Origin of the sequence: uncultured Psychroserpens sp., assembly GCF_947494225.1 — a bacterium.
In the GTDB taxonomy this organism is placed as follows: Bacteria; Bacteroidota; Bacteroidia; order Flavobacteriales; family Flavobacteriaceae; genus Psychroserpens.
Genome location: NZ_CANLUG010000002.1, coordinates 288,358 through 519,043 on the forward strand (window position 1 = coordinate 288,358; position 230,686 = coordinate 519,043).

Here is a 230,686-nt window from a genome sequence, read left to right on the forward strand (position 1 = left end):
TTATATGGTAACTAAAGCCAATCTTGTTGCTGTAGACAATACCGTAACACAATCAATGACAATGTTAACATCTAATCAGTCATCTGCATCTTATCAATGGTATGACTGTGATACTGATATGCCTATTTCGGGAGAAACTAATCAATCATTTACGCCATCATCAAATGGAAATTATGCCGTTGAAGTGATCTCAGGCGCTTGTACTGAGCGCAGTGAATGTCTTTCTTTTAATACACTTGGATTAGACGCTTTCTCGGAAGATGAAATTAATGTGTTTCCCAACCCAGTAAAATCTAACCTTAATATTGATGCTACTCTTGGAGTTCAAGATTTAAACATTAAGTTATATGATTTGTCAGGGAAACTAGTTTTAAATACAGTGTCTTCGGAAGCGTTAACCACGTTAAATGTTAAAGACCTGCCACAAGGTATTTATTTCTTGAATGTGTCGTCTTCTGATAAAACAGGAACTTATAAAATTGTAAAAGAGTAATTTTATTTATTATAAGGGGTTTCATTTATCCATCTAAACCCTCTAGATTTTAGGTTGAAATCATTTAAGTCTTTTCGCTTTAAAATGATTTTAAGAGTATCTCTTAAAAAGATCCCTTTTAATTTAAGGTCATCAGGATTTGAATGCTCATAGGTGAAGTTAAAGTCGTCATACTCTGAAAGTCCTCTGTATAATTTTATCTGCTGAGATGTGGAGTCTACGACAAAATCATAATGATACTTTTTGTCATTCATGGCTTTAACGGTCACTTTATCCTTATACTCTACAATTATATATTTCCAGCGGTTACGATCTGTAATTAATGGAGCAATGGTATCTCCGTTTTTTATAAAGTGCGATGTTTCCCAAATTCCATATAAAAATGGTTTTTCTCGGTTAGGACCTTGTTTTTGTTCGGCTTCATGTCCATAAATACCTACACCTATGATAATGATGCTAAGGACAATAGTCTTTATCCAAAAGATAGCTTTATGGTAGGTTTTATCCTTAACTGGATGGTAATAATTTAAGACTGTCGTACCTCTATTCTTAAAAAACACATTAACAAAACGTTGGCTATCAGTCATGAAAATAACTGTAGCCATAGCTAATAAATGGGAAGAAAGAAGTTTAACAGGAATGTCAAACATAAAGTTCATCATGGCAACATGGGTCATGACTCCCATAATTATGAATGCACCAAGCGTTTGTGTTCGTCGCGGAATAAGGAGAAGAGCCCCTAATACTTCCATGAATCCCGTAAACATATTAAATCCTTCAGAATATCCCATATAGGTCCATGCCAGTCCCATTGGAGAAAAATTACCTAATGGTTCTAATAACCTAATTAAACTGGGTTGCGGAAACTGAAGCTGAAAAATTTTTACCGACCCATACAGAAACATTGAAAGTATAAGTATGATTCTCAAAAGCGCCAGAAACCAATAGAGCAAAGTATTATAGCTATTTCGTTTTCTGTCCATAAAAGTCCAGAAAACAACAATGAATACAGTTAATATAGCATTCATAAAAAGCGTGATATACGCGTAAGTATTATCACCACTACCTTCACCATTTACGTGATAATTGTAAGTGATATCGAGTATTGATTTCCCAATATATTTAAAGGGAGTCTCAAAAAAAGAACCCGTAAACCTAAAGAAAATATAAAGAGAGAAGTAAGTAAAAATAAGCCTGAAGACAAGTTTACTCGAAAGACTCCAATATTCTTTATATTCTTGGGTTAACAGCATTTTACTGACTTAACTCTGTAAAATATTTATAAAATAGAGGAATAGTTTCAATACCCTTAAAATAATTCCAAACACCAAAATGCTCGTTAGGAGAATGAATAGCATCACTGTTTAAACCAAAGCCCATTAATATGGTTTTACTTTTTAGTTCTTGTTCAAATAGAGAAACAATAGGAATGCTTCCGCCACTACGTTGTGGGATAGGCGTTTTTCCGAAAGTATCGTTATAAGCCTTTGAAGCCGCTTGATATCCAATACTGTCAATTGGTGTTACATAGCCTTGTCCGCCATGATGAGGTGTTACCTTTACCTTTACGCCATGAGGTGCAATATTTTCAAAATGAGCTTTAAAGAGATTCGTGATGTTTTCCCAGTCTTGATTTGGTACTAATCGCATGGATATTTTAGCGAAAGCCTGACTGGCAATAACCGTTTTTGCTCCTTCTCCAATATAACCTCCCCAAATACCATTTACATCTAAGGTTGGTCTAATAGAGTTGCGTTCATTTGTAGAATATCCCTTTTCACCATAAACAGCATCTATATCTAAGGCCTTTTTATAGGCTTCCAATGAGAAAGGCGCTTTGGCCATTTCTGCTCTTTCTTCTTCTGAAAGTTCTTCTACATTATCATAGAAGCCAGGAATGGTAATATGATTATTTTCATCATGCAAGGAGGCAATCATTTTGGTTAATATATTTATTGGATTGGCAACTGCTCCTCCATATAAACCAGAATGTAAATCTCTATTAGGACCTGTAACTTCAACTTCTACATAACTCAAACCACGTAGTCCAGTTGTAATTGATGGTACATCTTGAGCAATCATTCCTGTATCGGAAATCAAAATGACATCATTTTTTAATTTCTCTTGATTGTTTTTTACAAATTTTGAAAGATTAACACTACCAACTTCTTCCTCACCTTCTATCATGAATTTCACATTACACGGCAACTGGTTTGTTGTCGTCATGAATTCCATAGCTTTAACATGCATATACATTTGGCCTTTGTCATCACAAGCGCCACGAGCAAAAATAGCACCATCGGGATGAATATCTGTTTTTTTGATAACAGGTTCGTAAGGTGGAGAGTGCCATAATTCTAAAGGGTCGGCAGGCTGCACATCGTAGTGACCATATACTAAAACCGTAGGTAAATTTTTATCTATTATTTTTTCACCATATACAATAGGAAACCCTTCAGTTTCACAAATTTCAACATGATCACAACCAGCCTTCTCTAGACTTGTTTTTACGGCTTCTGCTGTTTTTATAACATCATCTGCATAGGCAGAATCTGCACTTACAGATGGGATTTTTAGTAGATCAATTAGTTCATTTAAAAACCGATCTTTGTGTTCTTCAATGTAAGATTGAATATGTTGCATTTGTGTCTGTTTTTTGAATTCATCCAAAAGTACAAAAATGAAGACTATTTTTTCCTAATTAAAGTTATTTGAATATTGAAAGTATTGTTTATATTTGCATCCCAATATTTATTGGAAAGTTGCAGGCGTGGTGGAATTGGTAGACACGCTAGACTTAGGATCTAGTGCCGCGAGGTGTGTGAGTTCGAGTCTCACCGCCTGTACATAGTAAAAAAGCCAACTCATTTGAGTTGGCTTTTTTTATTAAGGTAAAAAACATTACTCTAAACATCAAGTTTTTTCATAACTCCAACAATTTTAATGAACTCGCTGTAACCAGACTTTTCCTTTATAATTTGACAGTTTACCAATTCCCATCCGTTTTTACCTAATCGATTGAGGTAGCTATCAAGTTGAGAGCTATACTGATATGTGCCTTCGATAATCTCATATTTAAATGTTGTCATGTTGTTTGAATTTAATTTAAATAGCTAATAATGAAATACTTATCAATAAATATAGTAAAAATCAGCTACCCTTTTTCTCATTAATGAAATAAAAAAACCTCCAAACTTAATCGGAGGTTTTCTAGTCTAATTCAAATTGCTACTAATCTGTATTAAAGTTTAATAAGTTTAGATGTTAACGTTTCACCATTATTATTTTCAATTTTAACAAGATAAATACTCTGTGTTAAATCTGAAATATCATAGGTATCATTTTCGGTGAAATCACCATTAAATGATTTAACCAATTTTCCAGTGATATCAAATATTTGTAAACGACTTAGCGTTTTATTCGTTTTAAATGATGTATTTACTGGGTTAGGATAAATGCTAAATGTATTGATGTTAAAATCATTTGTACCTAAAGTAACGGGAGGATTGTTTCCAAAAATTCTAAATTGCCCAGGCGCTATGGTTACTGTTGAAGCACTATAGGTCGTTGTCCCGTTAACATCCATTAAATCATACCAAGCTCCAGCCGTAGGGAAACTTGTATTTACGGTCTGAGGGACCACATCGAAATTGGCGAGTATCACCACATTTCTTAAGTTAATGGTTGGAATGGTTGTATCAAAAATGTCTATTCTAGGAGTTAAATTACCAGATGTTATAGTATAATCACCTTCAAAGACAGGTTCATTAATTTTTAGATCGATGAGTCTTGCCCAATCATTATAAATTTGATTTCTATTGGTATTGCTCAACCAGTTTTCTGCCCATTGAGGTTGCGGTTTTGTATCTAGTTTACAGTTAGGATTATTAACACTACCATCTGGACAAGTAAATATAGAATTGTCCATACCTAATGCTCCAAAATGCCAAATCATTTTAGGACCAGGAACAGTTAAACTCATAGCACCCAATGCAGACATCCTAGACAAGGCCGTATTTAAATCTCTAACGTTATGTGACCCTGTAGAGATATTTCCAAAGGTCAAGTTTTTATACATCAATCGTTCTTCATCATGACTTTCAGGATATCCCATAACACGAGGTCCATTAAATTGCGAACGAGATTTATGACCAATACCAGCGATATTATTATTAGAGTTAAAGCCCATAGTTAATTGATTATATGGGTCGGTCATTTTTCCCCACATCATAACCCCTTTGCCTTCACCTAAGCGATAATTAGCCCATTCTTTTTCTTCATTTTCTTGCCCTAAGTGCTCAAAAATAACATAATGATCAGCGTCTAATGCCCACGAATAATCTGCGTATTCTTTTAACACATCAACACGGTCTTGCTGGTAACTGTTAGTACAGCCTTCGTTGTTTTCGCAGTTTTGAGTGAACCCTTTGGTTAAATCCCATCGTAAACCATCAATTTTAAATTCTTCAATCCAATGTTTAACGACGCGTTTCGTATAGTCTCTCGTAAGATCGCTTTGGTGATTAAAATCTGAACCAACATTATAACTGTGTTTAGGAACTTCATTAAAATAAGGGTTTTCACTACTTGGTTCTCCCCAACCATCATCATCTGGATCATCCATCCACATACGAACCATTGGATTTCTTCCGAAGGCGTGATTTAAAGCAACATCTAAAATCACAGCAATTCCTCTTTGATGACATAGATCGATAAATTCTTTGAGTTTGTTTTCTGTACCATAATATTTATCTAAGGCCATATGAAATGAGGTGTTGTATCCCCAACTTTCATTACCTTCAAATTCCATAACTGGCATTAGCTGAATGGCATTGATATTTAAATTATCAAAATAGTCTATTCTGTCTATTAAATCTTGGTAATTTCTGTCGATATCAAAATCTCTAACTAAAACCTCATACACTATTAGATCTTCCTCTTTCGGTTTGTTGAAGTTTGTTATTTGCCAGTTATAAGGTGTTTGGCCAGTTTGTAGTACAGTAACCTCTCGTTCCTGTCCAACAGGATATGTTGGTAGGTTGGGATACGTTGATGCTGGAATAAAAGGATCGTCAAAAGGCGAAAGCACCAAAGTAGAGTATGGATCGGCAGTTTTCACTAAAGCGGGAGAATCTGCGATAGGGTTTGTATCAAAAACCCAATATTGATAGGTTTCAATTTGGCCAGGAGTTAAGCCTGTAAGCTCTAACCAGTACTTTCCAGTTCCTGGATCACGTTTCATAACATGAGCGTTGGTTGGTGTGTAGTTATTAAAGCTACCCGCAACTTGTATGAATTCTTTGCCTGGTGCTGTTAAAACCAGTGTGGCTTTTGTTGCATCTGCTCCATAATTTATACCATCTTCAACATTGGCAGGGAGTGCTTGTTCAACAACTGTAGGAACAACAATAACATCAAACTCAGCCGAACTTGATTCTGAAGAAGATAAAGGAGATCCTTCAATTCTAACTGTGCCACTTGTGGTTATATTATTGATAACTCCTTGGTAGGTTGTGAACCCATTTCCTCCTGTTTGAAATACATTGTTATAGTATAATTCGAAAGCGCCCGGTGTTAAATTTCCTTGAAAGTTTAAACTGCTTCTTACGGTTAAGTTGTCGCCAGAATTTACAACAACTATTGAGCTTGTTGGCTGAATAATATTGATGTTTACAATTCCAACTCTTAAAATAAAGTCGTTACAGCCATTATCTTTTAATTCCTGAGAACCATCTTCATTTCTAAAAACAATACCCAGTTGTGTGGCATTGGCCGCTTGTGTAGCATCTAAGCCATAATATGTTTCGGGTGTTATTGTAATACTGTATGTGCCGTCACCGTTATTTGTCATTTGTCCAACCCCATCATCTTGACCCCAGTTTCCGATAACACTAAAGCCGAAGGCATTTGTATCATCTCCAATACCAGAATGCATATAAACTTTGGTAGGATTGCTAAAACCGTTACAGTCGCTATCTGTACTATTAATATCGACTGTGATTGTTATTTCTTGATTGACTTCAAAAGCTCCTGGGTTTAGGGTTATTTGAGCATTAATAGTCAATGAGAATAACACTAAAAACGCACATGTAATTTTTTTCATAGCAAATGATTTTTTTAAAAAAAGGCCATGTTATAACGACACAGCCTTTTTTAATTAACACCTATCTAAGATAGATATATTATTCTAAAGTTATAGTCTTAAGATTAGTATCTATAGTTAATAGATATGTCCCTGTGGTTCCAATAAAAGCAAAGTTAGAATCACCGTCCATAGCATTAACCAAGTTAGAATCAATTGTATATCCATCGTCTTCGTAGAATGGATAGTTACGACCAGATCCCCAATCTGTATTCACAGTAAAGAATCTAAAGTTGTTATTGTCTGCAGTATTTTGCAATGCTACATTACCAGAGTATACGCCATCACTTGAGCATAAAAGTTGAACAGGAGTGTCCCAAGACCAGCCTGCGTCAACTAAACCAGCACCAACACCGTATAATACATCAAATTCACATGTTCCAGTTGCCTGAGGAGCACCTAAAGTAATAGTTTTAGCATTAGTATCAACTTCTAGGTAATATAAACCTGTAGTTCCAATAAATCCGAAATTAGAATCACCATCCATAGCGTTTTCAAAGTCCGAGTCAATTGTATATCCATCATCTTCGTAGAATGGATAGTTACGACCAGATCCCCAATCTGTATTTACAGTAAAGAATCTAAAATTGTTATTATCCATTGTACTCTGGAAAGCAACATTTCCGCCGTAAACACCATTTTCAACACATGGTAATACTACAGGAGTATCCCAAGACCAACCAGCATCTACAACACCAGCTCCTACAAGATATAATTGTTCAAATTCGCAAACTGCAGCCGCTGCTTCTCCTTCTGGAAGTACCATTGTTAAAGATTGTACTGCTGAGAATGTTTCTAAACCACCTGTACCAGCAAATGCTCTTAATCTAAAAGCCACTTGCCCTGTGTTTGGAGCTTCTGTGTCTGGATCATTATCAAGACCAGCCTGAGCTGCATATCCTAACATATCACCAACAGTAATTCCAATTTCGTTTGATGTAGTAGATCCCACCGCAGAAGCATCTGTAAAATCACCTGTAATTGATCTCTGTAATTCGTATGTAAAATTTGTTGGTACACCTGCATCTGCAGATTCCCAAGTAAAACGTTCTGCTAAGTTACCTGCTGTAGCTGGTGTTAATACATATTCTGCTTGAAATGTATTTGAGAACGCAAGTTCAGATTCTTCTGCAATGAAGACAACATCATCTTCAGTTTCACAAGAGTTAAAGCCTAGTAAGGCAATAAATAATAAGGTTAAAAATTTAATATTTTTCATTTTAATTATGTTTTAGTATCCTTCGTTTTGTTGTAAATTAGTGTTAACTCCTAAGTCTGATGCAGGAAGAGGCATAATATCTCTAAAGGCTTCTGTTGTAACGCCTTGTTGTACATTACCTTTCCATTGCCAGATACCTTGATCAGAGAATTGTCCGAAACGGATTAAGTCTGTTCTTCTATGTGCTTCCCAGAATAACTCGCGAGATCTTTCGTCAAGAATAAAGTCTAACGATAGGTCTCCTTCTGAAATATTACCACTAGTATCTCCGTAAGCTCTTTCTCTTAATTGGTTAATATAACCTGTTGCAGTAGACATACTACCACCTCCACCTCTTAGAGCTGCTTCGGCATACATTAAGTAGGCATCTGCTAATCTAAACATTGGAAAATCAGTGTCTGGGTGATCACCAGTTGAATCTGAACCAGCAACACCGTTTACATCTACATTTCTGAATTTTTCTACGGCAAAACCATTATTGAAAGGAGAGGTATCTAAAATGTCTTTTTCTTGACCATCTGTATAGAATAAAGCTCTACCATCGGCAGAATTTTCTTCTCCTGGAAACTGCTCTACAAAAGTAGGCGTTGTTCTAATACCGAACCATCCACCATTAATTCCGAAATCTGCAGGATTCATAGATCCGCCAACAGGAGCATGCACTAAGAACGTCATTCCACCAAACGATTGTGTGTTCAATCCATCAAAAGTAATAGGGAATATAACTTCTTCTTGAGCTCCATTTGTATTATTATCGGCTAAAAACAACTGATAGTATTCATTACCAGGAATTGAATAACCAGCTCCAATGATGTTGTTTGTATACGTGATTACATCTGTATATCTTGGTGTTCCGGTGTATACTTCTGAGTTAAGATATATTTTAGCTAAAAGCATCCAAACTGCAGCTTGATCGGCACGACCATATTCGTTTTGTCTAGCACCTACAATAGCACCTTCAATGTCTAGTAGTTCCGATTCGATATAATCAAATAAATCTGCACGTTGAATTTGTTCTGGCAAGAACGCACCAATAGGATCTTGTTCTGTAACAAAAGGTACGTTAGCAAATAAGTCCATGGCATGCCAATAACTTAATGCTCTCATAAAACGAGCTTCCGCTCTAAACTCTTGGATGTCTGCTCTTAGTTCGGCATCAACACCTCTAGCATCTAATTTATCATTAGTAGTTTGACGTAAAAACTCGTTAGTCAAGGCTACCTGATAAAAAATTCTGCTATACATAGTTCTGATAAATTCGTTACCAGAAGTCCAAGTTTGAGCATGTAAATCTTTAATTGTTCCGTCATTCCAACCAATAATGGCTTCATCAGTTGTAAGCTCTTGCATTTTCCAATAGAGTCTTAAGTAATTGGAAAAACCTTCATCCAAACCAGCTAAGTCGGGATTTCCGGCAGGTCCATCCTGTCCACTCAATGAAATTCCAGCATACAATTTCGCTAAAAATTGTTTGTAAGCTTCTGGATTTTCGAAAGCGGCATCTCCAGTAAGACGACCATCTTCTGGTTGTAAGTCTAAGTCACTTTCACAAGATTGCATAAAGAGTACAATTGTAAAAGCTGCAAAGACAAATTTTAATGTTCTCATCATAGCTTTGATATATTTATTAGTGTTCATCTTTCTTAAAATGTTAAATTAAGTCCTAATACATATTGTTGTGGTCTTGGATAAAAATTATTATCGATACCATTACCAATTTCAGGATCAAGCCCATCATACTCTGTAATTGTCAACACGTTTGTTGCAGTGAATGAAGCTCTTAGTTTTATCTTTTCAAAAGGAATTAAATATCCAATTGATATGTTGTCTAATTTTACGAAATCTGCTCTCTGGATATATAGATCAGAGAATAAGTTTTGGTTTTGGAAGTTGGTGTCCAATACACTTACATGAGCATTAGGGTAGTAATTACCTGGTGCATTTGTAACCGTTGATGTATTACCTCTATCTGAAGCAACATTATTGTACATGTAGTTTCCAAAACTTCCTCTAAATGTAAAGCTGAAATCAAAGTTTTTATAACTCATGTTACTTGTAAAACCAGCATAGGCATCTGGAGTTGCCTTTTTGTATGCTTGTCTATCAGATTCTGTAATTTGATTGTCACCATTCACATCTACATAAGCGCCTTCAATTGGGTTCCCTTGGTTGTCGTATACTTGTCTAAATACGAAGAACGTTGTAGGATCAAAACCAGGTCTCCATAACTGAATGTTGTTACCAACACCACCTGAGATACCTCCTTGAGGAATAAAGAAATCTGGGTCTCCACTAAGGTTAAGATTTGTAATTTCATAATCTTGGAAGGTGATATTGAAACCTAAATCCCAGTTAAAGTTATCAGATTGTGCAACTTTACCGTTTAAACTAAATTCAATACCTCTACTGGTTGTATTACCAACATTAGTAAGTAACAAATCTGAAAGGTTAGAACCTGCGGCTGTAGGGATGGTTGCTAATAAATCTTCAGTTTCTTTGTAATAAGCATCAACAGTACCTGTTAATCTATCGTCAAAGAATCCAAAGTCTAAAGCGACATTATATTGTGTTGTTTCTTCCCATTTCAAGTTTTCGTCAAATTCTTCTGGACGTAATGTCGCTAAGAATTCATCTCCAATTTGAACAGCAGCATCACCGGTTCCAGGAGTATAGAGTCCTAAAAATGCGTAGTTAAGACCAATTTCTTGCTGACCCGTAACTCCCCAACCAGCTCTAAGTTTTAAGTTTGAAAAGAATGAATTTTCCATAAAATCTTCGTTAGAAATTTTCCATCCTACCGAAGCTCCTGGAAAACTACTCCAACGGTTATCTTCGCTAAACCTTGAAGAACCATCTCGTCTATAACTTAATGATAATAAGTATTTATCTGAAACATCAAAACTTGCTCTTGCAAAATATGATTCTAAAGAATTTCTATTGATACTTTCCATGCGCTCTACAAATATTCCAGTGTTTCCAGTATCTCTACCTCCAGATCGTCTGTAAAATTCTTGGTAAGCATGTCCAACGGTTAAATCTAAGTTTGTATCTATAGATTCTACATCTTTTTTGTAGTTGAAATAGAAATCTAATGCTGTATTTCTATCTAAACCATTATAGAGATTCCTAAACGGAAAGGCATTTGGATTTGTTGGACTTGCAGCGCTAAATTGTCGACCATCATTTTCAGAATAATCAAGACCAGCGTTTAAGTTAAATCTTAAACCTTCTAAAAACCAGAGTTTGTAATCTACATTGAAATTAGAAATGAATCTTTTATTCTGTGATCTGTTATCATTATTCTCTAATAAAAATAATGGGTTAGTAGGCGCAAGTGTTTCACCAAAGTATTGAAAGAAACTTCCGTCAGGATTGTAAACAGGTTGCGTAGGATCAAATGCAATTGCAGAACCTATCGCACCACCATCGGCAAAATCATATTCATCAATAACACCTTTAGCCGTTAAGGTTAATTTTAAATCGTTATCTAAGAAACGCTTAACGAATGAGGTGTTAAGTGCATTACGTTCATATAAGCCTCCAGTTAATACACCTTCTTGAGAAGCGTGATTAAAGTTAACTCTGAAATTGAACGTTTCATATCCTTTAGATACTGTTAAATTATGAATGGCTCCAACAGCAGTGGAATAGATTTCATCTTGCCAATTAGTGTTAGAGTTTCCAATGAGGCTAGGGTCAAATCCGTTAGCGGTTTGAGCAATTGCCGTAAATTGATCTGCATTTAGTACATCTACAAAATCGCTAACATCTTGAATGGATGCCTTAAGATCATATTCAAATGTTAGTGGACTATTAGTTCTTCCTTTTTTGGTCGTAATTAAAATCACACCATTTGAAGCTCTAGATCCATAAATAGCCGTTGCTGATGCATCTTTTAAGATAACAAAATCTTCAATATCGTTAGGGTTGATGGCATTTAATTGCCCTCTAACACCTTGAACACCTCTTTGGTCTAAAGGAAGACCATCTACAACAATTAAGGGCGCATTTGTCGCAGAAAGAGAAGCTCCTCCACGAATTCTAATATCTGCACCTTCACCAGGAGCTCCACTATTAGAAGTGACTCTTACACCCGCAGATTTACCTGCAAGTAATTGTTCTGGTGCAACGATTGCTCCTTTGTTAAATTCTTCATCACCTACTTTTTCTACAGCTCCAGTAGCATCTTGCTTCGTTGTAGAACCATAACCAATAAGCACGACTTCATCTAATTGACCTGCGTCTTGAACTAAGGTTGCATTAAGTGGTGATTGTCCTGTATAAGTGATTTCTTTTGTCGTGTATCCCAAGTATGAAAATACTAAGATATCTCCTTGACTGACTGTTATTGAATAATTTCCATCAAAATCAGTCGATGCTCCAGTGGTTGTTCCTTTAACAAGAATGTTAACCCCTGGAAGCGGTAATGCGTTAGCTTCATCAGTTACTGTACCTGTTACCTTGGTTTGGCCAAAGCCAATTATAGGTAGTATAAAAAACAGTACTAATAAGCTATTTAAAAATGTCTTCATAAAATATTTTTAAAGTTAGTTGCTTTAGTTAATTGATTTATATTTTCACTTCTAGGGTTAAATCTATGTAAAATTTGGGTGTTTTTTTTGTTACGCCTTTGTTTTTGGGGTACGCAAACGTTTTCGTGTTGAAAACTTTTCAGATTTTAACAGTAACTAACTTAAAATGGCTAAAAATTATTGAATTTGTAATAAAATAATATCTTTATTGTCAACTTCGGAATTTAAAATAGACAATTTTAATAAGAAACACAAATATTTGTTTAATTTTAAAACTAATTTATTAAACAAAATAGACTAGTTGTAAACAGCTCTAATGAAACGAAAAATAACCCTAAAACAAATAGCAAAAGAATTGGATGTATCTATTTCAACGGTTTCAAAAGCATTAAGAAACAGTATAGAAATAAGCGAAGATACACGACAAAAAGTTCAGGCATTTGCTAAACTCTATAATTATAGACCCAATAATATTGCGTTAAGTTTAAAGAATAGAAAAACAAAAACGATTGGCATTATTATTCCTGAAATTGTCCATTATTTTTTCTCAACCGTAATTACAGGAATTGAGTTGGTTGCCAACAAGAGAGGTTATAACGTTATTGTTGGATTGTCTAATGAATCTTTTGATAAGGAAGTGATTAATATGCAAATGCTCGCCAACGGAAGCATAGATGGTTTTATCTTATCTATTGCCAAAGAAACATTGCAACAACAAGATTATCATCATTTCACTGAAACTATAAATCAAGGAATGCCTATTGTCATGTTTGATCGTGTTGTAAATGAAATTCCCTGCGACAAGGTTATTGTAGATGATATAAAAGGCGCCAAGAAGGCTGTTGAGAAATTGGTGTCTGGCGGTTGTAAAAACATTGCGATTATTACTACTAAAGATTATGTTAGTGTTGGTAAGTTAAGAACGCAAGGATATCTTGAAGCCTTAGAGGATTATAAAATGGAGGCGAAAGCATCTCTAATTTTAAAAATTGAAGATAAATTATTGTCTAATCATCATTTAGATGAATTGGAGTCAGAAATAGAGCAATTATTTAAATCCAACAAATCTATAGATGGCATTTTTGCAGTCAACGAGCTTTATGCCGTTACCGCAATTAAAGTAGCAAGAAAACTTGGTTTGGAAATTCCAAAATCGCTTCAAGTTGTTAGTTTTACTGATGGTGTGCTCTCAAAACATTCAACACCAAGTTTGACAACTGTGAGTCAGCACGGACAAGAAATTGGCGAGAAAGCAGCCGATTTGTTGATTAATAGATTAGAGATCGAAGAGGAAGATGAAGAGGCCGAAGAGATCTACGAAACTGTCGTTATTGAGACGAATCTTATTGAAAGAGAATCGACCAAATGAGAGATTTATCATGGATTAAATAAAAACTTTATTATATTTACACCCTAATCAAAACTTATATTTTCACTTCTACATTTAAGTTTTGATAAGTTTTATCGCTTGTCAATAGTATTAATTTAAACATACTATTATGAAAAAGCGCACGCTAGGTTTCTGGGAAATCTGGAACATGAGTTTCGGTTTCTTAGGGATACAATTCGGCTTTGCATTACAGGGAGGCTTTATGTCTCGAATTTTTCAAACTTTAGGAGCAGAAAAAGATGCGATCCCTTTACTTTGGATTGCAGCACCTCTTACAGGTTTACTCGTTCAGCCAATTATTGGTTATTTAAGTGACCGCACTTGGCATCCTAAACTAGGACGTCGAAGACCTTATTTTCTTATTGGTGCAATACTAAGTTCATTGGCACTATTTTTCGTGCCACATTCGCCAGCATTATGGATGGCAGCCGGATTTTTATGGATACTTGATGCGTCCATAAATATTTCCATGGAACCTTTTAGAGCACTAGTAGCAGATAAACTGCCTAAGTCGCAGCGTTCCTATGGTTTTGTTGTGCAAACATTAATAATTGGAATAGGAACATGGGTGGCCAGTAATTTACCTTGGATGGTTTCTAAATTGGGAGTAAGTAATTCTGCAGATTCTGGAGTAGTACCTATGTCTGTGAAAGTGGCTTTTGCAATTGGTGCGTTTGTGTTTTTAGTGAGTATACTTTATACCATTTTTACAACTTCAGAGTACCCACCTGAAGATATGGAAGAATTCAAACGCGAAAAAGCGAGGAAAAATCAATTCATTCCAGACATCTTAAATAATATTGGAAGCATGCCTTTAACAATGAAAAAACTCGGACTTATCCAGTTTTTTTCGTGGTTTGCATTTTTTACAATGTGGAGTTTGGCCAACCCCGCACTAACAGAACATGTATTTAAGACACCAGCGCCAGTGAAGAGTGAATATAATATGGATATACCAGCGCAAGTTGAGGCATTCAATGTTGTAAATACTGCTTTTCAAGAATCTTCAAATGCTGTAGGATCAGCAATGGGAGTGTATGGCCTGTCATCAATGGCATTTGCTCTTATTTTAACATTCTATACATCTAAACGACGCATTAATAGAAAGTATGTTCATATGGGCTCTTTAATGCTAGGCGGATTGGGATTCCTTTTAATGAATTACACGTCGCCAGAAAATTTGAAATGGTGCTTTGCATTGATTGGCTTTGCTTGGGGAAGTATTTTGTCCATGCCTTATGCTATGTTATCAAGCTCTGTTGACCCTAAAAAAATGGGAGTTATTATGGGTATTTTCAACATGTTTATTGTAATACCTCAAATTATTGCAGCGCTTGGAGGTATTAATTTTGTTTCTGGATTACTAGGAAAAGAGGCTATTAATGCCATGACTGTTGCCGGGATTAGTCTGGTAATAGCAGGATTGTGCAACTTATTGATTACAAATAAAAACGCTATTACGTATCAAGCCGAAGATATATAAAATGAATAAAAAAGGATTCATATTTGACCTCGATGGGGTTATCGTTGATACTGCAAAGTATCACTTCTTAGCTTGGAAACAATTAGCCAATAGTATTGGTATTGATTTTTCCGAAGCACAAAATGAACAACTTAAAGGTGTAAGCCGGGTACGTTCATTAGAAAAAATATTAGAATGGGGAAATACATCTCTTTCAGAAGATGAATTCATGAGACTCATGGGTTTAAAAAATGATAATTATTTGAATTATATCAATGGTATGGATGAGTCTGAAATCTTACCAGATGTGACAAAAATATTAAATACGCTTATTGAAAAGGAGCAAGGCATTGCTTTAGGTTCGGCAAGTAAAAATGCCAGATCGATATTAACCAAGGTAAATCTGCTTGAAAAATTTCAATCTATTGTTGATGGAAATGATGTGTCTAAAGCAAAACCAGATCCCGAGGTATTTTTAATAGGAGCACAATTATTACAAATTAAACCAGAAGATTGTATTGTGTTTGAAGATTCTGTTGCAGGCATTCAAGCGGCAAATGCTGCTCATATGATTGCCATAGGAATTGGAGAAAATGATGTGCTTCATGAGGCAGATTTTGTATTTAAAAATTTTACCGAAATATCGATAACGTTTATTGAGGATATCATTTCAGGTAAGATTAAAAAAGAACCAAAAAATTTATCAATTGACAACTGATTTATAAACTAAAATGAATAATAATTATATACAACCAGATAACTGGTCAATTATAGAAGAAGGTTTTGATGCCGAGCGCGTAAAATCTTCTGAGAGCTTAATGAGTTTAGGGAATGGAGCCATGGGACAACGTGCTAATTTTGAAGAGCACTACTCTGGCGCTACATTTCAAGGGAGTTATGTTGCAGGTGTTTACTATCCTGATAAAACGAGAGTAGGCTGGTGGAAAAATGGGTATCCAGAATACTTTGCAAAAGTATTGAATGCCCCAAACTGGATTGGTATTAATGTAACCATTAATGGTGAGATTTTAGATTTGGCCAATTGCAATAAAATTGATGATTTCCGTAGAGAACTTAATATGAAAGAAGGATGGTTGTCGCGGAGCTTTAGAGCAACACTGCAAAATTTTGTTGAAATAAAAGTTGAAACCAAACGGTTTTTGAGCTTAGATATTGATGAGGTAGGAGCGATTGAGTATCATGTAACTCCTTTAAATAATGACGCTCAAATTGATTTTTCTCCCTATCTAGATAACGGAATTACTAATGAAGACTCTAATTGGGATGATACATTTTGGGATGTATTAAGCGTGAACCATGACAATGAGCAGGCGTTTATTGTATCTAAAACAATGAAAACACATTTTTATGTGTGTACTGCAATGAAAACACAAGTGGCATTGAATGGTAATGTGCTAAAACAAAATAAAACCATTAGCGATACCATTGATAGAATAGAGTTTACCTACCAAAATCAAGTTACGAAAGGAGATACCATAACACTTACAAAATTTGGAGGTTATTCTACCGATAGAAATCATGATAAAAATGAGCTAATTTCAATAGCTAAAAACACGCTTAATAAAGTTTCTGAAATGGGATTTGATGCTCTCCTAGAACAACAAAAATTAGCTTGGGCTAAAATTTGGGATATGGCAGATATTACCATTGAAGGCGATGTAGCAGCACAACAGGGTATTAGATTTAATATCTTTCAATTAAATCAAACTTATCTTGGAAAAGATGCTCGATTAAATATTGGTCCTAAAGGTTTTACCGGAGAAAAATATGGTGGAAGTACCTATTGGGATACCGAGGCCTATTGCATTCCTTTTTACATGGCAACCAAAGATCAAAATGTTGCCAAAAGTTTATTAGAATATCGTTACAATCATTTAGGAAAAGCAGTTGAGAATGCCGAAAAATTAGGCTTTGTTAATGGTGCTGCTTTGTATCCAATGGTAACCATGAATGGCGAAGAATGTCACAATGAGTGGGAAATTACGTTCGAGGAAATTCATAGAAATGGAGCAATTGCCTTTGCAATTTATAATTATCATCGTTTTACAGACGACTATAGTTACATTCCTCAAAAAGGGTTGGAAGTTTTGATAGGTATAGCCAGATTTTGGCACCAGCGCGCAACTTTTTCTGAGGCAAAACAAAGCTATGTTATTCTAGGTGTTACTGGTCCAAATGAATATGAAAATAATGTCAATAATAACTGGTACACAAATTATATCGCAAAATGGTGTATAGATTATGCTATTGAAAACATTGATAAAATTGAAGCCGATTATAATTCTGATTTTACCAGAATTATGAATAAAACTAAGCTGTCTAAAGCCGAAATATCTCAATGGGGAAAAGTAGCAAGTAACATGTACTTTCCGTTTTCCGAAGATAAAAACGTCTATCTGCAGCAAGATGGATTCTTAGATAAAGAATTAATTACGGTCGCCGATTTAGATCGCTCACAACGTCCTATTAATCAGAAATGGTCTTGGGATAGAATTTTACGTTCACCATACATCAAACAAGCTGATATTTTGCAAGGATTCTACTTTTTTGAAGATCATTTTTCGATAGAAGAGTTAGAACGTCATTTTGATTTTTATGAACCTTTTACAGTACATGAAAGTTCATTGTCACCATGTGTGCACAGTATTCAAGCAGCAAAATTAGGTCGTATGGAACAAGCATATGAATTTTATTTACGAACTTCAAGATTGGATTTAGACGACTATAATAAAGAAGTAGAAGAAGGACTTCATATTACATCTATGGCAGGAACGTGGATGAGTATTGTTGAAGGTTTTGGCGGGATGCGTATTGTAGATAACACCTTGTCTTTCGAACCTAAAATACCTGAACAATGGGATGCGTATTCTTTTAAAGTGAACTTTAGAAACCAGATTATAAAAGTCAATGTTTGTAAAGGTCATACCTACTTTGAACTTGAAGGTTATAATGACTTAAATATTCTTGTTAATGGTGAATTGGTAACGATAAGTCCAAATAATATGGTTACTGTGTAAACAAAACGTAACACTTAAACTTTTTAATTATGAAAAAACACATCTATTTATTTTTCTTAGGTATCATTGTTTTAAGTGTGTCTTGTAAAGATTCAACCAAATCAAATAGTGTTGAAAGCGGTACCAAATCAGAGCTTATTAATCAAAATGATATTGATCGGATCGAGCCACCAAACTGGTGGGTAGGTTTTGAGAATGAGCAACTTCAATTATTGGTGAAACATGACAATATTGGAGGATATACACCTAGCATTTCTTATGAAGGTGTGACGATTGAAAAAGTAACTAAAGGAGATATTAGTAACAATTATTTGTTTATTGATTTGCTCATTTCAGAAGATACTAAAGCAGGAACCTTTAATATTAGATTTAACGACGATAAAGGCAATGAGCTTATACACACATATCAACTGAAAACACGTTTAAAACCTGCCGAAGATTTTATTGGTTTTGATAGCAGTGACGCTATTTATCTCATAACACCAGACCGTTTTGCTAATGCGAACCCAAATAATGATACACCAATAGCCAAGGAAGGGCAAGTTGCTTTGTTAGAAAATACCATTGATAGAAGTGATAGTTATGCACGTCATGGAGGTGATATTGAAGGTATAATAACGAACTTAGACTATATTTCAGATTTGGGCTTTACCGCTATTTGGCCACAGCCAATGTTAATCAATGATATGAAAGAAGGCTCATACCATGGTTATGCCATTACAGATTTGTACAAAATAGACCCTAGATTTGGAACCTTAGATGACTATCAAGAGCTATCTAAAAAGCTCAAAGATAAAGGCATGAAATTTATTATGGATCAAATTGCCAATCATTGCGGATTAGAACATTGGTGGATGAAAGACTTACCATTTAAGGATTGGATAAATCTTCAAGAAAATTACGAAAAAAACAAAGATAATTGGGATTGGAGAACAACAACACATTCTAATCATAGACGTACATCTAATCAAGATATCTATGCGGCTCAGCATGACAAAGATGGAAATTCTAAAGGATGGTTTGTGTCGGCAATGCCAGATTTAAATCAGCGTAATCCATTTATGGCAAAGTATATCATTCAAAATAGTATTTGGTGGATAGAAACAGCTCAATTAGATGGTATTCGCCAAGATACATATCCGTATCCCGATAAGGACTTTATGAGTGATTGGGCTGGAGCCATTATGACCGAGTACCCAAATTTTAATATTGTTGGAGAAGAGTGGAGTTATAACCCGTTGCTTATTGGTTACTGGCAAGAAGGTGCGAATAACAGAGATGGCTATGATTCTAATTTAAAATCTACAATGGATTTTGCTATGCAAGCCAAAGTTGTTGAAGCCTTAAATGAGGATGAATCTTGGGATAAAGGTTTGGTGAAAATCTATGAAGGCTTAGCAAACGATTTTCATTATGCCAATCCAAAGAGTATCATGATATTCCCAGGAAACCATGATATGAGTCGTATTTTTACACAACTGAAAGGTGATGTTAACAATACAAAAATGGCTGTTGCAACCTATGCCATGATGCCTAGAATTTTACAAATGTATTACGGTACCGAAATTCTTATGGATGATTTTGAGAAGCCAGGAGATCATGGATTAATACGAACAGATTATCCTGGAGGATGGCAAGGTGATTCTGTGAATGCGTTCACAGGAGAAGGCTTGTCTTCACAGCAAAAAGACATGCAGGCCTTCGTTAAAAACCTACTTCATTATAGAAAAAACAGCAAGGCTATTCACGATGGAAAAACGGTTCATTTTTCACCATTTATGGGCACGTACTTTTTATTTCGAACTTTAGGAGATGAAACGGTTGTCTTGATTATCAACAAAAATGAAGAGCCTATAACTATAGATTTAAAGCGTTATGCTGAAATAGGGCTTCAAGGGAAAACACTAAAAAATATCATATCTGGAGATACTTTTGTTTGGGGAGATAATATCGAATTAAGATCCAAGGGTCCACTTTTATTAACTACTAAATTAAAATAGATATGAAAACATTTGTTTTAGCATTTTTATCGGTAGTAATGTGCAACTTAAGCTGCCAATCTCAAAGTAAGAGCCCATCCAAAACAAAGGACGTCTCGTTTGAACAACTTAAAGACGCTGTACTTTATGAAGGTAGTTTATACAGGGCTGAGGCTTTTCCTTCTCAATATATTAAGGCAAGACCTGTTGATGTTTGGCTACCAAAAGATTACTCACCCAAGAAAAAATATGCAGTACTTTATATGCACGATGGTCAAAATTTATTTGATTCTACAACCACTTGGAATAAGCAAGAATGGAAAGTAGACGATTGGGCATCTAAATTAATGAATAGTAAAAAGACTAGAGATTTTATCGTGGTTGGCGTTCATAATATTCCACAAATAAGATGGATGGATTTATTTCCACAAAAGGCTTTTGAAAGTTTAGATAAAGAAACCATTCAAAAATTGTTTGAAAGAGCAGCTAATGCAAATAAGGATACTAAACTCAGTGGAGATAACTATCTCAAATTTATTGTAGAAGAATTAAAACCTATTATTGATAAAACTTACGCAACTATACCTACACAAGAGCATACGTTTGTAGCGGGTTCCAGTATGGGCGGTCTAATGTCTATGTACGCTATTTCGGAATATCCAGATATTTTTGGAGGTGCTGCTTGTATCTCAACGCATTGGGTTGGAGGTGCACCAGCAGAGTTTAACCCCTTACCTGAAGCTATATTCCAATATATGGAGGCAAATTTACCTTCGTCTAAAAATCACAAGTTATATTTTGATTATGGAAACAAGACTTTAGACCAGTTTTATCCGCAATATGCGCCAAGAGTAGACAAGATTTTAAAGCAAAAAGGATATACCAAAACGAATGCTGTTAACCTATTTTTTGATGGTACAGACCACTCAGAAAATTCATGGAACAAACGATTTGATCAACCATTACTATTTTTATTAGGACACTAAATGAAGACATTTTTATTTACATTAATTTCCATTTTCTGTGTTGCTATAGGGTTTAGCCAAAACCCTAATCGTCTATTTAAAAGTGCCGAAACACAAGGAACAAGTTTAAAAGTTAATGTGAGTGATGGGTACTATATAATCAAACCTTTTTCTTCTGAAATTATAGAAACCACATTTGTTCCTATTGAAGAATCTTTAAACGAAAATTCACATGCTGTAGTATTAAAACCTGAAACCTCCAATGTTCAAATTACTGAACGAGGTGCCGATGTTTTGCTTAAAACTAATGGACTCTATGTCGTTGTTAAAAAATCACCATTTCAGATTGCATACTATTTCAAGGACAAACATATTATTTCTGAAAAGGCAGGTTATATTAAAAATGACAGCCTAGAAACCATACAATTTGAACTAACTAAAGATGAGGTCTTATATGGTGGAGGCGCACGTGCTCTTGGTATGAATCGTCGTGGTAACCGATTGCAATTGTACAATCGCGCTCATTATGGATATGAGACACATTCAGAATTAATGAATTATACATTGCCAATTGTGATATCGTCCAACAAGTATTTAATCCATTTTGATAATGCTCCAATTGGGTTTTTAGACTTAGATAGTAAAAGTGACAATACCCTGACCTATGAAACCATTTCTGGTCGTAAAACCTATCAAGTTGTTGTTGGTGAAACCTGGTATGATATCGTCGATAATTATACAGATTTAACAGGAAAACAACCAATGTTACCTCGTTGGGCTTTAGGTAATTTCTCAAGCAGATTTGGGTATCATTCTCAAAATGAAGTTATTGAAACCATCGATAAATTTAAAGCTGATAATATTCCTGTAGATGCTATTATTCTTGATTTATATTGGTTTGGGAAAGACATTAAAGGCACCATGGGAAACTTGGCATTTGATCGCGATTCATTTCCAAACCCAAAGCAAATGATTGCCGATTTAAAGGCTAGAAATGTGGAAACCATTCTTATTACAGAGCCTTTTGTATTAACAACATCTAATCGTTGGGATGAAGCGGTTAGAAAAGATATTCTGGCTAAAGATTCTTTAGGACAACCATTTACCTATGATTTTTACTTTGGTAATACAGGTCTAATTGATATCTATAGCAATAAAGGAAAGGAATGGTTTGATGCTATTTATAAAGACTTGTCTCAATTAGGTGTTAGTGGTTTTTGGGGAGATTTAGGAGAACCCGAAGTACACCCATCTGCTTTAATTCATGCTAATGGCACAGCCGACGAAGTTCATAATATCTATGGTCATGATTGGGCAAAATTGGTTTATGAATCTAGCTTAAAAGCCAATCCGAGTTTACGACCATTTGTTTTAATGCGCGCTGGGTATTCAGGCTCACAACGCTATGGTATGATCCCTTGGTCTGGTGATGTGAATAGAACTTGGGGAGGTCTACAATCTCAACCCGAAATAGCACTTCAAATGGGAATGCAAGGGCTAGCATATATGCACAGTGATTTAGGTGGATTTGCAGGTGCTAACCTAGATGATGAATTGTATGTGCGATGGCTTCAATACGGCGTATTTCAACCTATCTATCGCCCGCATGCGCAAGAAGATGTCCCAAGTGAACCGGTATTTAGAAGTGATAAAGTAAAAGCCTTAGCGAAACAGGCCATTGAATTACGGTATAAATTATTACCATACAATTACAATTTGATGTATGAGAATAATCAAACAGGAGCACCTTTGATGCGCCCTTTGTTTTTTGATGAACTGGATAATTTAGATTTATTTACGTATTCAGATGCATACTTATGGGGAAAGGACATCCTTGTGGCTCCAATCTTGAAAGCGGGGCAAAAAGAAAAAGAAGTTTATTTTCCGAATGACAATATATGGTTTGATTTTTATACAGATGAGCGAATTGAAGGCGGACAAACAAGAACTGTAGCAACTAAGGAGAATTCTATTCCAACTTATGTGAGAGCAGGAGCTTTTGTTCCGATGACAGAAGCCATGAATAGTACAAAAAATTTAGACTCTAATAAAATTCAGTTGCATTATTTTCATGATGATTCGGTCACACAAAGTAAACGTAAAATGTATTCTGATGATGGTAAATCAACAGATAACATTCAAACAAAAGAGTATGAAATTTTAGAATTTCAGTCTAAAAGAAAAGGGAATAAATTAAGATTTGAACTAAGACATAAAATAAATATCAATTATAAATCTTCAAAACTAATTGTTCTGACAATTCATAATATTATAAAGAAACCCAAAAAAATTAAAATTAATGGGGAAACTGTATTGGTTGGTTGGAATGATGAAACCAAAATGATCACACAACCATTTATTTGGAATACTTCTGAAGAAGAAATAAAAATTGAAATAAAACTAAATAACTAATTCAATGAAAAACGTATTAACTATAGCTCTAATTGCACTATTGGTCTGGTCTTGTAAAACAGATAAAAAAGATGGGCCTGTACTCATTGAAGACAAATCATCAGAGGATATTTTAGCACCAATTTCCGAAGATATTTTAGAAAGCGCAATAATTTATGAAGCCAATATTCGTCAATATTCACCCGAAGGCACGTTTCAAGAATTCACAAAAGATATCCCAGAGCTTAAAAAATTGGGTGTTAAGATTATTTGGTTAATGCCTGTGTTTCCAATTTCGGAAACGAAACGAAAGGCAACTGGAGGTCCAGATAGTAAATTTGCTTCAGATTTCCCTGAAGATGAACAAAGCAAATATTTAGGAAGTTATTATGCTGTAACAGATTTCACAAAGATAAATCCAGAATTCGGGACGATAGAAGATTTTAGAGAACTCGTTAATATGGCTCACAAAAATAGTATGTATGTTATCTTAGACTGGGTTCCTAATCATACAGGATGGGATCACGAATGGCTAAAAACCAATCCTGATTATTATACACAAAATGAAGATGGAGAAGTGATTCATCCAGAAGGGACAGATTGGACAGATGTTGCCGATTTAAACTATGATAATAAATCGATGCGTAAAGACATGCTAGACGATATGAGTTATTGGATTACCAAAGAAGGTGTAGATGGGTTTAGATGTGATGTCGCAGGATCGGTACCATTAGATTTTTGGCAAGAAACAATTCCTGAATTACGTAAGCAAAAAGATATTTTTATGCTTGCTGAAGCCTGGGAACCAGAATTAATGAAAGGAAACGACTTGTTTGATATGGCATACGCATGGGATGGTCACCATTTATTGAATAGCTTGGCAAAAGGAGAAAAAAACCTCAAAGATTTTGAGGCCTATACCACCAAGATATTTAAAGACTATGAAACCAATGATATCCTCATGAATTTTGTAACTAATCATGACGAGAATTCCTGGAACGGAACAATTAAAGAGCGCATGGGAGACGCCTCAGAACTCATGACCGTTTTTAGTTATATGCAAAAAGGAATGCCATTAATTTACACAGGCCAAGAGTATGATTTGGCTCACCGACTTAAATTTTTCGAAAAAGATTCTATACCAAAAGTCAAAGGTAAGACATGGCAATTATTAGAAAAGTTAGCCGTACTAAAACAAGAAAATGAGGCGCTACATGGAGGTCGAAATGGAGCTGCCTTTGTGAGTTTAGTGAGTAATAATGAGCATGTGCTAGATATGGTAAGAAAAAAAGGAAAGTCAAAAATTAGATTTATTGGCAACTTTTCTAACAACGAACAAATGTTTAATAGCACAACATCAGGCACATTTGTAGATTTTATGACCGATAGCAACATAGAATTGAAAGCTGGAGAAGCGCTAACACTTCAACCTTGGGAGTATAAAATATTAATACAATAACCTATGAAGCATTTATTTTTGATAGTATGCAGTTTTACGATGATAATTTCTTGTCAAAAAACACCAAAAGAAGCGACAGATGTGAAACCTAAATCGCCTTTTGTTTGGGAAGCTGCGAATTTGTATTTTTTGTTGACAGATCGATTTAATAACGGCGATACAGCTAATGATATTAACTTCGAAAGAACTAAAGAAACAGGAAAACTTCGTGGTTTTAAGGGTGGAGATCTTAAAGGGATAACCCAAAAAATAGAGGAAGGTTATTTTACAGATTTAGGTGTTAACGCTATATGGATGACACCAATTGTAGAGCAAATTCATGGAGGGACAGATGAAGGTACAGGTGTAACATATGGTTTTCATGGGTATTGGACAAAAGATTGGACTGCTATTGACCCTAACTACGGGACAAAAGAAGACTTAAAACAACTAGTGAAAGTGGCTCATGATAAAGGCATAAGAATTCTTTTAGATGCTGTAATTAATCATACTGGGCCAGTGACCGAACAAGATCCAGTTTGGCCAAGCGAATGGGTGAGAACCGAACCTCAATGTCAATACACTAATTACGAGAATACAATTACCTGTACTTTGGTAAAGAATTTACCAGACATTAAAACCGAAAGCAACGAAGCCGTTGAATTACCACCTCAGTTAGTAGAAAAATGGAAAGCAGAAGGACGTTACGAAGAGGAAATCGCAGAACTTAACGCGTTTTTCGAAAGAACGGGTTACCCTAGAGCGCCACGCTTTTATATCATGAAATGGCTAACAGATTATATTACCGAATTTGGAATTGATGGTTATAGAGTTGATACTGTAAAACATACCGAAGAATATGTATGGCAAGAGTTTAAAAATGAATGCGATTACGCTTTTAAAACGTGGAAACAAAATCATAAAAACGAGGTACTCGATAGCAACGATTTTTATTTGGTTGGCGAAGTCTATGGCTATGGAATATCTTCTGGAAAAGCTTATGATTTTGGAGATAGAAAAGTGAATTATTTTGATGACGCTTTTACGAGTCTGATTAATTTTGAACTAAAATGGAATGTTGCTCAGCAATCTAAGGAAGAGGTGTTTAAACGTTACTCAGATGAGTTACATACGAATTTAAAAGGCTACGGTATATTAAATTACTTGAGCTCACATGATGACGGACAACCTTTTGACCCAGAGCGAACAAAGGCATACGAAACAGGAACAATGCTCTTGCTTACTCCAGGAACATCTCAAATATATTATGGAGACGAATCGGCTAGAAGTTTGGTTGTAGATGGTACAATTGGAGATGCGACCTTGCGCTCAATGATGAATTGGGCTGACGTTAAAGGAAATAAAGTGCTAGAACATTGGCAAAAACTAGGACAGTTTAGAGTTAATCATCCTGCTGTTGGTGCAGGAGTGCACCAAATGATTACACAAGAACCTTATGTGTTTTACAGAAGTTTTTCTGACGGAAACTTTAAGGACTTAGTAGTTGTTGGATTAGATTTGCCAAAAGGAAATAAAACAATAAATGTTTCTGAAATATATAAAGATGATGATCTGCTTCATGATGCGTACTCTAATCAAGACGTGACCGTGAAGAACGGAACAGTAACTATAGATTCAGAATTTGATATGGTTCTTTTAGAACAGAAATAATAAAGATATGCGAATAATTATCCCTTTAATCTTAACCTGTTTATTATTTTCTTGTAATGCTTTCGACGAGAAAAAAACCTTTGAAGCAGTGTCTTCAAATGGTCAACTTAAATTGAGTTTTAATCTTTCAGAAGAGGGTCAGCCGTATTATTTAGTAATGCGAGATGGTAATGTCATAATTGACACGTCGTATTTAGGTTTTGAGTTTAAAGATGCACCTGCATTTGATAAGAACTTTATTATTAAAAATTCTGAAACAAAAACGAATATAGAAACTTGGCAGATGCCTTGGGGAGAGCAGAAAGATGTTGTTAATAATTACAGGGAATTAAAAATAATGTTGCAAGAAAAAGTGTCTCCCGAGCGATTTCTTAATGTAGTGTTTAGAGTTTATGACGATGGTGTTGGATTTAGATACGAATTTCCAGAACAGGCTAGACTTAAGGCTGTTGAGATTTTAGAAGAACGCACACAATTTAATTTAACTCAAGATTATAAGACGTTTTGGATACCAGGAGATTGGGATATTTATGAGCACTTATACAGTACAACAAAACTTTCTGAAATTGATGCTTTAAAATATGTTGGTCATGTTAACTTGGCGCAGACTTATATTCCAGAAAACGCTGTCAACACACCTGTGACTATGGTTGGTGACGACGGTACACATTTGAGTTTTCATGAAGCAGCTTTAGTCGATTATTCTGGAATGACTTTGAAAGTTGATACAGACAATCTTAGCCTTGAAAGTCATTTGGTCGGTACAGAGAATAAGCCTTATAAAGTGAAGCGTACATTACCTTTTCACACGCCTTGGAGAACCATTCAAATTACAAATAATGCTCCAGATTTAATTGCATCTAATCTTATCGTAAACCTTAATGAACCAAATAAATTAGGAGATGTATCTTGGATTAAACCTATGAAATATACTGGTGTTTGGTGGGAAATGCATTTAGGAAAATCGTCATGGGATTATGGAATGGAAATGATTGATGGTCAATGGGTAGATACAGGGAAGGCTCATGGCAGACATGGAGCAACAACAGAAAATGTAAAACGATTAATAGACTTTTCCGCTCAAAATAACATTAAGGGTGTTTTGGTAGAAGGATGGAATACTGGCTGGGAGCGTTGGATTGGTTTTGAAGATAGAGAAGGTGTTTTTGATTTTGTAACGACTTATCCCGATTATGATATAGATGAAGTGGTGCGCTATGGAAAAGAAAAAGGTGTCTCCATTATTATGCATCATGAATCTTCTGCAGCAACAGAAACCTATACAAAACAGCAGGATGCAGCCTTTGCATTGATGAAAAAATATGGAATGCATGCCGTAAAAACAGGTTATGTAGGTAAAATTCTTCCGAAAGGAGAATATCATCATGGACAATATATGGTCAACCATTATAACAATACTGTTGAAAAAGCTGCTAAGTACGAAGTTGCGATTAATGCTCACGAGCCTATTAAAGCAACAGGTTTAAGACGAACATATCCTAATACCATTTCGCGAGAAGGGCTTCGCGGACAAGAATTTAATGCTTGGGCTCAAGATGGAGGAAATCCTCCTGAACATTTACCAATTGTGGCATTTACAAGGATGCTGGCTGGACCAATAGATTTTACACCAGGAATTTTCAATATAAAATTTGATGAATATAAATCTGAAAACCAAGTTAACACCACTTTAGCGCAACAATTAGCATTGTATGTTGTCATTTATAGTCCCATACAGATGGCAGCAGATTTAGTAGAGCATTATGAAGCCAATCCAGAGCCTATGCAATTTATAAAAGATGTTGGCGTAGATTGGGACGAAACAAGAGTTTTAAATGGAGAAGTTGGTGACTATGTCACAATTGCACGTAAAGAACGTGAGACAGGTAACTGGTTTTTAGGAAGCATAACCGATGAAAACGCTCGAGACATAGACTTGAGTTTTGACTTTTTGGAGCCTAACCAAGAGTATACTGCTACAATTTATAAAGATGGAAAAGATGCACATTGGGATAAAAACCCGCTTGCGATTACTATTGAAACCATTACAGTTAACCAAAATTCTAAATTAAAATTGAAATTGGCGCAAGGAGGTGGTGTAGCGATTAGTATCATGAAAAAGTAACAACCTTGGATCGTCAGTTTGATTTATTTTTTTGGGATATTTAGTCCTAAATGACCATGATAATTTTTACGAATCTAACTTTATAGAGAATAAATCTTACATTTTTAACATAAATTCTTGTAACATTCTGCCACGAGTGAAGTCTTAATTAATAACGATTTAACTATTAATTCGTAACTTTGCATGCAAGAAACAGTTGGTATGAGTGATATAAATGAGAATATAGAATCTCCATTTAAACTTAAGGTTAGTTTTAATAAACTACTTGAGCACTATGAAGAATTGGCAAAAAGTGAAGATGAATTCATTGCTGCTAAGGCTAGACGTGTCCTTAAAACAGCTGAAGGTTACCCTGAATTAAGTGAAGGGTTTAGCGATCCTTCTATCCTAAAAGAAAGAGAAAAAGAAATTAGTATTATTTTACAAGATTCTTTTAGCCCTGTATTGACAAAAAATGAAATCAAAACAGCGTCAGTTCCTTTCCATAACCTTATTTTTAATTCTTCTGAACGTTTTAAAACCATTATAGAAACGGCAGGTGATGATTTTGAATTAGAAATCAAAAACATGCCTAAGGATGATAAGTATATTATTGCATGTACTATTATCTTAGCATTTTGCTATGGTCACAATATTAATTTCAAAAGACCTTTTTATTATGAAATTCCAGATGCCAATGGTATTATGCAATTTTATAAAATATTATATAATGCAGATTTTACAGAAATTATTCCTGCAAAGAACGCACCAAAAATCACACAAGAAGATGTAGATGAATTATTAGATAATTTCGAGAACATGGCCTTGTGGAAGGAGAAGTTTCCACCTAACAGTTATACCTTTAAAGGATTTGTTATCTCTAATATTTTTAATGTTACAGACGATCAATCTATTTCCAATATCAAAACAACATTAATTGGTGAAGATAAAAGGAAAGACGAAGGATTTATGGAAGACTTTCAAGAAGTTTTTCGATCACTATTAGGCCTTAAAGATATTAAGGTTGGATTTTCAATTTATAATGATGAAGAAGATGCATTTGAACGTGTTTATGGCGTTGCTATGAATAGCTTCTTACTTAATAACTTAGAAGTTAATTCATGTAAAAATGCGCTATGTAGTATGTCTTATGAGACCTTACTTAGAGAAAAGAATTTCTATGCGATTTCTGATGTTGATAGGTATTATGAGCTTTCAAAAGGTAAAGCACCTCAGTATAAAACATTGAAGGACCAAAATATTAAAAGCGCCATATTAGCTCCAATAGCTAATGATGAAGGTTTAATGGGAATTTTAGAAATAGTATCTGAACAACCTAAAGTTCTGAACAGTATAAATGCTAATAAATTGGTAGATGTTATGCCATTTATTGTATCTGCTGTTGAACGTTCAAAAAATGAAGAACAGAACCTAATTGAAGCTATTATTCAGCAAGAATGTACGTCTATACATCCTAGTGTAAATTGGCGTTTTGAAAAGGAAGCAAGACGATTTATTAAGGATCAACTTAATGGAAATGAACCTAGTTTTAATAAAATTGCTTTTGATAATATCTACCCATTATATGGTCAAATTGATATTAAAGGGTCGTCCAATGCAAGAAATTGGGCTACACAACAGGATTTAACTATTCAGTTGAATGCTATTAAAGCAATAATTGAAAATGCACTAAAAATTGAAAACTTACCAATTTACGAGCAATACTTATATCAAATAAATGATTATTTAGATGGGCTCAATACCCATTTTCAGGTGGATAGTGAGCAGCAAATTTCGGCATTTATACGAAAAGATATTGATCCATTATTAGAGCATTTTAAAAATGATAATGAGTTAAGAGGTCAAGTAAAATCTTACTTTGACAGCATAGACGATAAGGTCAATGTGTTGTATCAACATAGAAAGGATTACGATGATACCATTACTTTAGTAAATAAGGAAATGGCAGCACTTTTAGATAAAAAGCAAATAGATGCTCAGGCTATGTATCCTCATTATTTTGAGCGTTTTAAAACCGATGGCGTTGAGCATAACATGTATATTGGAGAGTCTATTACCAAAGAGGATAGTTTCAACCCAATCTATTTGTATAATTTGAGATTGTGGCAATTGCAGGTGATGTGTGAAATGGAGAATGCCTTTTATCTTATGCAATCTGATTTTCCTGTAAAGTTGGATGTAGCATCGATGGTTTTAGTGTTTAATCAACCTTTGTCTATTAGTTTTAGAATGGATGAAAAACAATTTGATGTAGATGGTACTTATAATGCCAGATATGAAATTGTAAAAAAACGTGTTGATAAGGCTTATATTAAAGGAACTACAGAACGGGTTACCCAAAAAGGAAAGATAAGTATTGTATATTCTCAAAAGCAAGACGAAAGAGAATATTTAAGATATGTGAAATTCTTACAATCTAAAAAGTATTTGGATGACGATGTGGAAATTGTAGAATTACAAGATTTACAGGCGGTTACAGGTTTAAAAGCAATACGTGTAAGTGTACTGTACCACACAGATCAAGACGATAAGTCCTTTTATACTTATGACGATTTAATGAAAGAAATTAAGGCCTAATAACCACTATGTTACTTAGGTTCAGATTATTGTCCAGGATGAATTCCTGCGGTCTGAAAAGCAATACCAAAAGCAATTACACTCACAACAATACCTATCATAAAGACTGTGTACGTTGTGCGTAGTAAACTATACTTTCTATTTAAAACGAGACCTAAGAAATATAAATCTTTAGTGAGCGAACTGTAAAGATAATCTCTGTCTTGCATCATTTCGTTCATGGCCCATTCAAACTCATCAAGCTTCATTTTATGAAAGTTTCCGAAGAATAATAAATTAACTTTTTTATCGGCAACATCTTGTTTGTTAAACTTTCCTTGAGTAACGTTTGGTCTTGTGGCTAATACAGATAATACAATAGATGCAACGGTAAACCCAGCAAAAATTACTGTTGGCCAAATGAGGTAGTCGTTTGAAGGGTTATCAAGTTTAGATACTAAATTTGACAATACTAAAGAGATAATAATAGCATTTACAGAAAGCAAAATATTGGCTTTAGTATCGGCAATATCACTTAGAGTGATATGATTTCTAAGTGCTACTCTAAACATGGTTTCAATACCACGTTCCGGCAAATCTAACTTATGCTTTTTAAAACTTAGTTCTGCTTTTTTCTGTTTTAATTTTTCGGTATTTTCTTTAATTTTATTCTGACTTTGTAAAAGGTTAGCTAAGTTTTTTCCTTTACGTTTTTCCCATTTACTTGCAGCTATGTCTGTATAAAATGTGTGATTGGTTAAAAATGAAATGTTATCATTAACCCAATTAGGTTTGGAAATAAACTTGTCTTGAGTTAATTCCCATTCTTTACGTAATAAAGAGGCAAATTCATCGTAGTTTTTACTAGATACATGAGCACAATCAGCATCTCTTATAATGCTTTCCAATTGGTTTTTTGGCTCATAACCCATTTGTGTAGCTAAGATAATATTAGAAATAAGCTCAATAGTAGTTGCTTCAACCTCTTTAGATTTTAAAAAGTGATCCGCAATTTGTACACTTTCTTTTTCATGACCTTCAATCGTTTTTGTAAATCCAGTATCATGAAACCAAGCTGCAATTACTAGAATGTGTTTTTCATCTTCTGAAAGATTGCTACTTTCAGTAAGCTCTTTTACCTTGGAAACTACACGTTGTGTATGTGCAAGATTATGATAAACAAATTTTGGATCTAAATTTTCATTTAAAAATCCTACAACATACTTTTCAGCTTCGAGAACTAAGGTTTCCATAAAGAGTATTGGTTTATTTAGTAAAAATACTAAACTTTAATTAATGCGCGTTTTGCAATCTAATTTGTCGAAAATTAATGGATTACTTTCATCAATGGAAATAGACATATCTGCAATTTTTCATGGAATAACGTCGGTTGTTAAAATATATTACAATTGTATTCAATTTTTTATCACATAGATGTTTTTAAAAAATATAATGTAAGTTTACGGACGCTAGCTCTTTAATTTTCCAATTTAACCTCCACCAAATTTAGTGCACAATGAATTTTAGATACTCTAAACATCCCGAACAAGGAAACTTGGTCTTAACAGACTTTAATTGTGCTTCTTTTGAAAAGAGGCTCGGGGTAGGCGATTATTATAAAATTATATGGGCAAAGGATACAGCAATAAATATGGGTATCGATGGTTATTCAATTACACTTGAAAAAAATCAGGTGTTATTTTGCACGCCTTTTAATATGATTCAAATAGAGCCGTTTTCAAAAGGGGCTATTTCAATAATTTTTGACAGGGAATTTTATTGTATTAGAGATCATGACCATGAAGTGTCCTGTAACGGTTTTTTGTTTTTGGGATCTTCTGCTCCAGCCATTGTAGATTTAACCGAAAAGGAACGAAAGAGTTTTGAACTACATTTTATGTTCTTCGAAGAAGAGTTTGAAACCAAAGATCACGTTCAAGGAGAAATGTTACGAGTTTTACTTAAAAGATTACTTATTAAATCGGTAAGACTTTTAAAGAAGACAATTATCGATCCGTCAATGGAACAGTCTAAGGTTGATATAATAAGACAATTTAATTTACTGGTAGAAGCCAACTTTAAAGAAAAACATAAGGTGTCTGATTATGCCAATTTGCTAAATAAATCACCTAAAACAATCTCTAATCTTTTTACAAAATATAATAACAAAACACCTCTACAAGTCATCAATGATCGGATTATACTTGAGGCAAAGAAATTATTATTGCTTTCTGAAAAATCATCTAAAGAGATTGGATACGAATTAGGTTTTTCTGAAGCATCTCATTTTTCAAAATTCTTTAAAAATCAGGTAGGAACATCTCCTATCTACTTCAAGAAAAATACGTTAAACATCTACTAATTATGTTCTATTTGAGGAAAATCGCCATCTATTCAGGTAGAATGTTTAACGTTTAAGGAGGTCCTTATATCTAGTTTTGTGTATCTAAAAAGAGATACATAAATGCCATCAAAAATTGGATCGTTACATGATTACCCTTATATAGGCTTAAGAGCGTATAAAACAGAAGCGTTTACTATTGAAACTAGAGTAGCTTCAGTTTTGATATGGAATATTAACTGTAGTATAAGTTGCTGTATAAATGATCTGGATATGGTTATTCCGGCTAACACTGTTGTTCTCTTAGATGAAGGCTGTACATTTAGCTGTCAAAGCAATGCCATATCTAAACTAAAGTTAATAGAGTTTAATACCGATATTTTTTCACAATCGATATTACTTTCCTGTGGTTATATTAATAAACTAACACGTAAGGACTTTAGAAATCACACACTTCTATTTCTAGAAAACCGAGAAACGAGATTAATAGAAACTATGTTTTCACTCGTAGAACGTGAAATAACAAACCCTTGTATAGACATAGATAAATTGAAGACATCAATATGTTCTACTTTAAAGACATCGTTGCTCGAGAAATTCGAGGATGATGACAATTACATAAATTATTTTGGAGAATTATTGGGCGCGCAGTTTAATATATTTCATAATGTTTCAGATTACGCTTCGCAATTGGATATTGAACCTAAAACCTTACTCAGGTTGTTTCAAAAAAACAAACTCAAAAATCCAAGTGACATTATTAAGGAAAAACTCTTACTCGAAAGTAAAAAACTAATTGTTTATACAAATAAGAGTATAAGGGAAATTTGTTTTGAAGTAGGGTTTTATGACCCAGCCTATTTCTCTCGGTTTTTTAAAAAACATCTAGGTGTTACAGCAAAAAAATTCAGACAACAATATGCAAAGTGTTAAGTCATAGTGTAATATGGAAAAAAGTGCAACATAATAGGATTTCAATAGGTTAATTTTAACATATTTTATTTATGGATTTAGTAAACGACAATACGATTAAAACATATGAAAATGACAATCAGGATTTGTTCTTTATGCTTCTTAAGAATCAAAAAATAGAAGAAGCTATTAATCGCTATATCGATGACTATCTAGAAGTAAATTATAATAACAAGCAACGTTTCATTCCAAAACAAACTTGGGTTAAATACATAAAGAAAACCATTTTAAATAATGCCACCGAGGTTGTTCAATTTAAAATTGAAAAAGCTAAAACTAAAAATGAAATGTACATGTTTAAGATTTTTATGATTTGCAAAAAAATGAAAGGAACATTCGATTTGACCGAAATTCAAATTGGTAACCTCTGGAATAATAATTACATCAATAAATTACATTTTAAACTTACTAATTACTAACCAAAAACAAATAAAATTATGCTTACAAAAACCTATAAAATATGTTTGCTCATTACCATGATAGCTGTAGTTACATGGTCATGTAAAAACGAAGGTGAAGGATATCAAGACATCTCCTATTTTACTATGAATAGTGCTGGAGATCTAGAACGACCACAAGATTACAGGTCTTGGGTGTATGTTGGGACTCCAGTTACTCCAAATGACATGAATGGAGGGAAAGCAGCTTTTCCAGAATTTCATAATGTCTATATTGATCCCATGAGCTATGACCATTGGAAAGAACATGGAACATGGAGAGAAGGAACAATTTTAGTAAAAGAACTGATAAGTGTTGGAGGCAAGTCTGCTGCAAGTGGTAGTGGTTATTTTATGGGAGAATTCATTGGGTTAGAAGCCACTATTAAAAGCAAAAAACATTTTCCTAACGAACCTGGAAATTGGGCATATTTCAGTTTTACAAATCCCGAGGGAGGAGATTTAGCCAATACAGGTAAAGCCTTTGAGACAAAAATGTGTAATTCGTGCCATAATACAAGTGCTGCAGACGATTTCGTATTTACACAGCACTATCCAATTTTGTCGGCAGCAAAGGCCGTTGGAGCAACAATTACTCCAGAGAATGCATCGGCTCGAATGGCGTCGGCTGAGGCAAAACCTAAAGTTGGAAAATGGGAAGCATCTGCTCCAACACCCGAAAACTTAACATTAGAAATTCCTTTAGGGAAAGCACAATTATTTGCCTATCTGAAATCGGGTAAATATAAAAGCTATACGAACCAAGAAAAAGAACTACATCCATCTTTAGGTCCACATCAAAAATTGGGATTACCAGTTAAAGTGTTTATAAATAACATCCTTGCTGAATCATTAGAAAATGGAAATGAAGAACACCCATTGGGTTCTGTTGTTATAAAGGAAATGTATGATGCCGATGAAAACCCTGCTGGCTGGGCAGTAATGGCTAAAACAAACGATAAATCTGATGATGGAAATGGATGGTTTTGGTATGAAGTAACTGATTCCTCAGATGCCGATAAAATTGCCGCTATAGGTAACGGTGTTGAAGGTTGTGTAAGCTGTCATACTATTGGAAAAGATATGGTTAGAACAGCATTTCCATTACAATAATAATTAAAAACTAATTTCAAAAATGACTAAATTAAAGCACATACTAGTAGTAATGATGGTTATGATAATTATAACATCATGCAAAGACAATGACGCCTACGTAAAGGCCACATATTTCACAATGGATTCTAATGGTGAGTTAGTACGCCCTGTAGATTACAGAACTTGGATATATGTAGGAACACCATTAACTCCTAATGATATGAACAATGGCAAGGCGGCCTTCCCAGAGTTCCATAATGTTTACATTGATCCCATGAGTTATAAACATTATAAAAAGACAGGTGTTTGGAGAGAGGGCACGATTCTTATAAAAGAACTGGTTAGTGTAGGTGGTAAATCGGCTGTCAGTGGTAGTGGTTATTTTATGGGTGACTTTATTGGGTTAGAAGCCACTATTAAAAGTAAAGAGCATTTTCCTGATGAGCCTGGGAATTGGGCTTATTTCAGTTTTACCAACCCAACCGAAGGTACTTTAGCAGCCACAGGTAAACCTTTCAAAACAGCGCAATGTAATTCGTGTCATAATACGAGTGCTGCAGATGATTTTGTGTTTACACAACATTATCCAGTGTTAAGAGCAGCGAAAAATGTTGGCGAAGAGGTTACACCAGAAAACACGGCAAAACGTTAATAGCATACATTGGTTTATTGAACTATTTTCATAAATAGTTTTAGTGTCGCCCAAAAGCAGATAATGTGTATGCTTTTGGGCTTTTTTTAAGAGTTGATATATGGTAAAAAAAACAATCGTCCTGGTTTGTATAATGTTTATATGGCATTCAACAAAAGCCCAGGATCATAATATTAAAGAGCCTGGATTAGAATTGGTGCTTTCCGGATTATCTATTTACAATACCGAGACGGACTTAAGTGATTTTGCAACTGAAATTCATCTTACACATTGGACTACCCATAAATGGGCTTTTGGTGTTGGATATACTTTTGTGTTTGAAGATAATCAAAGAGTTGGTCATGAGATTGCCGCATTGGTAAGTCATAAACCGTGGCCATTTTTAACTGTTAATACTGGGCCAAGTATATCATTGCCAAACTCTCATAAAGACACCGAATTATCGGGCTATTTAGAATCTGAATTTGCATTTACACTTGGAAAAATTCACTTAGGACCAACAGCTGGAGTATTAGTTGGGCAAGACTTTAGGGTTTTTGGTGGTTGGCACTTCAGTTATGAATTTTAAGGAAAAAAATACAATTTGTTAGGAAAAATAGATACGCCAATTCGCCAAGTCGTACCTTAAATTTGTAGTATTAATAATTTAAAATAAAATCAAATGGAAAATCAAATTGAAAATAATCTAAAACATATTCATTCATTATTAGCTAAAGGTGAGTTTATAGAAGCTATGGAAGCGTATTTACACGACGACGTACAATTGCGCGAAGGAAATGGAGAGCCAAAAATTGGAAAAGCATATTGTGTAAAGTTTGAAGATGACTTTATTAATAATGATTTAGAAGAGTTTATAGGTTATGAAGTTGGAAATTATGCTGTAAAAGGAGATCATTCATTCTATGACGCGATAATGACACTAAAACTTAAAGATGGAACGACAATGGTGTCTGAGCAAATTGTAGCTACCGAATGGAAAGATGGTAAAATATATAGAGAAAGATATTACCATTCATAAGGCAAGTTAACAACCATAACATTTACATAAACTTATACACAATGAATGACATTATACTTTATGGAGCAGATTGGTGTCCAGACTGTCGACGAGCCAAATCATATTTAAAAGAAAACAATATTGATTACACCTTTATAGATGTCGATTTGGATAAAGATGCGACGGCCAAAGTAGAGGCAATAAATAATGGAAAACGCATTATTCCAACACTAATCATTAATGAAAAATCGTATACCAATCCTGAAAATGTAGAATTGGCAGCAGTGTTAGGACTAAATGATCAAGGTCATGTACAATTATTTGGAGCAGATTGGTGCCCAGATTGTAGACGTGCTAAACGTTTTTTAAGAGATAATGGTGTTAATTTTCAATTTATAGATGTAGATGTACATGATTGGGCTACTCAAAAAGTTGAAGAGATTAATAATGGAAAACGTATTATTCCAACCATATTAATCGATAATCAACCTTATACAAACCCAGATAATGCAGAGCTCACAAAACTACTTTCCATAAATATGGAAAAGGAACATAAGGTTTTTGATACAATCATTATTGGAGGTGGAGCCGCAGGTCTAACAACTTCAATCTATGGACAACGAGATCGATTTGATACGTTGATTTTAGAAAAATCTACAATTGGAGGGAATGCTTTTTTAACAGAAAAAATTGAAAACTATCCTGGCTTTCAGTCTATATCTGGACCTAAATTAATGGAGAAAATGGAAGAGCAAGCCCAAACGTACGGAGCAGTTATTAAAACAGGGGAAGAAGTTATTGGCATTGAAAAACAAGACAATGTGTTTGAAGTCCAAACAAAAAGCACAACGTACTTAGGGAAAACAGTTGTTTTGTCGACAGGATCTACATATCGAAAGTTAGAAATACCTAATGAAGAGGAATTGATTGGATCTGGAATTCATTTTTGCGCAACATGCGATGGTGCCTTTTATCGAGATAAAGATATCATAGTTATTGGAGGAGGAAATTCGGCACTTGAAGAAGGTATATTTTTGGCTGGATTTTGTAAAAGCGTTAAAATTATTCATAGGTCGGAAGCGTTTAGTGCATCTGAAACCTATATAGAAAAGTTGAAATCAATGGATAATATATCAACTTTTATGAATAAAACAGCGCTCGAATTCACATCAAACGGAAATGATCTTTTTGAAGGTCTAAAGGTGAAGGATAATCTCACCAATGAAATATCAACTATCAAGGCAGATGGTGCGTTTATTTTTATTGGCTTAATCCCAAATACCCAATCGTTTAAAGATGTCGTTGAGTTGGATGAGCGTGGCTTTATAAAAACAACAAATTTAGCTGAAACATCTGTTGAGGGTATTTTTGCTGCCGGAGATTGTAGAGAAGGCGCAATAGCGCAGGTTGCAGCAGCAACAGGAGAAGGTGTGTTAGCCAGTTATGGTATTAGAAACTATTTGAAATAAAAAAGAATGGTGGTCTCAGTCAAAAGGAAAATTCTAATCATTTTAGCTCTTGGTTTTATTGGAATACAATTGTATAGACCTCATAAAAATGATCAATTAGCTGAAACTTTGGATGATTTCTTAATTAAAGAGAAGGCACCAGAAAACGTAAAGAAGCTCATCAAAAATTCGTGTTATAATTGTCATTCTAATGCTACTAATTATTTCTGGTATGATCATATTGCTCCCATAAGTTGGATTGTAGATAATCATATAAAAGAAGGTAAAGAACAGCTTAATTTTTCGACTTGGGCAACATTAGATAGCAGAGATAAACTTGGGGTTATTTCAGAAATTGCCGTGAACATAACAGAGGATAAAATGCCATTGCCATCTTATATTAAAATCCATAGCGATGCCAAATTGTCGGAAAATGAAAAGCAACAAATTTTAGAGTGGCTTTATACTATAGAATAGAACATTTTTATGCACTAAATTATGAACTGGTATTTACCAATTACGATTATTCCAGGATTAGGAATGTTAATCTTGTCTACAACCTCTCAAATGATGACTTTGAGTTCTGAGATTGGCAGCTTGCTGTCTAATAAGTGCTCCTCATATCAACATAAAATTTCTGAACGAAAAATTAAACAACTTGGATTGCTTACAAGAGCTAGTGCCTTGTTGTATCTTGCAACCGGTTGTTATGTGTTGTCTGGTATATTGGGAGTTGTTTTTGAAACCGAAGCGATATTGAGTGTCCCGAGTATAGCACTTTATGTAGGTACAGTATTGGTTTTTGTTGCCATCAGCTTGCTTATTATTTACGCCTTCAAAGCGGTTAAAATAAGAAGAGATCAATTTGAGAATAATCATAACTTAGAGTCTTAATTATTAAGATTAAAGTAACGTAACTTTGTTAAAGAAGAATTATGTAACTTATATGTGCATTGAATTAACATAAAATCATATCGCACAAGACGATGTGCTATACTATGAAACTAAATCTAAAACAGTCATTTATTCAAGAATTACCAGCCGATCCTATTCTAGAAAATTCTAGACGTCAGGTTAAAAATGCTTGTTTTTCGTATGTAACACCAAAGCAGACGAGCGCTCCCAAAATCCTTCATGTTTCAGATGAAATGTCTCAGGCTTTGGGAATTTCTGAGGCAGATATACAGAGCGAAACTTTTGCTAATATATTTACAGGGAATAAAGTGCTAACCAATACACAGCCATATGCTATGTGTTATGGTGGTCACCAGTTTGGTAATTGGGCAGGGCAATTGGGAGATGGACGAGCGATTAACTTATTCCAAGTAGAGCATCATAACAAATTATGGACAGTACAGCTTAAAGGCGCAGGTGAAACGCCATATTCTAGATCTGCAGATGGGCTCGCAGTATTGCGGTCTTCTATTAGAGAGTATTTATGTAGCGAGGCCATGCATCATTTGGGAGTGCCTACAACTCGGGCTTTGTCACTAGCATTGTCTGGAGATGAGGTATTACGCGATATGCTATATGATGGCAATTCGGCCTACGAAAAAGGCGCCATAGTATCTCGTATTGCTCCGTCGTTTTTACGTTTCGGAAGTTTCGAAATCTTTGCTGCAAGACAAGATCACGAAACACTTAAAACCTTAACCAATTATACCATAAAACAGCACTTTCCAAACTTAGGAGATCCTTCTAAAGAAACTTATATTCAGTTTTTTTCGGAAGTAGCACAACGTACTCTAGATATGATTATACATTGGCAACGTGTTGGTTTTGTGCATGGTGTAATGAATACAGATAACATGTCTATTCTTGGTTTAACCATAGATTATGGACCTTATGGATGGTTAGAAGGTTTCGATTTTGGATGGACGCCAAATACAACAGATAAACAGCATAAACGATATCGTTATGGTAATCAACCTAATATTGGGCTTTGGAATTTATACCAATTGGCTAATGCATTATTTCCATTAATTGAAGAAGTTGAACCTCTTGAAGCTATTTTAGAACAGTATAAATCCGATTTTGAAAAAAAATCGTTGGCAATGATGAAGACTAAATTAGGTTTAGAGAAACAAGACGACAAAGATGATATATTAGTCCAAGATTTAGAAGATGCTTTAGTATTAAGCGAAACCGATATGACCCTGTTTTTTAGACTTCTAAGCCAATTTAAAAAAGGAGATGCTAAAGGAGGTTTGGACTTGGTAAAGGAGTCATTTTATGTGCCAAATGAAATATCTGATGCTGTGGCTCAGCAATGGCGTGATTGGTTTGAGCGCTACAATTCTAGGTTAATCAAGGAGGCGCTTTCTGACGCCGAAAGGCAGTCTAAAATGAATACCGTAAATCCTAAATACGTGCTCAGAAATTATATGGCGCAATTGGCGATAGATGACGCAAATAAAGGAGATTATGAACAAATTAACGAACTGTTTCAACTTTTAAAACGACCATATGATGAGCAGCCAAAATACGAGAAATGGTTTGCCAAAAGACCAGATTGGGCGAGACATAAAGTAGGATGTTCTATGTTATCATGTAGTTCGTAATGAGTATTCTAAATCGTATAAAGTTGTTGCCAAAAGGTTATGTAGAGGTTCTTTTTCAAAAGAAAAAATATGGAGTTACAAGAGACGATTTTAATGAAGGGAAAAGTATAAAAGTATATGCTAAAGAGTTGGCTGGTAATGATGTAATCAGCTTAAATTATTATATAACATCGGAGAAAGAATTACTGAAGCCATGCGAAATGCCAAACCAGAAAGTAATTCAGTTTTTAAACAATTTTAAATTAATAGAAGATGAAAGCCATTTGGAATGATCAAATTATAGCAGAGAGTGACGATACTATCGTGATAGAAAACAATCATTATTTTCCACCCGAAAGTATTAAGAAAGAATTTTTTAAATCAAGTGAAACCCATACTACATGTGCTTGGAAAGGAGAAGCATCCTACTATACTTTGGATGTAAACGGAAAAGAAAATAGAGATGCGGCGTGGTATTACCCTGAGGTATCTCAGTTAGCTAAATCTATTAAAGGGTACGTAGCGTTCTGGCGAGGTGTCGAGGTTATTAAGTAATGATTGCAGATGAGAAAATAGGTTTAGGAGGCGGTTGTCATTGGTGTACTGAAGCTGTATTTCAGTCATTGAAAGGTGTTATTTCTGTAGATCAAGGTTATTTGGCCTCAACTGATGAATTTTCGAGTTTTTCTGAAGGCATAATTGTCACTTACGATCCAGATACGATTAACATTAGCTTGTTGATTGAAATACATTTATTAACGCATAAGAGTACCAAAAATCACTCAATGAGGTCGAAATATCGCTCAGCAATTTATACGTTTTCCGAACAGCAAAACACCGAAGTAAATCAGATTTTAACAACATTGAACAAAGAAAGAGATGGTGCGTTAATAACGCTGGTTTTAGAGTTTCTAAAGTTTAAACCATCTAGAGAAGAGATTACCAATTACTATTTTAATAACCCTAAAAAACCATTTTGTGAATCCTTTATAAACCCTAAGTTGATACTGTTGCTTAGGAATTATGCTAATGCCATTAAACAAGACAAATTAGACCATTTAAAAAAGGAGATAACAGCATAAAAAATAATAAATATGAGTAACGAGCGATTAAAAATAGAAAACAAAAAAGGCCATAAGTTACAGGCATATTTGGAGTTGCCAGCCAATCAAAAACCACATTATTTTGCCATTTTTGCACACTGCTTTACATGTAGTAGCGCATTAAACGCAGTAAAAAATATTAGCAGATCTCTTACTAATCATGGCTTTGGAGTTGTAAGATTCGATTTTACCGGTTTAGGACGAAGTGAAGGAGAATTTGCTGAAAGTCATTTTTCTGCCAACGTTGATGATCTCATTGCGGTTAATGATTATCTCGCTAAAAATTATAAAGCGCCTTCATTACTTGTTGGGCATTCACTAGGTGGAGCTGCAGTTTTAGTGGCGGCTTCAAAATTAGATAATATAAAAGCCGTAGCTACTATTGGAGCGCCTTCAACAGTGAGTCATGTAAAACATTTATTTTCTCATGGTATCGAGGAGGTAAAAGAAAAAGGTAAAGTTGAAATTAACATTGGAGGAAGGCCCTTTAAAATTGACGATGAATTTGTCTCTGACTTCGATAAAACCGATCTGCCTTCGATTGTAAAGTCTTTGAGAAAACCACTACTAATCATGCATTCACCTACAGACACCATTGTTGGTATTAAAAATGCAGAACAGTTATATCATAATGCACATCACCCTAAAAGTTTTATAACTTTAGATCATGCAGACCACTTGCTGTCTAACACAAGAGATAGCCTGTATGCTGGTAATCTAATAGGGAGTTGGGTGCAACGTTATTTTGAGCCTGAAGAAAACCTTATGTTAGATACTGATGGAGAACAATTGGTTGCTCATTTGAATCTAAAAGAAAATAATTTTACAACAACAATTCAAACAGCAAAGCACAATTTCATTGCAGATGAACCCGAAAGTGTTGGTGGTGATGATTTTGGACCTTCACCTTATGATTTTCTGAGTGCTGGACTTGCAGCTTGTACTGTAATGACTTTAAAATTATATGCAGAACGTAAGCAATGGGATTTACAAGAAGTGTATGCTCACATAACATATTCTAAGAAGCACAGTGACGATTTAATGTTAGATTTAGAAAAGCCTACAAGAATTGATCATTTATCTAAAAAGTTGACTTTTATTGGTAACTTAGACGATAAGCAAAAACAACGTTTAAAAGAGATTGCTTCAAAATGCCCTGTACATAAAACACTACAAAATGAAGTGATTATTGACACAGAACTTATTTAATTTAAAACTTTCATCATCAATCAATGACATTAAAACATTCGTATATAGAAACACGACAGCGATTTATAACGTTATGCAGAACACTTAAAACTGAAGATTATTCTGTACAACCAGCTGTTTTTGTTTCACCTCCTAAATGGCATTTGGCCCACAGTACTTGGTTTTTTGAGCAGTTTGTGTTGTCGGCACATAAACCAAATTATAAAGTTTTCGATATAGATTTTGCCTATTTATTTAATAGCTATTATAACAATGCCGGAGAACGCGTATTGAGACCTAATAGAGGTTTAATGACACGACCAACGGTTGATGAAGTGTATCAGTATAGAGCCTATGTTGACCAACAAATGCTTGAGTTTTTGTCTGAAACTATTTCAGAAGATATCAAAGCAATTATTGAACTAGGCTTACAACATGAACAACAGCATCAGGAGTTGTTTTATTATGATATCAAATATATTTTAGGAAATCAACCAACCTTTCCAACTATTGAGAATGCTATCCGACTTTCAGAAATTGACCAACCAGAAGAATGGCATAAAATAGATGAAGGTATTTATAGCATTGGACATGACGAAGATTCATTTTGCTATGACAATGAGCTTGGTAGACATAAAGTATATCTAAATGAGTTTGAAATCTCTAATCGATTAGTAACTAATGAAGATTATATCAACTTTATAGATGACCAAGGTTATACTAATTTTAATCTATGGCATGCCGAAGGGTGGGATTTTATACAACAACATGGAATTCAAGCACCAGAATATTGGCATAAAGTAGATGGTAAATGGCATCAATACACCTTAGAGGGTTTTCAAGAAGTTAATCTTAAAAACCCAGTAAGCCATTTGAGTTTTTATGAAGCATATGCTTTTGCCGAATGGAAACAGATGCGTTTACCAACAGAATTTGAATGGGAAGTGGCATCAAAACAGTTCAACTATGGCGAACTTTGGGAATGGACTAATAGTGCCTACTTACCTTATCCTAATTACTCAAAAGCTCCTGGAGCAATTGGAGAGTATAATGGCAAATTTATGATTAATCAAATGGTGCTTAGAGGTGCTTCGGTAGCAACCGTAAATGGTCATAGCAGACCTACGTATCGCAATTTTTTTCACCCTGAAATGAGATGGCAATTTTCAGGAATAAGACTGGTAAAATAATATGAACAATACCTTTGCAAAAGACATAATAGAAGGACTAACCGCAGAACAAAAACATTTGTCTTCTAAATATTTTTATGATGACAATGGAAGTCGCATATTTCAAGAAATTATGCAGATGCCTGAGTATTATCTGACTGATGCTGAATTTGAAATTTTGTCGCTTCAAGCGCAACAAATAGTTGAAAATTTAGACTTTAATGAGCCTTTTAATATTATCGAATTAGGTGCTGGTGACGGATTTAAAACATTTAAGCTTTTAGAATATTTAGTAAATGAAAACGTCGATTTTAATTATGTCCCTATTGATATATCTCAAGAAGCTATTACGATTTTAACCCAAAAATTAAAGTCGCGATTACCACAACTGTCTATAACACCTAAAATTGGTGATTACTTTGAAATCCTTGATGAAACCTCAAAAACTAATACGCCAAGTTTGCTTTTGTTTTTAGGAAGTAATATTGGTAATTATACCCCAAGTGATACCATTAATTTGCTTAAACTTTTTAATCAAAATATGAGTATTAATGATAAATTACTCATTGGTATGGATTTGAAAAAAAATCCAATTACAATACACAATGCATATTATGACAAAACTGGTGTGACCAAACGTTTTAACCTAAACCTTTTACTTCGAATTAACCGCGAATTTGACGCCGATTTTAAGATCGATGATTTCGATTTTTATTGTCACTATAATCCTTTAAATGGCGAGGTTAGAAGTTATATTGTAAGCTTAAAAACGCAGACAATAGAGATCAAAAAATTGAATACAACTATCGCCTTTGAGCAAAATGAACTTATATGGACAGAGCTTTCAAAAAAATATGCTATTTCAGAAATAGAACAATTGGCTCAAAACACAGACTTTAGTGTTAAAAAACACTTTTTAGATTGCAAGCACTATTTTACCGATAGTCTATGGGAGAAATTATCGTAAGAATCAATATCTTTAAAAATGAAAACCATCCAAATGAAAATCTTCAAGAAATTAATAACATTAGTTGTTGTAGGGGCGCTTTTAAACGCCTGCGCAACATATAAGGCACAATATGATTTCACAAAGACACAGGAGACTGAGATCAGTGAAGACGTAAAAAAGTACTTTAATACCTATCCAGAGGGTAAAGAGATTGATCATACGTTTTACCTAATTGGAGATGCAGGGAACTCTCCAGAGGGAGAATTGTCAGAAGGTTTAAGTGCTTTTAAAAAGGAATTAGAAGGCGCATCGAAAAATAGTACAGCCATTTTCTTAGGCGATAATATTTATCCTAAAGGATTACCTAAAAAAGGAGAAGAATCTAGAGCATTTGCAGAATATCAACTTAATGCACAAACAAGTGTTGTTAAAGATTTTAAAGGAAAAACTATTTTTTTACCAGGGAACCATGATTGGTATAGTGACGGCGTTAAAGGTTTGAAACGCCAAGAGAGATATATTGAAGATAAGTTAGGAAAGAATACATTTTTACCAGAAAACGGATGCCCATTAGAAAAGGTTAATATCTCTGAAGATATTGTTATGATTTTGGTAGATTCTGAATGGTATTTAACCAATTGGGATGACCATCCTACAATTAATGATGATTGCGATATCAAGACACGAAATAAGTTCTTTGATGAATTCGAAAGTTTAATAAAGAAAGCTCGGGGTAAAACTACTATTGTTGCCTTACATCATCCTATATTTACTAATGGTTCACATGGAGGACAATTTTCATTTGGAAGTCATATGAAGCCAATTCCAATTTTAGGAACCCTTAAAAATATCATTAGAAAAACAGGAGGGGTTACTACTGTAGATGTACAGAATAAATTGTATAACCAACTTAGAAAGCGCATTATCACTTTATCACAAGAAAATGATAAGACTATTTTTGTTTCAGGACATGAACATAGTTTACAGTATATAGTTCAAGATAATTTACCTCAAATTGTGAGTGGGTCTGGTTCTAAAGTGTCAGCAACTCGAAATGTACAAGGAGGTCAGTTTTCTTATGGAACTCAAGGATATGCTGTGCTCGATGTATTTAAAGATGGTTCTTCTTTTGTCCGTTTTATTAAAGCATCAAATGACGAAACTGTTTTTCAAAAGGAAGTACACGCTCCTGAAATAGAAGTAGCAAGTGTTAATTATAATGATAACATTGCTAAACAAGCAATAGCATCAATCTACACTAAAGAGGAAACCACAAAAGGAGGACTCTATAGAGCGCTTTGGGGAAAGCGATATAGAGACGAGTTTAGTCAAAATATTTCTGCACCAACAGTAAACCTTGATACACTTTTTGGAGGTTTAAGACCTACTCGAAAAGGAGGAGGACATCAATCAAAATCTGTTAGACTAGAAGATAAACAAGGTAGGGAATATGTAATGAGAGCACTGCGTAAAAACGCTGTTCAATACTTACAAGCCGTTGCCTTTAAAGATCAATATATTGAAGGACAATTTGATGATACATACACTGAAGGTTTACTGCTAGATGTTTTTACAGGATCTCACCCTTATGCACCTTTTACAATAGGAACATTGTCTAAAGCAGTAGGTGTATATCACACAAACCCTGTGTTATACTATATTCCTAAACAAGAAGCATTAGGGATATATAACGAGGAGTTTGGAGATGAACTATATATGATTGAAGAACGGGCTTCTGATGGTCATGGAGACAAAGCAAGCTTTGGGTTTTCAAACGAATTGATAAGTACAGATGATCTATTAAAAGAACTACATGAAGATGAAGATCATATTTTGGATGAAGCCGCCTATATTAGAGCACGCTTATTCGATATGCTTATTGGAGATTGGGATAGACATGAAGATCAATGGCGTTGGGCCAAATTTAAAGAAAATGGGAAAACAATTTATCGACCAGTACCAAGAGATCGGGATCAGGCCTTTTCAATTATGGCCGATGGAACATTGCTAAGTTTTGCAACAACTGTTGTACCCGCTTTGCGCTTAATGAAGAGTTATGACGAAGAATTAAAAAGCCCTAAATGGTTTAATTTAGAACCCTATCCATTAGATATGGCCTTGATAAATGAATCTGATAGGGAGGTTTGGAATGCTCAAGTGCAACATATTGTTGCCAATCTTACAGATGATGTCATAGATGAGGCGTTTACATATTTTCCTTCGGAAGTTAATCAAGAAACTATTCAGACCATAAAACGGAAATTACAAGGAAGACGATCAAATCTGCAAAAAATATCGGATGAGTATTATGAGCACATTAACATGTTTGGACTCATAAAAGGAACAGACAAAGATGATTGGTTTGATATTGAAAGATTACCAAATGGAAATACAAGAGTAACGGCTTATAGAATTAAAAAAGGTGAAAAATCGGATGTTTTTCACGAGCGAACCTATACCTGTGAAGACACCAAAGAGATTTGGATTTATGGTTTGGACGACGACGATGTGTTTAAGGTTTATGGTGAAGGAAATAAACTTATAAATATTAGGCTCATTGGTGGGCAGAATAAGGATAGCTATGATGTTCAAAATGGGAAGCGTGTAAAAATTTACGATTATAAGTCAAAAGAAAGCGAGTTTATTACCAAAAATGGCCGCATTAAATTAACCGACGACTACGAAACCAATGTATACGATTATAAAAAATTAAAAAATAGTAGTAATCAATTTATACCAACATTGGGAGCAAACCCTGATGACGGTTTTAAAATTGGATTTTCAAATACGCTTACTAATTATGGATTTGAACGTAATCCATTTACATCTCAACATACGTTTTCGGCGGCTTACTATTTTGCAACAGAAGGATTTGATTTGGGTTATAATGGTGAGTTTGCTAATGTGGTAGGCGATATGAATTTAGGTATACAAGCACATTTTACAAGTCCTAATTATGCGGTTAACTTCTTTGGTCTTGGAAATGAATCTGTAAACCCTGAGGCTGATGAAGATGATGGCTTAGATGTGGATCTTGATTATAACCGTGTCAAAATAAGAACGTTTAAAATTGCGCCTTCATTAATTTGGAGAGGGAGACTAGGTGCTAGTTTTAAAGTTGGTATTAGTTACGAATCTAACGAGGTAGAGCGAACAGAAAACCGCTTTATAGCCTTATTACCTGCTAATAATGCCGTATTTGATAAACAAGATTTTTATGGTATAGAAGCAAAGTACCAATATGCAAATACAGATAATGCCGCTTTTCCAACGTTGGGAATGATGATTGCACTGGAAACGGGATATAAAAATAATGTAAGCACATCAAGTGGTTTTGGTTACATTATTCCGGAGTTAAGTTTCGATTATAAATTGGTGCCAAGTGGTCAACTGGTGTTGGCTACTAAACTTAAAGGACAAATCAACTTAGGTGATGATTTTGAGTTTTATCAAGGTGCCAACTTAGGAGCAAATGAAGGTCTTAGAGGCTACAGAAATGAACGTTTTATAGGAAATAGTACTTTTGTGCAAAGTACAGATTTAAGACTCAACCTACGTAAGGTCAAAACAGGATTACTTCCATTAAATATTGGGTTTTATGGAGGTGTAGATTATGGTCGCGTATGGCTAGATGGAGAAGATTCAGATCGCTGGAACAATTCTTTTGGAGGCGGTATTTTTGCAAATGCAGCAGATATGATTACAGCTAATCTTTCAGCATTTAATAGTGATGATGGTTTACGTATTGCCTTTAAATTAGGCTTTGGGTTTTAACCATATAGACGTGAAGCCAAAAATTAGATGATAAAAACTTACATGACTTTAAAAGATAAAAACTGATGAAATAGAATTAAAAATAACAAACCTTTAAGAAATTGCTTATACTAAATTGGATAAAATGTAGTTTGCTCTAATGCAAAATCAAACTCTAACAAACCAATGCAATTTCATCAATTTTTAAATCTACCGTTTCATCATTTTCAATGCAAAAAAGAAAAATGGCTTTATATTATAAGCTGTAGTGTGTTCTTTATGCTATTCTTATTAGTGTATCAACCTTTTGGATTAAGCGCAGAAATAGAAAGTGGAGAACACTCACTTCTCCAAATTTTAGCCTTAATTATCTTTTTAAGTACTGTGGTTTTTATTGTGTTATATGTAAGTCAGTTTGTATTGCGAAAACGCTTTCCTAATACCAAGAACAATTTAAAGAGCTTTTTAAAATGGTTTTTAATAGACATTGCTTTAATTGTTCTATTAAGTGCTGCTGTAGAAATTACCTTTGATAATGAAGAGCTAAATTCGGTCAATGCTATATTAGATGAATTGGTTTTTGATGTCTTAATAACGTACCTGGCTTTAGTATTTGTGCTTTTATACCCTGTTTTGGGCTGTTCAATGTATGTCCATTTAAAACAATTGAAAAATGATAAGCAACAATTAAAAACCGATTTAGATGTGGTGACCACACATTATAAAATTGCTTCTGGCAATGAAGAACTCATTAAGATTTTGGACGAGAAGGGCGAATGTAAATTAACAATTCCCTTAAATAACCTCTATGCTATAGAATCTAAAAACCAATATGTGTCTATTAAGTATAAGCGCAATGATGCATTGATAGAACAAAATATAAGAACGAGGTTTTCAAAACTATTGAACGAACTTCAAGATATTCCGTCTATCTTCAAATGCCATCGTTCATTCGCTATAAACTTGATTAATGTTCAAGAGTTAAAATGCATCAATCAAAAGCCTAACGTAATTTTAGATGAAGCAAGTGTGTTAAAAGTTCCAGTATCTAAAACCTATATTAAAGATGTAAAATCTCTGCTCTCTAAGTATTAATTACATAAGAAATAAAGCGCATTAAAAAACAAACAAAATACGTGATGATTAGGTCTTAAATAGTTTTGCACTAGACCTTGTCTTAATCATCAAAATCTTCATGTCTTCGATATCACAAACAGGAAATTTAGAACATAAATTGATAAAATGTCTGACATTATATTTAGTTGAACTCACGATAAATTCCTAAGAAAACGTTAAACTAAAATCATTTCGCACCTAAAAAAGACATTCTACACCTAACTCAATAATACTCTGCACTTCGAGAGTATTTCCACCGTTATATTTGGCGAATCTTAATCAAAAAACAACATTTATTTATGAACAAAACACTGATTTTTGGTACGCTACTTATCTCTTGGCTTGGCTTTGCTCAAGAAACATTTACGGTGAGTGGAACGCTTAAAGACCAAGCAAATGGAGAAACTCTTTTGGGAGCTACCATTTTATTAAAAAACACTTCAATAGGCGCTACAACAAACGAATATGGTTTTTATTCGCTAACAGCGCCTAAAGGGAACTATACTTTGGTGATTTCGTATTTAGGATACAAAACTATAGAAAGGCCAATTGTACTAGATCAAAGCACTAAATTTAACATCGAACTTGCAGAAGATGCTGGGCAATTAGATGAGATTGTTATTACAGCAGAAGAGTCTAAAAAAGTAAATCTACGAACACCACAGATGAGTGTGGCTAAACTTTCTAGTCAAACCATTAAGCAAATGCCCGCAGTTATGGGCGAAGTAGATGTGATAAAATCCTTACAGATGTTACCTGGTGTTACCAATGCAGGTGAAGGCGCATCTGGATTTAATGTTCGTGGTGGTGCAGAAGACCAAAACTTAGTATTGTTAGACGAAGCCATTATCTACAATGCATCCCATTTATTTGGCTTCTTTTCGGTGTTTAATGCAGATGCTATTAAAGATATTAAATTATATAAAGGCGGTATTCCTGCACGTTTTGGAGGACGCGCTTCCTCTGTTTTGGATATCAGACAGAAGGATGGTAATAGTAAAAACTTCAAACTTTCTGGTGGTATTGGTGCTATTTCTAGTAGACTTACAGTTGAAGGACCAACGTTTAAAGACAAGGGGTCATTTTTACTGGCAGGTCGTGCATCATATGCCAACTTGTTTCTGGCTTTAGCAAACAATAACAATCGCGCTGGGTTCTACGACCTTAATTTAAAAACCAATTATCAGGTTAACGATAAAAACAAATTGTACCTGTCTGGTTACCTCGGAAATGATAGTTTTAAGTTATCTAATTTCTTTACCAATTCTTATGGGAATCTCACAGGGAATTTACGTTGGAACCACATTTTTAACGATAAATTATTTTCGAACTTGTCTTTAATTTATAGTAGGTATAATTATAACCTCGAAATCAATTCAGAAGGCATCGATTGGAAGTCTGATATCAACAATTATAATGTGCGTTATGATTTTGGATATTATATGAACGACAAACTGAAATTTGATTTTGGTGTCAGTGGTATTTACTATAATTTCAATCCAGGACAATTAAATCCATTAAATGAAAGCTCTGGGATTAACCCAATGAAATTGGATGATAAATTTGCTCTAGAAGCTGGAGCTTATGTTAGTTTAGAACATAAAATTTCTGATAAACTTACGGCTCAATATGGATTGCGTTACAGCTACTTTAATCGTATAGGAAAACAAACGTTAAATGAATATACCAACGGACTACCAGTAGTTTACAATTCGCAGTTAGATATTTATGAGCAAGCCGATCCAATTGGAGAGACCGAATATGGTAGAGGAAAGAGTATTGAAACCTTCGGTAATTTTGAACCACGCTTCGCCGTCTCTTATCAACTCAATGAAAATTCATCTATTAAGGCAAGCTATAATCGTATAGCACAATACTTACACCTAATCTCAAATACAACATCGGCGACGCCTCTAGATGTTTGGGCACCAAGTGGAAAATTTTTAAAACCACAAATTGCAGATCAATTCGCTATTGGATATTTTAGAAATTTTAAAGACAATATGTTTTCTATAGAGGCAGAAGCGTATTATAAAACTATTGATAATCGCGTAGATTATATTGATGGTGCCGATTTGATAGCACAAAATACCATTGAAACGGAAATACTTATTGGTGAATCTAGAGCTTATGGATTAGAATTATTGCTTCGCAAGAATAAAGGTAATTTCACAGGATGGTTGGCCTATACACTTTCAAAATCAGAACAACGTACACCAGGAGGTGCGGCAGGAGGCTTAGGTATTAATAACGGTAACTGGTACAGTACACCTTATGATCGAACACATGATGTGTCGTTTACAGGAAGTTATAAGTTAAATGATAAATGGCGTTTTGGAACTAATTTCGCCTTTCAGACAGGACGACCTGTAACCTACCCAAACGGGCAATTTCAGTATAATGGCTTGTCGGTTGCAACCTATTCTGAACGAAATGCAGATAGACTTCCTGCTTATCATAGGTTGGATATTTCTGCTACGCTTACACCGCGAAAAAATAAAGATAGAAAATGGCAAGGTGAATGGGTGTTTAGTATTTATAATCTCTACAATAGAAGAAATGCTGCTTCCATTTCATTTGGACAAAACACAGATACTGGTGTCAATGAGGCTACACGTACTGCAATTTTTGGCATAATTCCTTCAATATCTTACAACTTTAAATTTTAGAACTATGAACTTTTTTAATGAAAATATCGAACATAGAAATACAAATAGTAATACAAGACATAAAGGCATAGCCTTGATTTTGATAATGATTGGTTTTTTTAATTCGTGTACAGACACGGTGGATGTGAATGTCCCAGATGGCGGTCCAAGATTAGTGGTGGAGGCTTCCATTAACTGGGAAAAGGGAACTTCGGGACAGACACAGACCATTACATTAAGTGAATCTACAACGTATTTTAGTAATAATCCAGATGTTCCTGTTACTGGTGCTTCTGTTGTTGTTACAAAAGATAATGATGGGATGCAGTTTGTTTTTGAAGATCAAAATAATGGTAATTACATCACTACTAATTTTGTGCCTGTAGTTGATCAGTCCTATACTTTAGAAATTCTGTATAATGAACAAACTTATACAGCAACAGAAACCCTGATGTCTGTAACAGATATTAATGATGTAGAACAAACAATTGAAGGTGATGGTGATGAGGAAGAAATTCAACTTAAAGTATTTTTTGACGACCCAATCAATATTGATAACTATTATCTGGGTGAATTTAATTCATCTGTAAACCCTTTACTCACATTAACAGCATTAAGCGACCAATTTACTGATGGTAATGAGAACTTTATAGAATTTGATAATGAAGATTTAGTTGCAGGGGCAACCGTTGACATTAGTATTTATGGTACGTCGGAGAGATATTATAATTACATCAATATACTCATTGAGCAATCTGAAGGTGAAGGCGGTGGACCTTTTCAAACAACACCAGTGCAGTTAAAAGGAAATTGTATCAATATTAATAGTCCAGATGAGGAAGTACTAGGGTATTTTAGACTAGGGGAAGTTGTAAAAACGACTTATACTATTCTGTAACCGCAAAAAGAAAAAGTGTTGTAGACTGTCAACTTACCTAATGCATTAGAATAAAAGTTGGCAGTCTAACAACCACAACCAGTAATGGCGAAAAGAAACTAAGCATCTTTAAATACACAAAACTCGAAGTTTTTTTCGCAATAATGTGGTTTGTGTTGCTTTTTAATTAGGTTTAATCTTTAGAAATTCAACAATAAATTATTGTTTAGGTTGTGATGTATCGAAAAAGAATGTAAATTTAGATACTAACCTAGTCAACAAATGAAAAAGCAATTTATTTTATATTCATTTCTATTTTTAACCATTTGTTTATTTGCACAAAAAAAAGATTACAATATTGGTGTTCTTTTAGATAATAGAACAGAAGAAATGGAACCCTTACTCAAAACAATGCAAGATCAAATCATTGCTGTTGTTGGAGAGGATGCAAACATTATATTTTCAAAAGAAAACACTTTAGTCAACGATTATAATTTAAAAACTGCAGAGCAAAATTATAATACACTATTATCTAATAATACAGATATTATTTTAGCTTTTGGCGTTGTTAATAATGAAATTATAAGTAAACAATCTATTCATAAGAAACCAACTATTTTGTTTGGAGCCGTTAATAGAGATTTTAGTCAAATAGATTTAAATAAAACAACATCCGGAATTAATAATTTCACATATTTAATTGAGTCTGAGTCTTATCAAGAAGACTTTGTGAAGTTTAAAGAACTTACCAACTTTAAAAGATTAGGAATCCTTGTAGAAAATCATATGGTAGATCTTTTACCTTTAAAAGAAACGTTCGATGAATCTTTCAAATCCTTAGATGCTACCTATGAGTTGATACCTTATGAAACGATATCAGATATTACAACAAACCTTGGTGATGTTGATGCTGTATATTTAGCGAGTGGGTTTTTCCTAAAGGATGATGAAGTAAAATTACTGGCTCAAAACTTTATAACAAATCAACTACCATCTTTTACTTCTAGCGGAATTAAGCAAGTAAAACTAGGTTTAATGGCCACCAATCAATCTGATGATAATTTGGATCAATTTATTAGACGAATAGCACTCTCAGTAGAGGGTTATATAAACGGAACCAATTTGTCTGACATGCCTGTTTTTATAGACTATAATGGTAGGCTAACTTTAAACTTTAATACTGCAGATTTAATTGGAGTTCCTATTAAATATAGCCTCATTAATGATACTGATTTTGTAGGTGAGTTTAGAAATGTTATGTCTGAAAAACAGTATAACTTGGTTGATGTTATTAATACTGTACTTAATGAGAATTTATCGTTACAGTCTATTCAAAAAGATGTCGAGTTGAGTCAACAAGATGTGAAAACGGCTAAGAGTAATTACCTACCAAGTTTAACAGCTGCCGCTAATGGAACTTATACAGATCCTAATCTTGCAGAAATCAGTAATGGACAAAACCCTGAATTTCAAACCGCTGGAAATGTTACTCTACAACAGACTGTGTTCTCCGAAGCAGCTAATGCTTCCATTGCAATTCAAAAAAGCCTAAAGAACGCCCAGCAAGAAAATTTAAATGCAGAACAATTAAATTTAGTATTTGATGCATCTAATGCTTATTTCAATGCTTTAATACTGAAAGCTAACCTGCAAATTCAAGTTAGTAATTTAGAATTGACACGTCGGAATTTACAAATTGCCGAACAAAATTATGAAGTTGGAGAATCTGGAAAATCAGATTTACTGCGTTTTCGCAGTCAAATGGCTCAAAACACTCAAACCATGGTTGAGGCCATCAATCAATTAGAACAAAGTTTTGTGAGTCTAAATCAATTGCTGAATAATCCAGTAAATACTGAAATAGAAATTACAGATGTAGATTTAGATCAGGGATTTTTACAAAATTATAATTATGATAATTTTATAGATGTATTAGATAATCCAAAATTACGGGAGCCATTTATTGATTTTTTAATTCAAGAATCTAAAAACAACGCACCCGAATTAAAGGCTTTAGGTTATAACCTTGATGCTACTGAGCGTAACATACAATTAAATGGCCGAGGTCGTTTTCTGCCTACTATAGGTATTCAGGGGCAATACAATAGAGTCTTTGATAGAAGCGGAGTAGGTAGCACAGCTCCTCCAGGCACTTCTTTTTTAGATGATAACTATAATATTGCTCTTAACGTATCAATTCCAATATTAAATAGCAATCAAACTAATATTAATAGACAAACTGCTATCATTCAAAAAGATCAGTTAATGATTAATAAAGCAAATACAGAGCTGGCCTTGTCTGCGAATATTAGGAACGCCGTTTTAAATGTGATTAATCAAATCTCCAATATAGAGTTATCTAAAGTTTCAGAAGAGACAGCAAAGGAAGCGCTCGATTTAACACAGGCATCTTACTCAAATGGCGCTGTAAACATTGTACAATTAATAGATGCACAAAATAACTATATAGGCGCAAGATTAGCACGAGTTAGTGCAGTGTATAATTATTTAATTAATGCTTTACAAATGGAACGCTTTTTAGGGTACTACTTTTTGCTGAATAGCCAAGCCAAGAATGATGAATTTAACCAACGCTTTTTAGAATATTTAAACGCAAGAAATTAGTATTATGATGAAAAATAGAATTAGTATTTACCTCCTTTTATTAACGGTGTTTCTTTCATGTTCTGAAGAAAAAAAGACTGTAGAAAAGTTTGTTCGCCCAGTTAAGTATCAAACTGTAGGTTATTTAGGTGGTGAAAAAATAAGAACTTTTAGTGGAACAGCACAAACGGATAAAATTATTAACCTAAGTTTTAGGAATTCGGGAATTATTACACAATATGATATAAAGCTGGGAAAAAAAGTAAAAAAAGGTGAGTTGTTAGCAAAGCTTGATAATGTGCAATCTCGATTATCATACGAACAAGCATTGACCGACTTAAATAGTGCAGCATCTCAAATGAATACAGCTAAGCTGAGTTTAAATCGCGTACGCTCTTTATACGAAAAAGGAAGTTCTTCATTAAGCGATTTTGAAGCGGCAAAAAATGCTTATAAAACAGCCCAGGAGAGTCACGAATCGGCTAAACGTGGGGTGGCAATACAACAGGAACAGGTTCGTTATGGATATCTCTACGCTCCTGAAGTAGGCGTCATTGCGGCTGTGATGTCTGAAATTGATGAAAATGTAAGTGCAGGCCAAGCCGTTGCAACACTTAATGCAGGGAATGAGATGGAGATTACTTTAGGGATACCAGAAAGTGTTATTAACGGAGTTACAACAGATATGATTGTAGACGTTAGTTTTACATCATTATCAGATAAGAATTTTAAGGCCAAAGTAACCGAAGTTTCACCTGCTGTAGACTCTAATACATCAACATATCCTATTCGCGTTACTGTGACCAACCCAAGTGATGAGATAAAAAGTGGAATGGCCGCTAATGTCACTTTTGATTTTGGAGACCATGAAGCTGACAATACAGTTTTAGTCGTTCCGGCCAATGCTGTAGGGGAAGATAGTAATGGGCGATTTGTGTTTCTTGTGGAAGACGAAGGCGGTGTTACCAAAGTAAAAAAACAACAGGTCACTATAGGTAGTTTAACTGGCGAAGGGTTTGAAATACAGTCTGGATTGAAAGAAGGACAAAAAATCGCTACTGCTGGTTTACAAACATTATTGGATGGACAAGAAGTAAGGCTTCAGTAATTCGAAATAACCAATCAAATGAATTTAGCAAAATTTTCAATAGATAAGAATAGAATTACGTTTATGGTGCTTGGTACCATATTAATTATGGGACTATCAATGTACTCAGGACTGTCTCGAGATAGTATGCCTCCATATACTGTAAGAGTAGCTACAGTAGTATCGCAATTTCCAGGCGCAGGACCAGAACGTGTTGAGCAACTCGTTACAGACAAAATAGAAAAATTAGCACAAGAATTGCCAGAATTAAAAGAGGTAAGTAGTACCTCGCGTTCAGGATTATCTGTGGTTAATGTGACACTTAAGGATGAAGTTACTCCTCAAAAAATGCAATCGGTTTGGGACAGACTCAGACGAAAATTGAATGCCCTACAAGGTTTGCCTCAAGGTGTTAATCCTTCTTTGAACGATGATGGTGTTGGCGATGTATATGGTATTGTAGTAGGAATAACATCAGATGGCTATTCTTATGCAGAAATGAAAACATACGCAGACGATATTAAAGATGCACTCATTAAAATTCCTGATGCTGCTAAAGTTGAAATGGGAGGTGAACAGGAAGAACGCATTTTTGTTGAGTTTGATAATTCTAGATTAAAAGAGTATGGATTATCCGCATCAAAGCTCCAACAATCAATAGCGTCTACAAATATTTTAAACTCTGGAGGGCAGATTAATTTAGGAGATGAACGCATTATTTTAGAACCTACAGGAAATTTTAATTCGGTAGACGACATTAAAAACATGCTCATTTCAGTTGGAAATGATAACGGCTCGCAGTTGGTTAAACTTGGAGATATTACAGCAATTAGTAAAGGGTATATAGATCCGCCAACCCAAAAAATACGTATCAATGGTAAGGACGCTATTTCACTACATATAAACCTAAAAGAGAATGCAAATGTTATTGCTTTAGGGGAAGAGGTTAATAAAGTGGTCAACGAATGGCAACAAAAATTACCAATTGGTCTGGAGTTGACTAGAGTCTCTTCTTTAGATTCATATATAGACGTTAAGGTAAGTGATTTTATTGTTAATTTAATGCAGTCTATCGCTATTGTATTATTGGTAATGCTCATTTTCTTAGGCGTTAGAACAGGGCTTGTTATTGCCAGCCTTATTCCTATTGTAACCATAATGACATTGATGATTATGGGTGTTATTAAGATGGGATTAAATCAGGTTACGCTCGCTGCTCTAATTATGGCTCTTGGAATGTTGGTTGATAACGCCATTGTAGTGGCAGAAACCATAATGGTGAAAATGGAGCAAGGCGTGGATAGAAAAAAAGCGGCTATTGAAGCGTTTTCAGAACTTTGGATGCCACTGCTTATTTCTACCTTAACAACATCTGCGGCCTTTTTAGCATTCTACTTGTCCCCAACAACAATGGGAGATATTGTGGGGCCAATTTTTGTAGTAATTACAATAGCTTTAATGTCTTCTTGGATTATTGCTTTAACCGTAATTACGTTGTTTTGTTATCTCTTTTTGAAAGTGAAGCCAAAAGGAGAACGAAAGCCTAGTATTATTGATCGTGTTATTAATAAGCTAAAAACCTATTATAAGGATTTGATATTAATGGCACTTACCAACAAATGGAAAGTGATTATTGGAATCTTTCTAATCTTTTTTGCGTCCTTATACGGATTTACTAAAATACCATTCATTTTCTTCCCTGATAGTGATCGTAATCTTATTACTATAGATATTAATCTACCCGAAGGGAATAAAATTGAGAGAACTACCGAAGTTGTGAAACGTATTGAAGGTTTTATGTTTGATTCTTTGCGAGTTAATGACTCTAAAACCAAAGGCATTTTAGACTGGTCATCCTATATTGGAGAAGGACCAGAATCTTATGACTTAGGATATTCTCCTGATGAATCGAATTCGAATTATGCACATATTTTAGTTAATACATCTTCGTTTAATGAAAACAATGATGTGGTCGCAAAACTAGACGATTTCACTTTTAATAATTTCCCAAACGCAGATATTAAGGTTGGAGCTCTTGGCGCTGGAGGAGGAGGAACGCCTATAGAAATTAAAATTTCGGGAAGTAACCCAGACGAATTATCTCGAATTGCAGAATCGGTTAAATTAAAACTTTCCAATATTGCAGGGACTAAGAATGTTAAGGATGACTGGGGACCAAAAAGTAAAAAATTCTTGATTGAAATCGATCAAAATCGTGCGCAAACTGCAGGTGTTACAAGCGAAGATATTGCTACGTCTTTACAAACTGTATTGGATGGTTTTCAAACTGGAGAATATCGTGAAGATGATAAATCTATTCCAATTTTGATGCGAAGCGATGAAAGTCAGCAACAGTCTTTGGCCTCATTAGAAACGTTAAATGTATATGCGCAGAATTCAGGAAGAAGTGTTCCTCTGTTACAAGTCGCTTCTATTGTTCCACAATGGCAATACTCTAAAATAAAGCGCTTTGATTTAAGACGAACAATTAATGTAACGAGTGAGCTTCGCGCTGATGGAAATGCTTCGGCAATTACAAATGAAATTACACCATGGCTTGATGAGCAAAAACAAAACTGGGCACAAGATTACGAATATGAATTTGGGGGAGATGCAGAGCAAACAGCCGAAAGTATGGGTTCTATTATAAGTTATTTGCCTATTGCAGGATTTATAATTATTCTTCTTTTGGTTATTCAATTTAATTCTTTCAGAAAAATGAGTATGGTGGTTTTAACCATACCTTTAGGAGTTATTGGGGTTGTAGTAGGCTTGCTAGTTTTTAGAGAGGCGTTCGGGTTTATGCCATTTTTAGGCTTGATTTCGTTAGCAGGAATTGTAATCAATAATGCCATTGTTCTTATAGATCGTATGGAAATAGAACAACGTGATTTAGGGAGAACAGAACACGATGCCGTAATTGCCGCTTGTCTCCAGAGGTTTCGTCCTATTCTGTTAGCTACATTTACAACTGTGCTTGGCTTAATTCCATTGTATATTTCAGGAGGAGAAATGTGGGAAGGAATGGCTATTGGGATTATGGTTGGTTTGTTGTTTGGAACAATAATTACATTACTGTTTATCCCATCTCTATATAGTGCATTATTTAAAGTGGATTACAAAAACTACAAATTCAATGAAACCTTGCTAGATGATTAAAGATTTATATAAGCATAGATTTGAAATTTTCTTCGGAACCCAGTTGTGCATATTATTTGGGTCATTACTGTTTCCTGGTGAGTTTTTTGAAAACATATTAACACCAATATTGTTTTTAGTAAATACAATAGCTGGAATTTTTTTGGTATCCAAAAAGAGAAAACTAATGTGGTTTTTAATTATTCTTTTTGGAATATCATTGGTTGTCTTTGGAAGCAGCATGATGAGCAGGCAGGCCGATTTTGAAGATAATTTTTTAATTAGATTAAGCGTTTATTTTGTTTTTTATATCCTTGTAACCCACCAAATAATACTACAAATTTGGAAAGCTAAACGCGTTAATAATCTTGTTGTTATCGGACTTATGTGCGGCTATATTTCTTTAGGTTTTATTGCTTTTTTCTTATTTACAACCATAGAATTGGTTGAGCCAAATTCTTTTCGGGGCATCGTTATTGATACAACCGACACATCTATGGGACTGGATTCTATCATGTATTTTGCTTATATCACGCTAATGACCATTGGTTATGGTGAAATTGTTCCAGTGACGCCCTTAGCGCAAAAGGCGGCAATCATAACAGGACTTATGGGGCAGTTTTATTTAGTGATTGTTACGGCAATAGTTGTTGGTAAATACATACAACATAATGCCAAATTTGATGATTAGTTAAGGTTGAAACGATAGATGTTTCCTCCCTCGTTTTTAGTTTTTTCATCTGTAATATAGAGCGTATTAGAATCTAGAAAATTTACACCTTCTTTTTGTGAGTCGTGATCAAATTTAATAACTTCAATTGTCCCATTGAAAAAATTATCTAATGTGTAATTTGTCAATTTCCATAGCTTATCATGAGTAAGTAAGACCACAGTTTTGCCATCTTCACTGATATCGGCTGAGGTTACTCTTCGGTGTTTTCCTTTAAGTTTATACTCCGAAATGAATTCGGCTACATGATCTCCAATTGTATTTGGAACTTTTATAAGTTTACATTTTTTATGTCCTTTACTAAATATATAGAACGCATTGTTATAGAGGAAGAAAGATTCAAAATCTTCAGATTCCATATCCTTCGGAAGTGAAAAACTAATCACTTCAGCTTTGGCAGATGTAGACGCGTCCTTGGGGTTTATGACTTTGTAGATTGCAAAGTTCTTTCGCTTTTTCGCATTGTTACCAAAATCACCAATGTAGATATTTCCCTGGCTGTCAGAAGTTAAATCTTCCCAATCAATGTTTTGAATATTCTCAAGATTAATATCCTTGACAATTTTTCCCTTAGTGTTTAATGCATACAAATTATTCTTATTTCCTGCATCTTCAATTACCCATAAAAGATCTGGGTTTTTGGTCATTTCAATTGCTGATGTTTCTTTTAAACTAGAAGGTAAATCGGCAATTACCGATAATTTGCCAGTGCTGCATGAACTTATAAGAAATGCAAAAAGAAGAAAAGTGCTGAATTGTGATGGCATAAGAATTTAATTTCAATTTAAATGTAAAACCTTTTTATCCAGAATCAAAAATCTAAACTCATAAAGATTTTATAAACTTAGTTTTGATGAGATTATTTGAGTATATTTTATACTTTTATGATCTATGCAAAACCCAATAAAAATTGGTCATAGAGGAGCCAAAAATCATAAAGTCGAAAACACATTAGAATCTATAGTGAAAGCATTAGAATTTGATGTTGATGGCATTGAAATTGATGTTCATAAATGTGCCTCTGGTGAATTGGTTGTGTTTCACGACTTCACATTAGATAGAATGACAAACGGTTCGGGAGAGGTCTCTAAACATACACTAAATGAACTGAAAACGCTAAAAGTTAACACGCAGTTTACTATTCCAACTTTAGAGGAAGTTTTAAATACAGTTAACAGAAAATGTATACTCAATATTGAATTAAAAGGAAAAGATACAGCTCTAGAAACATGTAAAGTCATCACTAAATTTGTCAACCAAAAAGGATGGGCAGTTGAGGACTTTATAGTGTCGAGTTTTCAAAAGCATGAACTTGAATCTGTTTTTGATACTAACAGTAATTTGCGTTTGGCTGTTTTAACCAAAGCAAGTGTTGCAGATGCACTAGAATTTGCCCATACGATTAATGCTTACGCCATACACCCAAATTTTGCATTATTAACTCGAGACAATGTAAAAACAGCACAAAATGCAGGTTACAAAGTGATTACTTGGACAGTCAATGACTTTGAAACTATTAAGCGTATGAAATCTTATGGTGTTGATGGTATAATTTCTGATAATCCAGATCGTTTATGAAGTCATATGATGTCATTATAGTTGGTGGTGGAGCGGCAGGTTTTTTTGCTGCGATAAATATTGCCGAACAGAATTCAAAATTAAAAATAGCCATTCTAGAACGCGGAAAAAGCGGACTTCAAAAAGTGAAAATTTCTGGAGGAGGACGCTGTAATGTGACTCATGCCGAATTTTTGCCGTCAGAATTAGTACGCAATTACCCAAGGGGAGAAAAGGAACTATTGGGACCTTTTCACAAATTTATGACTGGAGATACAATTGAGTGGTTCGAGAAGAAAGGCATAGCACTTAAAATCGAAGAAGATGGTCGTATGTTTCCTATATCAAATTCTTCACAGACGATAGTAGATTGTTTTTTAAATGAAAGTAAAAAGCATCATGTAGATGTACACTATAATCATGCGTTAAAATCCTTAAAAACATATGATGACCACTGGGAATTACATACCTCTCAAGGCGATTTTATTGCACAAAAAGTAATGATGACCACTGGTAGTAATCCAAAAATATGGAAACTCTTAGAACAATTTGAACATACCATCGAACAACCAGTTCCTTCCTTGTTTACCTTCGATATTAAGGATCAGCGTATCGCAGATATTCCTGGAGTAGTTGCCTTAAATACTGAAGTGAAAGTTGTAGATTCTAATTTATGGAGCGAAGGTCCATTGCTAATCACACATGTTGGGATGAGTGCTCCGGCTATTTTAAAACTTTCGGCATTTGGAGCTATTGAGTTGGCTAAACGTGATTATAAATTTCAAATTGAAGTTAATTTTATTAAGAAATCGTATGAAGATTGTTTGTTGTTTTTAATAGAAATGAAACAAAGATCACCAAGGAAAGCTGTGGCCAATTCTGTACAATATGGTTTGCCTAAACGACTTTGGAAACGACTTGTAGAAGCTGTTGGGATTGATAAAACGATGAATTGGTCAGATTGTAGTAAGCCCTTTTTAATAGATTTAGCAAAAGCGTTAACATCTGCCATTTTTGATGTTACTGGAAAAAGCACCTTTAAAGAAGAGTTTGTAACAGCTGGTGGTATTAATCTGAAAGAAGTTAATTTTAAAACCTTTGAAAGTAAACATCATAAAAATCTGTACTTTGCTGGTGAAATTTTAAACATAGATGCAGTAACAGGAGGCTTCAACTTTCAGAATGCATGGACAGGAGCATACATTGCAGCAAAAGCAATAGCACAATCATGAATACCTACATCGTATTATTAAGAGGTATAAATGTTGGAGGGCATAAAAAAGTACCCATGGCCGAGTTACGTGAATTACTTTCGAAATGTGGGTTTAATGCGGTAAAAACATATATCCAAACAGGAAATATTATCCTTCAATCTTCCGAGGATAATCATAACAATGTTGAACAGATGGTCCATCAATCTATTTTAGATCATTTTGGTTTTGATGTTCCAGTAATTGCTAAAACAAGAGATCAGTTAATAAAGATTTTGGATGCTTGTCCTTTTTCAGAAATAAAAAAAGAGCAGTGCTATTTTGTCTTATTGAGTGCACTACCAGAATTAAAATCTCTGAAAGAAGTCGAACACATTTCTTATGATAACGAAGAGTATCAAATAGTTAATGACTGTCTTTATTTTTTTACAGCTGCAGGTTATGGCAAATCTAAGTTTAACATGAACATGTTTGAAAAGAAGTTAGATGTTAGAGCTACTTCCAGAAATTTTAAAACAATGGTAAAACTTATTGATCTTAGTACTGTAGTTTAATTAAACCAGTAACCTAACGACAATTGAAATAACAAAATGGACGTGCCTTCTGTATCGCCTGCATCTTTTTTAATAACATCTGTAAATGCATAATTGGCTCTGAACTGACCAAACCAATTCTTGTTAAAATTGTATGTGGCACCAGCAACAACTCCAGGGATAACAGTCTTTAATCGATCTACTGTTTCTAACTCTTCATTTCGACGTTGCTTTTGATCAAGTGTGATTGCAATTTTAGGTCCTGCCTCAAAACTCCAATGGTCTACGGCATATACTTGAGCGAGAATTGGAATATCTAATATAGTAAAACGTTTTATAGTCTTGCCATCGATAGCACTACCAATTCTAGAGAATTGAGGTTCTACTTGAATACCAAAGTTTAAACCTGTTGGAACTTTAATAATTGCGCCAATATGGAAATCTGCAAGGAAAGACTCGCTGCTTTCAACGTCGCCGTAGTTGTTAGAGAGGTTAAGACCACCATTAATTGCTATATTAAATTGAGAAGTTGATGTATCCTTATCTATAGTATCGTTTTGACCATAGGTACTTGTAGACCAAAATAATATAATAATTAAGACTGAAGTAAAATGTTGCGTTTTCATAATTGTTTGATGTTGTTTTACTAAACATCGTGCTTATTTTAATTTGTCATCATATCCATTTAAAAAATAATATTTATAGCCTTGAAGTTATTATCTTTGTCAGCATAAATTTGGCAAATGACTGTACAAGATTTTATTTCAAAACCATATCCTAAAACTTTAGAAACTGGACGTTTTACTTGGTCATCGCCAAGTAATATTGCTTTAGTCAAATATTGGGGAAAGAAAGAACATCAAATTCCAGAAAACTCGTCACTAAGTTTTACTCTAAATCAGTGTAAAACAATAACCTCACTTAGTTTCTTTAAAAAAGAAACTGATGAAGATTTTTCCTTTGAAATCTATTTAGATGGCGACAAAAAAGAAGATTTTAAACCCAAGATAGAAACGTTCTTTAAGCGCATTGAAGTCTATTTGCCATTTTTGAAGACGTATCATTTTAAAATAGAAACGTCAAATACGTTTCCACATAGTTCAGGTATTGCATCTTCGGCCTCTGGGATGAGTGCCTTAGCATTATGTTTAATGAGTATAGAAAGAGAACTTTTAGAAGACGTCTCAGAGGAATTCTTTAATAAGAAAGCATCATTCTTAGCACGTTTGGGATCTGGAAGTGCTTGCAGGAGTATAGAAGGGCCAATTGTAGTTTGGGGAGCACACGACATAATTAAAGGAAGTAGTGATTTATATGGCGAAAAATATCCCTATGCAGTACACGAAAATTTTGATAATTATCAGGATACTATTTTATTGGTAGATAAAGGAGAGAAGCAAGTAAGTAGTACTGTTGGTCACAATTTAATGCACGGACATCCATTTGCAAATGAACGTTTTAAACAGGCAGCGCAACATATGTCTAGACTTCAAATTACCCTTGAGACAGGAGATTTAGATGCCTTTATCAAGATAGTTGAAAGTGAGGCATTAAGCTTACATGCGATGATGATGACAAGCATGCCATACTTTATTTTAATGAAACCGAATACTTTGGAAATCATCAGTAAAATTTGGCATTACAGGAAAGCAACCAACTCTAAGGTGTGTTTTACCCTAGATGCAGGAGCAAACGTTCATGTGTTATATCCTGAAAATGAAAAGGAAAGCGTGCTTCAATTTATTAATAATGAATTGGTTGCATATTGTCAAAACGGACATTATATTAGCGATCAAATTGGATTTGGAGCACAATTAATTTAAAGCCAATGTCAATAATTTACCATGGTCTTAACTATGGATTATAAACCAAATAGTATAATAATACGTATATTTGTTAAAGCCAATTGCTTAAATACATGAAAGGACCTCTTTTTTATTCAAAAATCTTACTGTTTGGAGAGTATGGAATCATTAAAGATTCTAAAGGTTTATCCATTCCATACAATTTTTATAATGGCGCCTTGAAGACCGATGAGAATCCGTCTGAAGAAGCCATCAAATCAAATGAAAGCTTAAAACAATTTGTGTCGTATTTAAAAGACATGGATGATGAATTAGTGACTTTTGATATGACGGCGTTAAATAGAGACGTAGAGGCAGGAATGTATTTTGATTCTTCAATTCCGCAAGGCTATGGCGTTGGAAGTAGTGGCGCGCTAGTGGCAGCGTTTTATGATAAGTATGCACATAATAAGATTACAGTTTTAGAAAATCTTACACGTGAAAAATTACTAAAACTCAAAGTGATTTTTTCTGAAATGGAGTCGTTTTTCCATGGAAAATCTTCTGGTTTAGATCCATTAAATAGTTACTTAAGTATACCTATTTTAATCAACTCAAAAGATAATATTGAAGCTACAGGGATTCCTGCACAACAGGCAAATGGCAAAGGCGCTGTGTTTTTACTAGACTCTGGAATTATTGGAGAAACAGCACCTATGGTTCGTATTTTTATGGAAAACATGAAGCAAGAAGGATTTAGAAGTATGTTGAAAGATCAATTTATTAAACATACAGATGCTTGTGTTGAAGATTTCTTAAAAGGTGATATTAAGTCATTATTTAAAAACACAAAACAGTTGTCTAAAGTTGTGTTTAATCATTTTAAACCTATGATACCGAAACAATTTCATGAACTCTGGAAAAAGGGAATTGAAACCAATGAATACTACCTTAAACTTTGCGGTTCTGGTGGAGGTGGTTATATCTTAGGTTTTACTGAAGATATTGATCGCGCTAAGCAATCTCTTAAAGATTACAAATTAGAAGTGGTTTATAACTTCTAAAATTCCATATATGTTTTCTCGTAGACAAAAACATATCTTGCTGAAATTTTTTAGCATGTTTTCTGTCGTTCGCGGTTATAATATTCTCATTGTAGTCATTGCCCAATATTTGACTTCTATTTATATTTTAGCCCATGATAAACCTCTCAAAGAAGTGGTTTTTGATATTAATTTATTGATGCTGGTTTTAGCGTCTGCAGCAACGATTGCGGCAGGTTATATAATTAATAATTTCTATGACTCTGAAAAAGACCTTATTAATAGACCTAATAAATCAAAACTCGATAAATTAGTAAGTCAGAACACAAAGCTTTCGTTTTATTTTGTGCTTAATTTTTCGGCTGTAATTATGGCAAGTTATGTGTCTTTTAAAGCCGTGTTGTTTTTCTCTATCTATATTTTCGGAATCTGGTTTTACTCACATAAATTGAAAAAACTTCCCTTTATAGGCAACTTAACTTCGGCCATATTAACGATTTTACCATTTTTTGCAATTTTCCTGTATTACAAGAACTTCGAATCTGTTATTTTCGTTCATGCCATCTTTTTGTTTTTAATCATTTCTATGCGTGAGTTAACCAAGGATCTCGAAAACATGAAAGGAGATTTATTGTTAGATTACAAAACAATACCTATTGTTTATGGAGAAAATGCTTCAAAAATAATGCTTACCATATTGGTTGTGCTTTCAAGTATACCAATTTATCTGTTACTTCATAGCTATCATGTAGGGCATATGTATTTGTTTTTTTACCTTTCTGTAATTTTACTCTTGGTTTTTCTACTATTGTTATGGAAATCTAAGACTAAAACACATTATTTAATACTTCATAATATTTTGAAATTTATTATTGTGGCTGGTGTGTTCAGTATAGTTTTAATTAATGTAAATGTTGTTTTAAATCGTATCTAATGAATCATACTCTTAAAGTGGCCTTGGCACAAATTTCACCAGTTTGGTTGAATAAAACAGAAACTCTGAAGAAGGTTGAACAAACAATTATTGAAGCTGGCGAGCAAAACGCAGAGCTTATTGTTTTTGGTGAAGGCTTAGTTCCTGGATATCCGTTTTGGTTGGCACTAACAGGTGGAGCAGAATGGAATACAAACGTAAATAAAGAACTACACGCCCATTATGTGAGTAACTCAATTACTATTGAAAAAGGAGACTTAAAGACTATTTGTGAATTAGCAAAACAATATGGTATTGCCATCTATTTGGGCATTATTGAACGTCCGCTTGATAGAGGAGGTCATAGTGTTTATGCATCGTTGGTTTATATTGATAATAGCGGAACTATTCAGTCTGTTCATCGTAAGTTGCAACCAACATATGATGAGCGTTTAACATGGTCTCCAGGTGATGGTAATGGACTACGTGTACATCCTTTAAAAGATTTTACGCTTGGCGGGTTAAATTGTTGGGAGAATTGGATGCCTCTACCTAGAGCAGCACTCTATGGTTTAGGTGAAAATGTTCATATTGCTGTGTGGCCAGGAAGTGATCACAATACGAAAGATATTACGCGATTTATTGCAAGAGAATCCCGTTCGTTTGTGCTTTCCGTATCTAGCTTAATGACTACTGATGACTTTCCAACAGATACGCCAAATTTAGATCAAATTTTAAAGAAAGCTCCTGAAATTTTAGCCAATGGTGGTAGTTGCATTGCAGGACCAGATGGCGAATGGTTAGTAGAGCCCGTCTTACATAAAGAAGGATTAATTTATCACACATTAGATTTTAACCGTATCTTAGAAGAGCGCCAAAATTTTGATCCTGTTGGGCACTATTCTAGACCAGATGTTACCCAGTTATCAGTAAATCGCGAACGCCAATCTACGGTCTCTTTTAAAGATAAAACATCTTAAGTTGCCAGTGCTATTTTGGTAACTTGTTATTCAAACGCCCAGCTTACTTTTTTTAAACCAGACCAGTTGCTATAAAGGGGTACACCTGCTGTAATGTAAAGCAAATAAATATCATTATTGTGCATACCCATCCCCCAAGTGGCTTGTGTATCATCAAATACACCATAAGACTGCTTTAATGTTGGATTTTCTGGATTGGATACATCAAGAATAGACAAATCACTTCGGCCTGTGTTAACAAAGATAAGTTCGTTGGTAGCGTCAAAGGTCATTTGGTTGGCATGACCAGGACTATTAAACCATAGGTTTCCAAGAGTGTTACAATCCCAAGGATTCCACCATCCAATTAATTCTTCTTGTCCTAACGTAGTAATGTCCCATATTTCAAAACCACAATAATCTACGGCACAATAGGCTAAATTACCGCTAACAATAATGTTATTATAAGCCTTTGGTGTATTTTCGATAGCAGCAAAATTGTGAAAACTTCCAATTTCCATAGGAAACTCTTTATCGGAAATATCAATGATACGAATACCGCCAGCATCATAACATAAGTACATTGTATTTCCTACAACAGTCATACCTCTTGCGTTAGGTATTTGTAAGCCATCTGGATTTTCAACTGGGTAATTTAGATCTGGTGTATAATTAGATTTTTCTGTAATCTGTTGTGGATTTTCAATATCAAGTATGAATATGCCAAACTCCATGGCGCCTAAGTATGCATAATTGCCTTGCACAGCTACTATGGCACTTCCACCAATTGTTGTATCACTTTCCCAGAGCCCTTCAACAACGGGGTTTGTAGGATTCTCTACGTTTATAATTGCTAACCCAGCTTTTGAACCATTGGCGCCATCAAAAAAATCACCTAACGCGATGTATAGATAATTTCCCTTTTGGACGATATTCATGGCATGAAGCATATAAAGATCCGTAATTGGAACTTGAGCCGCCTGAGTTGGTTCTTGATCGCCATTATCATTTAAAATTAATAATCCACCTCCTTTAGCGGCTAAGAACAGAAATGGCCTGTCAAATTCATCATAAACCATAGCTTGTGGTAAAAATGTAGGTATTTCATCTTCCCATTTCAACGTTAATGCTATATCAGTACTTATAGGACCATCATCTGTTGGATTTGTATTTGAATCGTCTGATGAAGAACAGGAGGTAATTATTAAACATACAAAAATTAGAATAAGACGTTTCATAATGCTTTGATTTACAATGATGATAGCAAACAATTTACAAATTTAATACCAAAATAGGTTTTAACTTAAGGTTGAGGTATCTTTGCGCAAAATTTAGTCATTATGAGCAGACAACAAGGACGCGGTGGAAAAGGTAAAACTTCAGGTAGAGGAGGAGATAAATCGGAACATAAAAAATCAGGTAGAGGAGGTGACAAAGGTTTTGTTAGAGGTCAAACGTCTCAAAAGAAAAAAAGCTCTACAGGGACAAAGAAGTCCAATCCAGATGAAATTAGATTAAACAAATACATTGCTAATTCTGGTATTTGCTCTCGTAGAGATGCCGATATGCATATTTCGATTGGAAGTGTTACAGTGAATGGAAAAGTAATTACCGAAATGGGTTATAAAGTTAAGCTAGATGATGAGGTGCGCTTTGATGGTGCTCGAATCAATCCAGAAAAGAAGACCTATGTATTGCTTAATAAACCAAAAGGTTTCGCTACAACAACGAGTGAGAGCAAAGGTCGAACTGTTATGGATTTGGTATCAAATGCAACTAATGCACGCATTAAGCCTATTGGGCGATTAGGAAGAAACTCTACAGGTTTGTTACTTTTTACAAATGATGATACTGTTGTTAAGAAATTTACTAATTCTAAAAATGGTGTGTCTAGATTGTTTGAAATAGAGCTCGATAAAAACTTAAAATTTGAAGACTTCAAAAAGATACAGGACGGATTTAAAATTGAAGGGAAACTGGTATCTGTTGAGGAGGTAAGTTATATAGATGGTCAACCTAAGACTAAGATTGGACTAAGGATTAAGAATACTGGAAATTCTATTTTACATACCATTTTTGACTACTTGAAGTATGATATAATAAAGGTAGATTGTGTGCAAATAGGTCACTTAACAAAAAAGGATTTACCACGTGGGCACTGGAAACATTTAACACCGCAGGAGGTAAATACCTTGCAGATGTTATAACTTTTGAAGTTGAATTTTTTCTTTTTTTGTTAGTTTAGAGACGACTAAACCGTAGGAAATATCGAGCCATTCATATAATAAGGTATTTGGAATGGATCCATCCATTATGACTTTACTCCAATGGTTTTTACTGAAATATGAAGGTTCTTGAAGTGAAGCATATTCCGCTCTTAAGTCATCAATGGTTTCTGGAACACATTTTATACTAAAACTAGAAAAAGTGTCAATATCTGTTGCAGTGAACATCTTCCCCATTACCTTAAATACGAGAATATTCTGAAGTTTTGGAAAAGGCAAGGATTCTGTAACACCTTTTTTTGATAGACAATATGTTCGATAGTCTTCTATATTCAACTTTTTACTTTTACTGTATATGTAGAAATTAGGTCGTCACCTATATATAAATGTACATCGTAAAAACCTGTAGTATCAAAAAGATGTTCTAAGGTTAATGATTTTTCATCTATCAATGTCGATGTGGGCTTTATCTTTTTATTGTTGTAACCATTGTCTATTAAAAAACGAATTTTATCAGGATCAACGTCCTGATGAAGTTGGTACTTAAATAGAACAGTGTCATTCTTCTGAATGATATGGTGCATTTTTTTTGGAGTTACATGTTCGGTTAAGTTGGTATAGGCCTTACCATAAATTACTGGTGCAGCCAAAAAATCTTCAAAACTAGGTTGCTCTCCTTCTAATAGTGTCCATTTAAGATCTAAAGGAAAGTGATTTACGGCAAATAACTGAGGATTGGTTAGAAACATACCATCGTTATATTGAAATTTAAATACATTAGTCTCTGGGTTTGGAATTCCGCTAGCCCATGTTGGATCACATAAATACCATTTGCCATTTAGTTGTATCGCATTCCATGAATGATTTGGAGTATTGAGCCTTTCAATATCGGTCATGCTTGTACGCCCAAAACCATGAACAATTTCGCAATCTAAGTTGGCTAATTTAGCAAGCTCCTGCACAATGTAGGCATAGCCCGTACAAATGGTTCGTTTTTGTTTTAAGAGCTTACGAAAGATGACTTTTTTAAAACGGTCATTCCATGCACTAAGTTTAAGACTGTCATTTTTAAATTTATAGCGTTTCCTTTTGTTTTTTAAATAGAGACTATAATCATTAGCTATATTAGTGCATACCCAAAGATAGATGGCTCTAAAACGTTCTACATCTGTATCTAAGTGAGACGTTAGCTTTTGTGTGAGTTGAGGTAAATTATAAAGCCCTTCATCCTTACAAGCCATTGCAGTACTATCTGCTTTTCGAAAATTGATATGATCAAAATCAGATAGTTGGGCATATGATGGCCATGCAACTATGAAGAGCAATACATATAGCCTTGTTTTCATTTAAACAATGCTATGTTTAGTTTTTAGAACGCTTAGATTTGTATGGTTTATCTGTAGATACGGCTCCCATAATTTCTACCAAATCAGACGATAATATTAAATTAATAAACGTCGTTTCTGCATCAATCTTAATTTCTTGTTTTTCATATCCTAAGAAACTAAATATCAAAGTGTCCCCTGGGTTTAAAGCCCTCGGAAATGTAAATGCACCATTTTGATCTGTAACAGTACCAACTTTACCGCCTTTAAGCACGATATTAACTCCAAGTAATGGTCCTTTGTCATCGCTAACCTTACCTTTAACGGTTAATTGTTGATCAACAACAGAAGCAGTAACAGCGGCTTGTGTTTGAGCATACACAGGATTGGTGATTAGGGCAGCCATCATCACTATTCCCATGAGACCTAAAGCTTGTGTAATTCTTTTCATCTTTAGTGTTTTCATAATTATATTGTTTTGTTTACATCAAATCTAAACACTCTGTGTTTTACATTAAACTAGTATTGAGTGTGCGTAACACTCTGTTTAGCGAAAATACATTCTCATTGAGTGAAATTTTAATAAAAGTATGAAATCTAGAGTGTTTTAGGAAAAAGTAACTCAACTTTAACGTAAATCAACAGTCTATATTTAATCGAAATTTAATCTTCAATTTTTAAGTATTGACCAAAATAATATACTTTAGATTAAATTATTTTTATAATTTTAACTAGCTATTAATATATTCAAATTTAAAAAAGGGAATGCTATATCTTTAACTGCAACCTACTAGATATACGATTATGAATAAACGAGATAACCTAAAACGCGTTATTGTTGATTTTAAAAAATTAACACCAGAAATTTTAGCTTTATTAGTTGAAAAGTATCCGTATGGATATGATGATGGACATATAATATCGTTTACAAATGCTAATAAGGAAATTGTTGAGGCCGTTGAGGTGACTACCGAAGACACCAAATACTTGGTTAAGGTGAGTACAAAACTTGCGACAACAATGGAAAACTATGATGAAGAGGATTATGAAGCGTTCGATAATGATGACCCAGAAGCGGTTCAAGACCCAAAACATCACGATGATATAACTGATGATGACTAATAGAATGCTTCTTTATATAACTAAAGGCTAAGTAAGAAACCTTAGAATTGAGTTTTAATGAGATTATTTTGTTTCAGGTTATGAGGCCAATATTGTTATGTCTTTAACAAAAATAGAGTGGTACACACGACTTAAATTTCACTTAATAATTGCGATCGATTTAATCTAAACCTTCGTGAGGAGCGTATATATTATATCCCACATGTAAGTCATCATGATGATATTACTAAAAGCGCTTTCGGACTTGAGGTGGCAAAATTCCGAAGAAAATAAAACAATTTTCAACGCTCAAAATCTATTAAAATGAAAAGAAAATCAATTGCCAGCCTACTTATTTTATGTTTCCTAACAGTTACCGCAATGTTACCAATGCAAGACACCAGAACTTTCGAAGGTGTCTATGATGGCTATAATGAGAATGGCTATAATTTTATTGGAATTAATACAGACGGAGAACAATTTACAATGACCTTTCAAAAGGTAGATGAATCACTTTTGAAATCGTTTGATTTAAGATCTGAAGTACTTATTGGTTCTAAATTTAGTGGTACATATAAGACACTTATAGAACCTAAACAAGACGAAGATGGTTATGAAGAAGAGGTGGAGATTCATACAATTATAGCCCTAAAAAAACTATAATTTTATTATCGATCTATGATGAGGCCAACTCTTTTGGGTTGGCTTTTTTTATGAAAACTTCCCAAATAAAAACACCATATACAATGACATACTCTAGCGTGATGATCCATAAATTTTCAGACTTATCGGCTTTATTAAGATTGATGTAGGCGAGATAACTTAATATAACTATAAAACTCCATACCACTGGGAATTTGTAGTTTGTGAATAAACCTAAAACTAATAATGTGGCTATATACCAAGGATGTACAGTTGTGCTTAAAAATAAGTAAAATGCAAAGGCAAAAAGCATGTGCTTAATAAGTGTTTTAGTGTCCATTGTTTTTTTATAAAACGCCAAAATCATTACAAACGAAAACACTAAAATTGGCAGTATTTTACCTATAACTGCAATTTCATTATAACCTCTAAACCAATAGCCTATTGTTCTGGCGAGATAATATATGCTTGCATTAAATTCGAATTTTTGAAACCAAAGACCTACTGTTTGGGCGTAGTTGTTTACAAATTCTAGAGAGAAAAAGGGTACAAATAATAGCATTGTAACACCCGCAATTATAGTATAAAACAATAGCAACTTTTTAAAATTAAAAATGGGCGTTGTTGTCGAATCGTTGGAAGATGTTTTATTAAACCACATAAAAAACAAGGGTAAAAACAATAAAGGAATCAATTTAACCGAAATAGATAGAGCAAATACAACTGCAGCCCATTTCCAGCGGTTTTTATGAAGTAAATATAAACCCCAAACGAGGAAGAATATCATAACGCCTTCAAAATGTAAATTACCTGTTAGTTCTATAATAATAAACGGGTTAAGTATATACCAAAAAATATTTTTTACTGGGATGTTTAATCTATCGAGCAAACGCTTTCCAAAGAATAATGTTCCAAAATCGGCCGCAATAATCAAAAGCCGCAAAACGAGTGCCGAACCTAAAACACTATGACCCGAAAAGAGGGCAGCAATTGTAAAGCATAGTTGATTAATTGGTGGATAATTGGTGTAGTGGCTTCCATTGAGTTCTCCCATACCAGCATACAAGGTTTCTGCTTGAGCAACGGGTAGGTCAATTCCTGTTTGAATATACGACTCTGGCGTTGTTAAGTACGGATTGAAACCTTCTAAAATCATACGGCCATCCCAAATAAATCTGTAAAAATCTTGAGACAAATTTGGAATCGCCAGAATAAAAACGGCACGACTTAAAAAAGCTAACCACGTTAAGAACTTTAACTGGTTTTTTGAGTATTTCAGAAGTAGAATAAAAGCCAGCCATAGCAAGCAATATAACACTATAAGTTTTGTATAGTTTGTTCTAACGAGATCGTATGCAAATAATAGATAAAGACATAAGCTAACAAAAGCAAGCACTAATGGAATCTTATACGCCTTCCAGAATTGCATTACACTTTAGACGTTAGAGATTTAAAAAAGACATAACCAAACCCAACAAATAACATAAGGTGAAAAGGAAATAATCCAAAATCACCACCTTGATCACCAACTACAAATGCGTAGTATAAACCAAATCCAAAGTAGAGCATAAGAAGGCCTTCTACTACGACATTTAGTGATAGCTTTTTACGCAAATATTTATTGCCCTTCCAAGAATCTTTAATGGTACTAATATTAAATTTAGGTGTTCTTACAAATTCACTTCTTTTACCCATATGGCCTTCTAGAACAGCAATAGAATTGTGAAGAGAGAAGCCCATTGCTATTGAAAAAAATGTAAAGAACATACCAATATAACCAAAGAATCTTTTAAACCCGCTACCATAAATTTGTTTGTACATAAACCAATAACAAATAAAGAAGATTACGGTACTCATCACGAAGAAACTCATGAAATAAAAATAGAACCTCAGGTGTGCATATTCGTTTTTAATGTATAGCATTGGAATACTTAACACAGCAACTATAAATACATTTAAAAACATGGTACTGTTTAATAAATGAAGTAAGCCATGCACTTTGGTTTTTGTAGATATATTTTTAGACTTTATTACACGCCAGAGCATCTTTCTAAAATTCTCAGCACCACCTTTATTCCAGCGAAATTGCTGAGAACGGGCAGCACTAATAACCACAGGTAACTCTGCAGGTGTTTCAACATCTTCAAGATATTTAAATTTCCAGTTTTTTAGTTGGGCTCTATAGCTTAAATCTAAATCTTCAGTTAAGGTGTCACCTTCCCAATTTCCAGCATCGATAATACATGCTTTACGCCATACACCAGCAGTTCCATTAAAATTTATAAAATGACCTTTACTGTTTCGTCCCACTTGTTCTAAGGTGAAATGTGCATCTAAAGCAAAAGCCTGAATTTTGGTAAGAATAGAATAGTCTCTATTAATATGTCCCCATCGTGTCTGAACGACACCAATCTCTGGTTCCTTAAAATAAGGAATTGTACGTTTTAACCAGTTTTTCTTTGGAAGGAAATCGGCATCAAAAATGGCAATAAATTCGCCTTTAGCAATTTCTAAACCCTCTTTAAGAGCTCCTGCCTTGAATCCTGTTCTATCGGTTCTAGTAATATGCTTAATATCTAAACCTGTAGTCTTTAATTTCTCAATTTGGGCTCGTGTAGATTTAACAGTTTCATCTGTAGAATCATCAAGTACTTGTATTTCTAGTTTATCTTTTGGATAATCAATAAGTGCAATATTGTCTAGAAGACGTTCCATAACATACATCTCATTATAAACGGGCAATTGTATGGTTACCAAAGGGACTTCATTAGGATTTGACAAATCAAAAGTCTCACAATCCGTATCTACTTTCTTTGATGATAAATAATTAAAGAGCAAATTAAGTTGTGCCAAGGCATACATGAAAATTAGTATGATAGCAATGGTATAAATGACAATTATAGTCGTTTCAAGAATCATTTTTTAAAACTGTATTTAAAAATCCAACCAAGAATTTTAACGCCTGCAAATATAGCACCTTTTACCGTACCTGAAACTTTTGAGACACCTATTCTATTTCTGTAATTTACAGGGATTTCTGTATAACTTAATTTTTTACGTAATGCCTTTAGTTGCATCTCAACTGTCCATCCGTAAGTTTTGTCTTCCATATTGAGTTCTAGGAGCTTACTATATTTAATGGCTCTAAAAGGACCTAGATCTGAAAATTTAGCTCTAAACAATAGCATCATAAGCGTTGTAGCTAACCAATTTCCAAAGATTTGAGGTAATGTCATTGATCCTTTTTCTCGTAATTTTTTTACACGAGCTCCAATAACAAAATCGATATTGTTATCTATAATAGGTGCAACTATTTTGGTTAACTCTTCAGGATAATCGCTGTAATCGCCATCTAAAAACACCACAATATCAGGTTGATTAGAGGTCTTGAGTTGAGCGATATAATCCATTCCTTTTAAACAGGCGTAGCCATAACCTCTTTTGTCCTCGCTAAGTACTGTTGCTCCAGCATTTTTCGCATTAATTTCAGTGTCATCGTTAGAGTTATTGCTTACCACAATTACCTCACTTACAATGTCTGGAACATCCTGTATAACATGTGCAATAGAATCTGCCTCATTATATGCAGGAATAATCACTTTGATATTGGTCATTGAAGATCTTTTAATCTGTTTTCTTTTCTAAATGAGCGATAATCTGTCCATTCCTTGATTTTTTTTCCCGCGGAAAATTTAACGGCAGAGATTAACTTCTCGTTTTTATACATGAGGCAATATCCGTTTTTTATATTATTTTCTAACTGACATTTATGATTTATTTTTTCATTAGAATCATAAAACAACCACCATTTGTTTTTCTTTCCATTAACATAATGACCTTCGCTTTTAATGGTTCCGTTAAATCGGTATTCTTTCCAATATTTAATTCTTTGACCTTTACCATAATGGCCTTCATCTTTTAACTTTCCATTGGTATGGTAAAATTTCCAATATTTAATTTTTTTATTATTGGCATAATGACCTTCACTTTCTAATCGACCATTGTTATGGTAGAATTTCCAGAAATCCACTTTTTGATTGTTATTAACCCATCCTTCAGAAGCTAAAGTTCCATTGTCAAAATAATTTTTCTGATAGTCTCTTTGGGCATAACAACTAAGGCTAAAAAAAACGAGAAATAAGATGGTTATGTGTTTCATGTGCTTAGAATTATTTTTGATTAACCAAATCCATAAGGTCAACATCATTTCCTAATAATACCTCAGTCGGATTAATTCTCCCTTTCATACTATCATTCTCTAATTTTAATACACCTCTTGGGCAAACAGCAGAACAAATCCCACATCCAACGCAACTTGAGCGTACAATATTCTCTCCTTTTTGAGCATAATGTCTTACATCTATTCCCATTTCACAACTGTTAGAACAATTTCCGCAAGAAATACATTGCCCACCATTAGTTGTAATTCGAAATTTAGAAAATAAACGTTGTTGGAATCCAAGAATTGCAGCCATTGGGCATCCAAAACGACACCAAGAACGACTTCCTAAAATTGGATAAAAACCTGTTCCAATAACTCCTGAAAAAATAGAACCAATATAAATACCATAAGCCGATCTTAAATTTCCTGCTTTTACATAAAATACGTTTTCATTAGTACCTGTTAGATGCATAGTGATTAATATAGCTATTACAGCAAATAAACCTATGGCACCATATTTCGCATCTTTGCCTAATTCTTGTCTTTTAAAAAGCATAACTCCTGCAAATACAACAGTCAAAAAGCCAATAATCAAAGCAATGAAAACACCTCTTGTTAACCAAAAGTCATTACTATCATAGCCTAAATAGGTGTAAACCATAGCTGTTGTCATGACTACAGAAAACACCAAAACAAGATGAATTAGCCAACGTTCCAATTTCCAAGCAGACATTTTTTTAGAGGATAATTGTCTAAATGAATCTCCTGCAGTTTCTGCCAGTCCACCACATCCACAAACCCAAGAGCAATACCAACGTTTTCCAAATTTATAAGTTAAAATAGGGGTGATAACAAATATGGAAATAATCCCAAATAAGATTAAGGCTAAACCAATACTTCCGTTTGATAAGAAGCCATTTACAGACCATTCGTCAAAAATATAATAGTTAAGCGGCCATACACTCTTTAAATCGTAGTATGGTAAGTCGTTATTCATAACATACATAAACTCCGGAATCAAAAAGGCAAAGCCTAATTGAAAGAACATCACAGAAACCGTACGTATTTGTTGATAGCGATTATGTCTGTATTTCAAGATAAATTTATAGCCAAATGCTAAAATAGCTACAGTATATAATGCTCCATATACAAACCATTGGCTTGCGTTTCTGCCGCTTAACAACTGACTTAATGGGTCAAATAAACTAACCAAGCCTGTGTTGTTTGCATGGTCCTTAGTTGCAGTATCTAAACCTAAATATTGTGGGTAAAAGTAAAGTACAATATAAAAGGTTGTTAGAATAACACCTACAATCCAGCCCCAAACACCTCGAGAAGAAATAGATTTAAACCAAACACCATCATTTTTAATACCTTCAAGTTTGGTTAAATAAGCATCTCTAGAATAGACTACTATTCCTATGGTTATTAAACCTAAAGCTAGTGTCAAGAACACGCCTTTATTAGGGAAATTTGTATTAAAAAGGGCCAATGCTAAAATAAATAGCCCAATGATGCCTATCGCTAATGCTACTTTTTGTTTTGTTGAAATATTAATGGCATCAGGTTTAGCTAATGACATACTATGATTTAATTTATTGCTCATGATTATGCGGTTTGTAGTTGGTTATTATAAGCCGATAGGACTTCGGTTTCATAATGGCTGTAAAATTCTGGGTCGAAATTGGCTTCAGAAAGATGGTTTATAACATAATCAACATCTCTATTTTCGGTAAGCCATGTGTCAAAAGTTTCATGTCGCATTCGTATTCCGAACGTGTTAATACCCACGAATTGGTTTGTAGAGATGTCGTATTCAATGGTAATGCACTTTGTGTCGTCGGCATGTCTCCAATGAAAATGAGCATGACCTTCTTTTGGTTTTGAGAACACCCAACCGTAAGTTTGATATTCAATATCTAAAAATTTAGCCGAATTAAACCAGTGTCCTGGTTTGTATTGAATGCGATTTCCACAAATGGTTTGTGCTAATGTTTCTCCCATCATACGTCCTGTGTACCAAACGGCTTCAATAGGTCTTCGGTTTCCTATAGCTTCATGTTGTTCAGCGCAATCGCCAATGGCATAAACATCAGGCACATTAGTTTCTAAGTATCGATTAACTTTTACACCTCTCCCAGTTTCAATGTTCGATGATTTTATAAAGTCAATATTTGGTGATACACCTGCTGTTAATCCTACAACATCACATGCAATTTCCTCTCCAGTTTCTTCAATAATAACAGACTTAACTTTGCCGTTACTATCACTTTTGATTTCTTTTAGATTAGTAGACAGTCTTAAATCTATATGATGGTTTTTAATATGTCTATTAATCATGGCGCTTTCTCCTTCTGGTAACACGCCATTCCAAAAACTTGATTCGCGTACTAAAAATGTAACAGGAATATTTCTAGAATTTAACATTTCAGCAAGTTCGATACCAATGAGACCTCCACCAACAATAACAGCTCTTTTGCATACTTTGTTGTTTGGTGCATAGGCTTCTAAGTTTTCTAAATCTTGTTTATGGTACATGCCCATAACACCATCTAGATCTTGTCCTGGCCATCCAAATTTATTTGGTTTACTTCCTGTTGCTATCACTAATTTGTCATAGGTAAGGAGGTCACCATCATCAAGAGCTAGTGTTTTTTTATCGGTGTCTATATGTTGCACAAAGGCTTTACGAAGGTCTATGCGATTCTTTTTCCAAAACCAATCTTCATAGGGTTGCGTATGCTCAAACTTCATATGACCCATATAAATATACATGAGGGCCGTACGCGAGAAAAAATAATCTGTTTCCCCAGAAACTATTGTGATTTTTTTGTCGGAAAATTTTCTAATATGCCTTGCTAAAGTAACACCAGAAATTCCATTTCCTATAATAACGATATGCTCCATAATTTTTTGGTTGTTATGACGATTCTGTCGTTACTAAAGATAAGAACTTAATCCTGCTTTCTAATTTATATCTGTTTTAAATTAAAGTGATCTTGTAAGGTTTTCTTCAAAAGTTAGACGCAGAAATTTTTTTAAAATCCTTGTAAGTAAAGGGTTTTTAAACGACTTAGCGATTGTAAAATTTTTAATTTAAGATAATCGAATCATGAAATATAAATTAGTTATTCTATCGTTTTTTGCGAGTTTAAACTTTGGTTTTTCTCAAAGTACTTCAGAATTTTTTAAAGCTGCAGATGCATTTTTCAAAACAAATGTTTCAAACGGAAAAGTGGCTTATTCTAAAATTAATAATAATAAAGAAGCCTTAAATACCTTGGCGACACTAGCCGAAACGGTTTCGGTATCAAAAAGTGATGCTAAAACCTATCAAGCCTTTTGGATTAATGCTTATAATATTTCGGTAATTAAAGGTATTATAGATAATTACCCGATAAAATCGCCATTAGATAAAAAGGGTTTCTTCGATAAAACCAAATATAAAATTGCAGGTGAAACTATTACACTTAATGACATCGAAAATAAAAAGCTAAGAGCTCAATTTGGTGATGCACGCTTTCACTTTGTTCTTGTATGTGGAGCTGTTGGTTGTCCGCCATTAATTAATAAAGCATACCTGCCAAATACATTAGAAGCGCAGTTGCAAAAACAGACCGAAATAGCACTTAACAATTCTAGCTTTATTAAGGTTAAAAAAAATAAAGTTGAACTTTCAGAAATTTTCAAATGGTATAAAGAGGATTTCGTTAAAAAAGGAACTGAAATAGACTATATAAACACTTTTAGAACCGATAAAATTGCACCTAAATCTAAGGTGTCATATTACACCTATAATTGGAATTTAAACAAACAATAAAAAGAAAAATAAACAACCAAAAAAAATTGAAATGAAAAAAATAATCACATTAATAGCCATTGTAAGTATTGCGTTTTCTGGATTTGCTCAAGACGATCAGGATGCCGAAAAAAGTGTAATTCAAGAATATACACCTTCAAAATTATTAAATAAAGGACAATGGGATATTAAATGGTTTAATAACCTTTATACACAAACCGAAAGTACATTTTCTAATGGAGAAGAACCTAGACAGACGTTCTTTACATCAACATTAGATGTTTTTACTGGTATTTCTGAGCAGAGTAACTTTAATGTTGGACTACTATTGGAATTTCGTTCTAATGTTATTAACGATAGAAGTGCTTTAGATGTATTCTCATTTGACGGTGAACGAGGTACTGCACGTTCTGGTTTTACATCGTTTGCACCAGCAATTAAGTTTAATCCAATAAAAAGTGTGAGCAATTTTACAATTCAAACTGCTTTCCATATTCCTTTGGTAGACAATGAAACTGAAGACAATGTGTTTTTAGATCAGAAAGGATTTATATTTCAAAATAGATTTTTCTATGATTACACATTTCCTGGAGATAAATGGCAAATATTTACAGAGTTAAACACCGAGTATAACTTTGGTAAAAAAGAAGATAGCTTTGCTAATAATAGTTTGAATTTAACACCAGGCGTGTTTTTGAGTTACTTCCCAAGTCAGAAATTCACAATTTTAGGATTAGTGCAGCATTCGCAACGAATTGATACAGGTAATGATTTTGAGCAAGATTTCACAGCTGTTGGAGGAGGTGCCAAATATCAATTAAGTAAAGTTTTAAACATCGAAACCTTATATACCAACTTTGTTCGAGGAAATAATACAGGTCTCGGACAAACATTTAACATAGGCTTAAGAGCATTATTCTAGTCTTTAGCATTAAATTAGGAGTCTAAATTAAATCTTATGACACTATTTAGACTTCTAATTTTACTATGTATTGTTACTTCATGTAGCGCTCAGCCCGAAAAAATTAACGGTTTGAGTTTTGTAGCTTCACCCATTCCCATAGACGAAACCCATACAAAACCTGTGGTTAATGTAGGTGCTAATTATGCAGCTATTATGCCTTTTGGTTTTATCCGAAATTTAGAACACCCAGAGATTGTTCATAACACAGATAGACAATGGTTTGGTGAAACAAGATCTGGAGCCAAACAGTATATAGAGCAACTTAGGAAGAAACACATCAAAATAATGATTAAACCCCAAATTTGGGTTTGGCGTGGTGAATTTACTGGCTATATTAAAATGTCTAATGAAGCCGATTGGAAAACACTTGAAGAATCGTATTCCAAGTTTATACTAGAATATGCCCATTTAGCAAATGAAACAAAGGCAGAAATCTTTTGTATAGGTACAGAACTGGAAAACTTTGTGAAAGAACGACCAAATTATTGGCATAATCTCATTAAAAAAATCAAAACCATTTATAAAGGAAAGTTAACCTATGCCGCAAATTGGGATGAGTTTAAACGTACACCATTTTGGGGAGAGCTCGATTATATAGGTGTAGATGCTTATTTTCCAGTAAGTGATAAGAAAACACCAACTATCGAAGATTGTAAAGCGGGTTGGCAAAAACATAAAACAACTATCAAATCACTTTCAGAAACACATGCTAAACCTATTTTGTTTACTGAATATGGCTATCGAAGTATGGACTTTACAGGAAAAGAACCATGGGAAAGTGATCATACCATAAAATCGTTAAACTTTGAAGGACAAACCAATGCGACTCAAGCATTGTTTGAAGAATTCTGGAGCGAAGAATGGTTTGCCGGAGGTTTTATTTGGAAATGGTTTCATAATTATGAAGAGAGTGGTGGAGAAAAAGACAACCAATTCACACCTCAAAATAAACCCGTTGAAACGGTATTGCAAACATTTTATAAAACCGAATAAAAACACAAAAATTTACGTAAGGAAATGTGATGTAACCGACCAAAGAGTCTAACAACTATCACATGAAAACAGTAATCACTTTACTACTATTATTCGCTTCTACCTTAGCCTTTACTCAAGAAGCTACAGTAGCCGATTTAAAAGTACAAGGACATAAAAAATTGAAGGCGTCTTTTGTCAAAAAAATCTCAAATATAAAAGCAGGTTCAAAACTGGATTCTTTGGCTATTGAAGCCGATATTAAACTATTGAAACGTCTGCCATCAATTGCACATGCTTACTATCAAGTTTTTCCCGCAGATGAAGAAAATACATATAACGTATTTTATAATATTGAAGAGAATTTTACAATTATCCCATCTGCAAATGTCTATACCACAAATGATGATGAATTCGCGTATCGCTTAGGTTTATATGAGTTTAATCTCTTTGGTCAGAATATGACGTTTGGCGGATTTTACCAAAAGGATATTTACGACTCATATGCCTTAAATTTTAGAGCACCTTATTTGTTTTCGAGACAATTTGGACTAGCTGTTAACTACCAAAATTTAACAACACAAGAACCCGTGTTTTTTGATAATACAACATCAGATTATAAATACAATAATGAGTCTATAGAGTTTTTAGCATTGTTTCAACTTGATTTTAATAACCGATTCGAGTTTGGATTAAACTATTTTACCGAAGATTATGAATATAAATCTGGTGCTACTAGTCCAAACGTGCCTCAAGAATTACGAGTGCATAAGTTGCTCTATAAACTAATTTATGAGTACAATAACTTAAACTACGATTATCAATACGTTGAAGGGTTTAGAAGCATTTTTAATTTTCAGTATGTTACTTCGAGAAATGAAGCACAGCTACCTGCCTTCTTAATAGGGTGGAATGATTTTCAATATTTTAAGCGCTTTGGTAATAAAGGAAATTGGGCGAGTAGATTGCGTTTAGGTTTAGCAACCAATAACGACACACCTTTTGCTCCTTTTTCAGTAGATAATAATTTAAATGTTAGAGGCGTTGGGAATACTATTGATAGAGGTACTGCTGCTATCGTACTGAATACAGAATATCGTCATACACTCTATGAAAAAGACTGGTTTTCATTACAAGGAAATGCATTTATTGATGCCGGAAGTTGGCGTAATCCAGGAGGAGACTTTGGTGATTTTAGCGATTCACAAAATATACGCGTCTATCCGGGACTTGGTGTAAGATTTATTCATAAGAAAATCTTCAATGCTATTTTTAGGATTGATTATGGATTTGGAGTGACCAGCGACGCAACTCAAGGATTGGTTTTCGGAATTGGACAGTATTTTTAGTTTTATCACTATATTTGTGTTTATAATACACAAAATATAATGGGGCTAAATCAAGATATCAAAGTTGCAGTAGATGCTGTAGTTTTTGGTTACGAATCTAAAGGAAATTTATCTGTTTTATTAATTAAGAGAGGTGTAGACCCTTACAAAAACTCATGGGCTTTACCCGGTGGATTAGTATTGGAAAACGAATCTTTAGAAGCAGCTGTAAAGCGAGAGCTCAAGGAAGAAACAGGTGTTAAGATTGACTATTTAGAGCAGTTATATACGTTCGGAAAACCAAAACGAGATCCTCGAAATAGGGTCGTATCTGTAAGTTACTTTGCATTGGTTAAGCCAAATCACTTTAAGATTAAAGCCGACACCGATGCCGATGAAGCACAATGGTTTCCAGTTAGCAAACTTCCTAAGCTAGCCTTTGATCATAAAACAATATTTAATACTGCCGAAAAACGCTTAAAAGGAAAACTACTCTATCAACCTATTGGTTTTGATTTACTAAATGCCGAATTCCCCTTTTCAGATTTAGAACATTTGTATGCTACTATCCTTGGACGTGATATTGATAGAAGGAATTTTAGAAAAAAAATTAAGAGCTTTGGTTTTGTAGAAGAAACCAATAAAATGCACCAAGAAGGAAGCGGCAGACCTGCCAAACTTTTTAAATTCAATAAGAAAAAATATGATGCCTTAGTGGATGATGGTTTCCACTTTGATATTAAGTTTGTGTAATTTTTACACAAAATATTTTGTCGATTCACTTATTCCTTTTACATTTGTGTAAAATTGACGCAAATGATTTTAAATTTAGATCCTTTATTTACTCCTTTAGGACAAAAAAATGCTATTGAGTTTGATAGTTTTACGTTTTCTGGTGGAGAACCTCATATTAAAATTCAATCAGATTTGACTGAAATTAATGAGGTATTCATAACCACACGTATTCAGTCGTTTAATGATCTCGGATTTCTACTCATTGCGGTTGATGCGCTAAGACGACTTGCAGTGAAAAACATTCATTTGTTTTTGCCCTATATGCCTGGAGCTCGCCAAGATCGTGTCATGATTCCTGGTGAATCATTATCAGTTAAGGTATATGCAGACTTAATTAATGGCTTAAACCTAGAATCTGTTACTGTGTTTGATCCGCATTCTGAAGTTACTCCGGCTTTACTTAATAATTGTAAAGTGCTTAGTAATCATGAGTTTATAAAGTATGTAATTAAGGACATTGATACCGAAGTTATTTTAGTTTCTCCAGATGGAGGAGCATTAAAGAAAATTTATAAGGTATCAGAGTTTTTGGGCGGTTTAACGGTTGTAGAGTGCTCTAAAAAGCGAAATGTGAAAAATGGAAAACTCGAAGGTTTTAAAGTCTATGAGGATGATTTAAAAGGGCAACCCTGTTTAATTGTTGATGATATTTGTGATGGCGGCGGGACATTTGTTGGCTTGGCAAAAGCACTAAAAAAAACAAATGCAGGTGATTTATACTTAGCTGTTAGTCATGGGATTTTTAATAAAGGTACTCAGTTACTAAACGAACACTTTACTAAAATATACAGCACAAATAGCTTTAAGGATTTGAATGAAGAAACCGTCGAGCAACTTAAATTAAAAACACTATTGTGATGGCTTTAATAGTTAACAAACCTTATAGTAGTGGGCCTTATTCGGTTGTCGATTTTATTGCAGGCGGACATATGTTTTATTACATCTATGAATTTGTGTTAACCATTTTAGATCGAAAATATCTAAAACTAGAACCTCATATTATTGAAAACCGTTGGATGGATGATTTTGATATTAATCGCCTCAAAGACATGAGATCTAATCTAGTGTCATATGCTATTAACGAAAGAGGATATATGATGTTTTCAATTGGTGATGAAAACTATATGGGACGACTTACGAATAACGATACTCTGGTGTTCAGCGTGCAGGGTAAACAAGGATTATTTAGTAGATGTTATAGCTTAAAGCCAGAACAGAAAGGCTCATTAGAAAGTAATTCATGGCGGCATCAAAATGGTAGGAAATTTACATTGTAAATAGGATCCTATTGCCATGAGGATTATCAAATTTATAATAGAAAATAAAAATGAAAACAAGAACATTATATAGACCTATTGGAGAAAAAGAATTAATTCTTATTTCTGACAGTAACTTTACTAGATTTCCACCTAGATTGGAGTGGCAACCTATATTTTATCCTGTTTTAAATGAGGCTTATGCTAGTGAAATTGCATCGCAATGGAATACTAAAGATGAGTTTGGCAATTACCTTGGTTTTGTCACAGCGTTTGATATTTCCGAAGCAGAGTTTTTAAAATATAAAGTGGAAAATGTAGGCGGTAAAATTCATAACGAATTATGGGTACCTGCTGAAGATTTGGAAACCTTTAATCAAGCAATTATTGGTTCCATAAAAATCACTAAAGTTTTTGTTGGATACCAATTTAAAAATTCAGAGCACCAAATTGTGAATGAATTTTTAGAAAAATTAAAAGAAGCATAACTAATGATAATTCAGGTTCAAAGAGGTGATATCACCAAAATAAAAGTTGATGCTATCGTCAATGCGGCAAATTCATCCTTGTTAGGAGGCGGTGGAGTAGATGGTGCCATTCATCGTATTGGCGGTTCAGAGATTTTGGATGAATGTCGAGATATAAGAAATCGACAAGGGAACTGTAAAACAGGTGAAGCAGTCATGACAACAGCAGGAAATTTACCCGCTCAAAAAGTGATACATACAGTTGGTCCTGTTTATAATGGAGGGAAACGTTTAGGGCAAGAAAAACAGGCTTTGGCAAATTGCTATAATAATAGTTTGAAACTCGCCGAAATGAACAACTTAAAATCAATTGCGTTTCCAAATATTAGTACAGGGATTTATAGATTCCCAAAAGATTTGGCCGCAAATATTGCTATTGAAACAGTATCAAACTTTAAAAGTGAGATTGTTGAAGAGGTAATTTTTGTATGCTTTGACGAAGAGAATTATAACATTTATAAAGCAAAATTAAAATGAAACTTAATATAAAACCATATATAGAACAACAAAAAGTATGGCCCAAAACAGGACATCATATTATGGCTCAGTATGATGAGTCTGAAATTATAGTATATCAATCTTATAGACCTGAAATTGGAAACTTTGCAAGCGACAATAACTATTTTGGAGGTGCTTTTAGCCTAAATAGAATGACATGGATTAAACCAAATTTTCTTTGGATGATGTATCGAAATGGATGGGCAACTAAAGAAGGACAGGAAACAGTTTTGGCAATTCATTTAAGGCGAGATGCTTTTGAGCGTTATCTCAACCAAGCCGTGTATTCTAGCTATCAATCAGATTTATATGAAACACGAGAACATTGGCAAGAAGAAGTGCAAAATTCATCAATTCGCTTGCAATGGGATCCAGATCACGATCCTTATGGCGCTAAGCTGGAGCGCAGAGCAATCCAAATAGGAATACGAGGAAATGAGGTAAAACAATACGCAAAAGATGATATTCTCGAAATAGAAGACATCACACCTTTTGTAAAGGAACAGTATAACCATCTTTTAAATAATCAACTTGATAAACTAATGGTTCCAGAGGAACACCCATTAATTTTAGACAGCGAGAGTTTAAAACAACAATTACGATTACAATGAAAACCAATACAATACATTCAGCATTATTTGGCTTAGCTGTTGGAGATGCACTAGGTGTCCCTGTCGAATTTAAAGACAGAGATTACTTAAAGCAATTTCCAGTAGTAGATATGATGGAGTATGGTTCGCATCACCAACCTAAAGGAACCTGGAGCGACGATAGCTCTTTGGCTTTTTGTCTGGCAGAGAGTTTATGTAAAAGATATGATATTAATGATATTGGTCAAAAATTTGTACAATGGGCTAAAGAAGAATTATGGACACCTCACGGACGCGTTTTTGATATTGGTATTTCTACTGATCGCGCCATCTATGCTATTGAAACAGGAACAAAACCAATACTTGCTGGTGGTTCGTCGGAAATGGATAATGGTAATGGGTCTCTTATGAGAATTTTACCCTTACTATATTACATTAAAGACCTTAATATTGAAAAGCGATTCGATATTATTAAAGATGTGTCATCTATCACACATGCTCATATAAGAGCGGTTTTGGCTTGTTTTATTTATCTTGAATATGCGCGTCATATTTTGAATGGAAGTGATAAATGGAACGCCTATGCAGAAATGCAAAAGAGCGTTACTCACTTTCTAAATACAAATGCGATTTGTTCTCAAATAGAAATGGACAAGTTTCACAAAATTCTTGAACTTCAAATAGGAAAGTATGAACCTCAAGTTTTGCATAAATTGGAGGAAAGTGAAATCAGTTCTAGTGGGTATGTCTTGGATAGTTTAGAAGCCAGTTTATGGTGTATTTTAACGTCAAATTCGTATAAAGAAACGGTTTTAAAAGCGGTTAATCTGGGAAGGGATACAGATACAACTGGAGCCATAGCAGGTGGACTAGCAGGCTTAATATATGGTTATGAAGCCATACCAGAAAAATGGTTAAACGTTATATCACGAAAAGAAGATATTATTCGACTTTGTGATAGATTATATAAAACATTATGAGATTAACAATACATGGCTATTCTACAGCATTATTTGCAACTTGGTACTTCATTGAAGAACTCGGGTTACTACTTGATGCTGGAGATGGACTCACATCTAATTTACTCGGTAAAACAGGAAAGATTAAACATGTTTTTATCTCTCATGCCGACCGAGATCATTTGGGAGGGTTATTGCAATACAATCAGTTATTTTCGCATAGAAGGCCTCATATCTATTATCCAAAAGATGCCAATTCGTTTAGGTTTCTAGAAGACTTTACAGGACGTTTTGATCCACATACTTCCGGAACGATTTGGACACCACTTGAGGATGAGCAAATGATTGATATTAAAACGAATTATAGGGTTCAAGGGTTTGAAAATAAACACATTGATGTGTCAGGGCAACTCAAAAGTTTGTCTTATAAAGTCATAGAAACCAAAAACAAACTGAAACCAGAATTCGCTAAGCTGTCTTCTCACGATATTGTGGCTTTGAAGAAAGAAAAAGGAGATGGTTACATCAATGAACAGTTGCAAAAAAATGTGTTAATCTATTCGGCAGATACGCCCGTTTTTGACTATTCGAAATTTGATAACTGCGACGTTTTAATTCATGAAGCCACGTTTTTGAAAAAGGATGAACTAGAAAAAGGAAACGATAGAAACAAGCATAGTTCTTTAGAAGACGTGATGGAAATGGTCGCTAATATTTCAGTAGGACAATTAATTTTAGGGCATTTTTCGTCGCGATATGATAGCTCTGAAATAGATAAGAGTATTAAGAAACTCATTGCACATTACAACATTAAGATACCTGTGTTTAGAATACCAATTGGTGAAGTGTCGCGCGATATCTTAAACGGAAATCCATTAAACTAATGAACGACAAAGAGAAAAAACATATGAGTAAATTTTTGAGTTTGGTATTAAGACACAAACCAAAGTACATCAATTTAGAGTTGGATGAAAATGGATGGGCCGAAGTAGATGAATTGATTGAAAAAGCAAAGAGCAGACATATGCATTTTTCTTTCGATGAGCTTATTGAAGTTGTGACAACAAACGATAAACAACGATTTTCGTTTAATCAAAACAACACTAAAATAAGAGCCAATCAAGGGCATACTGTAAAAACAGTCGATTTAAAATTTGAACCAAAACAGCCACCTGAGTTTTTATATCATGGCACTGTTGATAAATTTTTGGAGTCCATAAAAACATCAGGTTTAGATAAAAGACGTCGTCAACACGTGCATTTAAGTGAAGAAAGAGAAACAGCAATCAAAGTGGGAAGTCGAAGAGGTGTACCAATAATTTTAAGCATAAGAGCTTTAGAAATGCATAGAAAAGGTTATGAGTTTTACTGCTCAGAAAATAAGGTGTGGTTAACAGATCATGTACCTACTGAGTTTATAGAATACAATTTAAGTAGCTGCCCTAATTGTAAAGATAGTATTGAATATTCACCTATTTCAGATGTTTTCATGAAAGTTAAATTTAAGGACAAATCGGAAAAAAAGGTTTATAAAAAAAGATGTGAAAACTGTGGAACTAATTTGGTTATGAATAAATATACTAGGAATCATTTAGCGTATTCTAACTATAGTAATTGGGAATTAGATTAAAAATGAAAAAAATAGAATTAGACCCGCAAATCTTTTTAGTTGACGATTTTCTGTCAGCAAAAGAATGCTCAGATTTTATCGAAAAGTCTGAATTGCAGACCTTTGAAGAAGCCAAAATTAACATGGGCGGCAATCAGGTGATGATGAAAGGTGTTCGTAATAATGATAGGTTATTGTTCTTTGATGACAATTTAGCCCAAGAATTATGGTCAAAATTAAAACCTTTTGTGCCTAGTTCTTTTGGTGCAAGTAAAGCTATTGGGCTTAATGAAATGTTCAGGATTTATAGATATGAACCTGGACAACGTTTTAAAATGCATCGCGATGGAAGTTATGAGCGCAATGAAACCGAGTTTAGTATTCTATCTTTTTTAATTTATTTGAATGACGATTTTGAAGGAGGAGAAACTGAGTTTAGGAAAATTACAACAGTGAAACCAAAAACAGGAATGGCTTTGGTGTTTCATCATCCTGTACGACACGAAGGAAAAGAAATAATATCTGGGACAAAGTATGTGCTAAGGACTGATGTTATGTATAAATTAGAGAAATTATGAGAGCTATAACAAACATAATAAATGAAGGGTTAACAAGAGCACGCAGAAATAACATCACGTTTTTAACTGGGGCAGGTGTGTCTTCGGCAAGTGGCATACCTACATATAGAGGCGCTGACGGCATTTGGGTAAAGGGAACAAAGTTTTATAAACCAGAATCTTTTGGTACGTTCAAACATTTTTCAAACAATGCAGATGAGGTTTGGCAGTATACTTTTTTTAGAAAAAAAATGTTTGCAGAAGCTAAACCGAATGAGGCACATTTTAGTTTGGTGTCTATAGAGAAGGAACTCAAAGAGCGGTTTCATTTGATTACGCAGAATATAGATAATTTGCATCAAAGGGCTGGGTCAAAAAACATGTATGAAATTCATGGTAACCTCAGAGAAATGCGATGTTCTGATGAATGTTCTAAAGAGGTATATGATATTCCTCGTGAAATTCCGTTAAAAGACCATGAAGAAGATTTAACCTATGATGAAAAAGCCCTATTGGTTTGCCCTAGATGTGGAGAGGTGACAAGACCAAATATTTTGTGGTTTGATGAGTATTATAATGAACGAAATTTTAAAGTAGATACCACCTTAAGAATTGCAAAGAATACGAGTCTTTTAATGATATTAGGAAGCTCAGGAGCAACAAATCTTCCCAATGCTTTAGTGAGACAAACCTTGCAATATGGAGGATCTGTTATTGATGTGAATTTGGAAGACAATGCTTTTACAGAGCACTTTAAAGATAAAAAACAATACTATTCATATAGAGGTTCGGTTGCAGAATTTTTGGACCTTTTTGAGAAACAAATAAAAATAAATGAAACAATATAGAACACTTGCCATAGGCGATATACACGGCGGATTAAAAGCCTTAAAACAACTTTTAGAACGCTTAGAATTAACGGCAGACGACAAACTAATTTTCTTAGGTGATTATGTTGACGGTTGGAGCGAATCTGCTCAAGTGATTAGCTACTTAATAGAATTGTCTAAAACCAACACATGCATATTCATTAAAGGAAATCATGATGCCTGGTGCGAGCAATGGCTGGCGTCAGGAATTGAAAATCAGGTATGGGTATTTCATGGCGGAAAGGAAACTATGGAGAGTTATGAAGGGTTTTCTGATGAAGAAAAGCAAGAGCACCTTAACTTTTTTGAACGTATGGAATACTATCATATTGATTCTCATAACCGCTTGTTTGTGCATGCTGGTTTTACATCAATGCATGGTGTAGAGCAAGAAGTACATCCTGAGAATTTGTATTTTGATCGTACACTTTGGGAAACGGCATTAACGATGGATAAAACTATTTCGAGAGATTCAGAATTGTTTCCAAAGCGCCTTAAACATTATCACGAAATTTATATTGGTCATACGCCAACCATTCGTTTTGGTAGTGACCAACCAATCCATGTTGTTAACCTTTGGAATGTTGATACAGGCGCTGCATTTGATGGAAAATTATCTGCATTAGATTTAGAAACCAAAGCAGTTTTCCAAAGTGATGTTGTGATGTCATTATATCCCAATGAAAGCGGGAGAAATGCGAGTCCGTATCGCATTATAAAAGACAAACGTTTAGATAGAAATAGTTAATAAGCGAATACGTGCTGTACTAGTGGGTAAATAGGTTATTTTTTAAATTTGCGTAAATATTACGCAAATTATTTGGCTGGCGATTTGTATAAATGTATATTTGTGTAATAATTACGCAAATTAATATCATTATGAATCCATTATTATATACAGACGGTTATAAAGTTGATCACAGAAGACAATATCCAGAAGGTACCACTTTGGTATATTCTAACTGGACACCGCGAAAAAGTCGTATTGAAGGTGTTAATGAAGTGACCTTTTTTGGACTTCAATACTTTATTAAGAAGTACATGATAGACGGCTTCAATACTAATTTTTTCAACCAGCCTAAAGAGGTTATTTGCAAACGCTATTCAAGACGCATCAACAATTACCTTGGTCCAAATCAAGTTGGTATTGCACATATTGAAGCGCTACACGATTTAGGTTACTTGCCAATGGTAATTAAAGCCCTTCCAGAGGGTGTACAGGTGCCTATTCGTGTTCCAATGGTGACTATGTACAACACAAAACCCGAGTTTTTCTGGCTGACTAATTATTTTGAAACCTTATTATCCACAACACTTTGGATGCCTTGTAATTCGGCTACCATTGCAAAACAATATAGAAACATACTAGACCACTATGCTCAAGAAACATCGTCTGTACCTGAGTTTGTGGATTGGCAAGGTCATGATTTTTCTATGCGTGGCATGGCTGGTCTAGAAGCTGCTGTTCTTTCTGCATCTGGACATTTATTGAGCTTTACTGGAACAGATACCATACCAACCATTGATTTTCTTGAAACGTATTATAATGCAAATTCAGATACTGAATTAATTGGAGGTTCTGTGGCTGCAACCGAACATTCAGTGATGTGTATGGGGACTAATTCTGGAGAAGAGGAAACCTTCAAACGTTTAATAACAGAAGTGTATCCAAATGGAATTGTGTCTATTGTATCTGATACCTGGGATTTATGGAAAGTCTTAACAGAGTACCTTCCAAATCTTAAAAACGAAGTGTTGCAAAGAGAAGGAAAAGTGGTGATTAGACCAGATTCTGGTGATCCTGTAGATATTATATGCGGAAATGAGAATGGCAAGACTTCCGAAGAGAAAAAAGGTGTTATAGAATTACTTTGGGATATTTTTGGAGGCACTATAAATGCTAAAGGCTATAAAGAACTCGATGCACATATTGGTGCTATTTATGGCGATAGTATCACCTTAGATAGAGCTACTCAAATTTGTGAAAGATTAAAACAAAAGGGGTTTGCATCTACAAATGTTGTTCTGGGTATTGGTTCATTTACTTATCAATACAATACGCGAGATACGTTCGGATTTGCAATGAAAGCAACCTACGGAGAAGTGAATGGAGAGGGTCGTGAGATCTATAAAGATCCTATTACAGATGATGGCACAAAGAAATCGGCTAAAGGTTTAATTAAAATTGAAAAACAAAATGGAAGCTACATTCTTAAAGATCAGGTATCTTGGAGTGATGAACAACTAGGTGAGTTGAGGGAAGTGTTTCGTGATGGATCACTGGTGATTGATGAAAATTTAAGCGATATTAGAAAACGAATGAAATCTTAGCAAATATGCTTTTTGTAGTAAGCAAATAAATCATCTGCTGAGGCACCAAACCACTTTTTGACATATATCGTCCAGAAGTGATATTGTAATTTCCAGATGCCATGTTTTCGATAGAGTCGTGCTGAGGTTTCTATTTTTTTATTGATAACTACAAATTCTTTACGCTCATACAGTTCATTAATGAGGATGTTATCTTCATAAATGATATAATTTTCATCATAACCACCAATTTCATTATACAATGCTCTTGTAATAAACTGGCTTTGATCTCCTCCACGACAGGCTCTCCATTTAAATTGAGTAAGCCAGCTGGCCAATCGTAACCACCAATGGTTACTATCAAATTTTAGTCTAAAACACCCAGCATTATTTCCATTATTAACTTCGTTAATAATAAATTGATCATAACGATTTGGAGGAAACGAATCTGCATGTAGAAAATACAAAATAGAACCTCTTGCGACCTTAGCGCCAGCATTCATTTGCCGCGCTCTACCTTTAGACGAAGACAGCAGTTTAATATTTAAATCTAAAGATGTAATAATGTCTTGCGAACCATCAGTACTTCCACCATCAACAACAATGATTTCTGAAATGTTCTGCAAAGAGGCATTGTCTATTAAATGAAAAAGGAGTTTTTTAATAGTGTCAGCTTCATTCAGAACAGGAATTATAATAGAGATATTATTCATTTAAATTCCAGTTATAGGCTTTATAACTTTTTTTAGCTTTATCTGAAATGGTCACTGTCGAATATTGGTTTAAGAAGTCAATTAACGTGCTACCATTACTTTTAAAATCACCTCCATACCATTTAAATATTCTTGAAAGTTTTATGGCATTTTCGCTAAGCTCGTTTTTAGAAGTATCGCTTAGAAATCCTCTTGTTAGCAAATCTAAATCGGCCTCCAAGTCTTTTTCGGTAAACGCTTTATTGTATAAACGCGGACAGGACACTGCAGCGCAAACTAGCGCAAAGTGAATTCTAGGTTCATCCATTTTACGAATAATTCTATGCTCAACATCATTTAACGTATACCATTTTTCTCCTATTCTAATAAAACGATGACTCCAAGGTCCTTTAATGTCTTTAATGCTCTTAATTGGGTAATTATCTAAGATGAGTTTTATGGTATAAGCGTTGTATACATTAATCCAATAGGCTAGGGTTTCGTCTTTACTCCAAAACTCTTGAGGAGGTAAATCTGAAAGCAAATTAAGATATCCATTAAATTTGGTTTTATCGGCTTGGAATCCTTTATAATCAACATTGCCTTGATTGGACACGTGCGCTTGTAGTAATTCATTCCAAACGGCATGATCAACTTTAGCTCTTATTCCATTAGCATCGTTAGTCATAGGATCTTCTAACACAACAGGAGTGGCTACAATGTTTTCATTAGCAGTTGTATCGGGGGTTTCGTCTATGGTATCTTCAGTGTTTTCTATAATCTCAATTTCAGTTTCAATTTCAGTTTCAGTTTCAGTTTCAATTTCAGTTTCTGTTGTAGGTTCAACCATGGCTGTCTCTTTTTTTGTAGTGTTAGAAGTGGCCGTTTTTGTAGAGCAACAACCATAAATGTTAATCACTATAGCTAATACTAATATATATTTTATGCTGTTCATATTAAAATTTTTAATTGACATAATAAACACTCGAGATTGTTGCTAATTTTTAGTTTTAAGTGGATATAATTCTTGTTGTAAAAAATCTTTAGGAAATTGCTCATCACCTTTAAAGCCAAGTTCTATATCACGTCCACTATGCGGAACATAATCCGTTTTAAAAATATAATCCCAAATACTTAAGGTTAGTCCGTAGTTAACGCCAAACCTAACATGTTTTGGAAGTTCTTTTGCGTGATGCCAAATATGCATCTTTGGATTGTTAAAAATATATTTGAAGATACCATAATCCCAACCGAGGTTAGCGTGATTGAGATGTCCAATGGCAATAGCAAAGAAATAGACAATAGCCACATCTTGAGCGCTATAATTTGCGATAATTGCTAAAGGAATATAGCGAATAGAATTATATACAACAGGTTCCATCCAATGGTAACGTAGGTGCGCCGCAAATCCCATTTCTTTGACACTATGATGGACTTTATGAAAATTCCAAAGCCAAGGAATACGATGTAGTAAGCGATGTGTATTCCATTGAACAAAGTCATTTACCAAAAAGAAAATAAGTAATCCTAACCACTTTGGTAAGTCATTAGAATCAAACAATTGAAAGTTTGAAAGTGAAAGACCAATGGCGCCCAGTATGTCATTAAAAAATTCGGCAGCGGTATTTGATAAGGCAATGAGAACAATTAAATTGAGAAGGAAAAAGTTGAAAAACATGTAAAAGGTGTCTAACCAAAAATCCTTTCTAAATATACCTTGTTGTTTTCGCCAAGGAAATGCAATTTCTAAAACCCAAACAAGCAGGGAAATAATAATTAGTCCATAAAAATAGTTATCCCAATTGTTTTGAAGAAGAATTTCATTTTTAAGGTAATTCCAATATCCTGAATAGGAATTTGATATAATATCAATGTACTTTTCGATAGGCCAAAATTATGTGAGTGTTTCTAACATTTTAAATAATAAACCACTAACAATTGCTGCCATTGGAAGGGTTAGCAACCAAGATAATAATATTTTACCAATCATTTTATAATCTGCTTTTTTAGTAATCGTTCCAATACCAAAAATAGAACCGACAGAAACATGCGTTGTAGATACAGGTAACCCATGTACACTAGCTGTTGTAACTAATAAACCTGTGACCATATTTGCTGTAAACCCTTGTCCTGAGTTCATAGGTGTGATTTTTTTACTCATTGTTATCCCAACTTTTTTAGAATTAATTAGTCCACCAACTGCCATTACAATAGCAATGATAATCATGCTCCATTTGATATCAATGGCATTGATAATTAATAATAAACCAACAATTTTTGGCGTGTCATTTAAACCTCTAGCAAAGCTTACAATACCAGCACTTAGATAATGCAAACTGTCCAATACCTTTTGCGAACTTAACCCTAGAATCTGTCCGTTATAGGTCTCTATTTTATTTTGAATGGTCGCTTCAATCGTCTTTTTTGTTTTTAAGGTTGCCACATTATCCATGTTGAACGAAGCTATAGAGGTTGTTTCTTTTTCATGAATATTCAAGCTGGTTTTTTTTGTAATACCAAGACGTTTTCTGAAATATCTAAAAATGAGGTAAGCGATTAAACTTATAATGGCTGCCATGAGCGGACTTACAATTAGAGGCATTAAAAATGTACCTCCAAGTTTTTCAAAGTTAAACTGTGAGCCAACAGCCATAACGCCTGCGCCAAATAAAGCGCCTACCAAGCTGTGCGTTGTTGAAATAGGCATGCCAATTTTTGTAGCAATAAATACAGTTAAAGCAGCACCAAAAGCAATTGAGATAGCAAAAATAGGCATAGTTATCAATTCATTAGGAACGAGTCCTTTTCCCGAAAAGTTCTTTACAAGTTCATTGGCTAAGAAAATAGCGGCAACCGAACCTGAAAAGGTAGTGATTGTAGCCCAATTTATAGCTTTTTTAAAATTGGTTGTTCCACTTCCAAAAAGTGTAGCCACACCTTTGAAATTATCATTGGCGCCATTACTATAGGCTAAAAAACATGCTGAAATAAATAATAAGATAAGTATCATAAGGCGAGATTTGTTGTGGTTTTGACGAATTTTAAAACAACTACTTACGTTGTTTTTTACATTTTATAGATTTTTTTTCATCCTTGATGTAACCTTTTTGTAATTTATAGGTCTTCATACCAAACAACCATCAAAATAGATTGAAAAAGTTAACTGACGAAGAATTAATGCTCGATGTTTCTAGGGGAAATTTAGATGCCATGGCTCATATTTTTGAACGCTATAATAAAAGGCTATATAATTTTTTCTATCAAATGATTAAGGATAAAGATGTTTGTGAAGATATGACGCAGACCGTATTTTATAAAGTTATGCGTTATCGAACTTCATATAAAGGAGGGCAATTTGTGTCCTGGATTTTTAAGATTGCAAGAAATGTATTTTCAGACCAATATCAAAAATCTAAAAAAACCTTAAACAATGAAAATCTAGAGCTTATAGCTCATAAAAATGGAGAAAGTAAGGAAGAGAGGAATGACGATGTTGCCCATTTACACAATGCTTTAAATACATTAAATAGTCAGGATAGAGAGCTTATTGTTTTAAATCGATTTCAAGGTATAAAATATGATAAGATCGCAGAGATTGTCGGAAGTAGTGAAGGCGCTGTAAAAGTGAAAGTTCACCGTATTATGAAAAAATTAAAAACCGTTTATTTAGAAACCATATAACCATGGATTGTAAAGATATTGAACAACAGATAGTAGATTATTTAGATGGACAATTGCCTGTCGAAACATCGCAAAAAATTAAGAGCCACATAACTACATGTGATGATTGCCAAGTTGTTTATAAAGAAACAAAGTCACTCTTCTTAGCTTTTAGCAAGGTTGAAGAAGAACAACCAAGTGATAATTTACGTCACGAATTTTACAAACTCTTAGAAGAAGAAAAACAGCTTCAGAATGACAAGGTAGTAGAGCTTTCAAAACCAGAGAAGGATTTTCCATGGAAACAAGCCTTTCAAATTGCTGCGTCTATTTTATTTATGATTGGAGGGTACTTGTTGGGAAGCCACAATAGTAAACAAATGGCCAGCCATGAAATATCGGCCTTGCAAAAACAAACAATCGAGTTAAGAGAAGATATGATGTTAGCGATGATTGAAAATCAATCACCAAGCAAACGTATCCAAGCTGTAAATTTTACTGAAAGTTTTGTAAAACCAGATACTAAAATATTAGAAGCCTTAATACAACGTATGGAATACGATGGAAATATGAATGTGCGATTGGCTGCAGCAGAAGCATTATCAGAATTTCCAGAATCGTCAATTGTAAAAGATGCGTTCATTGCGGCTCTAACAACCCAGAAAGACCCAAGTTTACAAATTGCAATTATTCAATTTTTGGTAAAAATTCAGGAGAAGCGCGCAATAGCTCCTATGCAACAATTATTAGAGCATTCGGATACGCCAGATTTTGTAAAAGAGCAAGTAAACAGTGGTATTTCTCAAATTATTTAAATGAATCAATTAAAAAATAACAAATGAAACGAACAGGAATTATATTAAATGTTATAGCATTATTAAGCTTTGTTTTTACATATGCTCAAGAAGACTATACAAAAAGTTTGAATGGTATTACTAAAGTGAAAATTGAAACAAACACTAAGGTGAAAATCATTGTAGGATCTTCTAATGAATTAAAATTTAGCAAATACGAATTAGACAATCTTGATCATGATCATGACAATTGCGACCACGAACACGATGCTGGAGGCTTTAATGAAAAAGAAAATGATAGAGCTAAAGGATTAAAACCAGTTTATGCTGGAGGGACTGATAATACCGGATTTGGGATGTCTATTGAACAAGAAGGAAATGTGCTTCGCATCAAAGATTTAAAAACATGGATGCAACGAAGCGGATTGCAAATTTATTTACCTAAAACAATGGACATTCATTTAGATTGTGGTAATATGGGAAGAGCAGTAATTAAAGGGTTTTCTTCAGAAATTGAGGTGAATACGAATATAGGAAACATTGATCTTATAGATGTTACCGGTCCAATTACGGCTCATACAAATACAGGAACTATTGACGTCGATTTTGCTAGTGTCAATCAATCTTCTCCAATTACTTTAAGTAGTTCTACAGGCGTAGTAGATGTATCGCTTCCTGCAAACACAAAGGCAGATTTAGAATTGCGTTCAACAATGGGATCTGTCTATACCGATTTTGATTTACAAAAACCTTCTGAAGATGATATGAAGGTTGTTGGAGCCAATAGAAAAATAGAAAGTAAACTCAATAATGGAGGCGTAAAAATTGTATTGAGATCATCTACTGGAAATGTGTATTTAAGAAAAAAATAATCAAATGAAAAAACTAATTATACTAGCATTGTTGAGTGTAACAACACTCCATGCGCAACGAAATGTTGAAGCGAAAGAACGCTTGTCAAAAAACCAAGATGTGTATCTTAACCTTAAGTTTGCTCAAGATATAAGAGTAGAACACGGCAACACTAATGACGTTTTAATAAAAGCTTCAGTAATTATAGACGACGGTAAAGGTAATGACGCTTTCAGTATTAAAACAGAAAATACGGCTGGGCAATTGAAATTGTATTCTGATTTTGGAGATTATTTCAAAAAGAAATGGGATGATAAGAACAGACATGATTACAATAGTACTACAGAGATTAATTATGTTGTCATAATTCCGAAAAACATCAACCTAAAAATTAAAAGTATTTCAGGAAGTGTATATATGGATAATTATGATGGTGATTTGGTTACCGATTTAATTTCTGGAGATGTCACCATAAAAAAATATAATGGTGAATTGCGTTTAAAAACAATAAGTGGAGCATTAGATGTTACAGTAAATAAGGCACAATTAAATGCAAAGTCACTTACAGGAACCATATACTCTAACCTAAATTTTGAAGCTAATACAGATAAGAAGTATCATGGAGCACATAATAAAGTGTCAAAACAAATAAATGGAGGAACACTTCCTTTAGAAATGGAAACCATTTCTGGAAATATTTATATTCGAAAAGGATAGGAATAAAACCTAATAAAAAAAGGCTTTACAAATTGTAAAGCCTTTTTTTATTATAAATCTGTAATTAACGCTTTAAATAGAGTAATCATATCGGGTTCAGCTTTTGCTGCCATGGCAATAATTTCGCCAATATCAACAGGTTTAAGATTATCTGGATCACACTCATCAGTTAATACAGAAATTGCTGCTGCTTTAATATTTAAATGATTGGCGACTATAATTTCAGGCACAGTACTCATACCTACAGCATCTGCACCTATAATTTTAAGCATTCGATACTCGGCTCTTGTTTCTAATTGAGGTCCAACAACACTTGCATAAACACCTTCGTGTAGTTTAATATTATGATGCGTCGCAATCGCTTTAAACTTTGCGTTGATTTCAAGGTTGTAAGGTGCACTCATGTCGGCGAAACGTTCACCTAATTCTTCAACACCTTTAAATGCTAATGGAGAACTTCCCTGTAAATTAATGTGGTCGTCAATAAGCATTAATTCTCCTTTTTTGAATTCTAAATTAATCGCACCTGATGCATTAGAAACTAACAAGGTTTTTATGCCAAGTTTTTCCATAACACGAACAGGGTAAGTAACATCTTGAAGAGAATAGCCTTCATAAACATGGAAACGACCTTGCATTACAACAACCTTTTTTCCTGCGAGCAATCCATAAATTAGTTTTCCTTTATGGAATTCTACTGTGGCTGTTGGAAAGTTTGGTATATGGTTATAACTTACTTCTTGAATGATATCAATTTCATCGGTTAATAATCCAAGACCTGTTCCTAGAATGATTCCAATTTCAGGATTGTCAAACCCTTTTGATTTTAAATAATCTGAAGATTCGGTAATATATTTAATCATGAGTATTATAAAATTGTTTAAGTTGATGGTAATGTTTCATATCATCAAAAGTATCAATATCATTTAATTCTTTTAGTAAATGGACATTACTATTTTGTAAATCTTTTAGCGTGTCTTGACGAACAGTTTCAGTACCCCAATCTTTATTTTTAAAGAGTTTTGGATACATTTTTTTTAAGCCTAGTAAATAATATCCACCATCTTCGGCAGGACCAATAACCACGTCATGATAATCTAACGCAGATGATGCCTCTGCTATGACGCGTTCGTTTAAATCTAATAAATCGCTCCCAATAATAATAACTTTCTTATAACCTAAATTTAAAAGTTCATTAAAAGCATTAAGCATACGCATACCAAGATCACTGCCATTTTGAAGTTTTTTGTTAAAAAAATCATTACTCCAAATATCATTGTAATTAATGCTCTCAGAATAAAAAACATAACGATCAGCTTCAGTTTTTTTAGCAATATTAGCTGTATGCTGAAGGAGGTATTTATAAATATCCAAAGCCGATTGATCACCTAATGTTTTGGCCAATCGTGTTTTACATTTGCCTAATTCTGGGTTTCTGGTGAATATTATTAATGCGCTTTCAGTCATTAGTTTTCGGATATACTTTTTTTCCTTTTTTTAACCACTTACCCCAAAAAGGAGAACAAACATGTACACTATCTGTTGTGGCATTTTTTGTGTTGTAAACATCAAAATTGTTGTTCTTCCATTCTATGATACCACCAAAAAGGTTTTTCACGTTGGTATATCCAGCTTTTTTTAACTTATTAGCTATAACTTCAGACCTTACACCCAATGTACAATACACAACTATGGCTTCATCCTTATTAGGAATTTGCTTTTCAACTGTACTTAGTTTAAATGTGTCATATCCAACATAAATAGCATTTTTAAGATGACTTACATTAAACTCATCCTGTTCTCTTGCATCTAAAACTATAGCATTGGTTTTAGGCATAGCCAATTCTTGTACTGAAATATACGGGATGTTATTTTTGTTATAGCGCTTCAACAAATCATCAATAGTTTCTTGAGCGCCTACAAAGGGCATCATGAAACATAATGCAATGAAAAATAAATATGTTTTTTTCATAAATTACGAAGCTACTTTAATTAATAAATTCTGTTTATTTAATTAGCAACAGCCTCCACCATCGTAATGAAAAGTAGACTCACTAATAAAAATATCTTGTCTTCCAAGTTTAGCAAGATCAGACGCTGTTTTATCACAAATTGCTAAAGGCTGATTCTTTAAAAGAACATGACCTTTCTTGTCGTCGAAATAATCGTCTTTACCAAAATAGATAGCTGCTTTTCCAGTAAAAATGCAAGGGCCATCCTCTGGCATTGGATCTTTAATTGCAGCAACTTCTATAGATTCTATATAGATTAATTCATCGGTTGGATAGTCTTCTGGGTTTAAAATTCTATAAGGCTTACGCGCTCTAATTTCAATAGTACCAAAACCTACATCTGTTAACGCTTTTACATAATCTGCAATAGGAAGGCTTCCACTTAAACACAACGCACGCAAGCGGTCGTCATTTCTAAGTGTTTCATTCATTGGTTGCTCACAAGTAGGGTCGCTCATTACCAATCTTCCGTGAGGTTTTAATACACGATACATTTCTTCAATGGCTAGTTTTAAATCTTCTGCTTTAAAAATATTAAAAAGGCAATTTTGAGCAGCCACATCAATACTGTTGTCTTCTACAGGGAGATTAAGGGCATCTCCTTTTTTAAGATCTACATATTCACTTTTAAACCAACTATTTTGTTCTTCGGCAATTTTAAAGTTTTCACGTGAGGCTTCTAACATTTCATCAACAACGTCAACGCCAATTACCCCATGTTTTTGTCGATTAAAATAAGAGAATTGTAACAACTCCATACCACCTCCAACACCAACATAGAGCATTTTTGGGTTATTAGATAAATCTCTTGCATGCACAGTACTACCACAACCATAGTTCATTTCTTGCATAATTCTCGGGATTTTTAATCCTGGTAATTCCCAAATAGGGTTTGTTGTACAACATAATCCAACATCTGGAGTCAAAGCTGCTTCTTTATAAACGTCGTGCGTGGTTTCTAGGTAACTCATAATTCAATTGTATTTTTATTGGGTATTAATCCCAAATTGTATTTATAATTATTTAATCGCTTTTTCTTCGTTAAAAAAGAGCGATATTTTAGTAAGTAAAAGGTTTGATGTTTTTAGAATGAATAAGGAGATCCTTTATTAAAATAAGTGTCTCTACTTAATATTGAAATAAAATGTATTGAAGTGTTATAGATCTTCTTTTCTACTGAAATATACGTATTCAAAAGCTGCTTAATCCATACTGAAATAGCTCTGAAATTATCAATTACAGCTTTTATATCTGAAACGGTATCAATGTCTGACAAGGCTTCTAAATAAGACAATTGTATGTCTTGTAAAAGGACTAATCTTGAAATACTTCGATGTAATCGAGACGTCTGCCATGGTAATTTTAAAAAGGTCTCGGTATTATAATGAGATTGTTTTAGTCCCATTAAGTAGAATCCACCGTCTTTTGAAGGACCTAAAACTATATCATTTTGCTCTAAGGCATGTACTGCCTGAAAGATGTGATTTGTTTGTAAATATGGAGTGTCGTTGCCTATAGTAATAACGGCATCAAACCCCTTTTTATACACCGACTCAATAGCATTGGTAAAGCGTTCACCAAATGTTGAGCCCACTTGATTTTTTTCAGAAGAATGAAAATAAGGTAAGCCAGAGCGCTGTACAATCTTTAATGTTTGAGCGTTTAGCGCATCAAATAAAGTTTCCGAAGATTGAAACGGTTTTTTAACGGCTTCAAATTCGGCAGTATTTGCAAAGATTAATATGGCTGTTTTAGTATTCATATATTATGCTACCACACCTTGACAGCTACTTCCTGCACCAGCAGTGCAACCATAGCAATGTTGAGAAATTACAATGTTTCGACCTTCTAATAATTCTTCGTTAAATTCTGAAATATGCTTGGCCTTACTATTTACGGGCAATTCTAGCATTTGATTAAAATCACAATCATATAAATAACCATCCCAACTTACCGAAAGTGTATTGGTACACATAACATTGGCAACAGCTGAAGGGTTGTAAGCATCAACAAGTTGATACATATAATCTTCATAGTTTTCTGAAGCAATTAAATAATCAAGAAATCTTGAAATAGGTAAATTCGTAATGGCAAATAAATTATGAAATTGAATGCCAAAATCTTCCATTAAGGCTTTTTTGAAATCTTTTTCCATGGCCATTTGGTCACCAGGTAAGAATGCACCAGAAGGATTATAAACTAAATCTAGTCGTAAATCGCTGTCAGGCATACCATAACCAACGGCATTTAATTCTTGCAATGCTTTTATCGATTTGTCAAAAACACCATCACCACGTTGTTTGTCTGTTTTTCCACGTGTCCAATGTGGCATAGAACTCACAACATGAACATTGTGTTTTTTAAAGAAATCAGGTAAGTCGTAATATTTTTTATTGGCACGAATGATTGTTAAATTAGATCGTACAATAAAATCTTTAATACCAACTTTAGCAGCTTCTTCTACGAACCATCTAAAATCTGGGTTCATCTCAGGAGCACCTCCAGTTAAATCTAAAGTATGAGCTCCAGAATTTTTAATGACGTTTAAGCATTGTTGCATGGTCTCACGCGTCATTATTTCTTTACGATCTGGTCCAGCATCAACATGACAATGTTCGCAAACTTGATTACACATATAACCAACGTTAATCTGTAAAATTTCAAGTTTTTTAGCTTTTAAAGGAAACTGACTTGTTTCTGAAATTTTATCTTTAAATGTAGGTAACTCTCCATTTTGGAAAATTCCATTAGACAAAATTTCTAACTGTCTATTACTTTGCGCTAGGTCGCTTCCTTTCTTTTTTAAGGATTGGGTTTTTAATTTCGTCATCTGCAATTAGCCGTCTAGTTTATTTACTTTATTCATCATTTGCACACCATGTACAAGAGTTGCGCCACTTTTAATCGCAGCTCCAACATGAATGGCTTCCATCATTTCTTCTTTTGTAACACCTCTTTGCAAGCCATCTTTTGTATAGGCGTCAATACAATATGGGCATTGCTCTGTATGAGCAACAGCTAGGGCAATCAAAGACTTTTCGCGAGCTGAGAGTGCACCTTCTTCAAAAACTTTTCCGTAATATTCAAAGAATTTATTACCTAATTCTTCGCTCCACTCTGTGATTTTTCCAAATTTCCTTAAATCTGCTGGATCGTAATATGTTTTTGACATGTTATAAAATTTCAAAGGGTTATTGTACTGTACTTAAAAATAGATGCCGAATTTTAGTCGCTATTAATTATCAAACTTAACAGAAAATTTAGCAGAATGCTAATTTATTTTTGAAGACCACATCTAAATATGGTTTACTCTAAAAAAGTCTTACTTTTAGAGCCTCCTTTTAATTAGAAAATGAAGAACTGGATTGCATTATTATCAGAGTTTAAAGAGCGACAAGAGCCCATTGCTTTGGTAACCGTTACTAAGTGCTTAGGGTCAACACCTTGTGAGGTTGGTTCTCGAATGATTATTACCAAGGATAATGTTGTTCATGGTACTATAGGAGGTGGGAAATTGGAGTTCTTAGCTATCGATGAAGCCATTAATGCTCTACGCGAGAATAAAATTATCGAATCGAGTTACACCTTAGGGCCTGAGTTTGAACAATGCTGTGGAGGAAAAGTTGAATTTATTATAGAACCTATGAATCAATCACCAGAATTATTTTTATTTGGAGCAGGACATATTGGACATGAAATTGCCAAGATATTAGTAGATACACCTTTTGAAGTTCATCTTATTGATTCGCGACATAATTGGTTTGAGCATTCAACTTTGGATAAAAGTATTCATCTACAACAAGTTAATATTGACGATTTCAAGACGTTTAGAGATGTAGTAAAATGGGGAAAGAATTGTTATGTATTAATATTAACACATGATCATTCTATAGATTTTGAGATTATTGCTATGGCTTTGCAACATAAAACAAAGTTTTTGGGCTTAATAGGTAGTAAAACTAAACGTGTTCGCTTCAATAATATGCTTATTAAAGATATGAATATAAAAGAAGGTATGAGTAATGTGGTGTGCCCAATAGGATTACAAGTTGGAGGTAATACACCTAAAGAAATAGCAATAAGTGTTGCTGCTCAGTTATTACAAGTGCATTACAACAATGAGTAATAATATCATTTTGTAATGCACTCGTACTATATTACTTCAATTTTGCACGCCTGTCTTTTAAAATTTTCGCAAACGATCGCGTTCTAATCTCATCTAAAGTTAAACCTGTAGCCAAAACTTCATCTATAGAAATAGCGCCGCTATTTAAAGCCTTTAAAAAGTAATTTAAGAGACCTTGTCCCGTCGCTGCATCGTCAAATGTATCACCAATTAATGTGGCTTGAGCTGCTTTTTCGACGAAGGTTTTTAAACGTAAAACGGCATCATCATAGCTTTCTAGAAAAAAGGCATAAACAGCTGTATATCGCATTGGTAATTGCGCTGGGTTTAAATCCCAACCTTGGTATAAACCTTTGTATAGAGAATGACGAATATGTCCATAACCCTTAAGCCAAGCACGATGCACAACGTCTTTGTTTTCTTGCTCTTGTTCTTCGCTTAAGTCACCACGATGAGGTCCAATAGGCATTGTGTTAGTAGCGCCATCAGATAACCATATTCCTGTATGGGCTAAGGCTACTTTAGTGGTGTAATGTGCATAATCACAAACGTCATGATCCATCTCCTGGTAAGATGCAGTAATATTGTTAGAAGCTGTGTAATCATAAGTTCCAAAGTGGGTGGCAATACATCTACCCTTACTAGCAGCGATAAATCTAAATAACGGATTTGTTCCATTATGATCCATAATGGACTGCGTGGTTTCTACCATCATTTCCATTTTTAGAGTGCCAGATTCTAAGTTAAAAACACCCTCTATAACTTCAAAAAAGGAAACTAAGGCTATGATTTGCTCAGGAATAGTCACCTTAGGCAACATCACCACAAAATTATCTGGTAATTTTCCGTTAGTTTTAGTAAGTAGTGTTGTTAAGAATAAATCGAGTGTTCTTTGGCCACGGTGTTTTAATTCTTCAGTGAATGGTTTGATACGTATACCAATAAATGGCGAAAGCGTGTTGTCTTTCATACCTTGTGCGACTTGCTCAGCTGCAAAAATAGCAGTTTCATCTTCTTCTTTATCCGAACGATTTCCAAAGCCATCTTCAAAATCAATTCTGAAATCTTCAACACCTTCACGCTCTAACTTAGCAATAACCTTCTGATAGATTCTATATGAAAATCCAGCAGGATGTTGTTTTAATTCATCTGGCGTTAATCCTTCTAGTTTTTTAATGAGTTTTTCTTGCTTTTTAGCCTTTGAAGGCAATTTTTTATTTCCTTTTAACTTAAAGGCTTTTCCAAATTCGATAAAATTAGGAGCATAATGCAATAGTGAATTTAAAGCAATACTACCCAGAACCTGAGTGGTGTTAGACTTAAAAAGATTTGCGCCACCATAAACTGTATGAATGGGCTGCCTGTCTTCTCTATCACCACGATAAATATTATTAAATGTCAGGTTAGCTGTTTTTAAATCGTCAAAAATATGTGCTTTTTTATCTTCTGAAATACTTAAATTCATAATAAATGTTTAATACTAACTCCCTCTGTAAGTTGAATACCCAAAAGGATTAATTAATAATGGAATATGATAATGACTACCATCGGTAACTTCAAATTGTATTGAAGCCTCAGGATAAAAGCCATTTTGATTATTGTTTTTATAATAGTTACCTGTGTTAAAGGTCATCGTATAAATGCCAGGAATTAAAAATCTACCAGGTGGTAACACATCTGAAATACGACCATCATTGTTAGTGATACCTACACTCATAGGTTTCCATTGATTATCACGTAAACCTTTTAGCGCGATGAGCATATGGCTTGCAGGAATACCAATAGATGTATCTAAGGCGTGTGTTGTTAAATGACTCGTTAAATTAGCATTCTGAGGAACACTTTCTATAAGTTTCGCCAAACGAATTGCTGTGATTTTATGTTGTTCATTCATTGCAACATAAATTTCATCATCCGGCTTATGATCCAATCTCGCATTTATGATGGCTAACATTTCTTCGGCAGATTTTCCACTAGCGCTTACAATGAAAATATATCCATACTTGTTTTCATAATCTTCATTAGCTTTAGCCAATGCTTCAATGACGTCTAAACTAGCTTCAGATACTTTAGATTGTTCGTTTCCAGCCCAAGCTGAAGTGTGTGCAAATTTTTCTTTTAAACTGTCTATATTTCCAATTTTTGGATGACCGGTAAAGGCTTCTTTAAAATCATCAATGGAACAGTGGTTGTACCAAATTGAAGCCGCTGTTTCAATAAGTTCATTTTCCGAAGAAAAGGGTCTGCTTTGGAGCATTTTATTAACCCAAGTTTTAGAAACGCAACATTGTTCTAGTTTAGAAAATGCTTCCTGATCTGAAAGTGAATTAAGTTGATTTAGTGTTATCATAATCTTTATTTTGGTGCGCCTTGATTGATCCAACAATTTATCATATCGCGTTCTTCTTGTGTCATACCAGTTTGATTGTTGTTAAACGGCATATTTTTACTCACTACTACACGTTGGAAGATTTTGTCTCGCAAACTATAAATCTGTTCAGCTGTATCATATTTTACACCATTAGGCGCTACTTTCCAAACGGCATCTGTTGGGTTTGATGAATGGCAAGTAGTACACCTGTTGTTAATAATAGTTTGAACTTCTGTAAAGGAAACAATTTCTTGGCAGTTTTCATACTTTGGAGGTGTTGGAGCGGTCATAAAGGCAACGCCAAACAAAATAACTACTGCAATTGGCATGACCCAAACCGAAAGCTCCCCCTTTTCTCTAAGATTTAAATAATGTTTTACGCCAGCAGTTCCTAGGGTGATGCCAATAAGCACGATCCATTGATAAGTGTTTCCAAAAGTACTGGGAAAATGATTGCTAATCATTACAAACAATACAGGAAGTGTAAAGTAATTATTAGTATAAGAACGTAGAAATGCCGCTTTACCATCAGCAGGATTGGGCATTTGTCCTTTTTTCGCAGCAGCTACCATGCGTTTCTGCCCGGGAATAATGACAAAAAATACGTTTGCTGCCATCAAAGTTCCAAGAAAAGCTCCAAAATGAATATATGCTGCACGACCACTAAATACTTGTGCATAAAACCATGCAAACAAAAATACCAATGCTGTTATTGCCAAAGTAAATACGACCTTATTATTGCTAAGTCGTTTACAAATTTGATCATATAATATCCAGCCAATAATTAAAGAACTAATGCTAATTATTATCGCTGTAGATGGTAAAATATCTAATACTTCTGGATCAATTAAATACGAGGTTGCATTAAAATAATAGACGATAGAGAGTAAACAAAATCCAGATAACCAAGTAAAGTAAGCCTCATATTTAAACCAGTGCAAGTGCTTAGGTATTTTTTTAGGAGCCAATTTGTATTTTTCAACATAATAAAAACCGCCACCATGAACAGCCCAAAGATTACCGGCTAACTCGTCTCTTACATTTTCTGTTCTATTCAAGGCATTTTCTAAGAATACAAAATAAAAAGAAGCACCAATCCAAGCAATACCAAAGGTGATATGGATTAATCGAACACTTAAATTTAGCCACTCGAAAAAGTGGCTTTCATAAATAGTTCCTTTTAGGAACATATATAAAATGCCTATACCTCCAATAGAAGCTATAACGATTAGAGCATAAAACCAATTTTGAGATGTTTGAATAGCGTCTGCCTTCTCATCGTTTCCTTCGGCTTTTAACACTTTAATTGAATGACGTAGTTTATAAGTAACAGCTACTATTACCGAAAAAATAACAAGCCAAGCTATAAGTATAATTACTTCAATCATTTAATTTATTTAATGGTTCCAAAAATACGCAACCTACTAATGCCTCCATCAGGATATATTTTCAATTTAACATGTGTAATAGGCTGTTCGGTTTTCAAAATTTCTTTTTCGAAATGATGTTCACGATCAGCTCCAAGTTTTTGTTGAGGTAACAACGGTTTCCATTTATGACTACCACTCAAAACATCGGCATCATTAGTACATGAGCATACGTCAATGGCACAAGAATCTGGGTAATTACCTTTAAAATGTTTCGTGTCGACAATAATTTTATGAATTATTCCAGAATGACCTAGCTTTAAGATTACAAAATCTTCGTTATTAGGTGTGCGATTACGCTTTGTTTCCCAACCATCTCCCATGTTTTTTCCTGTGGTTGGAGAAATAAGATTATCCATAATACTGAAAAACATATCATTACAATGTAATGCTTTTCCACAGTTGTTAACTAACACTAAATCAATTAATTCTTCAGAATTCACTTTGGACCAATCTTTATAAACCTCTCCAAATACTCTAAATCGCGCAACTCCGCCATCTGGATAAATATGTAGACGAACATGTGTGAAGACTTTTTCTGAGTTAATTTCAAAAAAATGTTGACTCCCTGGATCTAAAGGCGATTTTGGAAGCACTTCTTCCCAAGTTAAATCATCGGCCTGACTCCAATCTGAAATATCCTCATCCAAATATATGGCTTCAACAGAAGCATAAGGCGGGTGATTTCCTAAAAAGTGATTAGTGTCAATATCGAAACCTCTAATTTTTCCTTCAGCGCCTAATTTTAAAATGGCCCAATCGTGACCCAAAGTACGTTTACGTCTTGATTCCCAGCCGTCCATCCATTTTCCGCGATCTGTATATTTATCGGCAATAAAAATGCCTCGGCCTTCTTTAATTAGGTTTTCTTTTTCAGCAAAAAAATCGTCAGTACAGTATAGTACTTGACCTCCAATTTTCTCTGATGCAAGATCTGTGTATTGTTTTAATCGTTCTTCTATCATGTATCTTTTAATAATATTTTTCCTTGATTAAGTGTTTTGAGTTTTGAGTTTTCAACGACGTGAACACCATTAACAAATGTATGAATTACTTTTCCAAAAACCCTGTGGTTTAAGTAGGGAGTTGCTTTGTGTTTGTGTTCGATACTAGCTTCGGAAATGGTAAATTGTTGGGTATCATCCCAAACAGTAATATCTGCATCTAAACCAGGTGCTAATGTTCCTTTTTTCTGATTAATTCCTAAAAATTCTGAAGGCTTTCGTGTAATTAATGGAATTAATTTTTCTAACTGTAACCCTCTTTTTTGTCCTTCTGAAAATAGGATAGGTAGTGTAAATTGTAATCCAGAAATTCCACCCCAAGCCTTAAAAAAATCGCCGCTTTCTAGTTGTTTACGCTCAGGTGGAGCAGGAGAGTGGTCTGATCCTAAAAAGCTAAAGCCATTATCAAGTAAAAAATCCCATAGCTTGTCATTATTTGCACTTTCTCGTATTGGTGGAGCACATTTATAAATTGGAGATTCATCAGGAATCGTCTCTGCATTAAAGAATAAGTAATGCGGACATGTTTCAACGGTTAACTTATTAGTTTCGTTTAAACGTTCTTTAATAGGTTCAATGCCCTTAGAAGCAGACAGATGTACAATGTGTACTTTGATGTCAAACTTTTTTTGAAGATCTAAAGCTAATGCGATAGCATTGGTCTCCCAGTGCTGAGGCCTAGAGTTTAAATAGCTTTGATAGCTTTTAGCGTTTGTGACTTCTGGAACCTTGGTGTCTGTTAATTCACAATGTAACAGTAAAGGAATATCGTGTGTTTTTAAAACAGGAGCAATTGCTTCTAAATCTAGTTTAGTGACGTTAGGAAACTCATCAATTCCTGAAGGTGTTAAAAATCCTTTAATCCCAAAAACTCCGGCATTTATAAGACCTTCTATGTCATTTTTATTTGTTGGTATTGTGCCGCCGTAGAAGCCACAATTTACATGAAGTTTATTTTTTGATGATTCTAATTTTTGATGAAGCGCATTTATATTTGTTGTTACAGGGCTTGCATTCAATGGCATCTCAATAAGGGTTGTTACGCCTCCAACAGCTGCTGCCTTTGTGGCTGTGTCAAAACCTTCCCAGCTTTCTCTTCCAGGTTCGTTGATGTGAACATGTGCATCAATTATTCCTGGCATTACTATGAGATTTTGGTAATCTAAAAATGGAATAGATGCACTAGTGTGATAACCTTTCTTGATATCAAGAATTTTCTGATTTTTAATGTGGATGGTAGCCTCTTGAAAAGCATCAAGTAGAAAGCAGCGTTTACTGTATATTAAAAATTCTGTCATTAATTATGTAATATCTGATTGTAACAAACAGTAAATCTCACTGTCTAAAAAGCGACCATCATAATAAAAGTTCTCTCTAAAACGGGCTTCTAGCTTAAAACCAAATTTGAGCAACAGCGCTTTAGAATTGTCATTTTCTATATTAACATTGGCCTCAAGGCTATGCAAATTTAAATCACGAAACCCAAAGCGAATCAATGTATCGAAGGTTTCTCTCATATAGCCTTTACCCCAAAAATTGGGATGTAAAATATAACCAATTTCTCCTCTAGAATTATGTTTGTCAATTTTCCAGATACCGAAATCACCAATCAATTGATGGCTCTCTTTGTCTACAATAGCCCATGTAATACCTTTTGTTTCTTTAAATGCGGCGTGGTATCCTTTAATTCTCTTTTCGGTGTCTTCAATTTTTACTGGTATTTCGGTGTCCATATATTTAGAAACAGCTTTATGGCTTCTCATAAATAAAAGTGTTTCGGCATACTCTAGTTTGTATTTTGTAAAATAGAGTCGTTCACTCTCAAGCTCAGGAAAAGTATCAAAGATGTTTTCGTTTATTTGAGTGTCCATCGCGTTATTTCATTTGTTTTCGTATAAACTCATAAGCACCTTTTCTGGTGTCATAGGTGCATGAAATTTTAAATCGTATTTAGGGTTAAATGCTCTTATGGCATTTTGAAGCGCAAAGTATGCTCCTATACCATACATTAAGGGTGGTTCACCTACGGCTTTCGACTTTAAAATTGCTAATTCATGTCCGTCCGTTTTTACAGGGAGGACTTCAACTTCTTTAGGAACAGAAAACAAATCTGGAATCTTATAGGTTGATAGCGCATTTGATAGTAAACGCCCTTCATCATTGTATGCGATTTCCTCCATAGTCATCCAACCAATTCCTTGAGCGAGAGCCCCTTCAACTTGTCCAAGGTCAATACCTTCACTCATACTTTTTCCATAATCATGAACAATCTTAACAGCATCAAACTCGTAAGTTCCACGAGTACAATCTACTGTAACGATAATAATGGCCGTTCCATAAACATGGTAAGCAAAAGGATGCCCTTTTTCTTTAGTTTTATCAAAGTGGATTTCTGGCGTAGCATAATGCGCATTTTCTGTCAAAGCAACACGTTTTAACATCGTTTTGCTAATGAGTTCTGTCCAAGATAAATTTGACTTTTCGCCATGTGTATAGACATACTCATCCTTTAATTGTATGTGTTCTTCTGAAATGTTCAAATCTTCTGAAGCCACACTTATTAAACGTTTAAGGAGAGCCTTGCACGCTTTTAAAGTTGCTTTTCCATTTAAATCGGCCGTTGAACTGGCAGCAGAAGGAGACGTGTTGGCAACTCTTGTTGTATTTGTAGTTTCGATTTTAATTTTTTCTATTGGAATAGAAAACACCTCTGAAGCAATTTGCATCATTTTAGTGTTTACACCTTGACCCATTTCAACAGCTGCAGTGCTAATTCCAATACTGCCATCGAGATAAATATGTACCAGCGCACGTGCGTGATTCATAGGTGTATTGGTAAATGAAATACCAAAGGTGATTGGCATCAAGGCTAATCCCTTTTTAAAGTTAGAATTATTGGCATTGAATGTTTCTACTTCTTGTTCTAAAAGGGTGATGTTGAATAGTTCTGTAGCAGAACTCCATGTATTTTTAGCCTCTACTTTTTTTGCCACTTGACCATAAGAAAATGTGTCATTTTCATCTAACAAATTTGCTTCTTGAATAACTCTTGCAGGTACGCCAATTTCACAGGCAGCTTTGGCAATTGCAGATTCGATAACAAACATACCTTGTGGTCCTCCAAATCCTCTAAAAGCTGTATTTGGCGGTAAGTTGGTTTTGCAACTAATTACGGTAGTTTTAACATGTGGCACAAAATAACTATTCGTAGCATGAAATAATGTACGTTCTGCAATAGCCGGAGATAAATCGGCAGCTGCTCCTGAGTTTTGTAAGAACTCAACTTCATAAGCCATGATCTTTAAATCTTTAGATAAGCCTATTTTATAAGTGCTCTCATAGGGATGACGCTTTCCAGTCATTCTTAGATCATCATGGCGATTTAGAATTAATTTTACAGACTGATTTAAATGAAAGGTTGCCAGAGCCGTCATTACTGCCCAAGGTGTTGCCTGATCTTCTTTGCCTCCAAAACCACCACCAAGTCTGGTGACATCTACTTCTATTTTATGCATAGCTACTCCTAAAACCTGAGCTATTGTTTTCTGTACAGCTGTTGGTCCTTGGGTTGATGAGGTGATTTTTATGTTTCCATTTTCTAGGGGTTCAGCATACGCTCCCTGAGCTTCGATGTACAAATGTTCTTGTCCGTTAGAAAATGTTTCACCTTCAAAAACATATTCACAATCTTTGAAAGCCTTTTCAGAATCACCTAAACTAAAAGATCTAGGTGCGTTGATAAAACTTCCTTTTGCCTTAGCCTGTTTTGCAGTAGTAATTACTGGTAATTCTTCAATATCGATTTCAATTAAGGCTCTAGCTTTTCTAGCAATGAATTCAGATTCGGCAACAATTAAAGCAATTGGCATTCCCCAAAAATGGATGTCATCTTCTGCAAATAATGGTTCATCTGGAATAATACCTCCAATTTGATTTTTTCCAGGAATGTCTTTGTAAGTAAAAATGCGTTCAACACCTTCTAAGGCTTCAGCTTTAGAATAGTCTATATGTTTTATGTGGCCATGTGCTTTTGGTGCATCAAAAACAACTGCATGAAATGTGCCTTGTCTTATATTAACATCATCAACATATAATGACTCACCACGAACATGAGTAAACGAATCTAAGTTTTTAATGCTCTGTTTTATAGATAAAGAAACAGCATCTAATTTAGCATCTAATATGGGATTTGATTTGTGTTTATGCATGCTCTATAAAATCATTTATTGTGAATGTCTCAGGGAAAAGCGTGGTGAAATGAGCAAAAAATAATTGTCTTGCCAATAAGCGTTTATAATCACTTGAACCACGAACGTCACTTATTGGTGAGATTTCATCTTGAAGTACTTCGCTAGCTTTAATTATAGTCTCTGGAGACAACGATTTTCCTATTAAGAATTGAGATGTATTGTGCAAATATTTGGGAATGGCTGCGACACCTCCTATAGAAATATGTGTTTCTGTAAAGTTGTTATTATCTACAGACATATGGATGGCAGAATTGACACTAGCAATATCTAAATGTGTACGTTTGCAAACTTTCTCAAAATTAAAAATAGACCCGTTTGATGGCAATTTGAAACGAATGGCTTTCAATAGTTCGCCTTCTTTTAAATCGAAGTTCTTATAGCCATGATAGAATTTTTTAAGAGGGAGTGAGCGCTCGTTTCTGTTGTAATCCATTATTTCAATATCACTGTTAAGCGCTAAAAAGAAAATGGTCATATCTCCAATAGGAGAGGCGTTAACCAAATTTCCCCCAAAAGATGCCATGTTTCTTATTTGTTCTGAAGACACTAATTTCAAATGCTTTTTAAGGTTAGGGAAATAAGTGTTTACTTCTTGGTGATTCCATAAATCTGAAACCGTTGAATTTGTGCCAATCGTACAAATACCATTTTCTATGGAAATACCTTTTAGGAAGTTTTTTCTAGCAATAAGATGTACAGGATTGTCTGTTAAGTAATCGGCTTGTTGTACATACAAATCTGTACCACCTGAAACAAATTTCCCTTCAAACTGCTCCTTGTCTTTAACTTCTAGATCTTGAAGCCGTTTAGTAATCGTTCTAAAATAGTCCGGAATAAATCCGTTTTCTATGAGCCAATTGAAATCTGAATCTATTTTGTAGTTTTTCAAAGTTTCAACCATTTGTTGTGTTGCTTTTTCAATGGCTTTGTAGCCCGTACATCTACATATATTTCCACTAATGGCATTAAGAGCATTAGTATAATTTTTTTCAGAATTAGAAAGGGCAAAACCCGTAAGTGCAACTACAAATCCTGGAGTGCAAAATCCGCATTGAGTGGCGTAATTTGCCTTCATGGCCTCTTGAGCAGTCGTTAATTTGTTTTGAAGATTTGTACCTTCAACTGTTACAATATGTTTACCATGAACATTTCCTAAAGGAGAAATACATGACGTAATACTTTGATAGTCTATATGGTCATTTTCTAGTGTGCCAACTAAAACAGTACAAGCACCACAATCACCTTCACGACAACCAATTTTAGCTCCCGTTAGACGCTGCTCATAGCGAACAAAGTCTAATAGTGTCATACCAGAATGTTCTGAGGTACTTATCGTTTTGTTATTAAGAATAAAGGTGATCATTATTAATATTCGGTTTTGTCTTCTTTTTTAGTCCATTCTTGAAATGGTTCTAAGGCAATCTCGCGAGCCAATTGTTTAAATGGAATGCTTCTTTCAGAATAAGGTAATGGAATTTCCTTATAAATAAAGGCATCATCAAAACCTATGTTTGCGGCATCTATTTGGTTACTTCCATAATATACTTTATCTGGTCGTGCCCAATAGATAGCTCCTAAACACATTGGGCAAGGCTCGCATGAGGTATACACTTCACAGCCTTCTAGTTGAAATGAATCAAGATTTTTACAAGCGTCTCTAATGGCTGTTACTTCGGCGTGAGCAGTTGGGTCATTGGTTGAAGTGACCTTATTGTTGCCTCGCCCAACAATTTTTCCGTCTTTAACAATGACGCATCCAAATGGACCTCCTTCGTTGTTATTCATTCCTTTTAAGGCAGCATTTACTGCTTCTTTCATGAATTTTTCTTTATCTGTCATATATGTCGTTTTCTGTTTTTCTTCGGAAGAATTGAAACTCTAATTAAAGTGTTGTTTCAAAAATTCGTTAGCATTTATAAATAGCACACGATCGATGATTTCATTAGCCGAAATTTGATTTCGAGCTTGCAGTTTTGAAGCATTTGCATTGAGATAATCTTGTGCTTTTTCAATAAGATAGGGTTTAATATCTTTTATGTTTTCGGCAGTCCATAGTCCTTTTATCGGGTTTACAATACCATCAAAATCTGATCCTATTGCTACTGTTTCCCAACAAAATAAACCATTTTTATCTAAAAGCTCTGCAATATGCTGGAGTTGTCTCCAGATTAATTCGGATTTGTTTCTGTAACGTCTTTTTTTACTTGGCCAATAAATTCTCGAACTTCTAATTGCTTTTTTACTAGCAACGCGACGTTCATCTAACTGCAATCCAAAAATACCTTTTGATTTTGCAATACGCAAGATTTCTGAATCATAAAAATTAATATCATCTTCTCTAAAGTATCTGCTTAATGACGTATCTGAGGTGTTAGGTTCTGAAATTGAGCGTTTTCCATTGGCAGCACCGTGACTTACAATGATAGGAATGTCTTGATCTGAGTAGGTGGTTTCTAGCAAATTGTAATATGTGCTTCGAGACGCTTTACTCATATGTTTAATGTCTATAAGGATGCGCTTTCCTTCGGAATTGTCAAGCAGTTTATCAATAACTTTTAAACCAAGATCTGTAACATCTGCGTTGAGTCCACGATTTTGGTTTTTCTTTATCAATCCGATATTGATGCTTCTGGCATGGCCGCAAATTTCATTATAAAAATGATGAGCTAAGGTCAAAAAAAATGGTTTATGGTCCCAATTTTTTACGGTGTCGATATTATTTAATACCGTCGCTTCATTAGCGGTGTCTTTATCCTTATCGAGTCCAGTTTCAAAGGCATGACCACCTTCTATTGTAGGCACTAGGCTTATGATTTTTCTGGTATCGGTTGAGGTGTTCTTGTGAGTTGAAATTTCAGTATAATTACTAACCAAACGATACGTATAGGTAACGCCATCTATGACTTGAGCGAAATTATGCCGTTGCATATAATAGTTGTATTCGTCATTTAAATCCTGAAAATAACTGTTATGATTCCTGAGGTTGTCAATACGTTTTTGACTAACACCTGCCGCTAAGTTTACAAGCAAATCTGAGACGAATTTGAAACCTAATATTTTCTCTTTGAGAAAGTGTTTTTCAAATGGATATAATGAAATAACCATAATATCGCATTTAGATTTAGCAATTGCTGTAACATCGGTTTGCGTGAATTTAGTAAGTGTTAATATTTTATTGACTTGGCGCTCGAGGAAATTTGGCGGGCTATAATGCCAAATAGAGTTTTTACGACCACTGTGTTGGGCGTTTTGTTTTGTTGGGTTGTACTTAAAACTCTTTCCAAAAGGTTTTAATGAGGGATGACAGTGTAAATCTATATATGACATGCTCATTTTGAATTGGTTATATACTGAAAAGATATAGATTTTTTATCAGATTTTAGATGAATTCTCTTCAAAATGATTAGTTTAGAATCCTAAATTAAATTTCAATCTACTTGTATGCTCTATTTTATAATCTTTATAGCTCTTTTAGTTTTTGTTGGATATGTATTTTACAAAATGAATTCTAAAAAGGCAGAGCGGTTTCCATCACATTGGCATTCCATTTTATTAGAGGAAGTAAAATTTTATAAAAACCTTGATCTAAAGGAACAGCGACGTTTTCAAGATAGAATGATGCAGTTTTTAAGCGAGGTTTATATTGATAGTGTTGATGTTGAACTTGTGGAGTTAGATAAGATTTTAATCGCCGCAAGTGCAGTAATTCCAGTGTTTGCGTTTAAAGAATGGTATTATCCTACTGTGAGTGGCATTATTCTATATCCTGATAATTTTAATGAGGATTTTGAATTTTCTCATAAGAGCAAATCAAGGCGAATTGCTGGTGTTGTTGGAACTGGGCGTTTGGAAGGTAAAATGATTCTTTCTAAAAAAGCCTTATACCATGGATTTAAAAATTCGAATGATAAGCGCAATACTGCTATTCATGAGTTTGTACATCTCATTGATAAAATGGATGATAAAATTGATGGCGTCCCAGAGATATTATTGGAAAACAGTTATGCGATTCCATGGTTGAAATTGGTACATGATGAAATGGAGGCCATTAATAAGGACAAATCTGATATTAGAGCATATGGAGGTACCAAGCAATCCGAATTTTTTGCTGTTGCTTCAGAGTATTTTTTTGAAAACCCAAAACTTATGAAACGCAAGCATCCAGAATTATATAAGATGATGGCTTCATGTTTTCGTGTTAAGGTGTAATGTTTATGCTTTCAAATTGGCTTCATGTTTTCTTAATACACTTATAAAAGGTTGTTTTAAGAGCAATTGTCCTGTAGCTGCTTTTATAGCATTGGCTAAAGCTCCACCAGCTGGAGGAAGTCCAGGTTCACCTAATCCTGTTGGTGATAAATTGTTTTCCACAAAATAGGTGTGTACAATTGGCGTTTCTTTCATTCTAATTAAGCGATATGTATTAAAGTTTACATCTTGTGGTTTTCCATTTTCAAAAGAAAAATCACCATACATAGCATGTCCAATACCATCAATAACACCTCCTTCAACTTGGTTTTTAGCGCCTGTAGGATTTACTACGATACCACAATCGACGGCTACAGTAACTTTTTCTACTGAAGGATATCCATTTTTCAAGCTAATATCTACAACTTCCGCTACATGTGTATTATGGCTGTAATATGCTGCAAACCCTTGATAAACACCTTCTCTAGTTTTTCCCCAGTTACTTTTCTCTGCGGCAAGTTTAATAGTGTCTGTCATACGTTTTGCCGAATATTGAATGTTAGGATCTTCTCCGTCTTTTACGTTTTTAAGTAAATCTAAACGTAATTGTACTGGATCTGTTTCCAGAAGTTCGGCAAGCTCATCAAAGAAACTCTGCTCTGCATAAGCAAGGAAGTTAGTATAAGGAGCTCTCCATGCTCCTGTGGTTATATTACTTCGATAATTACCTGTTTCAACTTTATAGTTTTCAATAGCACCAGCAGGGAAAAAGTGTGGAATTAACCCATACATATTGCTGTTGATTGCAGCCTCTTTCAAATGATAGCCAGTTACTTTTCCATCTTTAAGTGATGCAGAAATTCTATACTTTATTGCTGGTCGATAAATACCAGCAGCCATATCATCTTCTCTAGAAAAAATTACTTTTACAGGCTTTTTTGTAAGATTGGAAATTTCAGCAGCTTCTAAAGCAAAATCACCATAAAGACGACGACCAAATCCGCCTCCCATTCGTGTCATTTCTAGATGAATGTCTTTCTCTTCTCGACCTATTAAATTGGCTATTCGTCTCGCAGTCCCAGCAGGAGTTTGAATTGGTCCTACCAAATGCACTTTGTCGTTAGAAACGTTAGCATAGAAATTCATGGGTTCCATACAATTGTGAGGTAAAAAGGGAGATTCATAAGTGCGTTCTAATATCTTATCTGCTTCTGCAAATGCCTTTTTTACATTCCCGTCTTCACGGCGTACATCCAAATCTTTTCCGTTAAGAATAGCGTTTAATTTAGTATCATGATCTGAAGTGCTTTCTAAAGTTTCATCAGTTGTCCATTGTACATCCAGTGCTTTTTTCCCTTTCATGGCAGCCCAAGTGTTTGATGCAAGAACAGCAATCTTATCGCCAAACTTTACGACGTCTAAAACACCATTAACTGCTTTGGTTTTAGTATCGTCATAAGAACCTATCTTTTGTCCAAAGGCAGGAGGTCGACATACAGAGACATAAGCCATATCGTTTGCTGTATAATCTAAACCAAAAAGAGGCGCTCCTGATATTATTTTATCAATATCAACGTTGGTAGCATCCTTTCCTATAATCTTATAATCTTTTTTATCTTTTAATGATACATTCTCTGGAATTTCGAGTTGAGCAGCGTCATTAACAACATCTCCATATCCCAAAGTTTCCCCTGTTGGACTAGTAATTACACCATTTGATGCAGAACAAGAAGAAGCGTCAATTCCCCATTTTGCTGCAGCAGCATTCACAAGCATTTGTTTGGCTGTAGCTCCCGTTTCACGTAGAGCATCCCATCCAAATCTAATAGATTGACTACCTCCTGCAACTTGTCTCGTAAAGTTGTTTGTGTCCAAAGCCCCTTGTTCAACAGAAACATGTTCCCATGGTACGTCTAGTTCTTCTGCGATAATCATAGGCATGGACGTTTTTACACCTTGTCCGATTTCAGGATTCGGAGAAAAAATGGTGACATAACCATTATCTGCAATTTTAATAAAAGCATTAAAGTCGTTAAAGTTAAGCTGAGCAATATCAACTGGAGGAGCTGTAGCTTCTTTACAAGAAGTAAAGAAATTGAATCCAATTAAAATTCCGCCACTAGCTAATGCAGAAGTACGAATGAAATTTCGTCTGCTAAATGTAATTTTGTTTTGATTCTTCATGATTATTTAGCTTAAGACATTTTTTTTGCAGCCAGAGCAACTGCTTTTTCTATTCGATTATAACTAGCACATCGACATAGATTACCATTCATAGCATTTCTAATGTCGTCATTATTAGGGTTTGGGTTTTGTTTTAAAAAGGAAGATGCAGTCATCATTTGACCTGCTTGACAATAACCACATTGAGGGACGTCAAGTTCTTTCCAAGCGTCTTGCACAGGATGCAGTTTGTCGCTTGCTAGACCCTCAATGGTTGTGATGTTGGAGCCTTCTAAACTAGATATAGGAACAGAACAACTCCTTATAGCAACGCCATCCAAATGCACAGTACATGCTCCACATTGACCAATTCCGCAACCATATTTGGTGCCTACTAAATTGAGTTCATCACGAAGCACCCATAGTAATGGAGTGTCATCATCAACGTTTATGTTAACCGATTTTCCGTTAACCTTTAAATTATAACTTGCCATAGAACTTGATATTTAGCTAAAGTTAAAAAATATTTACTTGAATATTGTCGTCTATTAATTTTTTATAATGATTTTAAGAAATTAAGGTAGTCTTCTTTGGTGTCTATATCTAGTAGTGCATTGCATTTAACTTTAATAATCTCATTACTATTATGGTTTAAGACTTTTTTTGCGCCATTGTCTCCTTTAAGCTCTATAAGTTGCTTAAAAAATTTCTTCGGAAATATAGCAGGAACACCAATGGCGTTTCCATAATCTGAAGCTAAAATTTTAGTAGGGTTTTTAATATATCCTTGTATTAAAATATTGAGGTATTTAGAATCAATTAGAGGTTGATCTGCTAACATGATTAAAACAGCGTCAAAGTTCAAGTGGTTAATGTGATGTATTCCAGCTCTAATGCTTGAACTCAGTCCATCCATGAAATTATCATTTATAATGACCTCAATTTGTTGCATTGGGATGGACGCTTTTATATCGTTGGCATGTGCTCCAAGTATGCAATATATTTTATTTGCATTAGATTGTATGGCGCAATCAATGGAGTGTCCAAGAAGTGTTGTGCTACCAACAGGAAGTAACTGTTTTGCGGTACCCATTCGACGAGAATTACCAGCAGCTAGCAACAGAATAGCTACATTCATTTTTGCTTTTGAGTTTTATTAGCAAAAACGCTTAAAGACATGACTTCTGTTCTTCGGACAATAGCTAAAATTTCAGCTACAATAGACAATGCAATTTCTTCGGGAGTAATGGCACCTATATGTAAACCTGCCGGACTGTGAATCGTTTCTAAAAATTCTTCTGATAATTCTGAAACATAATTGAGAAGTTCATTTTGAAGTTGATTACGACGTTTAGACGACCCAATGATACCAATATATTTTGGTTGTAAAGGTTCTAGTTTGATAAGATATTTTAAATCAAGAACGTAATTATGAGTCATTAATACCACAACCGTTTCATTATCAATTTTTAAATCGACAATTTCAGGAGTTTGGGCAGTGACTGATTTGGCACCAGGGAAATCTGAGAGCGATTTAGGGTCTTTGATAGAGGTTATAATATCAATTTCCCATCCCAATGAATTGGCTATCGTGCAGAGTTTTACTGCGTCGTGCTCACCACCAATAATGAGTAATCTTAGACTAGGCTTTAGTTCTTGAGAAAACACTTGTATTGTTTTTGAATCTTGAGATTTGAACGTTTCTCTAAACATGAATTTAGAGTTGTCATTAAATTGTATAATGGTTCCAAAGTCACCAAAGACGTCATCCTCTTTTTTAAAATAGGAGTCAATTTTAAACGTATTTCGATACTCTAATTGGGTTTGAAATGCTTTAAAGAAACTATCAGTAATATAGAAGGGTTCAATTAGGATGTAAAGTAAACCTTCACAACCTAATCGGTAACGTCCATCGTAGGTCATGATTTTTGGCTTGTCATCTCTAAAAACAGATTGAGCTCGCCTTTTAACTTCATTTTCAACACAACCTCCGCTTACTGCTCCAACCATGCTTCCGTTCTCTGAAATGAGCATTCTTACTCCGGGTTTTCTGTAGGATGAGCCTTCAAGAAAGACAACAGTGGCTAGTACGTTTTTTAGCCCATTCTGTTGGTTGACTTTTGCTTTATAGACAATGTTTTTAAATTCGTGAGTCATGGAAGTTATAGCATAATATTTACTAAAATACTGTTTTATTCTATACATTCAATTCAAAAAATCTTTCGATAAGATGACTTAAATCATGTTTAAACAAGTATTATGAGTTTATTTTTGTAGTGCAAAGCACTTTATTATAGAATTAAACCAAAAGATATGATGAAATTACAAAAGATTTTCGTGGTTGTTTTTTTATTAGCAACTATAACTACATATGCACAATTGAAAATTGATGCCGAGATTAGACCTCGATTTGAATACAGACATGGTTTTAAAACACTGTTTCCCGATGATGCAGACCCTGCTGCTTTTGTATCACAACGAACGCGATTGAATGCGGCTTATGTCATGGAAAAATTAGATATTTATTTAAGCATGCAAGATGTTAGAGTATGGGGTGATGTACCTCAATTAAACAGTGCAGATAGAAATGGATTTTCTGTGCATGAAGCTTGGGCCAGAATTGCCTTAGATACAAGTTGGGCTTTAAAACTTGGACGACAAGAAATTATATATGATGACAGTCGGATTTTTGGAAACGTAGAATGGGCGCAACAAGCTAGAAGTCATGATGCTGCCCTGGTTCAGTATCAAAAAGATAGGTTTAAAATGAATTTCGGTTTTGCCTTCAATCAAGATGGAGAAGCATTAACAGGAACGACTTTAAATACTAATACGTATAAAGCGTTTCAGTATGCATGGTTGCATAAAGATTGGGATCGTGTTTCTGGAAGCTTATTGCTTTTAAATAATGGGTTGCAATATATTGATGATATGAATTCAGACGATAATGAAACGCGCTATAGCCAAACCATAGGAACGCATATAAGGACAAAGGGAAAAATTGGTTTAGTTGCAAATTTATTTTATCAGTTTGGTAAAGATATGTTTGATAACGATTTGAGTGCATACCTCTTGGCATTAGAAGCCAATTATAAGGCTTCTGATAGAATTGGACTAACACTTGGAGGTGAGTTAATTAGTGGGAATGATAATGGTACACCTACTAATGGTGATAACAATGCCTTTAATCCGTTTTATGGAACCAATCATAAATTTAATGGCCTCATGGATTATTTCTATGTTGGTAATCACCAAAACAATGTAGGGCTACTAGATATATATGCAGCTGCTAATTTCAAACTTAATTCGAAATCTAACCTAAGGGTAGCACTTCATAATTTTTCTGCTGCTGCCGATTATAGTGAGAAACAATTTGGGAATGAGATAGATTTGGTCTACTCATGTAAGATTCAAAAATTTGTGACTTTAAAGGCTGGTTATTCTCACTTATTTGAGTCTGAAGGTATGGAAATCCTAAAAGGAAATACCGATGGAAATACTAATAATTGGGGTTGGGTGATGGTTGTGATTAAACCAACACTTTTTTCGAGCGCCAACAATTAGTGAACCGTTAGATTGAAAGGTTTGCTCCTAAATTTAGAAGCATGAATGCTATTATCCACCAATAGTAATCATGCTTCTGTTATTTGAATGCAGATCTGGTGTTTTTAATTTTTCTAGAGTATCCATTCCACCTCTCATTTTTGCCTTTAGACGTATGGCTTTTTTAATAACAGGATCTATAGATTCCCCTTGCCTTAAAGTGGTGAGAAGGTCTGATTCTTTAGAAGAAAATAGACAGTTTTTTAGATGACCATTTGCCGTTAACCTCAATCGATTACATGAATCACAAAACGGATTGGTAACTGAGCTTATAATTGCAAATGACCCTTTATAACCTTCTATCCTATAATTTTTTGACGTGTCGTTTTGAGCGTCTTCTAACCTCACAAGTTTTTCCTTTGAGAATTGTTTAGTGGTGATGTCTAGAATGGTTTTTAACGAGACCATTTTTTTAATATCCCATCTATTACCATCAAAAGGCATAAACTCAATGAACCGCACAGTAACAGATAGGGTTTTAGTAAGGTTTATAAAATCGACAATTTCGTTATCATTAAACCCCTTGATCAAAACCGCATTAATTTTAACTTTAAATCCTTCAGCAATAAGAAGTAAAATATTATTGTAAACTTTTTCAAAATAATTACGCCGAGTTATATCCTTAAATTTTTCGGCATTTAAAGAATCCAAACTTACATTAATAGTTTTAACATTACAGGCTTTTAAAGTATCGATATAACGTTCAACATTTACGGCATTTGTGGTAATAGCTAGCTCCACTGGAAGGGAAGCAAGTTTTTCTAAAATAATGTGCGCATCTTTTCTAATCAAAGGCTCGCCTCCTGTAAGTCTTATTTTTGTTACACCATGATCAACAAAGGATTTGGCAATGGCATATATTTCATCAAATGTCATAATGTGAGATTTAGGCGACAATTGGATGCCTTCGGAAGGCATACAATAGGTGCATCGTAAATTACAACGTTCGGTTAAAGAAATGCGAAGGTAGGTATGTTTTCGGTTATATGTATCTGTTAAAATATGACTCACTGTGCTTAAATTTAATCGTGACGTGCTCCTTTAAATATTCTGAAAATGTGCAAAAGTGATGGAAAAATAGCATCCATTGATTCTTTTGCGCCATTAGTAGAACCTGGCAAAGCTAATACTAAACTGTTTTTATAAGTTCCTGCAATGCTTCTAGATAACATAGCATAAGGAGTTCGTTCTTGTCCGTAACTACGTATGGCTTCTTCTATACCAGGAATAGTTCTATCTAAGAGTGGTTTTAATGCTTCAGGAGTAACATCTCGTTTTGATAATCCAGTGCCACCAGTGAAAATAATCAAATCCACATTTTGTTCTTGATAAGCTCTTACTTTTTGCTGAATTCTGTCTACTTCATCTGGAATAATAGCATAATCTGAAATATCTACATCGCTAGCTTTAAGTTTTTTAATGATAGCTTTTCCTGCTTTATCTTCTTTTTGTCCTGCGGAAATCGTATCAGAACATACTACTACGGCAGCAGTAATATCTTTTCTAAACTTATCTTTAAAATCGGACTTGCCACCTTTTTTGTGTAGTAGTTTAATATGATGGATTTCAACACCTTTATCAATAGGTTTTAACATATCATACATGTTGAGAGCTACTATACTGGCGCCATGCATGGCTTCAACTTCAACTCCAGTTTTATAGATGGTTTTAATAGTGCAAAGAATCTTGATCTCAAGTCCGTTGATTTCGTACTCAATTCCTGTAAATTCTATAGGTAAAGGATGACAGTCTGGAAGTAAGTCTGGCGTTTTTTTTACACCTAATAATCCGGCTGCTCTACTCATAGCAAAAACATCTCCTTTCGGAACTGTCTTATGCTCTATGGCATTGATAGTGTCTAGTGTACTTACTTTTACAATGGCTTGTGCCGTCGCAATTCTTAAGGTATTAATTTTATGTGTTATGTCTACCATTATATTAACTATTAACTTTCCATTGGTGGCTTTGGTCTTCAAAAATTTCTTTACCAAAAATGGGTACTTGTTCTTTTATTGTATTCACTAAGTATTCTATAGCATTAAAAACGTCTACACGTCTCGGAGAAGACACAAATACAAAGAGGCAAATTTCACCAGCTTTTACAGTGCCTAAACTGTGGTAAATGTGCATACAAGTAAGATTGAATTTTTTGAAAGTCGCCTCTCTAATATCATGAAATTTTGAATTTGCCATGTCTTCGTATGCTGTGTACTCTATGGCTTTTACAGTTTTGCCTTCTATTTGATCTGCTCTAACTTGGCCTAGAAATATGTCATGAGCACCAATAGTTGTTTTCGACTGATGTTTCGCAATAGAATTCCCGATAAATTCGGCTGAAATAGCACCTTCTATAAAAACAGGTTTAGGTTTACGTTCTTTAGTCATTATGCATTTATTTTAAAATAGTTTTGAATGGCTTCTATTCCATTTTCTAAACTATAACAGTTAGTAAAATTATGTTTAAGCATTATTGATGCTGCTGTTGTACTTCTTATTCCAGATTGGCAAAAAAGTATAATTGTTTTTGTTTTATCGATACTAGAAAGTTCATTTTCTAAAAGGCTTAGAGGAATGTTAGTATGCACCAAATGCTCTGCTTTTGGAAGTTCATGAGATTCACGAACATCAATGAATAGCGAGTTTTTCTTTTTAATAGCATCTTCAATAGTGGTTTTAGCAACTATGGTATCACAAATTTGATCAATGCTTTGATTTTGAAAATTGGTTTTTATCTTTTCTATATCTTTGAGTTTGGTGTTAGATTGTTTTTCAATGGAAATTGTAAATGACTTTGTCGTTTTTGAATTATAACAAAATAACTTACCCGATAATACATTTTTAAAACCAAGAATAATCTTAAGAACTTCATTGGCTTGCATAGATCCAATAATTCCGGGTAGTACACCTAGAACACCAACTTCTGCACAGTTTGGGATGTCATTTTTACTAGGAGGGTTTGGAAATAAACATCTATAATTTGGCCCATTCTTGTAATTAAAAACAGAAACCTGTCCTTCAAACTTATAAATTGCACCATAAACAACTGGTTTATTGGTTATGACCGCTGCGTCATTTATCAAATAACGAGTGGCAAAATTATCTGTGCCATCCACGATGATATCATAATTTAAAAAATGTGATATCGCATTTTTATGAGTGAGCATTTCTACAAAGGCTTCAATAATTATTGTATCGTTGAGGTCTAAAAGGCGTTGTTTGGCAACAATAGCCTTAGATTGCCCTAAATTAGAAGTGCCATAAAGAATTTGACGCTGTAAATTGGATTCTTCAACAACATCATGATCTATGATACCTATTGTGCCTACTCCAGCAGCAGCAAGGTATTGAAGAACAGGACAGCCTAAACCGCCAGCACCAACGATCAGAACTTTAGCTTGGTTTAGTTTTTTCTGACCATGTGCGCCAATTTCCTCTAAAATTATATGTCTACTATATCTGTTCATAGTTTTATCCTCCTGCAAATGGAGGTAATAGTACGATTTCCGCGTTTGAAATTATAGAATCATTCGAAATAAATGTTTGGTTTTGAGCTATTTGAAATTCTTTTTCTTCAAGAATCGGATGTTTTTCAAAAAGCACTTTAAGTAAGTCTGCAGCAGTACCTTTTGAAAACGATAATGTTTCCTCCTCGCATTGCGTGATTTCGGCTAACATACCAAAATATTTAATTTTTAAAGTCATGACTTAACTGATTTAATTGGTCTTTTGTGTTTATGTTTAAGGTGTATTTTTCTAAGTAGCTTTCAAGGGTAATCGTTTTAGTTTTTTGTTGGTTTACAAAAAATTGTAAACGACGTTCTCCGCGTTTTAAAGCCTCTAAACTGGGCGCCATACATCGTTTTTTATATACAGCTAACAGCGGATTAGTTCTACCGTTTATTGAAAATTGAACGATATCATTTTTAATGGAGATTTCATTTATTAATCGAGTTAATAACACTGGATTTATTAATGGAATGTCGCAACTTAAAACGATATTGTTTTCGGTTTTAGAGTGTGACAACCCAGAATATAAGCCTGCTAATGGCCCCGCATTTTCAATAATATCATGAACACGCTTTAAATTAAATTGATCATAGCTTTTGTTGCTACTTACAATAATAATGTCTTTCAATACAGATTGTAGTGCTTCGATGATATGAACAATAAAAGGCTTGTTCTTATAAAGTGCTAGACCTTTTTCAAACCCCATTCGAGAACTTTTGCCTCCAGCTAAAATTATTCCAGTTATTTGAGTTTCAGTTGTCATCTATATAATTATTAATTTAACTGAGGCAACAATTAATACTGTGGCCAATAAATACCGCAAAAGTTTATTATTAAATTGGCGACTGCCAAAATAGCTGCCGAAAAAACCACCAACAATGGCAATACCAACAAGTATAAATGATTGACTATCTAAGTTGAGACCGTTACTAAATTGACCAGCAAGTCCTGCGGCTGAATTAACCCAAATAAACAATGCCGATACTGCTGCGGCTTCTTTCATTTTTCCCCAATGTAATAATAGAATTATAGGACTGAGAATAATGCCACCACCAATTCCGATAAGTCCTGAAAAAAAACCAATAGCGCCACCAACAATCATTCCTTGCCAAATTTTTACATCTCTTATTTGATCGCTCTTTTGGCCAAAAACATTTAGCATTTTTAAAATGGCAAAGATCAAAAGCCCAGCCAATATCTTTTTGTAAATCGATGCATCTATCTCAATCATTCCACCAAGAAAAGCTAAAGGAATCGAAGTAATAGCGAAAGAAAGAAACAACTTCTTATTGAAAAACCCAGCTTTGTAATAATGATAAAATGCGATTGCAGAAACAAATAAATTGAGTAACAAGGCGGTTGGTTTCATGACCTCTGGCGCAAACGAAAATAATGCCATTAAAGCTAGGTAACCACTTGCGCCTCCATGCCCAACACTTGCATATAAAAAAGCGACTATAGGCAGAATAATTAAAAATAAAATATGGTATGAAGTGTCTATGGTCATATATTATTTATTTGGTCTAACTGTTTATCTAAGTAGGTCCAACATCCTTTATTGATAGTTTCAAAAGCAGAAATTAATGATTTCCCATATGGTGTTAGTGTTGCGCCTCCACCATTTTTTCCACCAACGCTAGTAATAACAACTGGTTTTTTTGCAGATTTGTTAACAGCGTCCAAAAGCGTCCATGCCTTTTTGTAAGACATGCCAATGCTTTTGGCTGCCTTGGATAGTGAACCTTTGGTATCTATAGCTTTTAGCAAACGAACTCTGCCCTCACCAAGGAAAACATTGTCGTCTGTTTCAATCCAAATTCTGCTTTTTATTTTGTAATTCATAACATTGTTAATTAGGTAACATAATAACGTCTACAACGTCGCCAATAGCTATTCGCATGGTGTCTGCTGGTAAAAAAACCAATCCATTTGCTATGGCAAAGGATTGGAGCATGGCCGAACTTTGGCCATCTAATACAGTCACAGAATCACCTTTTACTATAGCTTTTAAAAACTGTGCCCTATCTCCTTTTTTTGAAAAAGCGGATAAAGATTTTTTTTGCGTTTTAGGTAAGGTATAGTCCGTATTTCCACTTAAAATTTGTAAGGTTGTATGGACGTAAATGTAAAAACAGTTTAAAGCTGCAGCAGGATTTCCAGGTAAAGCAAATATGGCGGTTTCGTTCTTTTTACCAAAAAAAAGTGGCTTTCCTGGTTTTTGCTTTACTTTATAAAAAACCTCTGTAACATCTAAGGCCTTTAGTGCCTTTCCAACGAAATCATAGTCGCCAACAGAAATACCTCCTGTAATTAGAACAACATCATGTTTCGAGATAGCATTTTTCAGTAATGTGCAGGTAGTTTCATAATTGTCTCCAACGTTATATAAACTCTGATTGGAAAATCCGAGTTGTTGCAACGCCGAGGACAACATAACAGAATTACTCTCATAAATTTGACCATACTGTAAATCGGTTCCAATAGATACAAGCTCATTACCAGTAGTGACTATTGCAATTGATGGTCTCTTGTAAACAAAAACTTCTACAATTCCAAGCGATGCTAGAAAACCAACAGATGCAGGTGTTAACTTAATACCTTTTTTTAATGCAATTGTACCTTGTTTTACTTGTTCTCCTGAAGGTCGAATATTTGTGCCTTTTTCAGTAAAGTTATCAATAGTAATTTGACCATCTAATCGCGTCACTTTTTCCTGCATTACAACAGCATTAGCAGTATCAGGAACAGGAGCGCCCGTAAAAATTCGTACAGCTTCTCCAGCTTTTAAAACAGGGTGATAATTGTCACCTGCTTTAACCTCTCCAGTCAGTTTATAAGATTTAGAACTATGAATATTTATAGCATAACCATCCATGGCAGACTGCCTAAAAGGAGGCATGTTAATTGGAGAAATAACATCTTTTGCTAAAATATAGGAAACGCTTTGTTCTAAGCGTAACTTATGTTCTATTAAAGGTTCAATAGTTTCTGTTATTTTCTGATATGCTTCCTTAGTACTAATCAAAGAGGTGTTCATTTTTTGCCACAACATTTACAATGGCGTTGTTTCCATACAAATATAACGCTTTATTAAAACTTTATAACATGATAAATGTCATGTAAAACGTATTTAAAAATTCAGTAATTTGTTAAGAGATATTAAATATGGAAGTTATGCCTATAAAAAGTTATTTAGCGCATCCGCATAAAGATAAAAAGGAAGAATTAATTAGTGCTATTTCGCAACTCAAACAGTGTGAGGTTGTTCCAGCAGAAAACAGAGATATTTTGGTTGTTGTTACAGAGACCAATTCAAAAGAGGAAGAAGACGATTTAAGACTTAAACTTGAAACCATTAGCAGTTTGAAATTGCTCGCTATGGTTTCGGGATTTGACACACCACAAAAAAATTAGGAGTTTATGTTTACATCTACAACAAACAGAAGAGATTTTATTAAAAAAATGGCAAAGTTATCTGCAATTACTGCGGCTGTTAGTATGTTTCCAGGTATTCTTTTTGCAGAAGAACAAGAACGAGGATTACCAAAAGATGCCAATTTAGATTGGAAAAAAGCACCATGTCGATTCTGTGGTGTTGGATGTGGTGTTTTGGTTGGTGTCGAAAAAGGAAAAGCAGTTGCCGTAAAAGGAGATCCAAAATCAACTGTTAACAAAGGACTATGCTGTGTAAAGGGATATCACTCTGTTATGGCTATGTACGGTAATGATCGTTTAACAAAACCATTAGTAAAGAAAAATGGAACTTACGTAGAAACGACAATGGATGAGGCCTTAGACTTAATTGCTTCGAAAATGAAAGAAACGATTAATGATCACGGGAAAGATGCGGTTTCTATTTATGGTTCTGGACAATGGACAATTCCTGATGGTTATGTGGCCTCAAAATTATTTAAAGGTTGTATCGGAACAAACAATGTAGAAGCAAATGCGAGATTATGTATGGCAAGTGCAGTTACAGGGTTTTTAACTTCTTTTGGTTTGGATGAGCCTATGGGATGCTATGAAGATATTGATCATGCAGATGTTTTCGTGCTATGGGGAAATAATATGGCAGAAATGCATCCTGTGTTGTTTTCAAGACTTCTAGATCAACGCTTAAAGAGAGGGGTGAAAATTATAGATTTTGCCACTCGAACCACACGAACAAGTATGGCGGCAGATAAATCTATTCTGTTTTTACCTCAAACCGATTTGGCTGTTGCTAATGCAATTTGTTATGAGATTATTAAGAACAATTGGGTCAACAAATCTTTCGTTGAAAAGCACTGTAATTTCAGCAAAGGACTCACTAATATGGGTTATGGATTAGAAGATAAATATAAGTTTACCGATAAACCTGAGAAGATAAGTTTCGAAGCATATAAGACGTTTTTAGAAGATTATACGCCAGAAAAAGTTGAGAAAATATCGGGTGTTTCGGCTAAGGATATTAAATATATGGCTGCCTATTATGGTGATCCGAATAAAAAAGTAATGTCACTTTGGTGTATGGGACCTAACCAACACAGTCGAGGTACTTGGATGAATAATTTAATCTACAACATTCATTTGTTAACAGGTAAAATTTCAACGCCTGGGAATAGCCCATTTTCGTTAACAGGACAGCCTTCAGCTTGTGGGACGGTAAGAGAAGTAGGTACACTTACTCATAAACTCCCTCATGGTGTAGTTATGAATAAAAAACATCGCGAATTTGCAGCTAAAATTTGGGATGTTCCTATAGAAAATATAGACCCTAAACCAACGTATCATACCGTTGAAATGTTTAGAGCTTTAGATCGTGGTGACATTCGATTTATGTGGATTCAGGTAACTAACCCCATGGTGACCATGCCAAAATTGAAACGTTATCGCGATGCTGCGAAAAAGGAAGGACGCTTTATTGTGGTTTCAGATATTTACCCAACACCAACTACAGATATTGCGGATGTGATTTTGCCATCAGCGATGTGGATAGAACGGGAAGGCATGTATGGTAATTCTGAAAGGAGAACACAGTATTTTGAGCAAATGGTAGAGCCTCCAGGGGAGGCAATCAGTGATACTTGGCAATTGGTAGAAGTGGCTAAACGTCTAGGGTATGAAAAACAGTTTTATTACAACAAAGAGACTCATATAGAAGAGATATATGCCGAATACCGAAAACACCATGAAGGAAAAAAGCACAATATGGCACCTCTTAAGGTGCTAAAAGAAAACTCTGGCATGCAATGGCCTTATGTGGATGGGAAGCCTACAAAATGGAGATTTAACTCTAAGTATGATCCTGCGTGTAGTAATGGAGAGACTTTTCATTTCTACGGAAAACCAGACGGGAAAGCTATAATTTGGCAACGTCCTTATGAGCCTGCTGCCGAAGAACCAGATGCAGAATATCCATACTGGCTAAATACAGGCCGAGTTGTAGAACATTGGCACACAGGTTCAATGACGCGAAGAATACCTGTATTACACAAGGCAATGCCGCATGGTTATGTAGAATTAAATCCCGATGATGCCAAGCGTTTACAAATTCAAACAGGAGATCGTGTGAAATTAACGACGAGACGAGGCGAGATTATTTTGCCCGCTTCTGTAAATCAGCGTGGAGTTCCCGCTCCTATGCAAGTTTTTGTTCCGTTTTTTGATGAAAACATGTTGATTAATGATATTACGTTAGACTCATTTTGCCCTATTTCAAAAGAACCTGATTATAAAAAGTGTGCCGTTAATATTGAAAAAGCATAAGTGATGAAAAAACGACTTGGTATTATAGCGTTATTTGTTTTGTTATTTATAGCCTTTATTTGGGTTTGGAACTATAGCTACTTTCAAGGCAAAGAGGAAGCCTATATTCCTATCAATGCTAATAAGGAACTTCCAGTTGTTGCTTCGGAAATGGGCGTGTTTGAGAGATCAAAGTATGCTCTAGATTATGCCAATATGCCAATTGATGAAGCGCATCAACGATCTCTAAAAACCTACTACGAAAATAGGGCCTTTTATGGAGCGCCACCTTCAATTCCGCATGAGGTAGAAGATGATCGAAATATGGGCGAAAACAGCTGTTTAAAATGTCACGGAAATGGAGGTTTTACTGAAAAGTTTAAAGCCTATGCACCAGTGACGCCTCATCCAGAAATGGTTAATTGTCGTCAATGTCATGTGCCTCAAAAAACCCAAATATTGTTTAAAGAAACGCAGTTTATGAGAGGAACGGTGCCCTCTGCTGGAACAAACAATGCCTTAGAAGGAAGTCCGCCTGTAATTCCACATCAATTGCAAATGCGAGAGAATTGCTTGTCTTGTCATGCAGGGCCAAGCGCTCCAAAAGAGATTAGAGTAACACATCCTGAACGTATAAATTGTCGCCAGTGCCATGTTTTAAATAATAAAGTAATAGAGGATATAGGAATATTTAAAAGATCAAATGCCAATGAGTAAGTATATTACATATAACATATTAGGTGTACTCTGTATTCTTTTTTGTTTGAGTTCATGTAAGAATCACGGTGAGGAATATCATAGCATTACTGATAAGATAGAGGCAGAGAGCAGGGATTACCATGGTATATCTACGTCTTCTGAAAGCTATATTGAACATATAAATACTGTTGAAGTTACTGAAAATGGACTTACTTTTTTAATTCCAGAAAGAAAAGAAGAAATAGAGTCGTATAGCTGTACTGAATGCCATAGTAAGCCATTAGATGAACTACAAAGCAAGACTATTAAAAAGGCACATTGGAACATTAAATTAAGTCATGCCAACCAACTAACAATGAATTGTGTTACTTGCCATAATGGTGACAACATGGATTATCTGCAGAGTTTAACTGGAAGCCAAATCGATTTTGATTTGAGCCATCAATTGTGTAGTCAATGTCATCAAAAACAGTTTAAAGATTGGGCTGGAGGTGCTCACGGAAAACGCATAGAAAGTTGGGCTTCGCCAAGAGCGTCCATGACTTGCGTTAATTGTCATAATCCTCATGCTCCAAGTTTTGAATCCAAGTGGCCAGAACGATATAATACGCAAAAAATTAATGAACGAAAATAATCGGGTATGAGTGATACAAATAAAAAATGGTTTTCGTTAAACTTAAATTCCAAACATAAACAAACCTCAGGTTCTTGTGGATGTGGGAAGACTTCTGGAGGTTGTAATTCGCATAAGCCAAAAAATGAGGAGTTAAACGAACAAGAGTTTATTGACGCTGCAGTAGATGCCTCTATTGGAGAGGAAAGGCGTAAAGACGGTTTTGATCAAGTTTTTGATGTTAAAATGAGTCGACGATCCGCATTTAAAAAACTAACGGCAAGTTTATTAATTGGAGCGGGTGCCGTAAATACATCGTGCAGTTTTATTGCTGGAGATGAGACCAAGGAAAAAGCTCAAATAGATTGGGAGGAGCAGTTCAAGGGAAACTATAAACTCATGAATAACGATGAGAAAAAAGCAACTGTTGATAGGTTGGTGCGTTCTTATCAATTACGCACAGGGAAGACCATTAGTATGTCTTCCCAAAATGCCGAAGAAGATGTGCTTTTTGGATATGCCTTTAATATTTCAAAATGTCAAGGGTATATGGATTGCGTTAATGCTTGTGTTGAAGAGAATAATCAGGATCGGAGTTCTCAAATGCAATACATAAGAATTCATGAAATGAAAGATGGGAAGGGGTTTAATTTTAATGAAGCTGACGACAATTATTATCATGAAGTTCCTGCCGAAGGGCATTTTTATATGGGAACTCAATGTTTTCATTGTGACAACCCACCATGCGTAGATGTATGCCCAGTTCAAGCTACATGGAGAGAGGATGATGGTCTGGTTGTTATTGATTATGATTGGTGTGTTGGGTGTAGATATTGCATGGCTGCCTGTCCTTACGATGGACGTCGCTTTAATTGGAGTAAGCCAGAAGTTCCAGAAAATGAAATCAACAAAAACCAACACTATTTAGGAAATCGACTTCGAAAAAAGGGCGTCATGGAGAAATGTACGTTTTGCGTACAACGCTCTAGAAAAGGTAAAAACCCTGCATGTGTAGAGGCTTGTCCAACCGGCGCTCGCATTTTTGGCAATCTTTTAGATCCAAATAGCACGATTCGTTGGGTATTAGAGAATAAAAAAGTATTTAGATTAAAAGAAGATCTTGGTACCGAACCTAAGTTTTGGTATTTCATGGATTAAAATACAAATCATGAGAAGACTTAAAGTATTTAAAAGATTAGTGATTGATAGTTTAGATGTGATGACTCACGGATCTAAAAAGTACCATTTATGGATGGCACTTTTAACCTTTATTATGCTTATTGGTATGTATTGTTATTCCATTCAGCTTGAAGAAGGGTTAAGTGTTACCGGTATGACCGATCGCGTAAGTTGGGGGTTGTATATTTCTAATTTCACATTTTTAGTTGGAGTTGCCGCAGCGGCTGTTATGCTAGTAATGCCAACTTATGTATTAAAGGACATTGATTTTAAACAGGCTGTTTTAATTGGGGAAGGTTTAGCGGTTGCAGCCTTAATAATGTGTTTGGCATTTGTTGTTGCTGATATGGGAGGCCCGTCAGTATTATGGCATATGATTCCTGGAATTGGCGTGTTCAATTTTCCTAACTCCATGCTCACTTGGGATGTTATTGTTTTGAACGGTTATCTCTTTTTAAATATTACGATCCCTTTTTATATTCTCTTTCGCCATTACCAGGGAAAAGAGTCTAAAAAAAGCGTTTATATTCCAGGGGCTATTTTATCCGTGTTTTGGGCGGTTGGAATTCACCTAGTTACAGCATTTTTATATCAGGGATTACAAGCAAGACCCTTTTGGAATAACGCGTTGTTAGGTCCGCGATTTTTAGCTTCAGCCTTTGCTGCAGGACCAGCGTTAATTATTTTGGTACTTGCTATTATAAGAACATATACTGCTTTTAAAATTGAGGATAAAACCCTTAAAAAAATTGCTATGGTAGTTACTGTAGCAGCTCAAGTGAACTTAATTATGCTCATTTCAGAATTGTTTAAAGAATTCTATGCGCCAACACATCACAGTGAAAGTGCCTATTATTTGTTTTTTGGCTTGGATGGAAAAACGGCATTGTTACCTTGGATATGGACTGCAATATCCATAAATGTATTGGCAACAGTTATTCTTACCTTTCACAAACTTAGAAATAACTTTAAGATCTTGTTTTTTGCATGCTTCCTGTTATTTGTAGCCATTTGGATTGAAAAAGGATTTGGTTTAATTGTGCCTGGATTTATACCTGGACCCTACGGAAAAATTGCTGAATATACACCTACTGGTATTGAAATTGGAGTAACCATTGGGATTTGGGCAATGGGCGCTTTTGTATTTACAATTTTAGCCAGAACTGCTATTAAAATTGAAACAGGAGAGTTGAGGTATAAAAAGAAAGCGTAATCCCGTTTTAAAGGGAATATCTTTATTGTACAGGTTGTAACATTTTCATATAATGTCTGACTTATAGTATATGAAAGTGATTATCATTATTGTTGTTATCGTCGTTTTGATTGCATGGGCCTATTTTTTTCCAAAAGGAGTTAAAATATTTGGTATACCTGCCGAAACTCTTTTTTCGAAAGAAGACCCTGAAGACGAAGATTTTAAGTAAACTGAGAACCCTCTAAATATATCTACGGAATTTATCTAGAATTATAAAAACCAAAAAACCCGATTCATTTGAATCGGGTTTTTGATGGTGGTGCCTCCAGGAATCGAACCAGGGACACAAGGATTTTCAGTCCTTTGCTCTACCAACTGAGCTAAGGCACCAATTGCATAAAATTGCGAGTGCAAATATAGACTCATTTTTAATATTCACAAAAAGAAACAACAAAAATTTAAACTTATTATTTGTTTCATACCGCAAATTGTTGATTTCAACCAAAATAATGTTATAATTTGGTTAATTACTACCCTAAAATGTATCTTCATTTTGTAGTTTTAACCCTTTTAAAACACGTATGAATTTAATTATTGACGTTGGTAACACCTATGTCAAGTTTGCAATTTACAATCAAGGCAAGCTAAAAGAGAAGGTGGTTGGTGAGCTAAACGATTTCGAGAGCATGGTCTTGGAAGTGATTAAAGATCACCCTCAGGTCAATCAGGCTATTGTATCTTCAGTAGGAAGATTAAACAATGCACACCTAAAGTCTTTAAAAGACAACATACGCGTTTTAGAACTGTCTCATAATCTCAAGTTACCCTTTAAAAACCTATATGCTACGCCTAAAACACTTGGTGTAGATCGTATAGCATTGGTTAGTGCATCTGTAGAGCAATTTCCAGATCATAATGTGTTGATAATAGATGCAGGAACTTGTATTACCTACGATTTTATAAATACTAAAAATGAATATTTAGGAGGTGCTATTTCTCCAGGAATTAGATTGAGATATCGAACATTAAATAATTTAACGGCAAATTTACCGTTATTGGAGACCAAGATGCCTCAGGACATTTTAGGGGATTCAACGGAAAATTCAATTCACTCGGGCGTTGTTTTTGGAGTTTTGAAAGAAATTGATGGTGTAATTGATGATTATGTTAAAGAATATTCAGATTTAACAGTTATTTTAACAGGAGGAGATACCAAATTCTTGTCAAACCAATTAAAAAATAGCATATTTGCCAACTCAAATTTTCTTTTAGAAGGTTTGAATTTTATTTTAGAATATAATACGAAATAATGATAAAAAAACTTGTAATAGTTTTAATCGCTTTTTTTGCACTACAATCTTATGGGCAAGAAGGTACAGCGTCTCCATATTCGTTCTACGGAATTGGAAGTTTGAAATTCAAAGGAACGGTTGAAAATAGAAGTATGGGAGGATTGAGCATTTATACAGATAGTATACATGTGAACCTTAGAAACCCGGCAGCATATGCTGGTGCAAATCTTAAACTTTGGAATGAAGAAAGTAGACCAATAAAATTTTCTGTAGGAGCGGGTCATAATAGTACTACGCTAAAAGCTAATTCTGGAGAATCAAAAGTGAATGCTACAACCTTTGATTATTTAGCCTTATCTATACCTGTTGGTAAATTTGGTTTTGGCTTTGGATTGGTGCCTTACACTTCTGTAGGTTATAAATTAGAAGATAGAAACGCTGATGTACTTGAAAACAGATACCGAGGAGAAGGTGGTGTTAATCGCGCTTTCTTTGGTTTGGGCTATCAAATTACAGATAAACTAAGTTTGGGTATCGATGCTAATTATAACTTCGGAAATATCCAAAACAGTGTAATTCAGTTTGCATATGACGAAGACGGAAACCTTGTTCAATATCAAACGAGAGAAAGTAATCGGTCAGATTTAAGCGGTCTTAATTTTAATATTGGTTTAACTTATAAAACCATGATTAATGAAAAGTTAGAACTTCAAACTGGATTAACTTATTCTCCTAAGAGTGATTTGTCATCAAGAAATCAAAGAACTTTTGCAACTATTATAATTAATCAAACCAACGGACAAGAGTTTGTGCTTAATGAAATTGAAGGCGATTTAGCCTCTCAAGGGCTAGCGAGAACAGATTTGACCTTGCCTTCACGTTTTTCATTTGGAGCTGGTATTGGAGAGCCAAGACGCTGGTTTGCAGGTGCAGAGTATACCCGTCAAAACACAAGCGAATTTTCAAACCCTATAGTTTCAATAGAAAATGCTAATTTTGTAAACGCTTCAACTATTTCTGTTGGTGGCTTTTATATCCCAGATTATACATCGTTTTCAAATTATTGGAAACGAGTAACCTACAGGGCTGGTTTCCGTTTTGAGAATACTGGTTTAGAAATTAATAATGAAACTATTAATGAGTTTGGCATGTCTTTTGGAGTAGGACTACCAGTTGGAAATGTGTTTTCAAATGCTAACCTTGGTTTTGAGTTCGGACGACGAGGAACAACAAACCAAAATTTGATTCAAGAGAACTTTTTCAATATTAATATAAGTCTGTCTTTAAACGATAGATGGTTTCAAAAGAGAAAATATAACTAACGTAAATATAATAGAAGATGAAAACGAAAATAACACTTATAATAGCAGCTTTGTTTATGGCGACAAACTTTGGGTTTGCACAGCAAGACGAAGAATGTATGCTAAACTTGACGTTGTTTAATGACTACGTTAAAAGTAAAAAGTATGACGAAGCTTATGAACCATGGATGAATGTTAGAAACAAGTGTCCAAAGTTTAATATTGCTATATACAAGCGAGGAGAAAAGATTTTAGCTCATAAAATCAAAAATTCAAGCGGGCAGGAGAAAAAAGATTTCATTAATGATTATATGGCGCTTTTAGATAAAGGAGCTGAGCTTTTTTCTAGTAAATACCCGTTAGGGAAAGTATTAGAGCAAAAAGCATTAATGCAATACGAAAATAGAAAAGATTTAGGTCTTGATGATATGCAGATTTACAGTGCATTCGATGAGGTATACACTAAAGACAAAGCTAACTTTAAAAGTACTAAGGGACTCTATGTATATTTTACAAAAATTGTAGATTTATTTAAAGCAGGGAAGTTTGAACTTCAAAATGTATTTGATAAGTATGATGATGTAAATGAATTGTTAGAAAACTTAAATGATACATATGCTAAATCATTAAATAAATTAATTGAGAAAGAAGCCGCTGGTACAACTTTAGGAAAAAAAGATAAGCAGTATAAAGGATTCTATCAAAAATCATTAGAAGCTAATGCTAAAATTGCTGGAAGTTTAGATGCTTATATTGGAGAATTAGCAAACTGTGAGAATTTAATTCCTTTATATAAAAAGGATTTCCCAACATATAAAAGTGATGCAGCTTGGTTAAAAAGAGCAGTGAGTAAAATGTACAATAAAGAATGTACAGATGATCCATTGTATATTGATTTAGTAAAAGCATACGATCAAGTTGATCCTTCTGCAGAAACGAAATACTTTGTATCTACGGTATTACGTAAGCAAGGAAAAATTAAAGAAGCAGATGATTATGTGAAGCAGTCTTATGATTTACAAACAGATCCTATAAAAAAGGCGAGAATGTCAAAAAAGATTGCTAACGATTTCAAAAAACGTGGGAGCTATGGTAAAGCAAGAACTTACTATAGAGAAGCGTTAAAGTTAAATCCATCTGATGGAACACCTCACTTGCAAATAGCAGCAATGTATGCAAAAAGTGCTAACAGCTGTGGTGATACAAACTTTAATAAGAGAGCGGTGTTCTGGTACGCAGCACAGGAAGCATTAAAAGCAGGTCAGGTTGATCCTAGCTTAAAAGGAGCAGCTAATCAAGCAGCGACATCTTATAGAGCAAACGCACCAACTAAATCTGAAATATTCACCTGCGGATGTGCAGGAACTACAATCAAAATTGGTTGTTGGATTGGAGGAAGCGTAACGGTTCCAAAACTATAAATGAAAACAAAGTTTTTACATACTAATATATACATAGTCACAGCAATTGTTGTGACTATGTTTTTTTCATGTAAAAAAGACATCAATGAAATTCAACAAATTGGCGTGCTTCAAAACCAACCTATTGGCGAAGCAAAAAATATTAATCTCAGATATACTGAAGCCGCAGATACTATAGGTAGAGTTATTGCTAATTTGGAGAGCCCTAAAATGCTCGATTATTCTAATAGAGACTTTTCGTTTTCCGAATTTCCCAACGGCGTGCGATTATCTTTATATGATGAAAACAATAAAAAGAATGTTGTTCTGGCAGACTATGCCATTGTTTATAACGCCACAGATTTAATTGATTTGCAAGGAAATGTTATCTTAATTACACCACAAAAAGATACGCTGTTCGCAGACCAAATGTATTATGACCAAAAAAGAGAATGGTTGTTTAGCAACCATCCAGTGCAATTAAAATCGGCACAATCAAGAAGTGGTCATGGTGATATTTTTGACGCAGATACCAAGTTCAATAACTACACAATCCTTGAAGGAAGAGGTCAGGGCATCCTAAAAGATTAAAGCATTAGGCCATAGTTGGCAAAACATCTTTATCTTTGTATCATAAACAACAAATCAATAGAAATTTTCAAATGAAAATACTACAGTTTTTTCAATACGTATACCTCTTTTTTGCAGCTTTATTTATTTATGATGGCTTTGAAAATTTAGGAGAGGAAGGTAATAGATCTATTATATCATTTGTATTTGCTGGTCTGGCAATATTTATGTTTTTCTTCAGAAAGAAATTCAGAAAGAAATTCGATAATAGAAACGGTTCCTAAACATGGATCTTAGCATCGTTATTATTATCGTTATGCTATTGCTTTCGGCGTTTTTCTCCGGAATGGAGATTGCTTATGTCTCTTCCAATAAAATTCACATTGAAATTGAGAAAAAGCAAGACAATTTTTTAGCGAAAATTTTAGCCAAGCTAACCGAAAAGCCTTCAAAATTTATAGCAACGATGCTTATTGGTAATAATATAGCATTAGTTATTTATGGGTTTCTTATGGGTGACCTCCTTGTCGATTGGTTTCAATCTATGCTGCCATCACAACACCAATTTGTAAATTATCTGCTCGTAGATCTTAGCCTCTTAACACAAACGGTAATTTCAACTATAATTATTCTTATTACAGCAGAGTTTTTACCAAAAGTTTTTTTTCAAATTTATTCTAATTCGTTTTTAAAAATATTCGCTTTTCCAGCTTATATCTTTTACATCCTGTTTTGGTTTTTATCATCCTTTATTATTTGGGTTTCAGATATGATCTTAAAGCGCTTTTTTAAGACCGATGGGGACGATATCCAATTGGCTATGACCAAAGTAGAACTAGGAAATTATATAAGTGAACAAATGGAATCTGTAGAGGATCATGAGGAGGTAGATAGTGAAATACAGATATTTCAGAACGCATTGGAGTTTTCAGATGTGAAAGCAAGAGAAGTGATGGTGCCTCGTACAGAGATTATTGGTGTTGAGGTTAACGATACTATCGAAAATATAAGCGGTCTTTTTATTGATTCTGGCTTGTCCAAAATTTTAGTGTATAACGAATCGATTGATGATATTTTAGGGTATGTACATTCGTTTGAATTGTTTAAAAAACCAAAATCAATAAAGGATGTAGCAAAACCAGTTGTGTTTGTTCCAGCTACAATGTTTGTAAAGGATGTATTAAATATTTTAACTAAAAAGAGAAAAAGTATTGCTGTTGTCATTGATGAGTATGGTGGAACGGCTGGTATTATGACCATTGAAGACATCGTCGAAGAACTTTTTGGAGAAATTGAAGATGAACATGATAGTGTTGCTTTGATTGAAGAAAAAATAAACGATGACTATTATAAATTCTCAGCGCGATTGGAGGTAGACTATATCAATGAAACCTATAAACTTAACTTACCCGAAAATGAAAACTATGAAACTTTGGGCGGACTTATTGTTTTTCAAACGGAAGGTATCCCAGAGTTAAATGATGAGGTGGTTATTGATACGTTTAAGTTTGAAATTCTTGAAGTCTCATCGACAAAAATAGACGTGGTTTCATTACATATTCTAGAGGTCGATTAAATTAAATCAAGATTGTTTTTGTAAGACATTGCTTATTAAATTCAGACCTCAAATGCTTCATAGTTGTGGTTTAACTTGCAGTCAAACATTCATGCTTTATCCAACATTCGACGAAACCCAATAAAAATCGGTAATAAAAACGTAGTTCTACTTTTATTATTTGATAGAAAATGGTATTTTCGCCCACTTATTATTCGATAAATTATACATTAAAATGGCAGTTTTAAATAAAATTAGACAACGTTCATTGTTCTTGATACTAATCATTGCACTAGCGTTATTTTCATTTGTACTAACAGATCTAATCAAAAATAGTGATGCCTTGTTTGGAGGTTCTCAAGATGTTGTAGCAACTGTTAATGGACAAAATATTAACAGAGTAGACTTCATGAATAGAGTTGAGAATATGCGTAGACAATTGGGTCCATCAGCAACGAATACTCAAGCTATGAATCGTGTTTACGATCAGCAAGTAAGGAGAGCAGTGATGACAACTCAATTTGAAGAGTTAGGGTTGACCGTTGAAGAAGATCAAATGAGAGATCTATTAGAACAAAATTTTTCTGCATATCCAGAATTTCAAAATGAAGCAGGACTTTTTGACGAAAGTAAATTAACGACCTTCATTGCTAATTTGAAAGAGGCTAATCCTCAAAAAATGATTCTTGGAAATTTTCAGTTGAACTATGATGAATGGGTAAACAATGAAAATTCTATTGCCACAATCGCAAAAGAAAGAGCTTACTACAATATGGTTAAAGCTGGAGTAAGTGCTACTTTAAATGAAGCAGAAGTTGATTATCTGTTAGAAAATTCAACTAGAGATTTAAAGTATGTCCAAATTCCTTATGCAACTATCAATGATAGTTTGGTTGAAGTAACTAAGGCAGATATTAAGGCGTACATTAATGAAAACAAAAAGAAGTTTGAAGTAGAAGCGTCTAGAGATATTGTTTTTGTAGAATTCAAAGAAGAGCCAAGCCTAAGAGATGAAGAGGATTTAAAAGCTGAATTTGATGATTTGATTAATGGTAAAGCTGTTTTTGTAAATGGAAGAAATGATACGATTATGGCATTTGCTCAAGTTAAAGAGGAAGATTTGTCAAACTATGTTAATTTGACTGGAGAATCTGCTGAAGCTTATAATGATTCATTCGTTAAAAAATCTGTGTTACCAACGGTAGTTGCCGATACGTTATTTAACTTAAATGTTGGAGATGTTTATGGACCATATAAAGATAATGGTTTGATGAAATTAACACGTCTTGTGGCAGAAACAACTGTGCCAGATTCGGCTAAGGTTCGTCACATATTAATTCCGTTTATTGGAGCTAATAGAGCAGGAGTAGATGCAAAATCTGAAGCAGATGCTAAAGTAACAGCAGATAGTGTTGCAGACATAGTTAGAGCAGATCGTTCTAAATTCCCAGAGTTGGTAACTGCATTATCTTCAGATCAAGGAAGTGTCGATAAAGGTGGTGTTTATGATTTTCACCCTAGCACACAAATGGTGAAGCCGTTTAGTGATTTTGAATTTCAAAATAATGTTGGAGATATTGGTGTTGTAAAAACACAGTTTGGTTTCCATATTATTGAAATTTTAGATCAAAAAGGATCTTCTAAAGCCGTGAAAGTAGCAACTATTGCAAAACCTATCGAGCCATCTGATGAAACAATTGATGAGGTGTTTACTAATGCTTCTAAGTTCGAACTTGCTATTCAAAATGAAGATTTTCAAAAAATGGCTGACGAACGTAAGTTAGAGGTTAGACCAATAAACAATATAAAAATATTAGACGAGAATATCCCAGGATTAGATTCACAAAGACCACTTGTACGTTGGGCTTTTGAAAATGAGACAAAAGTAGGAGACTACAAACGTTTCTCTATTCCAGGTGGAGGATATGCCGTGGTACAATTAACTAAAATTAATGATGCTGGATTAATGAATCCTGAGAATGCATCAGCATCTGCTCTTTCAGAAATTAGAAAAGAGAAGAAGGCAAAGTTAATTAGAGAAAAAGTTTCAGGAACAACTGTTGATGAGGTTGCTAAAAACCAAAACAGACCTGCCAATACAGCATCAGCTGTAAATATGAAGAATCCAACAATTTCAGGAGCAGGACTTGAACCTCAAGTTGTAGGTGTTGCTTTTGGTTTAAAGGAAGGTGAAACTTCAGGTCTAGTTGATGGAAATCGTGGTGTTTATATGGTTACTGTAACAAAAGTAAACGACGCAACTAAATTGGATAATTATCAGGCTATAGCTAATCGTTTAAGTGCTGCTAGAGTAAATGCAGCTCAAACCAAAGTGTATAACGCGCTTAAGGAAACAGCAGATATAGAAGATAATAGATCTAGATTCTATTAATAGAGTTTAAACAGATATAATTTAAAAAGCGTTGCAATATTTTGTGACGCTTTTTTTAGTTTCTTACCATTTCAGAATAGTTGAGGATCGTGTCGAAACCTTTTGTTTTGAAATATGATGTTGGGTCTTCATGAGATGCTACCATCACAAAATCACCTCCCCAAGCACCTAAACTTTTAATGCTGCCAGTGAAATCACTAAATAGACGTTCTCGAACTGGTACTTGTTTGATAATAGTTGAAATAAGTTGCTCATGTTCACCCATAAGTTGCTGAAACCCATCAAGTGTTGTACAAGCAATCATCTCTTTTGTGATTTGTGTAACTCGAGATATGTAAGAAGACAGATTTGAAGTGTTCGCTCTATATTGTGCAATACCATCTCTACTATTTTGCTTTTGATTGAGATAGACAAAATACAGATGTTTCTCAAATACAGGATTGAAATTGACCGTTTTAACTATAGGTGTATGGTTCCCTTCAACCCCTTTTGTAGTCTTATTTGAATTGAAAGGTACAAGCTGATAGGTTAGGCTTTTTTCTGCTTCTGCACAGGCAATATCATAACCACTTCCTCCAAAAGTCGCCTGAAGTAATTTGTAGGCATCAACGCGAGCCCAGTTGGCTATATTATTAATTAATGTAGATGATGTGCCCAACCCCCAATCTTTAGGAAATTCTGTTGTTGATATGGCTACAAGACCGTTGTTTTGATTTAAAAAATTAGGATTCAGAGTTTTGGCCGCAGTTAAAATTTGAAGCAATCTACTGGTTATATCAGAATTGCTATTTGACAGGGCCGAAATGTTATTATTTGTTATAGAAAATTTGGCCTCATACCATAGTTTTTTAGTGTAATCAAAACTTTTCCAATGTAATTTGTCATCAAACCCATTATCAATGCGTAAACCCTGTCCTAATCGCGTTGGAACAGCTAAGGCATTGGCGCCATCAAGTACAACGTATTCTCCTGTGAGTAATAATTTTCCGTGGCTGTAATAGCTTTCCATTTAACGTCTCAACTTTTCTATTTCGGAAACTACAGCTCCGTGGGTTACTGTATTGGTTTTAAAGTGTTCAACCAGTTTTGTTTTTTCTTCAGAAGTGGCCTCAAACTGATTTAAGATGTTCATCAAATGCATTTTCATATGACCTTCTTGAATTCCAGTTGTCGTTAAGGAACGTAATGCGGCAAAATTTTGAGCCAAACCTGCAACAGCAACAATTTGCATTAACTCTTTAGCCGACGGCTCTCCTAGAAGTTCTAGTGCCAATTTTACCAGCGGGTGTAATTTTGTTAAGCCACCAACAGTACCTAATGCTAATGGGATTTCCATCCAGAAAGAAAACGTTCCATTCTTTATTTCAGCATGGGTTAAACTGGTGTATTTTCCATTTCGGGATGCATAGGCATGAACACCAGCTTCAACAGCTCTAAAATCGTTTCCAGTAGCTAAAACAACGGCATCAATACCATTCATAATGCCTTTGTTATGAGTTACAGCTCGAAAAGGCTCTACTTCTGCAATAGCAACCGCTTGAACAAATTTTTCAGCAAATTCTTGCGCCGAAACATTAGGGTTCTCAGTTAATTTTTCAACGGGGCAACTTACTTCAGCTCTTACTAAACAATTAGGAACGTAATTCGAAAGAATTGACATGACTACATTGAGATTCGCATTTAAAGATTTGCTAGCTTCTCGCTTCAAGGTGATAGCAAACTGTTCTAAACAGGAATTAATAAAGTTGGCACCCATAGCATCTAAAGTCTCAAAGGTGGCATGTAGTTGATAATAGTTGTCGAGAACATTTGTTTTATTTCTCAATTCAATATCTACAATCCCTCCACCACGCTTTTCCATGTTTTTTGTAATATGCTTCGCGTCGTCTAAAAACGTTTGCTTAATAACATGATTGAAAAAAACGTCTAAATCTTCGCTGTCGCCATCGTATGTAAAATGAACCTGACCAATTTTTTGGGTAGAAATGACCTGAGCTTTAAAGCCACCACGATCAAACCAAAACTTCGCTGCTTTACTAGCCGCGGCAACTACAGAGCTTTCTTCAATAGCCATTGGTATCGTGTACACCGAATTGTTTATTAAGAAATTTGGTGCAACACCTAATGGGAGGTAGTAATTAGTAATCGTGTTTTCTATAAATTCATCATGAAGTTGTTGTAACTTCTCATCTGCATTCCAATATTGTTTTAGTAGCGATTTAGTTGATTCAGAATTAGTGAAATAGGTGTTAACCAGCCAATCAATTTTTTCTGATTTTGATAATTTAGAAAAGCCCGTAATCGTTTTAGCCATGCGCTATTATTTTAAATTCGTACCAGCTTATAACTATGCGAATACAAAGCGCAAAGATACTATTCTTGGTATTATTATTGATGCATTAGCATAATATTGCGCATTTAACATGCAATAGTTACTGTTTTTTGCATTATTTTTAGTAAACTTGACATTATTTTATCAAAAAAATAGCTCTATGAACATATTCAAATCGGTCACACTTCTTGTGTTTTTTGTAACCACTTTAGCCTCAGCGCAAAATAAAGAAATTAGCCTTGAAGAAATATGGGATGGAAGTTTTAGAACCGAAAGAATGGATGCACTACACTCCATGAAAAATGGACAGCAATATTCGGTTTTAAATTTTGAAAACAGAGCTTCTCAAATAGATATTTACGATTATAAAACGCTCACTAAGGTTAAGACCTTGGTGAATTCTGCTGATATTAGCGATATTGCATATTTTACAAATTATACATTTAGTGATGACGAATCGAAGGTGTTGTTGGCAACCAATGTCGAATCTATATTTAGACGTTCAACTTTGGGTAAGTATTATGTGTACGACATCACGTCAAATACTGTTGAATTGGTTTCTGAACAAAAAATACAAGAACCTACATTTTCACCAAATGGATCTAAAATCGCATATGGCTTAAATAACAATCTATATGTAAAAGATTTAAAATCTGGACGTACAGAACAGATCACAACAGACGGTAAAAAGAATCAAATTATTAATGGGATTACAGATTGGGTTTATGAAGAGGAGTTTAGTTTTGTAAGAGCTTTCGAATGGAATACTGCTGGTGATCAAATTGCTTTTATCAAGTTCGATGAAACTAATGTTCCAGAATTTTCAATGGATGTTTACGGTCAACAATTATATCAAACACAACAAGTTTTTAAGTACCCGAAAGCAGGAGAAACAAACTCAGATGTGTCTTTGCATATCTATGATTTAGATCAAAAAACGAGTAAAGAATTTAAACCAAAAAAACAATATTCAGATTTCTATATACCTCGAATTAAATGGACAAATGACCCAAATGTTTTGAGTGCACAATATATGAATAGACATCAAAATGAATTAGATTTATGGATGATTAATGCCACTAATGGTGAAGGTGATTTGGTTTTAGCGGAAACAGATAAAGCCTATATTGATGTGACGTTTAATTTAACATTTTTAAAGGATAATAGCTTTATCTGGACGAGTGAAAAAGATGGGTTTAATCATATTTATCACTACGATAAAAAAGGAAACTTAATTAATCAAGTAACATCTGGAGATTGGGAGGTTACCAACTATTATGGCTACGATCAGAAATCAAAACGAATTTTTTATCAATCTACAGAAGATGGCTCAATAAACAGAGGCGTTTATTCAGTTGGTCTTAATGCTAAAAAGAAAAAGCGTTTGACAAAAAGTACTGGAACAAATGCGGCGGCATTTAGCGCAGATTTTACATATTTTATCAATACATTTTCTAGCGCAACCAATCCACCAGAATACACCTTAAATAATTCTAAATCTGGCGACCTAGTAAAAAGTATAAAGGACAATGATAGGTTAGCGCAAAAACTATCTAATTACAAAACATCACAAAAAGAATTCAGTACCATAAATATTAATGGAAACGATTTAAATATGTGGATGATAAAACCTGCAAATTTCGACGAAAGCAAAACGTACCCTTTATTTATGTATCAATATTCTGGTCCAGGATCACAGCAAGTGGCCAATCGCTGGAATGGCACTAATGATTATTGGTATCAACATCTTGCACAACAAGGTTATATTGTAGTATGTGTGGATGGTCGCGGTACAGGTTATAAAGGAGCCGACTTCAAGAAAGTGACGCAAAATGAGTTAGGTAAATATGAGGTTGAAGATCAAATTGCGGCAGCTAAACAGTTAGCAAAACTGCCTTATGTCGATGAAAATAATATTGGAATTTGGGGTTGGAGTTATGGTGGTTTTATGAGTAGCAACGCCTTGTTTAAGGGTAATGATACCTTTTCAATGGCTATTGCTGTTGCTCCTGTGACAAGTTGGAGATTTTATGACACTATATACACAGAGCGCTACATGACCACACCTCAAGAGAACCCAACGGGTTATGATGAAAACTCACCAATTAATCATGTTGATAAACTTAATGGGGATTTTCTCTTAATACATGGTACAGGAGATGACAATGTTCATGTTCAAAATACCATGCGAATGGTCGAGGCTCTAATTCAAGCCGATAAACAATTTGAATGGATGATATACCCAGATAAAAATCATGGTATTTACGGTGGAAACACACGATTGCATTTGTATAAGAAAATGACAAACTTTATTCATGATACACTGGGTAAAGACAGAGAAGTGCCAACAGATAAAAGAGAAAAAGAAGTCAAGATTAAAGGATAAAAAATACTAACTAATATTTAAAATTTATGTCAGATACAACACTTAAACCGCATCAAAAAGAACTATTTGGTCAGCCAATAGGACTTTATATTTTGTTTTTAACTGAAATGTGGGAACGTTTCTCATACTACGGAATGCGAGCGCTACTAGTACTTTATATGACAACTCAAACTATTGGCGATGATAGAGGTGCTGGTTTAGGTTGGACTAGCAAAGAGGCTCTTGCTCTCTATGGATGGTATACAATGCTTGTATATGTAATGTCCATACCAGGAGGAATGATTGCCGATAAATTGATTGGTCAAAAACGAGCCGTTTTGGTTGGTGCAATTATTTTATGTCTTGGGCATGGTGTATTAGTGCTTACAGATATTTGGGCGTTTTATACTGGTCTTGGATTAGTAATTTTAGGTGTTGGATTATTAAAGCCTAACATATCTACGATGGTAGGTGGCTTGTATAAAGATGGAGATATACGACGCGATAAAGGCTTTAGTATATTTTACATTGGAATAAACTTAGGATCACTTTTAGCAACATTGATTGTTGGTTTAGTTGTAGCAGAATGGGGATGGCATGCTGGTTTTGGATTGGCAGGAATTGTGATGGTACTTGGTTTGATTAACTATATCTATGGACAAAAATATTTAACGCATGTAGGGAATTTTGTTCCTGCGAAAGCCGATGACCCAAATGAAATCTCATATGGCAAATTATATTCACAACTACCTAAGTCGTCATTACAATTAACTGTAACAATCATATTAGCAGCGTTATCTGCTATAGGATGGTACTTTCTAGGATGGGGTTATGGATTGTTATTTTTATTTTTAACCGCAATCGCGGCTTTATTAATGATGATTTATAAAGAGTTAGATTCTCAGGCTTATAAAGATCGTTTCCTAGTATTATTATTATCATTTATTATGGTGATCATTTTTTGGGGAGCTTTTGAGCAAGCTGGAGGTTTAATGAATTTATATACCGAGACCAATACCAATAGAATGTTATTTGGATGGGAAGTGCCTACAGTAATGTTTCAAAGTTTAAATGCTGGATTTATTATTCTTTTTGCAACGGCTGTTGCTGGTTTTTGGGCAAAACGAAAACTTAAAGGTAAAGAAGCATCATCTTTATTTAAGATGGCATTAGGTATTATCATCATGGGATTCGGATTCCTTTTTATGGTATTTGCTGCTATGGAATTTGAAAAATCAGGAACATCAAGCATGATTTGGTTAGTTTTAGCTTATCTATTTCATACCATTGGAGAGTTATGTATTTCTCCTGTGGCCTTATCGTTTATCACAAAGCTAGCACCAATAAAGTATGCCTCTTTAATGATGGGAGTTTATTTCGCTGCTACAGGTTTAGGAAATAAAGTTGCTGGAATTGTAGGTGAGTCTGCAACAGATTTTGGTGAGAAAACAGTATTTGCAGGCATCGTAGTCTTTACCGTAATAATTGGTGGATTGTTTATCGTTATCTTAAAACCTTTAAAACGCCTAACTCATGGTGTAGAAGATCAAGAAAGAGATTTGAAACATGAAGAAGCTGAAGGTTTTGAACTTGCAGATAATTAAAAAATAATAAAAAGAACCCTTGTTAATTGTTATGACAAGGGTTTCTCTTTTCTAACTAAATATATTTCCTATGAATACAGATATCGAAAATTTATTTAAAGACAAAGTCATTGGTCATCCAGCTGGGCTATTTGTGATATTTTTTACCGAGATGTGGGAGCGTTTTTCATTCTACGGAATGAAAATATTATTGGTGTTATTCTTAACAGCACCTTACCTAAGTGATAACCCTGGATGGGAATGGTCTCGAGAAAATGCATTGGCACTAATTGGTACTTATTCTTCTTTATTGTACTTAACTCCAATCGTTGGCGGATGGTTGGCAGACAAAATTACAGGTTATAAATGGGCAGTGATTATAGGCTGTTTTATTATGATGCTTGGTCATGCATTTATGGTTTTTGAAACACAGTGGTCTTTATATGTAGGTTTGGCATTGCTCGTTATAGGTACAGGTTTTTTTAAGCCAAATATGACCTCTATGATTTCTGAAATGTATAAAGGAAAGGAGTCTAAAAAAGATGGTGCTTACACTATTTACTATATGGGTGTTAATGCTGGCGCATTTTTTGGAATGATGCTCTGCGGTTATTTAGCTTCAAATTTAGGATGGAGTTATGGTTTTGGTCTTGCTGGTATATTTATGTTGGGTGGATTAGTTCAGTTTTGGTTGGCTAAAGATTTATTTGGACAAATAGGGGAAAGACCTTCTAAAATTCATGAAGTGGAGTTACCACAAAACCTTAATGAAGAGAGTCCGAAAGAACATACTAGGGATGATGATGGAGAAAAGTTAAATCCTTTTACAATGGTAGATAAACTATTGATAGCATTGTCTGCATTAGGGGGGTTGTTATATTTATTTAATGATCCATTATCTAAAATTGAAAATATAAATCTTTTACCATTTTCAATTGGAACTATGGATGGTTCTAATGTCACAGTTCTTGTGGCATTGTTTATGTTTCTATTCTTAATTATAACTAGAATATCACGTTACTCGAAAATTGTTAGAGATCGAATTATAGCCGTCTCTATCTTCGGAATTTTTACAGTATTCTTTTTTGCTGCTTTTGAGCAGTCCTTAGGATCTATGACGTTATTTGCTCGAGATTATACCGATAGAGTTTTAATGGGTTCATCAGGTACTTTATTTAAAGTTATTGATACAATTTTGACAATAGTTCCATTAGCGATCATTACATGGGTATTATACATGTTATTTAAAAAGACTTATAAAAAAATACCTACTTCAAATATAGTTTTAGGATTTACTTTTGTTTTCTTATGGTGTATAGTCTTTTATAAAGTATATAATGAATTTAGTAAAGACACGACTGAAGTTGATCCAACGTGGTTTGGAATACTAAACTCCTTTTTCATTATTACGTTGGCGCCATTGTTTTCTAAATGGTGGGAAAGTAAATATAATCCTAGTGTCGCAATGAAATATGGCATTGGACTTATATTGCTCGGTTTAGGATTTGGTATTCTAGTATTCGGAACTATGGGAATTCCTCAGGGCGCAAAAACAGCCTCTGTAAGTATGATATTTTTAATACTGGCTTATTTGTTTCATACCATGGGGGAGCTATGTATCTCTCCAGTTGGATTGTCCTATTTAAGTAAACTCGTACCAGGGCGTATGATTGGATTTATGTTTGGTATCTGGTATTTGGCTATTGCTATCGGACAAAAAGCAGCTGGAACGATGGGAGGAATGATTGATAAAATCACAGAAGAACATTCCTTAAGTACGTTCTTTTTAATTTTTACTTTGGTTCCAGCAGGTATTGGTGTTATTTCAATGTTATTAAATCCGATTCTAAAAAAACTCATGCATGGCGTCCGATAATCGGATAAAATCGTTAAAATAACTTAAAATGCTCCAAATTTGGAGCATTTTTTGTAAGTTCGGAATAACTTTTGCAACACATTATACTATGAAGAAATTAGTTTTAATATTAGCAGTAGCCTTGATTTCATCAGCGTCTGCTTTCGCTCAGTCACAAGAAATTAATTGGATGACTTTTGAAGAAGCTCTTGCTGCTCAAAAGAAAAAGCCTAAAAAAATTATGATGGACGTTTATACCAATTGGTGTGGTCCATGTAAAATGCTTGATAAGAATACCTTTCATAATAAAGATGTGGTAGATTATGTTAATGAGAACTACTATGCCGTAAAATTTAATGGTGAAGGAAATTCTGTTGTTAATTATAAAGGTAAAGACTATAAGAATGCCAATTATAAAGCCGAATTAAAAAACAGGAGAAATAGTGCACACGATTTAACACGTGCGTTAGGCGTGAGAGCATATCCAACAATCGTTTATTTTGATGAAAAGGGAGAAGTGATTCAACCAATTAGTGGCTACATGAAACCTCGCGACATTGAGTTATACCTAAAGTTATTTAGCTCTGATGATTATAAAAGTATTAAAACTCAAGAGCAGTTTAATAACTATTTTAAAGCGTTTAAAGCAGAATTTAAAGAGTAACCGTATTTACTTACTTAATGATAAACGCTCCCTTTTTGCCAGTTTGGTGGAAAGGGAGTTGTCTTTTTTGGCAGGTGGCTTCCCAACGACTTATATAAGATTTGTAATTGCTACCATCTGCTATGATAAGTTTGGGTTCAATGGAGTCAATGAGTCGCTCTAAGTTGAGGCGAGGAGAGTTTCGAAGTAAGACAATATCTGGACGAAACGATTTTATATTGTAAACAGCTAAACTATCAATAACTAAGAGTATTTGACCTTTAAATACATATACAGATTTAATACTGTCTCTTGAAATCGTATTAATGAAATGTCCAATGCTAAAATTGGTAATTAGTTTATCGTTTTTAATTGCGATACTATCGAGGTTATCAAAAACATGTAATGTCGCATTTCTTTTTTCGGCTATGATACTATGTCTCCTTTTATGAAATACAACAAATTTGCTATGGCTGTTTTTGTATTCATACCATAACATAACACTCTGTACCATAACAATAGTTATGAGTAAAAATAACCATCGCCTATAGTTTTGCCTTGTATATAAACGAATAATGGCTATTGTAAGTGTATAGTATACCAATATATGCGCAACGCCAAAAGAAATGGCCGTAACTAGAAATGCCTCTTGCTGAGCTACCCAGCCAACAAGAGTATTCATCAGGTTAATCAAATTTCCGAAGAACTGTGCTAAAAACTCAGGTAAACTATTTAGTAAAGCCAAGACAATAACCAAAATGCCAAGACCTAGAATTATACCTAAAAAAGGAATGATTGCCAGATTAGATATAAAAAACAAACTTGGGAACTGATGAAAATAGTACAGACTAATTGGTACGACACCTATTTGAGCGGCAATAGTAACTGTTGAAATTTTCCAAAGATAATCTTGTATTTTCCACTTAGGCGCCCAAAGTTTATAGAGTAATGGTTGTATGCTTACGATGGCAAAAACCGCTAAATAACTCATCTGAAAACCAACATCAAATAGAAACATTGGTTGACACAGAAGTAGTATGAATATTGAAATAGTAAGGGTGTTATAAATATTGGTTAATCGATTCGAATGAAGTGCAATGGCGACAATACTAAACATGGTCACTGCGCGCGTGACTGATGCAGAGAGTCCAGCTATAATGGCAAATGACCAAAGTAAGATGAGTAAGAAGCTAACTTTAATAAACTTGCCGTATTTTAAATATTCTATAGGTTTGAGAACAACTTGTAGTATCATTAAGATAATTCCGATATGCAGTCCTGAAACAGCTAAAATATGAACGGCTCCTGCGTTAACATAATCATTGTAGATATTTTGACTCATATCTTGACGTTGACCTAAGAGAAGTGCATTGATAATGGCTAATTCTTCAGGTTTAAAATTGAATGCTTTGAGTTTAGCATTAATCTTTTGGCGCAAATCTTGGGCATAACCAAGTACAGTATTTCTTTCAGATTTTAAAGTTAAAATAGACCGTTGATTAGCATAGACCTGATGATAGATGTGCTGTTTTTCTAGATAGGACTTATAATCAAACTGATTTGGATTTAGTCGAACAGATGTTGGTTGTAATTGAGCGTATGTATAAAGGAGGTCATCTACATTATATTTGTGTTGAGTGCTATCGTTTTTTATATACAATAAGAGTTTTCCACATGTTTTACGTTTATCCTTTTTTAGTAAGTCAACAATGTATTTGTCATGATAAAGACTTGATTTAAGTTGTTCTCTTATTTTTAAAGTTAATTGGTGGCTAATGTCGTTATCAAGGAGTGTATGACTGTAATGTGTTTTGAAATTTTTCTGATTATGAAAATTGTAGGTTAGCGTACCTATAAAGCATAGCAGGCAATATGTTGAAACACCAAACCAAATGGTTTTTTTGTATTGACGCTTTGAAATTAGAAAGGAGATAGTGAAGACTAGGAGGAAAATTAAAGTGCCATAAATAGATTGTCGTAAAGTTATTGACAATAGGTGTGTTGCTAAAATTCCAGAGGCAAGACTAAATGTTAGTTTTATGACTGTAGAATTGAGAGGTTTCATCCTCTCAATATAGCAAATTAATTATATATATAGAAAATATTCTACAACATTCGTCTTGCCTGTACATAGGCTAAATACCAATATTTTTCTGCAAGATTTGAGGTGATAACGCCTCTACTCGTTGTTGAGTGAATAAACTCAACATGACCTGGTCTACTTTTGGTGACGATACCAACATGGTTAATTTTTCTACTATTTTTTTTCGTGGCAAAAAATAATAAATCACCTTCTTTTACTTCCTTTACATCAATCCAATCACCACGTTTAGATAAATCGCCTGTTGTTCGCGGAAGTAAAACATCTTCTATTTTAAAGGCCGTTACTACCAAGCCAGAACAGTCCATACCTCGTTTGGTGGTTCCGCCATATTTATAGCGTGTACCTTCAAAAGTTTTAGCGTAATTGATAATGTTTTTAATCTCTTTAGATGTTGTAGAAGATGATGGTGTTCGGCTTGTAGATGTTTTAGAAGTTTTGCTTTTTTTCGTAACAACACCTTTTGATGACTTGCATCCAGCTAGGCACGCACTGAAAATAAGAAGTAGGATAATGTTTTTCATAGATAGGAAAATATGGTCTAAAAATAGAGAATTAGGAGACTTTACCTGTAAGATAACGTATGTGTTTTCAACAATGTTATTTACAAAAGCTAATTATATATATTCTAACTCACTTTAATCTCGTTTTTAACTTACCTAAGATTGTAAGCTAAAATTTTGTAAATTTAAGTTTAAAACATAAAGAAATTATGTCGTTTTTTATCGTAAATGTCTTTGATCAAGGTCATTGGAATAATTATGAACCAATATCCATTGAAGGGTTTTTAATAATGCTAAGCGTAGCTGCATTCTTTTTAATTATCCATAAAGTTGTTAATCGAAAACCATCAAAAATTTCGATGGATAATGAGCTAAATCTTGAGTCCTATATTTTAGATTTTAATAATAATCAAGTTGCTTCTAAAAAAGTATCTGTTCTAACCAAAATAGGCGTGTATATAATTTCAGTATTAATATTGATAACACCTTTGAGTTCTCTTTTGCAATTAACTTATAGTTATAATTATTATTGGGTTTGGCGATCTTGGATACTTTGGTAAATCAATCTTGCTGCATTCTCGCTAGCACCTTTGCCGCCTAATTTCTTTTCTAGATCATAATAGTCTATAAAAAACTTTATACGCTGGTCTTCGTCCAATATTTTACTTAGTTCTTTTTTAAGACGTTTTTTGTTTAGGTCACCTTGAATGAGTTCTGTAACAACCTCACGATCCATAATTAAATTGACTAGAGAAATATATTTAAGTGTTATAATACGCTTGGCTATTTGATATGAAATAGCGTTTGCTTTATAACAAACGACTTGTGGAACTTTAAATAAAGCAGTTTCAAGGGTTGCAGTTCCAGAGGTCACTAAAGCAGCCGTAGAGACACTCAATAAATCATAAGTTTTATTTGAAATAAAGGCAACGTTGTCTTGCTTGATAAATGTTTTGTAAAAACTATAATCCTGACTAGGAGCGCCTGCAATTACAAATTGATATTCAGAAAAATCATTAACCAAACTAAGCATCACTCCAAGCATTTTAGTGATTTCTTGTTTTCTACTACCAGGCAATAAGGCAATAATCGGCTTTTTACTTAGATGGTGTTCTTCTCTAAATGTGGTCTCGTCAACTTGTACCCTATCTGAAATAGCATCTATTAAAGGGTGACCAACAAAATTAACATCATAGTTGTACGTGTCGTAAAATTCTTTTTCAAAAGGAAGAATGACATACATGGCATCTACATCACGCTTTATTTTTTCAACACGTCCAGCTCTAGAAGCCCAAACTTGAGGTGATATGTAATAATGGGTTTTGTATCCTTGTTCCTTGGCCCATTTTGCTATTCGAAGGTTGAATCCTGAATTATCAATACAAATAATCACATCTGGGTTAAAACTACTAATATCAGTCTTACAGTGCTTTATGAGTCCTAAAATTTTTCTAAGATTTAGAACGACTTCGGCAAATCCCATAAATTGACGCTCTTTATAGTGTTTTACTAAAGTTCCACCAACAGCTTGCATAAGGTCTCCTCCCCAAAATCTAAATTCGGCATTACGATCTTGTTTTTGTAATGCTTTCATTAAATTGGAACCATGTAGGTCTCCAGAGGCTTCGCCAGCAATGATGTAATATTTCATTTTAATTAGATCCTATACTAAGAGTTCTTTATTTTTTATTAAAATTCCATGTATTTAAACGTTGAATACTATGATGAGCCGTTAGGTCAAATTGAATTGGGACTACAGAAACGTAACCATTTGCTAAAGCCCATTCATCTGTGTCTTCCCCATGGTCAAGATTAACAAATTTTCCAGTAAGCCAATAATAGTCCTTTCCATACGGGTTTTGTCGCTTATCAAATTCTTCTTCCCAATTGGCCTTTGCCTGCCTACAAACCTTAATACCTTTTATATCTTTCTTTTCTAAATTCGGAATGTTTACGTTTAAAACAGTTCCATTGTCCAAACCATGTTCTAAAACGTGCTCTGCAATGGTTTTAATATAAGATTTGCTGTGTTCAAAGTTTGCACTCCAATTATAATCACAAAGTGAAAACCCAATAGCAGGAATACCCTCAATACCTGCTTCTATTGCAGCACTCATGGTGCCAGAGTAAATCACATTAATTGAGGCATTAGAGCCATGATTAATACCAGATACACACAAATCTGGTTTTCGTTTTAGAATTTCTCTTACACCTAATTTTACACAATCTGCTGGAGTTCCAGAACAGCTATATTCCTCAAATTGATCAGCATCATTAGTAATCTTGTCTATATGTAGCGTGGAATTGATGGTTATCGCATGTCCCATACCACTTTGTGGACTATCTGGAGCAACTACTACCACGTCACCAATGCTAGTCATAACATCAATTAAAGATCGTATTCCTGGAGCTGTAATTCCATCGTCATTGGTGATTAAAATGAGAGGCTTTTTTGACATAAAAATATCTTGATTTATAGATTTACAAAAATAGGTAAATAGGCTTGAATTTCCTATAAATAAGGGTTTAACAAAAAATTAGTAGCACATGATTTTATTGGCATGATTTTTTCAATTACTTTAGTAGAAATTATAGATTTAGCATTAACTTACATAACTTAAGAACTAATTTCTAGTTAAATGCGTTTTATATCAAAAAATATGAAGAATATGATGAAAAGGAATTATAAACTGTTGCTACTTGTTTTAATGTTAGCATTTGCCTCGTGCAGTTTTACTAATAAATATGATGACCCCAATAAAGATAAGCTATTAATACAGCTTATTACCTATGTTTTAGAAAATGGACATTTCGACCCACAAGATTTAAATGATAGTTTCTCAGAAGAGGTTTTTAACGATTATTTGGAACAATTAGATCCATTTAAGCGTTATTTCTATGCGTCGGATATCGAAGAGTTTGAAGCCTATAAAGATCAGTTAGATGATCAAATTAAAGCCTATGATATTTCTTTTTTTAACTTAACTCATGAGCGTTTACTAAAGAGAATAGAAGAATCTAAGGATATGTATAAGGATGTGCTATCTGAACCATTCGATTTTTCTAAGGCTGAAGAATTCTCTACAGATTATGCTAAATTGTCTTATGCAGCTTCCAAAAAGGAAATGAAAGAACGTTGGAGAAGACAACTTAAGTTTTCTACCATTGCAAATTATGATGATTTACTAACAGATCAAGAAAATGCGAGAAAACAGAATTTACCTAATGAAGAAAATTCAGAAGCAAAAGCAGAAAAATCTATTGTAGATAAATCAAAAAGTGAATTAGAATTCGATGCTAGAGAAGCAACATTACGTTCGTTGGATGAACTCTATGATTTTATTGAGGACAGACAACGTAAAGATTGGTTTGCTGTCTATATTAACGCTATAGTTGAAGAGTTTGATCCTCATACATTCTACTTTGCACCAGAAGATAAAGACCGTTTTGATGTTGCTATGTCTGGTAATTTTGAAGGTATTGGTGCTAGGTTGCAGAAAAAGATGGATGCTATTCTGGTAAATGAAATTATTAGTGGAGGACCTGCATGGAGACAAAATGAATTAGAGGTTGGAGACCAAATATTAAAAGTACGTCAGGAAGATGAAGATGAGGGGATTAATATTGTTGGTATGCGTTTAGATGATGCTATCAAATTTATTAAAGGCCCAAAAGGAACAGAAGTGACCTTAACCTTAAAAAAGGTTGATGGTACAGTTGAGGATATTACAATTAAAAGAGATATTGTAGAGCTTGAAGAAACGTATGCCAAATCGTCTACCGTAATTAAGGATGACAAGAAGTTTGGTGTTATTAATCTGCCAAAATTCTATGTCGATTTTGAAGATTATAATAAACGCAATGCGGCTTCAGATATCAAATTAGAAATTGAAAGATTAAAAGCAGAAGGCGTTGAAGGTCTTGTGTTGGATTTAAGAAACAATGGAGGAGGATCGCTTCAAACAGTCGTTGATATGGGCGGATTGTTTATTGACGAAGGCCCAATTGTTCAGGTGAAAACTGCAGGAGAACCGAAAGAAGTCTTGAAAGATCGTGATAAATCTATCGTTTGGGATGGTCCTTTAGTAATCCTAGTAAATGAATTATCGGCTTCGGCTTCGGAAATTTTGGCCGCTGCAATGCAAGATTATAAAAGAGCAATTGTTATAGGTAGCAAGCAAACGTACGGAAAAGGAACAGTGCAAAATGTATTAGACCTTAATCGAATAGTAAGACAAAATAGTAATGGGGATATGGGAGCGTTAAAGTTTACCACTCAGAAATTCTATAGAATTAATGGAGGTTCTACTCAGTTAGAAGGTGTAAAGAGTGACGTTGTAGTTCCAGATCGTTATAGTTATATCGATATAGGAGAAAAGGATCAAGAAAACCCATTAGAATGGGATAGAATTGATGCTGTTGACTATAATCTTTGGGGAAGCTATTATGATTACGATACCACCATTGCTAAGAGTAAAGAACGTATGGCTAATAATGAACAGTTAAAACTTATCGATGCTAATGCGCAATGGGTTAAGAAAATAAGAGATAGAGAGATGTACTCTCTTAATTATGACGACTACAAAAGGGCTTTAGATATGAACGAACAAGAGTCTAAGCGTTTTGAGAAACTTTCAGATTATAAGACAAACTTGACGTTTCAATCATTGCCTTATGAAGTTAAATTAATGAATAAAGATTCTATCTTAAAAGAAAAAAGAGAACGCTGGCATACGAGCCTAAGTAAAGATGTTTACATCGAAGAAGCATTAAATGTTTTGAACGATCTTAAGATGACTTACGAAATTAAAAAGGTAGCGACATCTGTAAAAAATTAAAATGAGTAAAACAAGCGACTCATTAACACAATTAGCGCTCCGAAAGTTCAAAAAGAACTTTTGGGGCGTTTTGAGTTTTTGGCTAATCGTAAGTATAGGTCTCATGGCGTTGTTTGCTTACGCCATTGCTCCAGATGATTCTCAAAACGCAAACCAAATGCATTTGTCTATTCATTCTCAACGACCAGGATTTAGCGTGAAAATGTTATATCTACCTTCAGATATCAAGACAAATCAATCTGTGTTCTCTAAATTGTTATTCGGAAAAACTAATAACCCAATTGAGGTTCCTATTTCAGAATATGCAGCAGATAATAATCAATTGTCGTACACTGAATATGCCTCAGATGGTTTAATTGGGGTTCGTAAAACTATTGATTTGAGTGTTTTTCCCAACAATGATTACACGCCTTATGTTAAACAGAAAACTTTCCTTTTTGGAACCGATAAATATGGTCGTGATTTGTTGAGTAGAATTCTTATAGGTTCAAGAATATCGTTTTCAATAGGTTTTATAGCTGTGCTCATTTCATTAGTTATAGGCATTATTATGGGAAGCATGGCTGGATATTATGGAGGTAAAGTTGATGCGTTCATTATGTGGATTATCAACGTCACTTGGTCTATACCAACTTTGTTACTTGTAATCGCAATTACGCTTGCCTTAGGAAAAGGATTTTGGCAAGTATTCATAGCCGTAGGTCTAACAATGTGGGTCGAGGTTGCAAGAGTAGTTAGAGGGCAAATTATAAGTGCCAAAGAAATGCAATATGTTACTGCTGCAAGGGCATTAGGGTTTAACGACTACAGGATTATTGCCAAGCACATATTGCCAAATATAATGGCACCTATTATTGTAATTTCTGCCGCTAACTTTGCGGCTGCAATTCTTATTGAAAGTGGTTTAAGTTTTTTAGGTATAGGAGCGCAACCGCCAATGGCAAGTTGGGGAGCTATGATAAAAGATCATTACAATTACATTATTTTAGGTAAACCTTATTTAGCGATGATTCCTGGACTTTGTATTATGATTTTAGTGATGTCATTTATGCTTATAGGCAATGCGTTGAGAGACGCATTAGATGTGAAGTCCTAAACTTAGCGCATAGCTTCAATTTCAACATTAGTGTCGTTAATAAATTGTAAAACACTATCTCGACCAATTGTTTTCGAAGATGATGTAATGAAATATGTAGGTACCTCTTCCCATGTTTTTAAAAGCTCTTCACAATAGGCATCAACATTACGTTCAATGGCTTTAGGTTTTAATTTGTCGGCCTTGGTAAAAATAATAGAAAACGGAATTTGACTAACTCCTAAATACTCCATGAATTCCAAATCTATGTTTTGAGGCTCATGTCTAATATCAACCAAAACAAAAGCAGAAACCAGTTGTTTGCGTTTTTCAAAATAGTTCGTGATGAACTTTTGAAACTTCTTTTTAGCCGTTTTTGAGACGCGCGCATATCCATAACCAGGTAAGTCTACTAAAAACCAAGATTTATTAATCATAAAGTGATTGATAAGCTGAGTTTTCCCAGGTCTTCCTGAGGTTTTAGCTAAGTTCTTGTGATTGGTGAGCATATTAATTAATGAGGACTTCCCAACGTTGCTGCGACCAATAAAAGCGTACTCTGGTATCTGATGTTTAGGACATTTGTCAACGTCAGAATTGCTCATTATGAATTCGGCAGTTTTTATAACCATACTAGTGCTTTGAGTTCTTGCTAATAAGAACTATAAATTTTTATCTGTCAACCAAGTATTAAGAATCTGATTGAACTCATCAGGGTGCTCCATCATAGCCGCATGCCCACATTTGTCAATCCAGTACAAATCAGAATTTGGCAGAAGTTCGTTAAATTCTGTGGCAACTTCAGGAGGTGTTACAGTATCATTCTTTCCCCAAATTATACAAACAGGTAAGACCATTTTAGGTAAGTCTTTTGCCATATTATGTCTTATAGCGCTTTTTGCTATAGCTAAGGTTTTTATAAGTTTATTTCTGTCGTTAACCGTTTCGTAAACTTCATCAACAATGTCTTTAGTAGCTACTGCAGGATCATAAAAAACCTCCTGTGCTTTTTTCTTGATAACTTCATAGTCCCCGCGTTTGGTGTATCCTCCTCCCATTGCGCTTTCATATAGACCAGAACTGCCAGTTATAATAAGTGCTTTTACTTTTTCTGGATAAAGTTTTGTGTGATAAAGACCAATATGGCCTCCTAACGAATTTCCAAGTAAAATAACCTCGTCAAAACCCTTGAAGTCAATAAAATCTCTTAGGTATTTGGCAAAACTCTTCACGTTTGTCTTAAGTAACGACATCGTGTAAATTGGAAGCTCTGGTATGAGTACCTTATAGCCTTTTGTGCTAAAAAAATCCGTGACTGCATCAAAGTTACTCAATCCACCCATTAACCCATGAAGCACAACAATAGGTGTGCCTTCTCCAACTTCAATATACTTATAGTCTTTCTCTTCCTTTAAACGATGCGTCATGTACTAGTTAGTGGTTTTGGTCAAAAACAAATATAGGTATTTCCATTAAAACATTGGCATATAATTTAAGTAGAGAAAGAATAGTTTAAACGAAGATGTTAACAATATAAATGGGAGGTCGTGTCGAAATTTTATTAAGCTGATTGTAAATATTTTAGCGTGTTTTCTTCGGAAATGATAAGAGGTAATTTAAGGCAGAAAGATAAATTTATCAACAAAAGTGGGGTGAAGTGGTAAAATGTGGTAAATTTTTCAATATATTTGAATCTTAATCGTTACTCTAAGTAAATCAATCATTTTGAACCCTTTAATCGGAACATACGAGTGTAAAGTTGATGCCAAAGGAAGGCTAATGCTACCTGCTGCTATAAAAAAGCAGCTACTCCCTGTTTTGCAAAATGGGTTTGTGCTAAAGCGTGCTGTGTTTCAGCCGTGCTTGGAGTTGTATCCAATGAGCGAATGGGAAGCGCTCATGCAAAAAGTGAATAAACTCAATCGTTTCAAAAAGAAAAACAATGATTTTATTAGACGCTTTACTGCTGGTTTAAAACAGGTGGAGGTTGATGCAGCAGGTCGATTGTTAATCCCTAAAGATTTAGTTGCTTTTTCAGGAATAACAAAGGAAATAGTAGTCTCGTCTGCAATAAATATTATTGAAATATGGGATAAAGATAAATATGAAAAGGCTATTGATGATGCAACAGGTGACTTTGCAGATCTGGCAGAAGAAGTGATGGGACAAGACGATGAAGATGGAATATCATAACCCAGTATTATTAGATGAAACGGTTAATGGTTTAAATATTAAACCTGATGGAATTTATGTTGATGTCACTTTTGGAGGTGGAGGACATAGTAAAGAAATTTTAAGGCAATTAGGACCCAACGGAAAGTTGTTTGCTTTTGATCAAGATAAAGACGCTCTTTTAAATACAATTGATGATGATCGATTTACACTAATCAATGAAAACTTTAGATATGTAAAACGTTTTCTCAGATTTTACGGTGTTAAACAAGTAGATGGTGTTTTGGCTGATTTTGGTGTTTCGTCTCACCAGTTTGATGTAGCAGAGCGCGGTTTTTCAACCCGGTTTGAAGCTAACTTGGATATGCGAATGAATCAGGATGATAGCTTGTCTGCATATCATGTAGTTAATGAATATGAAGAAGAGCAGTTAAGGCAAGTTTTATTTCAGTACGGAGAATTAAGGCAAGCACCAGCGATGGCGAGAGTTATTATTGAATCACGACGTGATGGAGAAATTAAAACTAGTGAACAGCTCAAAGCAACACTTAAACGGTTTCTTAATCATAAAAAAGAAAATAAAGTATTGGCTCAAATTTATCAAGCCATTCGTATAGAGGTTAATCAAGAAATAGAAGTCTTAAAAGAGTTCTTACAACAAACGCCAGAAGTTTTAGTAAAAGGAGGTCGGTTGAGCTTGATTTCATATCACTCGTTAGAAGATAGGTTGGTGAAGCGTTTTATAAGAAATGGCTTATTTGAAGGAGAACCAGATCGTGATGTCTTTGGGAACTTTGAAGTGCCACTTAAAAAAGTAGGAGGATTAATTGTTCCAACAACAGAGGAGATTGCCAGAAACAATAGAGCAAGAAGTGCAAAACTTCGAATCGCCGAAAAACTATGAGAAAGAGCATCTATAGCATATTGAGGGGTAAGTTTTTAGTAAGCGATGACTCGTTTAAAAATTGGCGAATCATCATTTTTATTTCAGTCTTAGCTATCATTATGATTGCAAGTTCGCATAGTGCAGATCAAAAAGTATATGAGATAGCAAGACTCAAAAATGAAGTTAAAGAATTGAGATCGGCATTTGTCGATGGAAGGTCAAAATTGATGAGGTTGAAAATGGAATCATCAATTATTAGAAAAGTAGAAGAAAAAGGAATCAAGATTTCAGAGATTCCACCACAAAAAATAAAAGTTAAAACACAGAATTGAAAAGGTGGCAACAACCGAAACAAACATATTAAACAGATTGTATTTCGTGGCTGGCAGTATGTTTGTCTTTGCTCTCGCTGTGGTTTTTAAACTCTGTAGTATTCAATTTATTCAAGGCGATGAATATAGAAGTTTAGCAAAAGAACGTACGATAAGAAATATTGAAATTCCCGCAAATAGAGGTAACGTATATTCTGCCGATGGAAGTTTGTTGGCAACCTCAATTCCAAAATATGATATTCGTATTGATGCTATTCAGCCAAAGCAAGAAGTGTTTAATGAGTATATAAAGGCCTTAGCAGATTCACTTCAAGCGTATTCTGGTGTGTCCTCAAACACGTATCAGCAAAACATAAAAAAAGCAAGACGAAACAAGAATCGTTACTTTCTTTTAGCGCGTAATATTAGTTATTCAGATTATATCAGATTACGAAATTTCCCGATGCTCGAGTTAGGGGCGATTAAAGGCGGGCTCATTGTTGAGCAAACAACTAGACGAGAGCACCCAATGGGAGGTATTGCAGAACGATCTATTGGCTACGAACGTTTTGATGAAGATGGAAATGTAACAAGGGCTGGAATTGATGGAGCCTTTGGAGCTAAGTATCTAAGAGGTGAAAATGGTAAGCGATTAAAACAGAAAATAGGTAATGGACAATGGAAACCTATTGTGGATTACAATCAACAAGAGCCCAAGGATGGTTACGATGTGTACACAACAATTGATGTTAATATTCAAGACATTGCCCACCACTCGCTGTTAGGGCAACTAGAAAAATATGATGCAGATCATGGTTGTGCAGTAGTAATGGATGTGAAAACAGGAGAAATTAAGGCTATAACAAATTTGGCCAAAACCGATAATGGGAATTATTACGAAAAACGTAATTATGCTGTTTGGGAATCGCATGAACCAGGTTCGACATTTAAAGTAATGGCTTTAATGGCGGCTTTAGAAGATAAAGTTATTGACACATCTACGATAGTTGATACGCAAAATGGTTCTAAGCGCTTCTACGGAAGAACCATTAGGGATTCTCGTGGCTATGGGAAAATTTCTGCTGCTAGGGCACTTGAATTGTCATCAAACATTGGTTTGGCTTCTATCATCGATGAACATTATTCCAAACAACCAAAGAAGTTTATAAATAGAATTAAAAGTTGGAATCTTCATGATACACTTGGTGTTTCAATAATGGGAGAAGGTAGGCCAATAATACCAGAGCCAGGTGATAAAATATGGAGTAAAAATGCCTTGCCATCTATGGCCTATGGATATAATATGGCAATGACACCTTTACAAACCTTAACATTTTACAATGCCATAGCTAACGATGGGGAAATGATTAAGCCACGCTTTTTAAAAGCTGTAAAAGAGTTTAGTCAAGAAATAGAAGTCTTTGAAAAAGAAGTCATTAATCAGAAAATATGTTCAGACAAAACTTTAAATGAAATTCGTGAGATTTTAAAAAATGTTGTTATTCGAGGAACAGGTCGACGCATGTATTCTGAGAATTTTTCTATGGCTGGTAAAACAGGAACGGCTCGAACAGATTATAATGATTATGAAGAATGGTTAAAAGATAGAAAATATGTGTCTTCTTTTGCGGGTTATTTTCCAGCAGATAATCCAAAATATTCTTGCATTGTGGTTATTCATCAGCCCAGCACTAAAGTTGGCTTTTATGGAGCCGATGTTTCTGGCCCAGTATTTAAAAGAATCGCTCAAAAAATTTATACCGAAACACCGCTTATTGATGAAGTGGAATCACTAGAAGTTGTTGATGCTAAAGTAGAAACTGAGTATCAAGCATTTTTTAAAACAGCACAAACATATATCACCATTATGCCTGACGTTATTGGTCTCCCAACAATGGATGCCTTAGCGCTATTAGAAAACATGGGGCTTAAAGTAAAGTTGGAAGGTGTAGGTACTGTTAAATCACAATCAATAAATAAAGGGGTTAAAGTGAAGTCAAACCAAATAGTTGTTTTAAAAACGTAATGACACTATTAAAGGACATATTGTATAAGGTTACTCTCAATGCTGTTACAGGCAATACTAGTTTAGAAGCAAATGCTATTTGCTTTGACTCCCGTCATGTGTCTAATGGGGACGTATTTGTTGCAATTAAAGGGACTTTAGTGGATGGACATGAATTTATTGATGTAGCCATCGATAAAGGAGCTATTGCAATTATTTGCGAAAAATTACCAGAACAGCTCAAAGATAATGTCACCTATGTGGAGGTTGAAAGTACAAGTCAGGCTTTGGCGTTTATGGCAGCAAATTTCTATGGAAATCCCTCTGAAAATTTACGACTAGTTGGTGTTACCGGAACTAATGGAAAGACAACAATTGTCACTTTATTATATCAGTTATTTAAAAAAGCAGGCTACAAAGTAGGTCTATTGTCTACGGTAAAAATTATGGTAGATAATACCGAATATAAAGCCACTCATACAACGCCAGATTCGTTAGCTATTAATAAATATTTAAGGCTAATGAATGATGAAGGTGTTGAGTTTTGTTTTATGGAAGTGAGCTCTCATGGGATTCATCAACATAGAACTGAAGGTTTGCATTTTGAAGGAGGTATTTTTACTAACCTTTCTCATGATCACTTAGACTATCACGAGACATTCGCCGAATATCGTGATGTTAAAAAGTCTTTTTTTGACAACCTTCCAAAAAAGGCGTTTGCCTTAGTGAATATTGACGATAAAAATGGTCTGGTAATGCTCCAAAATACCGCGGCCAAGAAGAATACGTATGCGCTTAAAACCTACGCCGACTATAAAGCTCAAGTATTAGAGAATGAATTTAGCGGACTTTTATTAAAGCTAAATGAAAGTGAATTGTGGACCAAACTTATTGGAAATTTCAATGCCTATAATGTAACCGCTATTTATGGAGCTGCCGAATTGCTTGGTTTAGAAAAGGTTGAGATTTTAAGACTTATTAGCGAACTCGAAAGTGTGAGTGGACGTTTTCAATATCTCATTTCCGATGAAAAAGTAACGGCAATAGTTGATTATGCACATACGCCTGATGCTCTTAAGAATGTACTAGAAACCATAAACAGTATTCGGACAAATAACGAAGAACTCATTACAGTTGTTGGCTGTGGAGGTGATAGGGATAAAACTAAACGTCCTAAAATGGGACACATTGCGTCGGCATTAAGTACCAAAGTCATTTTTACAAGCGATAACCCAAGGAGTGAAGTTCCCGAGACGATTATAGAAGATATTGAAAAAGGTGTTGAACCTCAAAATTTCAAAAAGACAATGTCTATAGTCGATAGAAAACAGGCAATTAAAACGGCATGTCAGCTGGCAAGCCCTAATGACATCATATTAATTGCAGGAAAGGGTCATGAGACCTATCAAGAAATTAAAGGAGAACGTACAGATTTTGATGATTATAAAATAGTTAAAGAATTTTTAAAGCAGTTACAAAAATAATATGTTGTATTACCTCTTCGAATATTTAGAACAACAGTTCCAGCTTCCTGGAGCTTCTCTCTTCGGTTTTATTACGTTTAGAGCTGCTGTCGCAATCATATTGTCACTCCTAATTTCCACAATTTTTGGTAAACGTATTATTCGGTTTTTACAAAAGAAACAGGTTGGTGAAACCATTAGGGATTTAGGGCTTGAGGGACAAGTAGAAAAGGCAGGAACTCCAACCATGGGAGGGATTATCATTATTCTCGCAACACTCATTCCAGTTCTACTTTTAGCGAAGCTAGATAATATTTATATCATTCTACTTATTGTAACCACGATTTGGATGGGAGCAATTGGGTTTATTGATGATTATATCAAAAAATTTAAAAATAATAAAGAAGGTTTAAAAGGACGTTTTAAAGTATTAGGGCAAGTTGGCTTAGGTGTTATAGTTGGCGCTACAATGTACTTTCATGAAGATGTCACCATAAAAGAAAAATTACCAATTGAGCAACAGAAAGTTCTTTTGGCAGAAGACCCAGACATTGCGCCAAGCGCATTGTTTGAAGCTGAGGAAAAATCCACGAAAACAACAATCCCTTTTGTAAAAGGTAATGAATTCGATTATGCAAATTTGATTACTTGGATTAATCCAGGTTTAGGAAAGTATGCTTGGATTATTTTCATATTGGCTGCCATTTTTATAATAACGGCTGTGTCAAATGGAGCAAACTTAACCGATGGAATTGATGGTCTGGCTGCAGGAAGTTCTGCTATTATAGTGTTGACACTTGGTCTTTTTACTTGGGTTTCTGGTAACATAGTTTTTTCAGAATATCTGGATATTATGTATATCCCAAGAGTAGAAGAGGTTACTATTTATATTGCTGCGTTTGTAGGAGCTCTTATTGGGTTTTTATGGTATAACACATATCCCGCTCAAGTATTTATGGGAGATACAGGGAGTTTAACAATAGGAGGTATCATTGCCGTAATTGCTATTGCTGTAAGAAAGGAATGGCTTATACCAGTATTGTGCGGTATCTTCTTAGCCGAAAATTTATCGGTTATGCTACAGGTGAGTTATTTCAAATACACGAGAAAGAAGTTTGGTGAAGGCAGGCGCATTTTTAAAATGTCACCCTTACATCATCATTATCAAAAATCAGGATATCACGAAAGTAAAATAGTAACGCGATTTTGGATTGTTGGAATCCTCTTGGCGATAATAACAATAGTGACATTGAAAATTAGATAGATGAAGCGATTAGTGATTCTTGGAGGCGGAGAAAGTGGTGTAGGAACAGCGCTTTTAGGAAAGGCAAAAGGATTTGAGGTGTTTGTTTCTGATAAAGGAGAGATAAAAGAAAAGTATAAACAAGTTCTTATACATAATGAGATTGAATTTGAGGATGGGATGCATTCTGAAGACAAAATTCTGAATGCAGATGTTGTCATGAAAAGCCCTGGAATTCCAGATAGAATTGCTTTGGTAAAAAAGATTAGAACCAAAGGAATAACTGTGGTTTCTGAAATAGAATTTGCTTCTAAATACACCAATGCAACGGTGATTGGAATTACTGGAAGCAACGGAAAAACAACAACAGCTAGTTTAACGCATCATGTGTTAAAGCAAGAATTAAGTGTTGGTTTGGGCGGTAACATAGGCGATAGTTTTGCAAAACAAATTTTAGAACATGACTATCCAAATTATGTGCTTGAGATTAGCAGTTTTCAATTGGACGATATTACAGAGTTTAAACCAAAAATAGCCGTTTTAACCAATATCACACCAGATCATTTAGATAGATATGACTATCAGTTTGAACGCTATATCGCCTCAAAATTTAGAATCGCAGAAAACCAAACCAAAGAGGATTATCTCATATATGATGGTGACGATGAAGTGATTTTAAATTGGCTCAAAAACAACCCAGTTCAATCAACATTATTGCCTTTTTCATTGACAAAATCCATTGAAAATGGCGCATGCTTAGAAAATAATAATATAAAAATAACAATAGATAACAATCAAATAATTATGCCAACAGCGAACTTAGCATTAGAGGGAAAACACAATATTAAAAATGCAATGGCGGCGTCTACCGTGGCCCATTTGCTTAAAATTAGAAAACAGACCATTCGTGAAAGTTTAGAGAACTTTCAGGGTGTTGAGCATCGTCTTGAACATGTACTTAAAATCAATAAAGTACAGTACATCAACGATTCGAAAGCTACCAATGTTAATGCTACTTATTTTGCGTTGGAAAGTATGGATGCTCCAACAATTTGGATTGTTGGCGGGACAGATAAAGGCAATGAATATCAAGAGCTTTTTCAGTTTGTAAACGAAAAAGTAAAAGCTATTGTATGCTTAGGTGTAGATAATGAAAAACTCATGAAGAGTTTTGGAGGAATGGTAGACATAATTGTTGAAACTCAGTTTATGAGTGAAGCTGTGAAAATTGCTTATAAAATAGCTGAAGCAGGAGACAATGTGCTGTTATCACCTGCATGTGCAAGTTTTGACTTGTTTGAAAATTATGAAGATAGAGGCCGTCAATTTAAAGAAGCTGTAAGGAATTTGTAAAAAAACAATAAGTGCAAACACTATTTAAAAACATAAAAGGAGATCGGTTAATTTGGGCCATTGCTGCATTGTTGGCAATTTTCTCATTTCTTCCTGTGTATAGTGCTGCAAGTAATTTAGCTTATGTTGGTGGAGGTGCAGGCAATACGTTTACATATTTCGTAAAACACTTTATGCATTTGTTTTTAGGTTTTGCTATTATGTATGGTGTTCATAAAATCCCTTATCGCTATTTTCGAGGATTGTCTATGGTAATGATACCAATAGTGATTGTTTTATTGGTGGTTACAATGCTTCAAGGTACTACAATTGATGGTGCAAATGCTAGTCGATGGATTCAAATTCCATTTATTGGAATGTCTTTTCAAACTTCTACGTTAGCAGCAGTTGTTTTAATGGTTTATGTAGCTCGTTATTTATCTAAAATTCAAAATAAAAAAATAGCATTTGTAGAAACACTGCTACCACTATGGGCTCCCGTGTTCATAGTACTCATATTGATTCTGCCTGCTAATTTTTCTACTACTGCCATTATATTTTTAATGGTTATGATGTTGGCTTTTATTGGAGGTTATCCAGTAAAATATTTGGCCGTAATCATAGGTACTGGTCTTGTTGCTCTTACACTTTTCGTGTTGGTGGCAAAGGCATTTCCAGATACTATGCCAAATCGTGTTGATACTTGGATGAGTAGGGTTGAAAACTTTGCAAATGGAGAAAATACTGAAGCCGACTATCAAAGCGAAAATGCAAAAATTGCAATAGCTTCTGGCGGTGTTAGGGGTAAAGGACCAGGGAAAAGCACGCAAAAAAATGTATTGCCTCAGTCCTCGTCAGATTTTATTTTCGCCATTATTATTGAGGAATACGGGTTGATTGGTGGATTGTTTTTGCTCGTACTTTATTCTTGGCTCTTGTTTAGAATTGTCATTGTATCTCAAAAATCTGATACCATTTTCGGCAAGCTACTTGTTCTAGGTGTTGGCCTGCCAATTATATTTCAGGCATTAACAAATATGGCCGTTGCGGTCGAGTTGTTTCCAGTTACAGGCCAGACATTACCCTTAATTAGTAGTGGTGGAACGTCAATTTGGATGACCTGTCTAGCGATAGGAATCATTTTAAGTGTAAGTGCGAAACGAGAACAAATGAAAGAACAAGAAGTCAACAATGATAACCCATTAGAAATCTTAAGCGAAACAATTTAATGAGTCATTATAAAATCATATTATCTGGAGGCGGAACAGGAGGACATATCTATCCTGCAATTGCTATTGCAAATGAGTTGAAGTCTCGTTTTCCTGATGCTGAGTTTTTGTTTGTTGGCGCATCTGATCGTATGGAAATGGAAAAGGTGCCACAAGCAGGCTATGATATTGAAGGGCTTTGGATTTCTGGGATTCAACGGAAACTAACGTTGAGGAATTTAATGTTTCCTTTTAAGCTGATATCGAGTTTACTGAAATCGCGAAAAATCATTAATACATTTCAACCGCATGTAGCGATTGGAACTGGAGGTTTTGCTAGTGGACCTTTATTGAAAACTGCTATTTCTAAAGGAGTTCCTAGTTTAATTCAAGAACAAAATTCTTATCCAGGAATCACCAATAAATTATTGTCTAGAAAGGTTGATAAGATATGCGTTGCTTATGATGGTTTGCAGCAGTTCTTTCCAGAAGAAAAGATAGTGTTAACTGGTAATCCTATTAGGAAAGATTTATTGAATTTAGAACGCAAACATATTCAAGGTAAAGATGCTTTTACTCTAATTCATAGTAAACACACCTTGCTAATATTAGGTGGGAGTTTAGGCGCTAGACGCGTGAACCAATTGATAGAAGATAAGTTAGACTATTTTAAAGAACAGAACATACAATTGATATGGCAATGCGGAAAATTGTATTATCAGGAATACAAGCATTATAATGATTTAGAGTATGTTCAGGTTCATGCTTTTCTTAATAATATGGATATGGCCTATGCAGCCGCAGATGTTATTATATCTAGAGCTGGAGCAAGTTCTGTGTCAGAACTTTGCGTTGTTGGAAAACCAGTGATTTTTATCCCTTCGCCTAATGTGGCAGAGGATCATCAAACAAAAAATGCTAAGGCTATTGCAGATAAAAATGCTGCAATTTTAATCAAGGAAAGTGAATTAGACACCACATTTGAAAATGAATTTGATGCGCTTATAGCGTCTTCAGAAAAAAGACAGGCATTGGGTGAACATATAAAAAGATTGGCATTAGTAAATGCTACAAAAGATATCGTAGATGAAGTTGTAAAACTTTTAAAAAATAAATGAATTTAGAGCGAACACATAGTATCTATTTTATAGGCATTGGAGGTATTGGAATGAGTGCCTTAGCGCGTTATTTTGTGGCTAAAGGTTTGACTGTAGGAGGTTATGACAAAACCCAAACGGAAATCACTAATGCGCTCGAAAATTTAGGGGTTTCTATTCATTTTGATGATAATATCAACCAAGTAGAAAGCGAGTTTTTGAATCCAAATACTACGCTAATTGTGTATACACCAGCAATTCCAGGATCTCATGGTGAATTAAATTATTTCAAGTCTAATGGGTTTGAGGTGTTGAAGCGTTCGGCTGTGTTAGGTGAGATTACTAAACAAACATTCTGCCTTGCCGTCGCTGGAACTCATGGTAAAACAACGACAACCAGTATTTTGGGGCATTTGCTCAACGCTTGCGACGTTGAGGTTACAGCATTTTTGGGAGGTATCAGTGAAAATTATAATTCTAACCTTATACTGAAAGGAACAGATGTGACTGTTGTAGAAGCTGATGAGTTTGATCGTTCTTTTTTGGCCTTATCGCCAGATTTTGCGTGTATTACATCTATGGATGCAGACCATTTGGATATTTATGGTAATGCTTCAGAACTAATAAAATCATTTGAAGATTTTTCAGAAAAAATAAAACCAAATGGAAAACTGTTTGTGAAAAACGGACTCCCAATTAAAGGGATTACTTATGGCATTGAAGACGATTCAGATTATTCGGTAAAAAACATAAAAATAATAAATGGTAGTTATGTGTTTGATGTGAAAACGCCAAACACGCTACTCGAAAATTTCAAATTTAGCCTACCTGGTAGACACAACCTGTCGAATGCATTAATAGCCTTGGCGATGTCTGTAGAATATGGACTCCCTCATCCGCAGCTCGCCAAAGCTTTAGCATCTTATAAAGGAGTAAAGCGTCGATTTACCTATCAGATTAAAACGGAAGACTTAGTGTATATAGATGATTATGCACATCATCCAGAAGAAATTAATGCTGTTCATCAGGCGGTTAGAGAAATGTATCCAAATAGAAAAGTACTTGCTGTTTTTCAACCGCATTTGTATAGTAGAACGCAAGATTTTGCCAATGAATTTGCGACGAGTTTGTCGCAATTCGATGAGATTATCTTACTGGATATCTATCCGGCTCGAGAGCTTCCAATTGAAGGAGTGACTTCTAAATGGTTACTTGATAAAATAAGAAACAATAACAAAAAGTTGGTCGGAAAGTCTGAGTTAATCGATCAAATAAAAGCTTCAGATGCCTCTGTACTTTTAACAATTGGAGCTGGAGATATTGGAGAAGAAGTTAAACACATAAAAAATGTATTGAGTATTGCGAATTAACTATGGTTATATAAAAGTTGGGTTATTACTACTGTTAGTAGGGTTTTTATATGCGTTTTCTTCTGTGAGAAATTCGACAAGGAAAGTGATTGCGCCAGAAATTAAATTCATAGGAGATGATAACCTTTTTGTAACAGAGGAGACTGTTAGTAAATTGTTAATACAAAATCAGGAGAGCGTTACGAACAAGCCTAAAGATATTATAGATTTGAACGAATTAGAATCTGCCCTAAACTCTAATCCAATGATTAAGCAAGCGCAAGTGTTTATGAGCGTTGATGGTTTAATCACGGCTGAAATTGAACAAAAAAAACCTATTGCAAGAGTAAGCACAAATGCATCTTATTACATTGATGAGACGGGTTCCTTTATGCCGTTATCAACAAATTATACTGCACGCGTGCCTTTGGTGACTGGTTATATAGAGAAGAATGACTTGGAAAATGTGAAGATTGTAGCATTAAAAATTCAGAATGATGAATTCTTGCTCAAGCATGTTGTCCAAATACATCAAAATCAAGATAAAACTATTGATCTAATGTTTAGATCACAAGATTTTAGAATCCATTTAGGAACGCTGAAATTGTTAGATAAAAAAATAAATAACCTTAAGGCTTTTTATGTAAAAGCGATGAAAGACAATGCACTAGGCAATTATAAGCTGGTGAATTTAAAATTTGATAAGCAAGTAATTTGCACCAAAAAGTAAATGATGGAGAATAATAAAATTTCAGTAGGACTTGATATCGGAACCACTAAAATCGTGGCGATGATTGGTCGTAAGAACGAATATGGTAAAGCCGAAATTTTAGGGATTGGTAAATCCAAAAGTTTAGGAGTACATAGAGGTGTTGTTAATAATATTACGCAAACAATCCAATCTATACAACAAGCAGTTCAGGAAGCTGAGGCTGAGGCAGGATTTAAAATAGAAGATGTTACGGTTGGTATAGCAGGACAGCATATTAGAAGTTTGCAACATAGTGATTATATCACCAGAGCCAATTCTGAAGTCGTTATTGATGAAGAAGATATTGATCGTTTAATTAATCAGGTTCATAAGTTAGTGATGCTTCCTGGTGAAGAAATTATTCATGTATTACCTCAAGAATATAAAATCGACGGTCAGGCTGAGATTAAGGAGCCTATTGGTATGTATGGTGGTCGATTGGAAGCTAATTTTCATGTTGTTGTTGGTCAAGTTTCTTCAATTAGAAATATTGGAAGGTGTGTTAAAAGCTCTGGGTTAGAGCTTGAAGGAATTACCTTAGAACCTTTAGCTTCTGCAAATGCCGTATTGAGTCAAGAAGAAAAAGAAGCTGGAGTTGCGCTTATTGATATAGGAGGTGGAACGACAGATTTGGCAGTTTTTAAAGATGGTATTATTCGTCATACTGCTGTTATTCCTTTTGGAGGAAATGTGGTGACCGAAGATATTAAAGAAGGATGTTCAATTATTGAGAAACAAGCCGAATTACTGAAAATAAAATTTGGATCGGCCTGGCCAGGAGAGAATAAAGACAACGAAATTGTGTCAATTCCAGGACTTCGAGGTCGCGAGCCTAAAGAAATTACATTAAAAAACCTATCAAAGATAATTCATGCAAGAGTAGTAGAAATTGTTGAGCAGGTATATGTGGAAATTAAAAATTATGGCCACGAAGAGCAGAAGAAAAAATTGATAGCTGGAATTGTATTAACTGGAGGTGGTAGCCAATTAAAACATTTAAAGCAGCTTGTTGAATATATTACAGGAATGGATACTAGAATTGGGTATCCAAATGAACATTTGGCTGGTGATAGTGATGATGATATTGCGAGTCCGTTATTTGCTACAGCTGTAGGATTGGTAATGGATGGTTTGAAGCGTCAAGAGCGTAAGCGCGTTGAAAAGGAAGTAGAGCAAATGGAACATGTAGCAGAAGAGCATTCTGAAGACAATGTTTCACATGAAGAAGAAGTTGCGCAACAACCTAAAAAAGAACGCAAATCATTTTTAGATAAGTTAACAGAACGCGTTAAAGATTTTTTAGATAACGCAGAATAAATAGAATACACATCTTCAATAGAGTAGGTCTTTTGGAGATATTTGGGGGAAACAAAGTATAAGGGGAAGTAAAATATAAATAGAGTAAAAGTAATTTTATGAGCAACAACAAAGAGTTAGGCAACATTGCATTTGATTTACCAAAAAACCAATCGAACGTCATTAAAGTGATTGGAGTAGGTGGAGGAGGAAGCAACGCAATTAATCACATGTTTCTACAAGGGATTAAAGGTGTTGATTTCGTGATATGTAATACAGATGCCCAAGCACTGCAAAACAGTGGTGTCCCGAACAAAATTCAATTAGGAGTTAATTTAACCGAAGGTTTAGGAGCAGGAGCAAATCCAGATGTAGGAGAACAAGCTGCTGTTGAGAGTTTAGAAGATCTACGACGCATGTTAGATACCAATACGAAAATGGTATTCATAACTGCTGGAATGGGAGGTGGTACAGGAACAGGAGCCGCTCCAATTATTGCTAAACTTGCCAAAGAACTAGATATTCTTACAGTAGGTATTGTGACTATGCCTTTTCAATTTGAAGGAAAGACAAGAAATGAACAAGCTCAAAAAGGAGTAGAAACACTCCGAGCTCATGTAGACTCTTTAGTTGTTATTAATAATAATAAACTACGTGAGGTTTATGGGAACTTAGGGTTTAAGGCTGGTTTTTCAAAAGCAGATGAAGTCTTGTCTACGGCGTCTAGAGGAATTGCCGAAGTTATTACCCATCACTATACACAAAACATTGATTTACGTGATGCAAAAACAGTATTGAGCAATAGTGGTACAGCGATAATGGGATCTTCAACGGCATCTGGTAAAGCCAGAGCTCAAGAAGCTATTATGAAGGCATTAGATTCACCATTATTAAATGATAATAAAATTACAGGAGCTAAAAACGTATTGTTGCTTATCGTTTCTGGTTCGCAAGAAATTACCATCGATGAAATTGGTGAAATCAATGACCATATTCAAAATGAAGCAGGTCATGGTGCTAATATTATTATGGGTGTAGGTGAAGATGAATCATTACAGGAGTCTATCTCAGTAACGATTATTGCTACTGGTTTTGATATTGATCAACAGCATGAAATTTCTAATACTGAACAAAAGAAAGTTATTCATGCCCTTGAGGATGATAGAAATGACGATGTCCATGTTAAAGAAAGTGATCCAGCTATTATTACTCCAGATATCATTTTGGAAAAAGAAGAAGAAACTACTCCAGAAGTGGTTATTCATACTTTAATGGATGATGAAGACATTGAATCAACAACTGACAGTTTTGAAGCTGAATTAATAGCCACAACAGATATTATCAGAAACATTAATGTTGTTTACGATGAGGTATTAGACCATAAAACCGAAGTGGACGACTTTGTAATTACTCCAGTTCAGGAGATCGAGATCGAGCCAGTTGTTGAAGATGTGGAAGAGGAACAAATAACGCTAACTTTTGATTTACCATTATCTTTCGGAACGCCCGAGGATGAAGTAGTAGAAGTAGAAGAGGAAGACAAAACGATGTTCACGTTGGACGAAGACTTGAAGGACTTAGAGGTTAAAGAGCATGTAGAAATTGTACCAGTTACCGAGGCCAATGAAGAAGGAGAAAAGCGCTATGCTTTAGATGATTTTATGACCTATGAATCGGCTATGAATGACAATGAGGCAAAAGTGAAGGTTCAACCAGAGCCGGAAACCGAAGAGGAGATTGTGTTTGAAAAGAAAACGATAGAGCCTGAGGTTAGCGAGGAGCAAACTGGAGAAGAGATTGATCCTATAAATAGTCCTATTTCAGACTTATTAAAAGAAAGAGCCGATGAGAGACGCCGTAAGATGAAGGATTTTAATTACAAATTCAATACGGCTAAAATTGATGAAATTGAAAAAGAACCTGCATACAAAAGACAAGGTGTGAATTTAGAGGATGCTCAGCATTCATCAGAAACCAACGCTTCTAGAACATCTGTTTCTACTGACGAGAACGACGATATTCAATTAAGAAGTAACAATTCATTTTTACACGACAACGTAGATTAATAGCAAATTTAGTTTAGTGTTTCGCACTTTGTTAAACCCGAAAAGTTGAGATAAACTTTTCGGGTTTTTTATCTTGTCACGATATTGAATATTACTGCTATAAACGACTGAGTTTTTTTATATCTTCGCAGTTCAAATTAAATAAGGTATTATGAGTTTACAAAATGATATCATGACTGCAATGAAGGCAGCAATGAAAGAAAAAGATCAGATAGCATTAGAGGCATTAAGAGCGGTAAAATCTGCTATATTATTAGCTAAAACATCATCTGGAGGACAAGAAGAATTAACAGAGGAAGAGGAGCTTAAAATACTTCAAAAACTTGTAAAACAAAGAAAAGATAGCGCTGCGATTTATTTAGAACAAAATCGAAAAGATTTGGCATTGCCAGAGATTGATCAGGCAGAAGTTATTAGTCAATTTCTACCTGAAGCCTTAAGCGAAGAGGAGATTGAGAAAGTCGTAGTTATGACTATTGACAGCATTGGAGCGGAAGGTATGAAGGACATGGGAAAGGTTATGGGTATTGTTAATAAAGAACTTGCTGGTAGAGCAGATGGTAAGACCATTTCAACAATTGTTAAAGCAAAACTGTCTTAAATATTAATACATATTTGGCCTCGTAGTTCAACTGGATAGAATATCAGATTTCGGCTCTGAGGGTTGGAGGTTCGAATCCTCTCGAGGTCACTAAAATAGGTTTAATTAAATTCATTACCCCGTGTTTCGTAGGAAACACGGGGTTTTTGTTTTCAGTTGGATTCGGTTAAATCCATAAAATGTTTCGCTATTGTTTCAGCAGGTGAAACGTGTTTCAGCAGAATTGGATTTTGGTGACCATTTTAGAGATGAAATGATCACATATTCGGGCTTGCTTTAGCAATTGAATTCAGAAGAATTCATGTGATGTCACTTTTTTGTTCCACAAATTTTTAAACAAAATCAGTAACCTTAACAAAAAAATTATGGCAACAACATTGAAGTTTTACATTAATGCACGAAAAAAATTTGAAGATAACAAGCGTTATCCTATTTACCTCAGAGTAATACACAATCGAAAAAAAGCAGAAGGAAAAACAAGTTTAAATCCGATTTATGGATTTGAAGTGGGTAATTGGATTGAAGTATCTCAACGTTTCAGTTCAAAAGATAAAAAGTATCTCAGCTATAATCTCTTTATCAATGCGATTGAGAATGAGTTTCATAACTATCTAAGAGATCACAACACACAAATGGCAACTAAAACACCACATGAAATTATAGATCATTTATTAAGTAGAGTGAAAGCTGATGATAAATTAACAATTTTCTCGGCTATTCATGATTTTTATGAAAACGATATTCTTCCTGATGTAGATAAAGCACCTGGAACTAAAAATAATTACAAAAGATCCGTTACTCATTTTTCTAACTTTTTAAAACATACAAAGCTTGACAGATTGCATGTAACTGAGTTCAAAAGGCAACATGCGTCTAAGTTTATTGCGTACTTAAAGAAACCCAGCAAAAAGTATAATAAAATTGCTTTAAATGGTCAGTCGGTTCATAGTGTGGTGAAGAATATAAAACCATTTTTTACTAAACTATTTTTGGAAGAGCAAATTACCAGGAATCCGTTTTTGGGAATCAAGACGACATTTAAGCGAACAGAAAAGCCGCGTTTAACCAATGATAACTTTAAAAGTATAGTCGAACTTGACTTGTCAAATAATCCAAAGTTAGATGTGTATCGGGATTTATTTGTTTTTCTATGCTATACGGGATTAAGCTATTGTGATGCAACCGATTTAAGATATTCTGATATCAAACATGGGTATTTTAGTATTCAAAGAAAGAAATCTAGCGTACAAACGAAGCAGTTTTTGATGAAGCAAACCATTTCCTTGTTAGGAAAATATGAAGGTCAGTTACCTGAACAACGAATTTTACCAAAACGAAGTTTAGATAAGATGAATCTAAATCTAAAGCTCATTGCTGCATTAACAGGTATCGAATTTTCACTATCAACCTATACGGCACGTAGGTTTTTCAGACAGTCCATTCATGAAGCAGGAATCAGAGAAAGTCTCGTTGTAAAAACTTTAATGGGACATACACGAACAAATGACATTGATAGTCACTATTTTTATATCGATGATGCTATTTTAATCAAAGCGAAAAAGAGATTGCAAAAACATTTTAGAAGAATAGTACAATGAAAAACATACCAGAGGAATTTAATGAGAAAATCGCCATTATTAGTCTAAATCTAATTGGAGATAATGGACTAAATTTTGAATACTTGACTGATAAGCGAAATCGCTTATTGAGTGATTGGAGAAATTTTGGTGAGTCATATTTAAAGTTGACTCCAATTGAAAAAATAATGCACCTAGGACCAGATCTTTTTATTTTTTCAATGTTTAGGGATAGTGAGGTTTTAGATCTCATGAATAAACTAAATATAAGTTTTGAAGTAAGCAAACATTTTGTTGATCTAGTTTCATTATTTGAGTCACTTCAAAAATTCATTATGGACTCAAAATTTAATTGGAATATAAAAATTATAATGATGTTTTATTATACCTATAGTTTTTCATTTGTTTCAAACAGCTTATATCAAGATTTAGGTATAGAAGGAAATGATAGTAAGGCTTTTTTTCGAGGGTTAAGTCGTAGAGAGGAAAAGAATAAACTATATAAGGATGAACAGAATATTTTAGAACTAATTAAATTTGAAAAGAAAGAATTAAAAAAAATACAGTCGACATACTTTCCAAATCTTAAAAATGGATTTGGGAGTATGCTAAGAAAGACTATGAGATTTCCGCATAAACATAATTTTAGTAATATTTATCTTCTACATTATGAGTTTAATCAAAACTTAATGACTACTAAAAGGGTTGTTTCTGATTTTAAATGTGATTTCTTTCAATTAGCTGATTTTTTAATACGAGATAAAGAAGTCCTTTGGGGTAAAGAAGAAGATGATCTGGAATTAACATATGGAGAACCAGGTAACAGAAGATTTAAAATAAAAAGAGTAGAACAGCTATTTGTAAACCTGTCTGATAATTATTCCAAGTAATGCTAATTTTTTTCTTGAAATTTGAAGTAAAATGTTTTGAAATGGAAAGAAAAGATAATAATACAGCAGTAATGAAATCACATAAAACTATAGGAGGTTGGATACCTCGTAAAGTAGTACAGGAATTCTTTAATTATGGCAATACCAAAATGTCAACCTTTGCTGCAGATTATAATATTAGAGTATCAAAAGTTGGTAAGCGTATATTCTATAAATATTCGGATATTTTGAGATTGATGAATGACGGACTCTGTGATAATCACAATTAATGCTATATTTAATTTTGAATTCTCCTTTTAAACTTGGTCATTTCTATCATTTTCTCTGTAAGCTTCATTTCAGTTAGTATCAAAGGCATTGTTTTACTATAAAAGGACTTATGTTTTTCCCTTAAACCTTTTAATACCGTCATTACATACTCCATGTTTTCACGGGTTATATCAATCCCTTCAATTAGTTTCTCTTTATCTTCAATTTTACCATAACTATCCTTGTGTTTTGATAGGATGTGGTTAGCCCACTGGGATGTACTTATTTTATTCATTTCAGCTATTTCTGTAAATTCATCATACTGATCTTCTGTGACTCTAACTGTGATATTTTTGTTTTTGGGTTCTGTTTTTCTATACATAATGTTTGTGTTATTTGTTATTATATGAATAAATGTATGGTAGTTTTTAGGCTAAATGTGGAACAATTTTGTGACTAAGAGCTTAGTTTTTACTTTCTATAATTAAGTGAAGTCAGTTTTAAGGGAAGCCGTAGAAATATCTAAAGAAAATTCTTTAATTTTCTTTTCCAAAGGTGACTGCTTTTATTATCTTTAAACTCTCCCTTATAAATTAATTAATAGTTGACGCTTTTTTGTACTATCATTGATGGATAACCAACATGATCAATTTGTTGAGTTATTTTCCTGCTAGTAATTAATGCATTATATAATTTAAAAACGAATGGATAAAAACCCAATCCTAAATAGTCCTTATGACGAACCAAAGTATCATTATCATACAAATATTGAAGGTGAATTAGATTATGAACAAATTCAGGAAGGTAGAAGAATTTTTGTGCCAGATATTAATGTTATTCCTACAAGACAGGGAAATCAAAAAGAGATTTTTGAAGTAAATGATTTAACTGCTGATTACGGAACACATACTGTGAATTTAATTCGTAAGGAAGTAGGACGTTGGAGAAATGATGGTTATTCCAATACGACAAGAGTTACTAAAGAGTTACTTACATTTTGGTTTAATAATCCAGAACGGCATGCTATAAAAAAATTGTTTTTTGCTCAACGCGAAGCTGTTGAAACAGCAATATGGATTAATGAGGTAGCGGAGCGTTCTAATGCAGGTCAAAACATTCTGAATAAATTACATTCTCCACAAAAGGAAGTTAGTCCAGAATCTCATCAACAATTACCTAGAGTCGCATTCAAAATGGCTACTGGTACTGGTAAAACAGTAGTAATGGGAGCATTGATTCTTTATCATTATTTCAATAGACAGGAGTATAGGCAAGACACACGATTTGCAGATTACTTTTTAATTGTTGCTCCTGGAATAACAATTAAAGACAGATTGGGAGTTCTATTTGTAGATAAAAAATCGAATAACAAAAATAAACGAGAAGATTATTATGCAATTAGAGATTTAGTCCCAAAGAATCTTGAACCCAATCTTGCTAATTTAAACTCTAAATTAATTATCACTAATTATCATTCATTTGAACCTAGAACTCTTCAAGGAAATAAAAAGAGTCCTTTTGATGGTAAAATCATTGGACATGATGATAATGGCAAAGCGATAAAGCAAATTGCTAAGGAAGATTTTAATCAATTAACAAAAAGAGTTTTAGGCAAATTTAAATTAGGTAGTCGTCTATTAGTATTAAATGATGAAGCACACCACTGTTATTTGCCTAAACAAAAAGGTAGAACAAAAGATACGGAAGGTGATGAAAATGCAAAGGCAGCTGTTTGGTTTACAGGTCTTTCTGAATTGTCTAAAAAGTTTAAGTTGACCGCAGTATATGATTTGTCGGCAACACCGTATTACCTTCAAGGTTCTGGTTATTCAGCTTACAGTTTGTTTGGCTGGGTTGTGTCAGATTTTGGTTTGATTGAGGCGATTGAAGCTGGGTTAGTCAAAATTCCATTTCTTCCAGAAAACGATAGTTCACAAGAACTCACTATGCCTGTATTAAGGAATTTGTACGATCATGTAAAAGATCAACTTCCAAAAAAAGGTCAACGAAGTAAAAAGAAAGAGGCCAAGGAAGAAGGAAGAAAACTAACAGAGGAACCTCCTAAACTTCCATCACTAGTTAAGGGTGCACTAGATCAATTTTATGGTCACTATAAGGATTACTCTAATGCTTTAAGAGAAAAAGGTGAAGAATCTGTTTCTTTATTTTCAAGACCACCTGTTTTTATTGCTGTCTGCAATAATACATCAGTTTCTAAAGAATTATATAAATTTATTGCAGGTTATGAATACGAAGAAATTTTAGAAACTGACAAAAAAGGTAAACCTACTAAAGTTGAAAAAAGAACCGTTACTGGGCATTATGATTTGCTTTCTAATTATGATGAAAACGGACGATTAAAGAAAAAGTCTCCTACTTTGATTATAGATTCTGAAGCATTAGATGATGCCGATCAGGTTAGTGATGACTTCAAAAAAATATTCTCATCAGAAATTGATGAATTTAAAAAGGATTATGCTCGATTACATGGACAAGGATCAGTAGATAAAATAACCGATGCCCAAATTTTAAGGGAAGTTGTAAATACTGTCGGAGAGCCAGGTAAGTTAGGTGGTCATATTCGTTGTGTAGTTTCAGTCTCTATGCTAACAGAAGGATGGGATGCAAATACTGTTACTCATATTATGGGTTTAAGAGCATTTGGTTCTCAATTGTTATGTGAGCAAGTTGCTGGAAGGGCATTAAGACGAATGAATTATTTCTTGCAAGGCTATGACAAGGAAGGTAATCCAACAAATGATAAAAGAAAAATTATAGTTGAAAAATTTCCACCAGAATATGCCCATATCATAGGTGTTCCATTTAAAATGTTTAAAGGTGGAACAGCATCACCAGCCGACCCTCCAGAATATACATATGTGCAAGCTATTCCCGAAAGGCAGACAAATTACGAAATTAAGTTCCCAAATTTAGAAGGGTATCGTGTTGAATACGCGGATGATGAATTAATTTATGATTTTACAGAAATTGAAAACTATGAAATTGATGGGGCTAAATTTCCAATAACTACAATTATGGGTACGGCATTTTCTAATGAAGAAGAAACATTAGAAGTATCGCAAGTATTAGAGAAAAGAAAGCAGGAACTCATATTTTTAATTGCAAAAGAATTAATAAAATATCATTTTTCTGATGATGATGATAATCCTAATTTTCAAAAGTTTAATAAGCTTAAAAAGATAGTAGAGTACTGGTATGACAATAAAGTTTTACTATTAAATATTCAAGATGAAAATTATAAGAAATTAATCTATTTCGATAACCCAAAAACAATTGCGGATCATATAAGTAGAGGAATAAACCCTCACATAAATACATCCGAATTTATAAAGCCAGTTTTTAATTACTACAATAAATTTGGTAGTACAAAATATGTTGGTGGTAACACTTCAAAAGATGTATATCCTACTCATAAAAGCCATGTGAACTATGTTGTTATGGATTCTGACTGGGAGGGCGTATGTGCTAAAACACTTGAAGAAATTGATGAAGTTGATTCTTACGTTAAAAATCAGTTTTTAGGGTTTACTATTCCTTATGTTAAAGAGGGCATAGACAAAATGTATTATACTGATTTTATTGCAAGAGTTAAAAAGCAAGATGGTTCTATGGCTAACCTTATGATTGAAATTACGGGAATGAATAAGGATAAAGTAGAAAAAAAATGGTTTGTTGAAAAAAGATGGTTACCTGCAGTTAATGCAGTAAAAGATAAATATGAATACGATGAATGGCATTTTATTGAAATAGCAAATGATGTCCGGAATATAAAGAATCAATTAATAGATAAAATTAAATCATTATAATATGTCAGTACACATTTCATTACGTTTGGCATGGCATGATGATGGTTGGAATGGTCATGTATGTAAAAACCCTAAGGCAAACACACATTGTGTAGGTCAACATTCTTATCCTGGATCTTTAATTAATGAAAGTCGCAATTTAGAATGGGAAAGTAAAGAAGATGTTGCCGGTTGTCATTGTTCTCAAATAGATGGGATTCCTCCATGTTCTTATAGTATCAATGCATTTGGCATAAGTGATATTAGGGGAGAAAGTAATCCTCCAGATTTTTTCAATGATGATTCTAAAGGGGTAACATTCGATATACCAGCAGCAACTGCTTGTATTTGGCCTTATGAACAAATGTATTCTGATGATGTAAAAAGACCAAAAGGTTCAACTCAAACATACAATTACGACAAAAGACTTCAAAACGGTAAAGATTTTTTCAAAGTATTGGAACCGAATAATTCTTTAATATTTTACTATGCTAATAAAAGCAATCCTTTTAGTGAAGAAGATAGCAGGAACTTTGCACTCATCGGTATTTCTAGACTTAAGAAAACAGGTGACATTATGTTTTATGACAATGTTTCAGAGGCCAATAGATTAAAATATGCTAACGGATTTGTTTGGCAAGTGCCAATAACTTCTCATTTTCCAGATGAAGGATTTACAATTCCATATCATAAGTATAGAGATCAACCTGAAATTTTAGAAAAAATCACTTATATCCCTGAAATTCCAAGTAATTTCAAGTATGGAACTAAACACATATCTGACGATGATGCCTTAATTTATGTCGAAAGATTAACGGAAATTGTAGATTATCTAATATCAATAGATGATTCCGAAAATTGGGAAGCTCGTAAAGCGTGGTTAATTTCACTTCAGAATGAATTATGGAAAAACAGAGGGCCATTTCCCGGATTGCCATCGATTCTTGAAGTTTTGGATATGCCGGATTTGGTAATGTATTATAAGTCTCAGGTGTTATTAAATAATGGGATTGAAGCAACGGAAACCATTTTTAAACATATAAAAGACCTTAAAATTAAAACTTATGAGGGAGATGTAATAGCTCCTGAAATTTTGCGTTCGTATCAAGGTAATTGGTTCAAAAAATTAGATTCAGAGGATAAACGAGAGCTAGCAGAAAAAATTCTTTCAAGAATTGATTTAAAACCTGATCAAGTAAGAGCAATTTTAAGTGATAGAAGAGAGGAAAATAGTATTTATAATAGTCTAAAAGAGATTATTGATAATCCATTTATACTTTCTGAAGATTATATTGGTAATGATATAGACGATGTTATCAATTTTGAGAAAATTGATCATGCAGTTATGCCTTCACCAGAAATTGAACTAGAAAAAATTATTGCAAAAGATGATGGAAGGAGATTACGTGCACTTATGGTTGATAATTTAAAACACACAGATGTACATGCGTTTGTAGATCAAACCTCCATTTTAGATGCAGTAAACACAAAGCTTAACAACTATCCTGGTTGGAAAAAAGAAATTTTCAATACGGGTTTTATAGATTTTGAAAGAGAGCTATTTGAAGATAAATTACTTTTTAAAAACCATAAGGATATTACATATATCTATTTAAAAGAAATCTTTAATCAAGAGCGCATTATTGAAAAGCAAGTTCGAAATTTAGTAGGAAGATTACCAATTGAAATAAAAAGACCATTTAGTGAAGAAAAATGGAAAAATGAAATTCATAGAAGTGGTTGTGAATTAGATAGTAAAGCATCTGAGGAATATGCCGAGGCTGTTGAAGGTCAGAAAAAAGTATGTATGCAGATTTTTCAAAAACCTATTTCTGTTTTATCTGGCGCAGCGGGAACAGGAAAAACAACTGTAATTAATGCCATTATAAAAGCCATTAAAACCACATCTAACAATACCGAAAAATGTTTACTGTTAGCACCTACAGGCAAAGCATCTGATAGAATGCGTGAAGCCACAGGAGAGGATGCAAAAACAATACATCGATTTTTAGCATCCAAAGGTTGGCTAAATAATAATTTCACTTTTAAACGAGAAGGAGGTAAAAGAGAAGAAGATATTACCACCTATATTATTGATGAAACGTCAATGATAGATTTAACATTGATGGCAACACTTTTTAAAGCCATCAATTGGGATTATGCCAAACGCGTCATTTTTGTGGGCGATCCTAATCAATTACCACCAATAGGAAAAGGAAAGGTATTTGCAGATGTTATCGAATTTATTCAGTCTATTGATCCAGAAGCATACGGTTTCTTAAAATTCAATATGCGACAAATGGAAAATCGTGTTGATGGAAAAGGTACAGGAATTATAGATTTAGCGTCTATGTATGTGCAGAATATTAATGGTGAATCCAAAAACAAATCCGATTTTGAGGACATCTTGAATCGAATAAACGAAGAAGGTTGTCTTGATGAAGATGTAAAGGTATTCGTTTGGGAAGATGATGAAAAACTGGAAGAACAACTAGTTTCAGAGTTACAAACGGATATGGTGGGATCTGGTAATGATGATATCATGGAATACCAAGTAATTTCCCCTTACAGGGGCGAATTGTTTGGAACTGAAAACCTGAATAAACTTTTACAAGGAACTTTGAACGAAAAGAATTTGAATCGAGGAACTCTTGGTGGTGTCACGTATTTTGATAAAGTGATACAATTTACAAATCGAGCAGGAAGGAAAGGATATTGGGCATATAGTTTTGATAAAAAACGAAGTGAAAAAATTGATGTGTTTAACGGAGAATTAGGTAAAACTTGGGCTAAGAAATTTGGTTATTATAAAGTGAAATTCAATACGACGTTTAACAGATTGCCAAATTACTCCGTTGGATTCTCATCAGATAGCCAAGTTGAAGAAAATATAGAATTAGGTTACGCTATATCCGTACATAAATCTCAAGGAAGCGAGTTTAGCTATTTGTATTTGGTAATCCCACAATCTAAACAAGCTTTATTATCTACCGAGTTAATTTATACAGGAATTACTAGAGCCAAAACCAAGTTAAGAGTATTTGTAGAGAAAGATTTAAGCATCTTACAATCCTTAAGACGACCTGAGCGCTCCAAACTTAATTTTATAAATTCATCACTCTTTAAATTTGAACCATTGCCGTTAGAATTCTCTAATATGGGAAGTTGGTACGAAGAAGGTAAAATTCATAAAACATTAAGTGAGTATTTAGTACGTAGTAAATCAGAAGTTATCATTACTAATCTGTTAGTGTCCAATGATGTTGAAAGCTTTAAATATGAAACATTATTGACTGCACCAGATGGCACATTTTACTTACCAGATTTCACCATAAATGTAAACGGCAAAACCTATTACTGGGAACATGTGGGTATGTTGCATTTACCAAAATATAAAGAGCGTTGGGAGTTAAAACAAAAATGGTACGATAAACATTTCCCAAATCAATTGTTAATAACTTATGAGAGTGAAAATCTAACTATTGAAGCCCAACAAATAATAGACGAAATAAAAACCATATAAACATGGCAAAAAAAATAGATTCCATAAAACATAAAGATACAAGAGCACACATACCATCCAAAGAAGAAGCGGGTTATGAAGATGCAAATACAAAAGTAAATCAAGGTAAGGACGCCTTAGAATTGCCATTAAATCCTGTAACACATCGCGGACAAGACCCTGAGTTATATTGGCTTAATAAGTACGGAAATGATAATAGAGAAGAATTGTTAAAAGTTGACATACGCTCTTTGTACAGACATGAACACATCGCACCAGAGCAACTTATAAAGGGCTTATATAAAACAACAGTAGAAAAAAGGAATGATGACCAGTTAGATATGTTTTCTACGAACGAATTATTTGGTAACGCCTTAGAAAGAGATGAACTAGAAAAAGTAAGTGAATATTACCAGCACTCAGATGGTTGGACAAATCGTTTAATACAAGGAGATAGTCATTTAGTTATGGCTAGTTTATTGGAGCGTGAAGGTATGGCAGGGCAAGTGCAAACGATTTATATGGACCCTCCTTATGGCATAAGTTATAGTTCTAACTGGCAAATTAATATTAATAGCAGAGATGTTAAAGGTGGAGACGAATATGTCTCTGGAGAACCGGAAATGATTAAAGCATTTAGAGATACTTGGGAACTAGGAATTCACACCTACTTATCGTACATGAGAGATAGGCTTCTTATAGCTAAGGAATTACTGCATGAATCTGGTTCTTGTTTTATTCAAATTGGCGAAGATAATTTACACTTAGTTAGATCACTTTGTGATGAAGTATTTGGTTCTGAAAACTTTATGTCAGTAATAACTGCTAGGGTGAAAAATATGCCTTTCGGTGCTAGGCATCTTGAATCAATGTATGATTACATTATTTGGTATTCGAAAGATAAATCAAATGTAAAATATAGACAGTTATTTAAAAAAAGAAATCCGAATCCTTCTGAATATAGCTTGATTGAATTAGAAAACGGTGCTAGGCGCAGACTTACAAAAGATGAAAGAAGTGGAGAGAAAGCTTTGCCAGTCGGAAGTCGGTTATTTGCAAGACTTGATATGTACTCAAGTGGTTTTACACCAACGTGCTTATATGATGTTGAATTCGAAGGAGAAATTTTTAAACCAAAGACAGGTAAAAGCTGGAAGACTACAAAAAAAGGAATGGATAACTTAATATCTAAAAAGCGTGTAATAAAATTAGGCACTAAGCTTTACTATGTTAACTATCTAGATGATTATCCTGTAAGTCTCATGACAAATATGTGGGATGATACAGCTGGAGGTTACGGTGATGCTAAAAAGTATGTTGTTGAAACACATCCTAAAATTATACAGAGATGTATATTAATGACCTCTGATCCTGGAGATTTGATATTGGATCCCACTTGTGGTAGTGGTACTAGCGCATTTGTGGCAGAAGAATGGGCAAGGCGTTGGATTACAATTGACACTTCAAGAATTGCATTGAATATTGCAAAACAAAGGTTGCTTACTTCAACATTTCCTTATTATGAGTTATACGATTCTAATGGTGATATTCGCCAAGGGTTTACATATAAGGAAGTGCCTCACATAACTTTAGGTTCAGTTGCAAATAATGAAGAGGCTCCAGAAGAAGTTCTTTTTGATCAGCCTTTACAAGATAAGAATAAGCTCCGTGTGTCAGGGCCTTATACAGTAGAAACTTTGCAGAATTTTGAGCCTATTAACCCAGAAAGCTTAGATGATGGTTCTCAACAGACTGATGATGATGGCACTTTTGAAGAACGTGTTTTTGAGCATTTAAAATCTGCAGGTGTTAAAAATGGGATTAAAAACGAGCAGGCAGTTTTTATTAGAGTAGAACGTTTGGCAGATAGTTTTTTACATGCAGAAGGGTTTTATTTAGATAAAGAAGGAAAAGAAAAAAAGGCATATTTTCATATAGGACCAAAATTTGGTACAGTAGCCAAACAATCGGTTAATGAAGCTGTAAAATCTTGCCGCCAACGTGGTGATGCAGATTGGTTAATTATACTTGGATTCTCATTTGAGAGTGATATAACCAATCAAAACGTGACCATGTCTGTAGGTTCATTTGAAGTTACTAAGGTCCGTATGCATGATGATTTAATGCAAGAGGGTTTATTAAAGAAAGATAAAAAAGCAGCGTCTTTTGTTACCATTGGTGAGCCAGATATTGTGCTAAATAAAAAAGGTGACGAAGCAACCGTTGAGGTGGCTGGTTTGGATATCTATGATCCTATAAAAGATATTGTAAAAGCACGTAATGTAGAGGATATTGCTTATTGGATGGTAGATGATGATTACGATGGTAGCAACTTTGTTGTAAAACAGGTCTTTTTCTGTGGAGGTAAAAAAGATGAGTTTAAAAAATGGCGAAAAGGTTTAGACTCTTTAGCAAAAGACAAAACTAAAAAGAAAGTAGAACTTACGTTAAAAATAGAAATAGATGATGAAGCTTTTGATAGGTTGTATGGATTTGAGTCGCACCCTTTTAAAGTGAAATCTGGTCAAAAAATAGCAGTAAGGGTTATAAGTCAGTTTGGTGAGGAAAGTACAAAGGTTTTAAAGGTATAATTCAATTAATTAGAAAAATGGAAACTCTCGAATATGACAATCTTTATTTTCATTGTAACGATAGTGATGAATATAATATTCATATAAAAATAACTGAATCTGAGAATCCTTTTTCTGATACAATTTGGGAATGCACTCTGAAAGGGTTATGGGAAGATGAATATGAATTAGAAACTCCGGAATTAAGACGTATTTGGGATATGCATAATGAAGGAGATTATTTTCAACAAACACTGATTCGACATAATCGAAATTTGAGGCCAAAAGAAAGCTTCACGGCATTATTTCATAGATTGCTTAGGGAACAGCCTAATGAATTATTAGTAATCAGTAACCTATATTCTACTTCAAAATTAAATTGGTTGAGTATGGAATTTACAATTAGTCCACCGGCTGAGAATTTTTGGACAATACAAACAAGGAATAATTTGGCAGAGTTTATTGAGTCTGAACAAAGGTTTAGAGCAATGCTATAAAGTTTTAATACCATTAAGAAAGTTATGGATAATAAACAATATGCATTAGAGATTGCAACAGTTTTAAATAAAGCTAAAGCAATATTACCAGCTAAAGAACTGGCAAACATTATGAATACATTTGGACATACAACAACATATGGTGCGCAGTATACTGGATTAAGAGGAACATATACTTTAATCCATGCAACTTTTGACTGGTTGACTAAACAAGGAAAAATAGACGAGGCAGAAATAGTTGCAAAAGCATTTACAAAACCCGATGGAAGTTATGCCTATTAAATAATTCTATAGATGGACGTTAAAAAATATTTTGAATATAATCCAGATTTAGAACTTACAGTTGCTCAAATTGGTATTAATAAATGGGATTGGGTCGCTATAGATAAAGAAGACAAGGAACAAGCTAAATCTATAATGGCTAATAATCGTTTCGATATACTTCCTGTAGCTTCAGGTAAACCAATTATAAAGTATTTTAAAACCGATAATTGGGGAGATTACTCGAAAGTTTCTCTAAAACATATTACCAGAGAGGATAACATATACTATAGACTGAGTTTTATAGACTTACTAAGAAAAATGATAACAGACGACAACTATCTGTTCTTTCTTTCTGATAGTAATGAGGTGTTAGGTTTAGTGTCATTGAATAATTTAAATTGCTTGGCTGTTTATAACTATATCTATCAAATTACTGCATCACTAGAATTAGTTGTGTCTCGGTATCTAGAAGAATTGTTAGATGAAGAATTTGTTGTTGAGGTTTTAAAAAAAACCAGTGACGAACAGGCGAATAAAATTGCTGAGCAATTTGAGTTACTTAAATCGTTAAATAATGAAAATTCAATATTTCACCATCTTTATTTTCCAACCATTGGTACTTTACTTAAGTATAGTGTTAATTTAATTAAAAAAGATTGTCCTGATTTATTACAGTATCGTAAGAAGTTTTGTGCTGGTAATTTATATTGGGAAATTAGAAATACGGTGTCGCATCCTGTAAAACCATTGTTTGTGAATGAAGTATCTGTTAAAAAAGTTAATGAACTTATTTCGGATTATATTGAAATAAAGAAAATTTTATGAGTCAGTTAAACATATTTGGAGATGATGAGAGAAAATCTAAGTTAGGTAAAACTAATGTAGAGTATAAATCTGCAGGTTCCATTCTAACTCCAGCTTCTGGTTTTATGGCAGATTACGATTATACGCTTAATCCATATTCTGGGTGTTCTTTTGGGTGTACCTATTGTTATGCTGCTTTCTTTTCTAGAAATAAGGAAAAAATGGATACTTGGGGAGACTGGTTAACAGTTAAGGAAAATGCATTAACACTGCTTCAAAAGAAGCGAAAAAGACCTTTGATAGATAAGACTATCTACTTAAGTAGTGTTACAGATCCATATCAACCAATAGAAAAAGAATTAAAGTTAACACGAAATATTCTTAAAGAACTTATAGAGTTTCATGAAGTTAGACTAGTAATACAGACAAGAAGTGCTTTAGTCATTAGAGATATTGATTTGTTTAAAAAGTTTAAACATATTCAGATTAATATGACTGTTACAACAGATAGTGAAAAAGTGAGGAAAGTATTTGAGCCTTTTTGCCCAGGCAATAAACAAAGAATTAAGGCTGTAAAGCAAGTACATCAAGCAGGTATTCAATCCTGTATTACTATGACACCATTGTTACCAGTGTATAATCCCGATAGTTTTGCAGAAGAGTTATTAGAAACAGGAATAAACCGATTTATTATTCAACCATTTCATAAGGATAAAGGCAAGTTTGTTAGAGGAACAAGGGAAGAGGCTTTGAAAATATTAAATGAGTTTAATTGGAGCGATGTTGAATACGAACGGGTATTAAAAATTATGCAAAAAAAAATACCAAATTTAGGGATAGGTAAAACTGGTTTTGCACCAATATAAATAATAAAGATGGAATTTCAGAAACTCTTATATTGGATTGAATCTCAAAAAGATGATTTGGATGGGATTTTGGAGAAAACATCCTATGAGTATTATAATTCTAATAAGCATTTTGACAACCTTATCTTTGATATAAATACCACGAATAATGAATGCTATGCCTTATCAGGTAATAAAGATTTATGTTATGATCGGCCGACAATAGGTTTTACATATTCTCTTTGGTATCATGGAAGGCGTGTAAATACATTTTTAAAATATTTTGCAGAAGTTATTTATGAAGCACGTCATGATGAAAATATAACGTTATTTGATTTAGGTGCTGGAACTGGTGCAGTACAATGGGCAGCTGGATTAGTATATTGTGGTATGAAATCTTTGAACATTCCTACACCGTCATTTAAAATTGTTAATATTGATACAAGCCCCTTTATGCTTGATTACAATCGAACATATTTATGGTCAAATTTCATTAAAATCTATCCTGAGGTTTTGGACTTTGAAATAGAATATTCTTTGAATTCTTGGAACCAATCTCAACGTTTAAAACATTCAAACATATGGATTACAGCTAGTTATTTGTTTGATCATTCAGAGAATAAAGATGATCTAACGCTTGGGTTTATGGAACTTCTACAAAATTTCGCACCAAAGAAAATATTATTGCTTTCATCTTACAACAAAAGCTATCTTACAAATGACTTGGCTGATTTATTAAATGAAAATAATTACCATAAGGTTGATTTAAAAGGTGAATTGGTTTTTAATGGCACTATGAGCAAAGTCTTTCGAGCACGAAATAAGTTTAAAGATACATTGAACATAAAATTTTCTGGTACACCTACTTGGCACGATAGGGCCCTTGTTGGCTCTGTATTAGAAAGTACAAGTCCTATTTTTGACATATTTTCTGGTCAAGAATCAAAAAACACAGTTAACCTATATAACCCACCAATAACGGTAAGACGTGATATTATATTAAATAATAAACAGAGAGATGCTGCTAAGCATGATGGTAGACCTACTGTAATTACTGGTCCAGCAGGTTGTGGAAAGAGCGTCGTTATTACAGAACGAGTAATTAATATTGTAGAAGAATCTATTAAAGCGAATAGAATTAATAAGTTAAGTATTCTAGTAACCACATTTAATAAAGAACTCAAAGCCTATTTAATAAAATGGTTAACGGATATTTTGGATTCTAAGAATATAAAATATGTAATTAGCAAAAATGGAATAAGAATAGAAGATTCACAATTTGCAAATATTGCTATAATGCATTTTGACGTTTTACCGACAAGAATTTGGAAAGCAAAATCGATTAATGATTATCCATTTGCATCAGATCAATTGCAGTTTGATGCTTTTCACAAAAGAATTACTGAAGTAGCCATACAGAATGTTAAATCGAAAAATATAATTACTACTTCTGAATACGATAATGTTTTAAACGCAGATTATGTTTTGGATGAATATCATCGCATAATATATGGTAATGATTATTCTAAAGAAGAAATTTATCTTACATCAATACGTCAAGGGAGACCTAGATTAGAATATAATGGGATAAGAAGAAAACTATTGTTTAAAACTGTTATAGAGTATCTAAGAATATTGGAAGAAAAAAAATATTCATCTATCATAACAAGGAGAAATAAGTTCTTAAAAAAATTAAATAGTGGAACTATGAATGGCATTTTTGAATATATTTTTGTTGATGAATTTCAGGATTGTACTCAATCAGATTATACTATTTTTTATCGTCTGATAAAAAACCCTAATAATTTAGTGATTGCAGGCGATTATGCTCAGGCTGTTCATTTAGGAAAAGTTGCTGATATTCCCCGTGATAATGATGAAACTACGGAAAGAATGAAGAACAGAAAATATCATCGTCTTAAAGGATCTTATCGGTTACCATATAGAATTAGTGAGGCTATTAAACCTATATCTAACTATATTGCATCAGGAAGCGATCATATAGATATAATAACGCCATATAAGGGAGCACCACCTGGAGCTAGACCAATTTTAGTTTACGCAGAAGAAGATGTTCAAATGGCTGATAAAGTCTCACAAATAATAAGAGCTTATAAACTTTTTGATATCATTGACTTAAAAGATCAACCAATTAGAAACATAACAATATTAGAAAAAGATTTTCCTTTACAAAATAAATTAAGTAATAAACAATTAAATATTGCAAGTACTGATACTATTTTAAGATTGAAAGGAATGGAGAAAACTTGTATTCTTTGGTCTACAAGGATTGAAATTATAGATAAAGATGAAATTTTTGAATTTGTATACACAATAATGACTAGAACTTCTGGATTATTAATTATATCCCTTTTTCCGAATACAATAACAAATTATATTGACATAATTAATAAACTCAGAAAAGACCGAGTTATAATTTGGGACAACAAAACAAAACAACATTTAATGGAAAATTATGAATACATTTAAAAATTTAGACTATTCTGAATTGTTAGATAATAACACTTCTGATTATAATGGACCACATCAAGAATTAATAACTAATTCTAGGCATATATTTGATTTAATGGTTAAAGTTTTGGATGACCCAGACTTACCTAATGCATATAGGTCTAAATTATTGAGTGTTATAGGTTATTTTATTTTACCTAAAGATCTTTACCCTGAAGAAGAATTTGGTGCAATTGGTTATGTTGATGATTTAATGGCGGCCATATTTGTTTTAAAACAAATAGAACAATCTAATTTAACTACAAAATTAAACATCTATTGGTCTGGTGTCATAAATTTGGAAGAATTACTTAATGTCCATTTTGACAATTTACGAATTGATTATATGGAATTATTTAATGAATTAATTGAGTATTTAGATATTTGATAATTATTTGAATTTACTAAAAAGAATAATATTCCATGTTTATAGTAAAACTGCTGACAGTTGAAAACTTAAGGTTTTAGTTTTACCCCAAGAGTTTTATGTATAATTTGCTATCAAATTTAGACTATTTATTGAATTATAAATTTGATACTGTAATGAACAAGTATGCATTATATATATGCATATGAGTACAATCTCTTGTAACTATAGTAAAATAAGTAGTTATGCTTAGTTTTTTTTAATGAGTCCATTGTTATTTAACTATAAACTAAATAGTCTTTACTATTTTAGTGATTTTTGTTACAAGTTGACAAAGGTTTTTGATTCTGATGTGTTATCGGTTTGTGGTTATGTTTACTGCAAGTTTTTGGTTCTAGTTATTTTAAATTATATTCTTTTCGAATACAATTGAAGGTGATTTTATCCTATAACACATTCAAAAATACCTACTACTTTAAATGATGATAATTCTTCATCTTCTATCACGATTTTTAAATATGTGCTGTCTGTTGAAAGCGGCTTTAAAACAATTGAATGGTGTTTCCATCCGTTTTCATCTTCATGTTTTTTGCTTTCGTATTCTTTAATTGTATAGCAAGAACCAAAATCTGAATCATTGATATTGGTGCTTTCAACTAAAACTATTTGACCGCTTCTAGAGCCACCATGGTATTTTCGAAATAGGCAATATGATCCATTTGGAATTATTTTATTCATTGATTCCCCAATTACTTGACAAGCAAATAGATCTTTATTAGGTTTTATGTTTTTAGGAATATTAACCCATTCTACTTCTTCAATATGCTGTAAGTCTCCGAAGTTTCCTGCTGCTACTTTTAGATCATAAAGAGGGACGGAATTTTCAAAAGGTAAAATGTTTTCTTTTCTAATTAAGTTATTTGATTTTGGCCTTACAGCTTGAAACTTTGGAATAAATGATTCAAAATATTCTCTTAAAAGTGGATCACATACATATACATAAGTACCTTTGATCCCTCTAAGCATTATAGTTTTATAAATGTTTATTATATATTCCTTTAGTACTTCAGGGTCTCGTATTGTATTTTTTCCATTCTTATCGTGATAATTCTCAGGTTTGATAATTATCTCTTGATTTATAGGGTCAAATGATATTTCATTCCCAAATATAATTCCTGAATAATTAAGATCATAACCTTGAGTTGTGTGAATACAACCAACTTCGTTAATTGAATTTTTTGAATTAATCCAATCTTCGGCCGTGCCATTCCACATTAATTCACAATCACCAATTTTAATATCTTTTAACTCCTTGTTGTTTTTTGAAATCCATTTCCAAGAAAAACCAGCGATGAGCCTAGATAATCCACTTTCAATATCACGTTTTTTTATTTGACTTATCATTTCTTGAACATTGTCAAATAGAAGGAATTCATAGCTTTTCGAATTGAATTTAGGGGTTTGCCTATTTATATTTTCTTTTAGTAATGACTCGATGAATTCAACATAAGCATTCCCTCCTTTTACTCTAAATTGTGATTTTAGTTTTAATACGTTAGAATTGACAAGTTTCTTTACTTTATCAAACTCTGATTTAGGTGTATCTGTAGGTTTAATAGACTGTTCATCATCATAAAACAATATCACGCTTTTAGATTGCATTAGTACCCAATCCAATTCAGAACAAGAATGTTTGTCAAGCCCTAATCGTTTGCATCCATCATCAAATGATTTGTAGTTGGTAAGGTTGATCCTTCTCCTTAAGCGATGAGATTCATCTACAACTAATAAGTCATATTTTTCTTTACTTACTTCAGATGGTCCAATTACCATTTTCGGGTTCAAACCTTTTATATTTTTGAAAACTTTTTTTAAAGTTGCTCTGAAAGACGACATAGGAACAACTAAAGCCATTTTAGGGTTTGGTAATTTTTGTTTTATTTTCTGAACTAAATCAATAAATACCTTCTCTTCTGTCCCAAATTCTTTAAAACTAAAATCATTTTGATGGCTTGAAAGAATTTTAAATAGGAAAATTGCAAGAATTGTCTTTCCAGTGCCAGCCCCGCCTTCAACAATAGTGTTGACTTTTTTTCTTGTAGTAAGGCTTTTTAGAATTTGGTAAAGTCCTTCACTTTGCTCAATAGTTAGGCTCTTATAAGGTGAGTATTTGAACAGGTCAGAATTGTTTATGTGTTCAATAGAGTGTTTTGTTATACCCTCAGCACGAAGTTGATTCCATACTGAATTAAATATATCCCAGTAAACTTCTTTCTTTTGGTAATAATTATGATTTGCAAGACCAAGATTTCCGTTTAGTAATTTAAATACATCATCACCTGACATATATTTAATTAGATTAGATTCAATGTCTAATATTGCGGATTTGTTGAATTTTTCGCTGGTAATTAGATGAATAGATGTGAGTTTGCTTTTTTCCTTATGCTTTAAATGAGTACTCATTCTTGAATAAGCATCAGTAGTTTCGCCTATATATGCAGTTTTTGATTCATCATCACTCAAGATATATACTAGTGGCCATAGGTCTTTGGCAAAATGATTTGTGCTGAAACTTTTGAATAGGGTATTTTCAAAATCATAATGATTTATTTTTACTTGAGATGAAATCATTAAAGCTCATTATATTTTTTAGCGGTTCCTTTTGCCTTTTCTATGGGGTATTTTTTCCCGTTTTTTTTAATTTTATCTAGCAAGATTTTTTTAACATCAAATCCATATTTTTCTACTAATAGAAAAGCATACGCAAGAACATCGGCTAATTCCTCTCTAATCTTTTCTTTATCTGCTTCTTCATGAGATTTCCAAAGAAAAGTTTCTAAAAGTTCGCCCGCCTCTATGTTGAGAGCAACTGCCAAGTCTTTTGGATTATGAAATTGTTCCCAGTCTCTTTCATTTCTGAATTTTATCAGGGCTTCTGTTATTTCTTTTATGTCGCTCATATATTATTTTTACAATGAAACTCAAGGTGTTTTTCTATGGTATGCTTTAAAATTCGCCTAGTTCGTTGTGGTTGCACAATTATTAAATCACTAAATTAGTAAAAGAAAATGTACCAGAGGAAAATCCGTAAGGTTTTGCGAAAATACCCTCAGACAGAAATTAACCCTATACGTTGTTAGCAAACGTATTTTTATTCAAACAATCTATTCTCATTTACGATTTCTCTTTTTCCGCCTTCTGTCATATACATTGTTTTACAGGAAGGGCAAAACAGATAGTATTCAAAATAATACGATTGATTTGTTTTAATTTTTCTTTTTTTCGGTGCTTTCTTTACTACTGATTCACCGCATTTTCGGCATGCGTCTCCTGCGTTTTCTATTTTGGTCTTATTTTTCTTTGTAAATGTTGAATTGGTACTCGAGTTTTGATTATTATGAGTTTCGTTAGGTTCATATCCAATGTCCTGATTAAGTTCTTTTGAGTTTATTCCATAATTGGCAAGAGTATCACATCTTTCATTTTCTATATGACCAGAATGACCTTTAACCCAATTAAATTCAACAATGTGTTCTGAAATAGCATTTAAAAGTTTATCCCATAAATCACTATTAATTGCTTTGATATTCTTTTTTCTCTCCCATCCATTTTTTTTCCATTTTTTTGCCCAACCTTTTGTTATTCCGTTAATTACATATTTTGAATCTGTATATACTTGAACCTTGGACTTAGTCTTTAATTGTTCAAGTCCGAAAATTACTCCCATTAATTCCATTCGGTTATTTGTAGTTAATTTATAACCTTCAAAAAACTCCTTTTGTCTTCCTTTGTAAGACAAGATCACTCCAAAACCACCTTTACCTAGATTTGGTTCAGCACCTCCATCAGAAAAGAGTTCAATATCTGGTATTTCAGTCCATTCTTTCATGATTTTGGCAATATGAGTACTAATATGTTCATTTATTGTTAGTTACATTGGTAGAAACTAAGTTAATAAAACAAAATGAACCAGAAGAAAATCTTACGGATTTTCCGAGTAAACACAGAATAAGCGAATAATTATACAAGTTGTTGGGTGTATTATGATTTCATTTTTTTCCAAGCCTCTAATGGAGGTTTAGACTTGTTTTCTCGATAATTATTATAAATAATTGAAACAGATATTTCAGTTTCATTATCTATAATGTTTGATTCGTAAAGTTTTTTAAGAAATATTTTAACAGTACAACCTGTATCGATCGTATCATCAATAATAAGAATTGATTTAACAGGTTTATTTATATTATTTGGTTCTTCATAAGTAAAAATATTTTCCGCTTTATTGCAATCTATGCCAACAATACTTAAATCTTTATTTTTTTTAAAACTTGATGAATAATCATTTTCAGAATTGAACTTTTTGAAAGAAAAGTTCCTTAACAATTGATTCCTGTTTTCGTCTGAAGGTAAGAACAATTGTACATAATCATATTTGTTTAAAGAGTCATCTTTTACATTAATGATAAAACTATTAATTACTTCAATTTTTGAATTAAAATATTCAGCGGCCAATTCTGGTTCGTCTCTAACCTTTTCACGGTAATTCTCAATAACTTTACCAGTAATATTATCATTTGAATCGAACTTTTTTACAGCATAACAAGAATTAACTTTTATAGTCTTTGTTAAATCCTGAAATTTAAGTTTAAATTCGGTTAATTTACCTTCAATAAATTTTGGTTCTATCATTATATTATGCCAACGTCTTCGTGCAAGATTAGTTGCGTTGGATTGACCTAAGTTAGTAAAAGAAAACGAACCAGAGAAAAATCACTTTTCTAAATGGGTATCATATCCTTAATTCAATCATCTCTACCAAATATTTTTCTCAGTATTGTGTTTAATAATCTTCAATGGCCTTTTTATTTGATTCCTAATTAATGCTTAAACGATTTATTTGAATGAGTCTAAATAAATATTAAAACTAAAAACCTTTTACTAAATTTTATTAAAAAGAATATAATCCCATTTTTAAGCAAAACCAATGACTAATCGAAATTCAAGGCTTTTAGTTCTACTCTAAGTGTTTTGCATATAGTATCCTATTGTATTTATACTAATGAATCAAGTACAAATTTGATGCTAAAATACATATTAGTAAGCATTTTTGATACATTAGTATACAAGGGTTTTTATTAATAGCAAACTCAATGGTTACGTTGAATTCGATAGTTTTAAATTTTAGTAGCCTTTTTTGAATTAACAGTTAGTTATATTGTAGACCTAAATAAGAATTAGTAATACACGTTTTTTATTGGCTTTTTGTTTGAAACTGACAAGGTTTTTTGTTCTACCGTTTTGTCTCATTTAGTTAGGTTTGAATTATATTTTTGGTTCTAGTTGTTTTTTATGATTTCATCTAATGGATGTTTAATTAACTTTATATTTTTCTTAGTGAACTCATTAAATTATAAAAGCGAGATAAGTGTATCTCGCTTTTATATCAAATCATGTTACCATTCGTAACTTAGCTCTAAATCAACTAATAGTTCATTAGATTGGCTTACAACAGTAATTGTAGGTGGAAAACTATTATTTGAGGTATACGCAAAGAATCCAAAACTGGTCATGAAATCATCTTCGTCTACAGTATCATAATCCCATATATTTATCAAATATGGATCACTAAAAGTTGTTAATTGTATGTTTGGTGTGATAGTAAATTCAAAAAATGTGCCTTCACCAGAAATGGCATTTTCATAAAAAGTTGGACTATCATAAATAACATCTAAGTTTGAGTTTTGAAATGTAATGTAAATATCAGGTAATGCGTCTTCTGCTTCAGGAATAGCTAAATCCCAAAAGTCACCATTGTTAGTGTTTGGAAAAACTTTAACGATAGCTTTGTTGATAATGACTTTACTAGGTGTGACTTGTGTAGAGCAATTACTACCAGTATAGCCTTGTAGACATTCACATTCACAATCAATAAATGTCCCACCATTAAGACATGAAATTGTTTCGCAATTATCTGAGTCGGAATCAGACGAACAACCAAAGTAGGTTGCAGTTAAAATTGATACGAAGATCAATTTAAAAATTTGGTTTCTCATAATATTTAATATTATAATCACCCAGTTCCAAAGTGAAGTTAGTTAAAACAATAAGCGTGGAACTGTAGCTTACAGTCCTTGAGGCATCGCCAGAAGCCCTACACACATATAAACTAAGCCCACGCCTTACGGTGAGCGTTTAGTCTATTTATCTGTGTGTATTAAGAAACTGGCGATTTCCAAGTGACGGATAAAATAGCTAACGCTATACTATATTTTCTTTTGCTAAATTACATTAATTTTCAAAAACTGCTTATGTTGATTGTATGTTAAATTAATTTTAGATATTAAATCATGTACTGTTGTACCATGCTATATTACTCTGTTTAGGAAGATTCTATAGCGTTAGCTTAATTATCTGCTAATAAAACCTCTTTTAAAAGCTTATTTTATTGAAGTTAGATCAGCTCTTTTGCGTGAGACAAAAAAATGAGAGATTTGAAAAGTTTGAGCGAAATAAATATGTATATAGTTTGTTGAAAAGTATGCGGATTTATAATATAATTCCTGTTAAATTTTACTATATTTAAATTCTCTCCTTAAACCAATTATTAGCAGTGAAAGACTATGGCTATAAGCTTTCATTAATTAATAGATTTAGGTTTTATACCTAATGCCTCAAACGCAAAAGTTAATTCAGCTACACGCAATGCTGTTCTTTCTTCTTCATTTTTGCCTCCGTGTCCGCCATCCCAATTTATATACAACAGCGACGGTGCCTTTGAATACTCTTGCAATTTCGCCGTCATTTTATAACTATGTAAAGGTGATGCGATTGGATCTTTTTCGCCTGCAGCAATTAGCGTATACGGATATTCAGATTCTGGTTTAATATTGTGATATGGTGAGTATGAATACATATAGTTAAACTCTTCTTCCACATCTGGATTCCCAAATTGAGATTTCCACCTGTTCCCCCCTCGAAACTGCATGACTCTTGCTAAATCAAAAACTGGAAATTCTAGCCATGCAACTTTAAACAATTCAGGGGCTTTATTAACAGCCGCAGCTGCAACTATACCACCAGCACTATTCCCTTCAATAATTAATTTTTCTGAAGATGTATATTTATTATCAATAAGCCATTTGGCAGCATTTACGCAATCATCAATACCGTTTTTTTTATTCATACCTCGACCGTCCTTGTACCAATCTGCACCAAGAGCTCCTCCACCTCTAATGTTAGGCATTGCATGAATTCCCCCTTGTTCTAAAAACAGAGCATATTTCCTTGTTATAAATGGTAAAGCAGTCCAGCCATAAGCACCGTAAACATATAGTAGTGTTGGATTGTTTCCATCCAATTTCAACCCTTTTTTATGTGTTATAAACATTGGTACTTCAGTTCCATCTTCGCTTTTATAAAATACTTGTTTTGTTTCGTAGTTATCAATGTTAAAAGGTGTTTTAGATTTTATATAGGTCTCAAAAGTATCACTATCAATATTGTATCTATATACGCTATTTGAAGCAGTTAAACCTTGACTTCTAATATAAACCCAAGAACTGTTCTTATTCCCACTTATCCCTTGTTGAAATGCAGGTGTAAATGAATTCCAGGTCAAACCTACAGGTAATTCTACTTGGTTTCTATAATTACCGTTTAAATCATATACTTTCAATAAAGGTTTTGCCTTATTTAAAGTATGTAATACAAAATGGTTTCCAAAAACAAATGCTTGATTAATAGCTTCTGTAAATGATGGTATGATTTCATTAATACTATTAACAGAATTATTAAGGACTTCAACTTCAATAACTTTTCCGTTTGGTGCATTTTCATAAGATAAAAACCAATATTTACTACCAATGTTATCAATGAAGCTATAAAGAACATTATTTGTTTTACCATCTAGTAAAAGTAGAGGCTTAGTATTTTTTTCTAATGATTTTAGCCAAATTGTGGTGGTGTTTGTTCCTTCGGTTATTAGTATATTTCTACCCTCACTATCCAAATGGGCACTAATAGTTTCATCTTTTTTTGCAGTATATAGTGTAACATCTTCATCTTGCTCATTACCGATTATATGTTTTTTTATTACACTAGTGTTTGGAATAAAAGATTCATCATCTCTATCTACATTAACGAAAGTCCTATAAATAAACCCTTCATCATTTGGAAGCCAAGATTGAATGTTTAAGTATGCAGCGTTGATTGTTTCAACTAATTCTGTTTGGTCACTAACATTCATTATATTCCAATCTCTATAACGGGAAGAATTTTTGGAAAGTGAATATGCTAAATATTTTCCTGATGGACTTGGAATAAAATCATTTAGCACGATATTTCCGTCAGTTGATAAACTGTTCGGGTCTATTAGTGTTATTTCTTTTGAACTTTCTTTATGCTTATATTTTAATAAAGGTTGTGATTTTTGATAATCGTTTTCAATAAAAAAATGGCTGCCATTATTAGTTACTATCGGTGTATCGTTATTAATGTCTTTTGCCAGTTCAGCCATTCTCTTTTCAATCCAATTTTTAGTTTCAGACATATTGCCAATATAGGATTTGGTCAAACTATCTTGTTGCTTTGCCCATGATTTAACTTGAGAAGAATCCACTTGTTCTAACCATTGATAGGTATCTTCTATAGTCTTGTCGAACTTATCGTATTTGAACCCTGTTTTTTTGGTTGTTATAACATTATAGTTAAACTTTCCCTTTTGACATCCCGTCAAAAAAAACACTAAAGTAATTAGGATAATATTGAATATATTTTTCATGAAAATTTAGAGTATAATTAATAGTATAAAAATAAAAAAACACAATCCAAAGCTTTATTTATTTTAAACAAAAAAAACTAATGGTACTATTTAGAGTAATAAAAAGCCGTCATAAAAATATTACAACCCTTGTGTAATGCTGTTAATTAAATCTTAATTATGAATGTTTGAATTGTTTTGTGTTTGAATTATTATTTTCTTTGGTAGAAAGCAATGCTTTCTAATCCAAATAAAATTGAATACTCTATTAAGCAAAATTAAGTCCGTAGTTTTTGTGCGTTATTCTGCAATGGTGATGCTTTCCATTTTTATTTCTCATTATTTAAGCTATGGAAAATTACCTTTTACAGTTGATTATGAGTTTCCAACAAGAACTTTTTTAGTTGTATTAGTTTTTGGGATTTTCATATGTGAATCTAATGCATTTATCTATAGATTTTTAAAGGAAACTAGATCATATAATAGCAGTTTAAAAGAAATTATTTTAACACAATTTTTTTACAGCGCATTAGCCACAAGCTTCATTTTTAGTATTCTTTATTTCGTGATTAATTTATTAATTTTTGGTAGCCCTTTTAGCTTCCTTTCTTTCACAAAATACTTATTGATTATAGTATCGATTGCTTTGTTTGAAGATGTCATTTTGACCTTTAGAGATATTATTAAATTATATACTACTTCAAGCTCAACTAAAAATGTATCACAAAAAGTTTTTGATAAAATTGTGGTGCAAAATGGAAGTAAAACAATTGAATTTGACACAGAAGATTTAGCTTATTTGCATTCTGAAAATGGTATCGTGACTATTTTAGACCAGGATTTAAATGAGTATACAACACAATACAATTCTTTAAATGAGATAGAGGAAAAATTACCTCCTACAATCTTTTTCAGAATTAATAGGCAATATTTTGTAAACAGAAATATCATTAAATCTATTAAAAAGGATAAGAACCGTAAGCTTAAGGTACTGCTTGATGATCCTTATTTAAAGGAAAGTATATTTGATGGACTCAATGTAAGTCGTTATAAAAGTATGGATTTTAAAAAATGGTATTTAGCGAGTTACTGATATTAGAAATAAAGCACCATATATTCAGCATCTACGTAAAGATTATCAATTTTCAAATCCCTTTTAACAATAGTTCCTTGAGACCGAAAACCTATTTTCTTGTAGAAATTTGAAGTTCCATTTTCTGGTTGCAATACCCAAAGATGTATTTGTTCTAGAGATTCAATTTTTCTTGCAAATTCGAGGACATTGTGCATTAGTTTAACACCTATACCTTGTTTTCTGTAATCTGGATGCACATAAGTTCTATGTATCATTCCTTTATGATTAGCCTTTGTTCTATAATCTCTTTTAAAATTCACAAAACCGATAAGCTCAGAATCTGAATTAAAGGCACCTATCATGAATGAGAAATTAGAGTTATCTAATTCGTTTAAATAAAAGCAATCATCTTTATCAATCATATCATCATAAGAATCACTAAATGAATATGGTGATTCCAAAAGACTTTGTAACCTAATAGTTTTATATACTTTTAAATCATCAGAAGTAAGTATTCTATAAAATATCATTTTACGATTGCTTTTTCAAATCCATTTTACAAACAGGACAATTACCTTTACTATGATATGTTTTATCTTTTTCACACTTCATTGGGCATTGATATACCTCTGCTAAAACTTCTTCAGGTTTTATTAAACTATTGTGTATATCGTTTACTGGTATGAGAGCCGCAGAACCATACCATTCTTTTAATTCCATTGCTAAACTCCCAGCTTGAATTGCTGGGTCTGTATTGGTTAATCTTTCTGCTTCCTCAATACTTGTGACATTAAATATATAGATACCTCTTAGGTCATCATTACCAAAAAATGGCCCTGCTAAAACAAGGTCTCCAGCTTTAGCCATTTTACCAATATTCTCTAAATGTGCCATTTGTAAAGAATCTGTTTCCTTTTTACTCCATTCTCTATTTGGGCCTCTTTTTAGAAAAGCCATAACATACTTTTTCATTCCATAATCATCAGCCCCAAACTTTTTGGCGGCTATAGAATCATACGCTTCGGAAATAGATAAAGTTGCAATTTTGTGTTCAACAGTTACTTGTTTTTCGCTTTGCTTACAAGAAAAAATTGTAAGTACTATTGATACTAACAAATAGTGTGGTAAGTTTAAATTTTTCATTAGAAAGGATATTTTATGTTTGCACATTCTTCTATTAATTTTTCAAATAAATTCAAATCAAAATTTAATGTATCGGTAATATTGATGCAACTTTTTTTAAATTTTGTTTTATTAAATTGTTTGCTAAATACTCTATTAATTTCTGGCTTACAATACATTGGCATACAATGAAATGACAAATGTTTAGCATGCTTGGAAAAACCATACCTATATTCAACTCCATTTTCAGTCGGACTAAAACACAACATATTAGATCCCATAATATTAGCTACGCTTATATTTAATTTTGGCTCGTGTTTTAGCAATATTTTAGACATTTCTTCGATTAATTGTTTGTGCTCTGGTTTTTGTTCTTTTATAAAATCTGAATTTGTCATATTATTAATCTTTTACTTTTTTGATTTCGTTCAATTCTTTAGCATTATCCAATTGATTTGTGTTAGTTTCGCAAAGGTCTTTTAGCATTATTAAGTGACGAGCCCAATGAAAGTTACAAGTACCAAAGAATTCGGTTTGCGATTCCCAATTAGTCTGTCTAAAGTTTAATTTAGTTAACTCTTTGTGTGCTGATATTTCAAATATTACATGAGTACCAATCCATTCTTTGTCACTTTCTATGCATTCCCACTCAACCATTGTATTTTTAGTTAAATCAATGATTTTCATTTTATTATCGACGTAGCCCTCAACCTTAAACTCATTAACAAAACCTAGTATTGGCTTTACTACGCAATCAGATATCCACCATTTAGAAAGCCCATTTTTGGTTGTAATCATTTCATATACTATTTCAGGTTTTGCATTTATGAGTATTTGATGAAAGATAGTTTCCATAATCATTTTACTTTTTTACTATATAATTTATTTCCTAGTAATATTCCAATAGGTATACTAATGATTAAACCAATCCACATCCATAGTGGACCAGTTGTTCCCATTTCAGATATAAAACCTGCATAGATAAGTGAAATAGCTTGTAATGCTATCAAAATATAAATACCTGTACGATGCTTCACTTTGGCTATTAGAGAAGTTATATAGCCTGCAATAAATCCAGCTAGCAATGAATAAATCATTTTAAAAATTAAAATCCCTGAAGTATTTCTATGGCTGAAATATTTTTCTTGATTTTTAGTTAAAACATCAAGGTTTTCGCCACTAGATAACTTTACGGTTAAAAATTCAATAGCTTCAGCTACTAGAGTAATAGTAATCATACCTACAATTATTGATAAAATTAATCTCAATGTTTTCATATTATTTTGGTTTTAAATTTAATTCCATATAAACATCACTTCTAGAATGGGCTAATTGAGTAAATGTAGCATGTTCAAATCCAAAGGATTCATATAAATGAATAGCACTTTTTAAACCTTTTTGGGATGCTAATACAACCTTTACAGCCCTTTTTTCTTTTAACCTTTCAAGTGCAGTTTCAATTAATTCTTTACCAATACCTCTATTTCTAAACACAACATCAACTGCCATTTTATTAAGTTCATAAATACCATAACCATTATACGACATGGCGATACAACCAACAATTTGTTTTAAAAATTTAGCAAAAAGAATAAAGCCACCGTTTTTAATAATGTACTTTTCAGGATTAGTTAAAACATCTATATCATAAGGTTCAAGTTTGAAATAGTGATTTATCCATTGTTCATTTAAAGCTTGAAAATGTTTTTGATATTCTGGTTTATATTCAATAATTTCTACCTTCACTATTAAACTTTTTTATAATAACCTCCAAAATGATGTTTCTTTCTTCTTTTTGCTAAATTCTAAATACCAAATACTCAACCAATAGAGAGGTATAAGTGAAACTAACCATATTGAATACATTGGTATTACGGTGGTTCCAAATTTAAAATCTAATCCTATCAAGCTGTAAATCCAAATATGTAAAATGTAAAAGAACAATGGTACTTTACCAAATACTGAAAGCATTGAAATATTCACTTTAAATCGCTTAAAAAAATATAAAATGAAAAAGATTATTGATAAGTAAAGAGAAATGAAATCTACAGATGGTGGATATTTAACAAGTGACAAAGAAACCAGCCAATTTTCATTTCCCAGTGAAGGCAATTTTATCGCTATAAAAACTAAAGCACAAATACAACCCGCGACAAAAAAAGCGTTGTTTTTATATCTGGCAAATTTAGCTATATACATTCCAATAAGAGTAATACCGAACCATGGAAATATTGGGTAGAGAACACTAAAGAATCCCGTTTTTCCTGCAATTACAAATACTCTTAACAATCCATTATAGCCTATTTCTGGATTACTGTTTAGTATAATAAATTCACTACCTATAAATATTATTAACGCAACAACAAGCCAATAAAACCTTTTTAAATATATGCACAGTGAACCTAAAATTAATGAGCATCCCAGCGAAAATAAAACGCTTAAAACCAAAATAAGGGAACTACCATCATCTCCAGGAACTGTTGGCAACAAAGCTTCGTTTTGAAGACCAGAAGTAATCACGCTTAATATCCAAGCAGGGTTTTCAATGAATTGTTGAATTAAGATAAGTACAATACCTCGTTTTAAAAACCATTTAAAAATTTGATGTTTACTCCAACCTTTTGACAACCTATTTTCAGCAAAAAGATACAAACCCATTCCCATTAACAAGAAAAATCCAGGGGCACAAATATGTGTTATTGCACGTGAAATAAAATCTGTTGTAGAAGCATATCGTATGTTAGTACCCCAATATTCAGAATAATGTACTTTTCTTATAAAAAAACTTACATGATCAATAGCCATAATTGCCATAATTAACCCACGAACATTATCTATATAGGATATTCTATTTTTGGTTTCTATATTCAAAATTTTGCGAAAGTAATTTGTCTGTAAATAATTTTTATTTTTTCACAATGGAATAAATTTTTGTGTCAACTGGTTTTTTATTAATTAGCATCCAGTTCTTCAAAATTGCTTCAAAAGCAAGTCCTGATTTTTCAAGAACTTTGGCAGAAGGAATATTATTTACATGAATCACGCCTTGAATTCTCACAAGATTCAGTTCATTAAATCCATAATTCACAAGAGCTTTAGTCATTTCAGTTGCATAACCTTTGTTCCAATATTTAGGATTAAATGAATATCCCAAATCCCCTTTTCTCATTTGCGAATTAATAATACCAAAACCTCCAACTCCAATTAAAATTTCTGTTTTTTTTAGTGTTATTGCCCATTGCATCATACTATCGTTATTTTTATAACTAACTATAGCTTCTTTTGTCTCTTCTAAATCTAAATGAGGATTCCATAACAAATATTTAGAAACTATTGGATTTGAGGTATATTCATACATTTGACCTGCATCCTTAAGTGATAAATCACGAAGAAGTAATCTCTTGGTTTCGATTTTTGGCAGGTTTTTCATTATTTTAATTAGTCACTTCAATAATCAATCCCTCTAAACTCCTTTTTTGTCTATCTAGTTTGGCTATTTTTAAAGCTGCTTCATAATGCTTTTTAGCCTTTTTATTTTTACCCATTGCCTGATATATTCTTCCCATACCTAAATCTGTTGGCCAAACATTACTACCATACTTATCGTAATTAGTTTGAAAAACCACTAACGCCTGTGGCAATTTTTCTTCTCTCATGAGTTTTCTACCATAATAATAAAGTTCTTGAGGTGTACCCAATGATAGTGCAAAGTCATAAGTGCTTTTAGATTCTTCAATTTTTCCTAATTTTTCTAATAATTGATATTTCACAATCAAATTACTGAAGTTAGCTGCAATGGTTACTGACTGATTAATCCAATCTAGCCCTTGTTGTAAATAGACCTCATTACTTAGACAGTATTTTGCTGCTTGCAAGGTACCTTCGTAATTAAATAACCCTATAGCACCATTAAGTTGTCTTTTAAAACTTTCCAATACTATTTTGTGTATATCAACTTCAATTTTAAACGGAATTAATAAATTTTCCCATTTTAATGCTAAATCACAATGAGATGACATACGCTCTATAAAATCATATGTTAACCACTCTGTAAAATGATTTTCAATTGCTTTAACTTTTATGCGTAATGCATCTTCTTTTTCATTATAAACTGTAGAGCCCCAAGAAGTACTATTATTTGAAAAAACAATAGTCCATTCATTTTCAGTAGGAATCATAAACAATCCATAAACTCCAGCATTAAGCTTATTGCCATTTATTTGTACATCATGAGAGAATCTAATAGTCGTATTCTCATTGGCACCAGCGCGCCAAACTTTATCAAAAGGAACTAATTTATTCCATATTTTACCAGTTCGTCCATTTACACGAGGACTACTATAATCTACAGTAATCTCAACAATACTACCAATACGCTGTGTTACCGTATTTCGCTGACTGTTTCCACTTGGTGGGGCATCTAAAAATTGGCCAATTGCCAGATTTGAAAATGAAACGATTAATACTAAACTTAAAATTTTAAACTTTTTCATCTGTTCTCTTATATTCAATTAAAACTTCACTAAATGTTGAACTACTATAAATATCTTTGAAACGTAAGGTAATGGTATAGTATGATTCACTTATAAAATCAATACTAACTTCATAATCTTCATCAACCTTTAAAATGGTGTCAAAACGGCTTCCTTTAGTTTCTATAATTTGTTTACTTTCTTGCTTTTGAACGATTCCCTTTGAACTAACATTGTAAGTGCCACCATCGCTGTAAAGGGTAACTTCATAAAAATTGGTTTGCCTATTAAAACCTAATATCATTAACCCGACTGCTAATTGTTTTTCATTATCATCAACAGATTCAGAGTGTAAAAAGCGATCACCTAAAATCATTTTGTTTTTTGTAATTCCTTCACCAATAAATACATCAGTTCCATCTGGCGATTTTACTTTAGCCTTAAACTTCCAAGTACCTGTTATTGTCTTAAAAATTTGATGTTCTTCTCCAGCAGGTATTAAATTCATAACTTCCTTTGCTAAAGCTATTTTTTGTTCTTGTGTATATTCTATTGGAGAATCATCATTGGTATCGTTATTTTTATCTTTTGAAGATTGATTACAAGAAAAAACGAATAGAATTCCAATTAATAAGAGAGTATATTTTTTCATAATTTTTATTTTGTTCTTATTAAACAATGTGATTAATTTAATGTTTAGATATGTCAAACCAAGAATTTTGTTTTATTTGAAACTCATCCAATGTTGTCCCTTTTAATATTTTTTTATCTCCATGCACCTAATATGAGCCCTACAATACTAAAATATATCACAGTATATCCGCCATGAATAAGAATGTAGTTCCATGTCTTTTTTTCATTTAAAGAAATTATTATTAGTCTTGGCCATATTAAACCAAATCCACACAGAAATCCTATCATTAAACCCCATTGCCAATTGGTAGAAGAACTACCCAATAAAAAGGCAATATTATAAGACATAAAGTAGGATAAAAGAATACCAATGATGCGAACTTTTAAGAACTTGGTGTTCTTCATTTCTTCATTAGTAATCTTGATTTCTTTTATCCACGCTCTATAAAATAGCAAGGGCGAATACCAAATACCTCCTAATAAAATACTGATTAATGCACATACAAAAACTGCCCAATGATTAATAAATATATCTTCCATTATTTTACTAATTAATATTAAATAATAAATGCATTATGTTTTAAATGGCTCTCCTTTTCCTGTTTCACATAATCTTTTTAGACTTTCTAAGTAGCGTCCCCATTGATAATTACAAAAACCAAAAAAATCACTTTCTTCTCGCCAATCCATATGTGAAAATTTTAAAATGGTGTTTTCACCTTCAGCTATTAATTCAAAAGATAAATTGGTACCTACCCATTCCTTATCACCATCCATACATTTCCAGAAAACTGACTTATTTTCGATTAATTCTTTAATTTCCATCTTACAGAAACCTAAATCACCAAACCCAAAGAAATTAATGTATCCTTCTTTTGGTTGAGCATCTACCTCTGTTGTCCACCAATTCCCTAGACCTTTAGAAGTTGTTAGTGCTTCAAAGACTTGAGTCGGCGAAGAATTTATTTGTAGATTATGTTTTATGTTTTTCATAATACACTATGTTAGTTATGCTTTAAAGCATCATAACCCAGAGCTTTTCTCAAAATACCTAGTTGTCCAATATGATAAGCTTCATGATATGTAAAAAACAATACTATGTCTATTAGCTTTCCACCAAAGGCATCTTTTTGAAACTCTTCTTCACTCATCGAACTTAACTTTTCAACCAACTGATTTGTAATATCAGGTAAGGCTTTAGACAGCTCATTAAGTGATGGATATGTTATATCGTCTTGTATTTTTTTTAAATTCCCAAATAAATCTGGATAAGGCTCTGAAACTTGCATACCTAGCATACCGCATAACATGTAACGGCACGATACAATATGTCCAGTAATCCAAGTAATATGATTTACCTGTTCACTAATGCGTGTAGTTGCATGTTCTTCAGTAATTCCATCAATTGATTTGTTAAAAAAATTAGTTTGCATTTGAAATAATCCAACTATTGGTGTTGCTGTTTTTGATTCCATATTTAAAGTTTTAATTAATTATTGATTTATTGTTTAATTACTCTACTATCTTCATCTAATGCTCCAGACTTCTTCTTTTTAGCTGCTTTAATTTTGTCATTACCTATTGGATAAGTTAATGCTAATACAAATCGGCTATTCTTTCTTCTAAAAAAGAACTCTAAATCTTGATTTTCAAACTCTACGCTACCAGTAGCTCCAGAAGAATCGAATATATCATTAAAGGTTAGGCGTGTATTTAGCTTCTTAAATAAAGTTTTCTGAACACCTAAATTAAATATGTAAAAAGTATCATTACGGCCTAATGCAGTTGCTGAAGGGGATTGGAAAAATCCGTTAAATTCAAATTTCAAACTGTTTTTTAAATTAAAAGTATTGCTAGTATTAACTCTAAATGATGCAACACCTTGGTTAATTTTTGAACCTTCAAAATCAGACTTGTAATGATTATAAAATATACTTGCTGAAGTAAACATGCGCCACCAATTAGCAAGCTGTTTTTGGTAATTTATTGTACCGTTATAATTGTATAAATGATCTAAATTTATGTTTGTGGCTATACCTGTTAATTCAGCATCATTTTGTATTGTTATAAAACGTATAGCATCTTTTGTATGGCTATAACCTAGTGAAAAGGTCCAGTTTTTGGAATTGTATGAAGTTTCAAAATTGTTAGTGTACTGTGGTTGTAATAACGGATTTCCTTCTGCAAAAGTAAATGGATCTATAAAGAAAATAAATGGATTTAAGTTTTGATAGCTGGGTCTATCAATACGTCTACTATAAGATAACCCTAAATTTTTAGTATCATTTAAACTATAGTTTACTGAAAAACTAGGAAAATAGTCTGTATAATTTCTTTCTGTTTTAGAACTTATAGTGTTTCCAATAGATTCAGTATTTTCCACACGTAAACCTCCAGTAAACTTATATTTCTCGTAGGTTTTTGAAAAATTAATATAGCCAGCCAAAACATTTTCATCATAATTAAACTGGCTAGATATATCTGGATCATTTTCCCAAGTACCATTGTTGAATTCGTCAAACTGTAAGGTGTTAGAAGTAAAAACATCACTGTATTTAGCGCCCCAATCTAAAGAAAAGGTCTTACTTATAGAATGAGACAAATCGAACTGATAAGATTTAATATCTATATCAGAATCTTCTAAATTTCGTAATAGGTCATCCCGAAGAGGTGTGTTATTATTTTCTTCATCTAATAACACATCGTAAAAGGAATCATCAGATATAGTATATGTTATTGAGTTTAGCTCTATATAAATGTTACTTTTATCACTTAACTTTCCATCATAATTAAAAGTAAACGCATAATTTTCAAGAAAGGCATCACTATTGGTTTCAACATCTAAATCTTGGTCTGGGTTGAAAGTATCTTCTATATCAGAATGTGAAAGGCCATTATCATTTCCTATGCGATTAAAACCTCTAAAATTAAATCCAAGAGTATGTTTTGGTGCTATATAATAGTCAAAACCTAAACTATATAAATGTTCATCAGTGTTAGTTACTGTTTCTTGTTCTTGGTCAAAAATTACATTTTGAGTATCATTGAGTATTCTTCTTAATAATCCAAGTTCAAGACTTCTCTCTCTATCTGCATAACTATAATTCCCGTAAACATTAAATTTTTCAGCGCGATAATTAAAATTTAATCCTGGATTAATAAATTCATTCCAGCCTGCTCCCGCATTCAATGATAAATTGGCATTAAACCCAGTAACAATGCTTTTTTTATTTATAATATTAATTACCCCTGCATTACCGCTGGCATCATATTTTGCTGAAGGATTAGTAATAACTTCTATCTTTGAAATATTTGTGCTTGGGGTGCTCCTTAATAGAGTTGCTAGGGCATCTCCAGACAAGAAAGTACGTTTACCATCTATAAGTACAATTGTTCCAGATTTTCCTAGTATAGAAATTTCATCATTATTATCTACTGTTAAACCTGGAGCTCTTTGAAGAATTTCCCAAGCATCACTACCTGCATTAATAACACTATTTTCAACATTTATTATAGTTCTATCTGCTGCTTTCTCAAAAAGTGGTTTTGTTGTAACTATATTTACTTCATCTAATTGAGTTCCTGCAGAAAACTGTAACGTTTCTACTTGAATATTTGTGCCACTAGATTTTATAGAAAAAGGTTTCGAATATATTTGATTATAGCCAACTACTGAAGCCGAAACTATATAATCGCCTGAATTGATATCTTGAATACTATAATTTCCTAGCTTATCAGAAATAGCACCTTTTACAAAACTACTATCTACAGATTTTAATAGTAAAATATTTGCGAATTCAAGAGCTTGACCATTTTCGTCATTTACTTTCCCTTTAACAGTATTACTTGTAGTTTGAGAAATGCTTTGCTGTGACGTTATAATTAAGAATAAAAAAAATATTGTTTTTAAAAGCTTCATTTTTAAATTAGATTCGTAGAAAATTATTTCATTTCCATTTCTTATTGCAAGCTTCAATTTGCTTGTTTGGATCTTTCAAAAAATCTGTTTTTACCTTATCACTTGAAAAGAAGTAAAGCCTATCACTTACAATAGTCCATATTTTTGGATTTGCAGGTGCTGCAAATCCAGACGATATAGCTTTAGTACAATAACCGCCATATTGAGGCACATAACGTTCTGGATCAGATTTAAAAGCTTGTAGATTATCATTTGATGAAAACAACCAAGTTACCCCATTCCAATCATGAACGTAAGTCCCGAATCCTTTAACTGGCATTATTTGATTAAAATAAGAAACAGCATCATATTCGCCTATAGCTATCCCAGACGTTTGATTAATGGGTTTATGAAGTTTTAAACCTATAGGATAAATTTTATTAAAGCCAAAGAAAGCAATAGTAAGCAATATAATTACTCCAACAATTATAAGTGTAGTCATCATAATTTTTTTCATTAGTTGTGTTAGTTAATATCTTTGATACTGTACAGGTTTAATTCCGTTTTCTCTTAAATAAACAATAGATTGCGCTCGATGGTGTGACATATGATCTCTTAATGCCATAGTAATTAATAGACGAGATCTATTAGGCTTATTTGACTCCCAAACAAATGGATAGGTTTCAGATAAACTTTTATCAGTAGTGTTCTTATAGAAAGCAATTACTTCATCAAACTTGTTAGATAAATCAGAAATGACTTTTTCTTTGCTTACCACAGTACTTTCATAGGTTTTGTTATTTGCTATCAAGCTAGAAAAGTCAAATTTTTCATTTTTTAGCAACAACAATTGAAAACCCATAAAGTTTTTAATATGCTTATAATGCTCTGCAAAAGTTCTTAACTCATCTGATTCCGATGGTTTATATTCAAATTTATCTGCTGGCATTTGTTCAGCCAATGCTAAAGTATAAGTCTTCATACTTGTCAATAAAGTAGCCATGTCATCAGCAATTGAACTACTTTGTCCAAGAACGGTAAAGTTGGTGATAACTGTAAGCGCAATAATTGAAACTAATTTTTTCATGATTTTTATATTTAAATTACAATGCAATTTTATAGCTAATTTGTTGCTGTTTATACCTTTGGCTATTACGTTTTCTATCAGTAGTCCTTTTATTTGTAATGAATGGTCATAGCCTAATTAGGCTTAAATCAAAAAACTTTAGTAGCTTTCAACTTATAAATAAAGAGTATTAAAACTTTGTATAAAAGGTCCTGAAAAGTGAACAAATGAAACAATGAAGAAAGTAGTTTTTTTTAAAAACATCGATAGATTTGAATTGATAAGATGGAGTATTATTTTATTCTTGGCCTTATTAATATCTCATTTCTTTGCTTATGAAAAATTGCCTTTTATATTCAAAGATTATACTTTTCCATGGCGAACATTTGGTCTTGCATTAATTTTTGGGACAACAATTTGTCATGCCAATACTACTATCAATAAGTATCTCAAAAAAAAGCACCCATTGAATAAGAATTTAAAGAATAGAATTATTCGTCAGTTTTTATTTATATGGATAGTGACCATTATTATTTTTACAATATTATATATTGGCATTAATGGTTTAATACTTAAAAAGGACTTAACTTTCATAAGTTATTCTTTCTTTTTATTTATTAGCCTTTTCATTTCAACGTTTGAGGGGTTAATTCTTATTTTATTAGAAATGTATAAGCAAAGCATGTTGAGTGAATACAAAAATGAAGACAATGTTGAGAAAGTAGTTAATAATGATAAAAAATATATAACAGTCAAAACCGCCGACAGTATTTCCAATATTGAGGTAAATAATATTGCATATGTAAACTCAAAAAATGGAATAGTAATCCTTAAAGATTTTCAAGAAAAAAAATTTATATCACAATACACATCCTTAAATGAAATAATAGATTTATTTGATTCAAATATTTTCTATAGGGTTAATCGTCAATTTTTGCTAAACAGACATTGCATTAAAAAATTAGAAGATGCAACAAATAAAAAATTAGATGTTCATTTAAAAGAAGGTTTTTTAAAATCCAATCCAGTCTTATCATGTAGCAGATACAAAAGCAAAGAACTTAGAGATTGGTTTAATAATCCTAATACAGAAAACAATATCATAGCTAATACTACCAAAAGTCTTTAGTTTAAAAATTACCTTTCATTTTAAAACAAAGAACCATTCAACTTATTTTTTATCATCGAACTACTTGAAAAATTAATACTCTACATATCTTTAATTTAGGACATGTAATTTCAGTTATATGTGCCTAATTTAAATGTCTAATATTTACTAAGTAAGAATGTTTTTGCATTACATTTTCAAATTGAAAAATTATGTTAAATCATATGGAAACTCTAAAAATGAAATTATTTGTTAGCTTATTGTTTTTAACTTTGAGTATGAGTTTGAGAGCTCAAGAAACAGTAAAACCTAAATCATTTTTTAATGACGGTGACACATACATCAACCTTAATTTGTCATTATTACTAGATTCTAAATTAATTGAAGTTGTTGGAGGAAATACACCAACATCTGGTAAAACTGAAGGTGAATTAGCTAAAGATTTAGGTTTTAGTGCTGCAATAGGAAGAAGTTTTCCCATATCTGATAAATATGGTGCTATATTGGCTCAAGCAGAATTTATTAGGCATCCAACTAAGGATGTAGAAAGCTTTGATAGTTTCGAATTTGAGAATGAGTTCAATACAACAGCATATATGGCAAACTTTCATTGGCTCATCCCAGTTAAAACATTTGATGCATTTATTGGTGGTGGATTAGGAGCTACAAAATTAACATTAAAGACAACTCCAATTAATAATCCATCATTTCCTAATTTTGAGCAGAGCTCAAATGGTTTTGCCTATCAATTTCAAACAGGAGTAATTGTTCCTATTGGAAAGATATTTATAGTTAACGCTGGTTACAGAATTTTTATAGCTGACAATATAAATTCTAATGTTACCGATCCAGAGTCTGGAGAAAAAATCAATATAAGCTGGGATTTAACTACTCATAGATTTGAAATCGGTGTGGGGGTAAAATTTTAAAAATGATTTAATAGTTTTCATGAATTGATAAAAATGTAAAGTTTCATTTCATATATATAAAGGCATTGTCATAAGGCAATGTTTTTTAATTTGCATAAAATGCTTTATGTTCTAGTTTACCATTTATTAGAATAATAGCGACCCTTTATTATAATATGCTATTTATTAGCATAGAAGCTTCAGCATACTAGAATATTTTAGCGGTATTAATTTTAAAAAAAACTACTATCATGAAATATCTTTTCAAATTAATTTGCTTATTATTTTTTATTACTTCTTATTCTCAAGATCAAACTTCATTTGATAAATTAAGCCATATAAGTTCTAGAGCTTCGGTAATGCAGCGTATAGGAATAACCAAAATTGAAATAAACTACTACCGCCCTAATATTAATGAAAGAGAGGTTTGGGATGATTTAGTGCCATATAATAAAGTTTGGAGAGCTGGCGCAAATTTTTCCACTACTATTGAATTTTCAACAAATGTTATAATTAATGGAAGTGAATTAAGTGCAGGCAAATATGCATTGTTTATTCTGCCTACAGAGAATGAATGGACATTCATCTTTGATACTCAAAGTTTACAATTTGGAACATTTTTTTACAGAGGTCAATCAGATGCACTTAGAGTAAAAGTAAAACCTACAATTTATAAAGATTATAATGTAAAATCTCTAATATACTTTTTTGAAGATATAAATTTTAATAAAGGTAACCTTACTTTGGCTTGGGCAGATAGAGAAGCCTCTATTAATATATCTACTAGTGAAGAAGATATAAAAAAAGAAGTTACAGATTACATCCAAAAAGCAAGAGAAACTAAAAACGTAATTGATTATACCAACGCTGTAAATTGGGCTTTAGATCATGACATGATGATTGAAGAAGCTAAAGTATGGTTAATGGAATCAAAACAAATAAAAGAGATTTTCGGTAATAATTTTCTACTAGCTCGATTTGCAGAGCATGAAGGCGATTATAAAAAAGCAATAGAGATAGCTCAAGAGGTTGAAAAAAAGTTTCCACAATTTAAAAGCGTAACAGATTCTTTTATTAATAGATGGCAAAAGAAAATATAGTTTGTTTGGTTGTAGCAATTAAAAAGTAACCTTATTGTTTTTCATGTGATAGATAATGATTTATTAGTTTGAAAGGTTATTTTTTTTTTAAGAGGCGGTATAACATGCTGCCTCTTTCTTACTCTTAATAGTCATTTCACATTGTTATTGTTAAAACTCATTTCTCTATAATGTCTAAACCACACAATTTTTTTGTCCTGTTAACTCTATGGCTACTAATGTTTTCTTCAAGTAGTCAGTTTCTAATTATGGCACCAATACTTCCAGAAATTTGCAGGCAACTACACGTAGACGAAAGTTTATTAGGTTTATTAATTACAGTATACTCATTAACATTAGGTGTAGTAGCATTATTTTCAGGATATGTTTCTGATAATATAGGAAGAAGAAAAATAATATTACTTGGTTCAGGGTTAATGGCAACAACATTAATACTTCACTATATTGCCTATGACTACTATTCACTTTTGGTAATTAGGATATTAACAGGTGTTTCTGGAGGGATTCTTACAGGATCTTGCATTTCATTTGTTAGAGATTATTTTCCATATAACAAAAGAGGTTGGGCAAATGGTGTCATAGCTACAGGAAGTGCAATCGGTCAAATTGCAGCCATCCCTTTAGGGGTTATTTTTGCTAAAAATTTTGGTTTTGCAACTCCTTTTATGTTTTTCGGTTTCGTAATGTGTCTTGTGTTTGGGTTAGCATATTTTTTTATACCACAAATTAAAAATAATAGAACAAAAGTTGAAATAAAGCCTATTTCAATACTCAAAGGGTACATACAAATCTTAAAAGCTTCAGTTTATAGAATACTTTCAATCTCTTATATTCTAATGTTTTTTAGTATAACAGTATATCTAGTATATTTCCCTAAATGGCTAGAAGCATCCTTTCGCTCAGGTGCTAAAGATATAGCGTTGGTTTTTTTCTTTGGCGGCTGTGCATCCCTTTTAGCAAGCCCTTTTGCTGGTAAATTAACAGATGTTGTCGGTAGAAAACCTGTTACTATTATTTCAAATTTTATTTTAACACTAATTTTAGGCTTGTCTTTAGTTATTGAATTAAGTTATATGCAAGCTACGGCAGTTTTCTTTTTATTCATGCTGTGTGTTTCTGGGAGGCTAGTATCGTTTCAATCATTAGCATCAGATATTACAAGTAGTGAAAACAGAGGTCAAGTAATGTGTTTGATGATTGCTATTGGTCAAATAGGTATGGCACTAGGCTCTGGTATTGCTGGTTTAATGTATAGTACAATAGGATTTGAACTCAATATAATTACTGCTGCAATAGCATCATTAATAATGGCAATGATTATTTGGAAAGTTATACCAACCGTAAAAACAATAACTGTTTAAGTGATCAAATTTCCAAATATATTGCGCAATTTAGATAAACAACGATGGTGTTTTATTGAAATAAGATGTAAATCAGAAGTGGGACAACTTCATATATTAGGATGTTATAATATCTGTTAGACATCACTCTTACTACTAAATGAAATGGGTAAAACAAAGCTTCAACCAAAAAAATGATTAAAGATTTTATTTGCATAGTATAGGAATTAAATCCTAAGTTATTTTAATTTTTTGATAAAATAATTGTCCCATATTTGTACCATTTTTATTAAGACACTTATGAATAGTAAGGGAATACTTTATCTATCCCAAATAACAACACCCAATAGTGGATATTAATAATTTCCTTAAATATAAAATAGTAATGAAAAATTGACGTTTCGCTATTGTTTCACCATGCCTTTTTGGTAGGAGATAAAAGCCAATAAAACAGGGTGGTTATGCAAATAGGTTCAAACCTGCTAGAAACTCAGTTTTATGTATCTACTATTTTTATTGAAAGCCTTATAAATAGGTGAGAAGTGCTTTATGTATCCATTTTTAAGTCAATTGAGAATTAACATGTTTTTAGAACTTATGGTTTGAATTCAATTTAAGCTGAATTAGACCAAACATCATTTTTCATAAAATTAGATTTGGAAACCTTTTCTTGTGTAAATAGTTCATTCCTTACCCATCAAGTGCACTTCACTACATATTATATTTAATGATGTTATTAAGCTTTGTCATTAAAAGTGATGACATTAAAATCATATTAAGTTAGGCGAGAGGTTGATCTAAAATATTGAACATTTGTAAATATTAATTTAAAACTTTTTACGATGGAAGATTCAACAAAAAAACCAAAAACTGAAACTCCGAAACCAGCAACTGATACCAAGGAAACTGTTGAAGATATCAGACCAGGTACAAAAGGGCAAGACAATTCTAAAAAGTAGGATAAGTCTTCAGTTTATAATAATGCTTTATTATCTTTAATGATGTAAAGCATTATTTATAAAGTATTTATGCCGTAATTCTATGATTGTGATTTCAAAACTTAAATATCTGTTCTTATGCAGTTTTATTTGTATTAACCTATTAAATAGTCAGAATAAGACCATAGACGATTTATTGGTTAGAGTCGAAGCTAGAACAAACGATGATTCCTTAAAAGTTGATATGCTAAACGATTTGGCTTGGGAGCTTACCAAACTCGATCCCGATAGCGCACTAAGCTATGCAAAGCAAGCTAACACTATAAGCAAACAGTTATCCTATGGAAAAGGCAAGGCCACCAGTATGGTTAGAATAGCGACCATATATCTCAATAAAGGCCAACTCAATGAAGCTGAAACTTTATTTAATGATGCGCTTCATGAAGAACAATTGAACAAGCATACCTATGGGATTGGGAGAGCTGAAAACCAATTAGGGAAATTATACACTTATAAGGAGCAGCAGAGCAAAGCCATTAATCATTATGAAAAAGCATTAGAGGCTTTTGAAACTCTAGCATTAAAACCCCAAATCGCGTCTGTTTGCAATAATATAGGCGTGGCTTATAAAAAAATCGGGGCGTTTGACATAGCCATACAGTACTACCTCAGAGCTTTAGAAATTAGGAGGCAGTTGAAAGATGATAAACGCATCGCATATTCGTTGTCAAACATTGGGGCACTTTATATAACACTGGAAGAATATGACAATGCCATAGAGTATTTAAATCAAAGTAGGGAATCGTTGGAAGAATTAAATGAATCTAACGAACTATATAATGTCTATACAAATTTGTCCATCGCCTTTTTTAGAACCAATAGAGACTCTACATCGCTAAGCTATTATAACAAAGCATTGGCCTTAAATGAAACATTGGGAATACAGGACAATAATGTTAGGTTGTATAATGTAAGTGCTGGAATTGATTATAATAGAAATAATTTAGATTCGGCATTGCGTACTTACAAGAATGTTTTGGACATTTTGAACAATAGCGAAAATAAATCGGGATTGGTTGATGTGTACTACAACTTGGGCAATGTTGAGTTTAAAAAAGATGCGTTCGAAAACGCAATTGAATACTATGAGAAAGCCCTCGATTTGGCAGAAAAGAAGAACGATATAAACATTCAACTTCAGTTAGTAGGAAATCTGTCACTATGCTATTCTCAACTTAAGGCTTATGACAGGGCCCTGGAGTATAGGAATAGATTTGTCGACTTAAACG

208 protein-coding genes, 3 tRNA genes and 1 pseudogene (2 of these 212 running past the window's edge) are annotated in these 230,686 nt (G+C 33.7%); 126 read left to right on the top strand and 86 right to left on the bottom strand.

The genetic code is table 11. The features are described from left to right. Positions 1–493 carry the final stretch of a M28 family peptidase gene (locus Q0893_RS05370; RefSeq protein ID WP_298900606.1) on the top strand. It extends 902 nt beyond the left edge of the window, so the window shows 493 of its 1,395 coding nt (coding positions 903–1,395); the start codon falls outside the window, past its left edge; the stop codon is at positions 491–493. A 2-nt stretch (positions 494–495) separates the two neighbouring features. Here the strand turns inward: Q0893_RS05370 and Q0893_RS05375 are convergent, their stop codons facing one another. Beyond that, the gene (locus tag Q0893_RS05375; RefSeq protein ID WP_299273094.1) at positions 496–1,746 is read right to left on the bottom strand and encodes a DoxX family protein; all 1,251 of its coding nucleotides are present in this window, start codon (positions 1,744–1,746) and stop codon (positions 496–498) included. Between the two features lies 1 nt (position 1,747). Further along, positions 1,748–3,136: a dipeptidase gene (locus Q0893_RS05380; RefSeq protein WP_299273097.1), complete on the bottom strand. Its 1,389-nt coding sequence runs from the start codon at positions 3,134–3,136 to the stop codon at positions 1,748–1,750. Positions 3,137–3,257: 121 nt separating this feature from the next. Here Q0893_RS05380 and Q0893_RS05385 point away from each other — a divergent pair. After that, positions 3,258–3,339: transfer RNA gene (locus tag Q0893_RS05385), tRNA-Leu, on the top strand. A 60-nt stretch (positions 3,340–3,399) separates the two neighbouring features. Here Q0893_RS05385 and Q0893_RS05390 read toward each other — a convergent pair. The 5 genes from Q0893_RS05390 to Q0893_RS05410 all read right to left on the bottom strand — a co-directional run bounded on the left by Q0893_RS05390 (position 3,400) and on the right by Q0893_RS05410 (position 12,386). Then, positions 3,400–3,582 carry a DUF4177 domain-containing protein gene (locus tag Q0893_RS05390; RefSeq protein WP_298900602.1) on the bottom strand — a complete coding sequence of 61 codons (183 nt, stop codon included), beginning with the start codon at positions 3,580–3,582 and terminating at the stop codon, positions 3,400–3,402. 152 nt (positions 3,583–3,734) lie between these two features. After that, the gene (locus Q0893_RS05395; protein ID WP_299273099.1) at positions 3,735–6,596 is read right to left on the bottom strand and encodes an alpha-amylase family glycosyl hydrolase; all 2,862 of its coding nucleotides are present in this window, start codon (positions 6,594–6,596) and stop codon (positions 3,735–3,737) included. 79 nt (positions 6,597–6,675) lie between these two features. Continuing rightward, the gene (locus tag Q0893_RS05400) at positions 6,676–7,854 is read right to left on the bottom strand and encodes a SusE domain-containing protein (RefSeq protein WP_298900600.1); all 1,179 of its coding nucleotides are present in this window, start codon (positions 7,852–7,854) and stop codon (positions 6,676–6,678) included. Positions 7,855–7,866: 12 nt separating this feature from the next. After that, positions 7,867–9,465, bottom strand: a complete 1,599-nt coding sequence (locus Q0893_RS05405; RefSeq protein WP_298901512.1) for a RagB/SusD family nutrient uptake outer membrane protein — start codon at positions 9,463–9,465, stop codon at positions 7,867–7,869. 32 nt (positions 9,466–9,497) lie between these two features. Continuing rightward, the gene (locus Q0893_RS05410; protein ID WP_299273102.1) at positions 9,498–12,386 is read right to left on the bottom strand and encodes a SusC/RagA family TonB-linked outer membrane protein; all 2,889 of its coding nucleotides are present in this window, start codon (positions 12,384–12,386) and stop codon (positions 9,498–9,500) included. Positions 12,387–12,702: 316 nt separating this feature from the next. Between Q0893_RS05410 and Q0893_RS05415 the strand changes: the two genes are divergently transcribed. The 11 genes from Q0893_RS05415 (at position 12,703) to Q0893_RS05465 (ending at position 31,422) form a co-directional block, all read left to right on the top strand. Continuing rightward, entirely contained in the window at positions 12,703–13,755 is a 1,053-nt protein-coding gene (locus Q0893_RS05415) for a LacI family DNA-binding transcriptional regulator (RefSeq protein ID WP_298900598.1), read from the top strand. Positions 13,756–13,885: 130 nt separating this feature from the next. Then, positions 13,886–15,259 (top strand): MFS transporter, encoded by a 1,374-nt coding sequence (locus Q0893_RS05420; protein ID WP_299273106.1) that lies wholly within the window; start codon positions 13,886–13,888, stop codon positions 15,257–15,259. 1 nt (position 15,260) lies between these two features. Further along, a complete protein-coding gene (gene pgmB, locus Q0893_RS05425; protein WP_299273109.1) occupies positions 15,261–15,956 on the top strand; it encodes a beta-phosphoglucomutase in 696 nt (231 codons plus the stop codon). A gap of 13 nt (positions 15,957–15,969) precedes the next feature. Then, complete coding sequence (locus tag Q0893_RS05430; RefSeq protein ID WP_299273112.1) at positions 15,970–18,276, top strand: glycoside hydrolase family 65 protein; 2,307 nt, start codon at positions 15,970–15,972, stop codon at positions 18,274–18,276. Positions 18,277–18,305: 29 nt separating this feature from the next. Further along, positions 18,306–20,276, top strand: coding sequence for a glycoside hydrolase family 13 protein (locus Q0893_RS05435; protein WP_299273114.1), 1,971 nt, complete (start codon positions 18,306–18,308; stop codon positions 20,274–20,276). A 2-nt stretch (positions 20,277–20,278) separates the two neighbouring features. Continuing rightward, complete coding sequence (locus tag Q0893_RS05440; protein WP_298900593.1) at positions 20,279–21,241, top strand: alpha/beta hydrolase-fold protein; 963 nt, start codon at positions 20,279–20,281, stop codon at positions 21,239–21,241. Beyond that, positions 21,242–23,632, top strand: coding sequence for a TIM-barrel domain-containing protein (locus Q0893_RS05445; protein WP_299273117.1), 2,391 nt, complete (start codon positions 21,242–21,244; stop codon positions 23,630–23,632). A gap of 4 nt (positions 23,633–23,636) precedes the next feature. Continuing rightward, complete coding sequence (locus tag Q0893_RS05450) at positions 23,637–25,070, top strand: alpha-amylase family glycosyl hydrolase (RefSeq protein WP_299273120.1); 1,434 nt, start codon at positions 23,637–23,639, stop codon at positions 25,068–25,070. A gap of 3 nt (positions 25,071–25,073) precedes the next feature. Next, complete coding sequence (locus Q0893_RS05455) at positions 25,074–26,720, top strand: alpha-amylase family glycosyl hydrolase (RefSeq protein ID WP_299273123.1); 1,647 nt, start codon at positions 25,074–25,076, stop codon at positions 26,718–26,720. A gap of 7 nt (positions 26,721–26,727) precedes the next feature. After that, on the top strand, positions 26,728–28,845 hold the full coding sequence (locus Q0893_RS05460) for a glycoside hydrolase family 97 protein (RefSeq protein ID WP_298900589.1): 2,118 nt from the start codon (positions 26,728–26,730) through the stop codon (positions 28,843–28,845). Positions 28,846–29,028: 183 nt separating this feature from the next. Then, on the top strand, positions 29,029–31,422 hold the full coding sequence (locus tag Q0893_RS05465; RefSeq protein ID WP_298900588.1) for a GAF domain-containing protein: 2,394 nt from the start codon (positions 29,029–29,031) through the stop codon (positions 31,420–31,422). A 26-nt stretch (positions 31,423–31,448) separates the two neighbouring features. Here Q0893_RS05465 and Q0893_RS05470 read toward each other — a convergent pair whose 3' ends face one another. After that, on the bottom strand, positions 31,449–32,654 hold the full coding sequence (locus Q0893_RS05470) for a Pycsar system effector family protein (protein ID WP_299273127.1): 1,206 nt from the start codon (positions 32,652–32,654) through the stop codon (positions 31,449–31,451). Positions 32,655–32,917: 263 nt separating this feature from the next. On the opposite strand from Q0893_RS05470, the gene Q0893_RS05475 reads away from it, so the two are divergent. The 25 genes from Q0893_RS05475 to Q0893_RS05595 all read left to right on the top strand — a co-directional run bounded on the left by Q0893_RS05475 (position 32,918) and on the right by Q0893_RS05595 (position 62,206). Beyond that, the gene (locus Q0893_RS05475; RefSeq protein ID WP_298900585.1) at positions 32,918–33,763 is read left to right on the top strand and encodes a helix-turn-helix transcriptional regulator; all 846 of its coding nucleotides are present in this window, start codon (positions 32,918–32,920) and stop codon (positions 33,761–33,763) included. Between the two features lie 102 nt (positions 33,764–33,865). Next, positions 33,866–34,675 carry a helix-turn-helix transcriptional regulator gene (locus Q0893_RS05480; protein ID WP_299273132.1) on the top strand — a complete coding sequence of 270 codons (810 nt, stop codon included), beginning with the start codon at positions 33,866–33,868 and terminating at the stop codon, positions 34,673–34,675. 71 nt (positions 34,676–34,746) lie between these two features. Then, entirely contained in the window at positions 34,747–35,133 is a 387-nt protein-coding gene (locus Q0893_RS05485) for a hypothetical protein (RefSeq protein WP_298900581.1), read from the top strand. A gap of 18 nt (positions 35,134–35,151) precedes the next feature. Continuing rightward, the gene (locus Q0893_RS05490) at positions 35,152–36,264 is read left to right on the top strand and encodes a cytochrome P460 family protein (RefSeq protein WP_299273136.1); all 1,113 of its coding nucleotides are present in this window, start codon (positions 35,152–35,154) and stop codon (positions 36,262–36,264) included. Positions 36,265–36,286: 22 nt separating this feature from the next. Further along, positions 36,287–36,898, top strand: coding sequence for a cytochrome P460 family protein (locus tag Q0893_RS05495; RefSeq protein WP_299273139.1), 612 nt, complete (start codon positions 36,287–36,289; stop codon positions 36,896–36,898). A gap of 100 nt (positions 36,899–36,998) precedes the next feature. After that, positions 36,999–37,466 (top strand): hypothetical protein, encoded by a 468-nt coding sequence (locus Q0893_RS05500; protein WP_299273142.1) that lies wholly within the window; start codon positions 36,999–37,001, stop codon positions 37,464–37,466. Positions 37,467–37,559: 93 nt separating this feature from the next. After that, positions 37,560–37,916, top strand: a complete 357-nt coding sequence (locus tag Q0893_RS05505) for a hypothetical protein (protein ID WP_299273145.1) — start codon at positions 37,560–37,562, stop codon at positions 37,914–37,916. 41 nt (positions 37,917–37,957) lie between these two features. Next, the gene (locus Q0893_RS05510; protein ID WP_298900576.1) at positions 37,958–39,364 is read left to right on the top strand and encodes an FAD-dependent oxidoreductase; all 1,407 of its coding nucleotides are present in this window, start codon (positions 37,958–37,960) and stop codon (positions 39,362–39,364) included. Between the two features lie 6 nt (positions 39,365–39,370). Continuing rightward, positions 39,371–39,820 (top strand): heme-binding domain-containing protein, encoded by a 450-nt coding sequence (locus Q0893_RS05515; RefSeq protein WP_298900575.1) that lies wholly within the window; start codon positions 39,371–39,373, stop codon positions 39,818–39,820. Between the two features lie 21 nt (positions 39,821–39,841). Continuing rightward, positions 39,842–40,237, top strand: coding sequence for a hypothetical protein (locus Q0893_RS05520; protein ID WP_298900574.1), 396 nt, complete (start codon positions 39,842–39,844; stop codon positions 40,235–40,237). A gap of 104 nt (positions 40,238–40,341) precedes the next feature. Next, on the top strand, positions 40,342–41,904 hold the full coding sequence (locus Q0893_RS05525) for a YdiU family protein (protein WP_299273151.1): 1,563 nt from the start codon (positions 40,342–40,344) through the stop codon (positions 41,902–41,904). Continuing rightward, positions 41,904–42,176, top strand: coding sequence for a peptide methionine sulfoxide reductase (locus Q0893_RS05530; protein WP_298900572.1), 273 nt, complete (start codon positions 41,904–41,906; stop codon positions 42,174–42,176). The genes Q0893_RS05525 and Q0893_RS05530 overlap by 1 nt, the downstream gene beginning before the upstream one ends. Next, on the top strand, positions 42,157–42,438 hold the full coding sequence (locus Q0893_RS05535; RefSeq protein ID WP_298900571.1) for a DUF427 domain-containing protein: 282 nt from the start codon (positions 42,157–42,159) through the stop codon (positions 42,436–42,438). The genes Q0893_RS05530 and Q0893_RS05535 overlap by 20 nt, the downstream gene beginning before the upstream one ends. Further along, positions 42,438–42,965 carry a peptide-methionine (S)-S-oxide reductase gene (locus tag Q0893_RS05540; RefSeq protein WP_298900570.1) on the top strand — a complete coding sequence of 176 codons (528 nt, stop codon included), beginning with the start codon at positions 42,438–42,440 and terminating at the stop codon, positions 42,963–42,965. The genes Q0893_RS05535 and Q0893_RS05540 overlap by 1 nt, the downstream gene beginning before the upstream one ends. 12 nt (positions 42,966–42,977) lie before the next feature. After that, on the top strand, positions 42,978–44,195 hold the full coding sequence (locus Q0893_RS05545) for a bifunctional alpha/beta hydrolase/OsmC family protein (RefSeq protein WP_298900569.1): 1,218 nt from the start codon (positions 42,978–42,980) through the stop codon (positions 44,193–44,195). A 23-nt stretch (positions 44,196–44,218) separates the two neighbouring features. After that, positions 44,219–45,364: an ergothioneine biosynthesis protein EgtB gene (gene egtB / locus Q0893_RS05550; RefSeq protein ID WP_299273158.1), complete on the top strand. Its 1,146-nt coding sequence runs from the start codon at positions 44,219–44,221 to the stop codon at positions 45,362–45,364. 1 nt (position 45,365) lies between these two features. Further along, positions 45,366–46,310 carry an L-histidine N(alpha)-methyltransferase gene (locus Q0893_RS05555; RefSeq protein ID WP_298900567.1) on the top strand — a complete coding sequence of 315 codons (945 nt, stop codon included), beginning with the start codon at positions 45,366–45,368 and terminating at the stop codon, positions 46,308–46,310. Positions 46,311–46,343: 33 nt separating this feature from the next. Then, positions 46,344–50,066, top strand: a complete 3,723-nt coding sequence (locus Q0893_RS05560) for a metallophosphoesterase (protein ID WP_299273163.1) — start codon at positions 46,344–46,346, stop codon at positions 50,064–50,066. Positions 50,067–50,231: 165 nt separating this feature from the next. Next, the gene (locus tag Q0893_RS05565) at positions 50,232–51,140 is read left to right on the top strand and encodes a LytTR family transcriptional regulator DNA-binding domain-containing protein (protein WP_299273166.1); all 909 of its coding nucleotides are present in this window, start codon (positions 50,232–50,234) and stop codon (positions 51,138–51,140) included. Positions 51,141–51,460: 320 nt separating this feature from the next. Next, complete coding sequence (locus Q0893_RS05570; RefSeq protein WP_299273169.1) at positions 51,461–53,830, top strand: TonB-dependent receptor; 2,370 nt, start codon at positions 51,461–51,463, stop codon at positions 53,828–53,830. Positions 53,831–53,834: 4 nt separating this feature from the next. Continuing rightward, a complete protein-coding gene (locus tag Q0893_RS05575) occupies positions 53,835–54,707 on the top strand; it encodes a DUF4249 domain-containing protein (protein WP_299273172.1) in 873 nt (290 codons plus the stop codon). Positions 54,708–54,968: 261 nt separating this feature from the next. Next, positions 54,969–57,311, top strand: coding sequence for a TolC family protein (locus tag Q0893_RS05580; protein WP_299273175.1), 2,343 nt, complete (start codon positions 54,969–54,971; stop codon positions 57,309–57,311). A 4-nt stretch (positions 57,312–57,315) separates the two neighbouring features. Continuing rightward, positions 57,316–58,398, top strand: a complete 1,083-nt coding sequence (locus tag Q0893_RS05585) for an efflux RND transporter periplasmic adaptor subunit (RefSeq protein ID WP_298900559.1) — start codon at positions 57,316–57,318, stop codon at positions 58,396–58,398. An 18-nt stretch (positions 58,399–58,416) separates the two neighbouring features. Then, entirely contained in the window at positions 58,417–61,536 is a 3,120-nt protein-coding gene (locus Q0893_RS05590) for an efflux RND transporter permease subunit (protein ID WP_298900558.1), read from the top strand. Next, on the top strand, positions 61,529–62,206 hold the full coding sequence (locus tag Q0893_RS05595; RefSeq protein ID WP_298900557.1) for an ion channel: 678 nt from the start codon (positions 61,529–61,531) through the stop codon (positions 62,204–62,206). Before Q0893_RS05590 ends, Q0893_RS05595 begins: the two co-directional genes overlap by 8 nt. Here the strand turns inward: Q0893_RS05595 and Q0893_RS05600 are convergent. Beyond that, the gene (locus Q0893_RS05600; RefSeq protein ID WP_298900556.1) at positions 62,203–63,012 is read right to left on the bottom strand and encodes an SdiA-regulated domain-containing protein; all 810 of its coding nucleotides are present in this window, start codon (positions 63,010–63,012) and stop codon (positions 62,203–62,205) included. The genes Q0893_RS05595 and Q0893_RS05600 overlap by 4 nt on opposite strands. Positions 63,013–63,136: 124 nt before the next feature. Here Q0893_RS05600 and Q0893_RS05605 point away from each other — a divergent pair, with 124 nt between their 5' ends. The 3 genes from Q0893_RS05605 to Q0893_RS05615 are packed head-to-tail and all read left to right on the top strand — an operon-like array spanning position 63,137 to position 65,567. Then, entirely contained in the window at positions 63,137–63,823 is a 687-nt protein-coding gene (locus Q0893_RS05605) for a glycerophosphodiester phosphodiesterase family protein (protein ID WP_298900555.1), read from the top strand. Beyond that, positions 63,820–65,034, top strand: coding sequence for an NAD(P)/FAD-dependent oxidoreductase (locus tag Q0893_RS05610; RefSeq protein WP_299273182.1), 1,215 nt, complete (start codon positions 63,820–63,822; stop codon positions 65,032–65,034). Before Q0893_RS05605 ends, Q0893_RS05610 begins: the two co-directional genes overlap by 4 nt. Next, positions 65,031–65,567 carry a DUF1697 domain-containing protein gene (locus Q0893_RS05615; RefSeq protein WP_299273185.1) on the top strand — a complete coding sequence of 179 codons (537 nt, stop codon included), beginning with the start codon at positions 65,031–65,033 and terminating at the stop codon, positions 65,565–65,567. The genes Q0893_RS05610 and Q0893_RS05615 overlap by 4 nt, the downstream gene beginning before the upstream one ends. On the opposite strand, the gene Q0893_RS05620 is transcribed toward Q0893_RS05615, so the two are convergent. Further along, positions 65,564–66,172, bottom strand: coding sequence for a porin family protein (locus Q0893_RS05620; RefSeq protein WP_298900552.1), 609 nt, complete (start codon positions 66,170–66,172; stop codon positions 65,564–65,566). The genes Q0893_RS05615 and Q0893_RS05620 overlap by 4 nt on opposite strands. Before the next feature lie 117 nt (positions 66,173–66,289). Here Q0893_RS05620 and mvaD point away from each other — a divergent pair, with 117 nt between their 5' ends. The 4 genes from mvaD to Q0893_RS05640 all read left to right on the top strand — a co-directional run bounded on the left by mvaD (position 66,290) and on the right by Q0893_RS05640 (position 70,266). Then, positions 66,290–67,369, top strand: coding sequence for a diphosphomevalonate decarboxylase (gene mvaD / locus Q0893_RS05625; protein WP_299273189.1), 1,080 nt, complete (start codon positions 66,290–66,292; stop codon positions 67,367–67,369). 95 nt (positions 67,370–67,464) lie between these two features. Next, positions 67,465–68,394, top strand: a complete 930-nt coding sequence (locus Q0893_RS05630; RefSeq protein WP_298900549.1) for a mevalonate kinase — start codon at positions 67,465–67,467, stop codon at positions 68,392–68,394. A 10-nt stretch (positions 68,395–68,404) separates the two neighbouring features. Then, positions 68,405–69,307 carry a geranylgeranylglycerol-phosphate geranylgeranyltransferase gene (locus Q0893_RS05635; protein ID WP_299273192.1) on the top strand — a complete coding sequence of 301 codons (903 nt, stop codon included), beginning with the start codon at positions 68,405–68,407 and terminating at the stop codon, positions 69,305–69,307. Then, the gene (locus tag Q0893_RS05640; protein ID WP_299273195.1) at positions 69,307–70,266 is read left to right on the top strand and encodes a carbon-nitrogen hydrolase family protein; all 960 of its coding nucleotides are present in this window, start codon (positions 69,307–69,309) and stop codon (positions 70,264–70,266) included. The genes Q0893_RS05635 and Q0893_RS05640 overlap by 1 nt, the downstream gene beginning before the upstream one ends. Positions 70,267–70,292: 26 nt before the next feature. Here the strand turns inward: Q0893_RS05640 and Q0893_RS05645 are convergent, their stop codons facing one another. Then, a complete protein-coding gene (locus Q0893_RS05645; protein WP_299273198.1) occupies positions 70,293–71,483 on the bottom strand; it encodes a hypothetical protein in 1,191 nt (396 codons plus the stop codon). A gap of 102 nt (positions 71,484–71,585) precedes the next feature. Between Q0893_RS05645 and Q0893_RS05650 the strand changes: the two genes are divergently transcribed. Continuing rightward, positions 71,586–72,452, top strand: coding sequence for a pseudouridine synthase (locus tag Q0893_RS05650; protein ID WP_299273201.1), 867 nt, complete (start codon positions 71,586–71,588; stop codon positions 72,450–72,452). Here the strand turns inward: Q0893_RS05650 and Q0893_RS05655 are convergent. Genes Q0893_RS05655 through Q0893_RS05665 form a run of 3 tightly spaced genes read right to left on the bottom strand, consistent with a single transcriptional unit; the run spans position 72,447 to position 74,261 of the window. After that, positions 72,447–72,806: an MmcQ/YjbR family DNA-binding protein gene (locus tag Q0893_RS05655; RefSeq protein ID WP_298900544.1), complete on the bottom strand. Its 360-nt coding sequence runs from the start codon at positions 72,804–72,806 to the stop codon at positions 72,447–72,449. The two genes, Q0893_RS05650 and Q0893_RS05655, sit on opposite strands and share 6 nt — an antisense overlap. Beyond that, complete coding sequence (locus tag Q0893_RS05660; RefSeq protein ID WP_299273205.1) at positions 72,803–73,816, bottom strand: transglutaminase domain-containing protein; 1,014 nt, start codon at positions 73,814–73,816, stop codon at positions 72,803–72,805. The genes Q0893_RS05655 and Q0893_RS05660 overlap by 4 nt, the downstream gene beginning before the upstream one ends. Positions 73,817–73,832: 16 nt before the next feature. Further along, on the bottom strand, positions 73,833–74,261 hold the full coding sequence (locus tag Q0893_RS05665) for a carboxypeptidase-like regulatory domain-containing protein (RefSeq protein ID WP_298900542.1): 429 nt from the start codon (positions 74,259–74,261) through the stop codon (positions 73,833–73,835). 338 nt (positions 74,262–74,599) lie between these two features. On the opposite strand from Q0893_RS05665, the gene Q0893_RS05670 reads away from it, so the two are divergent. Together Q0893_RS05670 and Q0893_RS05675 are read left to right on the top strand one after the other, a co-directional pair. After that, the gene (locus Q0893_RS05670) at positions 74,600–74,917 is read left to right on the top strand and encodes a hypothetical protein (protein ID WP_298900541.1); all 318 of its coding nucleotides are present in this window, start codon (positions 74,600–74,602) and stop codon (positions 74,915–74,917) included. Between the two features lie 303 nt (positions 74,918–75,220). Continuing rightward, a complete protein-coding gene (locus Q0893_RS05675) occupies positions 75,221–75,559 on the top strand; it encodes a hypothetical protein (RefSeq protein ID WP_298900540.1) in 339 nt (112 codons plus the stop codon). A gap of 13 nt (positions 75,560–75,572) precedes the next feature. Here Q0893_RS05675 and Q0893_RS05680 read toward each other — a convergent pair whose 3' ends face one another. From Q0893_RS05680 to Q0893_RS05705, 6 genes are read right to left on the bottom strand one after another with little or no spacing between them, the layout of a single operon-like run. Next, positions 75,573–76,967, bottom strand: coding sequence for a mannosyltransferase (locus Q0893_RS05680; protein ID WP_298900539.1), 1,395 nt, complete (start codon positions 76,965–76,967; stop codon positions 75,573–75,575). Beyond that, on the bottom strand, positions 76,967–78,457 hold the full coding sequence (locus Q0893_RS05685) for a cellulose synthase family protein (protein WP_299273211.1): 1,491 nt from the start codon (positions 78,455–78,457) through the stop codon (positions 76,967–76,969). The genes Q0893_RS05680 and Q0893_RS05685 overlap by 1 nt, the downstream gene beginning before the upstream one ends. Further along, the gene (locus Q0893_RS05690; protein ID WP_298900537.1) at positions 78,454–79,152 is read right to left on the bottom strand and encodes a glycosyltransferase family 2 protein; all 699 of its coding nucleotides are present in this window, start codon (positions 79,150–79,152) and stop codon (positions 78,454–78,456) included. Before Q0893_RS05690 ends, Q0893_RS05685 begins: the two co-directional genes overlap by 4 nt. Further along, positions 79,149–79,697, bottom strand: coding sequence for a hypothetical protein (locus Q0893_RS05695; RefSeq protein ID WP_298900536.1), 549 nt, complete (start codon positions 79,695–79,697; stop codon positions 79,149–79,151). The genes Q0893_RS05690 and Q0893_RS05695 overlap by 4 nt, the downstream gene beginning before the upstream one ends. 10 nt (positions 79,698–79,707) lie before the next feature. Continuing rightward, entirely contained in the window at positions 79,708–81,306 is a 1,599-nt protein-coding gene (locus Q0893_RS05700; RefSeq protein WP_299273215.1) for a 4Fe-4S dicluster domain-containing protein, read from the bottom strand. Positions 81,307–81,308: 2 nt separating this feature from the next. Next, entirely contained in the window at positions 81,309–82,607 is a 1,299-nt protein-coding gene (locus tag Q0893_RS05705) for an FAD/NAD(P)-binding oxidoreductase (RefSeq protein WP_299273218.1), read from the bottom strand. Positions 82,608–82,812: 205 nt separating this feature from the next. Here Q0893_RS05705 and Q0893_RS05710 point away from each other — a divergent pair, with 205 nt between their 5' ends. The 17 genes and pseudogenes from Q0893_RS05710 (at position 82,813) to Q0893_RS05790 (ending at position 96,754) form a co-directional block, all read left to right on the top strand. Further along, complete coding sequence (locus tag Q0893_RS05710; RefSeq protein ID WP_299273221.1) at positions 82,813–83,520, top strand: DUF547 domain-containing protein; 708 nt, start codon at positions 82,813–82,815, stop codon at positions 83,518–83,520. A 31-nt stretch (positions 83,521–83,551) separates the two neighbouring features. After that, on the top strand, positions 83,552–84,421 hold the full coding sequence (locus Q0893_RS05715; RefSeq protein WP_298900530.1) for a hypothetical protein: 870 nt from the start codon (positions 83,552–83,554) through the stop codon (positions 84,419–84,421). A 36-nt stretch (positions 84,422–84,457) separates the two neighbouring features. After that, positions 84,458–85,456, top strand: a complete 999-nt coding sequence (locus tag Q0893_RS05720; RefSeq protein WP_299273224.1) for a glycoside hydrolase — start codon at positions 84,458–84,460, stop codon at positions 85,454–85,456. A 62-nt stretch (positions 85,457–85,518) separates the two neighbouring features. Then, positions 85,519–86,784 (top strand): POTRA domain-containing protein, encoded by a 1,266-nt coding sequence (locus tag Q0893_RS05725; RefSeq protein WP_299273227.1) that lies wholly within the window; start codon positions 85,519–85,521, stop codon positions 86,782–86,784. 39 nt (positions 86,785–86,823) lie between these two features. Continuing rightward, a complete protein-coding gene (locus Q0893_RS05730) occupies positions 86,824–87,516 on the top strand; it encodes an NUDIX domain-containing protein (protein ID WP_299273229.1) in 693 nt (230 codons plus the stop codon). Positions 87,517–87,579: 63 nt separating this feature from the next. Then, positions 87,580–88,416, top strand: coding sequence for a ribose-phosphate diphosphokinase (gene prs / locus Q0893_RS05735; protein WP_299273232.1), 837 nt, complete (start codon positions 87,580–87,582; stop codon positions 88,414–88,416). Beyond that, a complete protein-coding gene (locus tag Q0893_RS05740; protein WP_298900524.1) occupies positions 88,416–88,835 on the top strand; it encodes a hypothetical protein in 420 nt (139 codons plus the stop codon). Before prs ends, Q0893_RS05740 begins: the two co-directional genes overlap by 1 nt. A 50-nt stretch (positions 88,836–88,885) precedes the next feature. Then, positions 88,886–89,302: an ADP-ribosylation/crystallin J1 gene (locus Q0893_RS05745; RefSeq protein ID WP_298900523.1), complete on the top strand. Its 417-nt coding sequence runs from the start codon at positions 88,886–88,888 to the stop codon at positions 89,300–89,302. A gap of 3 nt (positions 89,303–89,305) precedes the next feature. Further along, positions 89,306–89,818 carry an O-acetyl-ADP-ribose deacetylase gene (locus tag Q0893_RS05750; RefSeq protein WP_299273237.1) on the top strand — a complete coding sequence of 171 codons (513 nt, stop codon included), beginning with the start codon at positions 89,306–89,308 and terminating at the stop codon, positions 89,816–89,818. Continuing rightward, a complete protein-coding gene (locus tag Q0893_RS05755) occupies positions 89,815–90,450 on the top strand; it encodes a DUF4291 domain-containing protein (protein WP_299273242.1) in 636 nt (211 codons plus the stop codon). The genes Q0893_RS05750 and Q0893_RS05755 overlap by 4 nt, the downstream gene beginning before the upstream one ends. Further along, a complete protein-coding gene (locus tag Q0893_RS05760) occupies positions 90,447–91,409 on the top strand; it encodes an ADP-ribosylglycohydrolase family protein (RefSeq protein ID WP_299273246.1) in 963 nt (320 codons plus the stop codon). Before Q0893_RS05755 ends, Q0893_RS05760 begins: the two co-directional genes overlap by 4 nt. Continuing rightward, complete coding sequence (locus Q0893_RS05765) at positions 91,406–92,272, top strand: MBL fold metallo-hydrolase (RefSeq protein ID WP_299273249.1); 867 nt, start codon at positions 91,406–91,408, stop codon at positions 92,270–92,272. Before Q0893_RS05760 ends, Q0893_RS05765 begins: the two co-directional genes overlap by 4 nt. Further along, positions 92,272–92,808 (top strand): annotated as a pseudogene (locus Q0893_RS05770) (RNA 2'-phosphotransferase); the annotation flags it as partial. The gene Q0893_RS05765 and the pseudogene Q0893_RS05770, both read left to right, overlap by 1 nt. Positions 92,809–93,020: 212 nt before the next feature. Next, complete coding sequence (locus tag Q0893_RS05775) at positions 93,021–93,575, top strand: 2OG-Fe(II) oxygenase (protein WP_299273252.1); 555 nt, start codon at positions 93,021–93,023, stop codon at positions 93,573–93,575. Next, positions 93,572–94,402 (top strand): Sir2 family NAD-dependent protein deacetylase, encoded by an 831-nt coding sequence (locus tag Q0893_RS05780; protein WP_299273255.1) that lies wholly within the window; start codon positions 93,572–93,574, stop codon positions 94,400–94,402. Before Q0893_RS05775 ends, Q0893_RS05780 begins: the two co-directional genes overlap by 4 nt. Continuing rightward, positions 94,389–95,171: a metallophosphoesterase family protein gene (locus Q0893_RS05785; RefSeq protein WP_298900516.1), complete on the top strand. Its 783-nt coding sequence runs from the start codon at positions 94,389–94,391 to the stop codon at positions 95,169–95,171. Before Q0893_RS05780 ends, Q0893_RS05785 begins: the two co-directional genes overlap by 14 nt. A 131-nt stretch (positions 95,172–95,302) precedes the next feature. Next, entirely contained in the window at positions 95,303–96,754 is a 1,452-nt protein-coding gene (locus Q0893_RS05790) for a nicotinate phosphoribosyltransferase (RefSeq protein ID WP_299273259.1), read from the top strand. On the opposite strand, the gene Q0893_RS05795 is transcribed toward Q0893_RS05790, so the two are convergent. From Q0893_RS05795 to Q0893_RS05810, 4 genes are read right to left on the bottom strand one after another with little or no spacing between them, the layout of a single operon-like run. Then, positions 96,751–97,446 (bottom strand): TIGR04283 family arsenosugar biosynthesis glycosyltransferase, encoded by a 696-nt coding sequence (locus tag Q0893_RS05795; RefSeq protein ID WP_299273262.1) that lies wholly within the window; start codon positions 97,444–97,446, stop codon positions 96,751–96,753. The two genes, Q0893_RS05790 and Q0893_RS05795, sit on opposite strands and share 4 nt — an antisense overlap. Further along, positions 97,439–98,380: a DUF547 domain-containing protein gene (locus tag Q0893_RS05800; RefSeq protein WP_299273265.1), complete on the bottom strand. Its 942-nt coding sequence runs from the start codon at positions 98,378–98,380 to the stop codon at positions 97,439–97,441. Before Q0893_RS05800 ends, Q0893_RS05795 begins: the two co-directional genes overlap by 8 nt. 42 nt (positions 98,381–98,422) lie before the next feature. Next, complete coding sequence (locus Q0893_RS05805; protein ID WP_298901511.1) at positions 98,423–99,310, bottom strand: sterol desaturase family protein; 888 nt, start codon at positions 99,308–99,310, stop codon at positions 98,423–98,425. A 9-nt stretch (positions 99,311–99,319) separates the two neighbouring features. After that, positions 99,320–100,435, bottom strand: a complete 1,116-nt coding sequence (locus tag Q0893_RS05810; RefSeq protein WP_299273268.1) for an inorganic phosphate transporter — start codon at positions 100,433–100,435, stop codon at positions 99,320–99,322. Between the two features lie 140 nt (positions 100,436–100,575). On the opposite strand from Q0893_RS05810, the gene Q0893_RS05815 reads away from it, so the two are divergent. From Q0893_RS05815 to Q0893_RS05830, 4 genes are read left to right on the top strand one after another with little or no spacing between them, the layout of a single operon-like run. Continuing rightward, positions 100,576–101,106, top strand: a complete 531-nt coding sequence (locus Q0893_RS05815; RefSeq protein WP_299273271.1) for an RNA polymerase sigma factor — start codon at positions 100,576–100,578, stop codon at positions 101,104–101,106. A 2-nt stretch (positions 101,107–101,108) separates the two neighbouring features. After that, positions 101,109–101,900, top strand: a complete 792-nt coding sequence (locus Q0893_RS05820; RefSeq protein WP_298900507.1) for a HEAT repeat domain-containing protein — start codon at positions 101,109–101,111, stop codon at positions 101,898–101,900. A gap of 23 nt (positions 101,901–101,923) precedes the next feature. Beyond that, positions 101,924–102,751 (top strand): DUF4097 family beta strand repeat-containing protein, encoded by an 828-nt coding sequence (locus Q0893_RS05825; protein WP_298900506.1) that lies wholly within the window; start codon positions 101,924–101,926, stop codon positions 102,749–102,751. A 4-nt stretch (positions 102,752–102,755) separates the two neighbouring features. Beyond that, complete coding sequence (locus tag Q0893_RS05830) at positions 102,756–103,448, top strand: hypothetical protein (protein ID WP_299273276.1); 693 nt, start codon at positions 102,756–102,758, stop codon at positions 103,446–103,448. A 50-nt stretch (positions 103,449–103,498) separates the two neighbouring features. On the opposite strand, the gene Q0893_RS05835 is transcribed toward Q0893_RS05830, so the two are convergent. The 7 genes from Q0893_RS05835 to Q0893_RS05865 form a co-directional block, all read right to left on the bottom strand. Continuing rightward, positions 103,499–104,311, bottom strand: a complete 813-nt coding sequence (locus Q0893_RS05835) for a purine-nucleoside phosphorylase (RefSeq protein WP_299273280.1) — start codon at positions 104,309–104,311, stop codon at positions 103,499–103,501. Continuing rightward, positions 104,304–104,915 carry a TIGR04282 family arsenosugar biosynthesis glycosyltransferase gene (locus Q0893_RS05840; RefSeq protein WP_299273283.1) on the bottom strand — a complete coding sequence of 204 codons (612 nt, stop codon included), beginning with the start codon at positions 104,913–104,915 and terminating at the stop codon, positions 104,304–104,306. Before Q0893_RS05840 ends, Q0893_RS05835 begins: the two co-directional genes overlap by 8 nt. Further along, on the bottom strand, positions 104,908–105,420 hold the full coding sequence (locus Q0893_RS05845; RefSeq protein ID WP_299273286.1) for a rhodanese-like domain-containing protein: 513 nt from the start codon (positions 105,418–105,420) through the stop codon (positions 104,908–104,910). The genes Q0893_RS05840 and Q0893_RS05845 overlap by 8 nt, the downstream gene beginning before the upstream one ends. A gap of 42 nt (positions 105,421–105,462) precedes the next feature. Further along, on the bottom strand, positions 105,463–106,431 hold the full coding sequence (gene arsM, locus Q0893_RS05850) for an arsenosugar biosynthesis arsenite methyltransferase ArsM (protein ID WP_298900500.1): 969 nt from the start codon (positions 106,429–106,431) through the stop codon (positions 105,463–105,465). A 113-nt stretch (positions 106,432–106,544) separates the two neighbouring features. After that, on the bottom strand, positions 106,545–107,222 hold the full coding sequence (locus tag Q0893_RS05855) for a DUF2064 domain-containing protein (RefSeq protein ID WP_298900499.1): 678 nt from the start codon (positions 107,220–107,222) through the stop codon (positions 106,545–106,547). A gap of 3 nt (positions 107,223–107,225) precedes the next feature. Beyond that, the gene (gene arsS, locus Q0893_RS05860; RefSeq protein WP_298900498.1) at positions 107,226–108,290 is read right to left on the bottom strand and encodes an arsenosugar biosynthesis radical SAM (seleno)protein ArsS; all 1,065 of its coding nucleotides are present in this window, start codon (positions 108,288–108,290) and stop codon (positions 107,226–107,228) included. A gap of 6 nt (positions 108,291–108,296) precedes the next feature. Next, positions 108,297–108,632: an arsenosugar biosynthesis-associated peroxidase-like protein gene (locus Q0893_RS05865; RefSeq protein ID WP_008270413.1), complete on the bottom strand. Its 336-nt coding sequence runs from the start codon at positions 108,630–108,632 to the stop codon at positions 108,297–108,299. A gap of 180 nt (positions 108,633–108,812) precedes the next feature. On the opposite strand from Q0893_RS05865, the gene xdhC reads away from it, so the two are divergent. Further along, positions 108,813–109,586 carry a xanthine dehydrogenase accessory protein XdhC gene (xdhC, locus tag Q0893_RS05870; RefSeq protein ID WP_299273292.1) on the top strand — a complete coding sequence of 258 codons (774 nt, stop codon included), beginning with the start codon at positions 108,813–108,815 and terminating at the stop codon, positions 109,584–109,586. A gap of 31 nt (positions 109,587–109,617) precedes the next feature. Here xdhC and Q0893_RS05875 read toward each other — a convergent pair whose 3' ends face one another. From Q0893_RS05875 to Q0893_RS05920, 10 genes are read right to left on the bottom strand one after another with little or no spacing between them, the layout of a single operon-like run. Next, complete coding sequence (locus Q0893_RS05875; protein WP_298900496.1) at positions 109,618–111,051, bottom strand: hypothetical protein; 1,434 nt, start codon at positions 111,049–111,051, stop codon at positions 109,618–109,620. Positions 111,052–111,066: 15 nt separating this feature from the next. Further along, complete coding sequence (gene uraD / locus Q0893_RS05880) at positions 111,067–111,936, bottom strand: 2-oxo-4-hydroxy-4-carboxy-5-ureidoimidazoline decarboxylase (protein ID WP_299273296.1); 870 nt, start codon at positions 111,934–111,936, stop codon at positions 111,067–111,069. A gap of 5 nt (positions 111,937–111,941) precedes the next feature. Further along, the gene (locus Q0893_RS05885) at positions 111,942–113,345 is read right to left on the bottom strand and encodes a urate hydroxylase PuuD (RefSeq protein WP_299273299.1); all 1,404 of its coding nucleotides are present in this window, start codon (positions 113,343–113,345) and stop codon (positions 111,942–111,944) included. 5 nt (positions 113,346–113,350) lie between these two features. Continuing rightward, a complete protein-coding gene (alc, locus tag Q0893_RS05890) occupies positions 113,351–114,349 on the bottom strand; it encodes an allantoicase (protein ID WP_298900493.1) in 999 nt (332 codons plus the stop codon). Next, a complete protein-coding gene (gene allB / locus Q0893_RS05895) occupies positions 114,346–115,686 on the bottom strand; it encodes an allantoinase AllB (RefSeq protein WP_299273303.1) in 1,341 nt (446 codons plus the stop codon). Before allB ends, alc begins: the two co-directional genes overlap by 4 nt. Before the next feature lie 3 nt (positions 115,687–115,689). Then, a complete protein-coding gene (locus tag Q0893_RS05900; protein WP_298900491.1) occupies positions 115,690–116,259 on the bottom strand; it encodes a GNAT family N-acetyltransferase in 570 nt (189 codons plus the stop codon). 9 nt (positions 116,260–116,268) lie between these two features. Beyond that, a complete protein-coding gene (locus tag Q0893_RS05905; protein WP_299273308.1) occupies positions 116,269–118,596 on the bottom strand; it encodes a molybdopterin cofactor-binding domain-containing protein in 2,328 nt (775 codons plus the stop codon). Next, positions 118,589–120,001, bottom strand: a complete 1,413-nt coding sequence (locus Q0893_RS05910; protein WP_299273312.1) for an FAD binding domain-containing protein — start codon at positions 119,999–120,001, stop codon at positions 118,589–118,591. The genes Q0893_RS05905 and Q0893_RS05910 overlap by 8 nt, the downstream gene beginning before the upstream one ends. 2 nt (positions 120,002–120,003) lie before the next feature. Continuing rightward, entirely contained in the window at positions 120,004–120,477 is a 474-nt protein-coding gene (locus Q0893_RS05915; protein WP_298900488.1) for a nucleoside deaminase, read from the bottom strand. Between the two features lie 39 nt (positions 120,478–120,516). Continuing rightward, positions 120,517–121,971 carry a membrane dipeptidase gene (locus tag Q0893_RS05920; RefSeq protein ID WP_298900486.1) on the bottom strand — a complete coding sequence of 485 codons (1,455 nt, stop codon included), beginning with the start codon at positions 121,969–121,971 and terminating at the stop codon, positions 120,517–120,519. 108 nt (positions 121,972–122,079) lie between these two features. Between Q0893_RS05920 and Q0893_RS05925 the strand changes: the two genes are divergently transcribed. After that, positions 122,080–122,847, top strand: coding sequence for a zinc-dependent peptidase (locus Q0893_RS05925; RefSeq protein WP_299273317.1), 768 nt, complete (start codon positions 122,080–122,082; stop codon positions 122,845–122,847). 3 nt (positions 122,848–122,850) lie between these two features. On the opposite strand, the gene Q0893_RS05930 is transcribed toward Q0893_RS05925, so the two are convergent. The 4 genes from Q0893_RS05930 to Q0893_RS05945 all read right to left on the bottom strand — a co-directional run bounded on the left by Q0893_RS05930 (position 122,851) and on the right by Q0893_RS05945 (position 127,146). Beyond that, positions 122,851–125,010 carry a molybdopterin cofactor-binding domain-containing protein gene (locus Q0893_RS05930; RefSeq protein WP_299273320.1) on the bottom strand — a complete coding sequence of 720 codons (2,160 nt, stop codon included), beginning with the start codon at positions 125,008–125,010 and terminating at the stop codon, positions 122,851–122,853. 11 nt (positions 125,011–125,021) lie between these two features. Then, positions 125,022–125,483, bottom strand: coding sequence for a (2Fe-2S)-binding protein (locus Q0893_RS05935; protein WP_298900483.1), 462 nt, complete (start codon positions 125,481–125,483; stop codon positions 125,022–125,024). Positions 125,484–125,545: 62 nt separating this feature from the next. Then, entirely contained in the window at positions 125,546–126,127 is a 582-nt protein-coding gene (locus Q0893_RS05940; protein WP_299273324.1) for a nucleotidyltransferase family protein, read from the bottom strand. Continuing rightward, positions 126,124–127,146: an XdhC family protein gene (locus Q0893_RS05945; protein WP_299273327.1), complete on the bottom strand. Its 1,023-nt coding sequence runs from the start codon at positions 127,144–127,146 to the stop codon at positions 126,124–126,126. The genes Q0893_RS05940 and Q0893_RS05945 overlap by 4 nt, the downstream gene beginning before the upstream one ends. 156 nt (positions 127,147–127,302) lie before the next feature. On the opposite strand from Q0893_RS05945, the gene Q0893_RS05950 reads away from it, so the two are divergent. Then, the gene (locus tag Q0893_RS05950; protein ID WP_299273330.1) at positions 127,303–128,553 is read left to right on the top strand and encodes an alginate export family protein; all 1,251 of its coding nucleotides are present in this window, start codon (positions 127,303–127,305) and stop codon (positions 128,551–128,553) included. 51 nt (positions 128,554–128,604) lie between these two features. On the opposite strand, the gene moaA is transcribed toward Q0893_RS05950, so the two are convergent. From moaA to glp, 9 genes are read right to left on the bottom strand one after another with little or no spacing between them, the layout of a single operon-like run. Continuing rightward, complete coding sequence (gene moaA / locus Q0893_RS05955; protein WP_298900478.1) at positions 128,605–129,603, bottom strand: GTP 3',8-cyclase MoaA; 999 nt, start codon at positions 129,601–129,603, stop codon at positions 128,605–128,607. Positions 129,604–129,614: 11 nt separating this feature from the next. Next, positions 129,615–130,526: a bifunctional molybdenum cofactor biosynthesis protein MoaC/MoaB gene (gene moaCB, locus Q0893_RS05960; protein ID WP_298900477.1), complete on the bottom strand. Its 912-nt coding sequence runs from the start codon at positions 130,524–130,526 to the stop codon at positions 129,615–129,617. A 4-nt stretch (positions 130,527–130,530) separates the two neighbouring features. Beyond that, the gene (locus Q0893_RS05965; RefSeq protein WP_298900476.1) at positions 130,531–130,977 is read right to left on the bottom strand and encodes a molybdenum cofactor biosynthesis protein MoaE; all 447 of its coding nucleotides are present in this window, start codon (positions 130,975–130,977) and stop codon (positions 130,531–130,533) included. Then, a complete protein-coding gene (locus tag Q0893_RS05970; protein ID WP_299273335.1) occupies positions 130,977–132,056 on the bottom strand; it encodes a HesA/MoeB/ThiF family protein in 1,080 nt (359 codons plus the stop codon). The genes Q0893_RS05965 and Q0893_RS05970 overlap by 1 nt, the downstream gene beginning before the upstream one ends. A gap of 4 nt (positions 132,057–132,060) precedes the next feature. Then, positions 132,061–132,294, bottom strand: a complete 234-nt coding sequence (locus Q0893_RS05975; protein ID WP_298900474.1) for a MoaD/ThiS family protein — start codon at positions 132,292–132,294, stop codon at positions 132,061–132,063. Then, positions 132,278–132,862 (bottom strand): molybdenum cofactor guanylyltransferase, encoded by a 585-nt coding sequence (locus Q0893_RS05980; protein WP_298900473.1) that lies wholly within the window; start codon positions 132,860–132,862, stop codon positions 132,278–132,280. Before Q0893_RS05980 ends, Q0893_RS05975 begins: the two co-directional genes overlap by 17 nt. Next, positions 132,863–133,606 carry a sulfite exporter TauE/SafE family protein gene (locus Q0893_RS05985; protein WP_298900472.1) on the bottom strand — a complete coding sequence of 248 codons (744 nt, stop codon included), beginning with the start codon at positions 133,604–133,606 and terminating at the stop codon, positions 132,863–132,865. Then, positions 133,603–133,941, bottom strand: coding sequence for a winged helix-turn-helix domain-containing protein (locus Q0893_RS05990; RefSeq protein WP_298900471.1), 339 nt, complete (start codon positions 133,939–133,941; stop codon positions 133,603–133,605). The genes Q0893_RS05985 and Q0893_RS05990 overlap by 4 nt, the downstream gene beginning before the upstream one ends. Positions 133,942–133,948: 7 nt before the next feature. Next, positions 133,949–135,136, bottom strand: a complete 1,188-nt coding sequence (gene glp / locus Q0893_RS05995) for a gephyrin-like molybdotransferase Glp (protein ID WP_299273342.1) — start codon at positions 135,134–135,136, stop codon at positions 133,949–133,951. 137 nt (positions 135,137–135,273) lie between these two features. On the opposite strand from glp, the gene Q0893_RS06000 reads away from it, so the two are divergent. The 7 genes from Q0893_RS06000 to Q0893_RS06030 all read left to right on the top strand — a co-directional run bounded on the left by Q0893_RS06000 (position 135,274) and on the right by Q0893_RS06030 (position 141,741). Further along, positions 135,274–135,513 carry a hypothetical protein gene (locus Q0893_RS06000; protein WP_298900469.1) on the top strand — a complete coding sequence of 80 codons (240 nt, stop codon included), beginning with the start codon at positions 135,274–135,276 and terminating at the stop codon, positions 135,511–135,513. 6 nt (positions 135,514–135,519) lie between these two features. After that, positions 135,520–137,847: a molybdopterin-dependent oxidoreductase gene (locus Q0893_RS06005; protein ID WP_299273346.1), complete on the top strand. Its 2,328-nt coding sequence runs from the start codon at positions 135,520–135,522 to the stop codon at positions 137,845–137,847. A gap of 3 nt (positions 137,848–137,850) precedes the next feature. Then, the gene (locus tag Q0893_RS06010; RefSeq protein ID WP_298900467.1) at positions 137,851–138,543 is read left to right on the top strand and encodes a nitrate reductase cytochrome c-type subunit; all 693 of its coding nucleotides are present in this window, start codon (positions 137,851–137,853) and stop codon (positions 138,541–138,543) included. Further along, positions 138,536–139,159 carry a multiheme c-type cytochrome gene (locus Q0893_RS06015; RefSeq protein ID WP_298900466.1) on the top strand — a complete coding sequence of 208 codons (624 nt, stop codon included), beginning with the start codon at positions 138,536–138,538 and terminating at the stop codon, positions 139,157–139,159. Before Q0893_RS06010 ends, Q0893_RS06015 begins: the two co-directional genes overlap by 8 nt. A gap of 6 nt (positions 139,160–139,165) precedes the next feature. Then, complete coding sequence (locus Q0893_RS06020; RefSeq protein ID WP_299273350.1) at positions 139,166–140,296, top strand: 4Fe-4S dicluster domain-containing protein; 1,131 nt, start codon at positions 139,166–139,168, stop codon at positions 140,294–140,296. Between the two features lie 10 nt (positions 140,297–140,306). Next, positions 140,307–141,530 (top strand): sulfate reduction electron transfer complex DsrMKJOP subunit DsrP, encoded by a 1,224-nt coding sequence (gene dsrP, locus Q0893_RS06025; protein ID WP_299273353.1) that lies wholly within the window; start codon positions 140,307–140,309, stop codon positions 141,528–141,530. Positions 141,531–141,600: 70 nt separating this feature from the next. Beyond that, positions 141,601–141,741: a hypothetical protein gene (locus Q0893_RS06030; protein WP_298900463.1), complete on the top strand. Its 141-nt coding sequence runs from the start codon at positions 141,601–141,603 to the stop codon at positions 141,739–141,741. An 85-nt stretch (positions 141,742–141,826) separates the two neighbouring features. Here Q0893_RS06030 and Q0893_RS06035 read toward each other — a convergent pair. Then, a tRNA-Phe gene (locus Q0893_RS06035) sits at positions 141,827–141,902 on the bottom strand. A gap of 191 nt (positions 141,903–142,093) precedes the next feature. Between Q0893_RS06035 and Q0893_RS06040 the strand changes: the two genes are divergently transcribed. From Q0893_RS06040 to Q0893_RS06070, 7 genes are all read left to right on the top strand, one after another. Then, on the top strand, positions 142,094–142,822 hold the full coding sequence (locus Q0893_RS06040; protein WP_299273356.1) for a type III pantothenate kinase: 729 nt from the start codon (positions 142,094–142,096) through the stop codon (positions 142,820–142,822). Beyond that, complete coding sequence (locus tag Q0893_RS06045) at positions 142,822–144,126, top strand: hypothetical protein (protein ID WP_298900461.1); 1,305 nt, start codon at positions 142,822–142,824, stop codon at positions 144,124–144,126. The genes Q0893_RS06040 and Q0893_RS06045 overlap by 1 nt, the downstream gene beginning before the upstream one ends. Before the next feature lie 17 nt (positions 144,127–144,143). Further along, complete coding sequence (locus Q0893_RS06050) at positions 144,144–145,526, top strand: hypothetical protein (protein ID WP_299273360.1); 1,383 nt, start codon at positions 144,144–144,146, stop codon at positions 145,524–145,526. Next, complete coding sequence (lptC, locus tag Q0893_RS06055) at positions 145,527–146,096, top strand: LPS export ABC transporter periplasmic protein LptC (RefSeq protein ID WP_298900459.1); 570 nt, start codon at positions 145,527–145,529, stop codon at positions 146,094–146,096. Between the two features lie 71 nt (positions 146,097–146,167). Beyond that, positions 146,168–146,359 carry a hypothetical protein gene (locus Q0893_RS06060; RefSeq protein WP_298754811.1) on the top strand — a complete coding sequence of 64 codons (192 nt, stop codon included), beginning with the start codon at positions 146,168–146,170 and terminating at the stop codon, positions 146,357–146,359. Between the two features lie 2 nt (positions 146,360–146,361). After that, positions 146,362–147,651, top strand: a complete 1,290-nt coding sequence (locus Q0893_RS06065; RefSeq protein WP_298900458.1) for a hemolysin family protein — start codon at positions 146,362–146,364, stop codon at positions 147,649–147,651. A 214-nt stretch (positions 147,652–147,865) separates the two neighbouring features. Then, the gene (locus Q0893_RS06070) at positions 147,866–150,022 is read left to right on the top strand and encodes a SurA N-terminal domain-containing protein (protein ID WP_299273365.1); all 2,157 of its coding nucleotides are present in this window, start codon (positions 147,866–147,868) and stop codon (positions 150,020–150,022) included. 55 nt (positions 150,023–150,077) lie between these two features. On the opposite strand, the gene Q0893_RS06075 is transcribed toward Q0893_RS06070, so the two are convergent. Both Q0893_RS06075 and Q0893_RS06080 read right to left on the bottom strand, forming a co-directional pair. After that, entirely contained in the window at positions 150,078–151,031 is a 954-nt protein-coding gene (locus tag Q0893_RS06075; RefSeq protein ID WP_299273368.1) for a GYDIA family GHMP kinase, read from the bottom strand. Then, the gene (locus tag Q0893_RS06080) at positions 151,032–152,336 is read right to left on the bottom strand and encodes a hydroxymethylglutaryl-CoA reductase, degradative (RefSeq protein WP_298900455.1); all 1,305 of its coding nucleotides are present in this window, start codon (positions 152,334–152,336) and stop codon (positions 151,032–151,034) included. A gap of 178 nt (positions 152,337–152,514) precedes the next feature. Between Q0893_RS06080 and Q0893_RS06085 the strand changes: the two genes are divergently transcribed. The 4 genes from Q0893_RS06085 to Q0893_RS06100 all read left to right on the top strand — a co-directional run bounded on the left by Q0893_RS06085 (position 152,515) and on the right by Q0893_RS06100 (position 158,821). Continuing rightward, positions 152,515–154,740: a S9 family peptidase gene (locus Q0893_RS06085; RefSeq protein WP_299273372.1), complete on the top strand. Its 2,226-nt coding sequence runs from the start codon at positions 152,515–152,517 to the stop codon at positions 154,738–154,740. Between the two features lie 26 nt (positions 154,741–154,766). After that, positions 154,767–156,323 (top strand): peptide MFS transporter, encoded by a 1,557-nt coding sequence (locus Q0893_RS06090; RefSeq protein ID WP_298900453.1) that lies wholly within the window; start codon positions 154,767–154,769, stop codon positions 156,321–156,323. A gap of 70 nt (positions 156,324–156,393) precedes the next feature. Further along, positions 156,394–158,178, top strand: a complete 1,785-nt coding sequence (locus Q0893_RS06095; protein ID WP_299273376.1) for a peptide MFS transporter — start codon at positions 156,394–156,396, stop codon at positions 158,176–158,178. 88 nt (positions 158,179–158,266) lie between these two features. Next, a complete protein-coding gene (locus Q0893_RS06100) occupies positions 158,267–158,821 on the top strand; it encodes a thioredoxin fold domain-containing protein (RefSeq protein WP_298900451.1) in 555 nt (184 codons plus the stop codon). A gap of 10 nt (positions 158,822–158,831) precedes the next feature. On the opposite strand, the gene Q0893_RS06105 is transcribed toward Q0893_RS06100, so the two are convergent. Both Q0893_RS06105 and Q0893_RS06110 read right to left on the bottom strand, forming a co-directional pair. Continuing rightward, positions 158,832–160,865, bottom strand: coding sequence for a ComEC/Rec2 family competence protein (locus tag Q0893_RS06105; protein ID WP_299273380.1), 2,034 nt, complete (start codon positions 160,863–160,865; stop codon positions 158,832–158,834). Between the two features lie 41 nt (positions 160,866–160,906). Beyond that, the gene (locus tag Q0893_RS06110; protein WP_299273383.1) at positions 160,907–161,425 is read right to left on the bottom strand and encodes a C40 family peptidase; all 519 of its coding nucleotides are present in this window, start codon (positions 161,423–161,425) and stop codon (positions 160,907–160,909) included. A gap of 188 nt (positions 161,426–161,613) precedes the next feature. Here Q0893_RS06110 and Q0893_RS06115 point away from each other — a divergent pair, with 188 nt between their 5' ends. Further along, the gene (locus tag Q0893_RS06115; protein WP_299273386.1) at positions 161,614–161,964 is read left to right on the top strand and encodes a hypothetical protein; all 351 of its coding nucleotides are present in this window, start codon (positions 161,614–161,616) and stop codon (positions 161,962–161,964) included. Here Q0893_RS06115 and lpxB read toward each other — a convergent pair. After that, the gene (gene lpxB / locus Q0893_RS06120) at positions 161,931–163,055 is read right to left on the bottom strand and encodes a lipid-A-disaccharide synthase (protein ID WP_299273389.1); all 1,125 of its coding nucleotides are present in this window, start codon (positions 163,053–163,055) and stop codon (positions 161,931–161,933) included. The genes Q0893_RS06115 and lpxB overlap by 34 nt on opposite strands. 28 nt (positions 163,056–163,083) lie before the next feature. Next, positions 163,084–163,863 carry a 5'/3'-nucleotidase SurE gene (gene surE / locus Q0893_RS06125; protein ID WP_298900446.1) on the bottom strand — a complete coding sequence of 260 codons (780 nt, stop codon included), beginning with the start codon at positions 163,861–163,863 and terminating at the stop codon, positions 163,084–163,086. 213 nt (positions 163,864–164,076) lie between these two features. Between surE and Q0893_RS06130 the strand changes: the two genes are divergently transcribed. Together Q0893_RS06130 and Q0893_RS06135 are read left to right on the top strand one after the other, a co-directional pair. Then, positions 164,077–166,242: a carboxy terminal-processing peptidase gene (locus tag Q0893_RS06130; protein WP_298901510.1), complete on the top strand. Its 2,166-nt coding sequence runs from the start codon at positions 164,077–164,079 to the stop codon at positions 166,240–166,242. A gap of 1 nt (position 166,243) precedes the next feature. After that, on the top strand, positions 166,244–167,338 hold the full coding sequence (locus tag Q0893_RS06135) for an ABC transporter permease (RefSeq protein ID WP_299273393.1): 1,095 nt from the start codon (positions 166,244–166,246) through the stop codon (positions 167,336–167,338). Positions 167,339–167,340: 2 nt separating this feature from the next. Here the strand turns inward: Q0893_RS06135 and yihA are convergent, their stop codons facing one another. Continuing rightward, entirely contained in the window at positions 167,341–167,949 is a 609-nt protein-coding gene (gene yihA, locus Q0893_RS06140; protein ID WP_299273396.1) for a ribosome biogenesis GTP-binding protein YihA/YsxC, read from the bottom strand. Positions 167,950–167,979: 30 nt separating this feature from the next. Continuing rightward, positions 167,980–168,744: an alpha/beta hydrolase gene (locus Q0893_RS06145; protein WP_298900443.1), complete on the bottom strand. Its 765-nt coding sequence runs from the start codon at positions 168,742–168,744 to the stop codon at positions 167,980–167,982. Between the two features lie 298 nt (positions 168,745–169,042). Between Q0893_RS06145 and mraZ the strand changes: the two genes are divergently transcribed. From mraZ to Q0893_RS06235, 18 genes are all read left to right on the top strand, one after another. Beyond that, positions 169,043–169,510 (top strand): division/cell wall cluster transcriptional repressor MraZ, encoded by a 468-nt coding sequence (mraZ, locus tag Q0893_RS06150; RefSeq protein WP_298900442.1) that lies wholly within the window; start codon positions 169,043–169,045, stop codon positions 169,508–169,510. Further along, a complete protein-coding gene (gene rsmH, locus Q0893_RS06155; protein WP_298900441.1) occupies positions 169,497–170,393 on the top strand; it encodes a 16S rRNA (cytosine(1402)-N(4))-methyltransferase RsmH in 897 nt (298 codons plus the stop codon). Before mraZ ends, rsmH begins: the two co-directional genes overlap by 14 nt. Then, entirely contained in the window at positions 170,390–170,707 is a 318-nt protein-coding gene (locus tag Q0893_RS06160; RefSeq protein ID WP_298900440.1) for an FtsL-like putative cell division protein, read from the top strand. The genes rsmH and Q0893_RS06160 overlap by 4 nt, the downstream gene beginning before the upstream one ends. A 58-nt stretch (positions 170,708–170,765) precedes the next feature. Next, positions 170,766–172,712, top strand: coding sequence for a penicillin-binding protein (locus Q0893_RS06165; protein WP_298901509.1), 1,947 nt, complete (start codon positions 170,766–170,768; stop codon positions 172,710–172,712). Next, the gene (locus tag Q0893_RS06170; RefSeq protein WP_299273403.1) at positions 172,712–174,175 is read left to right on the top strand and encodes a UDP-N-acetylmuramoyl-L-alanyl-D-glutamate--2,6-diaminopimelate ligase; all 1,464 of its coding nucleotides are present in this window, start codon (positions 172,712–172,714) and stop codon (positions 174,173–174,175) included. The genes Q0893_RS06165 and Q0893_RS06170 overlap by 1 nt, the downstream gene beginning before the upstream one ends. Position 174,176: 1 nt before the next feature. Further along, entirely contained in the window at positions 174,177–175,418 is a 1,242-nt protein-coding gene (mraY, locus tag Q0893_RS06175) for a phospho-N-acetylmuramoyl-pentapeptide-transferase (RefSeq protein ID WP_299273406.1), read from the top strand. Next, positions 175,419–176,750, top strand: a complete 1,332-nt coding sequence (murD, locus tag Q0893_RS06180; RefSeq protein ID WP_299273409.1) for a UDP-N-acetylmuramoyl-L-alanine--D-glutamate ligase — start codon at positions 175,419–175,421, stop codon at positions 176,748–176,750. 11 nt (positions 176,751–176,761) lie between these two features. Further along, positions 176,762–177,958 carry an FtsW/RodA/SpoVE family cell cycle protein gene (locus Q0893_RS06185; RefSeq protein ID WP_299273413.1) on the top strand — a complete coding sequence of 399 codons (1,197 nt, stop codon included), beginning with the start codon at positions 176,762–176,764 and terminating at the stop codon, positions 177,956–177,958. Continuing rightward, on the top strand, positions 177,958–179,055 hold the full coding sequence (gene murG / locus Q0893_RS06190; RefSeq protein ID WP_298900435.1) for an undecaprenyldiphospho-muramoylpentapeptide beta-N-acetylglucosaminyltransferase: 1,098 nt from the start codon (positions 177,958–177,960) through the stop codon (positions 179,053–179,055). Before Q0893_RS06185 ends, murG begins: the two co-directional genes overlap by 1 nt. Next, positions 179,052–180,404 (top strand): UDP-N-acetylmuramate--L-alanine ligase, encoded by a 1,353-nt coding sequence (gene murC / locus Q0893_RS06195; RefSeq protein ID WP_299273417.1) that lies wholly within the window; start codon positions 179,052–179,054, stop codon positions 180,402–180,404. Before murG ends, murC begins: the two co-directional genes overlap by 4 nt. After that, positions 180,394–181,113: a cell division protein FtsQ/DivIB gene (locus Q0893_RS06200; protein WP_298900432.1), complete on the top strand. Its 720-nt coding sequence runs from the start codon at positions 180,394–180,396 to the stop codon at positions 181,111–181,113. The genes murC and Q0893_RS06200 overlap by 11 nt, the downstream gene beginning before the upstream one ends. Positions 181,114–181,116: 3 nt before the next feature. Next, entirely contained in the window at positions 181,117–182,451 is a 1,335-nt protein-coding gene (gene ftsA / locus Q0893_RS06205; protein WP_298900431.1) for a cell division protein FtsA, read from the top strand. A gap of 98 nt (positions 182,452–182,549) precedes the next feature. Further along, positions 182,550–184,496: a cell division protein FtsZ gene (ftsZ, locus tag Q0893_RS06210; RefSeq protein WP_298900430.1), complete on the top strand. Its 1,947-nt coding sequence runs from the start codon at positions 182,550–182,552 to the stop codon at positions 184,494–184,496. Between the two features lie 151 nt (positions 184,497–184,647). After that, positions 184,648–185,097 (top strand): GatB/YqeY domain-containing protein, encoded by a 450-nt coding sequence (locus tag Q0893_RS06215; RefSeq protein WP_299273422.1) that lies wholly within the window; start codon positions 184,648–184,650, stop codon positions 185,095–185,097. A 16-nt stretch (positions 185,098–185,113) separates the two neighbouring features. Next, positions 185,114–185,187, top strand: a tRNA-Arg gene (locus Q0893_RS06220). A 275-nt stretch (positions 185,188–185,462) separates the two neighbouring features. Continuing rightward, the gene (locus Q0893_RS06225; protein WP_299273425.1) at positions 185,463–186,695 is read left to right on the top strand and encodes a phage integrase SAM-like domain-containing protein; all 1,233 of its coding nucleotides are present in this window, start codon (positions 185,463–185,465) and stop codon (positions 186,693–186,695) included. Next, the gene (locus Q0893_RS06230; protein WP_299273428.1) at positions 186,692–187,564 is read left to right on the top strand and encodes a hypothetical protein; all 873 of its coding nucleotides are present in this window, start codon (positions 186,692–186,694) and stop codon (positions 187,562–187,564) included. Before Q0893_RS06225 ends, Q0893_RS06230 begins: the two co-directional genes overlap by 4 nt. Positions 187,565–187,605: 41 nt before the next feature. Then, positions 187,606–187,833, top strand: coding sequence for a hypothetical protein (locus Q0893_RS06235; protein WP_299273431.1), 228 nt, complete (start codon positions 187,606–187,608; stop codon positions 187,831–187,833). A gap of 8 nt (positions 187,834–187,841) precedes the next feature. Here the strand turns inward: Q0893_RS06235 and Q0893_RS06240 are convergent, their stop codons facing one another. Beyond that, entirely contained in the window at positions 187,842–188,195 is a 354-nt protein-coding gene (locus Q0893_RS06240; protein WP_299273434.1) for a hypothetical protein, read from the bottom strand. 322 nt (positions 188,196–188,517) lie between these two features. On the opposite strand from Q0893_RS06240, the gene Q0893_RS06245 reads away from it, so the two are divergent. Genes Q0893_RS06245 through Q0893_RS06285 form a run of 9 tightly spaced genes read left to right on the top strand, consistent with a single transcriptional unit; the run spans position 188,518 to position 203,000 of the window. After that, complete coding sequence (locus Q0893_RS06245) at positions 188,518–191,640, top strand: BPTD_3080 family restriction endonuclease (protein WP_299273438.1); 3,123 nt, start codon at positions 188,518–188,520, stop codon at positions 191,638–191,640. A gap of 1 nt (position 191,641) precedes the next feature. Further along, positions 191,642–195,142, top strand: coding sequence for an AAA family ATPase (locus Q0893_RS06250; RefSeq protein ID WP_299273441.1), 3,501 nt, complete (start codon positions 191,642–191,644; stop codon positions 195,140–195,142). Between the two features lie 2 nt (positions 195,143–195,144). Further along, on the top strand, positions 195,145–197,712 hold the full coding sequence (locus Q0893_RS06255) for a DNA methyltransferase (RefSeq protein WP_299273444.1): 2,568 nt from the start codon (positions 195,145–195,147) through the stop codon (positions 197,710–197,712). Positions 197,713–197,729: 17 nt separating this feature from the next. Next, positions 197,730–198,188, top strand: coding sequence for a hypothetical protein (locus Q0893_RS06260; RefSeq protein WP_299273448.1), 459 nt, complete (start codon positions 197,730–197,732; stop codon positions 198,186–198,188). 24 nt (positions 198,189–198,212) lie between these two features. Next, the gene (locus tag Q0893_RS06265) at positions 198,213–198,470 is read left to right on the top strand and encodes a hypothetical protein (protein ID WP_299273451.1); all 258 of its coding nucleotides are present in this window, start codon (positions 198,213–198,215) and stop codon (positions 198,468–198,470) included. A 12-nt stretch (positions 198,471–198,482) separates the two neighbouring features. Further along, positions 198,483–199,277 carry a hypothetical protein gene (locus tag Q0893_RS06270; protein WP_299273454.1) on the top strand — a complete coding sequence of 265 codons (795 nt, stop codon included), beginning with the start codon at positions 198,483–198,485 and terminating at the stop codon, positions 199,275–199,277. Beyond that, the gene (locus Q0893_RS06275; protein WP_299273457.1) at positions 199,274–200,122 is read left to right on the top strand and encodes a radical SAM protein; all 849 of its coding nucleotides are present in this window, start codon (positions 199,274–199,276) and stop codon (positions 200,120–200,122) included. The genes Q0893_RS06270 and Q0893_RS06275 overlap by 4 nt, the downstream gene beginning before the upstream one ends. 9 nt (positions 200,123–200,131) lie before the next feature. After that, positions 200,132–202,591, top strand: a complete 2,460-nt coding sequence (locus Q0893_RS06280; protein ID WP_299273460.1) for a UvrD-helicase domain-containing protein — start codon at positions 200,132–200,134, stop codon at positions 202,589–202,591. Further along, positions 202,578–203,000 (top strand): DUF1232 domain-containing protein, encoded by a 423-nt coding sequence (locus Q0893_RS06285; RefSeq protein ID WP_299273463.1) that lies wholly within the window; start codon positions 202,578–202,580, stop codon positions 202,998–203,000. The genes Q0893_RS06280 and Q0893_RS06285 overlap by 14 nt, the downstream gene beginning before the upstream one ends. A 420-nt stretch (positions 203,001–203,420) precedes the next feature. On the opposite strand, the gene Q0893_RS06290 is transcribed toward Q0893_RS06285, so the two are convergent. The 6 genes from Q0893_RS06290 to Q0893_RS06315 form a co-directional block, all read right to left on the bottom strand. Next, entirely contained in the window at positions 203,421–205,610 is a 2,190-nt protein-coding gene (locus Q0893_RS06290) for a DNA/RNA helicase domain-containing protein (RefSeq protein ID WP_299273466.1), read from the bottom strand. After that, positions 205,610–205,939, bottom strand: a complete 330-nt coding sequence (locus Q0893_RS06295; RefSeq protein WP_299273469.1) for a nucleotide pyrophosphohydrolase — start codon at positions 205,937–205,939, stop codon at positions 205,610–205,612. The genes Q0893_RS06290 and Q0893_RS06295 overlap by 1 nt, the downstream gene beginning before the upstream one ends. A 191-nt stretch (positions 205,940–206,130) precedes the next feature. Beyond that, entirely contained in the window at positions 206,131–206,868 is a 738-nt protein-coding gene (gene rnhA / locus Q0893_RS06300) for a ribonuclease HI (protein ID WP_299273472.1), read from the bottom strand. A 152-nt stretch (positions 206,869–207,020) separates the two neighbouring features. After that, the gene (locus Q0893_RS06305; protein ID WP_299273476.1) at positions 207,021–207,668 is read right to left on the bottom strand and encodes a hypothetical protein; all 648 of its coding nucleotides are present in this window, start codon (positions 207,666–207,668) and stop codon (positions 207,021–207,023) included. Between the two features lie 764 nt (positions 207,669–208,432). Beyond that, positions 208,433–209,032, bottom strand: coding sequence for a calcium-binding EGF-like domain-containing protein (locus Q0893_RS06310; RefSeq protein WP_299273479.1), 600 nt, complete (start codon positions 209,030–209,032; stop codon positions 208,433–208,435). 584 nt (positions 209,033–209,616) lie between these two features. Next, on the bottom strand, positions 209,617–211,758 hold the full coding sequence (locus Q0893_RS06315; RefSeq protein WP_299273483.1) for a prolyl oligopeptidase family serine peptidase: 2,142 nt from the start codon (positions 211,756–211,758) through the stop codon (positions 209,617–209,619). Between the two features lie 235 nt (positions 211,759–211,993). Here Q0893_RS06315 and Q0893_RS06320 point away from each other — a divergent pair, with 235 nt between their 5' ends. Further along, complete coding sequence (locus Q0893_RS06320) at positions 211,994–212,830, top strand: LytTR family transcriptional regulator DNA-binding domain-containing protein (protein ID WP_299273486.1); 837 nt, start codon at positions 211,994–211,996, stop codon at positions 212,828–212,830. Between the two features lie 2 nt (positions 212,831–212,832). Here the strand turns inward: Q0893_RS06320 and Q0893_RS06325 are convergent, their stop codons facing one another. The 16 genes from Q0893_RS06325 to Q0893_RS06400 all read right to left on the bottom strand — a co-directional run bounded on the left by Q0893_RS06325 (position 212,833) and on the right by Q0893_RS06400 (position 224,024). Continuing rightward, positions 212,833–213,342 carry a GNAT family N-acetyltransferase gene (locus tag Q0893_RS06325; RefSeq protein ID WP_299273489.1) on the bottom strand — a complete coding sequence of 170 codons (510 nt, stop codon included), beginning with the start codon at positions 213,340–213,342 and terminating at the stop codon, positions 212,833–212,835. 1 nt (position 213,343) lies between these two features. Next, a complete protein-coding gene (locus Q0893_RS06330; protein WP_299273492.1) occupies positions 213,344–213,955 on the bottom strand; it encodes a heavy metal-binding domain-containing protein in 612 nt (203 codons plus the stop codon). Next, on the bottom strand, positions 213,955–214,332 hold the full coding sequence (locus tag Q0893_RS06335; RefSeq protein ID WP_299273496.1) for a hypothetical protein: 378 nt from the start codon (positions 214,330–214,332) through the stop codon (positions 213,955–213,957). The genes Q0893_RS06330 and Q0893_RS06335 overlap by 1 nt, the downstream gene beginning before the upstream one ends. A 4-nt stretch (positions 214,333–214,336) precedes the next feature. After that, positions 214,337–214,789: an SRPBCC domain-containing protein gene (locus Q0893_RS06340; RefSeq protein WP_299273499.1), complete on the bottom strand. Its 453-nt coding sequence runs from the start codon at positions 214,787–214,789 to the stop codon at positions 214,337–214,339. 2 nt (positions 214,790–214,791) lie between these two features. Next, on the bottom strand, positions 214,792–215,211 hold the full coding sequence (locus Q0893_RS06345; protein ID WP_299273502.1) for a hypothetical protein: 420 nt from the start codon (positions 215,209–215,211) through the stop codon (positions 214,792–214,794). Position 215,212: 1 nt separating this feature from the next. Then, positions 215,213–215,680 (bottom strand): GNAT family N-acetyltransferase, encoded by a 468-nt coding sequence (locus tag Q0893_RS06350; RefSeq protein WP_299273505.1) that lies wholly within the window; start codon positions 215,678–215,680, stop codon positions 215,213–215,215. Between the two features lie 12 nt (positions 215,681–215,692). After that, a complete protein-coding gene (locus tag Q0893_RS06355) occupies positions 215,693–216,805 on the bottom strand; it encodes a heparan-alpha-glucosaminide N-acetyltransferase domain-containing protein (RefSeq protein WP_299273508.1) in 1,113 nt (370 codons plus the stop codon). 34 nt (positions 216,806–216,839) lie between these two features. Further along, positions 216,840–217,364 carry a GNAT family N-acetyltransferase gene (locus Q0893_RS06360; protein ID WP_299273511.1) on the bottom strand — a complete coding sequence of 175 codons (525 nt, stop codon included), beginning with the start codon at positions 217,362–217,364 and terminating at the stop codon, positions 216,840–216,842. A 4-nt stretch (positions 217,365–217,368) separates the two neighbouring features. Further along, positions 217,369–218,427: a DUF2911 domain-containing protein gene (locus tag Q0893_RS06365; RefSeq protein ID WP_299273514.1), complete on the bottom strand. Its 1,059-nt coding sequence runs from the start codon at positions 218,425–218,427 to the stop codon at positions 217,369–217,371. Continuing rightward, positions 218,414–219,058: a DUF1579 family protein gene (locus Q0893_RS06370; protein ID WP_299273517.1), complete on the bottom strand. Its 645-nt coding sequence runs from the start codon at positions 219,056–219,058 to the stop codon at positions 218,414–218,416. Before Q0893_RS06370 ends, Q0893_RS06365 begins: the two co-directional genes overlap by 14 nt. A 113-nt stretch (positions 219,059–219,171) precedes the next feature. After that, entirely contained in the window at positions 219,172–219,579 is a 408-nt protein-coding gene (locus tag Q0893_RS06375) for a DUF1761 domain-containing protein (RefSeq protein WP_299273520.1), read from the bottom strand. A 33-nt stretch (positions 219,580–219,612) separates the two neighbouring features. Then, positions 219,613–220,032, bottom strand: coding sequence for an SRPBCC domain-containing protein (locus tag Q0893_RS06380; protein WP_299273524.1), 420 nt, complete (start codon positions 220,030–220,032; stop codon positions 219,613–219,615). A gap of 11 nt (positions 220,033–220,043) precedes the next feature. After that, complete coding sequence (locus Q0893_RS06385) at positions 220,044–220,514, bottom strand: DinB family protein (RefSeq protein ID WP_299273527.1); 471 nt, start codon at positions 220,512–220,514, stop codon at positions 220,044–220,046. Positions 220,515–220,540: 26 nt separating this feature from the next. Then, the gene (locus Q0893_RS06390; protein ID WP_299273530.1) at positions 220,541–222,958 is read right to left on the bottom strand and encodes a TonB-dependent receptor; all 2,418 of its coding nucleotides are present in this window, start codon (positions 222,956–222,958) and stop codon (positions 220,541–220,543) included. 28 nt (positions 222,959–222,986) lie between these two features. Further along, entirely contained in the window at positions 222,987–223,454 is a 468-nt protein-coding gene (locus Q0893_RS06395) for a YHS domain-containing (seleno)protein (protein WP_299273533.1), read from the bottom strand. Positions 223,455–223,466: 12 nt separating this feature from the next. Next, positions 223,467–224,024: a DinB family protein gene (locus Q0893_RS06400; protein WP_299273536.1), complete on the bottom strand. Its 558-nt coding sequence runs from the start codon at positions 224,022–224,024 to the stop codon at positions 223,467–223,469. Between the two features lie 214 nt (positions 224,025–224,238). On the opposite strand from Q0893_RS06400, the gene Q0893_RS06405 reads away from it, so the two are divergent. The 5 genes from Q0893_RS06405 to Q0893_RS06425 form a co-directional block, all read left to right on the top strand. Continuing rightward, positions 224,239–225,132, top strand: a complete 894-nt coding sequence (locus Q0893_RS06405; RefSeq protein ID WP_299273539.1) for a LytTR family DNA-binding domain-containing protein — start codon at positions 224,239–224,241, stop codon at positions 225,130–225,132. Between the two features lie 218 nt (positions 225,133–225,350). Continuing rightward, positions 225,351–226,040, top strand: coding sequence for an outer membrane protein (locus Q0893_RS06410; protein ID WP_299273542.1), 690 nt, complete (start codon positions 225,351–225,353; stop codon positions 226,038–226,040). 230 nt (positions 226,041–226,270) lie between these two features. Further along, on the top strand, positions 226,271–227,119 hold the full coding sequence (locus Q0893_RS06415; RefSeq protein ID WP_299273545.1) for a DUF2911 domain-containing protein: 849 nt from the start codon (positions 226,271–226,273) through the stop codon (positions 227,117–227,119). A gap of 218 nt (positions 227,120–227,337) precedes the next feature. Next, the gene (locus Q0893_RS06420) at positions 227,338–228,480 is read left to right on the top strand and encodes an MFS transporter (protein ID WP_299273549.1); all 1,143 of its coding nucleotides are present in this window, start codon (positions 227,338–227,340) and stop codon (positions 228,478–228,480) included. A gap of 1,020 nt (positions 228,481–229,500) precedes the next feature. After that, positions 229,501–230,686 carry the 5' portion of a tetratricopeptide repeat protein gene (locus tag Q0893_RS06425; RefSeq protein ID WP_299273551.1) on the top strand. It continues 911 nt past the right edge of the window, so the window shows 1,186 of its 2,097 coding nt (coding positions 1–1,186); the start codon lies at positions 229,501–229,503; its stop codon lies beyond the right edge, outside the window.

Coding starts and splice junctions, on each gene's coding strand:
- Q0893_RS05375 (WP_299273094.1), bottom strand. CDS start 1,746: ATGCTGTTAACCCAAGAATATAAAGAATATTGGAGTCTTTCGAGTAAA.
- Q0893_RS05380 (WP_299273097.1), bottom strand. CDS start 3,136: ATGCAACATATTCAATCTTACATTGAAGAACACAAAGATCGGTTTTTA.
- Q0893_RS05390 (WP_298900602.1), bottom strand. CDS start 3,582: ATGACAACATTTAAATATGAGATTATCGAAGGCACATATCAGTATAGC.
- Q0893_RS05395 (WP_299273099.1), bottom strand. CDS start 6,596: ATGAAAAAAATTACATGTGCGTTTTTAGTGTTATTCTCATTGACTATT.
- Q0893_RS05400 (WP_298900600.1), bottom strand. CDS start 7,854: ATGAAAAATATTAAATTTTTAACCTTATTATTTATTGCCTTACTAGGC.
- Q0893_RS05405 (WP_298901512.1), bottom strand. CDS start 9,465: ATGATGAGAACATTAAAATTTGTCTTTGCAGCTTTTACAATTGTACTC.
- Q0893_RS05410 (WP_299273102.1), bottom strand. CDS start 12,386: ATGAAGACATTTTTAAATAGCTTATTAGTACTGTTTTTTATACTACCT.
- Q0893_RS05415 (WP_298900598.1), top strand. CDS start 12,703: ATGAAACGAAAAATAACCCTAAAACAAATAGCAAAAGAATTGGATGTA.
- Q0893_RS05420 (WP_299273106.1), top strand. CDS start 13,886: ATGAAAAAGCGCACGCTAGGTTTCTGGGAAATCTGGAACATGAGTTTC.
- pgmB (WP_299273109.1), top strand. CDS start 15,261: ATGAATAAAAAAGGATTCATATTTGACCTCGATGGGGTTATCGTTGAT.
- Q0893_RS05430 (WP_299273112.1), top strand. CDS start 15,970: ATGAATAATAATTATATACAACCAGATAACTGGTCAATTATAGAAGAA.
- Q0893_RS05435 (WP_299273114.1), top strand. CDS start 18,306: ATGAAAAAACACATCTATTTATTTTTCTTAGGTATCATTGTTTTAAGT.
- Q0893_RS05440 (WP_298900593.1), top strand. CDS start 20,279: ATGAAAACATTTGTTTTAGCATTTTTATCGGTAGTAATGTGCAACTTA.
- Q0893_RS05445 (WP_299273117.1), top strand. CDS start 21,242: ATGAAGACATTTTTATTTACATTAATTTCCATTTTCTGTGTTGCTATA.
- Q0893_RS05450 (WP_299273120.1), top strand. CDS start 23,637: ATGAAAAACGTATTAACTATAGCTCTAATTGCACTATTGGTCTGGTCT.
- Q0893_RS05455 (WP_299273123.1), top strand. CDS start 25,074: ATGAAGCATTTATTTTTGATAGTATGCAGTTTTACGATGATAATTTCT.
- Q0893_RS05460 (WP_298900589.1), top strand. CDS start 26,728: ATGCGAATAATTATCCCTTTAATCTTAACCTGTTTATTATTTTCTTGT.
- Q0893_RS05465 (WP_298900588.1), top strand. CDS start 29,029: ATGCAAGAAACAGTTGGTATGAGTGATATAAATGAGAATATAGAATCT.
- Q0893_RS05470 (WP_299273127.1), bottom strand. CDS start 32,654: ATGGAAACCTTAGTTCTCGAAGCTGAAAAGTATGTTGTAGGATTTTTA.
- Q0893_RS05475 (WP_298900585.1), top strand. CDS start 32,918: ATGAATTTTAGATACTCTAAACATCCCGAACAAGGAAACTTGGTCTTA.
- Q0893_RS05480 (WP_299273132.1), top strand. CDS start 33,866: ATGCCATCAAAAATTGGATCGTTACATGATTACCCTTATATAGGCTTA.
- Q0893_RS05485 (WP_298900581.1), top strand. CDS start 34,747: ATGGATTTAGTAAACGACAATACGATTAAAACATATGAAAATGACAAT.
- Q0893_RS05490 (WP_299273136.1), top strand. CDS start 35,152: ATGCTTACAAAAACCTATAAAATATGTTTGCTCATTACCATGATAGCT.
- Q0893_RS05495 (WP_299273139.1), top strand. CDS start 36,287: ATGACTAAATTAAAGCACATACTAGTAGTAATGATGGTTATGATAATT.
- Q0893_RS05500 (WP_299273142.1), top strand. CDS start 36,999: ATGGTAAAAAAAACAATCGTCCTGGTTTGTATAATGTTTATATGGCAT.
- Q0893_RS05505 (WP_299273145.1), top strand. CDS start 37,560: ATGGAAAATCAAATTGAAAATAATCTAAAACATATTCATTCATTATTA.
- Q0893_RS05510 (WP_298900576.1), top strand. CDS start 37,958: ATGAATGACATTATACTTTATGGAGCAGATTGGTGTCCAGACTGTCGA.
- Q0893_RS05515 (WP_298900575.1), top strand. CDS start 39,371: ATGGTGGTCTCAGTCAAAAGGAAAATTCTAATCATTTTAGCTCTTGGT.
- Q0893_RS05520 (WP_298900574.1), top strand. CDS start 39,842: ATGAACTGGTATTTACCAATTACGATTATTCCAGGATTAGGAATGTTA.
- Q0893_RS05525 (WP_299273151.1), top strand. CDS start 40,342: ATGAAACTAAATCTAAAACAGTCATTTATTCAAGAATTACCAGCCGAT.
- Q0893_RS05530 (WP_298900572.1), top strand. CDS start 41,904: ATGAGTATTCTAAATCGTATAAAGTTGTTGCCAAAAGGTTATGTAGAG.
- Q0893_RS05535 (WP_298900571.1), top strand. CDS start 42,157: ATGAAAGCCATTTGGAATGATCAAATTATAGCAGAGAGTGACGATACT.
- Q0893_RS05540 (WP_298900570.1), top strand. CDS start 42,438: ATGATTGCAGATGAGAAAATAGGTTTAGGAGGCGGTTGTCATTGGTGT.
- Q0893_RS05545 (WP_298900569.1), top strand. CDS start 42,978: ATGAGTAACGAGCGATTAAAAATAGAAAACAAAAAAGGCCATAAGTTA.
- egtB (WP_299273158.1), top strand. CDS start 44,219: ATGACATTAAAACATTCGTATATAGAAACACGACAGCGATTTATAACG.
- Q0893_RS05555 (WP_298900567.1), top strand. CDS start 45,366: ATGAACAATACCTTTGCAAAAGACATAATAGAAGGACTAACCGCAGAA.
- Q0893_RS05560 (WP_299273163.1), top strand. CDS start 46,344: ATGAAAATCTTCAAGAAATTAATAACATTAGTTGTTGTAGGGGCGCTT.
- Q0893_RS05565 (WP_299273166.1), top strand. CDS start 50,232: ATGCAATTTCATCAATTTTTAAATCTACCGTTTCATCATTTTCAATGC.
- Q0893_RS05570 (WP_299273169.1), top strand. CDS start 51,461: ATGAACAAAACACTGATTTTTGGTACGCTACTTATCTCTTGGCTTGGC.
- Q0893_RS05575 (WP_299273172.1), top strand. CDS start 53,835: ATGAACTTTTTTAATGAAAATATCGAACATAGAAATACAAATAGTAAT.
- Q0893_RS05580 (WP_299273175.1), top strand. CDS start 54,969: ATGAAAAAGCAATTTATTTTATATTCATTTCTATTTTTAACCATTTGT.
- Q0893_RS05585 (WP_298900559.1), top strand. CDS start 57,316: ATGATGAAAAATAGAATTAGTATTTACCTCCTTTTATTAACGGTGTTT.
- Q0893_RS05590 (WP_298900558.1), top strand. CDS start 58,417: ATGAATTTAGCAAAATTTTCAATAGATAAGAATAGAATTACGTTTATG.
- Q0893_RS05595 (WP_298900557.1), top strand. CDS start 61,529: ATGATTAAAGATTTATATAAGCATAGATTTGAAATTTTCTTCGGAACC.
- Q0893_RS05600 (WP_298900556.1), bottom strand. CDS start 63,012: ATGCCATCACAATTCAGCACTTTTCTTCTTTTTGCATTTCTTATAAGT.
- Q0893_RS05605 (WP_298900555.1), top strand. CDS start 63,137: ATGCAAAACCCAATAAAAATTGGTCATAGAGGAGCCAAAAATCATAAA.
- Q0893_RS05610 (WP_299273182.1), top strand. CDS start 63,820: ATGAAGTCATATGATGTCATTATAGTTGGTGGTGGAGCGGCAGGTTTT.
- Q0893_RS05615 (WP_299273185.1), top strand. CDS start 65,031: ATGAATACCTACATCGTATTATTAAGAGGTATAAATGTTGGAGGGCAT.
- Q0893_RS05620 (WP_298900552.1), bottom strand. CDS start 66,172: ATGAAAACGCAACATTTTACTTCAGTCTTAATTATTATATTATTTTGG.
- mvaD (WP_299273189.1), top strand. CDS start 66,290: ATGACTGTACAAGATTTTATTTCAAAACCATATCCTAAAACTTTAGAA.
- Q0893_RS05630 (WP_298900549.1), top strand. CDS start 67,465: ATGAAAGGACCTCTTTTTTATTCAAAAATCTTACTGTTTGGAGAGTAT.
- Q0893_RS05635 (WP_299273192.1), top strand. CDS start 68,405: ATGTTTTCTCGTAGACAAAAACATATCTTGCTGAAATTTTTTAGCATG.
- Q0893_RS05640 (WP_299273195.1), top strand. CDS start 69,307: ATGAATCATACTCTTAAAGTGGCCTTGGCACAAATTTCACCAGTTTGG.
- Q0893_RS05645 (WP_299273198.1), bottom strand. CDS start 71,483: ATGAAACGTCTTATTCTAATTTTTGTATGTTTAATAATTACCTCCTGT.
- Q0893_RS05650 (WP_299273201.1), top strand. CDS start 71,586: ATGAGCAGACAACAAGGACGCGGTGGAAAAGGTAAAACTTCAGGTAGA.
- Q0893_RS05660 (WP_299273205.1), bottom strand. CDS start 73,816: ATGAAAACAAGGCTATATGTATTGCTCTTCATAGTTGCATGGCCATCA.
- Q0893_RS05665 (WP_298900542.1), bottom strand. CDS start 74,261: ATGAAAACACTAAAGATGAAAAGAATTACACAAGCTTTAGGTCTCATG.
- Q0893_RS05670 (WP_298900541.1), top strand. CDS start 74,600: ATGAATAAACGAGATAACCTAAAACGCGTTATTGTTGATTTTAAAAAA.
- Q0893_RS05675 (WP_298900540.1), top strand. CDS start 75,221: ATGAAAAGAAAATCAATTGCCAGCCTACTTATTTTATGTTTCCTAACA.
- Q0893_RS05680 (WP_298900539.1), bottom strand. CDS start 76,967: ATGCAATTCTGGAAGGCGTATAAGATTCCATTAGTGCTTGCTTTTGTT.
- Q0893_RS05685 (WP_299273211.1), bottom strand. CDS start 78,457: ATGATTCTTGAAACGACTATAATTGTCATTTATACCATTGCTATCATA.
- Q0893_RS05690 (WP_298900537.1), bottom strand. CDS start 79,152: ATGACCAATATCAAAGTGATTATTCCTGCATATAATGAGGCAGATTCT.
- Q0893_RS05695 (WP_298900536.1), bottom strand. CDS start 79,697: ATGAAACACATAACCATCTTATTTCTCGTTTTTTTTAGCCTTAGTTGT.
- Q0893_RS05700 (WP_299273215.1), bottom strand. CDS start 81,306: ATGAGCAATAAATTAAATCATAGTATGTCATTAGCTAAACCTGATGCC.
- Q0893_RS05705 (WP_299273218.1), bottom strand. CDS start 82,607: ATGGAGCATATCGTTATTATAGGAAATGGAATTTCTGGTGTTACTTTA.
- Q0893_RS05710 (WP_299273221.1), top strand. CDS start 82,813: ATGAAATATAAATTAGTTATTCTATCGTTTTTTGCGAGTTTAAACTTT.
- Q0893_RS05715 (WP_298900530.1), top strand. CDS start 83,552: ATGAAAAAAATAATCACATTAATAGCCATTGTAAGTATTGCGTTTTCT.
- Q0893_RS05720 (WP_299273224.1), top strand. CDS start 84,458: ATGACACTATTTAGACTTCTAATTTTACTATGTATTGTTACTTCATGT.
- Q0893_RS05725 (WP_299273227.1), top strand. CDS start 85,519: ATGAAAACAGTAATCACTTTACTACTATTATTCGCTTCTACCTTAGCC.
- Q0893_RS05730 (WP_299273229.1), top strand. CDS start 86,824: ATGGGGCTAAATCAAGATATCAAAGTTGCAGTAGATGCTGTAGTTTTT.
- prs (WP_299273232.1), top strand. CDS start 87,580: ATGATTTTAAATTTAGATCCTTTATTTACTCCTTTAGGACAAAAAAAT.
- Q0893_RS05740 (WP_298900524.1), top strand. CDS start 88,416: ATGGCTTTAATAGTTAACAAACCTTATAGTAGTGGGCCTTATTCGGTT.
- Q0893_RS05745 (WP_298900523.1), top strand. CDS start 88,886: ATGAAAACAAGAACATTATATAGACCTATTGGAGAAAAAGAATTAATT.
- Q0893_RS05750 (WP_299273237.1), top strand. CDS start 89,306: ATGATAATTCAGGTTCAAAGAGGTGATATCACCAAAATAAAAGTTGAT.
- Q0893_RS05755 (WP_299273242.1), top strand. CDS start 89,815: ATGAAACTTAATATAAAACCATATATAGAACAACAAAAAGTATGGCCC.
- Q0893_RS05760 (WP_299273246.1), top strand. CDS start 90,447: ATGAAAACCAATACAATACATTCAGCATTATTTGGCTTAGCTGTTGGA.
- Q0893_RS05765 (WP_299273249.1), top strand. CDS start 91,406: ATGAGATTAACAATACATGGCTATTCTACAGCATTATTTGCAACTTGG.
- Q0893_RS05775 (WP_299273252.1), top strand. CDS start 93,021: ATGAAAAAAATAGAATTAGACCCGCAAATCTTTTTAGTTGACGATTTT.
- Q0893_RS05780 (WP_299273255.1), top strand. CDS start 93,572: ATGAGAGCTATAACAAACATAATAAATGAAGGGTTAACAAGAGCACGC.
- Q0893_RS05785 (WP_298900516.1), top strand. CDS start 94,389: ATGAAACAATATAGAACACTTGCCATAGGCGATATACACGGCGGATTA.
- Q0893_RS05790 (WP_299273259.1), top strand. CDS start 95,303: ATGAATCCATTATTATATACAGACGGTTATAAAGTTGATCACAGAAGA.
- Q0893_RS05795 (WP_299273262.1), bottom strand. CDS start 97,446: ATGAATAATATCTCTATTATAATTCCTGTTCTGAATGAAGCTGACACT.
- Q0893_RS05800 (WP_299273265.1), bottom strand. CDS start 98,380: ATGAACAGCATAAAATATATATTAGTATTAGCTATAGTGATTAACATT.
- Q0893_RS05810 (WP_299273268.1), bottom strand. CDS start 100,435: ATGATACTTATCTTATTATTTATTTCAGCATGTTTTTTAGCCTATAGT.
- Q0893_RS05820 (WP_298900507.1), top strand. CDS start 101,109: ATGGATTGTAAAGATATTGAACAACAGATAGTAGATTATTTAGATGGA.
- Q0893_RS05825 (WP_298900506.1), top strand. CDS start 101,924: ATGAAACGAACAGGAATTATATTAAATGTTATAGCATTATTAAGCTTT.
- Q0893_RS05830 (WP_299273276.1), top strand. CDS start 102,756: ATGAAAAAACTAATTATACTAGCATTGTTGAGTGTAACAACACTCCAT.
- Q0893_RS05835 (WP_299273280.1), bottom strand. CDS start 104,311: ATGATTAAATATATTACCGAATCTTCAGATTATTTAAAATCAAAAGGG.
- Q0893_RS05840 (WP_299273283.1), bottom strand. CDS start 104,915: ATGACTGAAAGCGCATTAATAATATTCACCAGAAACCCAGAATTAGGC.
- Q0893_RS05845 (WP_299273286.1), bottom strand. CDS start 105,420: ATGAAAAAAACATATTTATTTTTCATTGCATTATGTTTCATGATGCCC.
- arsM (WP_298900500.1), bottom strand. CDS start 106,431: ATGAGTTACCTAGAAACCACGCACGACGTTTATAAAGAAGCAGCTTTG.
- Q0893_RS05855 (WP_298900499.1), bottom strand. CDS start 107,222: ATGAATACTAAAACAGCCATATTAATCTTTGCAAATACTGCCGAATTT.
- arsS (WP_298900498.1), bottom strand. CDS start 108,290: ATGACGAAATTAAAAACCCAATCCTTAAAAAAGAAAGGAAGCGACCTA.
- Q0893_RS05865 (WP_008270413.1), bottom strand. CDS start 108,632: ATGTCAAAAACATATTACGATCCAGCAGATTTAAGGAAATTTGGAAAA.
- xdhC (WP_299273292.1), top strand. CDS start 108,813: ATGAAGAACTGGATTGCATTATTATCAGAGTTTAAAGAGCGACAAGAG.
- Q0893_RS05875 (WP_298900496.1), bottom strand. CDS start 111,051: ATGAATTTAAGTATTTCAGAAGATAAAAAAGCACATATTTTTGACGAT.
- uraD (WP_299273296.1), bottom strand. CDS start 111,936: ATGATAACACTAAATCAACTTAATTCACTTTCAGATCAGGAAGCATTT.
- Q0893_RS05885 (WP_299273299.1), bottom strand. CDS start 113,345: ATGATTGAAGTAATTATACTTATAGCTTGGCTTGTTATTTTTTCGGTA.
- alc (WP_298900493.1), bottom strand. CDS start 114,349: ATGATAGAAGAACGATTAAAACAATACACAGATCTTGCATCAGAGAAA.
- allB (WP_299273303.1), bottom strand. CDS start 115,686: ATGACAGAATTTTTAATATACAGTAAACGCTGCTTTCTACTTGATGCT.
- Q0893_RS05900 (WP_298900491.1), bottom strand. CDS start 116,259: ATGGACACTCAAATAAACGAAAACATCTTTGATACTTTTCCTGAGCTT.
- Q0893_RS05905 (WP_299273308.1), bottom strand. CDS start 118,596: ATGCATAAACACAAATCAAATCCCATATTAGATGCTAAATTAGATGCT.
- Q0893_RS05910 (WP_299273312.1), bottom strand. CDS start 120,001: ATGATCACCTTTATTCTTAATAACAAAACGATAAGTACCTCAGAACAT.
- Q0893_RS05915 (WP_298900488.1), bottom strand. CDS start 120,477: ATGACAGATAAAGAAAAATTCATGAAAGAAGCAGTAAATGCTGCCTTA.
- Q0893_RS05920 (WP_298900486.1), bottom strand. CDS start 121,971: ATGAGCATGTCATATATAGATTTACACTGTCATCCCTCATTAAAACCT.
- Q0893_RS05925 (WP_299273317.1), top strand. CDS start 122,080: ATGCTCTATTTTATAATCTTTATAGCTCTTTTAGTTTTTGTTGGATAT.
- Q0893_RS05930 (WP_299273320.1), bottom strand. CDS start 125,010: ATGAAGAATCAAAACAAAATTACATTTAGCAGACGAAATTTCATTCGT.
- Q0893_RS05935 (WP_298900483.1), bottom strand. CDS start 125,483: ATGGCAAGTTATAATTTAAAGGTTAACGGAAAATCGGTTAACATAAAC.
- Q0893_RS05940 (WP_299273324.1), bottom strand. CDS start 126,127: ATGAATGTAGCTATTCTGTTGCTAGCTGCTGGTAATTCTCGTCGAATG.
- Q0893_RS05945 (WP_299273327.1), bottom strand. CDS start 127,146: ATGACTCACGAATTTAAAAACATTGTCTATAAAGCAAAAGTCAACCAA.
- Q0893_RS05950 (WP_299273330.1), top strand. CDS start 127,303: ATGATGAAATTACAAAAGATTTTCGTGGTTGTTTTTTTATTAGCAACT.
- moaCB (WP_298900477.1), bottom strand. CDS start 130,526: ATGGTAGACATAACACATAAAATTAATACCTTAAGAATTGCGACGGCA.
- Q0893_RS05965 (WP_298900476.1), bottom strand. CDS start 130,977: ATGACTAAAGAACGTAAACCTAAACCTGTTTTTATAGAAGGTGCTATT.
- Q0893_RS05970 (WP_299273335.1), bottom strand. CDS start 132,056: ATGAACAGATATAGTAGACATATAATTTTAGAGGAAATTGGCGCACAT.
- Q0893_RS05975 (WP_298900474.1), bottom strand. CDS start 132,294: ATGACTTTAAAAATTAAATATTTTGGTATGTTAGCCGAAATCACGCAA.
- Q0893_RS05980 (WP_298900473.1), bottom strand. CDS start 132,862: ATGACAACTGAAACTCAAATAACTGGAATAATTTTAGCTGGAGGCAAA.
- Q0893_RS05985 (WP_298900472.1), bottom strand. CDS start 133,606: ATGACCATAGACACTTCATACCATATTTTATTTTTAATTATTCTGCCT.
- Q0893_RS05990 (WP_298900471.1), bottom strand. CDS start 133,941: ATGAATTACAAAATAAAAAGCAGAATTTGGATTGAAACAGACGACAAT.
- glp (WP_299273342.1), bottom strand. CDS start 135,136: ATGAACACCTCTTTGATTAGTACTAAGGAAGCATATCAGAAAATAACA.
- Q0893_RS06000 (WP_298900469.1), top strand. CDS start 135,274: ATGCCTATAAAAAGTTATTTAGCGCATCCGCATAAAGATAAAAAGGAA.
- Q0893_RS06005 (WP_299273346.1), top strand. CDS start 135,520: ATGTTTACATCTACAACAAACAGAAGAGATTTTATTAAAAAAATGGCA.
- Q0893_RS06010 (WP_298900467.1), top strand. CDS start 137,851: ATGAAAAAACGACTTGGTATTATAGCGTTATTTGTTTTGTTATTTATA.
- Q0893_RS06015 (WP_298900466.1), top strand. CDS start 138,536: ATGAGTAAGTATATTACATATAACATATTAGGTGTACTCTGTATTCTT.
- Q0893_RS06020 (WP_299273350.1), top strand. CDS start 139,166: ATGAGTGATACAAATAAAAAATGGTTTTCGTTAAACTTAAATTCCAAA.
- dsrP (WP_299273353.1), top strand. CDS start 140,307: ATGAGAAGACTTAAAGTATTTAAAAGATTAGTGATTGATAGTTTAGAT.
- Q0893_RS06030 (WP_298900463.1), top strand. CDS start 141,601: ATGAAAGTGATTATCATTATTGTTGTTATCGTCGTTTTGATTGCATGG.
- Q0893_RS06040 (WP_299273356.1), top strand. CDS start 142,094: ATGAATTTAATTATTGACGTTGGTAACACCTATGTCAAGTTTGCAATT.
- Q0893_RS06045 (WP_298900461.1), top strand. CDS start 142,822: ATGATAAAAAAACTTGTAATAGTTTTAATCGCTTTTTTTGCACTACAA.
- Q0893_RS06050 (WP_299273360.1), top strand. CDS start 144,144: ATGAAAACGAAAATAACACTTATAATAGCAGCTTTGTTTATGGCGACA.
- lptC (WP_298900459.1), top strand. CDS start 145,527: ATGAAAACAAAGTTTTTACATACTAATATATACATAGTCACAGCAATT.
- Q0893_RS06060 (WP_298754811.1), top strand. CDS start 146,168: ATGAAAATACTACAGTTTTTTCAATACGTATACCTCTTTTTTGCAGCT.
- Q0893_RS06065 (WP_298900458.1), top strand. CDS start 146,362: ATGGATCTTAGCATCGTTATTATTATCGTTATGCTATTGCTTTCGGCG.
- Q0893_RS06070 (WP_299273365.1), top strand. CDS start 147,866: ATGGCAGTTTTAAATAAAATTAGACAACGTTCATTGTTCTTGATACTA.
- Q0893_RS06075 (WP_299273368.1), bottom strand. CDS start 151,031: ATGGAAAGCTATTACAGCCACGGAAAATTATTACTCACAGGAGAATAC.
- Q0893_RS06080 (WP_298900455.1), bottom strand. CDS start 152,336: ATGGCTAAAACGATTACGGGCTTTTCTAAATTATCAAAATCAGAAAAA.
- Q0893_RS06085 (WP_299273372.1), top strand. CDS start 152,515: ATGAACATATTCAAATCGGTCACACTTCTTGTGTTTTTTGTAACCACT.
- Q0893_RS06090 (WP_298900453.1), top strand. CDS start 154,767: ATGTCAGATACAACACTTAAACCGCATCAAAAAGAACTATTTGGTCAG.
- Q0893_RS06095 (WP_299273376.1), top strand. CDS start 156,394: ATGAATACAGATATCGAAAATTTATTTAAAGACAAAGTCATTGGTCAT.
- Q0893_RS06100 (WP_298900451.1), top strand. CDS start 158,267: ATGAAGAAATTAGTTTTAATATTAGCAGTAGCCTTGATTTCATCAGCG.
- Q0893_RS06105 (WP_299273380.1), bottom strand. CDS start 160,865: ATGAAACCTCTCAATTCTACAGTCATAAAACTAACATTTAGTCTTGCC.
- Q0893_RS06110 (WP_299273383.1), bottom strand. CDS start 161,425: ATGAAAAACATTATCCTACTTCTTATTTTCAGTGCGTGCCTAGCTGGA.
- Q0893_RS06115 (WP_299273386.1), top strand. CDS start 161,614: ATGTCGTTTTTTATCGTAAATGTCTTTGATCAAGGTCATTGGAATAAT.
- lpxB (WP_299273389.1), bottom strand. CDS start 163,055: ATGAAATATTACATCATTGCTGGCGAAGCCTCTGGAGACCTACATGGT.
- surE (WP_298900446.1), bottom strand. CDS start 163,863: ATGTCAAAAAAGCCTCTCATTTTAATCACCAATGACGATGGAATTACA.
- Q0893_RS06130 (WP_298901510.1), top strand. CDS start 164,077: ATGAAAAGGAATTATAAACTGTTGCTACTTGTTTTAATGTTAGCATTT.
- Q0893_RS06135 (WP_299273393.1), top strand. CDS start 166,244: ATGAGTAAAACAAGCGACTCATTAACACAATTAGCGCTCCGAAAGTTC.
- yihA (WP_299273396.1), bottom strand. CDS start 167,949: ATGGTTATAAAAACTGCCGAATTCATAATGAGCAATTCTGACGTTGAC.
- Q0893_RS06145 (WP_298900443.1), bottom strand. CDS start 168,744: ATGACGCATCGTTTAAAGGAAGAGAAAGACTATAAGTATATTGAAGTT.
- rsmH (WP_298900441.1), top strand. CDS start 169,497: ATGGAATATCATAACCCAGTATTATTAGATGAAACGGTTAATGGTTTA.
- Q0893_RS06160 (WP_298900440.1), top strand. CDS start 170,390: ATGAGAAAGAGCATCTATAGCATATTGAGGGGTAAGTTTTTAGTAAGC.
- Q0893_RS06165 (WP_298901509.1), top strand. CDS start 170,766: ATGTTTGTCTTTGCTCTCGCTGTGGTTTTTAAACTCTGTAGTATTCAA.
- Q0893_RS06170 (WP_299273403.1), top strand. CDS start 172,712: ATGACACTATTAAAGGACATATTGTATAAGGTTACTCTCAATGCTGTT.
- mraY (WP_299273406.1), top strand. CDS start 174,177: ATGTTGTATTACCTCTTCGAATATTTAGAACAACAGTTCCAGCTTCCT.
- murD (WP_299273409.1), top strand. CDS start 175,419: ATGAAGCGATTAGTGATTCTTGGAGGCGGAGAAAGTGGTGTAGGAACA.
- murG (WP_298900435.1), top strand. CDS start 177,958: ATGAGTCATTATAAAATCATATTATCTGGAGGCGGAACAGGAGGACAT.
- murC (WP_299273417.1), top strand. CDS start 179,052: ATGAATTTAGAGCGAACACATAGTATCTATTTTATAGGCATTGGAGGT.
- ftsA (WP_298900431.1), top strand. CDS start 181,117: ATGGAGAATAATAAAATTTCAGTAGGACTTGATATCGGAACCACTAAA.
- ftsZ (WP_298900430.1), top strand. CDS start 182,550: ATGAGCAACAACAAAGAGTTAGGCAACATTGCATTTGATTTACCAAAA.
- Q0893_RS06215 (WP_299273422.1), top strand. CDS start 184,648: ATGAGTTTACAAAATGATATCATGACTGCAATGAAGGCAGCAATGAAA.
- Q0893_RS06225 (WP_299273425.1), top strand. CDS start 185,463: ATGGCAACAACATTGAAGTTTTACATTAATGCACGAAAAAAATTTGAA.
- Q0893_RS06230 (WP_299273428.1), top strand. CDS start 186,692: ATGAAAAACATACCAGAGGAATTTAATGAGAAAATCGCCATTATTAGT.
- Q0893_RS06235 (WP_299273431.1), top strand. CDS start 187,606: ATGGAAAGAAAAGATAATAATACAGCAGTAATGAAATCACATAAAACT.
- Q0893_RS06240 (WP_299273434.1), bottom strand. CDS start 188,195: ATGTATAGAAAAACAGAACCCAAAAACAAAAATATCACAGTTAGAGTC.
- Q0893_RS06245 (WP_299273438.1), top strand. CDS start 188,518: ATGGATAAAAACCCAATCCTAAATAGTCCTTATGACGAACCAAAGTAT.
- Q0893_RS06250 (WP_299273441.1), top strand. CDS start 191,642: ATGTCAGTACACATTTCATTACGTTTGGCATGGCATGATGATGGTTGG.
- Q0893_RS06255 (WP_299273444.1), top strand. CDS start 195,145: ATGGCAAAAAAAATAGATTCCATAAAACATAAAGATACAAGAGCACAC.
- Q0893_RS06260 (WP_299273448.1), top strand. CDS start 197,730: ATGGAAACTCTCGAATATGACAATCTTTATTTTCATTGTAACGATAGT.
- Q0893_RS06265 (WP_299273451.1), top strand. CDS start 198,213: ATGGATAATAAACAATATGCATTAGAGATTGCAACAGTTTTAAATAAA.
- Q0893_RS06270 (WP_299273454.1), top strand. CDS start 198,483: ATGGACGTTAAAAAATATTTTGAATATAATCCAGATTTAGAACTTACA.
- Q0893_RS06275 (WP_299273457.1), top strand. CDS start 199,274: ATGAGTCAGTTAAACATATTTGGAGATGATGAGAGAAAATCTAAGTTA.
- Q0893_RS06280 (WP_299273460.1), top strand. CDS start 200,132: ATGGAATTTCAGAAACTCTTATATTGGATTGAATCTCAAAAAGATGAT.
- Q0893_RS06285 (WP_299273463.1), top strand. CDS start 202,578: ATGAATACATTTAAAAATTTAGACTATTCTGAATTGTTAGATAATAAC.
- Q0893_RS06290 (WP_299273466.1), bottom strand. CDS start 205,610: ATGATTTCATCTCAAGTAAAAATAAATCATTATGATTTTGAAAATACC.
- Q0893_RS06295 (WP_299273469.1), bottom strand. CDS start 205,939: ATGAGCGACATAAAAGAAATAACAGAAGCCCTGATAAAATTCAGAAAT.
- rnhA (WP_299273472.1), bottom strand. CDS start 206,868: ATGAAAGAATGGACTGAAATACCAGATATTGAACTCTTTTCTGATGGA.
- Q0893_RS06305 (WP_299273476.1), bottom strand. CDS start 207,668: ATGATAGAACCAAAATTTATTGAAGGTAAATTAACCGAATTTAAACTT.
- Q0893_RS06310 (WP_299273479.1), bottom strand. CDS start 209,032: ATGAGAAACCAAATTTTTAAATTGATCTTCGTATCAATTTTAACTGCA.
- Q0893_RS06315 (WP_299273483.1), bottom strand. CDS start 211,758: ATGAAAAATATATTCAATATTATCCTAATTACTTTAGTGTTTTTTTTG.
- Q0893_RS06325 (WP_299273489.1), bottom strand. CDS start 213,342: ATGATATTTTATAGAATACTTACTTCTGATGATTTAAAAGTATATAAA.
- Q0893_RS06330 (WP_299273492.1), bottom strand. CDS start 213,955: ATGAAAAATTTAAACTTACCACACTATTTGTTAGTATCAATAGTACTT.
- Q0893_RS06335 (WP_299273496.1), bottom strand. CDS start 214,332: ATGACAAATTCAGATTTTATAAAAGAACAAAAACCAGAGCACAAACAA.
- Q0893_RS06340 (WP_299273499.1), bottom strand. CDS start 214,789: ATGGAAACTATCTTTCATCAAATACTCATAAATGCAAAACCTGAAATA.
- Q0893_RS06345 (WP_299273502.1), bottom strand. CDS start 215,211: ATGAAAACATTGAGATTAATTTTATCAATAATTGTAGGTATGATTACT.
- Q0893_RS06360 (WP_299273511.1), bottom strand. CDS start 217,364: ATGAAAAACCTGCCAAAAATCGAAACCAAGAGATTACTTCTTCGTGAT.
- Q0893_RS06365 (WP_299273514.1), bottom strand. CDS start 218,427: ATGAAAAAGTTTAAAATTTTAAGTTTAGTATTAATCGTTTCATTTTCA.
- Q0893_RS06370 (WP_299273517.1), bottom strand. CDS start 219,058: ATGAAAAAATATACTCTCTTATTAATTGGAATTCTATTCGTTTTTTCT.
- Q0893_RS06375 (WP_299273520.1), bottom strand. CDS start 219,579: ATGGAAGATATATTTATTAATCATTGGGCAGTTTTTGTATGTGCATTA.
- Q0893_RS06380 (WP_299273524.1), bottom strand. CDS start 220,032: ATGAAAAACATAAAACATAATCTACAAATAAATTCTTCGCCGACTCAA.
- Q0893_RS06385 (WP_299273527.1), bottom strand. CDS start 220,514: ATGGAATCAAAAACAGCAACACCAATAGTTGGATTATTTCAAATGCAA.
- Q0893_RS06390 (WP_299273530.1), bottom strand. CDS start 222,958: ATGAAGCTTTTAAAAACAATATTTTTTTTATTCTTAATTATAACGTCA.
- Q0893_RS06395 (WP_299273533.1), bottom strand. CDS start 223,454: ATGAAAAAAATTATGATGACTACACTTATAATTGTTGGAGTAATTATA.
- Q0893_RS06400 (WP_299273536.1), bottom strand. CDS start 224,024: ATGAAAAAATTAGTTTCAATTATTGCGCTTACAGTTATCACCAACTTT.
- Q0893_RS06405 (WP_299273539.1), top strand. CDS start 224,239: ATGAAGAAAGTAGTTTTTTTTAAAAACATCGATAGATTTGAATTGATA.
- Q0893_RS06410 (WP_299273542.1), top strand. CDS start 225,351: ATGAAATTATTTGTTAGCTTATTGTTTTTAACTTTGAGTATGAGTTTG.
- Q0893_RS06415 (WP_299273545.1), top strand. CDS start 226,271: ATGAAATATCTTTTCAAATTAATTTGCTTATTATTTTTTATTACTTCT.
- Q0893_RS06420 (WP_299273549.1), top strand. CDS start 227,338: ATGTTTTCTTCAAGTAGTCAGTTTCTAATTATGGCACCAATACTTCCA.